Source organism: Leptolyngbya sp. FACHB-8, from assembly GCF_014695575.1.
Lineage (GTDB): Bacteria > Cyanobacteriota > Cyanobacteriia > Elainellales > Elainellaceae > Vacuolonema.
Map to the genome: position 1 here is coordinate 1 of NZ_JACJOO010000075.1, position 168899 is coordinate 168899.

Annotated in this window: 123 protein-coding genes and 2 tRNA genes; 73 read left to right on the forward strand and 52 right to left on the reverse strand. The window is 51.5% G+C overall.

The annotated features are described in order from the left end of the window. Positions 1-195: 195 nt before the first annotated feature. Positions 196-1917, reverse strand: a complete 1722-nt coding sequence (locus tag H6F91_RS20690; protein ID WP_190772583.1) for an ATP-binding protein — start codon at positions 1915-1917, stop codon at positions 196-198. An 861-nt stretch (positions 1918-2778) separates the two neighbouring features. On the opposite strand from H6F91_RS20690, the gene cobN reads away from it, so the two are divergent. From cobN to H6F91_RS20710, 4 genes are all read left to right on the forward strand, one after another. Then, a complete protein-coding gene (gene cobN / locus H6F91_RS20695) occupies positions 2779-6534 on the forward strand; it encodes a cobaltochelatase subunit CobN (RefSeq protein ID WP_190772582.1) in 3756 nt (1251 codons plus the stop codon). A 715-nt stretch (positions 6535-7249) separates the two neighbouring features. Next, a complete protein-coding gene (locus tag H6F91_RS20700; RefSeq protein WP_190772581.1) occupies positions 7250-9493 on the forward strand; it encodes a S8 family serine peptidase in 2244 nt (747 codons plus the stop codon). A gap of 893 nt (positions 9494-10386) precedes the next feature. Continuing rightward, on the forward strand, positions 10387-12006 hold the full coding sequence (locus H6F91_RS20705) for a DUF3370 domain-containing protein (protein ID WP_190772580.1): 1620 nt from the start codon (positions 10387-10389) through the stop codon (positions 12004-12006). 434 nt (positions 12007-12440) lie between these two features. After that, positions 12441-13361, forward strand: a complete 921-nt coding sequence (locus tag H6F91_RS20710) for a DUF4886 domain-containing protein (RefSeq protein ID WP_190772579.1) — start codon at positions 12441-12443, stop codon at positions 13359-13361. A gap of 69 nt (positions 13362-13430) precedes the next feature. Here H6F91_RS20710 and H6F91_RS20715 read toward each other — a convergent pair whose 3' ends face one another. Continuing rightward, a complete protein-coding gene (locus H6F91_RS20715) occupies positions 13431-15866 on the reverse strand; it encodes an alpha/beta fold hydrolase (RefSeq protein ID WP_190772578.1) in 2436 nt (811 codons plus the stop codon). Between the two features lie 63 nt (positions 15867-15929). Between H6F91_RS20715 and H6F91_RS20720 the strand changes: the two genes are divergently transcribed. Beyond that, complete coding sequence (locus tag H6F91_RS20720) at positions 15930-16091, forward strand: hypothetical protein (RefSeq protein WP_190772577.1); 162 nt, start codon at positions 15930-15932, stop codon at positions 16089-16091. Between the two features lie 95 nt (positions 16092-16186). On the opposite strand, the gene H6F91_RS20725 is transcribed toward H6F91_RS20720, so the two are convergent. The 4 genes from H6F91_RS20725 to H6F91_RS20740 form a co-directional block, all read right to left on the reverse strand. Beyond that, on the reverse strand, positions 16187-16996 hold the full coding sequence (locus H6F91_RS20725; protein WP_190772576.1) for an ABC transporter permease: 810 nt from the start codon (positions 16994-16996) through the stop codon (positions 16187-16189). Positions 16997-17076: 80 nt separating this feature from the next. After that, a complete protein-coding gene (locus tag H6F91_RS20730) occupies positions 17077-18045 on the reverse strand; it encodes an ABC transporter permease (protein ID WP_242035901.1) in 969 nt (322 codons plus the stop codon). After that, entirely contained in the window at positions 18011-19153 is a 1143-nt protein-coding gene (locus tag H6F91_RS20735; protein ID WP_190772574.1) for a spermidine/putrescine ABC transporter substrate-binding protein, read from the reverse strand. Before H6F91_RS20735 ends, H6F91_RS20730 begins: the two co-directional genes overlap by 35 nt. A 447-nt stretch (positions 19154-19600) precedes the next feature. Continuing rightward, complete coding sequence (locus H6F91_RS20740; RefSeq protein ID WP_190772573.1) at positions 19601-20767, reverse strand: ABC transporter ATP-binding protein; 1167 nt, start codon at positions 20765-20767, stop codon at positions 19601-19603. Between the two features lie 433 nt (positions 20768-21200). Between H6F91_RS20740 and mrdA the strand changes: the two genes are divergently transcribed. Then, positions 21201-23003: a penicillin-binding protein 2 gene (mrdA, locus tag H6F91_RS20745; protein ID WP_190772572.1), complete on the forward strand. Its 1803-nt coding sequence runs from the start codon at positions 21201-21203 to the stop codon at positions 23001-23003. A 146-nt stretch (positions 23004-23149) separates the two neighbouring features. Here mrdA and H6F91_RS20750 read toward each other — a convergent pair whose 3' ends face one another. Further along, positions 23150-24496, reverse strand: a complete 1347-nt coding sequence (locus H6F91_RS20750; RefSeq protein ID WP_190789456.1) for an adenylate/guanylate cyclase domain-containing protein — start codon at positions 24494-24496, stop codon at positions 23150-23152. A gap of 130 nt (positions 24497-24626) precedes the next feature. Between H6F91_RS20750 and H6F91_RS20755 the strand changes: the two genes are divergently transcribed. The 4 genes from H6F91_RS20755 to H6F91_RS20770 all read left to right on the forward strand — a co-directional run bounded on the left by H6F91_RS20755 (position 24627) and on the right by H6F91_RS20770 (position 30021). Beyond that, a complete protein-coding gene (locus H6F91_RS20755; RefSeq protein WP_190772570.1) occupies positions 24627-26201 on the forward strand; it encodes an NAD(P)/FAD-dependent oxidoreductase in 1575 nt (524 codons plus the stop codon). A 373-nt stretch (positions 26202-26574) separates the two neighbouring features. After that, positions 26575-27102: a pentapeptide repeat-containing protein gene (locus H6F91_RS20760; protein WP_190772569.1), complete on the forward strand. Its 528-nt coding sequence runs from the start codon at positions 26575-26577 to the stop codon at positions 27100-27102. A gap of 616 nt (positions 27103-27718) precedes the next feature. Continuing rightward, entirely contained in the window at positions 27719-28930 is a 1212-nt protein-coding gene (locus H6F91_RS20765; RefSeq protein ID WP_190772568.1) for a hypothetical protein, read from the forward strand. Positions 28931-29028: 98 nt separating this feature from the next. Continuing rightward, complete coding sequence (locus tag H6F91_RS20770) at positions 29029-30021, forward strand: pentapeptide repeat-containing protein (protein ID WP_190772567.1); 993 nt, start codon at positions 29029-29031, stop codon at positions 30019-30021. 252 nt (positions 30022-30273) lie between these two features. On the opposite strand, the gene glyA is transcribed toward H6F91_RS20770, so the two are convergent. Further along, on the reverse strand, positions 30274-31557 hold the full coding sequence (glyA, locus tag H6F91_RS20775; RefSeq protein ID WP_190772566.1) for a serine hydroxymethyltransferase: 1284 nt from the start codon (positions 31555-31557) through the stop codon (positions 30274-30276). Positions 31558-31877: 320 nt separating this feature from the next. Here glyA and H6F91_RS20780 point away from each other — a divergent pair, with 320 nt between their 5' ends. Together H6F91_RS20780 and H6F91_RS20785 are read left to right on the forward strand one after the other, a co-directional pair. Continuing rightward, the gene (locus H6F91_RS20780) at positions 31878-32075 is read left to right on the forward strand and encodes a hypothetical protein (protein ID WP_190772565.1); all 198 of its coding nucleotides are present in this window, start codon (positions 31878-31880) and stop codon (positions 32073-32075) included. A gap of 528 nt (positions 32076-32603) precedes the next feature. After that, positions 32604-33083 (forward strand): Tic20 family protein, encoded by a 480-nt coding sequence (locus tag H6F91_RS20785; protein ID WP_190772564.1) that lies wholly within the window; start codon positions 32604-32606, stop codon positions 33081-33083. 65 nt (positions 33084-33148) lie between these two features. On the opposite strand, the gene H6F91_RS20790 is transcribed toward H6F91_RS20785, so the two are convergent. Beyond that, positions 33149-34138: a GntR family transcriptional regulator gene (locus H6F91_RS20790; RefSeq protein ID WP_190772563.1), complete on the reverse strand. Its 990-nt coding sequence runs from the start codon at positions 34136-34138 to the stop codon at positions 33149-33151. 200 nt (positions 34139-34338) lie between these two features. Between H6F91_RS20790 and H6F91_RS20795 the strand changes: the two genes are divergently transcribed. The 4 genes from H6F91_RS20795 (at position 34339) to H6F91_RS20810 (ending at position 37749) form a co-directional block, all read left to right on the forward strand. Beyond that, positions 34339-35088 carry a dienelactone hydrolase family protein gene (locus H6F91_RS20795; RefSeq protein ID WP_190789457.1) on the forward strand — a complete coding sequence of 250 codons (750 nt, stop codon included), beginning with the start codon at positions 34339-34341 and terminating at the stop codon, positions 35086-35088. Between the two features lie 525 nt (positions 35089-35613). Next, the gene (locus H6F91_RS20800; protein WP_190772561.1) at positions 35614-36555 is read left to right on the forward strand and encodes a hypothetical protein; all 942 of its coding nucleotides are present in this window, start codon (positions 35614-35616) and stop codon (positions 36553-36555) included. A gap of 2 nt (positions 36556-36557) precedes the next feature. Continuing rightward, positions 36558-37409 (forward strand): cytochrome c biogenesis protein CcdA, encoded by an 852-nt coding sequence (locus H6F91_RS20805; RefSeq protein ID WP_190772560.1) that lies wholly within the window; start codon positions 36558-36560, stop codon positions 37407-37409. A 145-nt stretch (positions 37410-37554) separates the two neighbouring features. Continuing rightward, entirely contained in the window at positions 37555-37749 is a 195-nt protein-coding gene (locus H6F91_RS20810; protein WP_190772559.1) for a hypothetical protein, read from the forward strand. A gap of 64 nt (positions 37750-37813) precedes the next feature. Here the strand turns inward: H6F91_RS20810 and H6F91_RS20815 are convergent, their stop codons facing one another. Then, positions 37814-38716 carry a low-complexity tail membrane protein gene (locus tag H6F91_RS20815; protein WP_190772558.1) on the reverse strand — a complete coding sequence of 301 codons (903 nt, stop codon included), beginning with the start codon at positions 38714-38716 and terminating at the stop codon, positions 37814-37816. 403 nt (positions 38717-39119) lie between these two features. On the opposite strand from H6F91_RS20815, the gene moaA reads away from it, so the two are divergent. Continuing rightward, positions 39120-40103 carry a GTP 3',8-cyclase MoaA gene (moaA, locus tag H6F91_RS20820; protein ID WP_190772557.1) on the forward strand — a complete coding sequence of 328 codons (984 nt, stop codon included), beginning with the start codon at positions 39120-39122 and terminating at the stop codon, positions 40101-40103. Positions 40104-40308: 205 nt separating this feature from the next. On the opposite strand, the gene H6F91_RS20825 is transcribed toward moaA, so the two are convergent. Then, positions 40309-41367, reverse strand: coding sequence for an EamA family transporter (locus H6F91_RS20825; protein WP_190772556.1), 1059 nt, complete (start codon positions 41365-41367; stop codon positions 40309-40311). A 369-nt stretch (positions 41368-41736) separates the two neighbouring features. On the opposite strand from H6F91_RS20825, the gene sppA reads away from it, so the two are divergent. Both sppA and aroH read left to right on the forward strand, forming a co-directional pair. Further along, entirely contained in the window at positions 41737-42558 is an 822-nt protein-coding gene (sppA, locus tag H6F91_RS20830; protein WP_190772555.1) for a signal peptide peptidase SppA, read from the forward strand. A 263-nt stretch (positions 42559-42821) separates the two neighbouring features. Next, positions 42822-43226, forward strand: coding sequence for a chorismate mutase (gene aroH, locus H6F91_RS20835; RefSeq protein WP_190772554.1), 405 nt, complete (start codon positions 42822-42824; stop codon positions 43224-43226). An 81-nt stretch (positions 43227-43307) separates the two neighbouring features. On the opposite strand, the gene H6F91_RS20840 is transcribed toward aroH, so the two are convergent. From H6F91_RS20840 to grpE (H6F91_RS20855), 4 genes are all read right to left on the reverse strand, one after another. Beyond that, positions 43308-43961, reverse strand: a complete 654-nt coding sequence (locus tag H6F91_RS20840; RefSeq protein WP_190772553.1) for a hypothetical protein — start codon at positions 43959-43961, stop codon at positions 43308-43310. Between the two features lie 684 nt (positions 43962-44645). Further along, the gene (locus H6F91_RS20845) at positions 44646-45203 is read right to left on the reverse strand and encodes a sigma-70 family RNA polymerase sigma factor (RefSeq protein WP_190769817.1); all 558 of its coding nucleotides are present in this window, start codon (positions 45201-45203) and stop codon (positions 44646-44648) included. A 17-nt stretch (positions 45204-45220) separates the two neighbouring features. Continuing rightward, a complete protein-coding gene (locus H6F91_RS20850; RefSeq protein ID WP_190769816.1) occupies positions 45221-46093 on the reverse strand; it encodes an S-methyl-5'-thioadenosine phosphorylase in 873 nt (290 codons plus the stop codon). A 99-nt stretch (positions 46094-46192) separates the two neighbouring features. Next, entirely contained in the window at positions 46193-46843 is a 651-nt protein-coding gene (grpE, locus tag H6F91_RS20855) for a nucleotide exchange factor GrpE (protein WP_190769815.1), read from the reverse strand. A gap of 110 nt (positions 46844-46953) precedes the next feature. Between grpE (H6F91_RS20855) and H6F91_RS20860 the strand changes: the two genes are divergently transcribed. Continuing rightward, a complete protein-coding gene (locus tag H6F91_RS20860; RefSeq protein WP_190769814.1) occupies positions 46954-47301 on the forward strand; it encodes a c-type cytochrome in 348 nt (115 codons plus the stop codon). An 89-nt stretch (positions 47302-47390) separates the two neighbouring features. On the opposite strand, the gene murJ is transcribed toward H6F91_RS20860, so the two are convergent. The 8 genes from murJ to grpE (H6F91_RS20900) form a co-directional block, all read right to left on the reverse strand. Continuing rightward, positions 47391-49070 carry a murein biosynthesis integral membrane protein MurJ gene (gene murJ / locus H6F91_RS20865; protein ID WP_190769813.1) on the reverse strand — a complete coding sequence of 560 codons (1680 nt, stop codon included), beginning with the start codon at positions 49068-49070 and terminating at the stop codon, positions 47391-47393. 351 nt (positions 49071-49421) lie between these two features. After that, positions 49422-50351: a 15-cis-phytoene synthase CrtB gene (crtB, locus tag H6F91_RS20870; protein ID WP_190770318.1), complete on the reverse strand. Its 930-nt coding sequence runs from the start codon at positions 50349-50351 to the stop codon at positions 49422-49424. A 103-nt stretch (positions 50352-50454) separates the two neighbouring features. After that, the gene (pds, locus tag H6F91_RS20875) at positions 50455-51882 is read right to left on the reverse strand and encodes a 15-cis-phytoene desaturase (protein WP_190770317.1); all 1428 of its coding nucleotides are present in this window, start codon (positions 51880-51882) and stop codon (positions 50455-50457) included. 283 nt (positions 51883-52165) lie between these two features. Beyond that, entirely contained in the window at positions 52166-53353 is a 1188-nt protein-coding gene (rsgA, locus tag H6F91_RS20880; RefSeq protein ID WP_242035902.1) for a small ribosomal subunit biogenesis GTPase RsgA, read from the reverse strand. Further along, the gene (locus tag H6F91_RS20885) at positions 53340-53594 is read right to left on the reverse strand and encodes a sulfurtransferase TusA family protein (protein ID WP_190770316.1); all 255 of its coding nucleotides are present in this window, start codon (positions 53592-53594) and stop codon (positions 53340-53342) included. The genes rsgA and H6F91_RS20885 overlap by 14 nt, the downstream gene beginning before the upstream one ends. After that, positions 53591-54712 carry a molecular chaperone DnaJ gene (dnaJ, locus tag H6F91_RS20890; protein WP_190770315.1) on the reverse strand — a complete coding sequence of 374 codons (1122 nt, stop codon included), beginning with the start codon at positions 54710-54712 and terminating at the stop codon, positions 53591-53593. The genes H6F91_RS20885 and dnaJ overlap by 4 nt, the downstream gene beginning before the upstream one ends. A 271-nt stretch (positions 54713-54983) precedes the next feature. Next, positions 54984-56975: a molecular chaperone DnaK gene (gene dnaK / locus H6F91_RS20895; RefSeq protein WP_190770314.1), complete on the reverse strand. Its 1992-nt coding sequence runs from the start codon at positions 56973-56975 to the stop codon at positions 54984-54986. A gap of 178 nt (positions 56976-57153) precedes the next feature. Beyond that, a complete protein-coding gene (gene grpE, locus H6F91_RS20900; RefSeq protein ID WP_242035903.1) occupies positions 57154-57840 on the reverse strand; it encodes a nucleotide exchange factor GrpE in 687 nt (228 codons plus the stop codon). A gap of 315 nt (positions 57841-58155) precedes the next feature. Here grpE (H6F91_RS20900) and H6F91_RS20905 point away from each other — a divergent pair, with 315 nt between their 5' ends. From H6F91_RS20905 to H6F91_RS20925, 5 genes are all read left to right on the forward strand, one after another. Then, positions 58156-58416 (forward strand): hypothetical protein, encoded by a 261-nt coding sequence (locus H6F91_RS20905; protein ID WP_190770313.1) that lies wholly within the window; start codon positions 58156-58158, stop codon positions 58414-58416. Then, a complete protein-coding gene (locus tag H6F91_RS20910) occupies positions 58409-60412 on the forward strand; it encodes a GspE/PulE family protein (protein ID WP_190770312.1) in 2004 nt (667 codons plus the stop codon). Before H6F91_RS20905 ends, H6F91_RS20910 begins: the two co-directional genes overlap by 8 nt. Before the next feature lie 102 nt (positions 60413-60514). Beyond that, the gene (locus H6F91_RS20915) at positions 60515-61627 is read left to right on the forward strand and encodes a type IV pilus twitching motility protein PilT (RefSeq protein ID WP_190770319.1); all 1113 of its coding nucleotides are present in this window, start codon (positions 60515-60517) and stop codon (positions 61625-61627) included. A gap of 293 nt (positions 61628-61920) precedes the next feature. Continuing rightward, complete coding sequence (locus H6F91_RS20920; RefSeq protein WP_190770311.1) at positions 61921-63156, forward strand: type II secretion system F family protein; 1236 nt, start codon at positions 61921-61923, stop codon at positions 63154-63156. 107 nt (positions 63157-63263) lie between these two features. Continuing rightward, complete coding sequence (locus H6F91_RS20925; RefSeq protein WP_190770310.1) at positions 63264-63896, forward strand: hypothetical protein; 633 nt, start codon at positions 63264-63266, stop codon at positions 63894-63896. A gap of 62 nt (positions 63897-63958) precedes the next feature. Here the strand turns inward: H6F91_RS20925 and H6F91_RS20930 are convergent, their stop codons facing one another. Continuing rightward, positions 63959-65101 carry a tetratricopeptide repeat protein gene (locus H6F91_RS20930; RefSeq protein ID WP_190789458.1) on the reverse strand — a complete coding sequence of 381 codons (1143 nt, stop codon included), beginning with the start codon at positions 65099-65101 and terminating at the stop codon, positions 63959-63961. A 124-nt stretch (positions 65102-65225) separates the two neighbouring features. Between H6F91_RS20930 and H6F91_RS20935 the strand changes: the two genes are divergently transcribed. The 5 genes from H6F91_RS20935 (at position 65226) to ureG (ending at position 68810) form a co-directional block, all read left to right on the forward strand. Then, entirely contained in the window at positions 65226-65555 is a 330-nt protein-coding gene (locus H6F91_RS20935; protein ID WP_190789459.1) for a YbjQ family protein, read from the forward strand. Between the two features lie 502 nt (positions 65556-66057). After that, positions 66058-66363: a hypothetical protein gene (locus tag H6F91_RS20940; protein WP_190771344.1), complete on the forward strand. Its 306-nt coding sequence runs from the start codon at positions 66058-66060 to the stop codon at positions 66361-66363. Between the two features lie 223 nt (positions 66364-66586). Continuing rightward, positions 66587-67039, forward strand: coding sequence for an urease accessory protein UreE (ureE, locus tag H6F91_RS20945; protein WP_190771343.1), 453 nt, complete (start codon positions 66587-66589; stop codon positions 67037-67039). Further along, positions 67029-67724 (forward strand): urease accessory protein UreF, encoded by a 696-nt coding sequence (locus H6F91_RS20950; RefSeq protein ID WP_190771342.1) that lies wholly within the window; start codon positions 67029-67031, stop codon positions 67722-67724. The genes ureE and H6F91_RS20950 overlap by 11 nt, the downstream gene beginning before the upstream one ends. A 477-nt stretch (positions 67725-68201) precedes the next feature. Continuing rightward, the gene (ureG, locus tag H6F91_RS20960; protein WP_190771341.1) at positions 68202-68810 is read left to right on the forward strand and encodes an urease accessory protein UreG; all 609 of its coding nucleotides are present in this window, start codon (positions 68202-68204) and stop codon (positions 68808-68810) included. 139 nt (positions 68811-68949) lie between these two features. On the opposite strand, the gene H6F91_RS20965 is transcribed toward ureG, so the two are convergent. Both H6F91_RS20965 and H6F91_RS20970 read right to left on the reverse strand, forming a co-directional pair. Beyond that, on the reverse strand, positions 68950-69153 hold the full coding sequence (locus tag H6F91_RS20965; protein WP_190771340.1) for a hypothetical protein: 204 nt from the start codon (positions 69151-69153) through the stop codon (positions 68950-68952). A gap of 51 nt (positions 69154-69204) precedes the next feature. Then, a complete protein-coding gene (locus tag H6F91_RS20970; RefSeq protein WP_190771339.1) occupies positions 69205-69447 on the reverse strand; it encodes a hypothetical protein in 243 nt (80 codons plus the stop codon). A 455-nt stretch (positions 69448-69902) separates the two neighbouring features. On the opposite strand from H6F91_RS20970, the gene H6F91_RS20975 reads away from it, so the two are divergent. After that, positions 69903-70448, forward strand: a complete 546-nt coding sequence (locus tag H6F91_RS20975; RefSeq protein ID WP_190771338.1) for a cell division protein SepF — start codon at positions 69903-69905, stop codon at positions 70446-70448. Between the two features lie 223 nt (positions 70449-70671). Here the strand turns inward: H6F91_RS20975 and H6F91_RS20980 are convergent, their stop codons facing one another. Together H6F91_RS20980 and H6F91_RS20985 are read right to left on the reverse strand one after the other, a co-directional pair. Next, entirely contained in the window at positions 70672-71148 is a 477-nt protein-coding gene (locus H6F91_RS20980) for a thioesterase family protein (protein WP_190771337.1), read from the reverse strand. A 186-nt stretch (positions 71149-71334) separates the two neighbouring features. Further along, a complete protein-coding gene (locus H6F91_RS20985; RefSeq protein WP_190771336.1) occupies positions 71335-72390 on the reverse strand; it encodes an adenosine deaminase in 1056 nt (351 codons plus the stop codon). Positions 72391-72651: 261 nt separating this feature from the next. On the opposite strand from H6F91_RS20985, the gene H6F91_RS20990 reads away from it, so the two are divergent. From H6F91_RS20990 to H6F91_RS21020, 7 genes are all read left to right on the forward strand, one after another. After that, positions 72652-73983, forward strand: coding sequence for an adenylosuccinate synthase (locus tag H6F91_RS20990; RefSeq protein ID WP_190771335.1), 1332 nt, complete (start codon positions 72652-72654; stop codon positions 73981-73983). 176 nt (positions 73984-74159) lie between these two features. Then, entirely contained in the window at positions 74160-74741 is a 582-nt protein-coding gene (locus H6F91_RS20995) for a 50S ribosomal protein L25/general stress protein Ctc (RefSeq protein ID WP_190771334.1), read from the forward strand. Between the two features lie 172 nt (positions 74742-74913). Continuing rightward, positions 74914-76464, forward strand: a complete 1551-nt coding sequence (locus H6F91_RS21000) for an AAA family ATPase (protein WP_190771333.1) — start codon at positions 74914-74916, stop codon at positions 76462-76464. A 7-nt stretch (positions 76465-76471) separates the two neighbouring features. Beyond that, positions 76472-76792 (forward strand): hypothetical protein, encoded by a 321-nt coding sequence (locus tag H6F91_RS21005; RefSeq protein WP_190771332.1) that lies wholly within the window; start codon positions 76472-76474, stop codon positions 76790-76792. A 667-nt stretch (positions 76793-77459) separates the two neighbouring features. Then, positions 77460-77771, forward strand: coding sequence for a hypothetical protein (locus H6F91_RS21010; protein ID WP_190771331.1), 312 nt, complete (start codon positions 77460-77462; stop codon positions 77769-77771). 60 nt (positions 77772-77831) lie between these two features. Next, complete coding sequence (locus H6F91_RS21015; RefSeq protein ID WP_190771330.1) at positions 77832-78347, forward strand: GNAT family N-acetyltransferase; 516 nt, start codon at positions 77832-77834, stop codon at positions 78345-78347. A 759-nt stretch (positions 78348-79106) separates the two neighbouring features. After that, a complete protein-coding gene (locus H6F91_RS21020; RefSeq protein ID WP_190771329.1) occupies positions 79107-79319 on the forward strand; it encodes a glycogen debranching protein in 213 nt (70 codons plus the stop codon). Positions 79320-79606: 287 nt separating this feature from the next. On the opposite strand, the gene recJ is transcribed toward H6F91_RS21020, so the two are convergent. Next, the gene (gene recJ, locus H6F91_RS21025) at positions 79607-81952 is read right to left on the reverse strand and encodes a single-stranded-DNA-specific exonuclease RecJ (RefSeq protein ID WP_190771328.1); all 2346 of its coding nucleotides are present in this window, start codon (positions 81950-81952) and stop codon (positions 79607-79609) included. Between the two features lie 1091 nt (positions 81953-83043). On the opposite strand from recJ, the gene H6F91_RS21030 reads away from it, so the two are divergent. From H6F91_RS21030 to H6F91_RS21055, 6 genes are all read left to right on the forward strand, one after another. Beyond that, positions 83044-89148 (forward strand): hypothetical protein, encoded by a 6105-nt coding sequence (locus H6F91_RS21030; protein WP_190771327.1) that lies wholly within the window; start codon positions 83044-83046, stop codon positions 89146-89148. 680 nt (positions 89149-89828) lie between these two features. Next, on the forward strand, positions 89829-91025 hold the full coding sequence (locus tag H6F91_RS21035; RefSeq protein WP_190771326.1) for a glycoside hydrolase family 10 protein: 1197 nt from the start codon (positions 89829-89831) through the stop codon (positions 91023-91025). 692 nt (positions 91026-91717) lie between these two features. Next, entirely contained in the window at positions 91718-94102 is a 2385-nt protein-coding gene (locus tag H6F91_RS21040; RefSeq protein WP_190771325.1) for a ribonuclease R family protein, read from the forward strand. A 204-nt stretch (positions 94103-94306) separates the two neighbouring features. Further along, a complete protein-coding gene (locus H6F91_RS21045) occupies positions 94307-94948 on the forward strand; it encodes a UbiX family flavin prenyltransferase (protein ID WP_190771324.1) in 642 nt (213 codons plus the stop codon). 327 nt (positions 94949-95275) lie between these two features. Further along, entirely contained in the window at positions 95276-96412 is a 1137-nt protein-coding gene (locus H6F91_RS21050; protein WP_190771323.1) for a hypothetical protein, read from the forward strand. 13 nt (positions 96413-96425) lie between these two features. Next, the gene (locus H6F91_RS21055) at positions 96426-97010 is read left to right on the forward strand and encodes a shikimate kinase (protein WP_199307962.1); all 585 of its coding nucleotides are present in this window, start codon (positions 96426-96428) and stop codon (positions 97008-97010) included. Between the two features lie 160 nt (positions 97011-97170). Here H6F91_RS21055 and H6F91_RS21060 read toward each other — a convergent pair whose 3' ends face one another. Next, positions 97171-97554: a nuclear transport factor 2 family protein gene (locus H6F91_RS21060; protein ID WP_190771322.1), complete on the reverse strand. Its 384-nt coding sequence runs from the start codon at positions 97552-97554 to the stop codon at positions 97171-97173. After that, a complete protein-coding gene (locus H6F91_RS21065; RefSeq protein ID WP_190771321.1) occupies positions 97551-99287 on the reverse strand; it encodes a nucleoside transporter C-terminal domain-containing protein in 1737 nt (578 codons plus the stop codon). Before H6F91_RS21065 ends, H6F91_RS21060 begins: the two co-directional genes overlap by 4 nt. 336 nt (positions 99288-99623) lie before the next feature. Here H6F91_RS21065 and H6F91_RS21070 point away from each other — a divergent pair, with 336 nt between their 5' ends. The 3 genes from H6F91_RS21070 (at position 99624) to H6F91_RS21080 (ending at position 101849) form a co-directional block, all read left to right on the forward strand. Next, positions 99624-99908, forward strand: a complete 285-nt coding sequence (locus H6F91_RS21070) for a hypothetical protein (RefSeq protein ID WP_190771320.1) — start codon at positions 99624-99626, stop codon at positions 99906-99908. A 710-nt stretch (positions 99909-100618) separates the two neighbouring features. Next, on the forward strand, positions 100619-101059 hold the full coding sequence (locus H6F91_RS21075) for a hypothetical protein (RefSeq protein ID WP_190771319.1): 441 nt from the start codon (positions 100619-100621) through the stop codon (positions 101057-101059). Positions 101060-101291: 232 nt separating this feature from the next. Continuing rightward, positions 101292-101849, forward strand: a complete 558-nt coding sequence (locus H6F91_RS21080) for a hypothetical protein (RefSeq protein ID WP_190771318.1) — start codon at positions 101292-101294, stop codon at positions 101847-101849. A 434-nt stretch (positions 101850-102283) separates the two neighbouring features. Here H6F91_RS21080 and H6F91_RS21085 read toward each other — a convergent pair whose 3' ends face one another. After that, positions 102284-106003 carry a GAF domain-containing protein gene (locus tag H6F91_RS21085; RefSeq protein ID WP_190771317.1) on the reverse strand — a complete coding sequence of 1240 codons (3720 nt, stop codon included), beginning with the start codon at positions 106001-106003 and terminating at the stop codon, positions 102284-102286. 991 nt (positions 106004-106994) lie between these two features. Here H6F91_RS21085 and H6F91_RS21090 point away from each other — a divergent pair. The 4 genes from H6F91_RS21090 to H6F91_RS27600 all read left to right on the forward strand — a co-directional run bounded on the left by H6F91_RS21090 (position 106995) and on the right by H6F91_RS27600 (position 112374). Then, a complete protein-coding gene (locus H6F91_RS21090) occupies positions 106995-107804 on the forward strand; it encodes a glucose 1-dehydrogenase (RefSeq protein WP_190771350.1) in 810 nt (269 codons plus the stop codon). Positions 107805-108100: 296 nt separating this feature from the next. Continuing rightward, entirely contained in the window at positions 108101-109660 is a 1560-nt protein-coding gene (locus H6F91_RS21095; RefSeq protein ID WP_190771315.1) for a sodium:proton antiporter, read from the forward strand. Between the two features lie 653 nt (positions 109661-110313). Beyond that, the gene (locus H6F91_RS21100; protein WP_190771314.1) at positions 110314-111141 is read left to right on the forward strand and encodes a DUF1206 domain-containing protein; all 828 of its coding nucleotides are present in this window, start codon (positions 110314-110316) and stop codon (positions 111139-111141) included. Positions 111142-111870: 729 nt separating this feature from the next. Beyond that, on the forward strand, positions 111871-112374 hold the full coding sequence (locus H6F91_RS27600) for a hypothetical protein (RefSeq protein WP_199307963.1): 504 nt from the start codon (positions 111871-111873) through the stop codon (positions 112372-112374). A 245-nt stretch (positions 112375-112619) separates the two neighbouring features. Here H6F91_RS27600 and H6F91_RS21110 read toward each other — a convergent pair. Further along, positions 112620-112708, reverse strand: a tRNA-Ser gene (locus H6F91_RS21110). Positions 112709-113203: 495 nt separating this feature from the next. On the opposite strand from H6F91_RS21110, the gene H6F91_RS21120 reads away from it, so the two are divergent. Beyond that, the gene (locus H6F91_RS21120) at positions 113204-114781 is read left to right on the forward strand and encodes an AMIN domain-containing protein (protein ID WP_190771312.1); all 1578 of its coding nucleotides are present in this window, start codon (positions 113204-113206) and stop codon (positions 114779-114781) included. Positions 114782-114861: 80 nt separating this feature from the next. Here the strand turns inward: H6F91_RS21120 and H6F91_RS21125 are convergent. The 3 genes from H6F91_RS21125 to bcp all read right to left on the reverse strand — a co-directional run bounded on the left by H6F91_RS21125 (position 114862) and on the right by bcp (position 116226). Then, a tRNA-Arg gene (locus tag H6F91_RS21125) sits at positions 114862-114934 on the reverse strand. A 220-nt stretch (positions 114935-115154) separates the two neighbouring features. Next, positions 115155-115610 (reverse strand): NUDIX hydrolase, encoded by a 456-nt coding sequence (locus H6F91_RS21130; RefSeq protein ID WP_190771311.1) that lies wholly within the window; start codon positions 115608-115610, stop codon positions 115155-115157. 142 nt (positions 115611-115752) lie between these two features. Next, on the reverse strand, positions 115753-116226 hold the full coding sequence (gene bcp, locus H6F91_RS21135; RefSeq protein ID WP_190771310.1) for a thioredoxin-dependent thiol peroxidase: 474 nt from the start codon (positions 116224-116226) through the stop codon (positions 115753-115755). Between the two features lie 356 nt (positions 116227-116582). Here bcp and H6F91_RS21140 point away from each other — a divergent pair, with 356 nt between their 5' ends. From H6F91_RS21140 to cobM, 3 genes are all read left to right on the forward strand, one after another. Next, entirely contained in the window at positions 116583-117404 is an 822-nt protein-coding gene (locus H6F91_RS21140; protein WP_190771309.1) for an MOSC domain-containing protein, read from the forward strand. A gap of 53 nt (positions 117405-117457) precedes the next feature. Next, positions 117458-118336: a prolipoprotein diacylglyceryl transferase gene (gene lgt / locus H6F91_RS21145; RefSeq protein WP_190771308.1), complete on the forward strand. Its 879-nt coding sequence runs from the start codon at positions 117458-117460 to the stop codon at positions 118334-118336. Between the two features lie 186 nt (positions 118337-118522). After that, positions 118523-119374 (forward strand): precorrin-4 C(11)-methyltransferase, encoded by an 852-nt coding sequence (gene cobM, locus H6F91_RS21150; RefSeq protein WP_190771307.1) that lies wholly within the window; start codon positions 118523-118525, stop codon positions 119372-119374. 242 nt (positions 119375-119616) lie between these two features. Here the strand turns inward: cobM and H6F91_RS21155 are convergent, their stop codons facing one another. The 4 genes from H6F91_RS21155 to psbN form a co-directional block, all read right to left on the reverse strand. Next, positions 119617-120558 carry a GDSL-type esterase/lipase family protein gene (locus H6F91_RS21155; RefSeq protein ID WP_199307964.1) on the reverse strand — a complete coding sequence of 314 codons (942 nt, stop codon included), beginning with the start codon at positions 120556-120558 and terminating at the stop codon, positions 119617-119619. A gap of 468 nt (positions 120559-121026) precedes the next feature. After that, a complete protein-coding gene (locus H6F91_RS21160) occupies positions 121027-122532 on the reverse strand; it encodes an ammonium transporter (RefSeq protein ID WP_242035909.1) in 1506 nt (501 codons plus the stop codon). A 421-nt stretch (positions 122533-122953) separates the two neighbouring features. Then, on the reverse strand, positions 122954-123820 hold the full coding sequence (locus H6F91_RS21165; protein WP_190771348.1) for a fructosamine kinase family protein: 867 nt from the start codon (positions 123818-123820) through the stop codon (positions 122954-122956). 683 nt (positions 123821-124503) lie between these two features. Continuing rightward, a complete protein-coding gene (gene psbN / locus H6F91_RS21170) occupies positions 124504-124635 on the reverse strand; it encodes a photosystem II reaction center protein PsbN (RefSeq protein ID WP_190771305.1) in 132 nt (43 codons plus the stop codon). A 78-nt stretch (positions 124636-124713) separates the two neighbouring features. Between psbN and psbH the strand changes: the two genes are divergently transcribed. The 3 genes from psbH (at position 124714) to pth (ending at position 126203) form a co-directional block, all read left to right on the forward strand. Next, the gene (gene psbH, locus H6F91_RS21175; RefSeq protein ID WP_190771304.1) at positions 124714-124917 is read left to right on the forward strand and encodes a photosystem II reaction center protein PsbH; all 204 of its coding nucleotides are present in this window, start codon (positions 124714-124716) and stop codon (positions 124915-124917) included. A gap of 242 nt (positions 124918-125159) precedes the next feature. Beyond that, positions 125160-125495: a TatA/E family twin arginine-targeting protein translocase gene (locus tag H6F91_RS21180; protein WP_190771303.1), complete on the forward strand. Its 336-nt coding sequence runs from the start codon at positions 125160-125162 to the stop codon at positions 125493-125495. 78 nt (positions 125496-125573) lie between these two features. Beyond that, positions 125574-126203, forward strand: coding sequence for an aminoacyl-tRNA hydrolase (gene pth / locus H6F91_RS21185; RefSeq protein WP_190771302.1), 630 nt, complete (start codon positions 125574-125576; stop codon positions 126201-126203). Here the strand turns inward: pth and H6F91_RS21190 are convergent. Together H6F91_RS21190 and H6F91_RS21195 are read right to left on the reverse strand one after the other, a co-directional pair. Beyond that, positions 126196-127299, reverse strand: coding sequence for an ABC transporter ATP-binding protein (locus H6F91_RS21190; RefSeq protein WP_190771301.1), 1104 nt, complete (start codon positions 127297-127299; stop codon positions 126196-126198). The genes pth and H6F91_RS21190 overlap by 8 nt on opposite strands. Positions 127300-127389: 90 nt before the next feature. Beyond that, entirely contained in the window at positions 127390-128217 is an 828-nt protein-coding gene (locus tag H6F91_RS21195) for an ABC transporter permease (protein ID WP_190771300.1), read from the reverse strand. A gap of 601 nt (positions 128218-128818) precedes the next feature. Here H6F91_RS21195 and H6F91_RS21200 point away from each other — a divergent pair. The 3 genes from H6F91_RS21200 to H6F91_RS21210 all read left to right on the forward strand — a co-directional run bounded on the left by H6F91_RS21200 (position 128819) and on the right by H6F91_RS21210 (position 137630). Continuing rightward, positions 128819-131395: a CHAT domain-containing protein gene (locus tag H6F91_RS21200; RefSeq protein WP_190771299.1), complete on the forward strand. Its 2577-nt coding sequence runs from the start codon at positions 128819-128821 to the stop codon at positions 131393-131395. A gap of 52 nt (positions 131396-131447) precedes the next feature. Next, the gene (locus tag H6F91_RS21205; protein WP_190771298.1) at positions 131448-137174 is read left to right on the forward strand and encodes a filamentous hemagglutinin N-terminal domain-containing protein; all 5727 of its coding nucleotides are present in this window, start codon (positions 131448-131450) and stop codon (positions 137172-137174) included. A 192-nt stretch (positions 137175-137366) separates the two neighbouring features. Continuing rightward, positions 137367-137630: a DUF3146 family protein gene (locus tag H6F91_RS21210; protein ID WP_190771297.1), complete on the forward strand. Its 264-nt coding sequence runs from the start codon at positions 137367-137369 to the stop codon at positions 137628-137630. A 687-nt stretch (positions 137631-138317) separates the two neighbouring features. Here the strand turns inward: H6F91_RS21210 and H6F91_RS21215 are convergent. Beyond that, positions 138318-138569 (reverse strand): gas vesicle protein GvpG, encoded by a 252-nt coding sequence (locus tag H6F91_RS21215; protein ID WP_190771296.1) that lies wholly within the window; start codon positions 138567-138569, stop codon positions 138318-138320. Between the two features lie 5 nt (positions 138570-138574). Beyond that, the gene (locus H6F91_RS21220) at positions 138575-139309 is read right to left on the reverse strand and encodes a GvpL/GvpF family gas vesicle protein (RefSeq protein ID WP_190771295.1); all 735 of its coding nucleotides are present in this window, start codon (positions 139307-139309) and stop codon (positions 138575-138577) included. A gap of 75 nt (positions 139310-139384) precedes the next feature. On the opposite strand from H6F91_RS21220, the gene H6F91_RS21225 reads away from it, so the two are divergent. The 7 genes from H6F91_RS21225 (at position 139385) to H6F91_RS21255 (ending at position 151713) form a co-directional block, all read left to right on the forward strand. Continuing rightward, positions 139385-139672 (forward strand): hypothetical protein, encoded by a 288-nt coding sequence (locus tag H6F91_RS21225; protein ID WP_190771294.1) that lies wholly within the window; start codon positions 139385-139387, stop codon positions 139670-139672. Positions 139673-139776: 104 nt separating this feature from the next. Continuing rightward, a complete protein-coding gene (gene mscL / locus H6F91_RS21230) occupies positions 139777-140160 on the forward strand; it encodes a large conductance mechanosensitive channel protein MscL (RefSeq protein WP_190771293.1) in 384 nt (127 codons plus the stop codon). Positions 140161-140708: 548 nt separating this feature from the next. Continuing rightward, positions 140709-141857, forward strand: coding sequence for a hybrid sensor histidine kinase/response regulator (locus H6F91_RS21235; RefSeq protein WP_190771292.1), 1149 nt, complete (start codon positions 140709-140711; stop codon positions 141855-141857). A gap of 382 nt (positions 141858-142239) precedes the next feature. Beyond that, positions 142240-147840 (forward strand): PAS domain S-box protein, encoded by a 5601-nt coding sequence (locus H6F91_RS21240; protein ID WP_190789461.1) that lies wholly within the window; start codon positions 142240-142242, stop codon positions 147838-147840. Between the two features lie 14 nt (positions 147841-147854). Then, entirely contained in the window at positions 147855-148940 is a 1086-nt protein-coding gene (locus H6F91_RS21245; RefSeq protein WP_199307966.1) for a hybrid sensor histidine kinase/response regulator, read from the forward strand. 417 nt (positions 148941-149357) lie between these two features. Beyond that, the gene (locus H6F91_RS21250; RefSeq protein WP_190771290.1) at positions 149358-150905 is read left to right on the forward strand and encodes a mercuric reductase; all 1548 of its coding nucleotides are present in this window, start codon (positions 149358-149360) and stop codon (positions 150903-150905) included. A 28-nt stretch (positions 150906-150933) separates the two neighbouring features. Continuing rightward, positions 150934-151713: a TVP38/TMEM64 family protein gene (locus tag H6F91_RS21255; RefSeq protein WP_242035904.1), complete on the forward strand. Its 780-nt coding sequence runs from the start codon at positions 150934-150936 to the stop codon at positions 151711-151713. Positions 151714-151803: 90 nt separating this feature from the next. On the opposite strand, the gene H6F91_RS21260 is transcribed toward H6F91_RS21255, so the two are convergent. The 8 genes from H6F91_RS21260 to H6F91_RS21295 all read right to left on the reverse strand — a co-directional run bounded on the left by H6F91_RS21260 (position 151804) and on the right by H6F91_RS21295 (position 162370). Beyond that, positions 151804-152427 (reverse strand): heme-copper oxidase subunit III, encoded by a 624-nt coding sequence (locus H6F91_RS21260; RefSeq protein ID WP_190771289.1) that lies wholly within the window; start codon positions 152425-152427, stop codon positions 151804-151806. Positions 152428-152518: 91 nt separating this feature from the next. Then, the gene (gene ctaD, locus H6F91_RS21265; protein ID WP_190771288.1) at positions 152519-154192 is read right to left on the reverse strand and encodes a cytochrome c oxidase subunit I; all 1674 of its coding nucleotides are present in this window, start codon (positions 154190-154192) and stop codon (positions 152519-152521) included. Positions 154193-154248: 56 nt separating this feature from the next. Then, entirely contained in the window at positions 154249-155262 is a 1014-nt protein-coding gene (locus H6F91_RS21270; protein WP_190771287.1) for a cytochrome c oxidase subunit II, read from the reverse strand. 859 nt (positions 155263-156121) lie between these two features. Then, entirely contained in the window at positions 156122-157399 is a 1278-nt protein-coding gene (locus H6F91_RS21275; RefSeq protein ID WP_190771286.1) for a DUF3747 domain-containing protein, read from the reverse strand. A gap of 618 nt (positions 157400-158017) precedes the next feature. Next, positions 158018-158629 carry a DUF928 domain-containing protein gene (locus H6F91_RS21280; protein ID WP_206754957.1) on the reverse strand — a complete coding sequence of 204 codons (612 nt, stop codon included), beginning with the start codon at positions 158627-158629 and terminating at the stop codon, positions 158018-158020. Positions 158630-159558: 929 nt separating this feature from the next. Beyond that, positions 159559-159966, reverse strand: a complete 408-nt coding sequence (locus tag H6F91_RS21285) for a hypothetical protein (RefSeq protein ID WP_190771284.1) — start codon at positions 159964-159966, stop codon at positions 159559-159561. A gap of 447 nt (positions 159967-160413) precedes the next feature. Then, positions 160414-161502 carry a pentapeptide repeat-containing protein gene (locus H6F91_RS21290; protein WP_190771283.1) on the reverse strand — a complete coding sequence of 363 codons (1089 nt, stop codon included), beginning with the start codon at positions 161500-161502 and terminating at the stop codon, positions 160414-160416. A 631-nt stretch (positions 161503-162133) separates the two neighbouring features. Further along, the gene (locus H6F91_RS21295) at positions 162134-162370 is read right to left on the reverse strand and encodes a hypothetical protein (RefSeq protein ID WP_190771282.1); all 237 of its coding nucleotides are present in this window, start codon (positions 162368-162370) and stop codon (positions 162134-162136) included. Between the two features lie 165 nt (positions 162371-162535). On the opposite strand from H6F91_RS21295, the gene H6F91_RS21300 reads away from it, so the two are divergent. The 5 genes from H6F91_RS21300 (at position 162536) to H6F91_RS21320 (ending at position 168521) form a co-directional block, all read left to right on the forward strand. Next, entirely contained in the window at positions 162536-164683 is a 2148-nt protein-coding gene (locus H6F91_RS21300; protein ID WP_199307967.1) for a flavin-dependent dehydrogenase, read from the forward strand. 652 nt (positions 164684-165335) lie between these two features. Further along, a complete protein-coding gene (locus H6F91_RS21305; protein WP_190771281.1) occupies positions 165336-166391 on the forward strand; it encodes an ABC transporter substrate-binding protein in 1056 nt (351 codons plus the stop codon). 318 nt (positions 166392-166709) lie between these two features. Continuing rightward, entirely contained in the window at positions 166710-167045 is a 336-nt protein-coding gene (locus H6F91_RS21310; protein ID WP_190771345.1) for a DUF4870 domain-containing protein, read from the forward strand. 226 nt (positions 167046-167271) lie between these two features. Continuing rightward, positions 167272-167637, forward strand: a complete 366-nt coding sequence (locus H6F91_RS21315) for a DUF4870 domain-containing protein (protein ID WP_242035906.1) — start codon at positions 167272-167274, stop codon at positions 167635-167637. 20 nt (positions 167638-167657) lie between these two features. Further along, on the forward strand, positions 167658-168521 hold the full coding sequence (locus H6F91_RS21320; protein WP_190771279.1) for an ABC transporter permease: 864 nt from the start codon (positions 167658-167660) through the stop codon (positions 168519-168521). Positions 168522-168899 lie beyond the last annotated feature (378 nt).

A 168899-nucleotide genomic window follows, 5' to 3' on the forward strand; every position in this document is an offset into this window, starting at 1 on the left:
GTTCGCGCCCGACGGGCGCGAACTCTCGGCTTTGAAGCCTGAAAATAGCCCGCCTTCGGCGGGCTATTTTCAGGCTTCAATTCAAAATGAGAATTGCTGTTTTTCGAGTGCCGCGCGAAGCGCGGCACTCGAAAAAGCCCTTAACCCGAACTGAGGTTACTTAATCAACGCGCACAGATCTATAGAACCTAGCAATTATTTGCTTGCTTCAGATACTGACGTGCTTAAACGACTGGTCAGTAGCATGATTTTAGGCAGCACCTGGGTCGGTTGGATAGGACGTATCAGGCAATCGTCGGCTCCCACCTGCAGGGAACGAGCTTGGGAGTCCTGGGCATTGGGGGCTACGATCGCCAGAACTTTGAGATGCTTAGTTGTAGGGTTTTGTCGCAGATGGCGGATCAGCTCAAAGCCATCGATGTTGGGTTCATCGACACCCGTAATCACCGCATCGGGTTGGAGAACTTCAATCTGGTTCAGGGCTGTGGAGCTTTCAAGAATCCAAACCAGTTGGTAACCTGCGGTCGTGAGCATATCACAGAGGATGTTGGCACTTTCTTCGTGGTTCTCCACCAAGACGATCCGCTTTTGGCCACTGTCGGTAGCAAGGCCCAGAGGGCTTTCGGGGATAGAACCGTGGACATCAGCTCGGGCGGGGAGTTGTATGGTGAAGACCGTACCGACCCCTACGGTTGAATCGACAGTGATGCGACCCCCATGCAGTTCTACCAATTGCTTGGTCAGGGCTAATCCCAGCCCTGTTCCCTGATAAACCCGATGGTAAGAAGTATCGAGTTGCTGAAACTTTTGGAACAGGAGCGATCGCTTCTCTTCTGGAATACCAATGCCGGTATCTTTTACCTGCAAAATGGCTGAGTTCTCGTCGGCAAACACTCGTAGGGTAACATGGCCCCCGTCAGGGGTGAATTTGATCGCATTGCTCAACAAGTTCAGAAGGATTTGTTGTACCCGATAGGGATCAGCGATGAAGCGATCGCGTCCCCCATCGACACGGGAGTCTAGTTCTAAATTGACGCCTCTCTGGTCAGCCACGTCCTGCATAATTTTGAGGGTTTGCTGTGACAACAGGGTCAAGGAAAAGGCCGATAATTTGAGGACAGTATTGCCTGCCTCTAGTTGGGATAAATCCAGAATGTCATTAATCAGCTCCAGCAAGTGCTGGCCACTGTCGTAGATAGTTTGAATAAAGCCCCGTTGGCGATCGTTTAACTCCCCTAGAGACCAGCGCAGTAGAGTTGCAGACATGCCAATAATGGCGGTCAGAGGGGTACGCAGCTCGTGGCTAATGGCAGCAATGAATTCGCTCTTGGCACGACTAGCCGTTTCTGCAGCCAGCATCGCATCGTGTAAATCCTGGGTGCGTTCTATAACTTGCTGTTCCAGGGTATCCCGTTGGGGCTGTGCTCCATTGAGGGACACACTGCCAGTTGTCACCGGGGCCGGGGCCAGCAGACGAGCCAGTTGTAGAGTGAATTCACTTTGAACCTGGGGATCGTTGAGCCGAGGTACAGGCAGAAACTTTTCCAGGGTTTCGACCAGAGTAGAGCGGGACTGAAGCTTTTGAATCACATAGTCTAAAAATGCTGAAATCGCTCCCGGCTCAAAACTTAAAGCGACAGCATAGGTATCAGCTTCCACCCCCGACGCATGACCGTTGGATTCAGCTGAGCCAATGGGACGAGCGGTTAGCAGAGCGCTGAAGGCAGGCGAGATCACCAACCCAAAACTCTCTGCATTGCTCAGCAAAGGTGTGCGGGAAGAGATAAAAATTTCTTCTGTTAAGAAAATGGCCTGTGCGCCCATCCGTTGAGCCATCCGTCGCAGCAGTTCACGCAACTGCTCGAAGGTTTTGACCGGCAACATCTGGCAAAATATGGCATCGTCTGAATCGGGCATAGAGGAGTCTGTCAGGGTGCAGCAACGGGTTTTGGGTCAAATGCCAAACCACTATCTATATCCATTCAATGAACTATAGAAAAACTCGACGGACGAATTGGATTAGAAGTGGACAGATTGTGATAGTCGGGCGATCGCCCCAAATGCCAGTTCGCAGTTTCTTCGTAATCTATGCTACCTTGCTCAACTGCTCATCCTGGCAAACATAAGCTTTTTATGATAGCCCCTAAGAAAGTCTAAAGGCACTCTCATCACTTTCTTAAATCAATACTTTAGAGGATTCTTCTAAGGAGGTTTCTGCATAAGAATTTACTCAGGATGTTGGTGCTTCGCCCACGAAGCGGGCAAAGCACCAACATCCTGGGGGTAATTCATTGTTGAAAATCTTCTAAAGACTTTAATTTTGGAGCTATTTCATAATCTTAAATCAAAGAACTTTGCAAAACTATTCAAAATAAATTAGGACTTACGCAAGTCCGCTATATCTAGACCACCTTTGTTGTGGGTAGGCTGCTCTGCACCCCACCCACAACAAAGATGTGTAAGTCCTGTAAATGTTCACAGTAAACAAGATAAGTACTGCATCAAACGCTTTCAATTGTTCGCCATAAAGCCCTTGAACCTGAGTCACTAGTACGACAGGCAAAGCTCGCTGTACTCGTAAAACTTAGACGTAGCAGTTGTGCTCAACCCACCCTTCAAAAACAATTTAGGATTTTTAGTACCTGGTGGCTTAATGCCTGTGTTGGGTGGTGTGGAATGCTTTGCACCCACACCACCCAACACACGGTTGATTTCCGCTACTTAGCTGACGTTGAGCCCTTTCAGTCTAAATTGAATAAGCGGCTCAGAGCTTCGTATATGCATCGTCTCCCTGCCTCTCCCGGTGGCTGGAATCCTGACACCGAAGGCGTTATCTTTATCGACCAAACCCCGGCACCCATTATTTTTCTGACAGCGGCTGATACTGACATTTTGCTGTTGGGCCGCACTGTTGCGCAGCTTCCGTCCACTTTTCCGGAAATGCGGGTGGCAAACCTACTGCAACTTCAACAACAGCTCACCATTGATACCTACGCTGACACGGTTCTGGCCCATGCCTCGGTCATTGTGCTGCGACTACTCGGTGGGCGGGCTTACTGGCCCTATGGGCTAGAGGTGGTGCGGCAAACCGTGGAGCAAACGGGAGCTGCCCTGTTGGTGTTACCAGGAGACGATCGCCCTGACCCTGAACTCATCAGCCATTCCACGGTCCCCCTGGCTCTGGTGAATCAGTTCTGGCGTTATCTGACAGAAGGCGGTCTGGAAAATATGGTCAATGGGTTGCGGTTTCTGGAGCATGCTTGCCTGAATCAGCCAGACGCTCCACCGCCGCCCAAGCCCGTCCCCCGAGTCGGTTGTTTAAATACGACTCAGCAGGGTAACGCAACGGATCCTCGCGTGGGGATTTTGTTCTATCGGGCACATTATCTCGCTGGAAATGTGGAACCTGTGGAGGCGTTAAGTCAGGCGATCGCTCAACGCCATCTGCAACCCGTCCCCATCTTCGTCTCCTCCCTGCGTGACCCCGATGCGCAGGAGGATCTACTGGCTATCCTGCAACCCAAGGACGGCCCTGGCATTGATGCCTTACTGAACACCACAAGCTTCTCCCTGGCTCAGCTGGACACAGATGCTCCTGATGTCAAGCTTTGGGAGACGCTCGATGTGCCCATCATTCAAACCATCTTCAGCGGCGGCTCCCAGGAGCAGTGGAAAGCTTTGAGCCGTGGCCTTTCCCCGCGAGATGTGGCCATGAACGTAGCCCTCCCCGAAGTGGATGGACGGATTATCGGCCGCGCAGTGTCCTTCAAAGCGGTGGTGCAGCAACATCCTCAACTCCAGGTCGAGGGCGTGGGGTATCGGGCGGTTGGCGATCGCATTCAGTGGACGGCTGACCTGGCTCAGGCCTGGGTCACTCTACGCCGCACACCACCCGAGCAACGCAAAGTTGCGCTCATTCTCGCCAATTACCCCAGCCGAGACGGTCGCTTGGCCAACGGTGTGGGCCTAGATACGCCCGCCAGTTGTGTGGAGATTTTGCGATCGCTTCACCATGCTGGCTATACTCTAACCGAGGTTCCCGAAACTGGAGACGCGTTGATCGATTGCCTCACATCGGGAGTCACGAATGACCCCGAGGGGCAATATTTACGGGCTGTTCACCAATACCTTCCCTTAAAAGAGTATCAAACCTTCTTTGATACATTGCCGGAAGCCGCGCGCCAGGGCATTATTGAGCGCTGGGGGCAACCATCGTCAGAACATTTCGAAGACAAAGGTTTTCCCATTCCTGGCATTCAATTCGGCAACGTTTTCGTAGGAATTCAGCCGCCTCGGGGCTACGATCGCGATCCCTCCCTCAACTACCACGCGCCTGATCTGGAACCCACGCACGACTACTTGGCGTATTACCAGTGGTTACGGCAACACTTTGGGGCACAGGCGATCGCCCACGTTGGCAAGCACGGCAACCTAGAATGGCTTCCCGGCAAAAGCGTGGCTCTCTCTGAGGATTGCTACCCGGAGATTGCCCTCGGTCCCTTACCTCACCTCTATCCCTTCATTGTCAATGATCCCGGCGAGGGCTCTCAGGCGAAACGCCGGGCTCAAGCCGTTATCCTTGACCACCTGACCCCACCCATGACCCGTGCCGAACTTTACGGCTCGTTGATGCAACTGGAGGCTCTGGTGGATGAGTATTATGAGGCCCAGTCTCTCGATCCCACCCGGCTGCCTGCGATTCAAGACCGCATTGAAGCCCTGGTCCGTCAGGAAAACTTAACGGCAGATCTCCAAACCTGGCTGGGCGCCACGGAAGCCATTGACCTGAAAACCGCGGATTGGGGCGCTTTACTCACCGGGTTGGATGCCTGCCTTTGTGACCTGAAAGAAGCCCAAATCCGTGATGGGCTGCACGTTTTTGGTCAATGCCCTGAGGGGCGGCAACTACGCGATCTGGTGGTCGCGATCGCCCGTCACCCTGGCCCTCAGCGACTCGGTTTAACCCGAGCGATCGCCCAGGATTGGCAACTTTCCTTCGATCCTCTAACCGCTACTCCCAACGAGCCATGGGAGGGTATTTTACCCAAATTGTTCAACATGCCATGCCGTCATCAGGGAGACGTGATTGAACAGTTAGAAATTGCAGCAGCGACTTTCGTGGAATCCCTCTTAGAAGGAACAGCTTTTCCATTTCGGCCTGGAGCCGCAACGGTTCAAGAGCTGGCATGGGTGGGCGATCGCCTCTTACCCAACCTGCGTCGCACGTCCGAGGAAATCACCCATCTGCTGCGAGGTTTGGATGGCCGTTACGTTCCCAGCGGTGCCTCTGGAGCTCCAACCCGGGGTCGTCCTGATGTGCTGCCCACAGGTCGTAACTTCTATTCGGTAGACATTCGCGCCATTCCCACAGAGACGGCATGGGATGTGGGGCGACGAGCAGCGGAAACGTTAATCGAGCGCTATACCCAGGAGAACGGCGAGTATCCCCAAACCCTGGGGCTGTCCATTTGGGGCACGTCTACGATGCGCACAGGTGGGGATGATTTAGCAGAAGCTCTGGCACTCCTGGGAGTCCGTCCCGTGTGGGACGGGCCCTCCCGTCGAGTCGTGGATTTTGAAATTTTGCCCGTATCGGCCCTGGGTCGCCCCCGGGTGGACGTGACCCTGCGAATTTCAGGCTTCTTTCGGGATGCCTTTCCCAATTTGATTGATCTGTTTCATCAAGCCGTTCAAGCGGTCGCCGCTCTACCTGAGCCGGCAGAGGAGAATCCGTTGGCAGCGCGATCGCACCAGGAAGCCCAGGACTGGATTCAACAGGGCCTATCGGCAGAGCAGGCCGAGGGGCGATCGCGCCTGCGAATCTTCGGTTCCAAACCTGGAGCTTATGGAGCCGGGCTTCAGGGTTTGATCGAAGCACAAAACTGGAGCACGGATGATGACCTGGCTCGTGCTTACTTAAATTGGAGCAGCTACGCCTACACCAGCCAGGGGGATGGCCAGTCGGCCCCCGAAGCCTTTGCTCAACGTCTGCGTCAGCTACAGATTGTGCTGCACAATCAAGACAACCGCGAGCATGACCTGCTCGACTCGGATGATTACTACCAGTTCCAGGGAGGCATGACCGCTGCGGTACGTTCCCTCACGGGGCAAAATCCCACCACATATTTTGGCGACCACAGTCTGCCCGAAAATCCTCGCGTTCGTACCTTGCAGGAGGAAATGCGGCGAGTCTACCGCTCCCGTGTGATCAACCCCAAATGGATTGCCGGGGTCATGCGTCACGGTTATAAGGGAGCCTTCGAAATGGCTGCTACGGTTGATTACTTATTTGCTTACGATGCCACAGCCCGTTGCGCCGATGATTTTATGTACCAGGGCGTTGCCGAGGCTTATGTGCTGGATGAGACCGTACAGGCGTTCGTACAATCTAAAAATCCCTGGGCTTTGCGAGATATGGCGGAACGTCTACTCGAAGCCCACCAACGGGGGCTCTGGCAACAAGTTGATAGGGCAACATTGGACGAGTTACGGGCGATCGCCCATGCCGCCGAAGCAACTATCGAAGCGCGTTAGAGCCTGTTTGTAAGCAAACATAAAATCTCCGAAAGCTTTGTCGCAAGCTTATTAGGCAGCACAATTTTTGGAAATTTTATCAGGACTTACGCATTTGTGTTGTGGGTGGGGTGCTTCGCACCCCACCCACAACACAAATACGCTACAGATAGCGGACTTGCGTAAGTCCTGTTTATGTTTGATTGAATTGAGTTATTTGATACCAGAATTCATGAATGCTCGATAGTTAAAGTCTACTCACCTTCCAACATGAGTTGAGTTCCACCACTTCGTACTGGCCTCAAGTGTCATTTAGGAAGCCTATTGTTGTTAGAAATGAAAGACGATAGCCAACAATTCATCATGGTATAAATCAGAACAATAGACTTAGCAGTTCTGACTAGGTTCATCGCATTAAGCAGAATGTCCTTAACCTGTAAATTACCCGGGTCGGGTACTTACATCACCTCGTTATCCTTGCCAAAATCAACACATCCCAGACGCGAAATGCCTAACAATTTGCATTCCAAATTCACGGCATAGATTTTACAAAATCATTACGGCTAGTCCTGTAGGTCATGTTAAGCACAGGTTCTAATGCCGATTTCGTCTCAAGTTTAATCTCCTATGCATGCATGCGAATTGCATAGGAGACAGCGCAATATATGGGCCTTGCGATCGCACTTCTAGCGATGCACCCATCACAACTTCACTCAATTTCCAAAGGAATGATTGTATGACTACTCCGAATGATCCGCTGTTTTCACAACAGTGGCACCTTTCCAATACGGGTCAATCTGGTGGCACCGCTGGGATGGATTTGAACGTATTACCCGTGTGGGACGATTACACGGGACGAGGGGTACGGGTTGGCGTGATGGACGACAGTGTGGAATACCTCCATCCCGACCTGAATGATAACTATGACACCAGCATCGACATCGACACCTCCGAGCGCGACGACGATGCCGCCCCAACCTGGTATGACGACATACACGGCACCTCTGTTGCTGGCTTAATTGCCGCTGAGGCAAACAACGGCATTGGTGGAACCGGTGTCGCCCCCGATGCTACTCTGGCTGGCATTCGCCTTGACTTCTATGACTACAACTTTGAAGCCAATGCCAGCTATGGGTTCCGGCAGATGGCCAACTTCGATGTAGTCAATAACAGTTGGGGATACAGCTACCCCTTCTACGATAACTTTGACGGCAAGCCGGGCATGCCTTTTTACCGAGATGCTCTACAGTACGCCGTAGAAAATGGCCGGGGCGGCCTCGGAACCTCCATTGTCTTTGCAGCAGGTAATAGCCGGACGTGGGGTGATAATGCTAACTTCCACAACCTGAATAATTCCCGCTTCACCATCGCTGTAGCAGCGCTGACCCACACAGGGGTGCATACCTATTACAGCAGCCCCGGTGTCAATCTGCTGGTATCCGCTTTCGGAGGGGATACCCCCGAAGATGGCATTGTCACAACGGATCGCACAGGATACGACGGGTACAGCGGGGATGACTATACCAACCAATTTGGCGGCACTTCTTCCGCGGCACCCATGGTAACGGGTGTGATCGCCCTTATGCTGGAAGCCAACCCTAACCTGGGTTATCGGGATGTTCAGGAGATTCTGGCCTACTCGGCTCGTCAGGTCGATGTAGACAACAACACCTGGCTCACCAATGGAGCCACTAACTGGAATGGTGGTGGCTTACACCACAGCAGCGACTACGGCTTCGGGCTCGTAGATGCACGAGCCGCCGTCCGCCTGGCAGAAACTTGGACAACCCAGCATACCTATAGCAACGAAGCCCAAGCCCAGGTGTCTTCCAGCCCAGCAGCAGCCATCCCCGACAATGGTGAAGTATCCAGCCAGATCACTCTGACCGAGGAGATGGACATCGACCATGTCGAGGTAGTGGTTGACATTAGCCATACCTGGATTGGGGACTTAGAACTGGTGCTGACCTCCCCTGATGGCACCGAGAGCATTCTAACAAGCCGTCCAGGAGCGACGGAGTTCAGTCCTAACGGGTTGGATTCTGACAATCTACGGTTTACCTTTGGCACTACCCAATTTTGGGGTGAGGAAAGTGAGGGTACCTGGACTTTAACGGTTCGCGATCGCGCCCTATTTGACACCGGGGTGTTGCAAAGCTGGACATTACGGGTCTATGGCGACGAGAACACCAGCGATAACGTCTACATCTACACAGATGCCTACGGCACCGTTCCGAACGACTCCGCCCGCACAACTCTAACTGACAACAGTGGTCTGGATACCCTCAATGCCGCTGCTACAACCACCGATCTCGTGCTGAATTTAACGGCTGGTTCAACCAGCACGATCGCCGGACGCACCCTCACCATCGCTGCTGATACCACCATTGAGCAAGCCTTTAGCGGCGATGGCAATGACACGATTTCAGGCAATGACGCCGCTAACTTCCTGCGGAGTGGCCGAGGCAATGACAACACAACGGGGGCAGCAGGTAATGACATCATCTGGGGTGAGCAAGGTAACGATCGGCTCAACGGTAGCAATGGTAGCGATTCCCTGATTGGTGGAGCTGGGGCTGACAACTTACTCGGTGGGGCAGCTTCCGATCGCCTTACGGGTGGAGACGGTGCCGATACCTTCCGATTCGCCGCTAACAGTGCATTTGGGGCTGTATCCCTGGGTATCGACCTGATCACCGACTTCATTAACGGCGTTGATCGAATTATGCTGAGCAAGAGCACCTTCTCAGCCCTGCTCAGCACGATCGGAACTGGCTTCTCCCAGGCGTCTGAATTTGCCCAGGTTGCCAACAACACCCTGGTAGACAACAGCAGTGCGCTGATTGTCTACAGCCAGGCCAGCAACACCCTCTACTACAACGCTAACGGCACCGAATTGGGACTTGGCGATGGTGGCAGATTTGCAATCTTGAGAGGTGTGGCAAACTTGACCGCTCAAAGCTTCATCTTGCAGGCTTAATTTCGGTTATCCAAGTTGCGTCAATATTGGAGCGCACTTTAAAACTCCCTGGAAGGTTTTTTCATGTGCAAAGCGCACGAAAAAATAACTTCTAAACCAGCCCTGGGTTGCTGAATGAAAGAAGCCCGATGTTTGCAAAACATTGGGCTTCTATTTCTTTGGACTCAGCAACGTTAACTTGCAGCGGTAAGACAATCATTCAGGTACTGTTCTGGACGTGTAGTGAGTTGTTATGGAAGGGGCGCTCAGTGCTCCTTCCATAACAACCCACTACACACCACACCCAAAACATCACTGCCAGCCGACAACTCGACCAATTGGTTTGCTAACAGCAGATTTCATCCGGATGAGTAGCATAGCGCTCGTCATATACCCTATGTCCCGCTCGCTTTTACAGAAGCGGCCCATGTTCACGTGCTGCAAGTGTAAGTATGAACGGCAAAGCCAGGCCTCAAGGCGTTTTTCAAGCTCTAAACCGAATCAATCCTAAGCCATGGAAGCCCTCTGGGTTTTACTACAACAAGACCATAGTCCTCTCGATTATGGCTGTTGTTCGCACAAGCCAGCAGGGTACTCTAGGGCAGACTGACTTTGAAACTTTTTCACTAAATATTCCCTAAGGTTCTTGTCAAGTTCGGTGATAGTCTTGCTCCCGTAGGATGTTATGGTTAGAGGCGGCTCATTCTTAAGAAACATGTCGAAATAAGTTTCTTTTGCCTTGAGCATAGCCCACATTGTACTGGGGTTTTCCCTCCCCATTTGGGATGGGCGATCGCCCATGCGTAGGGCTTCTGCAAAGTCTACAGACAGCTTAGCAGAAGCCAAATCTACAGAATCAGGTCGCTGTCTTTCGATTCTTGTAGTTTGCTCCTTACCGTGTTCGTTGCCTCCCCATGCTGACTTTACTGTCATTCTTGCTTCCGGTCTCTATTCCCACACCACCGCCACTCCTGGCCCAGAGTACTCCCCATCAGTACGTCTACGAGCCCCAGGAAGTGCGCCCTTTACCGGGGCAATTGGACGAAGTCCCTGTGTTCAACAGCAACAGCCCCGAAGTTGTGCAGCAAGAAGGCATCTTGCTGTCCACCTTTCCCCCCGATGGAATGCGGGTTCCCTCCGCCCATCTCGACTATGCATTTGAAGGGCGTTTTGATCTTTTCATCCACCATATTGCTAAGGGGCAGACCCCCGAAGACGTTCGTACCCTATTTTTAGGGGTTCTGGTTCATAACCCTTCCGACGAGACGGTGACCGTAGAGGTATCCCAGGCCGTCAGTTATCTGAGCCAGGAAGCGCCCTTTTACGACTTGCCCTCCTACGTGGCAGACACCACCGGACGCGCTTTTGCAGGCCCAGGTAGCCGCACCACCACGGATATTCTGCGAGGGGTTGACCAAGGCTTTTTGCCTGATCGCTTCCGCTTGCCACCGGGTAGCACCCAGCTCCTCTTCAGTGCTCCCATTCCCCTGCGCAGCCTTCAAGAATTCCAACAGGGTATGCCATTGCCGCTGTTTGTCGATCCGGCTACTGAGGCTGGGCTCGATGCAGCAGAAGCCACCTCCGATAATCCCCTGGCTCCAACGCGTCCCGTCCGACCTCGCGGCCGAGATATCCCGATCAACGGTCGTACAGCCCTGGTCTATTTAGACAGCAACGGCCCTATCAATGTCGCAAGTTTAGGGATGTTTAGCCGAGTCCTTCCGGATGGCCGAGAGATCCCGCCCAGTACAGAGGATTGGATTCGTCTGTTACAACAGGGCGATCTGGCAGGACCGCGCGATGTTCCTCCTACCCCGCCGAACCAGCGGACCTCCTCTCGTCGCTTCTACTACGGTCGCGTTGCTGGCGTTGCCCAGGGTTCGCTCTGGAGCACTCGCCTGACTGATGACTCTGACTCTGAGCATCTCTCTATTCCCGAGGCAGGGCAATCTATTTCCTACGCCATCAGCACAGTTGACCGTAACACTCTGGGAACTGGGCAAATTCAAAGTGCTCCCATCCTGGCACGGTACCCCGATACGGCTTACCGTGCCCATGGTAACTATGGCATTCATTACCAGATCGAAATGCCCCTGCGGAACAATACCGATCGCACTCAGCAGGTGGCTGTCCTTTTCCAGACTCCTTTGAAAGATGAAACTCTTCAGGGAAGAGGGCTGCGGTTTATGCGCCCGCCGCTGGATCGGGTCTTCTATCGGGGTACGCTGCGGATTCGCTATACCAACGATTGGGGAGCCGAGCAAACTCGCTATGTCCATGTCGTCCAGCGTCGGGGGCAGGAAGGTGAACCTCTCGTAACCTTATCCCTAAGACCTGGGGAAGAACGAGATGTGGAAGTGGAATTTCTTTACCCTCCCGATGCCACTCCGCCCCAAGCGCTTACCATTGAGACTCTGGCCCCAACGATCATTCCGCGCCCCAACCCCGACGAGGGATACCCAACCCTCAGTAATCAGCCAGGGACACCCACTTCGCTGGAGCCTCACCCAACGGGAAATAGACCTCGCCAATAGGGGAAGGGCGATCGTGTCAAACTGAAGCCTTCACGGAAGCTTTCTTGTGAGTGCCAATTATTGCTCACAAGGCTTCTGATAAAAGGAGAGAGGTGAGGCTTCGTCCCACCTCTCTCCTTTTAGAGCGCTACGCGCCTAGAACCAGGCAGTATGCTTTTGAAAAGCTGCGCTCAGCGCAGCTTTTCAAAAGCATACTGTTCTAATCAGATTGGGTAAGGCTATAAAAAAAGATATTTGGCGATCGCGACACGCGCAAATTGCCAGACTGGACGTTCTGTTTTTTTTAGGCTTTAGTTTTTATACAGTGGTCTGGCCACGAGTTAAGTACAAAGACGGGGTTTTAGCGTAACGTATTCCACGTCGAATGTTTTCACATTGCATAACTCTATACAGAACGGCGTCTTGCAACCTTGATTCCAAAAGCGGGTTTAGTGATGATTCGTCATTTTTTTCATTCAGCCTGGAAGCGGAGGGTAACCCGCTTCAGGTTGAGATATTTAGTGTTGGGGTTTTGGGCTACCGCCATGGTGGCTCTGGGGTCTTGCCATAGCTTAGTCTCCAGTAGCCAAGCTACCCCCGCTTCCAGCCTCTACTTCATCGGGAACAGCCTTACAGACGAAGTGCTGTACAAGGGCTTTGATGACATGGTGGAAAGTCAGGGACGCCCCCTGGAATGGGGCCGTCACATGATTCCGGGCGCCCCATTGGAATGGATTTTTGAACACCCCAATGATGGGTTTCGAGAAGAACCCTACGGTACCTATCCCCAGGCCTTTGCCAACTACACCTGGGACTATGTAACGCTGCAACCGACCAATCGCCTTCTAAATGATGATTTGACAACGATCGCCCAGTTCCTTGATCTCCTGAAGGAGCGCAGCCCAGAGGCCCAAGTCTTCATCTATGCGCAATGGCCCGGCAATGACGGTCAGGATTGGGACACGCAATGGCTACACGAGTACACTGATCGCTGGGATGGCACACAACGTACCCGTGATTATTACGAAACTCTGACCCAGACGTTGAATGAGCAGCATCCTAACTTTTCCCCATTTCGCCTCATTCCAGTAGGCCATGTCATGTATGCGCTCAATCAGAAGATGAAAGCTGGAGAGATACCAGGCTTTACCAAAATTACCGATGTTTACATCGATAGGGGCCATCTAAACAGTGTTGGTTCCTATATTGTGGCAACGACATTCTACGCCACAATTTTCCAATCCAGCCCCATTGGGCTTCCGGTACCACCTCCGTATCAAGAAGATCAGCCGATTTCCGATGAATTGGCTGCTGTCATCCAGAACACGGTTTGGGATGTGGTAACTACAACGCCCTTGTCTGGCGTCACGCCCTAATTTTTCCGTTGCTGAATGAAGCTATGAAATAGCTCCATTCAGCAACACCTATTGGCGATCGCCACAACATCACTGTGCACAAAAATCCAAGTTGAGCAGGATGTACGAATAGAGTTCTGGACTGAACAGTCGCTCCGTGCGCCGGCGAAAGTCAGAACTGGCAATAAAGTTATTAACCGTTGTTTCCCAACGGCGATCGCCCTCAGGCAACACCAGACCATAGGGCTCACAACTCAGCGGTGCATCAGGGATCAGGCGGTAGGAATTGGGGGGAAGATCCTGAGCGATCGCCTCCCCCAGCAACAAAATTCCATCTCCTGCAAAGGCATCGACCTGCCCCTGAAGCATCGCCCGTACACCCTGTTCCTGAGCAAGCGGCCCCTGAAAATCCACAGCACTTGCAGCAGGATAGCGCTGCTCAAGAAAACGTTCCGTGGCCGTTTCATCTTTGACTCCCAACCGTGTGCCTTCGAGGGCACCGTAGGGATTAATGGGCGTTTGATCACTTTCCCGCACGAGGAAGTGGGTTCCTGTAATGAAAAAAGGACTGGAAAACGTCACCCCTTCCGATGCGAGACGTATGCTGTTGGGGCCACATTCCACCATCGCTGCACCGTTAAGAACGGCCTGAAACCCGTCGCTTACGGTTGGTTGGGCCACCACTTCCATACGAATGGGCACCTCTAACTGCTGCGTCAGGTGAGCAGCCAACCCCTCCATCAAATCTACACAGTAGCCTTGCAGTTGGCCCTGGTCATCAGTAAAACCAAACGGTAAGGCATTGGTACGAATAGCTACTCGCAACACTCCCTCCGCAGCAATCACATCCAGCACCGAGGAAGCATTGGCAGCTAAAGGTTCTTGCACCAACGGCGGCACAATCGGAATAGGTGGATTAGCTCCATAGGCTGTCTGCAAATCCTCGGGGGTGAGCGATCGCACCAACGCCAGATCCAATTCCCCAGCCCTGATAAACTGAGCATAGTCTGGGGTGAGATAGGAATCATACTCAGCCTGGTTTTGGAGATACCGCTGCATAAACGCCAGGGAAAGCTCCCGAATATACTCCCGACCCTGCTGTGGATCTGGGCCTGCCAAAGCCGCAGCGAGAGGGCCTGCATTAGCCAGCTCAGTATTGTCAGCGGAGGAATGACCACTGGGAATCATCAGCGCCAGGTATTTGTCCTCGTTGGTCATCCACAGAAACGGGTGGATTTGCTCCTGAACGACGGAGGCCACAAAGTCATTACTTCCTCCAATCATGAGAGTAGGAACTTCGATCTGGCTCATACTCTCAGGCCCCAGCACTACACTGATCGTGGGACTGATGGCGATCGCCGCTCGCACTCGATTATCCTGCAAGGGATACGCAAAATTTGGCAATCGTGTCGCAATGCATTGCAGGGTTGGAGCAGCATTGAGGGTAAACGGAGGCGGATTACACTGGGCCTGAATACGGTCAATGTTGAGGGGGGCTCCGGCCAGCGCCAGCGCCGTATATCCACCAAACGAGTGGCCAATCACGCCAACCTGGTTGGTATCAATGCGCCCCTCCAGAGAACCACCGGGCTGAGCCATTTGTTCCAGTACATCCAGGATGTAACGAATATCCAAAGGGCGATCGATAAATTCTACCGGGTTAATATCTGTGCCCAGCACGCCCGATATCAGAGCATCGCGGAGGCTCTCATCACTGCCAATATGTTGGGGGAGTACCGTCGCAAAGCCGTAAGAAGCCAGGTGCTCTCCCAGATAATCAAACGCTTCGGGGGTAGAACCCAGACCATGGGAGATGACAACCACGGGTGCCGGATGATCCAATCCTTCTGGGATGTGCAGGTTGACACGGAAACTACGGGCAATGGGCTGACCTTCTGCTGTCTGGCGATCGCGATGCAACTCCAACCGGATGTCTCTTGTGCGATATGGCCCTAACTCGCTTAAATCTGGAAGCTGGCTGAAGTCGATGGGTGGTTGATTCGTCGTCTCGTCCATTTCGGCCTGAACAGCTCGAACGGCCGCATCTCGATAATCTACCAGGGTCAAGAACTCGTCCCGCAATGCCAGAAGCTGACGGCCATCAATTCGAATGGCACGGCTGGGATATTGCTCAATCAAGTTCACAACGGCAAACCCCTCAGGCTCGTTCGCAGCAAGAGTTAGGGCGGCTCGAAGGGCAGTAAACCCGTTAGTACGGGCATCCGTCTGGATAACTTGGCCTAAATTTTGCAACACCCCTTCTCCCATCAGGGAATAGGTCAGTTGCGAAACCACTACGGGATCCAATTCAAAGCGCTGCTGCAGAATGCGGCGAAAAGCAGCCAGGGTTTGATCATCTAAGAAGCGAGCATAAAAACGTAAATCTCCTTCCAATTTCCCCGTCTCTTCAAATATCTCCAGGGATTCTCGCGAGAGGGAAAATTCCAACTGTCTATAGGTAACAATCACTTCTTCGGCCGCGATCGCCCGCTGTGGCTTCAATCCTGAACCCAATCCCAAAGCCATAGCGCATCCTAGCAAAGCCCATCGCCCTAACCTCCGAACCCCAGGCTTTCGAGATAACCTAGCATGGCCAGGGCTTACACAATTTTGCATGGGCCAGGTAAAACCCAGCCCATGCAAAATTGCACGAAATATGTTGGACTTGCTAAAGCCCTGCTCGTATCTCATGGGCGATCGCTCTGCTTCACAGGAACCTATCACCCGGCAATTCTGGCACAAATTCCGTGATACCAGATGTAACTAACGTTAGATGCATCCGTTAGAGCTTCTATTTTTTCAATTTGAAGACGTATCTCATGTTCTGCTCTCTAGTACGCTGAGGCCTAGCCATTCAGACGGCGGCGATCGCCTTGAAAGCGAATAAACTCAGCCGCAAAGGCTAACAACCCTGACCCTAGAATCAGCACGACGCTGAGGGCATTAATATCCGGTTTCACTCCCGTTCGAACGCGGCTAAAAATTTCCATCGGTAGGGTTGTTACACCACCCCCTGCCGTAAAGCTAGAAATCAGCAGGTCATCCATGCTCAGCACAAAGGACAGTAGACACCCAGAAATAATTGCCGGCATAATCTCCGGCAGCAGCACTTTGATAAATGCCTGGACTGGCGTTGCGCCCAAATCCAGTGCGGCCTCTTGCAGAAATGGATTGAGCCCCGCTAAGCGCGTAGAAACGACCACCGCGATATAAGCAATACAGAAGACCACATGGGCAGCCACCACCGTCCAAAGGCTCAAGGGAATGGCCATCGATGCCAGAAATACAAGGGTTGCTACGGCGATCGCAATATCTGGAATAATCAACGGCAAATATGCCATCCCTTGATACAGCCCTTTGCCAGGGAACATATAACGCGCCAACCCCACGGCCATTAGCGTCCCCAACACCGCAGACACCGCCACCGCAAAGAATGCAACTGACAAGCTATCTTGCAGCGCCGACAGGATGCGGGTATCACTAAACATTTTCTGATACCACTTCAGGGAAAACCCCTGCCAGTTAGACGAAAACGGCGATGCGTTAAAGCTAAAGAAAGCTAGCACCAGCACAGGCAGGTACATGAAGGCAAACATGAGCAGCGTTAACACCATCTGCCAGTGCAGCCGAAAGCGAGGGGAGAGGCCATTCGTCATAGGATGCGGTGCGGGTTGAATAAAAGCGCTTACAAGGTCTTTTGAGGGTTGGAAATTGACCCTCGAATACTAACAAGGGACTAGAAGGTTTCGGCTTTGCGATCGCCGTATTTCAACAGGAGGGCGATCGCTGCACTCACAGCCAAAATCAGCAGCATACTCAGCGCTGAGCCAAAGCCCCAGTTACGGGTTGCTCCTAAAAACTGGTTGAAGATCAGCCGGGCCATCGTCATGCTAGACGCCCCACCCAATAATTCCGGCACCACAAAATCGCCCAAGCTGGTAATAAATACCAATAGGCACCCCGCCGCAATCCCCGGCAACGATTGGGGTACGGTAACCTTGCTAAAAACTTGAGGAGGTGTAGCCCCCAAATCCGAAGCCGCCTCCAGCAGCCGCTTATCTAGCTTCTCCAAAGAAGCATATAGAATCAGCACCATGTAGGGCAGGTAGTTATAGGCCAATCCCAAAACAACCGAGAACTGGGTATTCAAAATTTCCACAGGGGGAATACCAACCACTCCTAGCACTGAATTCAGCACTCCTGTGGGTCGCAAGATCGTGATCCAGGCGTAGGAACGCAGCAGCGACGAAGTCCACAGGGGCAGCACAAAGGCAACCACCAGTAGATTTTGCCAGCGCTTAGGAGCCATCAGCGCGATCCAGTACGCCACAGGAAAACCTAGCAGCAGACAGACAATCGTACTAATGACCGCAAAGAGAACCGAGCGGAAAATAACCAGCAGGTAAACCGACTCAAAAATCTTCAGGTAATTACCCAACCCGTAGGGGGGTGCAGCCTGCCCCAGCTTAAAGTCTGGTAACAGACTCAACTCCACAATCATCAAGGTAGGAATGACCAACAACAGAAACAGCCATACCCCTGCTGGAAGCAACAAAATAAGCGGCTCAACCAATCGGGCAAACCGCTGTCGTACCGTACTTAGAAGAGAGCCAGATTTGGGAGGAGAGGCAGGGGTGCTGGATGCCATCGAGGTGAATCCGAAGTAGGGATCAGGTGCTAGTAAGTTGAGTCCATAGGCGATCATACAGATCAATGGTGTTACCCACATTCGCCAAGGGCTCACACTTTTCTAGCACGTTATCAGGTGGGAACAGGCGCTCATCGGACTTGAGTTTGGAATCGAGAAGATCCAAGGTTTTCTTGTTAGGAGTAGCCAATTGTAAGCGACTGGATACTTTGGAGGCGCTTTCCGGCTTCAGCACGTAGTCCATCCAGGCGTAGGCAGCCTCCACGTTTGGTGCTGTTTTTGGGATAGCGATGGTATCCGTCCACACCGTCGCACCACTGGCGGGAATGACGTATTTCAAGTCGGTGTTTTGCTGCACCACATCCAGTGCATCCACGGAGTAGGCGTGGGAAATCAACAAATCACCTGGGATAATGCGATCGCGCCACCCATCTGTCGTAAAGGCACTGATAGCAGGCTTCAATTCCTCTAATTTCTTAAAGGCCGCTTCAACTTCTTTTGGATTGGTCGTGCTGTTGGAGTAGCCAAGCATCTTTAAGACCGCCCCTGTCACTTCCCTTACATCATTGAGCAGGCTTACCTTACGAGACAGTTTTTTCTTATTATCCCAAAGGTAATCCCAGTCAGTAATCTCAGCTCCTAATTTGGCAGCATTGTAGACCAACCCAGTCGTGCCCCAGGTGTAGGGTAGGCTAAAACCATTCTTGGGATCGTAGGGAGGGCTTTGCCACTGAGGAAGCAGATCCGCCAGCTCAGGAACGCGGTCCTGGTCAATCTCAGTCAGCAGCCCCATCTCGATCATCTGCTCCACCATGTAGTCAGAGGGGTAGATGATGCTGTACTGGCTACCCCCACCGGCCTGCAACTTCGCCAGCATCGTTTCGTTGGAGTCATAGATGTCGGCGACCACTTTAATACCGGTCTGCTTTTCAAAATCAGCTAATACTTCATCGTTGACATAGGCCGACCAGCTATAGATATAAAGGGTCTTATCACCGCTTGCGGACGTGGATGCAGAAGCATCCGGGTCACTACTGCCAAGATTGCGGGCGCAGTTGGATAGCACCACCCCTGTCATCGCCGCAGTAGACAGTTGCAGAAAACGCCGCCGACTGCTGGAAAGATTTTGAAAAGAGCGGGATGGAACCGACCCTCGCTTAGGCATAGATCAAACTCCTCAAGGCTATAGATTTAAGGGTAAAAGGTGCCGCCACAAAACATTCAGTTGTTGAAAAGAACCGTAAATTTACGGGCTAGCAAAAAAACAATTCCCAGCGACGAATTGCTTTTATAAAAGAAAAGCTGCGGCCTTGATACACAAAAAATTTAGTCCCTGAATGTCTCGAGGAATGATGAATAGATACAGTCAACTATGGAATGCAGGCAAGTTCCGTACACCGTGAACAGCTCTGCAAATTTTCCAGCCGTGCTACTCCGCTGTAGAAGAAATCGCGCCGATATAGCCTTACCTAATTTTGTTAGAACAGTTGATTTTCGAGAAGCCATACTCCGTGCGGCTTCTCGAAAATCAACTATTTAATCAAATAGGACTTACCCATTTCGTTGGGTACGTTCCATACACTCAACGAACATGGGTAAGCCCTGAATCAAATCACGCTGGGGTCAGCGCATGGGTCAGCGCCAAGCAGTCAGCATAAGACCAGTAAAGGTAGACTGTATCGCCCAATTCCAACAGGCTGCCCTGGCGGTTAGGCTGAAGAACCGTTATACGCTCGGTTTTACCATCCCGACAGAAATCGCCTGGCTCTAAATCTACAACGTAGTGAACGTGAGTTCCCAGGTACATCGTGTTTTGTACCCGGCCCTTATAACAGTTGACATTTGCATCCAAAGGTTCAGGACTGAGGTGCACATTCTCAGGCCGAAGACTCAAAACAACTGCCTCCCCCACCGAACCACTCCACCCCTCCGCAGGGTGAACCAGAATACGCATTCCACTTTCCGTGGTAATTTTCAGCAGACTGGCATCTGCTGCTTCCACAAAACCATGCAGCAAATTGGTATCACCAATGAAATCAGCCACGAAAGGAGTCTGGGGGTTTTCGTAAATTTGGCTGGGAGTGCCAATCTGCTCAATACGTCCCCCATTCATAACGGCGATACGGTTGGAAAGGCTCAGGGCTTCCTCCTGGTCATGGGTCACCATCACAAAGGTGACGCCCAATTCCTGGTGCAGCGTAGACAGCTCGACCTGCATTTCCTTTCGCAGTTTCAAATCTAATGCCCCTAGGGGTTCATCCAGTAATACCACCGTCGGGCGGTTCACTAAGGCTCGAGCCAGGGCAACTCGCTGCTGCTGACCGCCGGAGAGTTGGCTGGGGTAGCGGCGGGCAAAGGAATCCATCTTGACCAATTGCAGCGCTTCCTCAACCCGTCTCAGAATTTCCGCCGTCCCATGTTTTTTGATGCGGAGACCAAACGCGACATTCTCCCAGACCGTTAAGTGACCAAATAAGGCGTAGCTTTGGAAGACTGTATTGACAGGCCGTCGATAGGGAGGCACGTTTGCCATCCCCTGTCCTCGAATCAGGACATCCCCAGACGTAGGTTGCTCAAAACCCGCAATCAAGCGCAGAGTTGTGGTTTTTCCACAGCCGGATGGCCCCAGAATACTAAAAAACTCTCCCTGGCGAATTCCCAGATCAATACCCCGAACTGCTGTATCTCCGTTGTAGACCTTGAAGACTTTGCGCAGTTCCACATCGTACCGAGCATTTGTCTCTGTCGCTGTCTGGTTATGTGTAATGGTCTGAGCCATGAAAAGTCCCCGCAGTCACGCAATCTCAACTCGAATGGTTACCCGATCTACCCCGCTAAGCGGTGCTTGAAAAGTCTCAGAAAGAGCTCCTTGATTAGAAGAAATTAATTTTTATTCATAGTGGATGAAAATTAACGGTTCTAATCTCCCTTGATTGAGCCTACCTAAGTATTTGGGCAGTTGGGGAAATCAACGGTTAAACGCGATACCATTGAACGTTAGTCCGTAGCATAGCTTAAAGTTATGGACGATCACTATAGAGATATTTCTAAAATCTTTCCTCAATTCAAGTTGAGTACTGTGGTGTAGCCTTCCAGCTTAGAAGCTCGTCTGACCGTCCAATGATGAAGTCGGCTAGACTGGCAAATTGAGCAGGTTGCTTTCAACAGTCAAGCTAACCCTCATATGTTTTGAATAGATAGCGATCGCCCTCATGACTCTGACGAAAAACGGTTTACTAGGCCAACGGGACAGCACCCGTACCGTAGGGCAACGATACCAATCGGTTGTTGTCATGTTTTTCATTACTCTGGCCCTCTTGGGAGGTATTGGTAGTCGTCTAGCCTACCTACAACTGGTACAGGGTGAACAAAACCGCCAGTTAGCTGACAATAACCGCATTCGACTAATTCCCCGACAACCGGAGCGGGGGCGGATTTTGGATCGGAAAGGCCGCACCTTAGCCGGAAGCCGTCTGTCCTTCGCCGTCTTTCTGTGGCCGATCGCCAATAAAGAAGCTGAGTGGAAGCCTATCGTTCAAAAAGTCTCGAAGATCCTCAATATTCCTCCTAAGGTAATTGAGGATCGTCTAACACAGGCCGGGTATCACTCGCCTACCTTAGTGCGCATTGCCCGAGGCATCAGTCCAGCTCAGGTTACGGCATTAGCCGAACTTAGTCCCGAGCTGAACGGTGTCCAGGTAGAAGGGGAAGCGGTGCGCTATTACCCGAACGGTGACCTGGGAGCTCATGTGCTGGGCTACACGGGGGAACTCACTGATGATGAGTTGAAAGATAACCTGGACAAGGGCTACCGGCTGGGGGATGTCATTGGCCAAATGGGGGTCGAATCATCCTTTGAGCCTCGCCTGCGGGGTGAGTGGGGTGGCCAGCAGGTAGAAGTCGATGGTGCTGGCCGTGTGCTACGGGTGCTGGGCGAAAAATCTGCTCGCGCTGGAAATACAGTCACCCTCACCCTGGATCTGGATGTGCAACGGGCCGCAGAGGCAGCTTTGGGCGATCGCAAAGGGGCCGTCATTGCCATTGATCCCCGCAATGGTGCAGTACTAGCCATGGTTAGCCGCCCCACCTTCGACCCCAATATCTTCTCAGGCCGTGTTACTGATGACCAGTGGCAAGAACTGCAAGAGAAACAGTACCCCTTTGTCAATCGAACGTTACAGGGCTTTCCACCCGCCAGCACCTTCAAAATTGTGACCACAACTGCTGCCATTGAGTCGGGTAGTTTCTCCCCCACAGCGGTACTACCCACCTACCCATTCGTTTCAGTCGGTGGCATTCAGTTTTGGGATTGGAACCGGGCCGGTTTTGGGCCGTTGAACTTCCCAGGGGCCATGGCCATGAGCAGTGACACTTTCTTCTATCAAACTGCCATGCGAATGGGTGGCGAAACCTTAATTGAGTGGACGCGCCGCTATGGCTTTGGCAGTAAAACAGGCATTGAATTAAGTGATGAAGAGGCAGCCGGATTGGTGCCTGACGAAGCCTGGAAACAAGAAAATATTGGTGAAGGCTGGTTTATTGGTGACAGCATTAATATGTCTATTGGCCAGGGCTTCATGCAAGCTTCGCCGCTGCAAGTGGCCCGGATGTTTGCGGTACCAGCCAACGGTGGCTACCTGGTTAAACCGCACCTGCTAAAAGACAACGAAGAAGCTAAGCAGTGGCGAGAATCGCTCAACATATCCCCCACCACGGTAAGGGTGTTGGAGCAGGGGTTACGGCGAGTGGTTACCGCGGGAACAGGGAAGGTACTGAATGTTCCGGACCTCCCCCCCATCGCTGGCAAAAGTGGCACGGCTGAGGATCCTCCTCGGCACTCTCATGCCTGGTTTGGAGCCTATGCCCCCTTCGATAAACCTGAAATTGTCGTCGTTGCCTTCGTTGAGAACTCAGCCGCAGGCGGGGGTGGTAAAGTAGCGGGCCCGATTGTGCTTCAAGTCTTACAAACCTATTTTGGTAAGGCGAAGTCAACGGCGAATCAGCCTGCGAATTGACGTTTCTATCATTTATAGCAATGTGCAAGTGCGTTAAGTACAGCAACGGCAATGTGGGGCACTTCGTGCCCCACGTTGCCATACTTAATTAATGTGCACAGCGCTAGATGGAGTGGTACCCATTCCATCAACGATGAATGCCAGCCCTATTTTTTTCCTTTTAATAAATACGTCACCATTTCCCCCTTACCTTTGACCAAAATTTGGCCCCGTTCTTCAAAGACAAATTGGTACTTCAGACACTCGTAGGTCGTGTCGGTCACCTGAATCTCGTTTGGCAGCCCCTGAGATTCCATCCGGCTGGCCGTGTTGACAGTATCGCCCCAGAGGTCGTAGGCAAATTTTTTCAAGCCTATAACACCAGCAACAACAGGGCCCGTATGAATTCCAATCCGTAACAAAATGGGTCGACCGAAGTAGAAGCTAAATTTTTCTAGAGCATCTTGCATCGCAAGGGCCATGTTAGCGATCGCCACCGCATGGTCTTCCCGGTAATGGGGTACCCCTGCCACCACCATGTAAGCATCGCCAATGGTTTTAATCTTCTCCAGGGCAAACTCTTCTACAAGCTCATCGAACATAGAAAAGACGGTGTTGAGCAACTCCACAATTTGATCTGGGGTCATGTGGGCTGAAAGCTGAGTGAAGTCGACAATATCTGCAAACAGCACGGTGACAGTCGAAAAATTATCGGCAACGGTGCGCTGATTGCGTAGCAAGCGCTCCGCGACAGACTGGGGCAGAATGTTGAGCAGGAGTGCTTGCGATCGCGATCGTTCGTCGTCTAACTGTCGACGAATCACAAACTCCGTGTGAAACAACTGATCAATCAGGTACACCACCAGAACGGACATTCCCGAAATCCACACCATATCGAACAGCACATCTGCTGCTGCGGTGCCCTCCGGGAATAGAGGCAACCCCAGAAGGCCATTCACCCCGAAGTAGTAGGCATAGGCTCCTAAATGAGAAACCAGGTGTAGCCGCCAGCGAAATGGGATAACAGTGGCCTGAGCAAAAAATAGCATGGTCCACCCAGAAATATCTGGATTGATGTGCCCGCTGAGGGTTTCGGGAATTTCGGTGAGAACGCTCACGGCCCAAGAGAGCGTTAGGAACATGAGGGATAGGTTGCTATGCCGGGGCGATCGCTGCAACCACACCAACAGCCCAGCCAGCACCACGGCCGTCAGCAGATTCATCACAGCTTGAGCATCCACCGAGCTAGTCGGCAAAACCCAGGCCCTCACCCAATCCAGGGCAGCATAGGTGGCAAAATAACCAAACGCTAGCAGCATGCCCAAGCCTAACCGCCGTCGCATGAAAAGGCGTTGCCACAGGGCGTAGGTCATGCGACCAGTGTCATCCGGTCGTTCCAGAAAGAAACGAACAAACCGGCGAGCAAACTGAATAGTCGGTATCACGGGGCGATCGCCGTCTAGAAAGCGAGGAGGTGTTGAGTGGCTCTTGGGCTGATCCCATCTGGTACACACCAGCCGATCAATCCAATAGCCAGGCCTTAAATAACCCATTCAGGTATAGCTGCACGCCAGGAAGAGGAGTAACGTATCTATATCGAGAGAGGTAGGGTGCTGCCCCGTCGAATTATCGAGAGATAGCAGTATGGCTCGAAGTCAAATTATTCAAATTCTACGTCGTGCTTACCAAACAATTGGTATTGCAACAAAGCAAAAAATTTCCATTGGTGAGGCTGAGGGGTTATTAACATCCCAGTCCCACTTATCCCGTCGAGAGTTTTTATACGGCAGTCTGGTTACGGGGGCAACTCTGGGTTTACGCCCCAAAGAGGTAACACAGGTTATTAGTAATCCCAAAATTTTGGTCGTAGGTGCGGGAGTTGCCGGTCTGACGGTGGCCTATCGGCTACAACAGGCTGGCATAGCGGTTGATCTGGTAGATGCGTCTCAACGGGTGGGGGGACGGTTGCGCAGTCTGCGAGACTGGCCCGGATGCCCCAATCCGGTAGAACTGGGGGGGGAATTTATTGATACCCGGCATACAGCGGTGCACGCATTGGTGCAAGAGCTGGGCTTGCCCCTGGCAGATTTGCGAGAAGCTGATCGCGGGCTGGAGGCAGAAGTTTTCTTTTTCAACGGGCAGCGAGTTTCTCACAAGGCCGTGATTGATGCTTTTATTCCATTAGCTGAAAAGCTCAATCGGGATTTAGCTGCCATTGGCGACGCCACACCCAATTACCGCAATGCCAATCGTGCGACTCAAGCCCTCGATCGCCTTTCGCTGGATGCATACCTGGATACGGTCGATATTGATCCGATGATTCGCGATCTGGTGCGTGTTGCCTACATCACGGAGTATGGCCGTGACAGCGGAGATCAGACCTGCCTGAACATGCTGTTTTTGATTGGAACGGAGTCCGGCCAGTGGAGCACCTACGGCACCAGTGATGAACGCTGGCATGTTATTGGAGGAAATGAGCAAATTCCTAAAACCCTGGCTCAACGGTTGCGATCGCCCATTCAATCAGAAACGGTCTTAGAATCAATCCGCGAAACCGATACTGGCACCTATCAGGTCAGCCTGCGGCAGGGAGCGACCAGCCGAGAACGCACCTATGAAGGGGTTGTTCTGGCAGTACCTTTTACGGTGTTGCGGCAGGTGGAATTAGCAGTAAAGTTACCCCCAGCTAAACGGGCAGCGATCGCTCAACTGGGGTACGGCACCAGTACCAAGCTCGTCGTTCCCTTGCGAGAGCGAATCTGGCGTAATCGCTATGGTTCTACCATTAGTGTTTACACTGATCAGGCTTTTCAAAATACCTGGGAGAGTGCCCGTTACACGCCCGGCAGCAGTGGCTGGATCACCAACTTACGGGGTGGTGCAGAAGGCATTCGGCTGGGAGAAGGAACTCCTGAAGCACAGGGCGATCGCCTGATCAGGAGTCTGAGTCCCCTCTTCCCAGGTATTGATCAAGTACAGAGAGGGCAAGCCCTACGAGCTTACTGGGCGGCAGAGCCCTATGCTCTGGGGTCCTACTCTTGCTACCGACCGGGTCAGTGGACTCAGTTTGGTGGAGCCGAAGCGGAACCTGTGGGTAACTTATGGTTTGCTGGAGAGCACTGCTCCCTCAGCTCTCAAGGGTATATCAATGGCGCGGTTGAATCTGCAGAAGTGGCTGCACAACAGGTGCTCAAAACTTTGAGAGGACAGTCGGTATAGTGCGGTCGCTAAGCCATACACAGCCTCCAGGTGAGGCAATCTGACGTGTCTATTGTTGCGTGTGCAAAACGCACGCAACAATAGGGGTTTTTCGAGTGCCACACAATGCGTTGTACTCAAAAGCGAAACTTCGCGTCTATGCTCCTTCCTGTGTCGAGGTAAAAGCCTGCCCTGTATTGAGGCAAAAGCTTGCTGGGTAGGAATTTAGGGCGATCGCAAAAAAGTAAAGATATTCTTAAAATCGACTAAATAAGCGCCATAATTCGGTTAAGTTACACGGTGCTAAGTGTAAATACTCAGCCTAAAGAGGCTTGGTTTAACTCTGACGAGTCGATCAGTCTTAAACCAGCCCATGTGAAACCAATGGCATCGCATGAACGTAGAAGATCTTTTACAACAGTACGCTGAAGGACGGCGTGACTTTTCTGGAATTAACTTGACTCAGGCGAACCTGTTTGAAGCCAATCTTCAAGACATCAACCTTCAGGGCAGCAACCTGAATGGGGCCTATCTGCCCTATGCCAACCTGAGCCGGGCAAATCTTGAAGATGCACAATTGCAAGGGGCCGACTTAAGCCATGCCCGATTGCAGTCCACCAATCTAAATCGAGCTAAGCTGCATCAGACAAATCTCTCTCGTGCTATCTGCTCGTATTCCACCTTCCAGGGCGCTAATCTATCAGATGCGAATTGCCAAACTACTGATTTTCGGTACGCTGACCTATCACAGGCAAACCTCACCCAGGCCAATCTGGTTAATGCTAATTTAGAACACACGAACCTGACCCAGGCCAATCTCCAACAAGCCAATTTGTTTCGATCCCAGGGGGGGAGTTTCAAGGAGAGTGTCTCTGACACCCGAACAATTTTCCCCGATGGGCATCGAAATGGGGATGGCTAACGCTTCTCTTTAAGAATTCAGCAACTCCCATTATGAGCTTCAAAGGCGAGAGTTCGCACCTTTGAAGCTTGAAGATAGACCGCCTTCGGCGGTCTATCTTCAAGCTTCAATTTAAAGTGGAAATTGCTGTTAAAAATCTGTTCTGGATGTGTAGTTGTTTATTGTATGTGTAGTTGTTTGTTGTGGAAAAGGAACTCGCATTCTTTCCACAGCAAACAACCACACGTTTGAAACACAATTTCTTTAAGCAAGTATGTTTTGAGGGTACAAAAACCTAGATTCTATGGCTCTAAAGTATCGCTCAATCAGCAATCTCCCAGTTTTTCAGGTGAGAGATTTGCTTTTTAATGAGAAAGCCCCTCGTTTCTCCATGGTTTATGCTAGTAGAAAAGTGTGTTACATCCCTTTATAAGCTGGGTTATCGCTTTTACGGGCTCACCCGTTAGGGAAGAAAAAACTAGAGATCAAGCCTCTAGTTCTTTTTTACCTCTGAAAGATCTAAGGTGCTAGGAAAAATTGGATGCGATCGCATCTCTGGTACTTAAGTGCTTGACACATCACGAATCAGCAGAGCCTGTTCATCTACAAAACCTTCATTCGGGTGAGAATATTGCCTGTGCAGTCCCCTTTCGATGCCGCTGTTGATGCTTTATCTCAGCACGAATGTCTGACACGAATCAAAAAACTGTTGATTTATACCTGTCAGAGTGTCTGGGAAAGCGACCCCTATCGGCTCGACTACTTTGACTTGCGCAGCCTCGTGTATCAGCTTCTACAATTGGCCCCATCGCGGGAACAGTTACGCAGCCGCCTCGATACCTTTGTTCGCACCTTAAGCAAGGTAGATGAATATACTCACGTTGCTGATATTATTTACAGCCAGTTAGAGCCGCTCTGCGTTCATCAACCCAGCGGCCCGCTCAAAGGAGATTCTCGTTGGCAAAGTAAGGCCGACCGTCAGCGTTATCGCACTGTGGCTCGACAATTACTTCAGGATCCAGAACAGGTTCGCATCAAAAAGATCCTGTACTGTGCGCAAACTCGCACCTGGGAAAATGACCCAGGCGTTCTCAGCCAAATCGACCTGGAAGCATTACTTCAAGACTTGCATAGCCTGCTTCAAACCCCGGAAGCTTTGGCGTTAAACCTGAATGCTATTGTGCAGACTCTCAATCGTCAGGAGCAATATATCCCCATTGCTCAACGCACCCAGCGCATCCTGGCCCCTCTCTTTGCAGAAGAAGCACCTGAGCAGACAAGGGTTATGCCTGCCGCTAGTCCTCAAACTGTAGCTCCAGCGCCTTCTAAAGCTCAGCGATCGCCCGCTCCCCCGCCGCCACCACCACCACCCAGAGCCACGGCTATATCTCCCCCGGCCCCTAGCTTTAAGCCTGCGGTTAAAGTATTGGATACAGCTAATTTGATGGATGTACGCTTGCAGGTCATGAAATACAGTAATCCCCTGCGGGCTAAGGTACTCCTTTTCTCTACCCTATATCGCCCGCTTGGACCGGAGCCCCGCTCCTGGGAAGTGCTCCATTCTCATGAGCTAGATACTTTGCTTTTAGAAGCCTTCCGAGCTTTTAGAGACGACAGTGAACTGCGTCTAAAGCTTCAGCAAACAGCCGAAGCTCTGGCGGAATCAGAGCACTACATTCAGGCAGCAGGGGCTATTCTACGGGCTTTAAAGCCTTACTATGCTCCAAAAACCTCCTCCGCAACTTCACCCGAAGAACCTGTGAGTGCTGGAGGGCCAAATACCAGCATTTCTAAACAACAGGAATGGACGGTTCCCCATCTTCCACCTCATCCCAAAAATTCTCCATAAGGCTGAATAAAGTGCAGCACACAAGACTGCCCCTCATTCATGCGAGGAACGCCATTGGAATCAATACACGCTACTCCCTCTTAATGAAGGGATCAACCATGAATGCTCGAGAGTTGCTACAACGTTATGCGGCCAAACAAACCAACTTTGCAGAGGCCAAGCTGAACGGCATTGACCTATCAGGGGCAGATTTAATTGGAATTGATCTGAGTCAGGCTTACTTACAAAATGCAACGCTGACCCTGGCTTACTTGAACCGAGCAAACCTATCAAAGGCGCATTTGAACCGGGCCCGGTTAAGCGGCATCAACCTGAGTCAGGCGAATCTTATACGAGCGAGCCTGCGCGATGCAGATTTACATGGAGCGATCTTGCAGGGAGCAGATTTGAGAGGAGCGGATCTGAGCCTGGCCAGTTTACTGGATGCCAATCTGCTGGATGCAGATCTGCGGAATGCTGAGTTGGGTGGAGCGAATTTGACGGGAGCCTGTCTGCGAGGAGCAAACCTGCGAGAAGAAAACCGCAAGTATATTGCAAATCTGCGGGGAGCCATTCTACGCAAAGCAGATCTGCAGGGAGCCAATTTGACGGGAGCCGACCTGGCTCGTGTTGACCTGCGAGGTGCGGATCTGAGTGAGGCAATGCTACGAGGAGCCGACTTGAGCGGAGCAGATTTGAGCGAGGCAAACCTCCGTGGAGCATTTCTAACGGAGGCAAACTTGGTGCAAGCCAATCTGCGAGAGGCAAACCTGACTAATGCTAAATTGGAGCGGGTAGAAGCTTTAGAGGCTGATTTGGAAGGTACCACGCTCAAAGGAGCCATTCTTCCGGATGCTAAACTGACCCATGCTAATCTGCAAGGGGCCAACTTACAGGATGCCCAGCTGAGCCGTGCCGACCTGAGCCGCGCTAATCTCAAGCAAGCAAATCTCCAGGGAGCATTTCTCACCGATGCCTATCTGGCCCGTACAGATCTCAGTGACGCAGATCTGACGAATGCCAACCTTGTTCGAGCTGAAATGAGCAGTACCAATTTGCTCGGAGCCATCCTTGCAGGAGCTACGATGCCTGATGGTTCAGATGGAGACTAGGACTCGACAGCTTAAGTTCGCCGATGGTTAGGGATAGGTTGATTTCTGCCGCTTAGTACTATAGCGCTGTGCATGTTGATTAAGTACGGTGGTGTGGGGCACTTCGTGCCCCACACCACCGTTGTTGTACTTAACGCACTTGCACATTGCTATAGTAGCCGCTTAGTACTAGTAGAGAGGCCCAGGCAGTGCCTGGGCCTCTCTACTAGATTCTTAATGATTGAGCGCCTAGCGCTCAGTCATTGGTTGACGTTACACCAGGGCAGGTTGGCGGTTGCTCAGGTGAGGATAAAGCGGGAAGCGATCGCACAACTTTCCAATCCGCACACGGCAGTCTTCCGCTACAGATTCGTCACTGGGGTTGAGCAGGCGATCGGCAATGATGTTGGCGATTTCGACGAATTCTGCCTCGGCCATGCCGCGAGTCGTCATCGCTGGGGAGCCCAGACGAATACCGCTGGTAACAAAGGGCGATTCGGGATCAAAAGGCACCGTGTTCTTGTTAGCCGTGATGCGGGTCGTTCCCAACAGTTGGTCGGCCACCTTGCCCGTCATACCGATCGAGCGCAGATCTACCAGCATCAGGTGATTATCAGTACCATCGGATACCAACTTAAAACCACGGGCTTGCAGTTGTGCCGCCATGGCCTGAGCATTCTTGATCACTTGACCGCAGTATTGCTTGAAGGATGGCTGCAGGGCTTCACCAAAGGCAACCGCTTTCCCAGCGATGACATGCTCCAGTGGGCCACCCTGGGTACCGGGGAAAACGGCTTTGTCAAATTTCTTACCCAGCTCAACATCCCGGGTCATGATCAGGCCACCGCGAGGACCCCGTAAGGTTTTGTGGGTGGTAGTGGTAACCACATCACATAGGGGTACGGGATTGGGGTGGTGCCCACTCGCTACCAGACCCGCAATGTGAGCGATGTCAGCCATCAGATAGGCTCCTACTTCGTCGGCGATCGCCCGGAACTTCTCGAATTCAATAATTCGAGGATAAGCAGAGTAGCCGCAGATGATGAGCTTGGGCCGATGTTGCAGAGCCAAGTCACGAATTTGGTCAAAGTCAAGGCGCTCGGTTTCCCGATTCACGCCATACTGCACGACCTTAAACCATTTACCAGACACATTCACAGGCGAACCATGGGTCAGGTGACCACCATGGGACAGATCCATGCCAAGAATGGTATCGCCCGGCTCTAGCAAAGACAGGAAAACGGCAAAGTTAGCCTGGGCTCCGGAGTGGGGTTGTACGTTGGCATGAGCTGCACCAAACAGCTCTTTGACGCGATCGATCGCCAACTGCTCAACTTTATCAACGAACTCACAGCCACCGTAGTAGCGCTTTCCGGGTAGACCTTCCGCATATTTGTTGGTCAACACGGAACCTTGGGCAGCCATCACGGCCGCCGAGGTAAAGTTTTCACTGGCAATCAATTCCAAATGGTCTTGCTGCCGTTGCAGCTCATCCTGAACGAGGGCCGCGACTGTCGGGTCGGTTGCCGCTAGAAAATCCCAATTGGTTTGAGTCACAAATACGCTCCCAGGAGTTCTCACATCAACGTGGCATAGATTGCCCTATGCTAGGGGCCAGGGTGCGACGGTATGCTCTCCGGTAAAGCCCCGCTTAGCCGATTGCCCTGGATCTAACATCATACTGCGGTTGCGGTTTCTCGCGAAGATGGGATCTTGAGGAGCTGGCTTTCTATCAAAAGGTAGAGAATTGCGGATTGTAGATGACGTTAAGCTTCCGCCATCTTCCGGGCGCGACCATAGAAGGCTGATATAGAATTTAAGGATAGGAGAAATCCAGCACGGTACACCGGAAAGCGACTGTACGTCGGAGGTGACGGATGCTTATTGTATTAATGGATCAACAAATTCTTTCCCCGGAGCAGATTTGTCCGGGATGTCTGATGGCAGACCAGAGCGGGCAACCTCGCTGGAACCATGGGAAGCTACGCTGTGGACGCGCCCTAAAACGCACCGCAGAGACAGTGCCAGAACAGTACGAGTGCCAAATGGGCTTCCGGATTGCCAATATTGAATGATTGAAACCCATTACAGAGTAGGAGCGGTGCTTAGTGCCGCTCCTACTCTGTAATGGGGTCTTTAGAATAGCTGTGAGTATAGCTACCCTCTTCTCTTAAGGATCCGCATTCTTGTTGTGTGGGCTGCCTTGCACCCCACACAACAAGAATGCATAAATATAGTGGGCTTGTATAAGTCCTATTGGTAATTAATTAAATTAATTAACCTGAGTTCGGGTTAAGGGCGTTTTCGAGTGCCGCGCGTTGCGCGGCACTCGAAAACGCTCATTTTGGCGTGCGCTTTGCGCACGCCAAAATGAGCACTTCAGCTTATCCCGAACTGAGGTTAATTAGGTGATTTCTGAAAAAGAACTTCCCATTTTTGGGAGAAAGTACGCGGCTTCGCCGCGCACTTTCTCCCAAAAATGGGGCTACTCTTTTGCGGTAATCTCCTTAGATGGCTGTGGATGGATAGAGGACGGGTTGAAAGAGTTTGCGGTAATCTAGAGCAAAAGCCGCTTAGTTTCCCTCTGATTAGGAGTTTTGCTCATGACCTGGCGTGGCTCCATAACGGCGAGCGATCGCATCTTTGCTTGCCTACCTTACCTGCTGCCGCTCATCTCGTGCCTTGGTTTCGCCGCCCCTCTGGTGTCGCAGTTTCCAGTGGTGGGGCTATTGTTCCTCCCAATCCTGCCCATTGCGGCCATTTATCAGGGAGTTCCCTTCCTCAGTCTGGCGATTTTCTTCGCATTATTTTTGCTGGTCGTACGCAATGAGAGCATTGCTCGCTTCATCCGATTCAACACGATGCAGGCGATCCTATTTGATATCGTGCTGGCCCTGTGCAGTATTGTGATCAGCTACGTACTGCGGCCCATCCTGCCCGGTGGATTGCTGATGGATACCCTGTACAACGTGATTTTCCTGGGCACTTTAGCGGCCGTTGGTTACTCGCTGGTTCAAACAGCTATGGGTAAGTACGCCGAAATTCCTACCATCTCAGATGCGGTAAATACACAGATTCCTTAATCTAGCCCCATTTACAAAGCGCGTTGGAGATACTGTCTCCAACGCGCTTTGTTTTGCACCTGTTTCTATTCCAACCCCAGTTCTCGCTTTAGCAGACTGATGGACTTTTCACCGATGTAATTCTCGCAAGTCACCAAGCGAGGAGCCCGAATCAGATCATCCCGTACCTTCTGAATCGTGTCCCGTACCGCCTTTTCACTGTACTGATCGAAACAGACAATGGTTTGGGAACTGCGAACTAAAGCTGTCAGCTTGTAGGCATCTTCGGTCTGGGCCGTCATCACCAGCAACTCTTCACCCCGCAAGCTGTGAATAATGACTTCCACAGCTCGCAGAATTCCTGTACTGAGACTCACGACACCGATGTTGGTGTTGCGAGGAACGTCCTTGAGTAGGTCCAGTTCTTTGCGGTAGTCATAGATATCAATAGGGATCACACGAACGGATTTGGGGGAAGCGATCGCCTCCGCTTCCCCAATGAAGTAGCGGCTCGTGACCACCGTTCCCCCACGGGCCTGATCCAGCACTTCCCCCAATTCCTCAAGGGGTACCAGTTGGACAGGAATCTGGAGCGCTTGCTGAAGCTCACGCACCATCAACTCACCGGCCCCAATATCCTGACTGGGAGCCGTAACCAGCACGCGGGCACTGCACCGCAACCGCCAGTCAATCTCTGCCAGAAACAATTCTCGGGCCTGGCTCAGGGAACACCCCTGGTTCAACAGCTCATCCAGGCTCTTTTGCACCAGTTTGTAGGCTTTGGGGTGCTTCTCCATGATGGGCGATCGGCTGGCCCCACCGCCTCCTTCATCGCCCTGAGCTCGTACGTAAATGCCGGCTCCAGCTCGGGCATCGACAACCCCATCATCTTCTAGCTGCCGATAAACCTTGCTGATAGTGTTGCGGTGCAGCCCGGTTTGCATGGCCAGTTGGCGGGTGCTGGGCAGGCGGTGTCCGGGGGGAAATTGGCGAGAGGCGATCGCAAAGCGAATTTGATTATAAAGTTGGGCCGAAGCGGGAATGTCGCTCTCTGGCTGGATATGGAACTCAACCATGGTGTTTAAGGAAGTGCAGAAATGGGCAAGCGGCTGGGGGGCAAGCTGGAAGAGATCCTGATTAGGGACTACATTCGAAATCGCAGGGTTTCCTGGATTTAATCCTAAAAACGAAGGGATCAGGCGGTTGCGCCATCCAGTTTACCTCCATAATCTCGTTGACAGCTTCATAATTAACGTGGCGAGTTGCAAAAAGCACAATGGTTGTAACCCAGGATATTCATACTGAGCGCATTACCGTCCCCAATGGTGATTTGCAAATCGAGGCATACCTGGCCCAGCCCGCGGCAGAAGGGGTGTTTCCGGCAATCGTTGTGATTCAGGAAATCTTTGGGGTGAATGCCCATATTCGGGATGTCACCGAACGTTTTGCTCGATTGGGGTACGTGGCGATCGCCCCCGCTATCTACCAGCGCCAGGCTCCCGGCTTTGAAGCAGGCTATACCGAACAGTCTATTAAGCTTGGTCGCCAATATAAAGAGCAAACTCAGGTTTCTGAGCTGCTGAGCGACATTTCAGCGACCCTGGCCTACTTGAAAACACGGCCTAATGTGAAAGCGGGGGCGATCGGCTGCATTGGTTTTTGCTTCGGTGGCCACGTTGCTTACTTAGCCGCAACCCTACCCGACATTAAAGCAACAGCCTCCTTCTACGGAGCAGGCATTCCGACCTGGAGCCCTGGCGGTGGCGCACCCACACTCAGCTACACCGCTGACATTCAGGGCGTGATTTATGCCTTCTTTGGCATGGATGATCCCAGCATTCCCCCCGAACATGTAGACGACATTGAAGGAGTCTTGCAAAACCACCACATTTCCCATCGAGTATTCCGTTACCCAGGAGCCCAACATGGCTTTTTCTGCGACCAGCGTGGCAACTATAACGCCGAGGCAGCCGCAGATGCCTGGGAAAAAGTTCAGCATCTATTTAGCCAAACTCTGCATTCATAGTTAACGTCAGTTCGGGATAAGCCGAGCCGCCCATTATTGCGTGCGCGACGCGCACACAATAATGAGCTTTTTCGAGTGCCGCGCTTCGCGCGGCACTCGAAAAAGCCCTTAACTGGAGCTGAGGTTAGTTAACCTCGGGTGCATTCCACTTTTGTGAGGCGAGCAAAGCCCGCCTCACAAAAGTGGGTTCCTAAATCCGCAAAAGTGGGATGCACCCGTTAACCTTTATTTGGCATAAGCCTAAGTGCCCCTTGTTACCTGCGACAAAGAGAGGATGGGTGCCCCGCGCCCATCCTCTCTGCCAAAGAGGTCTGGAGCTTTGGAAATCCATTTGAATGTGTTAATCCATTCTCTTGGATGGGGAATGTTACAGGTAAGCGCGGCGAACTAGGCGGAAAAGCCCCTATTCGACAGAAATAAAAAATTGGGGCATCCTGACTGTAAGTTATACCTATCCGCCGTTGTTACTGAGGCGGTTGTTGTGATGTCGTTTTTTCGGTCGTCTTGCAGCGATTGAACGAAGCCATGCGCCCAATACTGAATCAACTTCCTGTTTTAATAGCCGTTTTGACCCTGAGTTTAGGGGGCTGCTCGCCATCCAAATCCAACGAAACTGCTACTCCCGTCCCAGTCTCACCCAGCTTAACCGCTTCGTCACCTGCAACCTCAGCTACACCAGCAGCACCGAATGTTGCTCAACTGGTAGCCGAAGCAAAAGAAAACGCGACCCAGGCTGCAACCCTATCTCAGTCAGCCCAATCGCGAGATGACTGGGCTTTGGTGAGTAGCCGTTGGCAACGGGCGATCGCCCTCCTCAGCCGTATCCCTGAGGGCGCCCCCGAAGCAGCCAAAGCCCAGCAAGATCTGGCCACCTATCGGCGCAACTTGGCCGAGGCACAGCAACAGGCCAGCCAACCGCTCAATCGGCAACCCGTCCGTCTAGCTCGCCCTGAGGCAGACGCCTCGCCCGCTGACGGCAGTAGCCCATCACCTGACGCCAGCCCTTCCGGGGATGGGACAGCCTCCCCAGAAGCCAGTCCGTCTCCGGGTGAAAGCCCATCACCAGGAACCAGCCCGTCACCAGGCGAAAGCCCGTCACCAGGAACCAGCCCGTCACCAGGCGAAAGCCCGTCGCCCCAGGCCAATTTGTCTCAGCGGGCGGATGTGACGGCGGAGGTGGCACTCGCCAATCATTTGCAGCAGACAGGCGCACGGATGTATGCCGCCTACTGGTGTGGTTATTGCCAACGTCAGCAGGCAATGTTTGGCTCCGAAGCCGTGCAGCAATTGGAGATTGTAGAATGCGACCCCCGCGGGACTAATCCTCAAGTAGATCGCTGTCGCACAGCCAACGTGGGTAGCTTTCCCACCTGGCAAATTAATGGACGACTCTATCCTGGCCTGCAATCTATGACCCGCCTGGCAGATTTGTCAGGATATAGCGGCCCTCGCACATTTAGGAACTAGCCATGACACCGAGAACAACCGCATCCACATCAAAGCGTTCCGTTAAACACTGGCTTGGGTTAGGAGCGTTGGGGTTACTCGGTTTGGGGCTGGTGGTCTGGGCTAGCCAGATTCGCCTGATTGAATTTCTACGACCATTGCAATCCCTGGTGTTTTGGCTAGAAGAACTGTACCGTCCCTGGCTGGAACAGACGGCTGCTCAGAACCCACTGCTACTGTTGCCAATGGCGTTTCTGGGAGGGCTGATAGCCAGCCTTTCTCCCTGCATTCTTTCCTTGCTACCGGTGAACCTGGGCTACATTGGTACCCGAGAAATTACGTCTCGGCGGGATGCCTTGCTCAAAGCAGGTCTGTTTGTACTGGGGGTCAGTACGACCCTCAGTATTATTGGGCTGTTTTCGTCGGTGGCAGCGGCGATCGCCCTCCAATACCGTGGCTATATCAATGTTTTGGTAGGACTGCTGATTGTAACCATGGGGTTAGGGCTGTTTGGGATTGTGCCTCTACCCATGCCATCCTTTGGGAAACACTTGCCCCTTGCCAATCCCTACATCTTTGGCCTGTCGTTTGCCCTGGTTTTATCTCCCTGTGCCAGCCCCATTGTGTTCGCGGTCATTGCCGCGGCAGGAGCAACAGGCTCACAGGTGATCAGTGTGCTGACGATGGTGAGCTATGCCATTGGCTACAGCATGATTATTTTTCTAGCCAGCCTCTTTACTGGGTTGGCAAAACAAACCCGAGGATGGCTGGTCCATTCCAGCAAATTCTTGCGAATTGGTGCCGTCATGCTGGTGCTCCTGGGAACCTATTACATTGCGACGGGGGTAAATTGGCTCACATTGATGAAGAATTAGAAAAAAATCTGTATCGCAAGATACCTTTGTGCCATAATTCAACCAAAGAAGAGTTTACGGAACTTCTCTCCAGTCTATTGATGTTCTGTTACAGAACATTTCCGACAACCCTTCTCTCCCTTGACTTCCACAGAGAGGCATACCTATGGGCACTCCGTCGAATTCCAATCCCAGACTGAATACAAGTCAGGCATTAGATCAGGCAGTCCGAAATTACCGCAAACACGACCTGCGAGGGCCAGAGTTATTCCGTCAGTGGAAAGCAATTCGAGATGCCTCTCTCGCCTTAGAAATGGGCCCTGGTGAGGGCGATCGCGTTGCTGGCGATGACAGCTACTAAACGATGACTGAAACAAAGAGCGCGGTGCTTAGCACCGCGCTCTTTGTTATTGTGGACGACCCAATTAGGCATCCGGTGGCGTATCAACCGTTGGTTCTGTAGTTTCCGCATCTTCTTTCGTCGACGGCTCCGAAGAGTAGAGCGTATCTACCGCTAAGGCCAGCTCATCTTCAGATATTTCGAGTGGAGATTCTGTCCCTTCAGGTTGAACTGTGCCTTCTTCAGGTTGATCCGACAGAAGAGTGGATGACTCTGAGATAGAAGACTCCGCTACTTCAGTTTGATGTGGGACTTCAGCAGATGTAACAACGGATGTATCTGGGGAGGGAGATTCTCCGTCCGTTGCAGCAAGCGTTGAAGACGGAGTGGGGACGACCACAGACTCGGGCATGGGAAGAATGCGCTTGAGGCGAATTCCAAGCAGGGTGAAGTCTTTACCGATGCGCTCGGTAGGGTAAGGTTCTTGACGGTTAACCTTGGCATCATTCGCCACCATAACCCCCAGAACACTGACCGGAACCTGGGTGAAAAGATTGGCGAAGAAGAAGGCGATCGCCGCTAACCCCAATCCAAACCAGCGCTGCCCATCAAAGGGAGCCACCGAGGCCACCAAGGGGGCCCGCAGGTAAAGCTGCCACAGGACAACCAGTAACCCTACCGCAACTGGAATAGCCAGCAGTTGGTTAAACGAGCCTTTAAACAGCCGCAGTAGTCGACGTTGCCCCTCTGTCATATGAATGGGCGCTACGGATAAAAACAGCAAGCTGAAGATACAGAAGGGCTTTTGCCATTGCATCCACAAAATGGGCACAATACCGACTCCAGCCACCAGCAAAACCTCTAGCCAGACGGGCAGAACTGGATCGCCCACTGCCAGCCCCAACAGACAAATTTCCAGCCATAGGGGCACGGTAGCAAGGCCCGCCAAGTGCAGCCAGAGATAAGGATCAGACCAGAAAGCACGCATAATCGTGAACCGTGAACCGCCAGATTGCTCGAACGTCAGGGGGAAGAGACGCGAAGCTGCCGCTCTCCTACCTTAATGTCGAATCGATCCATTGCAATCCTAATTCAGAGTGGGGGCATTACTTAAAAAATGCCATTTTTTGTGTATACGAATGCATAGCGATGTGCAAGTGCATGAAGTACAGCAACGGTGGCGTGAGGCACGAAGTACTCCACACCACCGTAATTAACTAATGCGCACAGTGCTATAGAAGAAACGGCATTCCACGAGGTGCGGCAACCGCCTCTGTCGTTTCCCCTGGCTTTTCCTTACTATGGTTGATAAACCGAGCCCAGTTCATTCGGTTTCATCCATCGAAACTTTCCCAAGTACCGATTACCGTTCCCTAATCCCGGTTTAATCTATGGCGATCGATCGCTACGGGCGCAGCATCAACTACCTGCGGATTTCTCTGACAGATCGCTGTAATCTGCGCTGTGTCTATTGCATGCCGGAGACGATGACCTTTCGTCCCCGTGCCGAACTGCTTCAGGATGAGGAATTACAGCGGCTTATTCCACTCTTTGCCACGATCCTTGGATTTCGAAAATTCCGGTTGACTGGAGGCGAACCAACTCTGCGAGAAAATATTGTGGGCTTGGTGCGCCATATAGCCGCTGCCCCCGGTGTCGAAGAACTGGCTATGACGACCAATGGCGTGTTGTTATCAAAACTGGCACAGCCCCTCGCCGAGGCAGGATTGCAACGCGTCAACATCAGCATTGATACTCTCGACCCTGACAAGTTTAAAGCGGTGACACGCTGGGGGGACGTCGGCGACGTGTGGAGTGGAATTAAAGCTGCGACAGAAGTAGGACTACACGTCAAACTGAATGCTGTGATTGTACGCGGCTTTAATGACCGAGAAGACGTGATCGAGTTAGCGCGCCTAACTTACGACTTCCCCTGGCAGGTGCGATTCATCGAAATGATGCCCTTTGGAGAAGTGGCAGAATTTCAACAGGCCAACTCCGTCAGTGAAGCCGAATTACTGGCTCGTATCGGTGATACGTTAGATGCGCCGGTACTTCTCAATAACGGTCAACTTGATGGAGAAGCCCGCCTGTACCAGCTACCAGGAGCTGTAGGAAGCTTAGGTTTCATCAGTCCGGTCACACAACCCTTTTGTGCTGGATGCAACCGGGCCCGGTTGACAGCTGACGGGCGCTTACGGCTCTGCCTGCTGCGTGACCATGAACTGGATGTACTCACCCCCCTCCGTCAAGGCATTTCTTCTACAGACTTACAACAACTGATTGAAGATGCCATCTGGCTCAAACCCTGGGGCCATGGTTTAGCAGAAGAAGATGTCCCCCTAAACCGGGTCATGTCGGAAATCGGCGGCTAATACAGCTAAGACCGAAAAGGCTGTATCGCCCGTGTGGGCAGTACAGCCTTTTCGGTCTTAGGTTTGCTGAGCTACTTATCCCTAACAAAAATGCACTAGTACGCTGAGGCGGAAATCCATCACCTATGTTTTGTGTGGGGTGCTTCGCACCCCACACAAAACATAGGTTGTGAACTTAGGCCGCAGCCTACTAGCTCTGGTCTTTTCAAGACGACTCAGCTTCCGAGGGAACGTTGGTTGTAGTCGTTGAAACGAGGGCGATCGCCTCCCCATCTCCCTCCACCTGCGCCTCCGTTGAAGAACGGCCAAACACGATTTCGCTGAGGCGATCGCGCTGATTAATCAAATAGATGCTCACCAGCGTCAACCCTACACCAAACCATTGGGTTAAATTCAGCACCTCACCCAACAACCAATTGCCAAATAGCAAGGCAAAGACGGGGGTGAGAAATGTCAGAGAAACAAGACTGGTAAGGCTACCGGTGGCAGCAAAGTAGAAAAAGAGACCGTAGGCGATCGCACTTCCAAACACGGTTGAATAAGCCATCGCCGTCCACTCTGACAGGCCCAACTGCTGCCATTGGCCCACTTCTCCCCAGGCCGACAGAACAAACAATGGAATGCCGCCCAAAATCATGTGCCAGCCCGTTGCCGCCACCGGATCAGCATGACGGCTCACATAACGCATTAGCACCGTACCCACCGCCATTGATAGAGCTGCCAGCAACATCAGCCACTGACCGTTCTGAAAAATTCGCTCAACCAGATCCACGCCACTACCCAGCGACAACTGCCCATGCAGGAGGCCAGAAAGAACAGCCTCGGGCAGCCCTAAAAGGCTAATGCCAGCAACCCCAAACGCTAATCCTAGCCAGCCCCAAAGGCGCACCTGTTCCCCAAATAAGAAACGTGCCATCAGCGCCACCGCCAGCGGTTGAGAGTCAATCATCACAGACCCCAAACCCGCGCCAGTGCGTACTAATCCTTCGGCTAGAAAGCCCTGAAACAAGGCCCCATCAATCAGGCCGAATAATGAAATCCAGGCCCAGGCTCTCCAACCGGATGGCTGAGGGCGACCCATCCATTGCGTGGCGACAAGGATCAGCAGCCCCGCTGGTACCAATCGAATTCCGGCCATGAAGAGAGGTGTGGTTTGTAGAATTACCCCTTTCATGGCAACCATCGCTGTTCCCCACAGGAAGAAGGGGGCAATCAACAACAAGGATGCAACGGGAATCCGAGACTCGGATAATTTGAGGGCCATAGGGACTGCCAGAAAGTCTTCATCTAATTTTACAGATTATGTAGTTTCTTAACAAAATGGTCTGTATTCTCTCACATCGGCGTCTGAGTACGGTGAGAGCACCACTTTGCCCTCCTTCTACCTCATCCAAGTATTACAGCGCTTTGCGCTTGAATTAGCCATGGTTATTTTTGTGAGAGCCGCACTCCGCGCGACTCTCACAAAAATAACCAGATTTTAAGCGCTTAAAAAGTGCTGTAAGAACTGCTGCATTGAAGGTAACCCCCTCAATTCGCCAGCGCTGAATTGCCACTTACGGAGAATCATTCGGGGTGGATTAGTGCAAACTAGAGATCAGCTTAGTCGCACGAACGATTGTACGGATTCAACATGGTTTGGTTTTTTAAGCGCCCATTTCGTCAACAGATTGCCCGCATTGAAGTGAATGGGGCGATCAATGGTTCCACCCGCACCCGCGTTTTAGAAGCCCTCAAAACCGTAGAAGAGAAGAAATTCCCGGCATTACTCCTGCGGATCGACAGCCCTGGCGGCACCGTAGGCGATTCTCAGGAAATCTACGAGGCGCTCAAACGGCTTCAGGACAAGGTCAAGATTGTTGCGAGCTTTGGTAATCTGTCGGCTTCGGGTGGGGTCTACATTGCCATGGGAGCTCAGCACATCATGGCAAACCCCGGTACGGTCACCGGCAGTATTGGCGTTATTTTACGCGGCAATAACCTGGAGCGGTTGCTGGACAAGGTGGGCGTTTCTTTTAAGGTGGTTAAATCTGGCCCCTACAAAGATATTCTGGCCTTTGATCGAGAATTGACTGAGCCTGAGCAAGGTATTTTGCAGGCGCTCATTGATAGCAGTTACAGCCAGTTTGTCCAGACTGTTGCAGAGGCCCGCAGGCTTCCGGTTGAGGCCGTAAGAGCCTTTGCCGATGGACGTATTTTTACAGGGCAACAAGCCTTGGAACTGGGGGTCGTCGATCGCCTGGGTACCGAAGCTGATGCTCGCCGTTGGGTAGCAGAGCTGGTAGGGTTAGATCCAGAGAAGACACCCTGCTACACCTTGGAAGAGAAGAAAAAGCTGATCAACCGCATTCTGCCATCAAATACCCGCTTCCCTGCTCAATTACAAGCCACAACCCAATGGATGGAATTTGAGCTAGAAACCAATGGATTGCCGCTATGGATGTTTCGTCCTTAGGGTTTGACGGAGAATTCACAGGATCTTTATCAAAGCAAGGTTAAAGGATTCATGGTTTCCGCATTTCAATGGAGAGACAGACCGATCAGAGATCCGTTGAAAGGTTAGTTCTTTGTATGCAGAGCGGGCAAAGCCTAATTTCTTTTAGGGCTTTTCAAAGGACTCCTATTAAGGCTGTTAAAACAAGAGGATGCAGTCAAATTTGAAATGGTTCGAATGTTAAAAAGTTTTGAGTAAGTTTTGAAAACATTGGTATGGAGCTTATGGAGGACATCCACGTGGGTTGGCGAGTGCGGGCAATTCGAGGAGCAACCACTGCGACTGGAAATTCGGTGGAGGCAATTCACTCGGCTGTGATGGAAATGCTAGATGCTATCGAGCATCGAAATCAGTTGGATTTTGATGAAATTGTCAGTGTGACTTTTTCCGTTACCCGAGATCTAGATGCAGCTTTTCCCGCGGCGATCGCCCGCCAACGCCCCCACTGGCAAAACGTTCCCCTGCTCGATGTGCAACAAATGCACGTTGCAGGTAGCCTGGAGCGCTGCATCCGGCTGATGATCCATATCAATGCCCCAGCTCATATCCGCTTCCACCATGCCTACCTGCGCGGTGCCGCCGTTCTGCGACCCGATTTAAGCATGGAACCTGTCATCCCTCAGTTCTAGAATCCCTGTTTCCTTTAAAGAAGAATGCACGGTGCTTAGCACCGTGCATTCTCTTTATCTATCTATTGACTTTAAGAATCCTCAGGATACGTTGGTGTAGGTGCGATCGTTCGTACGCTGATGGGAGCGGGGGCTGCGAGCGCCAACAGCAGCACCAATCATGGAGGCGGCCAGACCCAGCAATGAACCCAGGGCAAAAGACCAACCCACTTTAGCCGAGTTGCCTGCAAGGTTTTGAGCTTCCTGAGTTGTTACATCGGGAGTTTGAACATTCGCGGGGTTAGGAATGTTGCCCGTCTGATTCAGGATTTCTCCAGCATTCGATGCAGCAATACCGAATGCACCGGAAACACCGGAGGAGATCAACCAGGCACTGACGGCCAGGGTAGTTGCCCACAGAATTGCACCATTCAACAGAGCAGTCTTACGGTTCATCGGACCGCAAGCACGGGAGGTAACCCAGCCACCCAGAAATAGAGAAATAAACAAGCTGATGATCGACCAAATACCCACAGCGGAGCCAACTCCACCGGCATTGGCTTGGGGGGCTCCAGAGTTAGCCAGAGTAGTTAGACCGATCGCGGCACCCAGAGCTGTCAGCACGAGTTGAGAGCTGATCGCGGTGACGAGTCCTGCAAAGATAGGACCCCAACGTACCAGATCGTGATACTCGGCAACTGGGACAGCAGCCATCGGTTCTACAACCCGATTGACAGGTTCATTTGTGTAAGCCATGGTCTAGTAGCTCCTGCTAGCTATAGGTGAAATCTAGGCGTGAATTTTCATAAGTCCAAAATAGGCTGTGTTTGCTGTGGATACACCTACCTGCAGGGATAAGCAAAATATCCCCTAGGAGTACATATTTCGGCAATCCGTACCTCTAAGGTGTGGCCTAACAGAAATGTGTTTATTGCATCTATGCGTGGGATCATGTACTGAACAGGTCTGTGCTTCTTAACCCAAGGTGCAAGGCTCACAGCATCGCTTTTCTATCAAAGAACAAACTATTTTTTTACTTTAGCTGAAGTGAATATTTCACACCGATTCTCTTATCAACCTGAGATATCCGCTGGCAAGAAATCCACCAGTACTGTTCTAAATGAGCTGATAGGTTAAGGGCGTTTTTAAGTCAGTAATTCTCATTTTGGAATCCAACCCGAAAATAGCCCGCCGAAGGCGGGCTATTTTCACGTCAGTTCGGGATAAGCCGAACCGCCCATTATTGCGTGCGCGACGCGCACGCAATAATGGGCTTTTTCGAGTGCCGCGCGAAGCGCGGCACTCGAAAAAGCCCTTAACCCGAACTGAGGTTATTTTCGGGCTTCAACGCTGAAGCCCATACTGAGAATTGCTGCTTTTGAGTGCCGTACGTTGCACGGCACTCAAAAACGCCCTTACGTTTAAAACACGACTGAGCTTCTACGAACTATCCCGAAGGGATTGCAAGTTTTGACTCAACTGCAGGAGTCCTTTCCGAGTCCAGGTTTTTACAGTGCCCAGTGGAGCGTCCAGAAATTGAGCAATTTCTGCCTGGCTTAAGCCTTCAAAATAGCTCAGCTCCAAAACTCGCCGCTGCATTTCTGGGAGCATCGCTACAGCACAGCGAACCAGCTCTCCTCGTTCAAGGGTAGAGGCTTGATCAAAGGGTGTAGTGCTCGTGATAGGAGGGCTGACCTCATCGGACCACTGATTTAAGATACGGCGACGGTTGCTGCCCACTCGCAGGCGATCGATGGCGCGCGATCGCGTCACCGTTGACAAATAACTACTCAAACTGCCCCGACTCGCCTGATAGGTATTGCGTTGCCATAAGGTGAGAAAAACCTCCTGGGTCAGGTCTTCTGCTTCTGCTGAGTTACCCAGAATTTTCATCGCAATTCCATACACCAACTTGGAATAGCGATCATAAACAACGCCCAGTGCAGCAGTCTGACCGGCTTGAAGGGCTTGAATCAGCTCTGCATCAGTATCAAGCATGGATATAGATTGAGAACCTATAAATACTTTTGCAATAACAGCTTGAGCTTTTCTTTTGTACTGTCAGGTGCCTTATCCAACGGGGTGATAATGGCATACTTGAGGGCATCATGAGCATCGGATAAAGGCGGATTCTCGCTCAGACGCCGGACTGTTTCACGAATGACCCGTTGGGCGTTAACGGCGTTTTTCTGCAGGTTGCCAATCACCATTTCAACCGTCACACTGTCATGGTCGGGATGCCAGCAATCGTAGTCTGTTACTAGAGCTAGAGTGGCATAGGCAATTTCGGCTTCACGGGCAAGCTTGGCTTCAGGCAAGTTTGTCATGCCAATAATCGTGGCGCCCCAGCTCCGGTATAGATTCGATTCCGCTTTTGTGGAAAATGCTGGGCCTTCCATGCAAACGTAGGTGCCCCCCCGATGCAAAGTAATGTCGGGCAGATTGAGGTCAGCGATCGCCCCCGCCAACACTTCCGCCAATCGATTGCACACTGGGTCACCAAAGGAAATATGAGCAACAAGGCCATCACCAAAAAAGGTGGATACACGGTGTCGGGTGCGATCGATGAACTGATCTGGCACGACCATATCCAGCGGCTTCACTTCCGCTTTTAGAGACCCCACGGCCGAAGCCGAAATTAAATATTTCACCCCCAAACTCTTCATCGCGTAGATATTCGCCCGGAAGGGGAGTTCCGTTGGCATCAGCGTATGCCCGCGCCCATGACGCGCTAGAAATACAACCGGCGTCCCATCCAAGGTGCCCCGAATCAGCGCATCGGAGGGTGGCCCAAAGGGTGTATCCACCCGGATTTCCTCCACATCCTGCAACGCCTCCATTTGGTAGAGGCCGCTGCCGCCGATAATGCCGATCTGAATATCTGTCATAGCTGGGGTTCTGAACGACTCTAGGATTTTATATCAATCACTCAGGGTGTTAAGAGTAATATCAGACCTTGCATAAAAAAACCAAGTAGCGATCGCCCCCTACACTGGGCTAACCTTGGCCCGATAAAGCAACCGATCGCCCTGCACATACCCCATATATCGCACCCTGACTTGATCTCCTGGCTGTGCATTCCCTTCCATCAATTGATGCTGCTGCGGGTCATAGGGAATCTCGGAGCCGACCGGGGCGATCGACTCGATCCCCCACTGGCTCAGCAATTGATCCAGCGGCCGCAGTAGGGGAGCTAAACGACTAGCTGGGATATCCGGTTTTTGCTGGGCTGTATACAAGGCTGTTGGTAGTTGCACCAGCATAGATTCCAGAGTTTGCAGCGTCGCCTGCTGAAATTCAGCCAATAACTGCTCCCGCTGTTGCTCTAGTTTGGCCTGAAGCCGTTGATACTCCTCCTGTAGGGCGGTAGCGTCTGAGTCAGTAGAAGCTGAGTTTTCTACCGCAGTTGATGTTACCAAAGTCGATGAAAAATGGGAGATAAACTCCGTTAAAGACAGGCCTAGAGCTTCACTCATGCGTTGCAAGTTCTCGACGCGCATGGCAGCTATCTGCCCTCGGCGCAACTGCTCCACCTGCCATTTCGACACCTCTGCCTTGCGACAAAGCGCTCGAAAACTGGGGATATTGGCTGCTTCAAGCAGCGATCGCAACCGTTCTGAAAAATCCGGGGAGTTCATACCAGCGTCCTGATGTTGCGCTTCCCAACTTCAAGTAATGTTTTTGTGGGTAGCAGAGACAGCCTGCCACCCACAAAAACATTACATCGTATCCAGAGTTGAGGGACAAAATGCGCAGATTGGTGACGGGATTGATAGTAGCCATGTTCTGGTTGGGGGCGATCGCGGGAACCTGGGCCGCCGAGTTGCCCACAAGCAATTTGCCGGACGCGGCCCCCCTATTTGAGACGCACTGTGCCGGCTGCCATATTAACGGCGGCAACATCATTCGCCGGGGCAAAAATCTGAAACAAAAAACCCTGGAACGCAACGGATATGACACTGCTGAGGCAATCGCCCAACTCGTTACCCACGGCAAAGGCAATATGCCCGCCTATGCTGACCGCATGACGCCAGACGAAATTCAAGCCGTCGCTAACTATGTATTGGAGCAAGCGGCACAAAATTGGAAACCCTAATTTCGAAGTGATGGGTCAGGGTAGCGTCGAAGCATTTGACAGTCAAAACATCACGGAATAGCAGAACCATACCGAACGTTGACGATAGGTTATTCCTGAGAACGTCCCCGACTAAATCGCTCACGGATACGGCCGACAAACTGATCGACCTCCGGCAACTGTAATCGGCTGGCATAAAACGCAAAAGCCAAAAATCCTAGGGCTCCAGCGATCGCCAATTCCCCTAACTGAACGAAGAAGCCGTCCAACCCCATCCAATTTTGCAGAAGTCGGAGGCTACCGTAGGCGATCGCTCCAGTCATCACGCTCCCAACGGTCAGATTCAGCGTAATCATACTCCACTGACGCAGAGGCAACCCATTCAGGCGGCGATCGAGAATCCACAGCATCGTCACTAGGGCAATGAAATTGACCCCTACCGTTGCCAATACCAAACCCACTGCACCTAAAGGTTTGACCAGCAGGAAATCCAAAAAGGCATTCAAAAAAATATTAACGACGCTGATGCGAAAAGGAGTATCCCCATCTTCCAGAGCATAAAAGACGCGGACCAATACATCTCGGCCTAGATAGAAGAACATGCCCAAGGCATAAGCCACCAGCACTGAAGCCGTCAGATACGAATCTTTTTCTGTAAATGCGTAGCGTTCATAAACCACCCGCGACAGCGGCACCGCCAGAGCGACCATCAGAGCGCTGATTGGCAGCATCGTGATAGCCGTCATTAACAACCCCTGCCGGATGCGCAGCTTCAGATCAGGCCAATTTTCTGGCGCCGCCAGACGAGAAAAAACAGGAAGCAAGGGCACCAGGATAACGTTAGACAGGATACCCAGCGGCGTCTGAATCAACAGACCCGCGTAGCCCATAGCCGATACCGCCGCCGCCGCACTGGGGATGAACGATGCAAAAAACAAGTCCGTCCAGACGTTGATCTGCATCATGCCTGAGGAGAATGTGGCAGGCCCCATGATTTTGATCACTTCCTGCACTTCCGGCTGACGGAAGTTAAAGCGGGGGCGCAACGTTCCTAACCCCGATCTCCATTGCACAGGCAGCTGCACCAACCACTGCATTACAGCTCCAGCCACAATCGACCAGGCCAGTACCGCACCGCCAAACATGATGTTTTCTGAGCCGGAAATACCGGATCCTAGATACCAGGCCAACCATCCCAACCCCAACAACACCGAAAGACTAGAAAAAATTGGGCTAATGGAGGGCAACCAATACTGATCTGAGGCATTCAGCGTACCAAAGCCAATGCCAATCAATCCTGCCAGCACCGCCAACGGCGACATGATGCGGAATTGCAAAATAGCCACTTCCCGAGTCTGTTGCAAGGTTGCATACACCTCAGGTGCTTCTCCCAACGCCTGAAATTGCTCTGGGGTAATAAACAGACCAGGCGCGACTAATCGCATCAATGGCTCTGCAAAGACAATCATGCCGACCATGACCAACAGGAGAATGCCGACTACCAGGGTGGTAATGGTTTCCACAATGGCCGCGATTTCCTCGCGCCTCCGCTTGGCCAGAACACTGACAATGGCACTGTGGAAAGGGCCATTTATCCCCCCCAGCAAAATCAGTAGAAAGCCGGGAATCACATAGGCAAAGTTGAAGGCTCCGAAAATCGGTCCGACTCCAAAAGCGGCAGCGATCGCCTGCTGCCGAAACAGCCCAAACAGTTTACTTATCAGGGTGGCCGCCGCAACAATACCAGCAATCCTGGTTAAAGAGCGGGCTGGGCGCTTGACATCAGACACAGAATTTCAGGTTCCTTTAGGGTGACTTCACCCATTTAAGCCTGAAATGGGTAAGAAGTTTTGCGGGTTCTATTTCAAACCTATCCATGGGCAGGGTAGAAGGGATACTGAACGACTCTTCCGGCGCACCCAACAAGCGGATGAGAATACTAGTACGCTGAGGCGGAAATCCATCACCTATGTTTTTGTGTAGGGTGCTTCGCACCCTACACAAAAACATAGGTTGCGAACTTAGGCCGCAGCCTACTAGGGTAAGTTTCAAAGCTTATTGAAAGGGTTGTTTTTTCGTGCGCTAAGCGTGCGAAAAAAACAACCCTTAAAACAGCCCCTGGCTTTTCATGAGGGGGACAGCTAAAGAATCTCCGCGCGCAGCTTAGCTAAGGGCAGGCTCAGAAACTTCCGCGCACCCGAAACATAGGCTCGCTTCGTGAACACGTCGTAGCGGTTCTTCTCGATAGCATCGAGGATTTGGCGATAGAGCATCAGCGCTGACCACACGGGGAAGCGAGCATCGCGGCTGAGCTGACGAATGCCACTCTCAGAATCCGCAAAAAACTGACGAGCCCGACGAATCTGAAATTTCATCAACTCTCGCCAACGGTCGTCGATGACGCCGTTCATCAGATCTTCCTCGGTGTAATTAAACCGAGCCAGGTCTTCCAGCGGTAGATAGATTCGACCACGGCGCGCATCTTCACCCACATCTCGCAGGATATTGGTGAGCTGATTGGCAATGCCGAGGGCGATCGCCTGCGGTATCGGATTAGGTACCCCTTTATCCCCATCCCATGGGGCTGTGCGGCCATCCGTATCGACTCCCATCACCGCTGCCGACATCAGGCCGACCGTCCCGGCTACCCGGTAACAGTACAGCTCCAGTTCTTCAAAGGTCTCGTAGCGGTTACGGTAGAGATCCATCCGCTGCCCCGCAATCATGTCACGGAAGGGTTGGATGTCGATAGGAAAGTGCTCCAGGGTATCAACCAGGGCAACATCTACATCGGAGATCGGATGACCCGCAAAAATAGACTCCAGGTTCGCCTCCCAGTCATCCAGGGTGGCGTCAGTCGTAAATTGAGCCCGGGCACCATCTACCAATTCATCAGTGTGGCGACACCAGACGTAAATTGCCCAGATCGCGCGTCGCTTCTCCGGGGGCATCAATAACGTCCCCAGGTAGAAGGTTTTAGCGTACTCTTGGGTAATTTGACGACAAGATTCGTAGGCTTCTGCGACCGAAGCCTGCGGCGTCTTGCAGGTGGGTTTTGGAAGTTGCAGCATCACATCGCAGGGCTTGGAATACAGATAAACCTATCAGCAATTGGCAACCGAACGGGAGTAAACCGCCACGATTCAGCCTGAAAAAGAGAATAAATCGCCATTATCAGGAAGAAGCGGGCTGAAGAACCTTTGCCGGAGCATCGGCAGACTCGGTAACCACGGGCGGTTGACAAATAGCCTGCGCTGCAAGCTTACCAGAAAGCACGGCACCTTCCATACTGCCGAGGTAGCGTTGCATGGTGTAACTACCCGCCAAGAAGAAATTAGAGATGGGCGTAGCTTGGCTGGGACGGCACTTCTGACTGCCTGGACGCGCCGTATAAACCGAGCGCGGCGTTTTTACAATCTTGTACTTAAGCAGCTTTGCCGGGTTCTCACCCTCAAAATCATCTGGAAAAATCTTTTTCAACTCCTCCAGGGTGGCAGCCAGGATATCCTCTTCAGATCGGTCAATCCAATCTTTTGCAGGAGCCAATACAAGTTCCAGCATGGACTTATCGGGGTCTGAATACTCGCGGCAGGTATTGCTCATGTCAGCGTAGACACTGAGCAGGGGCGATCGCGAGAACAGTAGCTGATCTACCTCCGTCAGCTTCCGATCCATCCAGAGGTGAATGTTAATAACGGGTACACCTTCCAACTCCGTCATCTTCTGGAAGAATTCAATCTTCTGCCAGGGTTCAGGCATCAATGCCTTCATCACGTCCACTGACATGGCCGAGACGTAGGCATCCGCTGTAATAACTTCATCGGGAGCCCCATCTAGGCCACGAATCGCGAAACCTCCAACCGTTCCGTCATCGTTCAATAACACCTGTTTCAAAGGCTTCTTGAGGTGAACTTCCCCACCTCGTTCGGTCACATAATCCACGATGGGCTGGCAGAGCCGCTCCGTGGGCGAACCATCTAAAAAGGCAACCTTGGAACCATAGCGCTCCTGTAGGAAGCGGTTCAGAGCCGTTAGAGGGACAGTAGCGGAAACATCTTCAGGGTTAATGAAGGTCAATGCTTTAGAAGCCGCAATGAAAATATCGCTGTTCACCCGCTCATCAACCCCTTGCAGCCGCAACCATTCCAGCAAGGAGTATTGATCCATGTTCTCAACGTACTGCTGACCCCGCACGATCGCAGGCAGAAGGCCAATCGCAAAGCGTACTTTTTGCTCCCAGGTCAGCATGTCGTTATTGCGCAGAATAGAGGCAATAACGTTAAGGGGAGCCGGAATATCGGGTACGTCGAAGCGCGAAAGGACGCCAGGCTTTTCCGGCTGGTTGAAGATCAGGGTGTGTTCTTTCCATTGCAGGCGGTCTTCAATTCCCAGCTCCTTGAAGAGTTGGAGCATGTTGGGGTAAGCGCCAAAGAAGACATGCAGCCCGGTTTCATACCAGTCTCCATCTTCATCTTTCCAGGCCGCCACCAGACCACCCAGGACATCACGGCTTTCCAGGACGATGGGGGTATGTCCGGCATCAACGAGATACTTGGCACAGGCCAGACCGGCTAACCCGCCCCCAGCGATCGCTACTCGCATGAATGATTCCTTCCCTTGGTTGGTGTTTGGATGTGCTCTAAGATTATACGCCTTTCCTTTACATTCCTTAAAAAATACTGAAGGAATGGAGTGCATCCCATTTTTGTAAGTGAGGCGGGCGAAGCCCGTCTCACTTACAAAAATGGGGTTCCCAAATCTACAAAAGTGGGATGCACCCAAGGAATGCTTGTTTACGGGTTATCGCCATCTTATTGCGATGTCGCGTTAGCTAGGACATCGCCCATGTTGATTTTTCGTGTGTATAGCGCACAAAAAATCGCTATTAATCGTCCTCTTCCAACACTTCATCCAGGTGGAGGGAGTCCAGTTCTTGCTTGCCACTGCGACGCGATTGACGGCGGTACTTCTTCTGGGAAAGTTTAGGTTCTGTTTCGATTTGACCCGATTGGCGAATCTTTTGCTTGGTGGTGGATTCTACATCAGGGGTACGGTCAAGTTGAGTCTGACGAGCGATCGCCTCTTCCAAAAACGTTAAATAATACTCATACCGCTCCCAATCGCCTCGCACAGCACAGCCGGGCTCATCCCGATGGAGGCAATCGTTAAACTGGCAGAATTCATGGCTCAAGCGCTCGCGGGCTTCGGGGAAGAAGTGAGCCAACTCGGTGGGAGCACAGTATAAATCAGGCTGATTAAACCCAGGGCTATCGGCCAGAAGACCGCCGTGGGCTAATTCAAATAATTCGACGTGGCGGGTGGTGTGACGACCGTGGCGCAGTTTTCCAGATACTTCTCCAACGCGCAGTTCCACATCAGGTAGCAGACGATTGAGCAGGCTGGACTTGCCAACTCCTGATGGCCCTGAAACCAGAGTAATATGGCCTTCCAGGCTCTCTTGCAAGTCATCCAGGCCCGTATTGGCTTGAACGCTCATAAAGATGGGGGAGTAGCCCCAGGTAGCCAGGCGATCGCGCCACTGCTCCCGTTCTTCTTCTGAAAGCAGATCTTGCTTATTCAGACACAGCCGAACCGCTACTTCTGTAGACTCCGCTTTGACCAGAAATCGGCTGAGCTGCATGGGTTCTAACGATGGCTCCGCCAGAGCAAACACTAATAGAATTTGATCGACGTTAGCAATGCGGGGCCGGTCCAGCTCCGTCTGCCGGGGATAGACAGCAGAAATGGCTCCTCGTCCTCCAGCCCAGTCAGGTTCTTCGATCTGGACGCGATCGCCGACCATCACCTGCTGACCAATCTTTTTGAGACGTGCTCGCCGCGTGCAGAGCAACATGGAAACCTCCGCCCCTTCAAGCGGAATGGTGTCTGACTCTAACTGTACCGAGTAGAAGTTGGCTTGAACTGCCAGCACTGTCCCGATTAACGGCACCGATTCCTGGGTCTGCTCAGACGCCTCGTCAGCATCGTCTTGCTGCAAATCTGCAGGTTCTGACGTGATACGTTCGGGTAATTCTGCCCTTTCCCGACCCAGCATGGCCTCATTCCGTTGCATTCGGACGACGCACCCGCAGCGAGAAGAAACCATCCCGCGCTTCAATTTGCTCAATGGGATAGCCTTCTAATCGCAAGCTATCGGGCACCTGTTCAATCGGCTCTCCCCCATCCAGCCACACCTCTAGCAAAGCTCCAGGAGCCAGTTTCTCCAGAGTTAGCTTGGTACGTACAAAGTTGATAGGGCAGGGTGTGCCCCGTAGATCCAGTTGAAAATCTGGGGTCTGGAGCACATCACTCATGACTGAAACAGCCCCCCCAGAAAGCCCGAACCTTTACCACTGGTGCGATCGCCCCGAATCTTTGCCAATTTCTCCAACAACTCACGCTCCTCAGAAGAGAGTTTCGTTGGAATATCAACCGAAACGGTCAACAAATGATCTCCACGCACATCCGGCGTCCCTAACCGAGGCACACCGTGCTTATCCAAGGTGAGCACAGTTCCTGGTTGGGTTCCGGGCGGAATGGTCACTTCGATTGGCCCATCTACTGTGCTGGCATCCAATTTTGCTCCCAGAATGGCCTGCAAATAACTCACCTTCAACTTGGAGTGGATGTTGATACCATCCCGTTGAAATTCTGGATCCTCATTCACGAAGAGGTAAACGTACAGATCGCCTGGAGGGCCATTACGCTGTCCGGAATCCCCTTCTGAGGAAACCCGCAGACGCGTACCATTGTCCACACCAGCAGGAATAGTAATCTTGAGCTTTTTCGCTTCCTGACGCAGCCCAGCGCCACCGCAAGAGTCACACTTGTCCTCAATGACTTGCCCATTGCCACCACAGGTAGGACAACCTGAAACCTGGGTAAAGCTGCCAAAAGGGGTTCGAGTCGCACGGCGCACCTGGCCCGCTCCGTTACAAGTGCCGCAGGTGGTTGGACGAGTGCCTGGCTTGGCCCCAGAACCAGTACACGTAGTACAGGTTTCCAAGTGGCTAATGCGAATTTCCTTTTCGCCTCCAAAGATAGCTTCCCGGAAGTCCAGCTTCAGATCTAAGCGCAAGTCATCCCCACGGGTTGGCCCAGAGCGACGACGGCCCTGTTGTCCCATCCCAGAGAACCCGCTGAAGAAGCTTTCAAAGATGTCGGCAAAGCCGCCCATATCTCCAAAATCTTGGTAGCCACCAGCTCCAGCTCCAGTCACTCCAGCTTCACCGAAGCGGTCGTAACGGGCTTTTACTTCCGGGTCTGATAGCACCTCGTAGGCCCGGTTAATCTCTTTGAAACGCTCCTCGGCTCCCTCCTCTTTATTGACGTCGGGGTGATACTTACGCGCGAGGCGGCGATAGGCTTGCTTGATATCTTCTTTATCGGCTTCGCGTGAAACACCGAGAATCTCGTAGTAGTCACGGGGCATAGAGCATTGCCTCGGAGGTGCGGGGAATAAAACAATAAGAACAAAATTTGTCGAATATGTGACGGGCTAAGCACAGTCACACATTCTTAATCCTAAATCACAGGGTATCGCATCGGGAATCCGCGAGAATTACGGTTTCCCCGAAATCAACCGCCCAGTGTCAACCTAATCCTTGCTTCAAAAGCCTTTGACACATCAATGTTTCGTACGCTAGACGCACGAAACATTGACCCCTCTTGGGACTCTCCAAACATCCTCATTTAGATGTCAATTAATCAACGGCTTCGTAGTCCGCCGTCACGGTCTCGTCAGTTTCAAAGTTGAAGCTCTCGTCGAAATCTTCCAGCGTCCGAGTTTCCTCATCCTCATACTGGCCGTTATTCCACATTGCGGTAGCTTCCGCATCAGGGACAGGATCGTATTCGTAATCGGTCGAGGTGTCTTGAGACACGGTGGCATTCTGATATAGAGATGCGCCAATGGCAAAGAGAGCGGCCTGCAACGCATCAATGCGCTGCTTCATGTCATCAACGGAAACTGTACGATCGGCGATCGCAGCCCGCAGTTCTGCCACTCGCTCCATCGCTTGTGCCTTGTACTCCTCGGGAATCAACTCACCATTTTCCCGCAGAGTCGTTTCGTAATTACCAAACAAGACATCAGCCTGGTTACGCAGCTCGATCAGGTGCTGACGACGACGATCCTCCTCAGCATAGAGCTCAGCTTCCTGACGCATCCGATCCACTTCAGCATCGCTCAAGCCACCCGTATTGGTAATCCGGATGCTTTGAGCACGCCCAGTGCCCTTATCTCGGGCGCCCACCTGGAGAATACCGTTAGCATCAATCTCAAAGCTCACCTCAATTTGAGGAACACCCCGAGGAGCTGGCGGAATACCCGTTAGCTGGAATTTCCCTAAGCTCTTGTTGTCCTTCGCCATGGCGCGCTCACCCTGTAGCACATGAATTTCTACAGAGGTCTGGCCATCGGTAGCCGTAGAGAAGGTTTGAGTTTTGCTAGTCGGAATCGTTGTATTCCGCTCAATGATTTTGGTAAACACTTCACCCAGGGTTTCAATTCCCAGGGAAAGCGGGGTCACATCGAGCAGGAGCAAATCTTTTACTTCACCGCCCAACACCCCAGCTTGAATGGCTGCACCTAATGCGACCGCTTCATCAGGGTTAACCGAGCGATCAGGAGCTTTGCCATCAAAGAACTTCTTAATCGCTTCCTGGACGGCAGGGATACGCGTTGAGCCACCAACCAGAAGAATCCGATCAATTTGGTCAACAGCAAGCCCCGAATCTTTCAGTGCCTGGCTTACAGGCTCAATCGTACCCTGCACCAAGTCATTGACTAATTCTTCAAATTTGGCACGGGTCAGCTCCATCTCCATGTGCTTTGGCCCGGTTTCATCAGCAGTGATGAAGGGCAGGTTGATGGAGGTTGTCAGCATGCTAGAAAGCTCAATCTTGGCTTTCTCTGCTGCTTCCCGCAGACGCTGGAGGGCCATGCGATCGCTCGCCAAATCAATCCCTTCTTGATCACGGAAGGTATTAATAAGCCACTGCACCAACGCGCTATCAAAGTCGTCACCGCCGAGATGGTTGTTTCCTGAGGTCGCCTTCACCTCAAACACGCCATCTCCGAGCTGTAAGACGGATACGTCAAACGTTCCACCTCCTAAGTCAAAGACCAGTACAGTTTGATCCTGATCTTGCTTGTCCAGCCCGTAAGATAAAGCAGCGGCTGTAGGCTCGTTAATAATACGGAGCACTTCGAGGCCCGCAATTGTACCAGCGTCCTTAGTTGCCTGTCGCTGAGCATCTGTGAAGTAAGCCGGAACCGTAATCACAGCTTGAGTCACGTCTTCTCCGAGATAGCTTTCGGCATCCTGCTTGAGTTTTTGCAGGATCATGGCTGAAACTTGCTGCGGAGTGTAACCTTGCCCCCGAACCTGAACATCTACCGTGTCATCCTTACCCCGTACACAAACGTAGGGAACACGGCTCCGTTCCTGATTGGTATCGTCCCAACGTCTCCCAATGAACCGCTTAATACTAAAAATGGTATTTTCAGCATTGGTAACGGCTTGCCGCTTTGCAAGCTGTCCAACGAGACGTTCACCGTTTTTGCCAAAGCCTACAATGCTGGGTGTGGTTCGTCCACCCTCGGTATTGGCGATGACAACTGGCTGCCCGCCTTCCAGCACAGCAACGCAACTGTTTGTTGTACCCAGGTCAATGCCAATGACTTTTCCCATATTCAGCCGCCGATAAGTTGTTCAGGGGGAAATGAGTACAGAGCCCCTCAGAACTGAACTCATTTCTTGCAAGTATTCCGCAAATGCTCGGAAAGCGATCAGTATTTGCTCGTTAAATTTAGCAACGTTGATGAAGTTTCTGATGGTTTTCCATGAATTAGGGGCATTTAACCAGAACTTACGCTTCCGAGGCTTCTGAAGTACTAGATTCTGGAGCGGTAGATCCACCATCTTCTGGCGCTGCTGCAACCTTCACCATGGCATGGCGCAGGACACGTTCTCCCAGAGTATACCCCCGTACCAGTTCTTCGATCACAGCGCCTTCGGGGTACTCAGCACTAGCTTCTCGAAGAACGGCTTCATGAAAATTAGGGTCAAACTCCTGACCTTCAGAACGCATTTGAGCTACCCCAATGCGCTTTAGACGGTCGACCAAATCTTTATAAACGCCCTGATAACTCTTATGAACTGAAAGCCCTTCTTCCGTCTGGGGCTTAATTTGCGATCGCGCCCGCTCAAAGTTATCCACCACAGGTAAAATCTCAATCACTGTCGAGCACTTCACCTGAAGTTCAAGGTCTTCCCGCTCTTTTTGGGTGCGTTTACGGAAGTTATCAAAATCTGCCGCAATCCGCATAAATTGAGTTGTACGGTCGTCCAGTTGAGCCCGCAATGAGGCAATTTCTTGCTGCAACTCTTCCGCACTGGCTCCACCCGTGGTTTCCCCAGTTGCATCAGAGCCTAAATTTTCACTGCCTTCAACTGGAACAGCATCTTCAACCGAAACAACATCTGCCCCACTTCCTTCCTGGGAAATGGTCTGTTGTTCCGAAGCCTGCATCTCTTCAATTCCATCGGACATCATGCCTTGCTCCATCTCCTCGACTGGCTTCTCTTGCAACAAACCTCAGACGCTACCCGAACATAAGTCTTGCGGTTAGCGACTCAACCTGGCCTGTGTTATATAAGATGCATCGCTGCTGACAGCGAACACTCGTACAAGCCTATCCTACTGAGGTATTTTACTGACAAGGTATTCACTGACAAGATTTTATTGACATCCAACAGTCGGCATAAACCCACAAACTGGCGTCGAATCTAACTATCTGTTGATTTTAACGATTTCAGGAGGGTTTTAAGCATAGATTTGCGATCGCCCAGCGATCTGGCAACCATATTTATGAAGCTAAGGTTGCCTTTTAAGCTCAAATTCTTCCGGCCTCCAGGACTGGGCTATCCGATTCCGCAACGGTTAACCCTAGACTTGGGGCGATCTAGTATCTTTACGGAAAGTTTACCTATCATCAACTATTATTTCCATCAAATCCATCTTCCCCGGGATCGGTTCTACGAAATTTTGCCTTCCTGTTATCAAACCTTTATGTTTGCGGGAATACTCAATCTACGACTGAAACAGAAACACTGGATTAACCATGGCTAACTCTTCCTCGCAGCGCCGCGCGCTGGTTGTTCAGCATAACTTCTCCCCCTTCAGCAACAAGCTCATCCAGTCGGGTTATGTCAATAATGAGCAGATGCAGCAGGCGCTGGTTGAGAGCCGCAAAACGGGTAGACCCCTAACCGACGTTCTTCAAATGATTACGGGCCAGCAGCTCCCCCCTGATCTGCTGCGTCAGTATAAGAAGCAACAGTTATTTGAGCTAAAGATTCTCTACGGGGTTGAATCGCTTGACCCCGAGATCAGTCAGATTTCCACGGCCCAGGTAGGTCAACTGATTGACACCCTGATCCCCGTCGACCTGTGTCGGCGGTATCGCCTCGTTCCTGTGTCGAAGACAGAGGGAGAACCCCCCTCCGCCCTGATTGCAATGGTCGATCCCGATGACCTGGCAGCTCAGGATGATCTCAACCGCATTCTGCGGCCTCAGGGGCTGGCCTTACAGCGCATGGTTATTACAGCCGAAGACTACCAGCGCATCATCTCTGAGTATTTAGATGAGCAGGTCGAGCGGCAAAAGCAACTTGAACAACAATCCAAAGTTGATGTGAAGGCCGACCTGGAAGGGTTGGATTACCTCGACCTGGAAGAGCCGGACGATGATATTGAGTCCAACCTGGACGTCGCTCTGGAGGATGCAGAGGCAGCTCCAGTCATCGCTCTGGTTAACAAGATTTTGGTAAAAGCCCTACAAGAAGGGGTATCTGACATCCACATTGAGCCCCAGGAAGAACACCTGCGGATTCGCTTCCGCAAAGACGGGGTACTGCGGGAAGCCTTTGATCCCCTGCCCAAAAAGATTATTCCGGCGGTAACCGCTCGCTTCAAGATTATCTCCAACCTGGATATTGCCGAACGTCGGATGCCTCAGGATGGCCGGATTCGTCGAATTTTTGACGGTCGCAAGGTCGACTTCCGGGTCAACACCCTGCCCAGCCGTTACGGAGAAAAGGTTGTGTTGCGGATCCTCGACAACTCAGCCACTCAGCTTGGCCTAGACAAGCTCATCACTGATCCTGACACCCTAACCATTGTGCAGGAAATGGTCGCCCGTCCCTTCGGTCTGATTCTGGTAACAGGGCCAACGGGTTCGGGTAAAACGACTACCCTGTACTCGGCTCTGGCAGAGCGTAATAGCCCAGGCGTAAACATCAGTACTGCTGAAGACCCGATTGAATATTCCTTGCCTGGGATCACCCAGGTACAGGTGATTCGGGAAAAAGGAATGGACTTTGCCTCAATTCTGCGAGCCTTCCTACGACAAGATCCAGACGTCATTCTGGTGGGTGAGACTCGGGACAAGGAAACCGCCAAGACTGCTATCGAAGCGGCGCTAACGGGGCACCTTGTATTAACAACACTGCACACCAATGACGCGGCCAGTGCGATCGCCCGCTTAGAAGAAATGGGCGTAGAAACCTTCATGGTATCCAGCTCTCTGATTGGTGTGTTGGCTCAGCGTCTAATGCGTCGGGTTTGCGCCGAGTGTCGCATTCCCTACAACCCCACCCCAGAAGAACTGGCTCGTTTTGGCTTGTCGGCATCCCGTGATGGCGAGATTACCTTCTACCGAGCTAATTCTCTATCAGTGGAGGAGATTCAGGCAGCGAAAAGCAACAACACATTGTGCTCAGCCTGCCGAGGAATTGGCTATAAGGGCCGTTGTGGCGTTTACGAAGTCATGCGGGTGACGGAACAACTGCAAACCTTGATTACAGAAGGCGCTCCAACAGAGCGGATTAAGGAAGTAGCCGTTGATGAGGGCATGAAGACCCTGTTAGCCTACAGCCTGGACCTTGTACGCCAGGGTGCAACCACCCTAGAAGAGGTCGAACGAGTTACCTTTACCGACACCGGCTTGGAGTCGGAGCTAAAGGCGAAACGGAAAACATCACTCACCTGTCGAAATTGTGCGGCGGAACTGAGACCCGAGTGGTTAGATTGTCCCTTCTGCACAACACCACGCTTCCAGGATTAATCCTCCTTGAACTTTGCGTGGCTTTGCAATCGGCTATAGAATCTTTGGTTTCGTTGCTCTTTACTAACCCATGTATTTGCTGAAGGAGACTATCCCATGCCCATGGATTTGATGATTGAAGACCTGATGGAGCAATTGATCGAAATGGGAGGGTCTGACCTGCACCTATCGGCTGGAGTACCCCCTTATTTCCGAATTAACGGTCACTTGACCCCCATTGGAGATGAACCGCTGACCCCAGAAGAATGTCAGCGTCTAATCTTCAGCATGCTCAACAACACCCAACGGAAAACTTTGGAACAGACTTGGGAGTTGGACTGCTCTTACGGCGTGAAAGGGTTGGCGCGCTTCCGGGTCAACGTCTATAAGGATCGGGGCACCTATGCAGCTTGTCTCCGGGCATTGAGTTCCAAAATTCCCAACTTTGACAAACTGGGTTTGCCCGACATTGTGCGAGAAATGGCCGAAAAGCCCAGAGGTCTGATTCTGGTGACAGGACCAACGGGTTCCGGTAAGACGACCACTCTGGCGGCCATGATCGACCTGATCAACCGCACCCGGGCTGAACACATTCTGACCATTGAAGACCCAATCGAATTCGTTTACGAACCGATTAAAAGTCTGATTCACCAGCGTCAGTTGCACGAAGATACCAAGAGCTTCGCCAACGCTTTAAGAGCCGCGCTGCGGGAAGACCCAGACATTGTACTGGTGGGTGAGATGCGGGACTTAGAAACCATTTCTCTGGCAATTTCTGCCGCAGAAACCGGTCACCTGGTTATGGGCACCCTGCACACCAGTTCTGCCGCCCAGACGGTAGACCGGATCATTGACGTGTTCCCTGCCGAGAAACAGCAGCAGGTTCGTGTACAGCTCTCCAACTCGCTGATTGCGGTATTCAGTCAAACCCTGGTATCCAAGAAGAACCCTAAGCCTGGCGAGTTTGGGCGGATCATGGCTCAAGAAATCATGGTCGTAACCCCTGCTATTTCCAACCTGATTCGGGAAGGAAAAACATCTCAGGTTTATTCTGCGATTCAAACCGGCGGTAAGTTGGGCATGATTACCCTGGAGAAGGCTCTAGCCGACATGTATAAGGCAGGCCAGATCTCCTTTGAAGCGGCAATGTCAAAGACCTCTCGCCCTGATGAATTGCAGCGGCTGATGGCTGGAGCTGGTGGCCCAGGGGCCCGTCCAGCCGTTCAATCCCGTTAATCTTAAAGAGTTGCTTTTCGTGTGCTTGGCGCACGAAAAGCAACCGATTCCGTTGGGGACATCTCCAACCATCAGGAAAGGGCTCTATCTCTTCGTGAACGTAAAACAGTTAGCGGTTCAACTTTAATTTTTTGTTTTTTAAAGAGCCCAAAGCCCAGGATTTATTTTCTACCTTAAACCCTGTGGCTATTATGGAGGCATCCAATATCCTGTCCTGCTGTCGCTTCATTAATTCACCCACTCGATAGCCTCACATTTCCACTCTTCGTTTTACTTCTGCTTGTGATAGAGCTATGCCTACTTATGTTGTCCGTGCCAGAGATGCTAAAGGTAACCCCGTCCGACGTAAAGTAACGGCGGAAACTCCGACGGATGTTCGGACTACCTTGCGATCGCAAGGTCTGTTCGTGCAGGAAATTAACCAGGATCGAAGCTTGATGGAAACCATCAATAACTTCGATATGAAGGAAGTTAGTACGGCCTTCGCGTCCGTGAGCGTGAAGGACAAAGCGATTTTCTCGCGGCAATTTGCCTCCCTGGTAAATGCAGGCGTTGCCATGGTAAGAGGTTTGGGAGTACTAGCCGATCAATGCCCCAACCCTAAGCTGAAGAAAGCACTTCAAGAAATTAGCTCAGATGTGCAGCAGGGGACTGACCTATCGGATGCCATGCGCAAGCACCCCCAGTGCTTCGATGGTCTCTATGTCAGCATGATCCAGGCTGGAGAAGTGGGCGGGGTACTCGATGAAGTATTAAACCGTCTCTCTAAGCTTCTGGAAGATATCGCCCGATTGCAGAACCAAATTAAGTCTGCGATGGCATACCCCATCACCGTAGGCGTGATTGCGGTCTCCGTTTTCATCGGGATGTGCGTTTTTCTGCTGCCCACCTTCGCTAATGTGTTTGAGGAATTGGGTGCAGAGCTGCCTATGTTTACCCAAATCATGCTAAACATCAGCGCAATTTTGCGAACTCCCATCTATTCCATCACGCTAATTGCGGTTGTAGCCCTTCTGGTCTTTGCTTACCGCCAATACTACAAAACTCGGGTCGGCCGGGAAACCATGGATCGGTTCTTCCTCAAGATGCCGTTGTTTGGTGACCTGATTCAAAAAACAGCAACGGCTCGCTTCTGCCGTACTTTTGGTGCTTTATCGCGCTCTGGGGTACCCATCCTGACATCGCTGGAAATTGTGCGAGATACCTCGGGAAACCAGGTGGTTGCCAATGCGATTGATTCTGCCCGCAGAGAAGTGCAAACCGGTGGCATGATTACCATGGCTCTTCAGCGAGAGCAGGTATTTCCTATCATGGCGATCCAGATGATCAGCATTGGGGAGGAAACCGGGGAACTGGACTCCATGTTGTTCAAAGTGGCCGACTTCTATGAGGATGAGGTAGAACAGTCGGTAAAAGCCCTAACCTCCGTTATGGAGCCCATCATGATTGTGTTCCTGGGGGGCATGGTTGGTTCGATTCTGGTTGCGATGTATCTACCGATGTTTAAGGTCATGGACGCAATCGGTTAAAATCTTAGCCCATTAAATCTCCTCAACATGAGGGATGAACAGCGGCGGAATCGGGTTTTAGGATCTGTTCCAAGCTCATAACCGGCACTTTTAGGGAGCCCTACAACATGACGGTTAAACAATCCCAATATGAAGAGTTGCTGGCGGAGTACTGCGACCATCAGGGGGCGATCGCGCTCCTCAAGCAGTACCGCTCCTACCTGGAAATGGTGCCGAGTATGCGCCGCCCCAGCGACAGTGTCATTACCATCCCCCTGCCAGTGGTTCGAGTTCGCCACACGAATCTAGCGGGGGATGGGGGAGTGGCCACCGTCAAAACATCCGAGACGGTGCTGCTGCCCTGTGATGTGGGCATCCTCATGTGTGACCCGGAGTGGAAGATTAAAACGGGCTCTGAGATTTTCGTATTCATTCACCGCCCCCAAGAGGACTTCTCAGATTTACTGAGTCGCTGGCGCCACACGCAAATGCTCTTGAATCGTGACTATGAGTGGGTGATGCCTCACCGCTACAAGCACATTCTGAATGAGGCGGCAGAAGATACCTACCCATTGTTCGTGATTTTTCCCGACACCCCAGAACGTATTCGGCGGGGGTTGCGGGGAGCAGGGTTACCCTTTGTGATCCAGCAGGTTGATGTGGCTGATGCCGAAGAACCTGAACTGATTGAAGAGGCAGACGATCTTTCCTACCTACCATTATCCGATGACACGTGGGGTGAGATAGGGGAAGGGTTCTAGCTGAAGCTGATAAAGAAGAAGCGGGGTGCTAAGCACCCCGCTTCTTCTTTATCAGGCTATTGTTAATCCCAATCATCAAGATGTTCGTCAGCCTGGGCAACCCCTTCCGAGTTTCCTTGCGCTTCGTATAAGGAGCGGGCCTGCTCCATGGCGGCGATCGCCTCCTGCCGACGCTCACGCCCATCGAGTGCCAAGGCAAGGTTGTAGTGCGCGTCTGCGTTATTGGGCGATATTTCGGTCCAGCGGCGGAAGGTCAGGATTGCTTGCAGATAGTCTTCCCGTTCAAGCTGGATATTGCCAAGGGCAGCCTGAGCCTCTGTGAGATCGGGCTGCACCAAAACTGCACGGTTGTAGTAGGACTCCGCTTGCTCCAGATTGTTCTGAGCCCGGTAGACGTCACCGACTTGCAGAAGAATGCGACCATTACGCGGCTCCAGCTCAGAAGCTCGCTTCAGAGCATCTAGACCCTCCCGCGTATTCCCTGCGTTTAGAAGGGCTACCCCTAGATTGACAAAAACGCTGTCATTACGAGGATTTTGATTCGCGGCCTGACGTAAGACCGTAACTGCCTCGTCATAACGCTCCTGCTGAATCAAAACAGCCCCAATGGCATCTTGAATTACAGCATTGTTGGGTTGTAGACTTCCAGCGCTCTGATAAGCCTCTAGAGCTTCCTCATATTTACCCTGGCGAGCCAGTACAACACCTAAACCAACCTGAGCATCAGCATTATTGGGGCGTAGCTGGGTAGCGCGGCGGTAAGCATCCGCAGCAGCGTCATAATTCTCCAGGTTGGCCTGGGCAAACCCGAGGGCCAAATAGAAATCAGAGTTATCATTCTCTAGAGCGATCGCCTGTTCATAGGCGGGTATCGCTTCCTCAAAGTCGTTCAGGCTGACATAGGCAAAGCCAATGGCTGAAAAAATACGAGCGTTGTCAGGCTCCAGTGTTGCCGCCTGTTGGTAAATCCGTACCGCCTCGGCATAATTGCGCCGTTGCATTAGGTCACGACCCTGACGTAACAATTCGTTGACCTGGCGGCCCGTCTGCTGGTTCCCTGAACCCTGCTGCTGAGCCAGCATCAACACATCGCCAGATGGGTCGGTGCTCGAAACAGCCTCATGGGCCGCAGCCAGGACAGGAGGCTGCAGGAGAAGCCATCCGCCCAGAGCTACTCCCATAGTAAGAAGCGTTTGCCGATTCACTGAACTACTCTCCAATCAGACACAACATCAAACCAGTGAACGTGAAATTATCCGATTCATTCTCTTCGGATGCAACCCGATCCGGTTCAATTAGAAAAAACTGTCTCGTATAGAGATCCAGCCTATGATCTTAACCACAACTGACGTACTTCAGGGATCCGTAATCGATGCTTATCTCGGTATCGTGACCGCTGAAGTAGTTTACGGAAGTAATGCTCTTCGCGATTTTTTTGCCGGCATTCGCGACATTATTGGAGGCCGAACCGCTAGCTATGAGCGGGTTTTCGAAAAGGGTCAACAGGATGCTCTGGTTGAGCTAGAACGCCGAGCCGCTCAACTAGGAGCAAATGCTGTCATTGGAATTCGTGTTTCTACAGGCACAATTAAACTGGACGAAACAGGGGTATTGCTATTAATTACGGCCACAGGAACTGCTGTACGGACTCAAGGCTAATCTGGCCACTGATAGGCCTTTTGTAGAAGGGAGTAGTGCCCTACAGCCGCCCTCTTCTATTAAGAGATAACCCTTCCGCTCTAGTAAGGTACGAGAGGATGTAGAACTTCGTCCTATCCTCTTGCACCTCACTAGTACGCTGAGGCGGAAATCCATCACCTATGTTTTTGTGTAGGGTGCGAAGCACCCTACACAAAAACATAGGTTGCGAACTTAGGCCGCAGCCTACTAGAGCGGAGAATGCTGTATTTCAGAGCAGATTGTCCCTGGAAACAATTGTTTTTGGGAAGGGGTGAAGCCGCTCTCTCAAAAACAATTACAGGTTATTTTATGGGTGACCCATAAGATAGACGACGCGGGGTAATGATGTTGGATACGCTATAAAGTAATCTTATAGCTTCTTTAGTTAGGCATATGGATTGTGTTAATGCATAAGGAATCTTATGCTATCGCAAACCCCTATCCAAACCCCAAAAGTCCCCCTCACGTCACAACAAAGATTATGGAACTCACCAATAGCTCCTATCCCGTTCGGGCATTCATTCGCCACAAGGCTGAAATGAAAATTCGGCAAGCTGAAGCGGCTGAAACGTTCTGCCCCCATGTCGACCGCATGCTTCTGAAAGATTTGGCAACGACGCTCTTCCGTTCACAACTTGGCACAGCGATTTACACAGCTTATCCCACCCGGGTAGAAGCCGAGGCCATCGAGGAACGTTTTGCCGAGGAGTTGGCCCAGACGTATCAACACATCAAGCAGCAGCAAACTAATCCAGATATTCAGAAACTTAATCAGCTTCTCGAATAAGTAACCGTTCACAGAATCAGTACTTGCTGTGACTTACGCATTCGTATTGTGAAGCAGGTTACACCTGGCCCGGAATACGAATGCGCAAGGCTTGTTGCAAAGGATTATAGTCTGAGTCTTGGTCAGGCCGTAACATGAGGTGGCGCAGCGCTTTGCACTGTGCCACCTCATGTTACGGTTATTCAAACCAATGTCCTATAACCTGTAGACCAAGAGCCTGGCCATGCTAGTGCTAACCCAACGGCATCCCGCCAACCGAACGACGCAAACCGCCCTGGTTCTAGCCCTGACTGCAGAGGAGCGAACGCGATCGCGCCATCACTTCACCACAGAAGATGGGCACTCGTTTTATGTGCAGCTTCCCCGGGGCACCGTCCTACAGGACGGCGACCTATTACAGGCTGAGTCTGGAGAATGGGTGCGCGTCAGTGCTCGACCTGAGCCTGTTATGACGGTGACAACAGAACATCCACTGGATTTGTTACGAGCCGCTTATCACCTGGGTAACCGCCATGTCTCCCTGGAAGTGACCCCACATTATTTACGACTCTCCCCAGATTCAGTGCTGAAATCTATGCTGCAACAGATGGGATTAAGCGTGGTTGAGGAAACTCAGCCGTTCCATCCGGAAACAGGAGCTTACGGTCACAGCCATCGTCATGCCCATGCCCACTAATTCGCTTGCCACTAACTCGCTCGCATTGTCGCGTTTGCTGCAGTTGGCCAGTCCTGCCTTACCTGTGGGAGCTTACACCTATTCTGAAGGGTTAGAAACCCTGGTTCAGGATGGGGTGCTCTGCCAAGTAGAAGCTTTGGAAAACTGGATCATTGCAGAATTGCAGCAGGGAGCTATACGGCTGGAAGCAGCCATCGTAGCTCAGGTTATGCGAGCCCTTCAGAATGAAGATATGACTGCTATAGAGCAGTGGAACAATTGGCTGTCAGCTCTGAGAGAAACAAGTGAACTACGGGAGCAGAGCTGGCAGATGGGGCGATCGCTCCAACGTCTTCTTCAAGAACTGGAACCCAGCCTTGCACCAACCCTAAAGGCCATAGGTGAGCCTTGCAACTTTGCGATCGCGTATGGAGTTGCAGCCCAACACTGGCACATTGATTGTCATGCCGCAGTCGTAAGTTACCTGCAAAGTTGGGCTACTAATCTCATTACCGGTGGCGTAAAGCTCATTCCGTTAGGACAAACGAAAGGGCAGCTTTTGCTGGCACGCCTCGCGGCTGTGCTTGAAGTCGTGGCGACTGAGGTGCAGGAACTTGCCCCGGAAGAATTTTATGCTTGTGGATGGGGTGTGGCGATCGCCAGCATGAATCACGAAACCCTTTACACCCGCCTCTATCGAAGTTAGAGCATTGGTTTGGTGGGCTAGCCATACAAAAAACTTACTATGGCATCATCCAAAACACGGGGTTATTGGCCATTTCTGTAATGTCATCCTGGGATATTGATCGATTCTTCGGCTGTTCTGTGGCGGAATGTTGAGTATTAGGAGACGGCTGGGGCTTCTGATTAGAGGCGCGAGAATTCACAGAGGGCTCAGTCGTCGCAGCAAAGGGAAGTTGAAAAAATCCGAACGCTTCCATAGTGGGTAGAGACTCCTTAGGATGCAGCAACCTGGTGGTTGAATGGTTACGCAAATACTCCTCGACGGCTCCACAGCAAAATCCGTACAATTTCGGACACTTTATAAATCGGTGGTTTTTGGCCAGATAGTTTAACGGAAATTCAAGGTTTTGAGGGGGGGCGATCGCAACCACTTCTCAAATTGGCTGCGGTAGAATGCAGGGTCATTGCCGACATCGTTATCAGCCTCTCAAAGAAATCTATGCAACCATTTCGTGTTGGAGTCGCGGGGCCAGTGGGGTCAGGGAAAACCGCTCTGGTGGAGCGGTTATGTAAAACGTTGCGCGATCGCCTCAACCTGGCAGTCGTCACCAACGACATTTACACCCAGGAGGACGCTCAGTTTCTGGTGCGTAATCAGGCATTGGAAAGCGATCGCATCATTGGGGTCGAGACAGGAGGGTGCCCTCATACTGCTATCCGCGAAGATGCGTCGATTAACCTGGTAGCCCTCGAACAATTAGAGCAGCGGTTTCAAAATCTCGATCTGGTCTTTGTGGAAAGCGGGGGTGACAACCTGGCTTCGACCTTTAGCCCCGAACTGGTCGATCTCACCCTCTACGTCATCGACGTAGCGGCTGGCGACAAAATTCCCCGTAAAGGTGGCCCAGGAATTACCCGCTCTGACCTGCTCATTATCAACAAAATTGATCTGGCTCCGATGGTAGGAGCTGATTTGGGGGTCATGCAGCGGGATGCAGAGAAAATGCGTGGCGACAAGCCCTTCGTCTTCACCAACCTAAAAACGGAGGAAGGCTTACCCAGCATCGTGGAGTTTATCCAGTTACACATGGGTCAATTGGTGCGGTGACATCCATTTTGCGTGTGTCAAGCACATTCAAAATGAATGCCAGTAACGTGAAGTGGGGGATGGTTATCCATCCCCCACTTCAAATCTTTTGGTCATTCCATCAGCCCCAAAATTACGATGGCCGGATGCGTGCCCACAATTACTGTTCACGAGCAATCTGACGCTTCAAGGGGCTTGTACCATCAGCAATCAGTAATTGGCTGGAGAGTCCATGCAAATGCTCAGCAGCGAACCGGAAATAAGCAGCAGCCCGCTGATCAGCTCCTAACTCCAGAAAATAAACGCCATGTTCCAGAGCGGCTTGGGCTAGAGCAAATTCACGGACGGTCACAGATGAAGACATGGTTTTCTCCCTAAACAGTTGGTTTTCGTTGCAATGGGGTCGGCGTGGGTTTTAGGCCAGTGATGCAAGTAGGAGGTGCGATCGCCACAGCCCCGCCCGACAAATCAACGGGCAATAGTAATGAAGCAATTGCTTCTGGCGGTAGCTCGGTTTACGGTGAGCCGCGTCGTAGCGGGCGATCGCCCAGGCGATCGCATTAGCTGCATCGACGGGAATTCCGGCTTCAATTAGTCGACGCCAATAAGTTGGAGTAATTTCACGGAGCGGCTTACGGGGGGCTTTCTGCTGTGTCACGATACACCTCTCAGGACGTTTTGGAACTCTCGTTTCGTTATGTTTACTATCCCGTGAAACTTCGCCTGATCAGGTGATTGAACCCCCCTAAAGATGGTGATTTTACAGGGATTATCCCGTGACGCAGAAGCGTCCTCGCTGGTGACAGAACAAAGCATTTCCTGTGATGTGCGTCACAACCCACGAAATTCGAGCACAATTCTTACTTAGGGAGAATGCCCAGTGTGTTGAGCAAGGTGTAGAGTACCTCTCACAGCGTGTTTATTAGTACTTCGAACAACTCGTTAAGTTCCAGACCTGTTGATATGGGGGTCTGAACGTCCTTGTATCGAGAGGTAGTACTACCTTGCGGCAGAAACCTTTATGGTTCTATGCCAAAATTTGCAACGAATTTGGATGAACTGAAAAACACACGCTAAAATAGAACACATGAACTAGTTCTAGGACGCGTCGTTATGAGTATCTTCCAACGACTTCAAGACGCTCTGGGTATTGGCGAGTACGAAGACACTTATGACGAGGAGTACCGCTACGAAGGGGAGTCCTACCCAGAGGTCTACCCCCCGCAAGCCCCGGCTGGAGCTTCCCGTCGTCGCCACCCAACCACACCTAATAGCAACGTCGTGGGTATGCCCGGTCTCCCTTCAGGTAATCCAGAGGTCCTCTTGATGGAACCCCGTTCCTTCGAAGAAATTCCTCAAGCGGTACGCGCCTTAAAAGAGCGAAAATCTGTTGTGCTCAATCTGGGGTTAATGGAACCTGAGCAGGCTCAACGGGCAGCAGACTATGTTGCCGGTGGAGCTTTTGCCGTTGATGGCCATCAGGAACGTCTAGGAGAACATATTTTCCTGTTCACCCCGAACAACGTGCAAATCAGCAGCTATTCAGTTCCCCCACCACCACCCCCGCCTTCGGCTACGCCGGTTCTGGCCCAGCCAACACCACCGGGTGTTTCCCCCTGGGCAAGCACAAATTTTCCAATTCAGCCGCAAGGTTTTTAACTCATTTTTTTAACCTGAGTTCGGGTTAAGTGTGTTTTCGAGTGCCGCGCGTTGCGCGGCACTCGAAAACACTCAATTTGGCGTGCGCTTTGCGCACGCCAAATTGAGCACTTCAGCTTATCCCGAACTGAGATTTTTTTAGGATATAACGCCCTTGCGGGGACGTTACATGCAACGTCCCTGCAAGGGCTTCACTATATTTGATTCACCAAGACTAACCAGCTTATAGCAACAAATCCGTTTCCATGGCGGCAATCTGATTGGCGTCACCCCATTTGACCAACCACTTCATGACTTCATCAGGAATGAATGTTCGTACTCGGGCTGCAGAGTCAATGCAGACATGCTTCGTAAAGGCCCGTGCCGCACAGGATTCCTGAACTTCTTTGACCCCGCGATCGACAACTTCAATAACATAGATTTCATAGGCCACCTCAAACTCACCATCCTTAATTTGTTTGGGGGTGGTGTAGATCTTGATATCGTCGCCGCAGAAGAGCGGACGCATAAAATCGATGGTGCTATGGGTGATAGGAATCGCAATCCGGGGATAGCAGAAGAACTGGTTGAGGTTGATGCCTGCTGCCCCTAATGATGCCTCGTAGGCCTCATGACACATGGAGAGGATGTTGGCAAAATAGGCCACCCCCGCAGCGTCGGTGTCTTGAAAGCGGACAGTGCGTTGATAGGTAAACGGCATGGCGATCGCTCAATCCAAAAAACCAGCATTCTCTATTGTGACTAGAATCGGGTCGTTATGACATAGATATTTGTTTAGGGACTTGCTATCGAATAAAATTCCATTTTGTCGCCACGTTGCAGCGACAAAATGGAATTTGGAAAAATTGAGATTCATTATCGCGGCCTGCATCCACGATCAATGAACCTACCTATCAGCTCCCACTGCAACATCCTCGTCACCTAAGGATTCCGGATGCAAAATACTGCTGAGAATCCGCTCAGGCCGACGCTCGTACTTCCAGGCAAAGGCATGGCGGAAGGCAGCATCCTGGCAGGCTTGCAACTGCTGGAAGCTGATAATGTCGTGGGTTAGCAGGGTTTCGTATTCAAATGGCAGGCGCACGTTGTGCAGCCCAGCGTTGTCGGTACAGATGGCGATGTCTACCCCAGCTTCAAAACAGCGATCGAACACCAACTTCAGTTGATGCAAGTCCTGCAAGGTGCCCGTCTTTAAATAGGTGGTGGGGCATACCTCTAGGCACTGGCCTTGCTGGGCCAACTGAGGCAACAGTTCCGGATGGAGCAACGGAATTTGGATCCCATGACCAATCCGCATCAGGTAAGGCAGGAGTTCGGGGTAACAGCCTTCGGTCGTCTCGTACAGATGCCCTGTGGTGTTGAGACCGAGGGAGCGCGCGTAGTCGTAGAGTTGAATAAACTCGTCGAGGCGATCGCGATAATGAGCATCTCCACCCGCTAGATCCACTGCACACACATATTGTGGGTACTGCGCTGCCAAGTCCACAATGGCCTTGTTTACCTCGTAGGGCAAGCGCGAGTGCATACAGAGGATTTGGCTGGTAACAATGGGGTACTCCCCAATCTGGCTGGACTTGCCGACGATATCGACAATCTGGCCCATCAGCTCAATTCGTTCAGATTGCTCCAGATGTTCCGGTGTTCGAAGGAAGGGAGTATAGCGCAACTCCAGGTACGCCAGGTTCTCGAACACATAGGCACCCCGCATCAAACGGTAGATGAAATAGGGAAGGGTGTCTTCCGTCTGCACACTCTCCACCATCGTATGGAGTTCCAGGTATTCGTCTAACGTGTTGCGGGGACGGGTATAGAATTCCTCAAAATCCGGATAAGCGGTAAACCGCTCGGTTAAATCTTGTCGATTTCGCTGAAAATAACGCCATAGGACACGGGGAACCACGGAGCCCCCCAAGTGACGGTGCAATTCCGCATATAGAGCCACAAAATACCTCTCAGAAAATTAGGGATTGAATAAACGGTTATCTCTGGAAGCTGACACAACGAAGCCGATCTTGAAACGTTGAGAACGTAGACAGAATGGGGCTTTGTGCTAAAAAAATGACCGTAACCAACCTGAGAGCCAAGCCAGGAAAAATAATCTGGCTTATGGGGCAATCAGCAACTCATCATTGACAGCTGTGACACCAGCTGCTGATAATGGGAGTTTGCGGATATTTCGATAAATTTTAGCAACTTTAGAGTCTTGGCAAACGTTGTAGTCATTGGTGCCCAATGGGGCGATGAAGGGAAAGGCAAGATCACCGATTTACTTAGTAAGTCGGCCGATATGGTGGTTCGCTACCAAGGGGGCGTTAACGCCGGCCATACCGTTGTCGTACAGGGGCAAACCTTCAAACTCCATCTCATCCCCTCTGGCATTCTGTACCCCAACACAGAGTGCATCATCGGTTCCGGCACCGTCATTGACCCCCAGGTTTTGCTCGGTGAACTGGATCAACTTCACGCATTGGGCATCTCGACCGACAATCTTTTGATTTCCGAGACAGCTCATGTGACCATGCCCTACCATCGCCTCATTGATAAGGCGTCGGAAGAGCGCCGTGGCGATCACAAGATCGGTACCACGGGGCGCGGCATTGGCCCCACCTATGCGGACAAATCGGAGCGTACTGGCATCCGAATCATCGACTTGATGGACCCCGACGGGCTGAGGAAGCAGCTCCATTGGGCCATCATGCATAAGAACGCAGTTTTGGAAAAACTCTACGATCTGCCTCCGCTGGAGCCAGCGGGCATTATCGAAGAGTACTTGGGCTATGCCGAGCGGCTACGTCCCCATGTAGTGGACAGTTCGCTGCGAATTGCTGAGGCCGTCCAGAAGCGCCGGAACATTTTGTTCGAAGGCGCGCAAGGTACATTGCTCGATCTCGATCATGGCACCTATCCCTACGTTACATCCTCTAACCCGGTTGCGGGGGGAGCCTGTGTCGGTGCAGGGGTTGGCCCAACGATTATCGATCGGGTCATTGGCGTGGCAAAAGCCTATACGACTCGCGTGGGAGAAGGGCCCTTCCCAACGGAGTTGGATGGGGATCTGGGCAACGAGCTGTGCGATCGCGGCGCTGAGTTCGGCACTACCACTGGGCGCAAACGGCGCTGCGGTTGGTTTGATGCCGTGATCGGACGTTATGCCGTACGCATCAACGGTCTCGACTGCCTGGCCATCACCAAGCTAGATGTGCTGGATGAAATGGACGAGATCAAAGTCTGCGTAGCCTACGACATCGACGGCCAGCGGATTGAGGCATTCCCTACCAGTGCGCGGGTGTTTGCTCGATGCCGTCCCATCTACAAGACCGTGCCGGGTTGGAAGCAATCCACCGCCGACTGCCGCACCCTGGATGATCTGCCAAAACAAGCGTTGGATTATCTCAAGTTCCTGGCAGAATTGATGGATGTGCCGATTGCGATCGTCTCTCTGGGAGCCAGCCGGGATCAGACCATTATTGTGGAAGATCCCATCCATGGCCCTAAGCGGGCCTTGCTCTATACCCAGGAAGTGGCGGGAGCTTAATGGCTTGTTTTGCCTCTATTAATTTTCGTGGGGTCGAAGCTCCCCGCGAAAATTAGCCAGATCATAGGTCTGAATTTGGTTCCCCCAAATTGGAGTAGAGGCGAGATAATAAAGGTTTGTGCGTTTCGTGCAACGGCTTTGCGTGTCAATTTTTCGTAGTTAAGGTGAAATGAGTTATGGAACTGACCCTTGAATGTAAAACCCGGCCTGAGAATGCCAAGCCGAACGCCATCCGTCGTGGTGGACAGATCCCGGCTGTGCTCTATGGCCATAATGGCACCGAGTCTGTAGCCCTGGTGGTTGAAGGCCGCGAAGCAGAGCGTCTGATGAAGAAAGCAGTGATCAACAACACGGTGATCACCGTCAACGTTCCCGAAATCTCTTGGAGCGGCAAGACCCTGCTGCGCGAAGTACAGACCCACCCCTCTAAGGGTTCGTTGTACCACCTCAGCTTTTTCTCCTTTGCGGCTCACGGTAGCATTGATATTAAGCTACCAATCCACTTCGTTGGCATATCTGAAGGTGTGAAGAGCTACGGCGGTATGCTAGACACCGTGATCAACGAACTACCTGTACAAGGTCAGCCCGATCGCATGCCTGACTTCATTGAAGTAGACGTAACCAACATGGCCGTAGGGGACGCGATTAATGTGGGTGCCCTGAACCTGCCGGAAGGGGTTCAAACCCAACTGGATCCCGAAACCATTATCGTTTCGGTACTGCAGGGCCGTCCGGATGCGGGTGCCGCTGCTGAATAAGGCTTGAACGGGGACGTAGCACTTACGTCCTGATAAGCCAGGGGTTTCTATGGAACCCCCTTGAAAAACTTGACCATACTCAACTGTTTTTTAGCAACATTTGAGACACTGGGAGGGGGCGATCGCCCCCTCCTTAGTTTTATGTCCGCCTATCCTTCTACAACCTATCCCTATGACCGAAGCCAGCCTGCCCCCCTTGATTCAAGCCATGCAAAAACCGGAGTTTTACCCCCACCCGGTGACAGTTCCCGTCGAGCTAATTCAAACACACGTTTCTTATGTTCTATTGACGGGCGATTATGTCTACAAGGTCAAAAAACCAGTCAACTTTGGCTTTTTGGACTTTTCTACCTTGGAGAAGCGGCAACACTTCTGCCAGGAAGAGCTGCGGCTCAACCAACGAGGAGCGGCAGCACTGTATCTGGAGGTACTGCCCATCAGCCAGGTAGATAGCGAGTATCAGCTCGGGGATGAAGGGAACGCTGTCGAGTACACAGTCAAGATGCGGCAGTTCCCGCAGGATGCCTTGTTAAGCAGCCTATATGACCGGGGCGAATTGACGGAAGCATTAATTCAACAGCTGGCCGTCAAAGTCGCGGCATTCCACAAAACGACGCCTACTAACGATTACATTCGAGGGTTCGGTGCCGTTGGGCAAATCCGCCAAGCCTTTGATGAGAACTATGAGCAGACTGTGGGGTTCATCGGCGGACCTCAAACTCAGCAGCAGTTTGATGAAACCCAGGCCTATACCGATCGTTTTTTTGGCGATCGCACATCCCTCTTCGAACAGCGAGTACAGCAGGATAAAATCCGCGAGTGCCACGGGGATCTGCACCTGCGAAACATCGCGTCCTGGAATAACGAACTCTGGTTGTTTGACTGCATCGAGTTCAACGAGCCGTTCCGCTTCGTGGACGTCATGTACGACGTAGCCTACATTGTGATGGATCTGGATATCCGTCAGCGCCCTGACCTACGAGCTCTGTTCCTTAATACTTACTTCGAGGAAACGGGGGATTGGGAAGGGTTACAAGTGCTGCCAATCTACGTCAATCGGCAAACCTACGTGCGTGCGAAGGTTATCTCTTTCCTGCTCAATGACGCAGGAGCATCCGCCGCTGAGAAGCAGGCCGCCAGTGATACAGCTGCTCAGTACTACCGATTGGCGTGGGAATATACCCAACCGCGCAAAGGACAACTGGTTCTGATGTCGGGATTGTCGGGTTCTGGTAAAAGCACAACAGCTCGCGCTTTAGCAGCCCGCACCGGGGCCATTCACATTCGTTCGGATGCAGTTCGTAAGCACTTAGGTGGAGTTGCCTTGCAGGAACGAGGCGATGCCAGCCTGTACACCCCTGAAATGACCCAAAAGACTTATCAGCGGTTGCTAGATCTGGGTGTGGCTCTGGCTTCAGAGGGGTACACAGTGATTCTGGATGCCAAGTATGATCGACAAGAGGTGCGGCAGGAAGCAATCATTCAAGCAAAAAACCATCAGCTTCCCCTGACGCTGCTACATTGCACGGCTCCGTTAGAGGTGTTGAGCGATCGCCTGCAAAAACGCACGGATGATATTGCTGATGCCACCGTAGAAGTACTGGCTCAGCAATATTTCGAGTCATTTCTCGACAGCGAGCAATCCTACGTGACAACGCTGGAGAGCACCCAAGACATTACACCCCAACTAGACCCAATCGTGCAGCAAATTCAAAGCGCATGACCTCGCCATGGTAGACAGAAACGGTATTGGCACTGGCCTTAAGCTCTGGCTCATTCTATTACTCACCTTTTTTTTCCTGGGCTATCCGGCAGTGCTGGCCATCCTCTGGGCTCTAATTGGCAGTTTTGCGGGGGGCGTGATTGCAGCGAACTTAAACCTCAAAACGCCCCCACCTATGGCAAAGCCTATAGACAAAACTGGAGAGGGTTCCTCCGAGCGGGGCCGATTTACGCTTCGCAGACGAGTTGAGGAGCGAAACCAGGTAGGAAATTCTATATTTGGGCGTTGGGGTCGGCGGATCGACCGTTCCTCTAAGCCTCGTCGATAGTACTCCTGGTACTAATACTTCACGACACCAATTCTGAGAGATAGGATGGGGTGAGCTTGGCCCGCACATCCTACCTCTCAAAATTAATGACCTGTTAAAATCCTATGATGGGATACTATTAGGCATAGCGGAAACTGGCCTATGTTTGGTAGTGTAGAGCACTCTGCACTCCGTACGATCAAACATAGGCAAACTTAAACCGCTGAATAGTAAATGGCAAGATGAACTCACCAACCCGGTGATATAGCGTTACATCATCTAGTTAGGGCAGTTTATTTTTGAAAAGCTGGGCTCCGCCCAGCTTTTCAAAAATAAACTGCCTGGTTCTAAGCGTGTAACGTAGTACAAAGAGACTGAGGCTTTGTTGCGGGGGTGCAGCAAACCATCACTCTCTTTATATTGCCGAAGTAATAAGTTTGAAGGTAGTGCAAAGCATCGCCACTAAACTTAGGTTCATTTCCACCTTGGTGTCATAGTAGGAATAACAAGCAACCTCCCCGCGAGATATTTTCCGGAACCAGGATGAGAAGAATTTGTGAATCCTTCAAAATTCCTGGGGAAATCACGGATGTTCTTTGTAAAATATCGTTTTACAAGAATAAGTAAGTTTTCCTGTGATGGTTCGGTAGGTCGCCTATTCCTGAAACGTCTAGCTTGAGCATCTACCATGTCGCCGATCGTTCTTAATGAGACCTCTGTAAAACCCTTCTGTTTCTATTTAGATGGCAATCTCTGTAAGGGAGTGAGCTATCAAAATCGGCTGTATCATTTGGTGGAAACCCTTAACGCTGGGAATTTAGAGCGGGTAAGGGAGATCTGCCTGGATCTACGACGACAGAAGCTAACATGCATCATTACAAGAACCGAGCATCACTATCGGATTTGGACAGATTTAAGAGCGATGCAGGTTGGCACGGAAGTTGCTAAGCCTGTGCTACCAGTATCTTTCTCAGCAGCTAGCGAGCTACAGGCTTTATAAGAAACGCTGAACTCGCGGTAGCATCAGAGGCAGTGGAATAATCTCTGCGTTCTGGATGTCATGGCCGATACCTCTTCAACTGGGCTAACGCTGCGCTCGGCGACGGCGGCTGATGCCGATTTAATTTTTGCCTTGATTGGCGAACTGGCCGACTATGAAAAACTGCGCCATCAGGTGACAGGCAGCGCTGCCGACTTAGCTCAACATTTGAGTGGAAATCCTTCAGTTGTCGAAGCGATTGTGGCGGAATGGAATCATCAACCCGCTGGATTTGCTTTATTTTTTACTAATTACTCAACCTTTCTCACAAAGCCTGGCTTGTACCTTGAGGATCTTTATGTAAAGTCCGAGTATCGGGGGTTGGGGATTGGAAAAGCTTTGCTCAGCCACTTAGCTGGCCTTGTTCAGGAGCGGGGTTACGGGCGTCTGGAATGGAGCGTATTGGACTGGAATGCGCCCGCGATCGCCTTCTATGAGCGGATGGGAGCTACCGTATTGCCCGACTGGCGCATTTGCCGGGTAACGGGAGATGCGATCGCCACTCTGGCATCTCAGGCAGAATCTAGCCCGGCCTAGGAGCTACAGGACTTACACAGTTTTGTGGAGTATATGTGCTTCTATCCGGAACCAGGAAGATTATTTTAACCTGAGTTCGGGTTAAGGGTGTTTTCGAGTACCGCGCGTTGCGCGGCACTCGAAAACACTCATTTTGGCGTGCGCTTTGCGCACGCCAAAATGAGCACTTCAGCTTATCCCGAACTGAGGTTATTTTAGAGAAGCCACGCTCAGCGCAGCTTTTCTAAAATAATCTGTCCGAACCAAAGTGCGTAAGGCGATATCAGGAGGGTTGTGATATTTAGCTCTTGCAGCAAATTCTAGAACCCTTATTTTTTCGTCACTTCGCAACGGGAAATACGGTTTCGGGGGTTGAGTTTCAGCAAAGATGCAAGATGTGCGTAACCAACTTCGTTAATGATAAAACAGTTGATTCTATCCGTTGCTGAATGGAGCGATGCGATGGGTGTAGAACCGCAGTTTCCATTCCATCGCATCGCTCCATTCAGCAACACCTGACTTCATGAAAGACTTGCAGAACGGACATCCCACAACATGAATCGCTCTTTTTAAAAGCAGCCTCAACATGCAACTAAAGGCATCCTTGAATCCATTACATCATGAGCCTTTCACCTTATAAAAAGCTTACGTTCTTGTAAGAAAGCGATCGCCCACTCAAAAGCCGTCCTAAACTTTTAATAGAAGGCTCTGGTGAGTTGGGTCTTAGCCTCACCCCCTGGAGTTCCACATAGCGTACAACATCGGATTGGATTGTGACCTATGGCAAAAACCATTTGGGTAAATGAACAAATCGACCCATCCGGGTTGATTTACACCTGCATTGCCTGCTGCAACCAGGAACAGGCCGAAGCATGTCACGACTCGTTTGAAACGAATCTGACGGACGAGCAGAAGGCAATGGGGTGGATCGCCCGCCTACGTACCGTTGAAGATTGGGATGATGTCCCCGTTAACTCTCTCAAACTGGATTAATTATTCAAAGACTTACGCAGTTTTTTGATGGGTGGCAGACAACGAAGATGCGCCTAATATTCTATGTCCTGCCTAAGCGGAACGTACAATATTAGGCGCATCTTCATATTGAATTGGTATTGCTAGTACGCTGAGGCGGAAATCCATCACCCATGTTTTTGTGTAGGGTGCTTCGCACCCTACACAAAAACATGGGTTGCAAACTTAGGCCGCAGTCTACTAGTATCACGTGAGCTAGGACATCCAGAACTGAGATAACTGCTCCCACTCGATCTGGATGTTCTAGCTCACGTGTCTAACTTCACCCTGGCTGCCATGGCCTGGAGAGTTTCAAGAGGGACGGTGTAGAAAAAGCGCCGGCGGAACTGTTCTTCTTGAACGGCTTCTAGAAATCGGCTGATACATTGAGTTGCCTCTGTATCTAGAGAGGGTTCAGGAGACATGCTCGGTGCCGTTTCAACAGGAGCCGCCTGCTGTATTCCCAACTGATTGTCATTGGCTGTCACCACAAATCCTAGCGGTTTCAGGGCATAAAAACCAAGTTGGAGAGGGCGATCGCCAATCCCCAACTTGTCAAGAATTTGGCTGCGTCGAACGGTGTGTCCAGTACGGCTCAAGTATTTGGCAATGCCAACGAGATCTTGCCATACATCAATAGATGGCCGCTCTGTTGGATGAGGATAGGCCAGAGCTAACTGGGTTCCCTCTTGAGTTGCTCTACGGAACCAGACATTCAGCTCATCCCAACGGCTAGGGCATTGGGTCATTTTCAAGACTGGCCCGTCATCGGAGAATGCTTCTGGCTTTTGCGTGCGCCAGTCTAGGATCCAATTGACCCGTGGGGTTACGGCTAGCGCTTCGGGAGAATCTGAACAGGAGCGCACAGCAATCAGGCGGATTTCAAACTGGTTCTTGCTGGCGTTGTAGTCGAGTTCGGCGATCGCATCACAACGCCCCGACGGAATTTCATCCTTATAATGGCCCCACCAAACTCCATCGAATCGGCTTCCCGTATCATCGCGAATTTCAAAAACCGTTCGAATGTAACGCACGGCTCGGTTACGGAAATCCTGAATGTTACGATTCCATACCCGCTCGAACCAGCAATTACGCAGCAGCAGGCGAGGGGTTGGATTCCCCAAACCATAAGGTTCTAGAACACTCAGTTCCCGGAAGAGGGATTTCCCTAAATCCGCAACCGTTACGTCTAAGTCGGCTTCTAGCGTAGCTCCTAGCGGGAACCCTATGGCAAACTGCTCCTGACGTAGTTGTCGGTTGATGGCCTCAGCGAACAGCGGCAGATTTTCGACGGGTAGGCTCATCCCGGCAGCAAAGGGATGGCCGCCAAAACTTTGAAGGAGATGCTCTTGCTGTTTGACCAGGCGATAGAGATCAATGTTGTTAACAGAACGGGCAGAGCCTCGGGCAGTCCCTGTCTCCGTATTGAGTAGAATTGTCGGTCGGCCATACTCCTGAGCAATCTGGCTGGCGACAAGGCCAAGCACACCGGGTGACCACTGAGGGTCGGCCAGAACAATAGCTGCGGTAGTCGATAGATCCTGTTGAGCCAGTTGGGTTTTCACCTGGGTCACCACATCTCGCTGCAAGGCTTTGCGACGGGTATTCGCCATCTCCGTTTCTTCTGCCAGGGTTTGGCAGCGGATGGGGTCGCGGCTGGTTAGCAGTTCTACTCCGAATCGAGCATCGCCATGAATGCGGCTGATAGCGTTGATGCGGGGGCCGATGCCAAATGAAATATCAGTGGGGCGATCGCCACTGGCCTGACACAGTTCTAATAGTTTCGCCACACCAGGACGGGGTGGAACGGCATCCCGGTTCTTCCGCAATTGTTGAATGCCCCGTTGGGCTAGATAGCGGCAATCTCCCTTCAACTCCACCAGGTCAGCAATTAACCCGATCGCCACCAGATCTAATAGATCCTCTAAAGGCTGGGTAGGAACTTGAGGTAGCGTCTCATAAAGAGCCTCGACGAGCTTGTAGGCTACAGCTACCCCCGATAAGGTGGCGAAGGGATGGTCTGGAGGGAGCGATCGCGGATTAATCAGCGCCACGACCGGAGGCCGAGTTTCTGACAGCGTATGATGATCCGTCACAATGATGTCGATGCCCAGCTCACGGGCATGTTCAATTTCCCGAAGATTGGTGCTGCCCGTATCACAGGTGACAATCACGCGAAAACCTTGAGCAACCAGTCGCTCAATACCTGCTATCGACAACCCGTGGGATTCTGTAAAGCGATTGGGGATGGTATAGACAAGTTTTTCTTCCTGCGAGAAGAATTGCCCCAACCCTTCCCAAAGAACAGAAGTGGCGGTTACGCCGTCGGCATCAAAGTCGCCCCAGATGGCAATCGCCTCTCCCTGTTCACGAGCTTTTTGAAGGCGGGCGATCGCCCACTCCATCTCATCTCCAAACGCAAATGGCGACGCAGGAACGTAATGGGCTGGATTAATGAAGCGACGGACAGTTTCAATATCTTGCAAGCCCCGCTGCCACAGCAACTGGGCGGCCCACATGCCAGATGAATCAGGCATATATTGTGCCACAGCTTTGATAAATGCTTCTGGCAATTCTGCCTTTGGCTGAAGCTGCCATGGTGCTACGTCAGGCATTCAGACTCCACGTGACCGACTAGTTCTATCTTGCAATAAGTACCCCATAGTTGAACATGCGTACTCCAGCCATCCATGTTATGTAGCGCTCCATCCTCAGAACTGGGAAGCACAAATATCTGAATGAGGTTCGCGATATTGATGTTTTGAGGAAGTAGCGTACAAAACATCAACATCTCGAATAGTTGCTAAGAATAGCAATGTATTCACAACAACAGATTGACATCAAATTTCCTGAAAAGGCTAAAATTAGGCAACGAAATTCTATCAGCGTCAATACTCTTTCAGTTGATATTATTTAAAGATTGGTTTTTCGTAAAGAACAACCCGTAAAAGATTAACCATTCAAATACTTCAAAATTAGCCTCTTTTTATACCAGTTCGTAACGTGAACATACAAGAGGATAAAAGCACGGGCAGATTTGTATCGACTGCCTTGGGCTTGGTAAACCGGCATTTTTGATAAACCTAGTCAAGGCAAACACTTTCGGAATTCGAATTTACGTATCTTCTCAATATTTCGTGAGTCGTTTTGTAAAAAAATATTTAGCAACATGGTTTTCCTGATTGGGTACATTCTTTGATTCATCATGTAGCTTTTTTTATTGACTCTGATGGGGATCTCCGTAGTTATTCGGGATGAGTCTAAAAAAAATCGGTTCAAAAGAATAGTTTTTTGGTTAAAACATTCTTGTGTTCTTTAAGACGAAACCCATATTTGATGTGGGAGAAAGAGTTCTTTCGAAAGGGTGTTTGTCTATCTAAAGGGGGTTATTCTTCTGCTTTGTCTTTTGTTTTGATAAAGCCCATTTATGGTTCCCTTTACCAAGTGCTTTAAGGTTCTTTTTCAATCCTTGAGTTACTGCAAGCAATAGGCAAAACCGGGCCGGCGATCGCCTTCGGGATTTCTGTAACATATCCCGAGTATCCGCATGGCTTTTTTCAGGAAGAACAACAGCTAAACGTATCTGTTTCGTTGATTCATCCCGTTCCTGCGTCTTTTTTATTCTCACTCAGATCAGGTCAGAGTGGTCATTGCAACAGTTCCAAATCTAGCTTTTGCCAATCTTTTGTTCCTGTAGAGGTTTCCCATGGCCAGTATTACAAGCGTCACCCTTCCTACCAATCAAACGTACGGGCTCCAACAAAATCTGGACTTCACCGTTACCTTTGACGAAGCTGTGACCATTACCCCAACCGGTAGTGATTCAGTTCGTATTCCCATCACGCTGGATACTGGGGGTACTGTTTATGCCGTTCTGCAAGGAACAGGCGCATCTTCCACAACTCATCAATTCCGCTACACCGTCGTAGACGGCAACCTCGACAGCAACGGCATTCAGTTAGGTACAGCCCTTGAGTTAGCGAGTGGAGCGACGATTGTTGACGCCAACAACGCGAGTGCAACCCTCAACCTCGTCGGGGTTGGTGATACGACGGGTCTTCTCGTTGATGCTGTTTCCCCTACCATTACAGGCGTCTCCGTACCCACCGATGACACGTATGGCAGTGGGGAAGCCTTGAATTTCATTGTGACCTTCAGTGAAACCGTCACACTCGAACCGGGAACCGGGTCAATTCGCCTACCCCTCACCTTAGGTACCGGTGAGCCGGTCTATGCAGTCCTTCAGGGCGCCGCTTCCATTCCTAACAGCTACGAATTCCGCTACACCGTAGCCGAAGGAGACTTGGATACCGACGGTATTCAGTTAGGTACAGCCCTTGAGTTACAAGGCGATGCCAAAATTGTGGATGCGGCTAACAATACGGTGGCAACCCCTACTCTAACTGGCGTTGGCGATACCACGGGTATCCTGATTGACACCATTCGACCTACCATCACAACCGTAACCGGGCCTGCTGCGGGCACTTATGGTGCAGGCCAGAACCTCGATTTTGTCGTCACCTTTAGCGAACCCATCACTCTGACCCCCGAAACAGGTGCGCTTCGTCTACCCCTTACCCTGGGCACAGGTGAGCCTGTATTCGCCGAGCTTCAAGGCCCTGGCACGGAACCCAACACTTATGTGTTCCGTTACACCCTCGCTGATGGGGATGTCGATACCGATGGGATTCAGGTGGGCACTGAGTTGGCGTTGCAGAATAGTGCGATCGTTGCAGATGCCGCAAACAATAACGCAAATTTAACCCTAGCTGGTGTCAGTGATACGACGGGAGTTCTAGTGGACACCATTGCTCCCACCATTACCACTGTAACTGGGCCTGCTGCGGGCACTTACGGTATCGGTGCAACCCTAGATTTTGTCGTCACCTTCAGTGAGGCAGTCACGTTGACTCCGGGCACAGGAGCCATCCGGCTTCCCCTGACGGTAGGAGAAGGTGAGCCTGTCTTTGCCGAGCTACAGGGTGCCGGCACAGAACCCAACACCTATGTCTTCCGCTACACCGTAGTTGCTGGGGACGTCGATACGGATGGTATTCAGGTAGGCACCGACCTTGTGGTGGAAGGGGATTCCACCATTGTGGATGCTGCGAATAATAGTGCACTCCTGGCCCTAGCTGGCGTTAGCGATACAGCCGGCGTCCTGATCGATACCGCAGCACCCACCATTACAGCAGTGACTGGCCCAACTGCCGGTACCTATGGTGTAGGTGAAACCCTCGACTTCGTTGTCACCTTCAGCGAACCTGTTACCCTCACCCCTGGTTCTGGAACCATTCGTCTGCCCCTTACTGTAGGAGAAGGTGAGCCTGTCTTTGCCGAACTACAAGGTGCTGGCACAGAGCCCAACACCTATGTCTTCCGCTACACCGTAGCAGAAGGGGATGTCGACACCGATGGGATTCAAGTGGGCACTGACCTGGCACTTGAAGGGGATGCTACCGTTTCAGATGCTGCCAGTAACAACGCTATCCTTACATTGGCTGGAGTCAGCGATACCACAGGCGTCCTGATTGATACAACAGCACCTACCATTACCTCTGTCACGGGGCCAACTGCCGGTACCTATGGCGTGGGCCAGAATCTCGACTTTATCGTCACCTTCAGTGAACCTGTTACCCTCACCCCTGGTTCTGGGACCATTCGTCTGCCCCTCACCGTAGGAGAAGGTGAATCTGTCTTTGCCGAGCTACAGGGCACTGGTACTGAACCCAACACCTATGTCTTCCGCTATGTTGTCGCGGAAGGAGATGTAGACACTGATGGCATTCAAGTGGGTACTGATCTGGAAGTACAGGGTGATGCCACCGTTGTAGATGCTGCAAATAATAGCGCTACCCCAACCCTCGCTGGTGTCAGTGACACGGCTGGGGTTTTAGTAGACACCATTGCACCTGCCATTACAGCAGTGACTGGCCCAACTGCCGGTACCTATGGTGTAGGTGAAACCCTCGACTTCGTTGTCACCTTTAGCGAACCTGTTACCCTCACCCCTGGTTCTGGAACCATTCGTCTGCCCCTTACTGTAGGAGAAGGTGAGCCTGTCTTTGCCGAGCTACAGGGCGCTGGCACAGAGCCCAACACCTATGTCTTCCGCTACACCGTAGCAGAAGGGGATGTCGACACCGATGGGATTCAAGTGGGCACTGACCTGGTACTGGAAGGGGATGCTACCGTTTCAGATACTGCCAGTAACAACGCTATCCTTACATTGGCTGGAGTCAGCGATACCACAGGCGTCCTGATTGATACAACAGCACCTACCATTACCTCTGTCACGGGGCCAACTGCCGGTACCTATGGCGTGGGCCAGAATCTCGACTTTATCGTCACCTTCAGTGAACCTGTTACCCTCACCCCTGGTTCTGGGACCATTCGTCTGCCCCTCACCGTAGGAGAAGGTGAGCCTGTCTTTGCCGAGCTACAGGGCGCTGGTACTGAACCCAACACCTATGTCTTCCGCTATGTTGTCGCGGAAGGAGACGTAGACACTGATGGCATTCAAGTGGGTACTGATCTGGAAGTACAGGGTGATGCCACCGTTGTAGATGCTGCAAACAATAGCGCTACCCCAACCCTCGCTGGCGTCAGTGACACGACTGGTGTCCTGATCGATACAACAGCCCCCACGATTACGGCTGTGTCTGGGCCTGAGGCTGGTACGTATGGTGTTGGTCAAACCCTCGACTTTGTCGTCACCTTCAGCGAGCCCGTTACCCTAGAACCGGGCACTGGGTCAATCCGTTTGCCCCTCACCGTAGGAGAAGGCGAGCCCGTTTTTGCCGAGCTGCAAGGTGCTGGTGCTGACCCTAACACCTATGTGTTCCGCTATACCGTAGCGGAAGGGGATGTGGATACCGATGGAATTCAAGTCGGTACTGATCTGGCATTGGAAGGGGACGCCACCGTTGTGGATGTGGCTAACAACAGTGCAGCACTGACATTGGCTGGCGTCAGCGATACTACAGGCGTCTTGATTGATACAACAGCACCTACAATTACGGCTGTGTCTGGGCCTGCTGCGGGCACCTACGGAGCAGGCCAGGAGCTTGACTTTGTTGTTACCTTCAGCGAGCCCGTCACTTTAACGGCCGGTGACGGTTCCATTCGTCTTCCCATTAACCTAGGGAGCGACACTCCTGTCTTTGCGGAGTACCAGAGCGCTGGTACTGAGCCTAATACCTATCTGTTCCGTTACACCGTAGCGGAAGGGGATGTGGATACCGATGGGATTCAAGTCGGTACAGATTTGGCGTTGGAGGGGGGTGCCACTATTACCGATGTCGCCAACAACAGCGCAACGCTAACGCTGGCTGGGGTTAGTGATACAACTGGAGTGCTAATAGACACGGTTGCGCCCACGATTACATCCGTGAGTGGCCCAACCGCTGGTACTTATGGTGTGGGAGACAATCTCGACTTTGTCGTCACCTTTAGCGAACCCATCACTCTAACGCTCGGGGACGGTTCAGTTCGCCTGCCTATTAATGTGGGAAGTGACACCCCTGTTTTTGCTGAGCTACAGGGCGCTGGTACTGAGCCTAATACCTATCTGTTCCGCTACACGGTGGCGGAAGGCGATGTGGATAGTGATGGCATTGAAGTCGGCACCGATCTGGCATTGGAGGGAGGCGCCACCATTACGGATGCGGCCAACAATAGCGCAACACTGACACTGGCTGACGTAGGCGATACCACAGGTGTGCTGGTAGATACCGTTGCACCAACCATTACAGCGGTTTCCGTACCCGCTGCGGGTAATTATGGCGTCGGTCAGACCCTCGACTTTACTGTGACTTTTAGCGAACCTATCTCGTTGAATGCTGGAACGGGCTCAATTGGTCTACCGATTACGATAGGTACTGGGGAACCCGTGGTTGCCGAGCTACAAGGGCCTGGCACTGAGCCCAATACCTATACCTTCCGTTACACCGTAGCAGAAGGGGATGTGGATACCGATGGGATTGAAGTAGGCACCGACCTCCAGTTAGAAGGGGATGCCACCATTACGGATGCGGCTAACAATACTGCAACGCTAACGCTAGCTGGCATTGGGGAGACGACAGGTGTGCTGGTGGATACGGTGGCACCAGAGATTACAGCGATCGCCCCTCCCCAAAACGGCACCTACGGCATTGGACAAAACCTCCAGTTCGGTCTCACCTTCTCCGAACCCGTAACCATTGACACGACCGGAGGAGTTCCCAACTTGCCTTTGACCGTTGGTAGCAACACCGTTGATGCCACCTATGTTTCTGGCAGTGGCACCAACACATTACTCTTCGAGTACACCGTTGCGGATGGAAATGAAGATGCGGATGGGATTGAAATTAGTTCGGCCCTGAACCTCAACGGTGCAACTATTCGTGATGCTGTTGGAAATGACACAACCCTCACGTTGGATACACTGCCTGACACCAGCGGTGTTTTGGTGGATGGAACCCCTCCAGGTGTGACGGCGGTACAGGTTCCCAACGCCGATACCTATGGTGTTGGAGAGGTTTTGGAATTCTCGGTAACCTTTAGCGAACCTGTTACGGTTACAGGTGGCACACCCGCCATACCGATCACCCTGGGTAATGGCGCGAGTGTAAACGCGGCCTATGCAGAGGGTAGCGGCACTAACACTTTGATCTTCCGCTACACCGTCGCGGAGGGTGATACCGACACCGATGGAATTACGCTAGGCTCTGGCATTAGCCTTGGAGGCGCAACCATTCAAAATTCTGCGAGCAGTGATGCAGTTCTGACACTGGTTGGAGTTGGATCAACGACCGGAGTGCTGGTAGATGGAATAGAAACATCTGTTGCATTTACAGCCATTACTCCTGCAGTACAAGATAGCCGTCAGACCCCAGCCACAGCTTCAGTCACTCTCACGTTTGGGGAAGCAGTTAGCGGCTTTGATGTAGAGGACCTCCAGCTGACTCGCGATAATCAACCTGTGGAGTTAACAGGAGTTACCATTACCCCTAACGCCGAGCAGACAAGCTACACCATCACGGGTCTAGCAGACTTGACGGCTCCCGCTGGCGACTATCAGTTGCGGCTGGTCGCTGCCAACTCTGGCATTACAGACACCTCCGGTAGCCCTCTGGCCGCAGATGCCTCTGTTTCCTGGATACGGGGCACGACTGCTCGGGCACCCCGACCCATCGATTTCTCGGGTGGTGACCCTGGAGTAAGTCGGAGCGGTAACAATGGCAACAACACACTCCGAGGCACAAGACGCAATGACACGATTGCTGGCAACGGTGGCAACGACAACATTTCTGGATTGAATGGCAACGACATTCTTGATGGAGATGCAGGCACCGATGTTGTTACAGGAGGCGGTGGCAACGATCGCCTTCTGGGGGGTGGTGCCAATGACTCCCTGGATGGTGGAGTCGGTGATGATCGGATTTTCGGGGAAGCCGGTAACGACTTGATTAATGGTGGCAATGGTGACGACGCACTTGTAGGCGGTCTGGGCCGTGACACTCTGACCGGCGGTGGCGGCGAGGATGTGTACACCTATAGCTCGTTAGCTGAAGGGGGCGATACCATCCGTAACTTCCAGGCCAATCAGGATGTGATTAATCTGGCAGGGATCTTCCGGGGAGACGAGTATAACGGCGACACATCTTTTGCCAAATTTAATCAGTTTGTACGACTGATTGGAGTCGGCAATTCAACCCAGGTGCGAGTTGATTCCAATGGGTCGGGCGCAGGTAACACGTTTACCATTCTGGCCACGTTGGAAAACGTTCGAGTCGGGCAGATTAGCAGTGAAAACTTTGTGATTGGCTAATCGTTCTCGTTACACCGTTTTGGGGAGTGGAAGTTTTGCTTCCACTCTCTGTCACACTTTAGAGAGTGGAAGCAAAACTTCCACTCTCTGTATTTTTAGTATTTTCAAATCTGAGGACGTTTCCGAGTGCAACACACCATGGGACACTCGAAAACGCCCTGAATCAGACAGGTTATTGTTTGAAAAGCCTCGCTCCGTCAAGCTTTTCAAACAATAACCTGTCTAACAGAGTGCTTAAGGTTTGTACCTGGTGCATATCTCTTGTATGGAGTGTGTACGGCGCACACACTCCATACAAGAGATATTTGGATAGAAGCGCGATCGCCTCCAAACTCTTACCATGAGGTCGGTTCGAGCATGACTATCACAGCAGTTATCATTATGAGCTTCAAAGCCAAGATTGCGCGCCCGACGGGCGCGCAATCTTGGCTTTGAAACCCGAAAACCGCTTGCCTTCGGCAAGCGGTTTTCGGGCCTAATTCCATACTGAGAATTGCTGTGACTATCAATAAAGTCTTGCAGCAAGCTCGCTCAGGAGAGATCATTTTGTTGCATGATGAGGGGCGGCGACCAGATGACTCCCGTTGAGACATTGCCGCAAATTCTGTCGGCTTTTCCCGATAGAGCTCGGTTTGTGACTGCACTGGAACTCCTACACCTGGGTGCGCCGGATTCTACTCATGTCCCCCCTGAAACCTCTACTAAATAAACGTTCTACCGCGATCGCCCTGTTCACCCTGGGCTGGGCCGTTGCGCTTCTACTGCGTTTCCCACTCATGGCGATCGCTGCCGATCCAATGCCCGCCGAGCTGCGCGGTATTTGGCTAACCAATATCGATAGTGAAGTCTTGTTTTCCAGCCGCAACCTCGTGGAGGGATTGCAACGATTGCATCGCCTCAACTTCAATACCCTTTATCCCACCGTCTGGAATGGCGGTTACACGCTCTACCCCAGTCCGCTTGCGAAAGCAACGTTTGGGGTTGAGCAAGATCCCTACCCCGGTTTTGAGGGGCGGGATATGCTGGGTGAAATGATTGTCGAGGGCCACCGCCATGGAATGGCCGTGATTCCCTGGTACGAATTTGGGTTGATGGCTCCAGCCGAATCAGAGCTAGCAAAGCAGCATCCTGATTGGTTGAGTACCAAGCAAGATGGCGATCGCATCTGGCTGGAAGGAGGCCGCATTCCTCGGGTATGGCTCAATCCGCTGCATCCTGAAGTGCAGAATTTTATGGTGGGGCTGTTAACAGAAGCAGTCGAACGCTACGACATCGACGGCATTCAACTGGATGACCATTTTGGCTTACCGGTCGAGTTTGGTTACGATGAGTTGACCGTAGCCCGTTACCGAACCGAAACAGGAACGGAGCCACCAGAAGATCCGACAGATCCAGAGTGGGTGCGCTGGCGAGCCAATCAAATTACTCGTTTGATGCGTCGGGTGGTTAACGAAGTGCGGGCCATCAAACCCAATTGCATTATCTCTCTATCCCCTAATCCCCGAGAATTTGCATTTGAACAGTATTTACAAGATTGGGGCACCTGGGAGCGCCGGGGCCTGGTGGATGAGTTGATTGTGCAAATTTATCGGCGCGATATGGAGCGGTTCATTTTTGAAATTGAGCGCGCAGATGTGCAGGTAGCCCGAGAATTTTTGCCGGTTAGCGTTGGAATTCTCACAGGGCTGCGCGGCGACATTACCGATATGGAGTTGATTAGCGAACAGGTAGAAGCCGTACGCGATCATCGCTATGCCGGGGTTGCATTCTTCTTTTATGAAACGTTGGGCAATCGCGATAGCTTGTTTCTCGGCCTATTCCCAACTCCGGCCCGTCGTCCTGAGCCTCCCGATCTGGGTTGGGATGATTCAGTTTGATTATTTCTTGAGCCTCTTAATTTACCTGCGCGAAGTACAGGGTGCATCCCACTTTTGTTCAGTGAGGCGAACTTCGCCCGCTTCACTTACAAAAATGGCTTTCCACATTTGCAAAAGTTAGGATGTACCCTGAGGCACATGAAAAGTGGAGAGGCTCAAAATAACTTCCCCCCAACGATTGAAACTTGCAAAGAAATTTGACAATCGGTACCGAAATAGGAAAGTATAAATACGGTGGGCGTAGTTTGGGAATACGTTGTGATTTCTGAATGGCTACGTTCTTGCCAGTTCGTTTCGTTTCAAGGCTACCGACCTGAGCCGATCGCACCCTCGTAAGATGTGTGGTTTGTTCAATAAAATGGAAGGTTGGGTTCTCTGAGACGGTCGTTGCGGAAACTGGGATCATCGGCGGGTTCTTGCGATCGCCCAAATTAGCTGGATGTGACGAAAGCTAATTCCTGGTGGTTTTGAGGATGGAGTGTCGGTGGCACCGGGTGACTCAAATCGGAGTTGGAGTCAACTTGCGATCGCGATGACACTCGTTGAGCCAGTTTGAAATCGTTGATGTCGGGTCTGAAGCATTTTGGTTGACCCGATTTCTTTGGTTTCGTTCAGCGTTCCGCAGACTGCGTAGAGTTTTGGTCTGCTGATTTGGGTCGGACTATATTCTGTGACAAGAGGTTCACCGCTACATGAATTTTTCCATTGCGTCACTGCTTGCTAACTTTCAGGACGATAAGCTCGTTGCTCCCAAAGCTCTCGAAAAAAAGCTCGAATGTGAAGACGAAGACAGTCTGCGTCAGCTACACATTGCGCTGGATGCTCTGGAACGCATTGGCATTCTGGCCAAAGAGCGGGGCAAATATCGCCGGGTTACCGAAGATGATGTCGTCGAAGGGAAACTGCGCTGCTCCAGCAAGGGTTTTTGCTTCGCCATTCAGGATGTAGAAGGTTCTGAGGATATTTATATCCGCGAAAGCCAGTTGAACACAGCCTGGAATGGCGATCGCGTTCTCGTACGGGTTACCAAAGAAGGCAGCCGTCGCCGCAGCCCTGAAGGAGAAGTGCGGCTGATTCTGGAGCGGAACAATAGTTCTGTTCTGGCCCGCGTTAAGAAGGTCGATGAGAAGAGCTATCGGGCTATGCCGTTAGACGATCGCCTCTTGTTTGAACTGGACCTCCTACCCAGCGATGATCCGCCTCTGGATGAAGCCGTGGATCAACTGGTGCATGTTGAGATCCTGCGCTATCCCCTGGGCCAAAACCTGCCCGTTGGCCGGGTCGCTCAAATCCTCGGTCTGGATGCCCAGGAAGCCTCTGACATTGACATCGTCTGCTGCAAACATGACTTGCCACGCCACTTTAGCGAAGCGGTCACGGAAGCAGCGAAGGATATGCCGACCAAGCTCCGCAAGACCGACATGAAGAAGCGGCTGGATTTGCGGGCACTTCCAGTTATCACCATCGATGGGCCAGATCACCCCCACAGCCCGGCCATCGACGATGCCCTCAGCCTGGAGCAGGTCGATGATGACATGTGGCGTCTGGGCGTACACATTGCGGATGTGTCGTATTATGTAGCGCCGCGATCGCCCATCGATGTAGAAGCCCAGAAACGTGGGACGTCCGTCTTCCTGGGCGAGGTGGTTGTGCCCATGCTGCCCGAGCAGGTGCACCGTATCTGTTCCCTGCTGCCCGGTGAAGATCGGCTGGCCCTGTCCCTGCTGATTCTGTTGAATAGCGAGGGCGAGGTACAGGAATACGAGATTCACCCGAGCATTATCCAGGTCAACCACCACCTGGACTACCAGCAGGCCCAGGCCATTCTGCAACGCAACCAGAAAGACGTCGCGGAATCTCCCTATCCCCTGCCCTCCCTGAAAGAGCTGAAGCCACTAGAGCCTGTGTTTGAGTTGATGGATCAACTCAACCTCATCAGCCAGGCTTTAGCGAAGCAGCGTCTCAAGCGAGGAGCCTTCAACCTCAGCCTCTCAGAGAGCATCTTCCCGGAAGAGCACAACCCCGAGCTCGGCAAATTCCTTTCTACCCGCTTCCAATACGACGACGAAGGGGAGTTGGGAGCCATGGTGGTGTCGTCTGTGCTGCCCGCGCGGAACATTGTCACGGAGCTGATGCTGCTGGCAAACCAGCTTGTGGCCGAGCACCTGGCCGCTCTGCAGGTGCCTGCGGTTTACCGCGTTCACCGCACCCCCGACCCCGCGGATGTGCAGGAGTTGGTGAAACTGGTGGCTAACATGGGCATCGAATACGAGCCCGAGAAGGAAGAGGAGGTTCACCCCCGTGACTACCAGCACCTCACCCAGTTCTTTGCGGAATCCCAAGCAGAGCGAGTGCTGACCTACCTCCTGCTAGAAACCCTCAAGCCTGCGGTCTACAGCACCACCTCCGGAGCCCACTTTGGGTTGGCCCTGGAAACGGCTTACACCCACTTCACCTCACCTCTACGGCGCTATCCTGATCTGCTGGTGCATCGGGTGCTGCATGCCATCTTTGAGCATGGGCGCGATCGCAAGACCACCCGCTCCAAAGATAAAGTCGAGCTATACAGCAGCACCGCCCACGGTGCCATTAGCTGGACGGTATTACCCACCGACATGCACGACGAGCTGGCAGAATACTTCAACAGCGTTGTCACGCACCTGACGGAGCAGGAGAAGCTGGCCCAGGAAGCCGAAGACGACCTGGAAGGCTTGAAGAAGGCCGAATATATGCAGGCTCGCACCGGGGAAGTGTTCCACGGCATCATCACGGGCGTACAGTCCTACGGGTTCTTCGTAGAAATTGAAGAACTGCTGGTGGAAGGCCTGGTTCACGTCAGCTCCCTCAAGGACGACTGGTACGAGTTCCGCTCTCGCCAGCAAAAGCTGGTGGGTCGCAAGAACCGCAAACAGTTCCGATTGGGCGATCGCGTCGAAGTTCAGGTTAAGAGCGTCGACTACTACCGTCAGCAAATTGACCTGCTGGCTGTAGGCGGCGGCAGCGAAGCCAGCGACGATGACGAGGATCTGAACATTACCGAGCCAGAACACCACGAAGAGTTTGAGTCAGAAGATTAATCTCCTCCAAACTCAACGCAAACTAAAGAAAGAGCGTGGCACTCCGTGTCACGCTCTTTTCTGATGGTTAAAGAACCTGCGGCTCTCACAAAAAAACCGTGACTGATTCAAGCGCAAAGCGCTGTATGTGGTGAATCAACCGGAGTTGATATAAGGTCAAGGTTGGGGCGTTGTGTCCACTTGACCTTAACTCTTAATTAGCCTGTGCCTTCCTCTTCTCATCCCATCATTCTCGGTATTACTGGCGCCTCTGGTCAGATTTATGCGGTGCGATCGCTCAAGTTCCTCTTAGAAGCTGGCTACACGGTCGATCTGGTGGCCTCCAAATCCACCTATATGGTGTGGCAGGCAGAGCACAGTCAGCGAATTCCTGTAGAACCGGAGCGGCAGGAACAATTCTGGCGACAGCAGGCGGGAGTGGAAAGTGCAGGGAAGCTGCGCTGCCACCCCTGGGGAGACGTAGGAGCGACGATCGCCAGCGGTTCGTTTCGCACCCAGGGAATGATCGTGATTCCCTGTAGTATGAGCACCGTGGGCAAGTTGGCGGCAGGGCTCAGTTCGGATTTGCTAGAGCGGGCGGCAGATGTGCAGTTGAAAGAGGGGCGATCGCTCATCCTGGTGCCCCGCGAAACGCCGTTTAGTCTCATTCACCTTCGCAACCTCACCACTCTGGCTGAAGCGGGAGCCCGCATTGTCCCGGCTATCCCCGCCTGGTATCACCACCCCCAATCCATCGAAGATCTGGTGGATTTTGTTGTGGCCCGGACTCTCGATCAGGTGGGCATTGATTGCGTTCCTCTACAGCGTTGGGAAGGACGAAATCCTGAGTCATCCGAGCCTGAATAACAAATACACCAGACCCCAGCGTGTTGTCGCCGCGAACCATAGCATAACTCTGGGGTCTGGTGTGAGATGTGGCAGCAATTCTCATTTTGAAATCCAACCCGAAAATAGCCCGCCGAAGGCGGACTATTTTCGGGTTTCAAAGCTGAGAGTTCGTGCCCTTCGAGCACGAACTCTCAGCTTTGAAACCCATACTGAGAATTGCTGGAGATGTGGCTTCACGCAATAGCAACGCCCGGAGAAGTAGTATAAGGGTGAGGTATTGCCTTCCACTTCACTGGGCTGATGTCTTCAACCTTAAAGCGAAGGTAACAGAGACGGAACACGCGAATGGTAAGAGTTGTACTGCTGTTAGCCGTTGTGGGTGTATTGGTGCTGTTTTTCTTGCAAAACAGCAGCGTTGTATTGCCCCTGACGATTTTGGGAATGAAGACCGTAGAGTTGCCTGTGGCCGTGTGGGTGCTGGGGGCGATCGCGGCTGGAGCCATCACAGCCCTTCTCACCGGCGCAGTGGTGCAGTTGGGAGGCAATCGCCGTTCCCGTCGTCGTTCTTCTGGTCGTAATAACCGTTCAGGGGCCTCTGGTACCCCCTGGACGCCACCTCCCTGGACAGGGCAAGGGGCAGAACCTCAAGACACTCCGCGCAATGGTAGCCGCCGTTCTCGATCCGAGGACGATGACTGGGGCGCCTCCTCCAGCGGTGACGATTGGGATGACTGGGCCCGAGGCGAAGACTCGCCGCGCACAACCGTACGGCCTCCCACAACACCTCCCATCCGGGATGCGGAATTTCGCCCGCTGAATGTGGAAACCGTCTATCCGGAACCCGACTACGAGCCTTCCTACAGCAATTCCTACGACAACACCTACACCAGTTCCTATTCGGACTATAGGGCCAGTGCTCCAGACTACTATGAGGAACCGGAAGAGGGAGAAGTTTGGGATGATTGGGAGGAAGAACCTGTACGACCAGTCCCACCGCCACCACCGCCACCGCCCGAAGACGTTCCACCAGCCCGCGATATTGTCGAAATCCGTCGAGATCCCCAGAGCACCGAGCGCACTGGCACCATTTACTCCTTCAGCTACCGTACTGAAGAAGAGCCGGAGGTTGTAACTCCTAAACCGCCCAATGATGGAACCACAGTTATCCAAGAACCTGTGATAGACGTTACTGAGGAGAAAACACCCGCCCCTCCCCCAGAGGAGCCTCGTATCCGTGTGATCATTCCGCCGTATCGCTCTACCCCTGAACCGCCTCCTGCCCCCCCCGCAACCGATGATTGGGATGACAATGAAGAAGACTTTGACGCGGATAGCACTTACGACGCGGATGTAACGGATTCCGATGTGACGGGTGATCGCGAAGTCTGGGATGATTGGGATGAGGACCCCGACGAACCGGATTCTCCCAATGGAGGCCCATCCCCGCGATCGCCCAACGGCAACCCACCTCTCAAGTTTTAAGGGAACACACACCATGACAGACATTTACGGGTATCCGCCCGATCTGGCTGCTCGCCTCAAGGGCACCAATATTTTTTTGGTTGGCATGATGGGCAGTGGCAAAACCACCGTAGGTCAGTTTTTGGCTAAGAACCTGAACTATCGCTTTATCGATACCGACAGTCTGGTGGAGCAGGTTGCCCAAAAACCCATCAACGAAATTTTTGCAGAATCGGGAGAGGATGCGTTTCGCCAGCTCGAAACCCAGGTGCTCTCAGAAGTTGCCAGCTATTCCCGCATGGTAGTGGCAACGGGTGGTGGCATTGTACTGGCCCGCCAGAACTGGAGCTTTTTGCACCACGGTCTAGTGGTTTGGTTGGACGTGCCGGTAGAGCATCTGTGTCGCCGTCTCCAGGCCGATACCAGTCGTCCTTTGTTAAAGGATGTTGACCTCAAAAACAAACTAGAAAAGTTGCTGGAGGAGCGGCGATCGCTCTACTCTCAGGCGGATGTACGAGTTGTATTGCAGGGAGATGAGCCCCCAGAGTGGGTAAGCGAGCGTGTTCAAACGGACATGAGCAAAGTCCTCAACCCTGAAGATTCCGCGATTAACAACTGATATAGCAATATGCAAGTGCGTTAAGTACAGCAACGGTGGTGTGGGGCACCACGTGCCCCACACCACCGTACTTAATCAACGTGCACAGCGCTATAAATCGACAGCCATTAAAAGAGAGGACGAGTGCAAAGCACTCGTCCTCTCTTTTAATGCTTTGGCTTCATGATGCTAGTGGGCTGCCGTGGTGATGGACTAGATACCAGCGATCGCCCATACGTTCGAAAATATTCGTTGCCATAGATTTCGCTTGCATGCGGCGGTTGCCAATCACCTGCATCACAGTCTCGACCAACACGACGTAAGCTAAATCCCCAGAAATCTCCGTCGTTTTAACATCGATGTCAATTTCTAAATAACGAGTGTTTTTGAAAATTTGCTCCCAGGAGGGACGAATCTCATCCCATCCTTTGAGGGCCATCCGGCCAGGATGGATGCAAAGCGTGGCCGTTCCCTTGGACCAAACCGCATCCATCGCATCCAGATCGCGCTTTTCAAAAGCCCGGTAGAACTCTGTGTTGGCCGATAACACGGCTGGCGCACTCATCGCAAAGAAGGGGCAAAGGCTACCGGAGCCAGATTGAGCATCCCAACCGAACCATCTTCAGGGCTAGCAGATGGCGATGCTCCAGGGGTACGGGTACGGTTAGGCGAAGCGGGAGACACAGGAGATGGCGAAGACGTTGATCCCGCCGGAGCCGTACGGTTGGGAGTTACTGTAGCCTCGGGTGTGGGGCTAGCAGACGGCACAGGAACCGCACTGGGAGAGGGGGCTACCTGGGGTGCGACCGGTTCACCCAGAATGCTGGCATTGTTACCGGGCAAATAGAAAACACCCGCAACACAGGCGATCATCAGCGTCGCCAGGGTACCGATGAATAGTGCTTTCCAACCCAACTCAGAGATGTCCCGACGGCGGGAAGGAATCAGGGCGCTTGTACCACCCACAAAGATACCAACAGAGGCCAAATGGGCAAAACCTGAGAGGGCGTAGCTGATAATAAGGACAGCGCGATCGCTCAAGGGATTATCAGGACGAGCCGCCGCAAGCGCTAACGATTGGTAGGGCGGAATCGCCGTTTCAAACAACCGCCGACCAATAATGACTGATGATTCCCACAGTTCATTCCACTCCAGGGAAACCCCCGTCAGAACGGTGAGGGGCAAGAACAGAGCACCTAGAATATTTTGCAGGGTGACGACTGTGAAAAAGTCGCCGACGCCATAGGGCAACGTGGCTAACCAACCAAACAATTGGTTGATCAGATAGACGATACCCAAAATCAGAATCAGAACGGCAGCAATTGACACAGCCATCTTGACCCCATCCAATGCACCAACAATGGCCGCATCCATCGGGCTCACTCGCTGAATGGGTTCGCCTGCAACGGTTTCTCGGGGAATATCATCCTCGTAATCAGCTTCCCGAGCAGCTTTGTTTGCTGGGTCTCCTGAATCTACCAACACTGAATCATCAGGAATGCCCCCTGCAGTTACAGGAATTGTCGTTTCTGGCACCAGAATTTTTGACAACAGGAAGCAAGCCGGAATTGCCATGATGGAAGCAGAAACCAGATGCCCCAGAATATTTGGGAATTCAGGTTTGAGGAAGCTAACGTAAATTGCCAACGTCGAGGATGCTGCTGTGCCAAAACAGCAGGACAGAATGGCGCACAGTTCACTGCGAGTCATGGAAGCAAGGAACGGTTTGACAGCGATCGCTGCTTCAATACCGACAAAGATATTGGCTGCACCACTGAGAGACTCAGCTCCACTTAATCGCATCGTGCTGTAGAACACTTTGGCGAAGAAGTTCGTGATGGCCTGCATAATGCCCAGGTTATAGAGCAGGGAAATGAGGCCCGAAAAGAAAATCACGGCCGGCAATGCCCGGAAGGCAAAAACATATCCCAGCTGAATACCACAAAAACCAGGAACCACCAGGCCCGATGGTGGAGTGCAGGCCGCTGCCCCTGGCGCTAGTGGCGATAGAAGCAACGGCTCCTGCCCCGGCACAGGCACGAGATTACGGCCAAAGACAAAACGCGCACCCGCATCGGCGGCATCAAACACAACATTTAACAAACCGCTGAACACTTGCAGAATGTCGCGGGTCAGGGGAAACCAAAAAACCAGGGCACCCAGAATAAGCTGCAAGAGAATTCCAGCGAGCACCACTCGCCAGGGAAAATACTTGGGGCGGCGATTTTCAGAAAATAGCCAGGCGATCGCACACAGCCCCACCATGCCCAGCAATGAAATCAGGTTGAGAAGCCCCATAGACCCTTCCTTAACGCAAGCCTCAATGACGGCATTTACCTTATTTACCTTTAGAACAGTAGCCTAAAACCTTCAGTCCGGAACATTGAATATTGTTGCTAAGCAAACCCTCTCAACTAAAGTACCCAAGATTAAGCTCACACTACGCGTGAGCTTAATCTTGGGTACTTGATTTCGACTGTTGCTAAATGGAGCGATGAAATGGGATGTGGAGTCGCACCCCATCCCATTTCATAATTTTGGGCACGGTCGCACACCGCCCACTACTCCAATTCACGGAGGGCAACTCCAGCAGAACTGTTTAGGATAAGTGAGTAACAGGTTCTAAGGTTTCCCATGGATGCATTTGCACCGGTTCCTCCGGATTGGGCAGAAGCGGCGGTCCATGCCTGGGAGTTTAGCTGTCCCACCTGTCGGGCAACGGCTGGCGAAGCGACTGAGGTATGGTTGAATCGGCGATCGCCCGTTTTTACAGAAGACTATCGTCGCAAGTGGCAGATGTTTTACTTATGTCATTGCGGTGCAGCCTGGTGGGGCTGGAGCAATGAGCAACCACCCAGTGAATTAAATAAACCTGACACGTCTGCGACATTTCAGAATGATCCGTTGGACGATCTATAAAGCCAGGTCTTCGTTCTACTTGAGAGAATTTGTTTGCGCGCATTCAGCGTGCACAAACAGACTCTCTAACATTGAGTAGTGGAAATCAATCCATATTTGAAGATGGGGGGTGCGAAGCACCCCCTATCTTCAAATATGGTCAAAAAACTCGGTTTAGGGCCAAAAGTGTTTTCGAGATTAACGCACTGTACATAATCTTCGAAAACGCCAAAATGAGCTTATCCCGAACTCAGGTTACATAGGATTCAGCGTCAGCATTTAGCAATTCGCATAGTTTTTCTGGAACGCTTGATTTTTTACGCGTGCTTCATGCACAAAAAATCAAGCGTTTCCAGAAAAACTATCCAGAGCATTGTAGAGGTGAGTATCGAAGATTGCTTGGAGCACTGAGCATTAGAAAAATGTAGATTTACAAATATCTTGCTCAAGTTAGAGACAGAGGATGACAATCAGAGATATCCTGATGCTCAATTTATAGTCACGCCTATAATAAGCATCACGGTGTGCAGTGATGCCAGGATATTGTGCAACCGTAATATTGTGGCACCGTAAGCTAGTAGCATAAAGCATTGAGCCCGGTTGCTCATGAATACCACATTCTGTTTGCTATAGCTGACTGCAAGTATTCCACGGACCTGATGTTTTATGACATCTGATTATTGGTTCGATTATTCTATTCTTCTGTGAACCCTTCTCACTTTTTCCAATTAATGAAATCCTCATCAACTCAGCGTCAAACACGAGCTCAAAGTTTATCGCTTGCGACAATTGAAGAGGCCCGTGCGGCCTTAGAAGCGTTGTCTGAAAAAAAGCGCGATCGCTTTACGGTGGGAGAAGCGATCGTCAAGTTAGAACAGCCCATTCAGGCTGCTCTGGATAAAGGCTATTCTCGCCAGGATGTAGTAGCCGTCCTGAATCGGTCTGGGGTCCCAATTTCTCTTTCTTCATTGCGCTACTACCTGGGGGGAGCAACCACTCCATCCACTCCCTCAGACGTTTCGGAGCCCGATAAACCGTCCTTACATGCATCGCGATCGCTCTCTAAAGCCGAGTCAAAGGCTTTACCACCCCTGGTGGCAGCACTTCAGGCCCCCCGTTCGCCAGCCAATCGTCAACACGTTGAGGATGTCATTGCTTACTTGATTGAATAACAGTGTCACCTTTTCCATGGCTTCTACCCTCAGTCATTTTGTCAGAGCGTTGGAGCATAACTAGAACAGCAAAGACCCACACTCAACAACCAGATTTACATCATTCTGATTCATGAGGTGCACAGGAAAAATGATTCAACCGGATTCATTTTAGATACACTGAATTATTCCCTATGGGTAACATCGGGAATCTGTTTTTACCACTGTTCACAACTACTTCAAAACATTTCCTATGACAGTTTCTAAAGCAAGAAAGCGTCCACCGGGTTCGATTCTGGTTCAACAAGCTGCCATTCAGCAGGCCGGTGATTTACTCCAAAAACTTCCCGAGAAGCCCAAGGAGAACTGGTCATTACGCGAGGCCATTGAATCCCTTGAAGGCTCCATTGTGCAGGCTCTTGACCGGGGCTACTCCCACGAGGAGGTTGCCGAATTGCTTGAAGAGAAAGGGATTTCTATCAGCGTTTCATCACTCAAGCGATATCTGGCAGCTTCGCGTAAGGACAAAGGTGGGCAGCCTCGCCGTACTCGCAAGCCTCGGGGACGTGCCGCAACGAAAGAAACGGAAACGGAGCCTACGAGTGTGGAATCGGTGGCACCTGAAGCTCCTGCTCCTTCCGAGAGTGAAGCCAGTGAAGCGGCTGAACCTGCAACAACTGGCCGTCGCAAGCGCTCCGCCAGCAATGCGCCTAAGGCCAGCTCAACGGCTACCAAAACTAAGACCCGCTCGGCTTCGACCCGCAGCAAAACCACACCGTCGAACGGGCGCCGGAAAAAGAAGGAAGATTGAATCCTCCAGTTCTTTATTCCGGATGGTAAACATCATAAAGCCCCAGATTTTTTGGGGAAAGTGCCGGTTTGGACTGCTTTCCCCAAAAAACCTGGGGCTTTATACTGCACTATGCTTTTTCGGAAAGCGCTCCTCGAAAAAGCCCTTAACCCGAACTCAGGTTACATAACGCTGCACGCGTTGATTACAGCGCTTTGCGCTTGAATCAGCCCCGATTGTTTTTGTGAGAGCCGCGCGGAGCGCGACTCTCACAAAAACAACCAGATTTTAAGCGTTTGAAAAGCGCTGTACTTCACGCACTTGCACAGTGCTATATAAATCTACGAGGCATGAATGTGTACGTCCTTTCCCCAATTGAGGCATGGTTAGAATTGCCTTAAAGGATTGTTTTTTCGTACACGAGACACATGAAAAAACAATCCTTTAAGCCAACTCTAGATTTCGATAATGAAACTGGTAGCATTGGCATGACTTTCAGCGTAAATTTTACCGCCAATATGTTCTGTGAGTTTCTGTACCAGGGCTAATCCCAACCCTGTACCCCCTTGCTTCCAGCGATCAATATCAGGAATGCGATAGAACTTCTCAAAAATACGGGGCAACTCCTGGGCAGGGATTTCAACCCCCGTATTGCGAACAGTAATTTTGAGATGTGCAGTCACAACGGGAATACGACCACCTAAGGTGTTCTTAATTTCACCCGTCGCCTTCAGGCTGAGTGGTTTGATGGACAAGTCAATGCTTTCACCCGGTGGGGTGTACTTACAGGCATTGTTGAGTAGCTCAGCCAAGATTCGCGTTAGGCAGGAGCGATCGGTCGTCCAGGTGGAGAGGTTGGGAGCCAGGGTAACCTGAAGGGTTTGCTGACGATTACGACAACGCTCCCGAAAGGGTTCCACCAATTCTTCCAGCCATTCCTGAAGGGGAATGCTTTCTGGCTCCAGGATACGGGTGCCTGAGGCAAGCCGCTGAAGGTCGAGCAGGTCGTTAATCAAATCTACTTCGCGGGCACATTCTGTCTGAAGAATTTCCATGTAGCGCGTGCGACGTTCTTCAGAGGGAATCATCCTGAGCATATGAATAGCCATTTTCATATTAGAGATAGGCGTTCGCAGCTCATGGGAAACCGTGCTCAGAAAATCATCTTTGAGTTGATTCAGTTCCTCCAAAGCCTTCACTTCTACCTGAGCCGCCTGGTAGAGACGAGCCTGACGAATGGCGATCGCACACTGACTCGCCACCTGTGACACTACCCGAATTTCTGACTCACTAAAAACTGCTTCAGAATCACGAAACAGCCGCAGTTTACCCAACACTTCTTGATCGTCCATAATAGGACATGCAAAAACGGTGCGAGGGTGCCGATTTGCCTCTACGGTAGGGCACTCACAAAACTGAATACTTTGTCTCTTCAGAAGTTGAGGGGAGATGTCTGAGAACTTTCTCGCTGACATGACCTTTGGATAGGGAGTAGAGGCGTCATGACCATAGGCATGGGAAATGGTCATCGTCCCCTGGGCCAGATCGAACAGGGCTGTGTCGCAGCTATTAACCTCTAGACCTCGCCCCAACTCCTCAACAGCTGTCTGTAAAATCTGATCTTCATCAAGGCTGTCACGCACTTTGTCTGTCATGCGCGTAATCATGGCTTCATAGCGCAGCGCCTGTTGCAGTTGGACGGTGCGCTCCTCCACCTGATGTTCCAAAATCAGATTCAGCCGTTGCTCGTGCTGATAAAGTTCAGATTGGTGGATGGCGATCGCCGCTTGAATTGCGAGTTGTCGCAGGAAGTCAATCTCAGACATCTGCCAAACCCGTGGGGCACGGCAGTGCTGGGCCACCAATAAACCCCACAGCACATCCCCCTGAAGAACAGGCACTACCAGGGTTGCTCTAACTTGCAACTGGATCAAGAGTTCCCGGTGACAATCAGCCAGGTTATCAGTCTCAGTATCAGTTGTGGCAAAGATGCGCCCCTGTTTATACGCAACACCCCGAGTTTCAGCAAAATAGGCATCTGTGATGCGTCGGCCTAAAATAGATTGCCAGCCTTCCGCCACCGACTCCACCGCTACAACTCCACTCCAGTCTGGCTGGAACTGATAAACGATGACTCGGTCTGTTTGCAAAAACTGGCGAACTTCGGCGACGGTGGTGTTGAGGATGTTGTCTAGTTGTAACGATTGCCGCATTTGCAGGGCGATCGCCCCCAGCAACCGCTCACGCTCAGCCTGTTGCCGCATTATCATTTCGGCTTGTTTGCGCTCCGTAATATCTTGCGCCACACCAACAATGCGATAAATTTCTCCAACGTCATTGCGAACTGTAAAACCCCGATCCCAAATCCACCGGATGGAACCATCAGGATGAACAATACGGTATTCAAGACCCAGGATTTCCTCCTGAATATCCATGAAGATGTTAGCAACTCGTTCTCGATCTTCAGGATGGACAGCACCCAGGAAGGAGTGAGGTTCTGCATACAAGCTCTCACAGGTGCGTCCCCAAATTAGCTCATAGGCTGGGCTGATATACAGGAGCTGAGTGCGATGGGCGGATCGCATCCAGAATACTTCCCGGATATTTTCGGCCATCTGGCGAAATCGAGTTTCGCTCTCGCTTAGGGCTGCATTGCTTTCTTGCAGGGCCTGAGTCCGTTCTTGAACCCGTTGTTCTAACGTTGCGTTGACCTGTTGAATTTCACTAAATTTCTGCTGCAGGCTAAAAGCCATCGTACGGAAATTTTGAACCAGCAGGGAAAACTCCGTAATCTGGCTTTGTACCCAATCGATGGGTTCATGTTCCACCAACTTATAAGGCAAGTTGGTCGTGACATCTGCTAATTGGGCAATGGGTTTCACAATCTGTCGGCTCACCACCATGGATACAAAGGGAGCACAGCTAGATACCAGCAGCAAGATGGCCATATTTCGCGTATGCACCCGTTCGATGTGGTGTACGTGTTGTGTAGCTCCCATCTGCACAATCAGCGTCCACGGGAGACCATGCCCCATTGACACTTCCTGAACAAACTGAGAGTTAATCCAACGCACCATGACCAGCGGTGAACCCGTATTGGGAAACCATTGGTAGGTTTGCTCCCGAATCGGATCAATATCACCACCCTTGCGCCAGTCAAAAGCCTGGTGTGGGTCCCATTTCAGCAGGGTACTGGCTGCAACCTTCTGGTTCTGATCAATGAGCGTAAAGTTAAGCGCCTGATTATCGACATTTGCTTTCAAAAGCGATGTCAGCCCCACCAGGTCAATTTCACCAACCACAGCCCCTTTCAGCGTACCGTCCTGAACAATGGGTAAACCGATCAGGACGGTACGCTGATCATGGGCACCCGGCCTCAGGCGTACCGGGGAGATATAGGGTTGGGGCGATCGCCGTGATATCTCCCAATAAGCCTGCTCGTCAAAGTCGTTCTCCCCCTGGCCCGTAGCACTTTCCACATCAAACACTCGCCGTCCCGTTACATCCAAAACGTGAATGTGACGTAAGTCTGGAAAAACCTGGTGGATAAAGTTTCCATGCTGCCGCAGAATATCACTGTCGAGGGAGGAGGTTTGAGCCAAGTTTGACAGGGCCTGCACTACTCTCAACCGGCGCTGGTACCAGGTATTAATCTCTACAGTTAGATAACGAGAGGCATCCTGAAGATCTAACCAGGCTGCCGTTTTGATATCATCCACAACCTGGCGGCTGGTCAATATAATCAACGCCAGCGTTGGCACCATCACAAAAAGCGTTAGCAAGTTGAACAACATTTGCCGTAGGGAGAGGGTACGAAGTGCTGGAGGGCGAGCAACCCACTGATGAATCGGCAAATGAGTTAACAGCAGGCTGGCAATTAGGGCATTGAAGATACCGTTAACGGGTTGCTTCAACAAAATAATGAGCGCCTGAGTTGAATCAACCTGCAAGATAACGGCGTAAAACAGCCACACCAGAGGCATCCCAATTACCAACCAGAAGGCCGCATCCAGCAACACAATATTATTTCTGTGCCGATGGTGAAACAACCAACCGACAATCAGCGCTTCCAGGGTAAAGGTTAACGTTGTATAGGGGTGATGCCAAATAATATAAGTGCAAGAGCCAGCGATAAAACCCGCGAGGGTTCCCCACCGTACGCCATACAAGCACATGACGATCCAAACGGCGATTGAGCCAAAAATAAAATCAATGTTGAAGAATAATGTCAGCCGAAAATAATTTCCTAGAAATCCTGAGCTGATTAGAAGAAGCAAACCCCAGATGGATCTTCTGTGAAACAAGTTTGATATCCAAGGATTTTTTAAGTTCATCCTACCCGTCCCCTTACGATCCTTGCTACAGCAGCCTCTTATTAGGAGAGACAGTCCAATACTTGAAGCTGCTGTATAAAAGCACTGTTACCATTTCCTAGACATAGAGTGACCAGTCTCTAAATCAATCTATTCAGTCGTTAGCGAATCGTAAGACTTGAGGGTACTTTTTATTTTTGAACCCTGTATCTACGCTTTAAGGAGATTTCCAGATAAGAACTTCCCCATTATTTGGAAAAAAGGCGCGGCGAAGCCGCGCCTTTTTTCCAAATAATGGGGATATTGTTTCTCAGAAATCTCCTAAGTTCTACTGACAGCTATTAATGAGACAGGAATGGCACCTGTCTAGCAGCAAAACCAGGCATTACTGTGATCAAATATGGAAGCTCAAAGTTTAGCTTTCGCCCATGGCGATCGCCAACGTTGTTGCAACAACAGGGCTACCGTTTGCCATTACAACCTCAGAAACACCTCCAATAAAATTCCTACATCAATTAGTAGAATGTCAGAGCTTTTCCAAAGCTTTAGAAGTTCTCAAACTTAAAAGTTTATTTTTCCATCACAAAACATATGAAAGTAAATTTTTGAATTTCAAATAGCGTTTAAAGAAAGCTTTGAGAAATGCAATTTTGCTACTTAAGAAACCCCTTTGTAAGTAGCTCAGCCCCAGTAGATTGCCAGTTTTTCCCTTTCATGAGGGAGATCAGGTGGAGCTAAAATCTCACCTCTGACGGACGTCTGTCGTCATCAGGGTTCCTTAGAGTGTGGCGGTATGACTATGCTATTCAACTATTCAGCATTGAGCAGTCGCCCACTCCATCTCCACCACACCATGAAAGGACTGACGGGAAAAACCGCATTGATTACGGGCGCAAGCTCAGGTATTGGTCAGGCGATCGCCATTCGTTTGGCTGAGGAAGGTTGCAACATTGCCATCAACTACCGCAGCAATGCGGAGGAAGCGGAGGATACGGAAGCGATCGCCATGCAGCAAGCCTGCGGCCAGGTAGAACAATGCGGCATGCAATCTTTGTTGATCAAAGGAGATGTCTCCAAAGAGCAAGACATTCTGAACATGATGAACACGGTTGTGGATAAATTTGGGAGCCTGGATATTCTCGTTAATAATGCGGGAATTCAGATTGAAAAGCCATCCCACGAAGTTCCAACAGACGACTTTGATCGGGTGATTGGCACCAATTTGCGGGGTGCATACCTGTGCGCTCGGGAAGCAATCAAATGCTGGGTTGAGCACCAACACCCTGGGGTCATTATCAATATCTCCAGTGTTCATGAAATCATTCCGCGCCCTTCCTACATCAGTTACTCCATTAGCAAAGGAGGCATGGGAAACCTGACCCGTACTCTAGCTCTAGAGTATGCAAAGCAGGGGATTCGGGTGAATGCGATCGCCCCCGGAGCCACCATCACCCCGATCAATCAAGCGTGGACCGATGATCCAGAGCAAAAGGCGATCGTCGAAAGCCATATCCCTATGGGCCGCGCCGGCAACTCCGAGGAAATGGCGGCAGCAGTCGCATTTCTTGTCTCTGATGAAGCCACTTATATCACTGGACAAACTCTGTACATTGATGGGGGACTGACGCTCTACGCTGATTTTCAAGAACCCTGGTCAGCCTGACACTCCAGCTCCAATCCACCAGTTGTGTGGCATTTCGTGCCACACAACTGGTGGATTGCAGGCTCGATAACCAATACACGGCATGGATTTTTGGCAGTTCTTTAGTGCATTAGTTCGGACAGTTTTTCTGAAACCATTGATTTTGCGTGCGCTTCGCGCACGCAAAATCAATGGTTTCAGAAAAACTGTCCAGAGTATTGTAGTGGGTGAGCATCCTACCACCAAAGTTGGACCGGGCACTGCCATCGGCAACACTTCTACAATGAGGTTGTTATCCTGTAATGATCTAAGCCCCTATGACATTACTAAGTACTGCAGTTGAGCCCGTTGCCATCGAAGAAAATCTGAAGCAGTTTTTATTGGTAATTTCTGCGGCCCTGGTAGTTGCAACCCTATCCCAAATCGTGCCCTGGCTGCAGAAGGTACCTTACACACTAATGCTGGTCTTAACAGGAATGGGATTAGCCCTGTTGGATGTGCGCTTCTTCACTCCATCACCTGAATTAATTCTGTGGATTTTTCTACCTCCCCTCTTGTTCGAAGCAGCGTGGAATCTTAACTGGGATGACTTAAAGCGCCATCTCTTGCCGATTACCCTTTTTGTTACCATCGGCGTTGCGCTTACTATCCTGGGTATTGCCCTTCCTCTAGCCCAATGGAGCGGCATCAGCCTGCCTGTTGCCCTGTTAATTGGTGCTTGTCTGGCGGCTACTGATCCCGTCTCCGTCAGTGCCCTACTCCGGGAACTCGGTGCCCCTCCACGATTAAAAGCTCTGGTGGAAGGCGAAAGTATGTTCAACGATGGTACTGCCGTGGTCGCCTTCGGGTTGATTATTGGCATCGCCTTGGGAACCGACAGCTTTGATCCTCAACGGTTAACGGTCGATGTTCTGACAGTAGTGGGAGTGGGCCTACTGGTGGGGTTGTTGTTAGGCTTTGGTATTTCCTATTTAACGCAACGGTTCGACCTACCTCTGGTGGAACAATCCCTGACGCTCGTTTCAGCTTACTCGGCTTATCTGATTGCCGAAAGTCTAGGAGGCTCTGGGGTGATTGGTACAGTTACCACCGGGTTGATCCTCGGCAATTTTGGCTCTCGCATTGGGATGAACCCCCGCACCCGCATCGCTGTCAGCGAATTCTGGGAATTTGTGGCGTTTTTCACGAACTCCATTTTATTTTTGCTAATTGGTGACCAGTTTCATCCGGTCAATAATCGCAGTGAGCTTGCCTTAATTGGTCTGGCCTTTGTAGCTGTTCTAATCACTCGGGCCATTGGCATCTTTGGCTTAACTTTCTTGAGCAATCGGCTCACCCAGTTAGACATCGACCTCAGCACGCAAACGATGCTCTGGTGGAGTGGCCTGCGCGGCGGTGTATCCCTTGCCCTCGCCCTGAGCGTTCCTGCTGATCTACCAGAACGCCAAGCTATTTTGACAGCAGTTTTTGGGGTTGTGTTTTTCACAACACTGCTGCAGGGCTCCACAGCTAAGTTTTTACTGGAAGCGTTGCACTTGGCAGAATCTAGCCCATTACGCGATCGTTATTTAGAAATCCTTTCCCGCCAAGCTGCCCTGTATCGCATTCTCAACTATTTACAGCAACCTGAATCCAAAGTTGGTGTTGAGCTGGTCATTCATCAAGCCAAGGAAGCTGAAATCAGACAACAACTCGAAACTCTACAAGTAGAAGGCAGCAAGCTTTGTCAGGAAGACCCAGAGCTCCTGGAAGTTGGGGCAAAACAGCTTCAGCAGGAGCTGTTTGCGATAGAGACCGCAACTTATACAGAATTCGTGCGATCGGGCCGCATTAACCAGGAGTTACCTGGATTACTGGACCCAATCCATCATCATTAGTACGGTACAGCGCTGTTCTAGTATTGCATGGGGGAAATCAACCTATGTTTAGTGGAGTAGGGTGTTTCACACTCCACTAAACATAACCTCAGTTCGGGATAAGCTGAAGTGCTCATTTTGGCGTGCGCAAAGCGCACGCCAAAATGAGCGTTTTCGAGTGCCGCGCAACGCGCGGCACTCGAAAACGCCCTTAACCCGAACTCAGGTTAAACATAGGCAACCTTAAGACCCTAAGCACTAGAGTGCGATTGAATGTTATGAGAAGAGCCTTTAGCACTTCTTTATTGCGCTTTAAAGCGCAATAAAAGGGTTATTTTTCGTGCGCAAGTGCACAAAAAACAAGTCTTAAAACAGCTCCTAGAACACAACCTCAAACTGTCAGAAGTCCAAAAACAATGTTTTGACAAATACGTTTTTTGAGCTTTTTGTAGCCTGTTAATTAAACGTGGCATGTTCTCAATTAGTGTAGTGAGAACACGATGAGCCACTCCAAACAATAGAGATCCAACATAAGAGGGATGTGAAATCTTTCCAAACAGGGTTGAATGAAACAGTATTTCCCTTACTATTTCTGCTTTAAAGAAGACTGCTCTCTCTTTCGATAGATTTCTATTTTCATCAAAGCTAATAGCTACATTGATTGAATCTACATTATGAAATTAAATCACGTGCCTGAATCGGCCTTACAACAAGAGCCTGCAAAGTGGATTGAGCGGTTCGCCCGCTTTGGTTATGCTGCTAAAGGAATCGTTTACATACTTGTAGGTATCCTGGCTTTTCAGGCGGCTTTTCATTGGGGAGGAAAAGTTACCAACTCTCAGGGAGCCCTGCAAACGGTAGCGACTCAGCCCTTCGGTCGTATATTACTGTTCTTAGTTGCCCTTGGGTTAATTGGGTACGTTGTCTGGCAAGTAGTTCAAACTATTTGGGACCCAGAACATAATGACAGGGGAGCAGGGGCGATCGCAAGACGCTTTTCTTACGTCATCAGTGGCTTGATTTATGCAAGCTTAACCTGGTTTGCTCTTCGAGTTTCTTTGGGCAATCCAGCGAGTAGTGGAGGAGGCTCCAGCCAACAAGCTGCAACACTTTTATCCAAACCCTTTGGACAGTGGCTACTAGGATTAATTGGTGTTGCTATTATCAGCTATGGATTTTATTGCTTTTACCGGGCTTTCACGCGGCAATTTCAGCGGCGGCTTAAGCTCGACCAAATGAGCCAGACAACGCAGAAGTGGGTTACACGCATTTCTCGCTTCGGTTTATTTGCGAAAGGAATTGTGGCCCTTGTCATTGGCTATTTTGTGATTCTGGCAGCCCGAGCAGCAGATCCCAATCAAATCCGTGACACAGAAGGGGCATTACAAGCTATTCAACAACAACCTCTGGGTGCCTATCTCATGGGCATTACAGCTCTGGGCCTAATCGCTTATGGTGTGTTTATGGAAACCCAGGCTCGATATCGCAAAATCTCACCCTGATGGAGTCTTAGTATTAGGCGCAACTGGTTAAACCCGCATGTTCGATACCAGATATGGGCCTTGTTAAAAAATCCAAAACTTTTCTTCCCTCTGGTAAAGCATCAGGAGAATAAGGTCCATACACACGTATTACAAGAGGGGATGTATCCAGGTCAGAAAGAGCTCCTTACTTATTAGTAATAACAGTTGTTTAGATTCGATACATTACTCTCATTTTTCATACTAAGCTTCTCATTTTTCCAGGAAGTTTTCGTTATATATAAGAATCTTAAATGACTTTGAAAAGGAGGCTGAATAGGGCTCGTTTCGTTTCCTAAAAGGCATTTCACACATTACCCAGAAATACCACACGCACGATTGATCTAGTTGGGACAAAAGAAGAAAACCCTGGACAGGGTACTATATATGCCCTTACGTTCTAAACAAAATAGCTATAAATTTGGAGCTCATTAATAAGAATAAATCATGCAATGAAGCAAGAACTTGAGTACTGCTTCCATTCCATGATTTGAAAGTTACTAACGTATGGCCAAGCTGATATGAGCCGTCAAACTCTAGGCTGAGAAATGTTCTTTTTTTATTCCATCTCTGGAACGAGGATTTTCATAGGGTACACGGTTAATCTCAGTAGTGAGTTATTTGAAACACGAGTTCCGAACACTTAATCCTCCTCGCGCAGAACTACTCGCATAGTTGCGGTTGAGTTACCTAAATAATTGAGGGAAAACCATGAAAATCAACAAGATTCAACAACTTACCGGAGCTTCGTTCCTGGCTTTGGGCCTGGCAGTACTGCCCGCTACTCACTCCGTTATGGCGCAGGATGCAACAGGCACAACGGGTACCACCAGCACCTCTGCCCCCGCGACAGATACTATGGGCACTACTGGTACTGATACAACCGGCACCAGCGACACCGGTGTGACGGGTGGCACCACCGGTACCACCGATCCTGGTATTTCGGGTGGCACCACCGGCACCACTGACCCCGGCGCCACGGGCACTACCACTGCTCCCGGCACCACGGGCGGCGCAGACACCTTTGACACCACCAATTCCCCCTCTTCTCAGCAGTTCGACAACACGGACGCTGCTGATACAGATAACGACTCTGACTGGGGTTGGCTGGGCCTGCTGGGCTTACTGGGTCTGCTGGGCCTGGGTGGTCGTAAGCGTCACGATGATGATGTGCGCTACCGCGAACCCGAAACCACCACTCGCACCTACCGCTAATTAAGCTCCTGTTTCGTGTGCCTAGGCACACGAAACAGCAACCCTTCTGGATCCCTTTCTGATTAGTTGAGTAAGTCAAACATCTGGATCACAGCATAGGCCGCTGCTTTGCGCCTATGCTTTTTTCTTTTTTAGGGCTTACGAACGGCACTTTAATGTCTTCTCAATATAAAGATGCGCCTAACGTTCTATATCCTGCTTAAGCAGAACTTAGAATATTAGGCGCATCTTTACGAACCAAAGAACGGAGAGGGAGGGATTCGAACCCTCGGTACGCCCTAAAACGTACAACAGATTAGCAATCTGCCGCTTTCGACCACTCAGCCACCTCTCCAGGCGTCCGGAAATTAATAATAGCAGAGGTTTTGTCTAAGTCAAAGGGTTTTGACGATTTTTCTTGAAAAATTGGGCGATCGCTTCTCATCAAAAGCTTTAGATATTGCCTCTACTCCTTTTATAGCAAGGGATTCAGAGTTCTCTGACAAGAAGTATCTCCTCACTTTTTTTCAAAAAATTGGGCTGATACCAGCTCCCCAGATTTTTTCAGGTAGCCGGACACGCTTCAGCCTTCTGGAGCAACTCAGTAAGGCCGTTATATTAACTTTTTTAGGAATCCCAGAAGTAAAACCAACTGAAGCGGTTCAGGTACACTATCCTCTACACACGGGGCATTCGGATCTCTTCAGATACTAGATGCGGGGTTTTGCTTACGATTAAATGAACTCTAGCTGACGGTGTGAGTCCTGAAACCAGGCTAGACACACGGGCATTAAAATACGTACCTCAAAAATTAACCGAATAGTGGCTTTGAATGGGGGAATAGCAAGCAATGGGACATCGGCGACGAGCAGCAGCATGGATACGGTGGGCAGTCCTATTGGGAGTATGTAGTGCAGGCTTTGGGGTTGTTTTACCCGGCAGATTTCTGGAAGGGGAACGGGCGATCGCCGTTACTCCCGCTGAGATCACCAGTTGGCGCTTTAACACAGATAGCCAACAACTCGAAGTCGTGTTACCGGGTGGTGCTACCCCCCGTTATTTTTTGTTGGCCCAGCCTGCTCGCATTGTTGTGGACATCCCTGCGGTCGATGCTGGAGCCTCTGCTGGGGAACAAACCTTTAGTGGGGTAGTCAGCCGGGTGCGTGTAGCTCAATTTGAGCCGGGGCTAACCCGTATCGTTCTGGAGCTCAGCCCCGATGTGGAACTGGCCCCAGGTCAGGTGGAATTGAACCGAGCTGAAACCCTTGCGACTGGAGAAGCCCGATGGACGCTACGCCCTTTACTTGTGGGTATGGCTCCGGCTCAGGACACTCAAAATGATGTGGCCATCAATTCTCCCGGCCCCATAACACCTTCTCCTGCCGACGTGGCCCCGGCAATCGCCCCTGCTGTTCCAGTTGAACCAACGTTGAGTGCTGTCCCCGCCATAGTTCAACCAGATCCGGCGATGGCAATACCTGAGGGCAGTGGGGCTACGATTGCCGTGCCTCCACCCGAACCTGACCCGACCATGGGAATGGCATTCTCTGAAGACTCTAGGTCTACGCTTGATGCGCCGCCACTGGAGGAGCCTGCGCCGAGCCCGACCCAGGCGAACATTGAAGCGGCGGAAGCACCCATGGATATGGTGACGCCTGAAGACCCTGCGATCGCCATTACAGAGTCCCCACCGGATACCAATCCTGCATCAGCACCATTAGCCGTACCTTCCAATCAAACGGTAATCACAGAACCCCCACGGTTATCAGATGAGTCTCCCACCCTGAATAGCCAGGGAGCCGAATTTCTCAGCCCTGAAGCGGCCTTAATACCCGAAACGTCTACGGCAACTCAGGGGGATGATGAGGCCCTGAACTCGGCAAACCTTCCGGATGCCGTTGAGATTCCTATCGATTTCCCAGCCCCAACACTTTCAGACAACGAAGCCAGTTCTTCAGCAATGCCATCCCGTGTCTCGGCCTTGCCTCCCACAGATCCTGCAACCGATGCGCCAGCCATTGCCGTGCCTCCACTAGATTCTATCGTTCCGGTGACGGAGCCTGAGTCTGTAGCTGCGGCTCCAACCCAACCCAACGTGCTAATTCCAGCCGGACAGACACTGCAGCTCCGATATCCTCGCCCTTCATCTCTGGAGCTGTCCGATCGCCCCTGGCAGGAAGTGCTGGTGTTAGCAAACCCTGTAGAGGATAGCCAGGGAACGGTGCTCGTACCCGCAGGGACCCAAGTCATTGGCCGTTTTGAGCGGGATGGTCGAGGCTATCGGTTTATTGCTCAGGCGATCGCTCTCAATGACACGGTTCTCATGATCCAGGGAGCTTCTGCCATCTTTAGAGACGAATCCATTGAACCCAACACGGTGATTGAGCTAGATGTTGACCGAGATCTGATGCGATCGCCAACACCATAAAATCGACAAAGAAGGACGGCACAGCATGCCGCCCTTCTTGATGTAATAAAAAAGCGCGGCTGAACCGCGCTTTTTCTTAACGAGCATGGAGGGATTCGAACCCCCGACCCTCAGAACCGGAATCTGATGCTCTATCCACTGAGCTACATGCCCTTGCGTACTTTGCGAGTATAGCATCTCTGGGGGACAGCGATCGCTATCTTCTGCTATTTTCCACACCATGAAGTCAAGTTTTAGCTAGAAGCTTACTATGGCACCCCTTTGTGGCGGCATAAGAGGGCTTCTAGCTGAATTAGGGCGTGTTTTAGAACTCGCTGAAAGGATTGTATTTTCGTACGTTTACCGCACGAAAATACAACCTTTAAAGCAGGCCTTAGGCAACCGTTGTTCCTCCGGAGAAGTAATCCTTCAGCTGTTGCCCATGGTCGTGGGATAAATTGTTCAGGGGAATAGCCGTAGGCTCAAAAGCTTGAACTTCAAGCACCTCCAGCTTATCCAGAGTTTTCAGAGCACCGCTGGCTCTAACCTCAACAACCAGACAAATAGAGTGGAAGCGGGGATCCCGTTCAGGAGAAGAATAAACCCCAACCAGACGACCCAGATTGAGGAGATCTAGGCCGGTTTCCTCTTTAAGCTCCCGTTTCAAGGACGTCGGCAGGTCTTCGCCCCAGTTCACCATGCCTCCGGGTAAACTGAGCATGCCATTATCTCGGCGGCGGATCAGGGCAATCTTCCCATCGGGGAGGACAGGGATAATGCTAGTGCCCGTCAATGGATGACGGAAAATAATTCCAAGAGCGGTTTGCAGATATCGCCAGGCTTGACGCATAGGAAGGACAATCGCTTGCAATATTTAGAGAGTTTAGTGTTCTACTCCTGTGAACCATGAGGACGAGGAAAGCATTGACAATACCTTTCGCCCTGTATATCAGCAGGGTTGAACCAGAGCCAAAACGTGAGACCAGGGCTGGCTAGGCTGCCATTAACACTTCCAGGTCTTGTAGAACCTGTTCTGCGTGGTTTTCGGGCTTCACTTTTAGATAGACTTTGGCGATCGCACCCTCAGGGTCAATGATAAAAGTATTACGGCTGATACCCATATACTCCTTACCCATAAACTTTTTCAGGCCGTAGCTCTCGTAGGTCGTCGCCATCTGTCCCTCAGCATCGGTCAGGAGAGGAAATGGCAAATTGAATTTGTTGGAGAACTTGGTATGGGCTTTGGCATCGTCGGTGCTAACTCCCAGAATCACCACGTCTTTAGATTGGTAGGTCGGGTAAGCATCCCGGAAGCTACAGGCTTCTTTTGTGCAACCGGGAGTGTTGTCTCGGGGATAAAAGTACAGGACGACCCACTTTCCTCTTAAAGAAGAGAGGCTAACCGTGTTGCCGTTTCCATCGGGCAAGCTGAAGTCAGGGGCGGAATCACCAGGGTTAAGAGCCATAGCAACAGGTCGAAACAGCAAAAGGGTAAACAACAAAAGCCTTCAAGGCTGCAAAATTACCTAAGATTGTACTCAGTTCAGTCCCCAAAACTACAGCTAATCTCAGTTCGGCAAGACTTGCGCACTTGTGTTGTGGATGGAGTACGAAGCACCCCACCCACAACACAAGTACACTACAGATAGCGGACTTGCGTAAGTCCTATTTGGAATAAGCTGAAGTGCCTATTTTTGCGTGTGCTTTGCGCACAACACGACCTCTAGCCCTAACTAGCCCAAGAGTTCCTGTTAGGTGTAGCAGGCCCAGTAGGCACCTAATAGTAAACCCCCGTAGTTATGGGGTTTGACATCCCCAAAATATGTCTGAATCATCAACGTCTGTGCCAGCCTTCGATGCTCCGCCACCGTTCCAGGAAAGGGCTACATGGATAAGCTGTCCCGCTGTCACCCACCTATTCCGTAAATCTGCGCCTGGCGCTTTAGTTGAACCCTGCGACAGCCTGACCCTTCAACGGGGTTATGGCATTGCTGGCGATGCCAGTGCTCGAGTTGGTAATCCGCGGCAGGTTTTACTGGCCGGACAGCCAACACTGCATCAGTTCGGGCTTCAACCTGGAGATTTGCAGGAAAACATATTAGTGGATGCCGCCGTCGAATCTTTTGAGTCAGGAACGGTATTAGCGATCGGCAAAACAGCTCAGTTACGACTGATGTTTCTCTGCGAACCCTGTGCCTCTCTAGAACGGCTCAAGCCTGGCCTATCTCGTAAAATTGCAGGCAAACGAGGGTTCCTTGCAATGGTGGTACAGGATGGCACCATTCGCCCTGGCGATATCATCCGGGCCTATCCCCGATGCTTTTCCGTCATTCCCGAATCTACCCGAGGCAAATTTGAGGAATTTGTGGCCCGTATCCCACCCGGCTATGTAGTCGATACCCCTAACCTGCTGCTAGCCCTGGGCATGACGCCCAGCTACGCCCGCGCCATCCCTACCTGGCTGAAAAAATCAGCTCATCTGCCCGTACACCGCATCGTAGCCGCCAATCACACCCTCCTCACTCGGCATATTCCCGACCAGGCTGATGCTCTAGTGGCGGAAGGAGTGACTGTTGAGGGCGATCGCATCTCTCCCCAATTTTTATGGCCCCCTGAATTCTTCCACGTCGTTGAAACCAAATAACGTAGCTCCTGCTATACACTGACAGAGCAGGTTTTGTGCAGGAAACACGCCTTATGCTGCCCTGGCTGCTGGCCTTTCGATTTACATCTCCCGGTCCAATTTTCTTTGAAGCAGGGCCAATTACCGTTCGCTATTACGGCTTGCTGATTGCCTGTGCCGTGTTAATTGGGATCACGCTGTCACAGTTTTTGGCGGGTAAGCGAAACATAAACCCTGAGCTAATTGGAGACTTTGCGTTGTGGTTAGTTTTGGGGGCGGTGCCCTGTGCGCGAATCTACTACGTGTTGTTTGAGTGGAAGAACTACGCGAACAACCCGGCAGAAGTTTTCGCGATCTGGCACGGGGGCATTGCGATCCATGGGGCCATTTTGGGCGGTATTGCGGCGATGCTCATCTTTGGGCGGCTCAATCGCATTTCTTTCTGGCAGTTGGCTGATACTGTGGCACCATCCGTCATTCTGGGGCAGGCCATTGGGCGCTGGGGCAACTTCTTTAACTCCGAAGCATTTGGCCGTCCTACAGATTTGCCCTGGAAACTTTACATTCCCCCCGCCCAACGGCCTCCCGGCTATCAGGCATTTGAGTATTTCCATCCCACTTTTCTGTACGAATCCCTATGGAATATTGGGGTATTTGTGCTGTTAATGGTGATTTTTTGGCGTGGAATTCGGGGGCATTGGCCCCTGAAGCTGGGGACGGTGGCGCTGGTGTATGCGATCGCCTACAGTCTGGGCCGTGTCTGGATCGAAGGTCTACGGATGGACAGTCTGATGCTGGGGCCGTTACGGATTGCTCAGATTGTCAGCTTAGTCGGAGTGTTTATTGGGGTTGCTGGGTTGGTCTGGCTCTATGGGTTGAAGCGGAACTTGCCTGGTTCCAGAGTACGGTTTGGGGAAATTCATTTGTCTCGCCCTCCCGCAGAATCCCGATAGTCGCGAGTATCTTGCACAACCAAAGAAATAGCCCCGAAGTTTCCTTCGGGGCTGAATCAGGGTGCATCTACCATTCGCTTCTACCGGGGTTTTACAGAGCTATCCGGACACTCCCCCCTCCTTTGTCGGGATTTAACACAGAGCATTGATTTGTAAAGCTTTTTACAGGAAAAGGTCAGGTACGGTATGGAATTACGGAGCACGGGGAATGGGTTGGCGGAACGGTTGGCGGTGTCGCTTCAAGGGAAGTCGCCTGTCCCCGGTACAGTTTACATTGTGGGAGCCGGCCCAGGAGATCCGGAATTGCTGACGCTACGGGCCTACCATTTGCTAGCCGAGGCCGATGTAATTCTATTTGCCGACTCCCTGGTACCCCGGCAAGTGTTGAGTGTGGCTAAACCTGGGGCAGAACTCATTCGCACAGCGGATAAGACCCTGGAAGAGATTTTGCCCTTGATGGAGGAACGGGTGCGATCGCACAAAACCGTCGTTCGGCTCCACTCAGGTGACCCTTGCTTATATGGGGCGGTGCATGAACAAATGCAAGCCTTAGCGAGGGCAGACATCCCGTTTGAAGTTGTTCCCGGTATCAGCGCTTTTCAACTGGCCGCGGCTCGTCTCAAGGTGGAATTTACCGTTCCAGGTCTGGTGCAATCCATCATCTTGACCCGTATCAGTGGGCGCACTCAGGTTCCTGAAGCCGAGGAACTGGCATCGCTAGCAGCTCACAAGGCAAGCCTGTGCCTTTACCTCAGCGCTCGCCACGCTCAGGACTCTCAAGACAAATTGCTGCAACACTATCCTGCCGATATGCCGGTCGCCATCTGCTATCGCCTGGGTTGGCCCGACGAGCGGATTGTGATGGCTCGCCTTGATGAAATGGCAGCCGTGACAGAACGGGAGAAGTTAATTCGCACAACCATGTATGTCATTAGCCCAGCTCTGGTGGCTATGGAGCAAGCAGATGGGGCGCGATCGCAACTCTACAACCCCACTCACTCGCACCTGTTCCGTCGCGAATCGACTGAAGCCGTATAACAGTAACAGGACTCACGCAAGTCCGCTATATCTAGAGCATTTAAGTTGTAGGTAGGGTGCTTTGCACCTACCTACAACTTAAATGCGTAAGTCCTGAGTAAGCAAACCTTAGTTTGGGATAAGCTGAAACACCCTTTACCTGAACTGAGGTTAAGTTACAGCCACTTTAATCAGAACTTGTGGATCAAAGGGGTGAGTGCGTCGCACTCACCCCTTTGATCAAACCGGCTATGGGTGTCAACTTAACCCCGTGCATCCATGGCGTAGTAAAAATACATCTGCAAGCCCGATCGCCATACCCAATATCCATCGGTATTGAGGTGCAACCCATCCGTGCTGAGGTTCATCTGGAGATTTCCCTGGCTATCGGCAAACAGAGGATAGAGATCCAAATATTCAATTTCTTCCTCCTGGGCAATCTCTGCCAATTGCTCGTTTAGCAATTGAATTCGGTGATTCGGAATGGCGAGTAGGCGATCGCGCCCTTCCCAGGTAGCCTCCTCACCAGCATGGGGCAGAATGGATTGCATCACAATTTCCGCATCGGGATGGGCTGATTTGAGGTACTGAACAATTTGTCGCTGGTTGTGGAGAATCGTCTCGTCGTCAACCCCCTGCAACAGGTCATTAATCCCGATCATGAGCAGGATAGTATCCGGTTCCGTCTGATCCAACAGATCTAACCGTTGCAGCAGACCAGTAGAGTTCTCGCCAGAAATCCCCTGATTGAGCCACACACGCCCTGGCAACAGCAAATCGGGCGGAAACCACAGGCTGATGGAATCTCCCAGCAAAACACTGAGATGCTTAGGTTTTTGAACAGCCACCGCCTGAGCTTCCTGAGCCAGAAGATCGACCCACTGAGGATAGTTCAACTGATGCCGCGTTCCTAAGGACGGGACACTGACCGTAAACGATTGAGAGGCAGCGGATGAGGGTTGCATAAGAACCACGGCTCGATGCAGCCAATACTGCCGAATTCCCATCTGTAGCAGGATGAGTAGCAGCACGACATTGGCGGCCAGGGAGAGATAAATCCATCGGGGCAGCGATCGCCGCCCATAAGTGGGCTGGGTAATACGATCCCAATGCCAGCGCACCTGTTGTCCCCATCGGGAGCGACGTATTTCAAACAGGATACGGCTGAGGTGGCGATCGCCCCAATGCCGAAGCCAATACTTCATGGGAGTGCTCGTTTTACTCACCGCTCAGTACTCTTACAAAACATCTCTTTAATACCTCAAAAAATATCCAATAGTTCAGGGAGCAATCTTAAAAAGTCTGTTATATCAATACTCTGGACAGTTTTTCTGAAACCCTTGATTTTGCGTGCGCGAAGCGCACGCAAAATCAAGGGTTTCAGAAAAACTGTCCGAACTAATGTTATATCAAAATATTTATATTGAATTTGGCCAGATTTCAGAAAATGATGGCGATTGATAGGTCATAAAATCAAAGGTTTTGAAAGACGAGAAGCTTACCCATAGCCTTTCTGCATTACTTGTCAATGTTTTTGGCCCAGTAGAGTGGGTGCGGCCTACTGAGTAAAAACATGCAAGATTTTTGATCACATTGCTAGTGTCACGCTAGTGAGGACATCAAAAAAGCCAAGGGGAGAAAACCCCTTGGCTCCAAAGAGAGTTACCCAAAACTTAGTGAGGCACGCTTGTTGTGGAGACGCCAGGAACGCCAGCAGGAGAGCCCGTTGCATCCTTCACGAAACCAGCGTAGGCTTCCATGCCATGCTCGCCAATGTCGAGACCCATGAGTTCCTCTTCAGGAGACACGCGGATACCCAGAGTAGCCTTCAGCGCGATCCAGAAGATGGTAGACACCAGCACCGTCATACCACCTACAGCCAGAGTACCTACCAGCTGAATGATGAACTGGCCCAAACCACCACCAAAGAACAAACCTGTAGCAGGTCCTAAACCTTCAGCGTACAGATCGCCAGGGCCAGCTGCAAAGAGACCAACAGCCAGGGTTCCCCAAACACCATTGGCCAGGTGAACAGCGGTAGCACCTACGGGGTCATCAATCTTAAGGCGATCGAAGAACCCAACAGCAAATACGACCAGCACTCCACCAACAATACCGATGATGGCAGCGGAACCTGCATTCACAAAAGCACAGGACGCTGTAACAGCTACCAGACCAGCCAAAACCCCGTTGATGATCATAGACAGGTCAGGCTTGCCCAGCAGTAACCAGGCAGTAATAGTAGCCGCCAGACCACCAAAAGCACCTGCGGTGTTCGTGGTGATAGCAATGTGGGCGATCGCCGAACCATCACCCACGCTCATGGTGGAACCGGGGTTAAACCCAAACCAACCCAACCACAGGATCAAGCAGCCCAGAGTCGCGATGGACATGTTATGACCAGGCAGGGCGTTGGGAGAACCATCTTCGTTGTACTTGCCAATCCGGGGGCCAAGAAAAGCCGCACCCATGAGAGCAGCCCAACCACCAACCGCGTGTACCACGGTAGAGCCAGCAAAATCCCAGAAGCCATACTTGGCAAGCCAGCCACCACCCCAGATCCAGTGACCCGTAATGGGGTAGGCAACGCCAACCAGCAACAAGCTGAAGATCAGGAAGTCAACGAACTTAATCCGCTCAGCCACAGCCCCAGACACGATGGTGGCAGCGGTACCTGCGAACACCAACTGGAAGAAGAACTTAGCACCCAGAGGTACGCCAGTCCAGCTCAGAGCACTGTAAGCACCTTCATAGGCGTCACCAATGGCCGGGCTGTTATCAGCGCCACTCAGGAAGGTTAAGCCTTCCCAACCAATAAAGCCATTACCATTACCAAACATCAGGCCAAAGCCGATGAACCAGAAGGCAATGGTGGAGAGGGCGAACACAATCAGGTTCTTGGAAAGTACGTTGACGGCGTTCTTTTGACGGCAGAAGCCGGTTTCCAACATACAGAAACCCGCGTTCATGAAGAACACCAGCATCGCGGCAACCATGACCCAAACGGTATCCAGGCCCACCTGCAGGGTAGCGACCGTCTCCTCGACAGACGGGGTATCCTGGGCAAACACGGCTGTGCTGCTGACCAGAACGATCAGTGCCGTCAGGGGAATACAAGCTTGCCAGGTAGGGGAGAGAGAGTTAATGACAGCGCCCGGCCGTTTAAAGAAACGCTGCATCAGACTGGAAAAACGACGCCCTTCAATCAAGGGCTGGCGCTTATTCCGTTTTTTCATGACCAGTCTTGACATTGATTGACCTTCCTCGACTTAGACAGAAACCGACTCACGTTGAAACCGATTTACAAAGGCAAATGGCGACCCGACAGACAATCACCCATTAGCAGGGCTAGAGATTGAATAGATACAGCAATGTATCAATCAAGTAGCCCATCCCACGCCACGTAGGATAGGCCTGCCCCCAACCGATTCACCAACAGCCGGTAGAGAAAAACCACCCAGAGGATCACCCAGAAGCTGGATGTGTAACTGTTTGTGAATTGCAATCGAATATCACAGATTTCATCAATCTAAGGCGAGTAAATCTGTATCCAGAGATACCATTTCTCCGTAGTTCCCCTTAGAAAATTAGCTGAAACGCTCAAAGGCCCAGGATTTGGTCGATCATTCGATTGGCCTGAGTTTCATATCCTCCTCCAAATAAATTGAAATGGTTGAGGATGTGATACAGGTTGTAAAGTACTTTACGTTGGGTATACCCCTCAGATAGGGGATAGGCGGCATTGTAGGCTCGGTAAAATTCGTTGGGGAAGCTGCCAAATAGCTCAGTCATGGCCAGGTCAACTTCGCGATCGCCAAAGTAAACCGCTGGATCCAAAATTATGGGTTCCTCTAGTTTGGTAATGGCTGCATTGCCTGACCAGAGATCACCATGAACCAGGGAGGGTTTGGGAATACGCTCAGCCAACAGCAGGGGAACCGCATCGAGGAGGCGATCGCCGTTGGGGAAATGCCCACCCTTACGCCGAGCCAGACGCAGTTGATACCCTAACCGACGCTCACAGAAGAATTCGATCCAGTTGTCAGTCCAGGAATTTTGTTGCGGGGTCGAGCCAATGGTGTTGTCCTGGTACCAACCAAACCCGTGGGTGCTGGTAGTCTGGTGCATGGCGGCCAACTGATGCCCCATGGCTTCCCAGGCCCGATGTGTTCCATATCCTAAATCCAGCCACTCCAACGCCAGGAAAGAAAAGGTGTTTGCGACTCCCCAACAGATGGGCTGCGGAACCCGAATTGTGGCTGTCTTGGAGATCTCTTCAAGGCCACGAGCTTCGGCCTCAAACATGGGTAAGGTTTCGGCCTGGTTAAGTTTGACGAAATAGGCCCGGTCTTTCCCCGAAAGGGCATAGGCCTGGTTAATGCTGCCTCCGCCGACCGATCGCTGGTGGGTCACCTCAAACGGTTTGCCCGTAGCTTGCTGAATTTGGTCGGCAATATTAAGCCACAAAGTATTCATGGGAGCGTTTCAGAACCACCACAGGATTAGACATTCAAACAGTTCCGACTTATTGTAGTCGGGGAAACTTGGGAAAATATTTGAAGAGATATTTTCTCTGAGCCGTAACTTACTCCATCCATCGCTCGTACGAAGGATCACAAATAAAACAACCTGTCATTGCTTTTTGTGGAAGCGGCGACTTCGCCACTTCCACAAAAAGCAATGACAGGTTAATCAATGCACGATCCTAAGCGACGTCAATCAACTAACGATTGGAGTTGAGAGGGTTCGTCTTCGTGCCTCATGCACAAAAAATAACCCTCTCAACAGCTTTTATAGCGCTGTGCACGTTGATTAAGTACGGTGGTGTGGGGCACTTCGTGCCCCACACCACCGTTGTTGTACTTAACGCACTTGCACATCGCTATAGAACTAGAGCAGAGACGGGAGAAGAGCTGCCTGGAATGAAAGCCTGTTGCAAGATATTCCGAAACACAAAGGTGCAACAGAGCAATGGTGCTCTGTTGCATTGCGAATTTTCTACTTTAAGCAATCGAACTAAATCGAGGGCTACAGTCGCGCCTCGTCCTACAGGAAAATAGCTTCCTTACGAACCAAGCCAACTGCTGCCATTCTTAAAGGAATTCTCAGGAAAGTAAATGTATCGATTGAGGGGCCAAAGGCTCTCAATCTTAATCTTCGTGATCTTCGAAGGGGTCAGCCAATTCCTTGGATGGGGGTCCAAAGGACGTATACAGGGCGATTCCGGTGACAATCAGAAGGACAGCACCGATGGAAATACTAAGAACTGTTGCGGACTCCATGTAGGGTATCAACCAAAGGTAACCTCATTAGTATAATATTTCAAAACGTTAACTATTCAGGCTTTCTTACAGGTACACATGGCACAACGAACCCGATTGGGCGATATCCTGCGGCCCCTCAATGCGGAATACGGTAAAGTTGCTCCGGGTTGGGGCACTACCCCCGTAATGGGTGTTTTCATGGGTCTGTTCTTGGTCTTTCTGTTGATCATCCTGCAAATTTACAACTCGTCACTGATTCTGGAAAACCTGGATGTGGATTGGCTGAGCCTGGGCCGCTAAGCCCCTCTGCCGATTCAACTAGATTTTTCAAGAAGCCTTTTCAAATTTCATAAGCTTGCATCATGACCCCGGCCTGCCGGGGTTTTTTGTTTCACAGGCTGACTTTCCGTGTGCTGCTCACGAAAAATCAACCTCGTGAAACGGGTTCTTATACTAGGGTGAGGAAAGGCATACCCGGATACGGTATCCTGAAGTCTTGCCGGGCTGCTTCATTACCTAATGCGATCGCGGGAGGAAAGGTTATGAATATTTTTGGCATTGGTTTACCCGAGATGGCGCTGATTATGGTGCTGGCCCTCCTGATTTTTGGCCCCAAAAAGTTGCCAGAGATTGGGCGGAGCGTAGGAAAAGCGCTTAGAGGGTTTCAAGACGCATCCCGCGAGTTTCAGGATGAGTTTAAGAAAGAGGCCGAGCAGATTGAGAAGGCCATTAACCAGCCCATGGAAGCTAAGCTAGAGCCTCCAGCTCAAAAAGCTTTGGCGGCTAATGAGGTACCTGCCGCCACCTCAACCGAGACGACGGAAGCTGAAGTCATTACCCCCACCGAGGATGACGCTGTTAGCTCTTCCCCCAGTTAAGTTTGGGTGTGCACAGACAAGAAACTAACCGACGAACACCAGCTCCACGGATACGTAAGACAAATAATCACGAACGTAATGACTAACGCAGGAGTTGCGAGCGATCGCCTGATTCCACAACTCATCGTGGGTTTGGGAAATCCGGGAGCGAAGTATGAGCAGACGCGCCACAACATCGGCTTTATGGTGGTCGATCAGTTGGCGCGGCGCTGGTCTGTTTCCCTATCGGAGAACCGCAAGTTTCAAGGGTTTTATGGCGAGGGAGTAGCCCTGCGTCAAACCCGTGTGCGCTTGCTAAAGCCCACCACCTTTATGAATCTGTCTGGGCAATCCATCCGGGCAGTTTTGGATTGGTACAAGTTGCCTCCAGAAGCAGTGCTGGTGATCTACGACGAAATGGATTTGCCCACAGGCAAGCTACGGATGCGGCTGTCTGGCTCAGCAGGCGGCCATAATGGCATGAAGTCAGCGATCGCCCATCTGGGCACCCAAAACTTTCCCCGGCTTCGGATTGGTATTGGCAATCCTAAAAATAGCGAGAAGGCCAACAAAGATACGGTCTCCCACGTACTGGGGCGCTTCTCCCAGGAGGAAGCCAAACTTCTCGATGAGGTCATCCAACTGTCCGTCGAGGCGATTGAAATGAGCCTGACCGATGGTGTTGCCAAGGCTATGAGTCTTTACAACAACCGCGCGGTCGCTAGCTAAAAGGTAAGACCAGACAATCTGCCGCATTCCATCCCACATGGAAGGTTTCGGCTGAGGGCGATCGCTCACTCAAGTCATTCCCTAAAGCGTTGCCCAGTTGTGTCACTCGCAAAGAACCAAGGGGCGTTTCTACACTGGCTTCCAGCAATTGACCAATGTAGGTTACGTGGGTGAGCTTTCCGGCGATCGCATTTTCCATGCCTTCCGCCGGATTGAGTCGCAATCGCTCGGGGCGGATCATCAGCGTTACCGTCGCGTCTGGTTGCAGGGGGGACGTGGGGGCGATCGCCTTTAACGGTCTACCGTTAACCTCGACGGTTGCAATGTCGCCATCCACTCCCAACAACCGCCCCGTCAGAAAATTTGCCTTTCCTACAAACTGCGCCACAAACAAAGACGTGGGTTGGTTGTAAATGTTGAAGGGAGTACCGACCTGCTCCACGCGGCCATTGTGCATCACGGCAATGCGATCGCTCAAGGCCAATGCCTCTTCCTGATCATGGGTGACATAGATGAAAGTGAGGTTGGTTTGCCGCTGCAACTCCCGCAATTCCTGGCGCACCTCTTCGCGGATTTTGGCATCCAGCGCTGACAAGGGTTCGTCGAGCAGCAATACTTTAGGACGGCTGATCAGGGCACGGGCCAGAGCGACTCGTTGCTGTTGTCCGCCGGAGAGTTGGGAGGGACGGCGATCGCCAAACCCTGGGATACGGAACATCTTCAGCGAATCTTGCACCCGTTCGGCAATTTCATGGCGAGGCACACCTGCGATCTTCAAGGGATAGGCGATGTTCTCCGCCACAGTCATGTGAGGAAAGAGTGCATAACTCTGGAACACGGTATGGACTTCGCGCCGATAGGGTGGCAGCATCGTGACATCCTCACCGCCTAAATAAACCGTGCCCCGCTCGGGAATCTCAAATCCGCCAATCATCCGCAGCGTCGTTGTTTTACCTGAGCCACTCGAACCCAGCAAGGAAAAGAACTCTCCCGGCTTCACCGCCAGAGTGACATCCCGCGCTGCATACACCTCTGCGTTGCCGCCTCCATAGATCTTGCTGACATTGTCGAGATAGACCAGACTATTGTCTTTCATGGTTTTAGAACTACAGGATGCTGAATACTCTTGATGCGATGAGTCCTGACTACGTATTTTGAGCTTCTTTCATCAGAGCCGAAAACACAATTATTCACGCGAGGTAGCCCATTCACTGAGGAGAACGAGGGCCGTGCTGGTGCCGAGGATAAGGGTGGCGATCGCCGCAATCTCGGGTGTAATTGACGTTCGCAGCCGCGCCCAGATCTCCATAGGCAGGGTATTATCCCGTCCCGTCAGGAAAATCGTCACCACCACCTCGTCAAAGGACAGGGTAAACGCCAACAATGCCGCTGCGATCAGGGCACTCCGCAGGAAGGGAAACACCACGTCCAGGTAAACCTGTGCCGGTTTGGCTCCCAGGTCATAGGCGGCTTCCTCCAGGCTACGGGGAAACTGCCCCAGGCGCGTCAAGATTGGCCCCAATGCCACCGGAATGCCAAATACCGCATGGCCCAGAATCACCGTCCCCAGAGATAGTTCCCATCCTAAATCCGAAAAGTAAGCGAGCATGGCCACGCCTGTTACAATCCCCGGCAACAGGATGGGCAGATTCAGGGCAATACGAAAGGCATTGCGCCCAAAGAAGCGATAACGATAAATGGCAAACCCCGCCAGTAACCCCAGAGTCGTCGCCAGTATCGTTGCCACCCCTGCCACCTTCAGAGAATTAACCAGCGCTTCCCGCAATGGCACATCCTCCATCACCATCTGGTACCAACCCAGGGTGAAACCCTTCAAGGGTAGCGACAGGATGCGCGAGTCATTAAAGCTCATCACCACCAATACGATGATGGGCAAATAGAGAAAGCCAAAGGTGAGAGCGGTCCACCCCGCCAGAAGCCAGGGACGTTTAGGGGTGCGAGGGGAAACTCTTTCGTCAAGAGACTTCGCCAATGCACGGGAATTAGTAACCATGAAACTCAGCCCAAGGGATACCGCTATTGTGCCGTATTCCCCTGAGTAAAGGTGTTAAAACACTTCCTGGAATTTGCAAAACAACTCTGGTGTATTTAAGGTTCTATTGCTACAGCAATTGGGGACAAAAGAAGTAACCCATATCAAGCTACACATCTCCCATACTGTGTGGTTTGATATCAAAACGTTATGACAATAAAGTGACCATTTTGGGCCCGTGCTAAATAGAAAGATAGGTATCAAATGCTCTTTGCATTAAATCTTGTGTGTAATTGCACTTTTATGAATTGCCTAGGGGAAAGTTCCCCAGTAGAATACCCTCCATAATTTCATTGAGCTTGATTATAAATATCGTTTACAAAGCATTCACTGTTTATATCCCATCCATCTCATTCGATTGGTGTGTGGGAATACATTGAGTGTCTTGATTCTTTGTGTGAATGTTCAAAAAACTGTTCGTAGATTTGATACAGGAAAAAAGCTTCAAGATAACTTGAATATAGAAGGATGGTGCAATTTGCCTAGGTCTGGGTTGAGAGCAACAGAATTGAGTAGAAAGCGATGGGTTTGCTTTAGTTTGGGGATTCTAGCTGGATTCAGTTTGGCATTGCTGCCAGCTATTGCCATCTCGCCAGACTCCATCACCCCATCCGTCACCGAAGTAGTGCAATCTCACGGCTCCAGCCCAAGCCGTCAGCTTTACGAAGCAGGCCGCTACCAAGAAGCGGCGCAACAGCTAGAGGTAACCGCTGCAGATGCTGAAACGCGAGGCGATCGCCGGTCCCAAGCTATAGCTCTGCGTAACCTCTCTCTGGTTTATCAACAGCTAGGGCAATGGAAAGATGCAGAAACAGCCATCACCCAAAGTCTTGCTTTATTAAATGCAGAACAGGCAGACCCATCCCTGGTCGCCCAGACCCTGGATGTTCAGGGACGGCTCCAGTTTTACCGGGGAGATGGTGCGGCGGCTCTTGCTACATGGGAAGCGGCAGCGGCTCTGTACGATCGCCAGGGCGACCGGGAACGGCTTCTTCAAGCTCAACTCAACCAGGCTGAAGCCTTGCAATCGCTCGGGTTCTATCAGCGGGCGATCGCCCTTCTCAGTCAACTTCAAGAAACGTCTACAGATCAGCCCGACTCACTCCAGCAGGTCGAGCGCCTGACCCGCTTGGGTAATGCCTTGCGGGTTGCCGGTGATCTCCCCGGTTCTGTCAGCGCTCTTGAGGCAAGTCTGGCTATGGCTGAGCGGTTGCAAGATGCGGAGGCGATCGCCCAATCCCAGGCCAGTTTGGGCAACACCCTTTATGCGCAGGGGAACCTGGAGAATGCTCTCCGCTCGTACGAACAGGCGACCCAGACCGCTATCCCCTATCACCAGGTTCAAGCTCGCTTAAATCAACTGCGAGTATTGGTTGAGCAGCAACAGGTGGATGCAGCGATCGCCCTCATTCCAGCTCTGCAAACCCAAATCAACGCGCTCCCCCCCGGTCGCCCCAGGATTCACACTCAAATTAACCTGGCAGATTCGTTACTAAGACTGGTAAAGCTGGGAGGCCACGTTTCTGAGAACGATATTGCTAACTTACTCACAGCAGCGGTGCAACAAGCTCGGGAGTTGGGCGATCGCCGCGCAGAATCCTACGCTCTCGGCACTCTGGGAGCGACCTATGAGCAGGCGCGCCAGTGGAATGAGGCACAATCGATCACAGACCAAGCCCTGAGGCTGGCTCAGCAGCTCAACGTCCCGGAGCTGCGTTACCTGTGGGAATGGCAGCAAGGTCGTCTCTTCCGTCAACAACACAACCGGAAAGAAGCGATCGCGGCCTACACCAACACGATCAACACCTTACAAGCGGTGCGTCGTGACCTATCAGCGGCCAACCCTGACGCCCAGCTCTCGTTCCGCAACAACATCGAGCCCATTCACCGGGAACTGGTCTCCCTGTTGCTGGATCGTAGTGCCAACCCCAGCCAGAAGGAGCTAGAGCAGGCCCGCTCCACCATTGAATCGTTACAACTGGCGGAGCTGGATAACTTTTTTCGGGAAGCTTGCTTGAATGCCCGCGAGGTGCAGGTGGATAGCATTGATACCCAGGCAGCGGTATTTTATCCAATTTTGTTGCGCGATCGCATGGCGGTTATCGTTGCCCTTCCCGGCCAGCCTTTGCAGTATTACGATGCCCCCGTTCCTGCCAGCACTGTAATCGAAACAAGCAATGCCTTTGCAAACCAGGCGGAAGATATTCGCAAGCCGGTCCGTCAAATTCAAGGTCTGGGCAGGCAACTTTACGATTGGCTGGTGCGCCCGGCCCTCCCGTACCTCCAAGGTAGCGAGGTGAAAACCCTGGTGTTTGTGCCCGATGGGGTGTTACGGAAAGTGCCCCTGGCCGCTTTGTATGATGGCGATCGCTACCTGATCGAAAATTACGGTGTTGCCATCGCCCCCACCCTACAACTGTTATCCGCCGAAAGCTTACCTCCTGACTCCCTAACAGCTCTGATGGGAGGGTTGAGTGAAGCTCGGTTGGGCTTCGCTCCCCTGCCCTGGGCCGAAGCAGAAGTGAATCAACTACAGGATATCGTCTCGGGCGAGGTGTTGTTTAATGACGCCTTCACCCGTGAGGAAATCGCCACCCGCATTGCCGAGATTCCGGCTCCTATTGTCCACCTGGCAACCCATGGAGAGTTCGGGGCAACCCTGGAGGAAACCTACATCCTCACCTGGAACGATCGCCTCAATGTCAATCAACTCAGCGAACTGCTGCAATCCGCTGACATCAATCGTCGCCGCCCGATTGAACTATTGGTACTGAGTGCCTGCGGAACCGCCGTCGGGAATGATCGAGCAGCACTAGGATTGGCCGGAGTCGCCGTTCGTTCGGGAGCTCGCAGCACCATCGCCTCTCTCTGGTATGTGGAAGATCAGTCCACCTTCTACCTGATGTTGGGGCTATATGCCAACCTTTCTCAACCCGGAATCAGTCGGGCCGAAGCCCTGCGCCAGGCCCAACTTGCTCTGATTAATGGCAGAACCGAGTTTCAGTTGGGCAGTCGCGCCCGCAGCCGGGGGGCCACAGGCAGCATTGACCTGCGGAACTATCCCAATCAGGCGGGCAATCGTAACTTGTCCCATCCCTACTACTGGAGTGCCTTCGTGCTGATTGGCAACTGGAAGTAATTTTTTCTGCTGAACGCCGCTTTACTCTCCCCCCTTTACCCCCTGAAGCCCTATGTTGCGCGCGCTAACTCCTGCCTGTATTGCAGCTTTGACGTTGACGAGTCTGGTCGGAGCGTTCGACTCTGTCGTCCCCCTAAGCATGACTCCCTCAGCTCTGGCCCAACCTGTCATACCTGACACCACCCTGGGCAATGAGTCCTCAACCGTTATTCCTCTGCAGCCTGGAAATGTTCAGATTGGTGGTGGTGCCCAACGGGGCAGCAATCTGTTTCATAGCTTCCGCGACTTCAATGTACTGGAGGGAGGCAGTGTCTACTTCCAAAATCCTGCCGGCATTGAGAACATTCTGGGCCGGGTGACGGGAGAAGATGCTTCGCGAATCTTTGGCACATTGGGGGTGCTAGGAGATGCCAATCTATTTCTGCTCAATCCTAATGGTTTTATTTTTGGAGAAAATGCTCGTCTGGATGTGCGGGGTTCGTTCTTAGCAAGCACAGCGAATCAATTCACGTTTGCCAACGGCAATACCTTCAGTGCCGTCAATCCTGCAGCACCACCTCTGTTGAACCTGAATATCACACCAGGGCTGCAATATGGAGCCAATGCTACCTCCGGCGACATTGTTAATCGAGGCCGACTCTACGCACCTGGTGACTTCACCCTGGCAGCCAACAATCTCAACTTACAAGGGCAACTTTGGTCAGGGGGAAACCTGACCCTACGCGCACGCGATACCCTTCAAATTCGCGATCGCCCAGCCGCTCCATTTGTCGCCGCCGCTCAGGGGCGCATGGTGTTACAGGGCAACCAACAAGTGGATATTTTTGCCCTGGGGCACACTGACAGCGGATTTTGGGCCGGGGGAGACATTCGCTTGCGATCGGCCAATCGGGTCGGGGGCGATGCCCACTATTACAGCGGCGGTAATTTTCGTGTTGAGCAGTTGGATGGAAGCCTGGGCACATTGTACAGTCCTTACGACCCCGTCGTCCGTTCCCTGGGGAATGTCAGCTTTGACTCCTACATCGGCAACTCGCTACATATTCTGGCCGCAGGGAGTGTCAATGTACCGAATTTCATCCAAATTCTCAACCAGGCCGCACCGGGCGAAGCGGTGTTGATTGAACCCAATCTGCGCCTCTCCAATGGAGCCGCGTTTCCCATTAATGGTCTGACGGAACCGACGCTGGATATTCGGGCTGGAGTTGATCCCGACGTGGTTGGAATTGAAGCCAATTCAGCGCCGGGTAACTTCTTCAACCTGGCAGTGACGCCACCTCCTATCACCCGTGCCAACATCAATGTCGGCACGATTATTTTGGGCACCGTCGCCTCGGCAAATCTGCCCCCTGACTTCCTACAGGGACGTATTCTGCTGACCAATCGATACGCTCCTGATTTGACTAATTTTGTACCCGGCAACATCCGCATTGCCGACACCCAGGTGGATTTGCCCAATAACCCCGATTTAAATGGGGCAGCCATTCGCGCTGAAACACCGGATGGTGGCGGCTTCATTGCCATTGACTCGCGCGGTAACATCAACATTGCTGGACGCATTAACGCCAACGCAGTGCCAACCGGAACAGATGCCAATGGCAATGCGACCTATGCGGCTGACGGTGGAAATGTCACCCTGTTAGCCAACGGCAACATTACGTTTGAAGCGGGCAGTGGGCAATTTCGCACAGGGGTTAATTCGGTAGGGGCCTTGGGGGGCGACATTACCCTCCGAGCGCTGGGGAATATTACCTTACGCGGCAACAGCTTTATTGACAGTACGAGTGCCAATAGCGATCGCCCCACCGCCTTCAACACCATCCGCATTGAATCGGTCAATGGCTCCGTACGGTTGAATCGTGCTGGCATCAGTGCCATGAACACGGGCACAGGTTTTGCTGGAGATATTTTTGTAGACGCCCGCCGTCAGCTCGACCTGCGTAACGAAAGCCGGATTGCAGCCGATGGTAACTCCGGTCGCATTTTCCTGGGTAGCACGTCCACTCGGTTGAATAGCGATCGCACCGCTCCCAATCGGATTCTGCTCGACAACAGCACCCTGAGCACAACGAATAGCATTATCAACGGGGCGCGCGACGCCGGAGACATCACTGTCCGAGGCCGTAACGTTTTTCTGCAGAACGAAAGCTTTTTGTCTGCCGATACATCCGGGTTTCCGGCTGGCACTGAAGCCATTGGAAACGGAGGAAATATTAATATTCTCAGCCAAAATCTCCAGCTCACAGGCGGCTCGGAGGTGCTGACACAAACTTTTGGGGCCGGTAATAGCGGCAATATTTTCGTGGGACCCATCAACCCTCTCGCTCCATCCTTTGTGCTGATCTCTGATGTGGCGCCACTGTCCTTTGAGGTTGTGGATCAGCCAGATGGAACGCAGGAGGTAGTGCCAACTGGGGGATTTTCCAGCGGTTTCTTCTCCACCACCGAAACGAGTGTGCAGGACGATGGCACCCTTGTGGTCGCGACCGGCAATGGGGGCAACATTCGAGTGCGAGCCGGGGTTCTGCGACTTCAGAATGGAGGCGTTATCAGTGCGCGGACGCGATCGCTCGGTGACAGCCAAAACATCGATATTCGGGTGGGTCGATTGAATATCCGCAATGGTGCCCAAATTCTCTCAGCCTCGCTGTTTACAGACCCCAATGGCAACGCGGGTGACTCGGTCAGTAGTGCGGGCAACATCATCATCCGGGCAACGGATGAGGTGTTGATCAGCGGCTATGACCGCGCCTATAACAGCCGGTTTACAAATCTCCGCAATGCCTTTAACAGCGTGACCCAAAACCCAGTCACCGCTTTTCAACGAACTCAGCAAACCATTGATCCCATCAGCCCTTACAGCGGTTTACATGCTACAGATTTGTATGGCTTCGGGGAAGCAGGCCGCATTACGGTGATCTCGCCCACCACGACCCTGAGCAATCTAGCCAGCATTGATGCCACCACCCGAGGCAATTTGGATGGCGGGAACATTACCCTGCGTACTCAAGACCTGCAGATAACGGGCGGGGCAACCATTACCTCGGCTACCACCGGAGGTTTCCGCAATCCTCAAAATAATGGCGGCACCGTCACCTATACCCCATCAACAGGGAACGCAGGAAACATTATTATTCTGCCACTGGATCCAAATCAGCCTTCGTCCATCAGCATTTTGGGGGTAGCTCCTGCGGTTTTGCCCGATGTAGATGCGAATGGCAATCCGGTTGTTACGCCCGGTGGGTTTTCCAGTGGTTTGCTCGCTACTACCGAGCGTTTTTTCCTGGATCAAAACACCATTATCACGACCGAAGGAGATGGCGGCAGGATTAGGCTGGGTACGGCTCAAAATCCCTTTACCAGCATCAGGTTGGAGGATGGCGCAGTCGTTGGCAGCCGTAGCCGCTCTCTAGGAGATGCCGGGGATGTGGTTGTCCATACCGGAGATTTGTCTCTGACAGGAGGTAGCCAGATGGTTTCTTCTACTTTCGGATATGGCAATGCCGGGAGTGTGCGAATTTATGCCGCAGGGCAAGTGCAGATTTCAGGAGCGGATGAACAGTTTGGGGCTCGCTCTGTGGCCGTTACCCAGGCCATTCAGGACCAGGCGATCGCCCAGGGTATTACTCTCACTCCTGAACAGATTTTGGATAACTCCAGAGGGTTCATTACCCAAACCCAAGCATCCAGAACCGAAGGTATTGCCCCCAGTGGTATTCAGAGCCTCGCTGCGTTTGAGCAAACCGCCTCGGATCTGGATGATCCACTCAGTGGCAATATTCGGGTGGAGGCGGATGCGATCTTTTTGGGCGATCGCGCCGAAATCAACAGCGAAAGCCGTAACTCTGACCGCACCGCTTTTAGTAGCGTTACCCTATCGGCCCGAAGCGGCCCCGTTGTTCTCGACAACAGCCTGGTCAGTACCACCAACTTCGGGACGCAATATGCCGGGGATATTTTTATAGCATCCCCCACCGACATTCGGATCGAAAACCGCAGCAACATTTTCAGCATCGGAAACTTTGGCCGCATCTTCGTTGGTAATGGCCTGATCAACCCCAATGATATTCACATCAGCGGCGGTTCCCAAATTCGCACCGATAACCAGAACGCTGAGGGATTTGGCTTCTCAGGGGGGCAGCAGGCCGGGCGCATCTCCTTCCGTGCGAACGACGACATTGAAGTAGAGGACCGTCTGACGCAAATATCCAGTGCCACATTTAATCAAGCCGATGCAGGGGCTATTTTCTTCCTGGCCGGGGATGATGTTGTCATTCAGGATGGTGCCACAGTCTTTACTACCGTTGAACAGGGGGCACAAGGCAGTGGCGGCCGAATTGATGTCGAAACCAATGACTTCAGCCTGCTCAACGGTTCTCAGTTACAGACTCAGGTGAATCGAAATGCGCGAGGCAATGCCGGGGCCATTCTAATTCAGGCCCAGGATGACGTCCTAATGGATAATAGCGCTATGTTCACCAGCATTGCCCCAGGAGCCATCGGGGCAGGTGGCGTTATTGCGATTGGGGATGCGCTTTTTTCTGGAGATAATCTCGTAGGTGTTAACCCCGCTGATTCGGTAGTGCTACGCAATGGTGCTCAGTTAATTGCCAATACAGAAGGGGTAACCGAAAATTCCAATGCAGGCGATGTGCTGATTGTAGCCAATCAAATTACTCTAGATGGCGTCAATGAGCAGGGCTTTCCGAGTGCCCTTTTCAGTGGTGTTGGGCTCGGAGGGCAAGGAAGCGGAGGCGACGTTCTCCTCAGCGGTGCTATCACGCGGACAAACAATGGCTATGACTTCCAGCCTGCGGATCGGATCACCATTTCCGATGGCGCATTAGTCACTGTTAGCAGTTATGGCTTCTCCCGAGGCCGGATTGTTGGTCTGGCGAGGAACGATCAACAACAACAACGGGCAGGCAACATCGGCATTTCAACTCGTTTTCTCGATCTAGACAATGGCCGAGATAGCCTGAATACCGAGCGAGGCATTTATGCCGAGACTGGCGTCGGCGGTGGCGGCAACATTACCGTGAACGCTGACGGACTAGTGGTGCTGCGGGGTGCAACGCGCATCTCCACAACCGCCGGACGCTTTGTGCAGCCAGGTGACGGCGGCAACATTATCGTAAACGCGACAGAAGACGGATTTATTCTGGCAGAGCCCTATGGCAACAACGACATTACCGCAGACTCCGTCGTTCGTGAAGGAGGGCGGGTCGAGCTCACGGCCGATCAGGTATTTGGGTTGTTCTTCCGCACCCGTGAAGAACTGCTCGATGAACTCAATCCAGATAATCCCCTGGATCCTGACCGTTTACCGACGAGCGATGTCACGGCCATTTCCCAAACGGATGCATCTCTCGATGGCGACGTGGTTTTAAATGCCGACCGAGTTGATCCCGCCCGAGGCTTGATAGAACTGCCCGCAGGCGTTGTGGATGCCACCGATCAAGTAGGCCAGGTATGCCCCCGTGGCCCCAGAGCAGCAGAACGGCTCGGTCGCTTTGTTATCACTGGGCGGGGTGGGGTTTCCTCCAGCCCCATTGGGGTTATGGATGATGCCGGCATCCTGACAGACTGGTTGGAAGATGGAAATACTTCTCCTGTTGAGAGCTCGACCGCTCAGGAGGGCGTGACGGCTCCTACAGAGCAAATGTCACTCGTGGAGGCCGATAGTTGGGCGATCGCCCCTGGTGGCCAAATACGCCTGGTAGCCAATACCCCTCACAATCCCCCTGTAGGTGACGAGCACCAGGGTTCTTGCCTATAAAATGCCCGACCAGGAGAAACGCAAGAGGGAGTAGGTGTGCCGTACCCACTCCCTCTTACTCAAACAAGTATTGCTCAGCGCATTTCTTGTTTTTTCTTTCCTTGACTTTTCTAGAAAACGTCCTTAAAAAGGTTGAAGCTTACGCGTAATTAGTTCATGAATAGAGAGAGTAACTGTTAAGGCTAATTTCTTGTGAGTCGCAAACGTCTACCCGAAACGACCGCCTATGTGCGCATTACCCATCAGTCCTGGCAGAATGGCCGGATCGAAGGCGAAGTGAGGGCTAATGATTATGAATGGCAATTTCAGTGGCGCTTTCGGCAAGGGGAACTGGTGGTAGAACCGTCTCTTGGACGTGCTCTGATTAAAGATCCCTTAGCTCGCTTTTTGGAGCGCAGCGATTACCAGTTGGAGCCCGGAGGAGATTACTCATTTACGATTCGGGCTGATATCTAACATCGGCCATTCTCCTTTTTTCCTATCCCGCCCCCAGGCTGGAAATCGTAACAGATCGCACATGCTCCCTAATATACCCGACCCCGGAAGCAGCAATTCTCAGTATGGGCTTCAAAGCTGAGAGTTCGTGCCCTTCGGGCACGAACTCTCAGCTTTGAAGCCCGAAAATAGCCCGTCGAAGGCGGGCTATTTTCGGGTTGGATTTCAAAATGAGAATTGCTGCCCCGGAAGTCCTATTTTTGTGCGTTTCGTTTACAAAAATAGGGCTTCCGGGGTCGGGTGCAAGAACGATGTTTTCACAGACAAAATGATCCGGTTTTAAGTAGATTTCAATAGCTAAAGGATATAGCCATTGTCTAGCTCCCTAAGAGTATTCCTCAGGATACTCTCAGGGGGTTTCCCTTACGTGCTGAAATCCTGGTGATAGGGATATTCATGGTATCCCTATCACCAGGATTTCAGCCTGTAGACGCGGGATAACTAGGACTGCATAGCGGAAATCAACCTATGTTTGGTAGTGGGGTGCAAAGCATCTCACCACTAAACATAGGCAAACTTAAGATACCAAGTACTCGTACTTTGCCCAGAAATTTTTGAGGGGTCTACGACCCATCAAAAATTCCTTAAATTTAATTATTAAGTGTGGGCTTACCCCACACTTAATAATCGACAGACCACTAGGACAAATTAGACCTCTGCTTGTTGTCGCTCCTCGTCTTCGATCGCCTGGATGGTCAACAGCAACTGTTCCTCCAGTTCTTCAAACTCCTCCTCAGGAACATCTCCCATATCAAAGGCCAACTGTAGGGCAAGAAGTTGCTTTTTCAGGTTTTCCTTCTCGTTGAGATGGGGTTCTGCCTGTTCCAAAATCTTCTCAGCAATCCAGGAAATCCCATTGACGGGAGCCAAAATGGGAGCGGCAAGTAGGTCAAGAAACATAGGGCTTACTCCAGCTGGGCAAAGTTGAACGGTGCAGTGAAATTGTTGTAGCGAATCTTCAGGCGGCCCTCAAATTGGTGATCCAATTCCTCGATCTTGTGGCCAAAGTCCAGTTCATCGTCCCAGGGAATCAGGTAAGCGGCGTTGTAAATCATGCTTTCCGTCATAGGGTCGTTTTCTACCATGGCGATCGCCATCGGGTTCAACAACTGCCGGAATGTCTCAATAATCTCCTGCTTGCGGGCCTCCATCGCCTTCTCGATAGCCTGCCCAATACGCACGATCTCATCCATGCTGAGGGTTTTGCCCTCCAAGAGATCGCGCTCCTGGCGTAAGGCATCGTTTTCGGCCATTAGGGTTTCGAGTTCGCGATCGCTTTCCCAAGACAGTTTCACCCCGACTTCCCGCCGTCCTTCCAGCCGGATAAAAAGTTGCCTCAGAGTTTCTCCCTGGGGGTTGAGCAACTGCGTTTGTACCGTTTCCCAAGCATCAATGATCAACCCAAATTGAAGGGGTAACAACGTGCGATAGCCGTGCTCCATCGCCTGTTCTAAGACCCGCTCATGGCCCAGCAAATTGCGGCGGCTCGCCAGATAACGCTCCTGTTGCGCCTCCGAGTAGAGGAATACGAAGCCGTCCAACGAGTGGGCGTGCACAGGTTGCTTATCTAAACCTTCCAGAGCTAAGTGACGGGGGCCAGGCTCCGGAAAGATGCCATAGAGATAATGTCCGAATCCCATAAATTGCCATTTCGATACCTATCTTGAGAGTACCCAGCCCAACCTGCTCCATCCGCATAACTATGGATAATTGCAATGTTTTTTCTGGCGCGATCGCTCCAATGGCTATTTCTGGCGTTGCAAATGGATGTATTTTCATATCTGTACCAAAACCGAGAACCGTTGTTTCTACGTTGCGACGAAAAACAACAATTCTGGATTTTGGTGTTAGAAAGTTGCGAGATGTGGGTATTACTTGTCTCTAATAGCACCAGCAATTCTCAGTATGGGCATCAAAGCCAAGAGTTCACGCCCTACGGGCGTGAACTCTTGGCTTTGATGCCCGAAAACCGCGCGCCTTTGGCGTGCGGTTTTCGGGCCTGATTTCAAAATGAGAATTGCTGCAATAGCACACCAAAGATTGGCTTTTTCCAGAACTCACGTTACCCTTATGACAAATTTTTAAGCTCTGGAAGGGGTGAAAGTCTATGGCACGAGCACGAAACGGAGCGACTGGCTTTTTTCGAGATTTTCGGGACTTTCTCAATCGCGGCAACGTGGTGGAACTTGCTGTTGCCGTTGTAGTAGGAACAGCATTTGGGCAGGTTGTGGAGGCGATTGTGAATTTAGTCAGCACCGCAGTCCTCAACCCGGTACTGCAACAACTTCAAATTGAGCGTCTGCAAGACTGGCCCCTGGGTTCTGTAATTGTTGCCGTTATTAACTTTCTCCTAATTGCATTTCTGGTGTTTTTGATTGTGCGTGTGGTTGAACGGTTTAAGGGACGCCCGCCTGCTGGCCCCGATCCTGTAGAAGTACAAAGCCGTTTGGCAGATGCTGTAAATCGCCTGGTCGATCGATTGGAACAATAGCCGAAGACCTCTTTTATAGAGCTTCTCATCGGGGTGCATTACAGTTGAATTGGTAAGGTATCCAGTAACCTCCATCAATTCAACCTTTGTATTCCAATTATTCCGTAATGTTTGGAAGTAGAATTCTAGTCTGACCTGGTATGTGGAATTTTCCAATCTAGTCCTCTGTCAAGGAGTTTTTGAGTGAGTCTGCGACCCCTCAAAAACTCCTCAAATTTCATGTTCAAGTGTGGGGTTAACCCCACACTTGAACATTGACAGACCACTAGTAGGGATGTGGAATTTCACCTCACCTTCCTCTCTCGTATCTCACCCGATTGAGAAGAGGTGTAATTTTTCATTTAGTCATACTTCCTACTTAAGCAATACGGATGAGCCAATAGCCCTAATTTTTCCCGCTGCTAAATAGAGTTCTGCAATAGATGCGCGTAGTTTCACATCTTATTTCATAGCTTTATTCAGTACCACCTCATTTTTCAGTAAGGTACAGGAGGCGATCGCTCCCTCGACTCATCCATAATGAAGAGCGATTCATCCCACATTTCCTTATGAGCGAGCCGCCGTCCATCCTGATCGTTGATGACGAACCTAATAATTTTGATGTCATTGAAGCATTTCTACTTCAGGAAGGTTATCAACTTCACTACTGCTCCCTGGGCTCCAACGCAATCGAGAAATTATCAGTATTCTGCCCCGATGTCATTCTTCTGGACGTGATGATGCCCCAGATGGATGGGATTGAAGTATGCCGCCACATCAAAGCAGATCCAGCCTGGCAATCAACGCCTATCATCATGGTCACAGCCTTAACCGCAAAGGAGGATTTGGCCCGTTGTCTGGAGGCCGGAGCGGACGACTTCATTAGCAAACCCGTCAATGCTCTAGAACTCCGTGCCCGTGTCCACTCGATGCTGCGAATTAAACAGCAGCACGACCATTTGGAACGACTGCTACAACTGCGACAAGACATGGTGTGCTTACTGGAGAGCACTCTAGATGGAGTAAGGGGAAGTATTACTCGTTCTTTACCCCATGAATTCAACACACCTATCAATGGCATTTTGGGAGCTATTGATCTGTTATTAAATGCTCCAGAAAACTTGGATCAGAGCGAGCGAGAGGAACTTCTCGGCTTAATTCAAAAATCTGCAAAGCGGATGAATCGGCTGATTCAAAACTTTTTGATCTATGGGCGATTAGAACTGATTACTAGTGACCCAGAAGCCATTGAAAAAGCCAGGGGCCAAACCCATATTACCCCTGCTAAGGTATGGATTACGACCAGTGCCCAACGGCTGTCTGAGCAGGCAAAGCGCCAAACAGATATAACCTGCACTATCGAGGATAGTATTCTCTCCATCTCTGAGAAAGACCTTCAGAAAATTACAGAAGAATTACTCGATAATGCCCTAAAGTTTTCTCAACCCGGCAGCCCTATTCAAGTTGTCGGAAAACCTGTCGGTGAACTCTTTCATCTGTCCATCCTGAATTATGGACGGGGTATGAGTGATGAGCAAATTGCTCAGATTGGCGCTCTAGTTCAATTTGACCGAAAGAGTTATGAGCAACAAGGTTCTGGCCTTGGCCTAGCCATCGTCAGCAAAATGATGCAACTCTATGGTGGGACATTCTCCATACAGAGTGAGACGAATGGAAGAACAACTGTAGAATTGGAAATACCTGTTTTAGCCGATTAACTCCATAGCTCAAACATCTTCTGAGAACTACCTACATTAGGGGAAATGACTAAATATTCCCTCTAATGTAGGTAGTTCGATTCTTATTAGGGTGATAGGTTCTACCCATCACCCTAATAAGAATTTGTCAATTATGAAATGAGTGTGACCATGGAGCAAGAGCGTGTGGGCATAATTACATAAAAAATGCTGTACCACTCGCGATACAAGCAGCATAGCGTTTTGAACTTTATGTGTAATTGAGTTGAGCTACTCCATCACCAGGAAAGTTTCTTAAATAGCCAGCAGAGTTTGTTATTTCTTTGCCTTTTGGGCGAACACTAAGAGCGTTATTGGGTCAACCTTGCCAGACCCATCTTTGTAATTCCAGTGGGACAGGTCTATGGCTTCTAGCCAGGTTTTTCTGGTTGAGGCGGATACTCAAACGCAGGCCACCCTTCAAGCAACCCTTGAAGGGTGTGGATGGGTCTGTGAGGTAGCTACTCCCGACGGGATAGCGACAAACGATGCCAGAACTATTGCGCTACTAGCATCCTGCCGAGTTGCTCTACTGACGAGCAGCATGGGGGCAGAAGCGCTACTTCCCATGCTGGCCCACTGTATTCATGAAGGCATTGCTGTAGTCGTTGGTGTTCAGCCAGGAGAAGAGGACTTAGCTCTGGCCTGCCTTGAGCAGGGAGCGGCAGACTACATTTTGCAGGACCCGAACAATGGCTATCTGAAACTGCTAGGGATAAAGCTCCGACGGGTCATGGAGCAGGCGAGCGCCCCAGAACACTACCACACCGAAACCCCACCGCAATGGCTGCTGGCTGGCACCGTTCCTGTAGAGTTGAAACCTCAACAGGCTCTAGCAGTGCAGAATGTCAGCCAGTCCCTGCTTCAGAGTATTTATGAGGGCACGGCTGAGTCAATCTTCACCATTGACCTCTCACCCGATGGAGAATTCTATTACAGCGGGCTAAATCCGGCCCATGAGCGGCAAACGGGTTTGTCTAATGCCGACCTGTGTGGCAAAACTCCTGAAGACATCCTGCCATCCGAAATGGCTCAGGTGGTGCGGCAGCGTTATGAAACATGTTTTCGAACAGGGGAGCACCTGATTTACGAAGAGCACCTTCCATTTCAGGGAAAAGATTTGTGGTGGCTCACACGGTTATCGCCACTGAAACGGGAGGACGGCACTGTCTACCGCATTGTCGGTTTTACCACCGACATTACCGAGCGCAAGCAGATGGAACAAAGCTTGCGCCGCAGCGAAGAAATGAACCGGGCTCTGGTACAAGCTATTCCTGACTATCTCATTCGGATGCATCGGGATGGCACCTATTTAGATATCCGGAACCGGGGCAGTATTCACCTGTTCAACCCTGCAGCCAGTGTACCTGGATCGCACCTCAACCAGAGCCTTCCCCCAGATCTAGCAGAACGTCGCCGCTACTACACCGAGCAAGCCATTCACACGCAACAGCTGCAAACCTATGAGCAGAAGGTGGAGATGCAGGGTGCATGTTATTACGAGGAGGTGCGCATAGTTCCCTGCAGTGGGGATGAGGTTCTCATCATCATTCGGGATGTCACCGACCGCAAGCTAGCGGAGCAAGCACTGCTGGAAAGTGAAGAGCGTTTCCGGCAAGTAGCGAACAACATCAACGAGGTGTTTTACCTGTCAGACCTGCGTTGCCCCCAAATGTTATACGTCAGCCCAGCCTATGAAACCATTTGGGGCCGCTCCTGCCAAAGTTTATATGATTCTCCGGCGTCATTTCTAGAAGCAATTCATCTGGACGATCGCCCCCAAATCCTCTCTGCCCTTGAGCAACAAACCCTGGGTCAGGCAACGCATTGTGAGTACCGGGTTGTGCAGCCCAATGGTGGTGTTCGGTGGGTGAGCGATCGCAGTTTTCCCATCCGCAACGAGGCAGGCGAGGTATACCGATTCTGTGGCATTGCCGAAGATATCACCGAACAGCACCAATCCACTGAAACACTACACAACCTGGTAGAAGGGGCGGCAGCAACTATCGGGGAGAACTTCTTCCCAGCCATGGGGCACTACATTGCTACAGCTCTCAATGTGCGCTACGTCATCGTTAATCGCACTCAGGGACATTTTCAGGAAACATTGCTGTTGTGGGCCGATGGCAAAGTTTGCCCTAACATTCAATTTCCAACCAATACCGTTCCTTGCGGTGTCACGATAGCCCAGGGTCAGTACTACTGCCCGCAACAGTTGCAGCAACAGTTTCCAGATGCCCCTGTACTGGCAGACATCGGTGCCGAGTCCTATTTTGGGGTCGTGCTTACCCGGAGTTCGGGGGAAGTCATCGGAACCCTCTGTGTTGTGGATGACAAGTCTTTCACCCGACATGAGCGGGCAACCGCTATCCTTCGGGTATTTGCGGCGCGGGTCAGTGCCGAACTGGAACGGCAGGAAGCGATGGTGGCACTCCATCAGCTCAACCAGGATTTAGAATTCCGCGTTAGCGAACGCACTGCTGCCCTGCAACGAGTGAATAACAAAATGCAGCAGGCGATCGCCCAACAGCAACACCTGGCCGAAGAGTTGCAGAACATGAGCGATCGCCTGAGCCTGGCCATCACCTCAGGCGGCATCGGCATCTGGGAATGGGACATTGTCCAGAACAGCATTGCTTGGGATGACCGCATGTACGCGTTGTATGGCGTCAAGCGGGAAGACTTTGGCAGCGCCTATGCAGCCTGGCTCCACGCGATTCATCCCGATGACCGAGCCGAAGCGCAACAGGTTTCAGAGCAAGCTCGCCGAGGTGAGCGCGATTACAACACCGAATTTCGGGTTGTTCACTCAGGTGGCTCCATTCATTACCTCAAAGCCCATGCCCTGGTGCAGCGTGACGAGCAGGGTACTGCCCTCCGCATGATTGGCATTAACTACGACATCACCGAGAGCAAGCGCGATAAAGCAGCCCTGGAACGTCGGGAACAATATCTGATGACCCTGGTGGAAGTTCAGCAGCAACTGATTGGTAGCCAGGGCATCCTTTCCGGTTATCACAAGATCTTGGAGCATCTAGGGCAACTTTCTGGGGCCTCGCGGGTTTATTTGTTCCGCAATCATGATGATGAAGCCGGACAGTTATTCAGCAGCCAGCAGGTGGAGTGGTGTGCCGAGGGCGTTATGCCCCAAATCCACAACCCAGCCCTACAAAATCTTCCGCTGCAAGCCTTATTGCCACGCTGGGTTGAGGTTTTGTCCCGGGGAGAGGCGATTAGCAGCCGTGTCATTGACCTGCCGGAATCGGAACAGATTATTCTGAAAACACAGGATATTCTCTCCATTATGGTCTTGCCATTAATTGTGGATGGGGTGTTCTGGGGGCTGATTGGATTTGAGCGGCGCGATCGCGAAGTTCTCTGGGAAGCTTCGGAAACCCATTTACTGCGATCGGCAGCCTGGACTTTATCGCTCGACCAGAAGCGGCGACAGTCGGAAATCGCCTTACAGGAAAGTGAAGCTCGCTATCGAGCCATTCTCGAAGCCATGCCCGACCTGTTGCTGCGGCTGCACCGAGATGGCACCTGTCTGGATTGTATTTTGCCGGCTCGTAGCCCTAGCGACCGTTTTTTGGAAGTGCATCAACACATCTCAGAAGTGCTGCCTCCCGAACTGCTGGAATACCAGCTGGCAGCAATCCATGCAGCCATTACGACTGGAGAACTTCAGATCTACGAACACCAGTTCACGAAAGATGAAGGGTGCGTTGGCGAAGAAATCCGTGTTCTGGCTATTAATGAAGATGAGGTGCTAGTGGTCGTGCGGGATATTACCGCGCGTCTACGAGCTGAGCTGGAACTGCAACGCAACCGAGATTTGCGTGATGCCTTCTTTGATGAATCGACCGATGCTCTGTTTCTGGTTGATCCTGAAACCGATTTGATCACCAATTGCAATGATCGGGCCGTCGAGATGTTTGAGGCCGAGAACAAAGGTGACTTGCTTAATATTTGCGGCAATTTGTTGCAGCGCTATCCCTTTCCCGTCGAGGAACTGGAGGCGATCGACCAGGAAATGCAAAGCACTGGGTTCTGGAACCGGGAAATCGAATATGTCACTCAGAAAGGTCATGTTTTCTGGGCTAGCATTGCCGGAACCCAAATTTCTGTGGCCGGGGCCGTTACCCAACTGCTACGCCTGACCGACATTAGCCATCGTAAGGAAATTGAGTTTCGCCTGAATCAACAGGTGGAAAAAGAGCATTTACTGATTTCCATCTTGCAGCGGATTCAGGAGACCCGGGATGTTAATGCCATTGTAGAGACCGCCGTGAAAGAAGCCCGCGCGCTCATCCAATCGGATCGTGTGCTGGCCTATCAGATTTTTAGCGATCGCTCAGGACAAGTGGTTGCTGAGGCAACGGCCCATCCCTGGCAACGAGTACTGACCGGTGAACTCTCTCCAAAAGCCTTTTCAGAGGCCTGCTACGAGCTCTATCTGCAGGGCAACATTAATGTCGTAAATGATCGCACCCAAACTCCCATCACGGAATACATGGTGGAGTTTATGGATGATTTCAACGTTCAGGCCAAGCTAGTGGTGCCCATCGTGCAGCAGGAGACCCAGCAATTATGGGGACTTTTGATAGCCCATGAGTGTGCAACCCCCCGCCAGTGGCAACAGGAGGAAATCACGCTCCTGCAACAACTGGCCGACTATCTAGCCGTAGCAATTCGCCAATCTGCCCTGTATTGCCAATTAGAAGTAGAACTCAACGAACGCAAGGTAGCTGAAACCAACCTGCAAAATGCCAATCAGGAATTGCAGTCCGTTAACGTCCAGTTGGCTCGGGCAACCCGTCTCAAGGATGAGTTTTTAGCAAGTATGAGCCACGAACTACGAACTCCCTTGAACGCTATTTTAGGGATGTCTGAGGGGTTACAGGAACAGGTATTTGGTAGCCTGACTGCAGCGCAAGGGAAGGCGATCGCCACCATTGACCGCAGTGGTCGCCACTTGCTCGACCTGATTAACGACATTCTTGATTTAGCAAAAATTGAATCTGGCAAATTGGAACTTCAAGCTTTGCCAACCTCCATTCGCGACCTCTGTCTCTCCAGCCTCAGTCTGATTAAACAATTAGCTCATCAAAAAAACATTCAATTAGATATTCAGATTCCGGCTAATTTGGGCACTATTCGAGTAGACGAGCGACGTATGCGCCAGGTCTTGCTGAACTTGCTGAGCAATGCCGTCAAATTCACTCCAGAGGGCGGCCGAGTTACCCTCGCCATTACCCTGGACGACTTGCAGGAAAACATCCAGTTCAACGTCATCGATACCGGAATTGGCATTGCCGCAGAGGATATGGCGAAGTTGTTTCAATCTTTTGTGCAAATCGACAGTCGGCTGAACCGCCAGTATGCTGGCACTGGGCTGGGCCTGGCACTGGTTCGACGAATTGTGGAGATGCATGATGGAACGGTTGAGGTCAAAAGTAGTCTGGGACAGGGCAGTCAATTTATTGTGACATTGCCCTATCGCACAACCAATTTAACCTTCTCCGCAGGTTCCTGGGAATCTTCATCGCCCCCTCCATTCGTTGCTGGAGTCGAGACGCCGGAAGACCCATCGAAACATCGGCCCCTGGTACTGCTTGCCGAAGACAATCAGGCAAACATCGACACCTTTAGCAATTACCTGACGAGTTGCGGGTATCGCATGCTAACAGCACTGAATGGGCATGAGGTGATGAATTTGATTCAGGCTCACCACCCTGATGTAATTCTGATGGATATCCAAATGCCGGGAATTGACGGACTGGAAGCAACTCAGCGGATTCGATCACTACCGGGAATGGAAGCGATACCGATTATTGCACTGACAGCACTGGCTATGCCTGGGGATCGCGATCGCTGCCTGGCTGCTGGAGCTAGCGAGTACCTGACGAAACCGATTCGGCTGCGGCATCTGGTCGATACTATCGCTCGATTTTTATCCCGCTAGGAGCATCACGTTGTATGGGTAACCAAAGTTTGGGTAAGCGCCCATCTCTTTTAATCGTCGATGATGAACTCGACAATTTTGATGTCCTCGAAACCCTCCTGCTGCGGGAAGGCTATGACCTCCACTATGCCCCTCATGGCGTGGCGGCTTTAGCATTTCTAGAAAGCTCACCACCCGATGCCATACTACTGGATGTGATGATGCCCGGGATGGATGGCATTGAGGTGTGCCGACGCATCAAATCCAGCCCGACCTGGAACCATCTTCCCATCATTATGGTGACAGCCCTCACGGCGAAGGAGGATCTTGCCCGCTGTCTGGATGCCGGGGCCGATGACTTCATCAGCAAGCCGGTAAATGCCCAGGAGTTGCGCGCCCGTGTTCGCTCGATGTTGCGGATTAAACAGCAGCACGACAACTTACAAAGCGTCATGCAATTACGGGAGGACATGGTCAACATGATGGTGCATGACCTACGCACTCCCCTGGCGATCATCCTCATGGCCGCGTACATCATGAAGATGCCCGATCGCACCCCTGAAGAACTGGATAAAAATGTTGATCGCATTGAGCAAGCCGGATATCAACTGCAATCGCAGATTGATAGCCTGTTGCTCATGGCAAAACTAGAATCAGGGACGATGGCACTGAATCGGACGAGCGTTGACCTACATCATCTCTGTCTGGCAGCGGTCGATGAGTTTGAGGGAATTGCCAGCCAGCGTCAGGTAACCCTTACGGCTAAACTGCCACCTGCTGGTCATTTGATTACAGTCGATGCCAATATCTTTCGCCGAGTTATCGACAATCTTTTGTCAAATGCTATCAAGTTTTCCTGCCTTGACAGTGAAGTAGTTTTAGAGATGGAATATCTTAGCTCAGGAAACGCAATGATCCGAGTGAAGGACTCTGGTTTTGGCGTTAACGCCGCGGTGAAGCAAAGTATTTTCGAGAAGTTTGAAATTGGTACATTTCTTGAAAATGTGCCTCAAATTGGCTTGGGGCTGGCGTTTTGCCGAATGGCGATTGAAGCCCATGGCGGCAAGATTACTGTAGAAGACAATATTCCCCAAGGGGCTATTTTCTCGGTGTACTTGTAAGTTCACAATTCCAGCAACAAGTAAAAAACGGTTCTAAGCCCATATATAACCCTTTCTGATCGGATGGGGTATGAGAGATGGATGTGGGACGAAGTTTCACATCCATCTCTCATACCTCACCCGATCAGAAAATACTGTAAATGGTACAAAACAGTTGATTGATAACGTGCGATGTATTGCTTATATGTTACGCAGGACTTGATAAATCCCATCCCTGGAGGATGTTTAGAGTTTAAATTTCTTGTAGGCTAATCCACGGATAAATTAGTCTTTTAACATGTTAGCGTCAATGCCTGCGGGCTTGTCTGAGTTGACAATATACCCGTGCTCCAGGGATTTTGGTTACTCTAATTTCATACTTCATGCCAATTTATCCCGTTAATTAAATCAGGTGACTTCAACCCAGAGATTCTATCCATGACATCCTTCATTCAACAGGAACCTGCACTTCAGCCACTGGATGCCTACAACCAGCAACTCATGGCACAAGTGCACCCGCCGGATTGGGTCAATCCTCAACCAGCGGATTGCTACGACCTGGTGGTGGTTGGGGCGGGAACGGCTGGATTGGTCGTGGCAGCAGGTGCAGCAGGATTAGGGTTAGGGCTGAAAGTGGCTCTGATTGAAAAAAGCTTGATGGGAGGCGATTGCCTCAATGTCGGGTGTGTACCGTCTAAGTGCGTAATTCGCTCCTCGCGAGTGGTAGCGGATATGCGTGATTCCGCAGCATTTGGAATTCAGCCACCGGAGGCGATCGCCATCGACTTCCCCGCTGTTATGGAGCGCATGCGGCGCATCCGAGCCGAAATCAGTCCTCACGATTCTGTAGAACGGTTTCAGAAGTTGGGGATTGATGTGTTTTTGGGACGAGCGAAGTTTGTGGATGGAGGGGCGATCGCTGTTCAAGACAGCCTCCTGCGTTTCAAAAAAGCTGTCATTGCCACTGGAGCCCGTGCCAGCTCACCTGATATTCCTGGCCTCGAAGAAGTTGGCTATTTAACGAATGAAACTGTCTTTTCCTTAACTCAGCGGCCGCAACGCTTCGGGGTGATTGGAGGCGGCCCAATCGGGTGTGAAATGGCTCAGGCATTTCAGCGGTTAGGCAGTGAGGTAACACTGCTGCACAATCGCAGCCACCTGCTCGACCGCGAAGATATCGATGCCGCCGACATTATCCAGCAACAGTTCCAACGGGAGAAAGTGAACCTATTGCTGGATGCCACCATTGAACGAGTCGAGAAGACGGATGCGGGCAAGGTGATTCACTATCGCCAGAGTGGTGAGTTGAAAACCGTTGTAGTGGATGAGATTTTAGTGGGAGCGGGGCGATCGCCCAACGTAGAAGGGCTCAACCTGGAAGCAGTTGGAGTCGAGTACGACACCCACAAGGGCGTCAAGGTAAACGACTACCTCCAAACTACCCATCCGCGCATTTATGCAGCTGGCGACATCTGCATGAACTGGAAGTTCACCCACGCTGCCGATGCTGCTGCCCGTATCGTGATTAAAAATACGCTGTTTGCCCCCTTTGGCCTGGGCCGTAGCAAGCTCAGTAGTTTAGTCATGCCCTGGGTTACCTATACCGACCCAGAGATTGCGCACGTGGGGCTATACGAAGCAGAAGCCCAGGCTCAAGGCTTGAAGACTCAAACCATCACGATTCCGATGTCGGACGTTGACCGAGCGATGGCTGATGGTGAGACTGAAGGATTTGTCAAAATCTTACACCAGCAAGGTTCCGACAAGATTTTGGGAGCAACGATTGTGGCTCGTCATGCGGGAGAGATGATTAGTGAGGTGACGTTGGCGATCGTCACTAAACAAGGCCTTAGCGCCCTTTCTGGTGTGATTCATCCCTACCCAACTCAAGCGGAAGGGATTAAGAAAGCAGCAGATACGTATCGACGCACGTTGTTGACCCCTCGAACGCGATCGTTCCTTAAGTTGCTGACCCGATTTAGTTAGCAACATTCGCACTTCAACAGACTCTACAATGACAGCGCACGCTACGAAAGAACTCATCATGGATTGGAGCCGAATTATCGGACAGTGGGTTTTGCGGGGAATTTATGGGGTAGGAGTGGGGGCGATCGCTAACCTCCTCTTCACCTTCCCAGCCTTAGCCCAAGAAACCGAAGCTGGATTCAATCCCCAGGACTTGCTGCGTAATGCCCTGGAATGGATTGATAGTCTGGGAATTTTAGGCGGCATTGCTTTTATTGGCCTATACGTCGTGGCAACGGTCGCCTTTCTGCCGGGGTCCATTTTGACGCTGGGAGCAGGGGTTGTTTTTGGTGTGGTGATGGGTTCGGTTTATGTGTTTGTGGGGGCGACGCTGGGGGCGATCGCTGCCTTTTTAGTCGGTCGTTATGTAGCACGCGATCGCATCAGTAAAAAAATCGCAGGCAATCCAAACTTTGCCGCTATTGATCAGGCTGTTGCCCAAGAAGGATTTAAGATCGTTCTCCTGACACGGCTTTCCCCCGTCTTTCCGTTCAATCTACTCAACTATTCTTTTGGTATCACAGGTGTGTCTTTGCGAGATTACGCACTCGGTTCCATCGGCATGATTCCCGGCACCCTGATGTATGTCTACATTGGTTCCCTGGCAGGAGATATTGCGCGGATTGGAACCGAAGGACAACCCACGGATCCGACACTGCAATGGGTGATTCGGATTGTAGGTTTTATTGCCACAGTTGCCGTTACAGTTTACGTGACCCGGCTTGCTCAAAAAGCTTTGGCTGAACGAGTACCATCACCAGGCGAATAAAAAGAATGAGGGCAGCGCTTAGCGCTACCCTCATTCTTTTCATAGGCAGATTGTACGGTACACAGCACAGCACAACTCTGTGGTGGAGATTTAGAACTGAGTCAGAATGTATAGCAAGCTGAACAGAACAATCCAGATGATATCGACGAAGTGCCAGTAAATCTCAGCCATCTCGATGCCGACGTGCTTGTGTGAGTTGTAGTGGTCAGGGCGGCGCGATCGCCACAGCACCCCTAAAATTAGCAGCAACCCGACGAACACGTGCAAACCGTGGAAGCCCGTCATCAAATAGAAGCAGTTCGAGAAGATATTGGTCGCCAGCCCATAGCCCAGAGTCATGTATTCATACACCTGACCGAGGAGGAAGACCGCACCCATAATAGCGGTAATGATGTACCACTTACGGAAGCCTGCCACATCATCTTTCTTGATAGCGACATCGCCCAGGTGGATCACAAAGCTACTGGACACCAGAATGATGGTGTTGACGGTGGGTACTAACAGCTCCACCTCTGTGCCCTCAGGAGGCCACTGGGAAGCAATGCCCCGAAGCAGGAGATAAGCGACGAAGAACCCGCCAAACATCAGAGACTCGGAAGCCAGGAAGGTTAGCAGTCCCCACACACGCAGGTCGGGATGCTCCTCATGATGGGCCACTTCTGTATGGGCAGCCGTGGTGATGGTGGTATCAGTGGGGACAGTTGAACCTTGCATAAGTCAGAGAGGAAGGTAAAGGGATCAGCAGATGAAACAGTGAGGCCAAAACCCATCCACAAATGGCTGGGATTAAGCTCTGGCCCCTTGGTCAGGAGATCGGTGAATCTTCCACCTTCGCAGACACAGGACTACGATGTGCTTTGTCCATCCCGTAGTCATAGGGGCCATGCTCCAGCACTGGCAGCACTTCCCAATTCTCGATGATGGGGGGTGAGCTCGTCGTCCACTCTAGGGTCAATGCGTTCCAGGGATTGTCTCCTGCTTTCTTACCCTTCATCCAGCTCCAGATGATGTTGACGGTGAAGGGAATGACCGAAGCGGCCAGAACATAAGCCCCGAAGGTACAGATTTGGTTGATGAACTCAAACTGTGGATCGTACATCGCGACCCGGCGAGGCATCCCCTGCAAGCCCAACGTATGCATGGGCAGGAAGGTAAGATTGGTGCCGATGAAGGTCATAACGAAGTGCACAACACCCAGAGGCTCATTCAAGAAACGCCCGGTAATTTTGGGGAACCAGTGATAGATTCCGGCATAAATGCCGAACACGGAGCCGCCAAATAGAACGTAGTGGAAGTGGGCCACCACATAGTAGGTATCGTGGACGTGAACGTCGAAGGGAGCAGCCCCCATGGTGACACCGCTGATCCCACCAAATACGAACATCGACAGCAGCCCCACCGAAAACAGCATGGCGCTCGTCAGGCGAATCTTGCCACCCCACAGAGTTGCAACCCAACTGAAGATTTTTACCCCAGTCGGCACCGCCACAATCAGTGTGGAGATCGTAAAGAACAGACGCATCCAGGGAGGGGTGCCGCTGGTGAACATGTGGTGGACCCACACAAACAGACCCACAACACAGATGGCAAGGCTGGAGTAGGCGATCGCCTTATATCCGAAAATCGGCTTCCGGGCGTGAACCGGAATCACCTCCGACATGATGCCGAAGATGGGCAAAATCATCAGATACACCGCCGGGTGCGAATAGAACCAGAACAAGTGCTGATAAATGATGACGTTACCACCGGCATCAGGCTTAAAGAAGGAGGTACCAAAGTTGATGTCAAACAACAGCAACGTTAGACCCGCCGCCAACACCGGGGTGGAGAACAGCGCCAGAGCTGAGGTTGCCAACATCGCCCAGCAAAACAGTGGCATGTCATTCAACGCCATGCTGGGAACACGCATTTTGAGAATGGTCACCAGGAAGTTCACCGCCCCCAAAATGGAAGAAGTCCCCACCAGCACGATCGCCAAAATCCACATGGACTGCGCCGTGTTAGCGGTCACTTCACTCAACGGTGGGTAAGCGGTCCATCCCGTTTGAGAACCCCCAAAGAAGAAGCTGCCGAGGATCAACAGACCCGCAGGGGGGTTGAGCCAGTAGGCGATCGCATTCAACTTAGGAAATGCCATATCCCGTGCCCCAATCATCAGAGGCACCAGATAGTTACCGAAGCCACCAATGGCCGCTGGCACAATCCACAGGAAGATCATGATTGTCCCGTGGTTGGTCAAAAAGGCGTTATAGAGGCTGGGGTCAATAAAGTCAGGGTCAGGGGTGGCTAATTCGGTACGCATCGCCACGGCCATCAACCCACCAATCAGGTAGAAGATAAACGAGGTCACCAGGTACTGGATGCCAATCACCTTGTGGTCAACGTTAAAGGTGAAGTAGTCATACCACTTCCAGGCTTTATGGGGGCTACCGTGGTCGGCCACCAACGAGGTGTCGAGGGGTACTTGGGCTTGGGTCATAACCAGAATTCAAATCTGTTTAAGTGGGCAGTTGCAAGCGGGTCAAAAGACGGGCTTCAGGAGGGTTGGAGCTGTGCTAGAGCTTGGGAGGTCACTCCCATCTCGGCCGCATAAGGCTGTAAATACTCTGGATCAGACATGCTTGCGGTGCTAACGGCCACGGGAGGTTGGGCTACCGCTGCGGTCGCTGGACGGTTAGTTGTTACCCAACTGTCATAATCCTCAGGGGTATGAACCATGATTTGTGTCCGCATACCCCCGTGGTAGCTACCGCACAATTCCGCACAAACTACGGGATACTGGCCCACCTTGCTGGCCACAAACCGGAGACCTGATTCAACCCCAGGTAGAGCATCCTGCTTCAAGCGGAACTGGGGTACCCAGAAGGAGTGAATGACATCTTGAGCGGTCAGGTTAAGCTGTACCGTCTTACCTTCAGGAATATGCAGCTCACCCGAAACAATGCCGCTATCCGGGTAGGTGAAAATCCAGGCGAATTGCATCCCGGTGACATTCACCACCACATCAGCTCTCATGCGGTTCGAACCCGGTGAGGCACCGAATCCATATTCGGGTTCATAGTCGTCGCCACCGTTGGGAGCCTGGGCCATCAAAGGCATCGTATCCCCAGCCACAGGCGTGTTTTGATCCATGTTTTGAGCAACGACTGCACTGGGGTGTTGGTGACCCAACATGGGGTGGCTACCGGGAGACAGGCCGCCCATTTCCTGGAAGACGTTAACGCTATAAACGCCGAGACCAATCACGATGATGGCAGGAATAGCAGTCCAGAAGGCTTCCAGGGGTAGGTTCCCTTCGATAGGTTCACCATCGCCTGTATCCCCAGGCCGACGACGAAACATCACCAGAAAAATGATGATGGCTCCCTGAACAACGATGAACAGGGCCGTACCAATGGTCACCATCAGGTCAAACAAACCATCAACCAGGGGAGCATCTGTCGAGGCTTGCTCCGGTAAAAGGCCATGGTTCTGCCCAACCCAGAGGCTAATCAGAGTGACCAGAATACCGGCAGTAAGGGTAAGGAGTGAGGCTGGTATTTGCTTCATGAGAATTTAGGGGAAAACCCAGGCAAAGGATGGCATAAGAACTGAAGTGAGATTCAGACAAGGGAGCAGGGCTGCTGCTCAGGCCGGAATTGTAGGAGAGCGACGAAGAGCGGGCGATCGCCCAAACCTGAATACTTACAGCTAGAGTGCCACTCCCCTTGTGATACCACTGGTTTTTCAGGTATCTGGAAAACTTATGATTTACTTCAGATCAGAGGGCGATCCCCGTAGGGAAAGGATGACATTTAGTAAAGCGCTCCGTAGACATGAGTAATAGGGCTCATTCTCCAGAGTCCTTCGATCGGAAGAGAATGACGACCCCCGCTAGATAGACGTTGTTGTGAAAAAATCTAACGTTGGAAGCAAGCTCTTGTGATGCGGGTGTACTACTTCATTCTGCCGCAAGACTATCTGGAACGACCATGAAAGCTTGCATGTAAATAGCCCAAGATGCTGAGGAGTCTGAGCTGCATACATTTGAGCTCTTTAACAAATCGAAATTATTCTAATGGGTTAAAAGCGTATTTTTTATCGATTCGAAGTAACCCGACACGATTGGTTAGGGGCGTTGTATCTAACGTCTCGAACCAAGCTCAGGCAATGGTACTCCTCTAAATAGGTAGATGGGATGATTGGCGTCCAGCCGCCTATCTAGAACATGGCCTCAGATCTTTCCTGGTGGCAACTCCGTTGTTGCGACAAGACACTTGAGTTTTATGCTTTTTGCTTCATACCGCGAAAAATACAATGAGTGGGGCTGAATTGTATATTCAACCCCACTCGCTTAATAACAGGGAACGTAACTCTCCGAACTTGTCTTGAGCGATCGCCTTTCGTGGGTAGCTGCCACGAAAAGCAATCAATTAGTTACAGGCACCAACCGAGCAGGCAAGTTTTCCTGGCTTAAGCGTTGCAGCAAATTGTTGGCTTCATTTTCGTTATAAAACAGCCCAGCTTGCATGACAACCTGACCGTCAATCACCGTTCGGAAAGCATCCGGTACCACAGAACGTACACGACGTTGAGCTTCGGGGCTACTGTCGCTGACAATCAGGCGATAGCCAAATCCCAGGTCAGCAGCAAGCCGATTGGAAGGTTGTGGAGTTCCCGTAGATGAACTGCCTCCGCCAAAGTTGATGTCACGGGTGACGGGAACCACTGGAATCATACGGTCACCAGGAGGGCGATCGCCCGAAGGCGTAGGAGGTGGGGCAGGGACAGGCACCACGGCCACATCCCCCCGAGATCCGGAAGCCGAGGGAGGCGGTGGCAAGGCAGAACCCGTTACCGATGGCCCAGAAGGCCGAGTCGAGGGTGTCGGTCGGGTTTCTGGCTCAGGTACTGGAATATTGATAGGTCCGTTGGTTGAAGGCGTACGGGGAGCTTCAGCAACGGGTTGACTGGTGCTGTCAGTATTGCGGCGAGTTCGACGAACACGACGGGTAGACCGATCATCCGGATTAGGGGGGGTAACACCGGTAGCCGAGCCGGAGGGAGAAGGAATCACAACAGGAATAGAACCGCTGGTGGAGCCAGTGCTCGGGCTGGGCTGAACCACAACCGTGGATCCACCATTGGAACGACTTGCATTGGCAACCAGGGTTGCTTCAGATTGGTCATTAGCCAGATACAGGTGCCCAAGGTCTCGGCCGTTGTAAACCCGCCGGGCAATGCGCCAGCCAGGATTTAGATAAATTCGCCCAAACTCACGGGGTAAGGCGCGGGTGCGACCAACTTCCAGAGAAGTGCCACCGCGACGGGGAGTGGCATACAGCACCATGACGTTGCCCTCTGGCCGAACCTGAAGGCGATATTGGGCACCCAGATCCTGGCCTGCTGCCCGAATGGAGTAACCATTTAGGTCAGAGGAACGACCACAAATTCCGGTGAAGTCAAAGTTCAGCAGTAAAACGTCAATCTCTTCACCATTAGCTTGCCAACAGGAACGAGCGTTGGTGATTTGTTCCAGAATTGTGAGGCGACTACCACCCGATGTAGCAACTAAAACGAAGCGGTTTTGATCAACATCTGCGGCAGAGAAGTTCGTGGCGATCGCGGCCGCCCAATTACTGGTCAATCCTAAGCCAAGACCTAATGCAGTCAGAGTTGTGAGGCGCAACCAACGTGCGAGTTTCATAGCGTGATATGTCTGAGTAGGTGTGAAGTAATTTGCAGTCCCCGATTCATGAATCATTGGTAAGCGCTTATCCAAATACTTCCACCGGTCATCTAATTCATCAGCGAACTTTTGAATTTTTGGCTGCCACGTCTTCGCGGACGGTCACAACAGCATGCATCCTCCCTCCCGACGTAACCTCTAGACGCTAACCATCAAAGGCTATTTCGACTAAATGTCACTTTCGGTTGAGATCGGTGGGTTCGATAATCCTTAAGACGCAGATCAGCTTCAGAGGTTTCACGGAAATTTATGCCCTGTGACCTGGGCAATGGAGGCTTGTTTTGACTGAAAATCTTATATCAGTTTCGTTAAGAGTGCTCAAGAATTTCCGAAATTCCACGTCAAATCTTTATTTGATGACAGGTCTACCGCTTAAGAGTTAGCACAGCGCGGAATGAACACGTTCAGTAGAAAGACGGTGATGTAGAATATCCACTCTGCCTATCACCGTCTTTCTACTGAGCGAGGGTCTGCTTAGAAGGTTGTTTTTCGTGCACTGCGCGCACGAAAAACAACCTTCTAAGCAGACTCTAAGCAATGTTTAAGCCCGTCACATAGATATATAAGAAAAGGAAGTCAGGAGCGCTCGTGATCGATCACGAGCTGAAGGCGATCGCGCTGGCTGAGGGTCTGTCCATCTGTAGTGGCGGGTTCAAGTTGTGCAAGAGAACCTAACAGTTCTAGCCACTCAGGGGTACTTGGGGTAGCCAAAGCGACTGCCAGAGCGTCATACCAAATACCTGCTTCAGCAAGCTGCCCAGCGCCACGCGTTGACACTGAAGGTACTACTTCAATGTAAGCATCAGCCCGTAAAAGACTGGAAGGGCGATCAGGATAGCACAGCAGTTCTACCTCCCACCGGTACTGCCGACCTGCCACAAGACCCGGTGCGGTAGAAGGAAGGGTGTAATGCATCAGCCCCGGCATCGCTGTGAGCGTCTCTTGCCAGAGCAGCTCAGATTCTCCGGCTTCATTGACGGCATATAGGTTAAAGCCAATCGTTGAGCTGTTCGTATCCGGTCCATACCAGAAGAAGGTGGGATAAGTAGAGACTGTTTTACCAACGTGGCTCTGAGGAGCGAGAGCCGTCAGGGGCATCACACTTGCCGCTGGGCAGCCACGAGTCCCCGTAGAGCCGGTAGGACCATTTGGGCTAGAGGGATTTTGAGGCTGATATCCCGAAGCCATAGTCAAGCTTGCTAAGGGGGCTCCCCATAGAGATAGGCCCAGAAGCCCGATTAGATAGTAGTGCGATACCTGATTGAGAATTTGTGAACCTGGCAAATCCTTCATAGCGTTCACGGGGTTAGTCAACTGTTTTTGACAGTACAAGGCAGTGTACTGGTTTTCAATGGAGGTACCGCCCTCTTTCATTGCCGAAATCGGCAAGATTACATGTATGTCTTATGCTCAGGTGCATAAAAACCAGAACTCCGATTTCGGTTTTCTATGCGTACCATAAGGAGCTCACTGTCAAATAAGATCCTGGAGAAGGGCACGCGCAAAGCTCACGTCCCCCTTCTCTAAGATCTTTGACAGTAAGCCCTAAGCACCCAGCACGAGTTGGGAATAAGCCGAAGCATCTACCCTTGCTGACGCAACACGTTTTTAGCACTAGGCGATTAGAAGAAGGAAGATTAATTTCTAGCAAGCCACACAGACTGCGGCTTGCTAGAAATAATTTGTCCTAATACCAATTTGAACAGAACCCAGTGCAGATGTTTGTAGGGAAATGGCTCGTAGAGCCATTTCCCTACAAACATCTGCCTAGCTTAACCTGAGTTCGGGTTAAGGGCGTTTTCGAGTGCCGCGCGTTGCACGGCACTCGAAAACGCTCATTTTGGCGTGCGCAAAGCGCACGCCAAAATGAGCACTTCAGCTTATCCCGAGCTGAGGTTAGCTTAGTTTTTAAATTGATATAACTAAATCGTCTAAAAACATAGGAGGGCCGCACAGCTCGTCACCCTCAAAAATATTGTTAATCCGGACCAAGGTTAAAGCTAAAAGGGATGGCAGGTGCAAAGCACCTGCCATCCCTTTTGGCTCAATTTCTTTTAAGAGAGTAATGGCTTACTATCACTCTCTTAAAAGAAATTAAAAATGAATTGATTCACGGCTTAGATCCACTGATGGAATGTTTGTAGGACGACAAAATCGTCCCAACAGTTACCGTTTGTAGAAGGTGGAACAATACTTACACCATTTAACTCAACTCCAACCGCTCCCTCGACGGATGCAGCGACTTGCACAATACGTGAAAGTAATCGGCGGTTCTGAACATTGCCTAGAAGGACAATCATAGCCCCCCGCTGCCGCACCTTCAGATTACGAATTTCGTCTGAACTGAAGGATTCGTTTAACGCTATACATACCCGTTTGGATAGGCCGTAATAGTCGTATTCTCCATTCGGACCAATCCGCTCCGAAGGAATGTGGCTAAACAGCGTTGGCATCCCAGAAAGGGGCTGAGCCAAAGGCTTCATGGCAGCTGAAGCGGGCAACCCATCGCTTGACTCAACGGACATATCCTGATTCCTCCCACACACTCCAGGGTTAGACGTATATTTTTGATGAATGTTTCATTAAAACTATATGAAGTTCATATCAAAGTAGCATGTTTTTTTAAGAGGAGGTTTAGCAATTATACGAGGAATTAAATTTTCCATAAGTTAAGCGCCACCGAGCTGAACAAGTGGTAGAGAAAGCTCTCTACCTCCTCTCCAGGGATTATCATGGTCGCCGTCAGTTCAAACGTATTAATAAAACCAACTTATATAGATAGGTAAGGTTCAAGTTTTGTAAATTTTCCTGCAAAGAAGGAGAGAAGAGTGAGGAAGTATTCCTCACTCTTCTCCGACAAAAAGACTAGTAGGCTACGGCCTAAGTTCGTTGCCTACTAGGGTCTGTTTTAAGGACTATCTTTTTGTGCGCAAAGCATACGGAAAGATACTCCTTAAAACAGACCCGAAGAATTAAGCATGGGTTGTGCCATCCGGCATAATTGCCCCGGTCAAAATCGCCCCAGTCAACTTCACCATTAACTTGTCTCGTACACCTACCTGAGCATTGCTGAGATCGGCTCCAGTCAGGTCGGCTCCACTTAGATCAGCTCCAATCAAGTTGGCCTCACGCAAATTAGCGTTGCGGAGATTTGCTTGCAACAAATTGGCCCGGAAGAGGTTGGCTCGTTGTAGGTTGGCATCACTGAGGTTCACTTTGTGTAAAAAGCAATCACTCAGATTCGCATTACTAAGGTTCGCCCGGCTCAAGTTGCGCCCTGAAAGGTCTTTCTCCTTCAAGTTTTGGCCACTCAAATCTGCACCACTGAGGTCAGGGGCTTGAGGGCGAGGGGGAGGCGGTGACTGGGGAGGAGGAGTATAGGACTGGTTATTCGTTGATTCGTACTTAGCGTAGTTATAGGGATTGGAGCGGTAACTGTAGGACCCCGAGCTATGGCTATCCGACCCATTCTGGCTGGAGGAAGGGTTGCTTGAGTGATTAGAGGAGTGGCTGCTTGAAGAAGAGGAAGGGTTGTTTGAGTGATTAGAGGAGTGGCTGCTTGAAGAACTCGAAGAATGGCTAGATGAATGATTTGTTGAGCTAGCACCATTGGGGCTAGAGGAGTGCCCTGGCGGTGTATAGCCATTGCTATTAGAAGCCCCATAAGGTGAGCGTGAGCCGTTGTTCGGCTGATGAGGCTGAGAGTAGGACTGATAGTAATAGTGCGGACGGGGGGGCGGTTGGTAATAGGACCGAGAACCCCGAGAAGCATTCGAATAGCTGCGGTTGGAGGAAGATGAAGAGGTTGAACCAGAGGAAGGCGGAGTGGAGTGGGTATGAGTCGCGCGCTTCGCTTCTCGCATAGAGCTACGTAGGCGATCGCGCGCCTGGTTCAGCTCCTTCAACTTCTCCTGAGCCTTTTCTAGCAACCGCTGATTGTCCTGGGGAATCCGATCCGGATGCCAGATAAAGACCAGATCTTTATAAGCCTGGTTCACCTCTTCCATGGATGCTCCAGGCTCAAGACCTAATACTCTATAGCTATGGTCAATATCGTTCATTCAGGTCGCGATCGCGTTTCCAGTTTCTTTTATCACCGTACTCTATAGCCCTGTCTATTTATTATTTTGACTGACTCGACCTACCTTTGAGCAGCTTTTAATCAAGGTAGACACCGAGACAGCACAACAGACCGAGCTTTGAGGAATGTATACGCTATTATGACGGATCCTTGGGATGAAGCATCCGTGACACCCTAAGCCTATCGCAAGTCTGTGACTTCTTTTCAGGCCAGAGACTGGGAAGTGCTTAAGTTTTCGTAAGCTTCCCCCACTATCCTCAGCTTATCGGGGGAGAGAGCCGTAAACCTCTACAATCCCATTTAAAAAGGAAAGTTTTTGAATGGTATCTCCAGAAAGAGGGTTTGAAAAGCTTTGGGACGGATTGATCTTTAGAGCGCTGGGTGCGCTAAAAATCAACTTTTCAAACATCCAGGGTCTGGTTAGGACTATGGGTATCTATGGCGAATCTCCTGTTTGAGAAGTTCAGACATTCACAATATCCCAAAATTTTTAGAAAAGTACGGGACTGTTGCAGAACATCACTTGTTTTGCGCCGTTCCCTAGTTAATGTGACAAAAGGGAAGGCTGGAACCAGTCCCAGTCTTCCCTTTTGTCGCATTTATTCAGAAGATTAATCAGGTAGGCTAGCCCAGGCGTGGGCCACCAACTCGCTAAGCTGTTGGCGGGCAGCCGGTTCGAGTAGACGATCATCCGCCATTACTTCAGCCGTGAGGTCTTCCAGGGACCGCCCTTCTTGGCGAGCCAGCCGAATAACCCCGGCGATCGCCGCCGCTACAACAGTTTCATCAACAGGGCGATGGCGCAGTGCCACAATTTCCTCAGGGTTCGTTGGGATGGGATAATTCATAGCTGGAGATGGCCGCTGCCGGTCCGGTTCTAAGATAAGGATGGGGATAAAACCAAAAATATGAGAGATTTGTAAAGATCCTTAAGGTTCGCGTATAGCGAAGTTTAGCGCACTCCTGATCAAATCAACACAGGAATTCTGGGAAATTCCCGAACTAAAACGCTGATGAGAGAGATCCTATACCTGGAAATTCCAACTCCCGATACGGAAGCCGTACGGCAGTGGCTCCAAAACTCCTTTAACCCTGGCGTGGGGCAGAAGCTCGTTACCCCAGATGGCTTTCGCTTGGTGCTACATGATAGCTCTCATATCGCCACAGAATCTGAAACAGGGTCATCGGCCCAATGGGTGACTTTTGTGTGGTCGCTGAACCGCAGTACTTATTTAAAGGTATTCCGCTGGTGCGATCGTTCTACCTACGAAGAATCTCAACTTCTAAAGCAGTTGACTCAGGCCATCCGTCAACAGTTTCCAAACGAATATCCCGCTCCACCCGACATTGACCTGACACAACAAAGCATCTTTGAGGCATTGGCCTCCCACTATCCCAAAACCGTCCAGTACTTCCAGCAGATTCCGAATGGGGAGTACGACCTGACGCGGGTGTACTGGTGGGAGCGACGGTGGCGAGATGGGGTGAATCATCCCCAGCAGCCCCGCCCCGTTGTCTTTCCCCAATCCAATAAGACTGTCCAGGAACTTCTGGCTCAACAGGGCCAGGGCACCCCACCTCCAACCTATGACCTGATCTATGTTGGTGGGGCATTGGGTGCTATTCATGCCGCAGTGATGGCGCAGTTGGGTTACCGAGTGCTGCTGCTAGAGCGCCTACCCTTTGGGCGAATGAATCGGGAGTGGAATATTTCTCGGCAGGAGTTTCAGGGCTTGATCGACCTGGGCCTATTTACCCAGGAGGAGTTTGAGTCCATGATTGCCCGGGAGTACCGGGATGGATTCAACAAGTTTTTTGATGCCAACAACCCGGCGATCGCCAAAGCCCCTATCCTCCACACCCCCACGGTGTTGAATATCGCGATGGATGCCGAAAGGCTGTTGGGGCTGTGTGGCGAAAAACTGCGGGCTGCAGGCGGCGATATTTGGGACGAAACCGAATTCGAGCGGGCCGACATGGCCCAGGACGGGGTCGTGCTACAGGTGCGAAACCTGGCTACTCAAGTTCCCCGATGCGCCATAGGTCGGCTTCTGGTCGATGCCATGGGGACGGCTTCCCCGATCGCCTGGCAATTAAATGGCGGTCGTGCCTTTGATAGCGTTTGCCCAACGGTCGGAGCCGTTATCGACGGTGGCTTCGAACCGGGCGTCTGGGATTCTGACTACGGGGATGTACTGAATAGCCACGGAGACGTGTCGCGAGGGCGGCAGTTAATCTGGGAACTATTCCCCGGTCGGGGTGACGAACTCACCTTCTACCTGTTCCATTACCATCAGGTTCACCCCAAGAACCCCGGCTCCCTGCTGGATCTGTACGAAGACTTTTTCACGATCCTGCCGGAGTATCGCCGCTGTGATATGGACAAGCTGCGCTGGAAGAAGGCCACCTTCGGCTACATTCCGGGATTCTTTAGTGTGGGTGGGGGCGATCGCACCGTCGCAGGCGATCGCCTAGTTGCGATCGGTGATGCCGCATCTCTGCAATCTCCCCTGGTATTCACGGGCTTCGGCTCTCTCGTGAGAAACCTGCCTCGATTAACAGTGCTGCTGGATGTAGCTTTACGCCATGATCTGCTTCAGGCCCAATACTTAAATCAGATTCGCGCCTTCCAGAGCAACATTGCTGTGACCTGGCTGTTCTCCAAGGGGATGATGGTACCCACGGGTAAAAACATTTCGCCCGAGCGGGTGAACTCCATGCTGAATACTTTCTTCGGAATATTAGCTGCAGAACCCCCTGAAGTGGCTGATCGCTTTATTAAGGATCGAGCTGGTTGGAAAACTTTTAACTATATGGCCATTAAAGCGGCCTGGAGAAACCCGCGATTGCTGCTGTGGATTTGGGAATTAGCCGGCCCACGCGACCTGATACGGTGGGTCGGTAGTTACCTCAACTTTACGTTGATGGCTCTGGTGAGCTGGTTATTTCAATGGCTTCCTGGCTTTACTCAGTGGGTGCAGCCCTGGTTGGAACCCCGCAATCCTGGCCTATGGTTCTGGCTGTTGTCTCGTAGTTATGGGCTCACCTATGGCATGGGAATTCCTCAGGGGATGCGACAGGGGATGGGGCGATCGCTTCGTTCTACTCCCCCCCGAGTGGTCTCACCCCCTGTTTCGTCGGGCACTACGCCTATGGGCTGATACGCGTGAAATGCCTCAGGGGCCTGAATATCGCGTAATCTCCCTGAGATCCAGGTTAAGACTTCCTTACTTACTATCGACAAATAGGTGGTTGTTCCGGATGTCTACTGATAGACTGGGTATAGTTTGAAGTTTCTATGAGATGTCTCCTGCACCTCCGGGTTAGCACGTGGGCTTCATGGATGCAAACTGAATCTCCTTGATACTGAATAGTGTTGGTCTGTGGTGTCATGTCTTGTGCATGGCACTTTATTTTTGTGAATGTTTTTTGAAAGGCAGAAGGCAGAAGAGGGAAGGTCGTGGGGAATCGGTAATAGAACAAGAGAAGGACTTGCTTACCTTCTTTTCTAATCCTCAATCCTTCGCCTTTCCTTCTGCCCTCTGCCTTCTGCCTTACAGCGCTTTTCAAGCGCTGTCAATTTGAAATATTACAGAATGCTGCTGACGAACACTCACTCAACAGGTACTCTCGTTAGACTGAAAGGCGATTCTCTTCAGAGGGTTGAGTTGTCCCCAATTGCCTTTTAGGCCGCTCATCCCAACTAAGAGGTTTGAAATCTCCTGGAAAGGGCTGATTCTTTCGGTGCTGTAAGGCCAAAAGAATCAATATTTCAAACACCTTTTGATAGCCTCTGATAAGCGAGTGAAATTTATGCTAAATCGTGTGCTGAGCACCGTGTTGATTGGCCTGTTAAGTCTGGCATCACTGGTGCTGCCTGCATCTTCAGCCCAGGCTGCGAGCTGTACCCTCACGGCGATCGTCTGGGAGGGATACACCGATCCATCCTTTACTCAAGCATTTGAAGAACAGACGGGTTGTACCGTTAAAGCGACCTATGCCGGCTCGAGTGACGAAATGTTCGCAAAGTTCCGCACGGGTGGCGGTCGTAACTATGATTTGATTTCGGCTTCGGGTGATATCACAGAAAGACTTTACAAAGCTGGATTGGTGGAGCCTATCGATACCAGCAAGCTGCAAAATTACAGCAGTGTGTTCAAATCCTTTCAGGGTGGTAGATGGAACACGTTTGATGGCAAGCCTTATGGTGTGACTTTCGCCTGGGGACCGAATGTGCTGGTTTACAACACAGAAGACGTGAAAAAAGCACCCACCTCCTGGGATGTGTTGTCAGATCCGCAATATGCCGGGAAAATTTCTCTACCAGACAACCCCATGACTATCGCAGACGTAGCGCTGTGGTTAGGGAAGCCCGATCCCTATGATTTAAGTGATGAGGATCTGGCAGAGGTGAAGGAGACCCTACTGGCCCTGCGACCCAACATCCGCAAATTCTGGACGACTGCCGGGGAGTTGGCCAATCTATTCCAGTCGGGTGAAATTGTAATGGCCCATGCTTGGCCGCTGACTTATACCCAGCTCAGCAACGAAGGGTTTCCGGTAGCCTCCGCCAGCCCTAAAGGGAAACTGACCGGATGGACGGATTCCTGGATGATCTCCAAAAACTCCCGCCATGAAGATGCCGCTTATCAGTGGATTGATTATATTTTGAGCGGCGAGGGCCAAAAAGGCGTGATGGATGTGACCGGATACTCGGGCGCAACCACCCTGGGCGCTAAAGCCGTTGGCGCTGAAAAGGCCCACGAGCTGTTTATGGATGACCTGTCGCTGCACTCCCAGATCAACATGTGGCAGAGTGTGAAAAATTACGACCAGTGGGTTCAGGTGTGGAATGAAATCCGTAGCTAATGCTTTCTTCTAAGAATCTGCTTTAAAAGTTAATTTTTCGTGCGCTACGCGCACGAAAAATTAACCCTTGGCGGACTTTTCAAACAGTTTCTTGCCATATGTTCAGTAATTCTCGTTTTGGAATCCAGCCGGAAAACTGCTCGCCCGGGACGAGCCGTTTTCCGGCTTCAAATCCGAGAGTTCGTGCCCGTAGGGCACGAACTCTCGGATTTGAAGCTCACAATGAGAATTGCTGCCATGTGTTACGCAAGCTTGACGGCGATCGCCCCACCCGGTAAAACAGCAGAGTATAGGCGATCGCCCTTTAGGATTACCAATATGGAAGACCCCAACAATCGCAAAGCGCTTTCAGTGCTTTGTCATGCGGCTGTTTTTCTGAGCTCGACGATCATTGCCATTTCGATTCCCATTATTGTTCTCTATGTTTCAAATGACCCCGTCGTGAAGGAAAACGCGAAGGAATCCTTAAACTTCCATATCAATCTTTATGCTTATGCAATTCTCTTTTTTGTCTTAATTCTGTTTGTTATTGGCATTCCGTTGCTAGTGTTGTTGGGTGTTGCCAGCATTGTAATGCCTATCATTGCCATCGTAAAAGTGCTCGAGCGGCCTGACATTCCCTATCGTTATCCCTTTATCTTCCGCCTGTTCTAATCTTTAAAGCTGTAAAAGATTCCCGGGTGCATCCCACGTCTGCAAATTTGGAAACCCACTTTTGTGAGTGAAGCGGGCGAAGCCCGCTTCACTCACAAAAGTGGGATGCACCTAAATTCCCAGAAAAAACATTTTATGCTTTGGCAGATGAAATTAAGTCAAGTCTAGTTTCAAAACCTTGACGCGGGTTTGAAATCTTGGGTAGAACCACATTGGTACCTCTTAGATGACGATCTCTGGCTCCCCAAGTTTAACGATGGCAGACTCTAACACTCGCAAAATTCTATCGGTTATTTGTCACGCTTCCGTGTTCTTCACTTCCACCGTTGCGGTCATTGGTGTTCCCCTGGTCATCCTGTTTGTGAGCCAGGATCCGGTAGTGAAAGCCAATGCTAAGGAAGTTTTGAATCTTCAAATTAATTTGTTGTTCTATGGGCTTGTCTTTGGCCTTCTTGTACTTGTTGGCATTGGTATACCTCTTCTCATTCTGTTAGGAATTGCGAGCATCATTCTACCCATCTTCGCGATCATCTCGGTTTTGAATCACCCCAATACTCCTGCTTCCTATCCGTTTATCTCTCGGATTTTGTAAACCACCGTCAACTTTTCGCTATGGATGCTTCCTTTAGGCGATCGCGCTCCATCTTCCCCACAGGTCTGTATGCATCACTCATTCCACCTTTACTGTGGATGACGCTGCTGTACTTCGTACCGCTGGCAATTTTGATGTCCTATAGCGTTTGGAAGCTGGAGTCGTTTGATATTGTCCGGCAGTTCAATCTCTCAAATTTTCACGCGATTTTCACCAATCCATCCTACCGTACAGTCATTTTACGAACGGTAGGTACAGCGCTTGGGGTCACGTTGATTGACATTTTGATCGCGCTGCCTGTGGGGTATTTTATTGCCAACTATGGGCAGCGCTATCGTGGCATTCTCACCACGCTGGTTATCCTGCCGCTGTGGTCAAGCTACTTAGTTCGTGTGTTTGCCTGGAAAATTATTCTCGGCTACAACGGCATTTTGAATACCGCACTGATGGGTCTGGGCATTCTGCAAGAACCCAGCTCGGTCTTTCTTTATAATCAGTTCTCCACCATGCTGACCTTTGTGCACGTGTGGTTACCCTTTATGATTTTGCCCGTCATCACCGCCTTTGAAAAACTCCCGCGCAATTTGCTGGAAGCCTCTGCAGATTTGAATGCGTCGCCATTGGTTACCTTTCGACGGGTGATCCTACCTCTGGTGATGCCGGGAGTGTTGGCAGGTTCCATTAATGTGTTTTCGCTGACAATGGGCGATTTTATCACCCCCAGCCTGGTAGGCAGCCCCAACGGAATTATGCTGGGTAATTTGATTTCGTCTCAGTTTGGGGTGGCGTATAACTGGCCGTTGGGTGCAGCTTTTGCCCTGGTGGTGATGTTAATTGTGTTTGGGGGGTTGGCGATCGCCCTCCGCCAAGGCGCACTTGATTAAACTTCTAGCAAAGCCGAAAAAGTGTTAGCGCGATGGACAACACCACGCTAACACTTGCAAACAGGCATATTAGAAAGTTGCTCGGCTAAACATCATCAATTTCTACCGCTCAGTGGGAATACTAGGAACAATGCATTGAGTGCATCTAGCATGGCTCTGTTCAAATTTCCTTCTCGAAAACCCAATTCTGCTGCGGCTCCCGCTGCTCCCCCGGCAAATCGTGGGTCATCTGGCGTGAGTATTGCCATTTCAGGTGGAGCATTTTAGGCCACCAAGGACTGGGTTACAGCCCCAGACCCTCCTAATCGATGCTTAGGTCGTTTAGATCGCGCTCGTTGTCGTCGTGCCGCTCGCTTGCCACCCCACTCAAACGGTGTT

Bases quoted from the DNA above. Each gene is read 5' to 3' on its own strand.
- H6F91_RS20690 (WP_190772583.1), bottom strand. From the start codon at position 1,917: ATGCCCGATTCAGACGATGCCATATTTTGCCAGATGTTGCCGGTCAAA.
- cobN (WP_190772582.1), top strand. From the start codon at position 2,779: ATGCATCGTCTCCCTGCCTCTCCCGGTGGCTGGAATCCTGACACCGAA.
- H6F91_RS20700 (WP_190772581.1), top strand. From the start codon at position 7,250: ATGACTACTCCGAATGATCCGCTGTTTTCACAACAGTGGCACCTTTCC.
- H6F91_RS20705 (WP_190772580.1), top strand. From the start codon at position 10,387: ATGCTGACTTTACTGTCATTCTTGCTTCCGGTCTCTATTCCCACACCA.
- H6F91_RS20710 (WP_190772579.1), top strand. From the start codon at position 12,441: ATGATTCGTCATTTTTTTCATTCAGCCTGGAAGCGGAGGGTAACCCGC.
- H6F91_RS20715 (WP_190772578.1), bottom strand. From the start codon at position 15,866: ATGGCTTTGGGATTGGGTTCAGGATTGAAGCCACAGCGGGCGATCGCG.
- H6F91_RS20720 (WP_190772577.1), top strand. From the start codon at position 15,930: ATGGCCAGGGCTTACACAATTTTGCATGGGCCAGGTAAAACCCAGCCC.
- H6F91_RS20725 (WP_190772576.1), bottom strand. From the start codon at position 16,996: ATGACGAATGGCCTCTCCCCTCGCTTTCGGCTGCACTGGCAGATGGTG.
- H6F91_RS20730 (WP_242035901.1), bottom strand. From the start codon at position 18,045: ATGATCGCCTATGGACTCAACTTACTAGCACCTGATCCCTACTTCGGA.
- H6F91_RS20735 (WP_190772574.1), bottom strand. From the start codon at position 19,153: ATGCCTAAGCGAGGGTCGGTTCCATCCCGCTCTTTTCAAAATCTTTCC.
- H6F91_RS20740 (WP_190772573.1), bottom strand. From the start codon at position 20,767: ATGGCTCAGACCATTACACATAACCAGACAGCGACAGAGACAAATGCT.
- mrdA (WP_190772572.1), top strand. From the start codon at position 21,201: ATGACTCTGACGAAAAACGGTTTACTAGGCCAACGGGACAGCACCCGT.
- H6F91_RS20755 (WP_190772570.1), top strand. From the start codon at position 24,627: ATGGCTCGAAGTCAAATTATTCAAATTCTACGTCGTGCTTACCAAACA.
- H6F91_RS20760 (WP_190772569.1), top strand. From the start codon at position 26,575: ATGAACGTAGAAGATCTTTTACAACAGTACGCTGAAGGACGGCGTGAC.
- H6F91_RS20770 (WP_190772567.1), top strand. From the start codon at position 29,029: ATGAATGCTCGAGAGTTGCTACAACGTTATGCGGCCAAACAAACCAAC.
- H6F91_RS20780 (WP_190772565.1), top strand. From the start codon at position 31,878: ATGCTTATTGTATTAATGGATCAACAAATTCTTTCCCCGGAGCAGATT.
- H6F91_RS20785 (WP_190772564.1), top strand. From the start codon at position 32,604: ATGACCTGGCGTGGCTCCATAACGGCGAGCGATCGCATCTTTGCTTGC.
- H6F91_RS20790 (WP_190772563.1), bottom strand. From the start codon at position 34,138: ATGGTTGAGTTCCATATCCAGCCAGAGAGCGACATTCCCGCTTCGGCC.
- H6F91_RS20795 (WP_190789457.1), top strand. From the start codon at position 34,339: ATGGTTGTAACCCAGGATATTCATACTGAGCGCATTACCGTCCCCAAT.
- H6F91_RS20800 (WP_190772561.1), top strand. From the start codon at position 35,614: ATGCGCCCAATACTGAATCAACTTCCTGTTTTAATAGCCGTTTTGACC.
- H6F91_RS20805 (WP_190772560.1), top strand. From the start codon at position 36,558: ATGACACCGAGAACAACCGCATCCACATCAAAGCGTTCCGTTAAACAC.
- H6F91_RS20810 (WP_190772559.1), top strand. From the start codon at position 37,555: ATGGGCACTCCGTCGAATTCCAATCCCAGACTGAATACAAGTCAGGCA.
- H6F91_RS20815 (WP_190772558.1), bottom strand. From the start codon at position 38,716: ATGCGTGCTTTCTGGTCTGATCCTTATCTCTGGCTGCACTTGGCGGGC.
- moaA (WP_190772557.1), top strand. From the start codon at position 39,120: ATGGCGATCGATCGCTACGGGCGCAGCATCAACTACCTGCGGATTTCT.
- H6F91_RS20825 (WP_190772556.1), bottom strand. From the start codon at position 41,367: ATGGCCCTCAAATTATCCGAGTCTCGGATTCCCGTTGCATCCTTGTTG.
- sppA (WP_190772555.1), top strand. From the start codon at position 41,737: ATGGTTTGGTTTTTTAAGCGCCCATTTCGTCAACAGATTGCCCGCATT.
- aroH (WP_190772554.1), top strand. From the start codon at position 42,822: ATGGAGGACATCCACGTGGGTTGGCGAGTGCGGGCAATTCGAGGAGCA.
- H6F91_RS20840 (WP_190772553.1), bottom strand. From the start codon at position 43,961: ATGGCTTACACAAATGAACCTGTCAATCGGGTTGTAGAACCGATGGCT.
- H6F91_RS20845 (WP_190769817.1), bottom strand. From the start codon at position 45,203: ATGCTTGATACTGATGCAGAGCTGATTCAAGCCCTTCAAGCCGGTCAG.
- H6F91_RS20850 (WP_190769816.1), bottom strand. From the start codon at position 46,093: ATGACAGATATTCAGATCGGCATTATCGGCGGCAGCGGCCTCTACCAA.
- grpE (WP_190769815.1), bottom strand. From the start codon at position 46,843: ATGAACTCCCCGGATTTTTCAGAACGGTTGCGATCGCTGCTTGAAGCA.
- H6F91_RS20860 (WP_190769814.1), top strand. From the start codon at position 46,954: ATGCGCAGATTGGTGACGGGATTGATAGTAGCCATGTTCTGGTTGGGG.
- crtB (WP_190770318.1), bottom strand. From the start codon at position 50,351: ATGCTGCAACTTCCAAAACCCACCTGCAAGACGCCGCAGGCTTCGGTC.
- pds (WP_190770317.1), bottom strand. From the start codon at position 51,882: ATGCGAGTAGCGATCGCTGGGGGCGGGTTAGCCGGTCTGGCCTGTGCC.
- rsgA (WP_242035902.1), bottom strand. From the start codon at position 53,353: ATGCAACGGAATGAGGCCATGCTGGGTCGGGAAAGGGCAGAATTACCC.
- H6F91_RS20885 (WP_190770316.1), bottom strand. From the start codon at position 53,594: ATGAGTGATGTGCTCCAGACCCCAGATTTTCAACTGGATCTACGGGGC.
- dnaJ (WP_190770315.1), bottom strand. From the start codon at position 54,712: ATGCCCCGTGACTACTACGAGATTCTCGGTGTTTCACGCGAAGCCGAT.
- dnaK (WP_190770314.1), bottom strand. From the start codon at position 56,975: ATGGGAAAAGTCATTGGCATTGACCTGGGTACAACAAACAGTTGCGTT.
- grpE (WP_242035903.1), bottom strand. From the start codon at position 57,840: ATGATGTCCGATGGAATTGAAGAGATGCAGGCTTCGGAACAACAGACC.
- H6F91_RS20905 (WP_190770313.1), top strand. From the start codon at position 58,156: ATGAAGCTAAGGTTGCCTTTTAAGCTCAAATTCTTCCGGCCTCCAGGA.
- H6F91_RS20910 (WP_190770312.1), top strand. From the start codon at position 58,409: ATGGCTAACTCTTCCTCGCAGCGCCGCGCGCTGGTTGTTCAGCATAAC.
- H6F91_RS20915 (WP_190770319.1), top strand. From the start codon at position 60,515: ATGGATTTGATGATTGAAGACCTGATGGAGCAATTGATCGAAATGGGA.
- H6F91_RS20920 (WP_190770311.1), top strand. From the start codon at position 61,921: ATGCCTACTTATGTTGTCCGTGCCAGAGATGCTAAAGGTAACCCCGTC.
- H6F91_RS20925 (WP_190770310.1), top strand. From the start codon at position 63,264: ATGACGGTTAAACAATCCCAATATGAAGAGTTGCTGGCGGAGTACTGC.
- H6F91_RS20935 (WP_190789459.1), top strand. From the start codon at position 65,226: ATGATCTTAACCACAACTGACGTACTTCAGGGATCCGTAATCGATGCT.
- H6F91_RS20940 (WP_190771344.1), top strand. From the start codon at position 66,058: ATGGAACTCACCAATAGCTCCTATCCCGTTCGGGCATTCATTCGCCAC.
- ureE (WP_190771343.1), top strand. From the start codon at position 66,587: ATGCTAGTGCTAACCCAACGGCATCCCGCCAACCGAACGACGCAAACC.
- H6F91_RS20950 (WP_190771342.1), top strand. From the start codon at position 67,029: ATGCCCACTAATTCGCTTGCCACTAACTCGCTCGCATTGTCGCGTTTG.
- ureG (WP_190771341.1), top strand. From the start codon at position 68,202: ATGCAACCATTTCGTGTTGGAGTCGCGGGGCCAGTGGGGTCAGGGAAA.
- H6F91_RS20965 (WP_190771340.1), bottom strand. From the start codon at position 69,153: ATGTCTTCATCTGTGACCGTCCGTGAATTTGCTCTAGCCCAAGCCGCT.
- H6F91_RS20975 (WP_190771338.1), top strand. From the start codon at position 69,903: ATGAGTATCTTCCAACGACTTCAAGACGCTCTGGGTATTGGCGAGTAC.
- H6F91_RS20980 (WP_190771337.1), bottom strand. From the start codon at position 71,148: ATGCCGTTTACCTATCAACGCACTGTCCGCTTTCAAGACACCGACGCT.
- H6F91_RS20995 (WP_190771334.1), top strand. From the start codon at position 74,160: ATGGAACTGACCCTTGAATGTAAAACCCGGCCTGAGAATGCCAAGCCG.
- H6F91_RS21000 (WP_190771333.1), top strand. From the start codon at position 74,914: ATGACCGAAGCCAGCCTGCCCCCCTTGATTCAAGCCATGCAAAAACCG.
- H6F91_RS21005 (WP_190771332.1), top strand. From the start codon at position 76,472: ATGGTAGACAGAAACGGTATTGGCACTGGCCTTAAGCTCTGGCTCATT.
- H6F91_RS21010 (WP_190771331.1), top strand. From the start codon at position 77,460: ATGTCGCCGATCGTTCTTAATGAGACCTCTGTAAAACCCTTCTGTTTC.
- H6F91_RS21015 (WP_190771330.1), top strand. From the start codon at position 77,832: ATGGCCGATACCTCTTCAACTGGGCTAACGCTGCGCTCGGCGACGGCG.
- H6F91_RS21020 (WP_190771329.1), top strand. From the start codon at position 79,107: ATGGCAAAAACCATTTGGGTAAATGAACAAATCGACCCATCCGGGTTG.
- recJ (WP_190771328.1), bottom strand. From the start codon at position 81,952: ATGCCTGACGTAGCACCATGGCAGCTTCAGCCAAAGGCAGAATTGCCA.
- H6F91_RS21030 (WP_190771327.1), top strand. From the start codon at position 83,044: ATGGCCAGTATTACAAGCGTCACCCTTCCTACCAATCAAACGTACGGG.
- H6F91_RS21035 (WP_190771326.1), top strand. From the start codon at position 89,829: ATGTCCCCCCTGAAACCTCTACTAAATAAACGTTCTACCGCGATCGCC.
- H6F91_RS21040 (WP_190771325.1), top strand. From the start codon at position 91,718: ATGAATTTTTCCATTGCGTCACTGCTTGCTAACTTTCAGGACGATAAG.
- H6F91_RS21050 (WP_190771323.1), top strand. From the start codon at position 95,276: ATGGTAAGAGTTGTACTGCTGTTAGCCGTTGTGGGTGTATTGGTGCTG.
- H6F91_RS21055 (WP_199307962.1), top strand. From the start codon at position 96,426: ATGACAGACATTTACGGGTATCCGCCCGATCTGGCTGCTCGCCTCAAG.
- H6F91_RS21060 (WP_190771322.1), bottom strand. From the start codon at position 97,554: ATGAGTGCGCCAGCCGTGTTATCGGCCAACACAGAGTTCTACCGGGCT.
- H6F91_RS21065 (WP_190771321.1), bottom strand. From the start codon at position 99,287: ATGGGGCTTCTCAACCTGATTTCATTGCTGGGCATGGTGGGGCTGTGT.
- H6F91_RS21070 (WP_190771320.1), top strand. From the start codon at position 99,624: ATGGATGCATTTGCACCGGTTCCTCCGGATTGGGCAGAAGCGGCGGTC.
- H6F91_RS21075 (WP_190771319.1), top strand. From the start codon at position 100,619: ATGAAATCCTCATCAACTCAGCGTCAAACACGAGCTCAAAGTTTATCG.
- H6F91_RS21080 (WP_190771318.1), top strand. From the start codon at position 101,292: ATGACAGTTTCTAAAGCAAGAAAGCGTCCACCGGGTTCGATTCTGGTT.
- H6F91_RS21085 (WP_190771317.1), bottom strand. From the start codon at position 106,003: ATGTGCTTGTATGGCGTACGGTGGGGAACCCTCGCGGGTTTTATCGCT.
- H6F91_RS21090 (WP_190771350.1), top strand. From the start codon at position 106,995: ATGAAAGGACTGACGGGAAAAACCGCATTGATTACGGGCGCAAGCTCA.
- H6F91_RS21095 (WP_190771315.1), top strand. From the start codon at position 108,101: ATGACATTACTAAGTACTGCAGTTGAGCCCGTTGCCATCGAAGAAAAT.
- H6F91_RS21100 (WP_190771314.1), top strand. From the start codon at position 110,314: ATGAAATTAAATCACGTGCCTGAATCGGCCTTACAACAAGAGCCTGCA.
- H6F91_RS27600 (WP_199307963.1), top strand. From the start codon at position 111,871: ATGAAAATCAACAAGATTCAACAACTTACCGGAGCTTCGTTCCTGGCT.
- H6F91_RS21120 (WP_190771312.1), top strand. From the start codon at position 113,204: ATGGGACATCGGCGACGAGCAGCAGCATGGATACGGTGGGCAGTCCTA.
- H6F91_RS21130 (WP_190771311.1), bottom strand. From the start codon at position 115,610: ATGCGTCAAGCCTGGCGATATCTGCAAACCGCTCTTGGAATTATTTTC.
- bcp (WP_190771310.1), bottom strand. From the start codon at position 116,226: ATGGCTCTTAACCCTGGTGATTCCGCCCCTGACTTCAGCTTGCCCGAT.
- H6F91_RS21140 (WP_190771309.1), top strand. From the start codon at position 116,583: ATGTCTGAATCATCAACGTCTGTGCCAGCCTTCGATGCTCCGCCACCG.
- lgt (WP_190771308.1), top strand. From the start codon at position 117,458: ATGCTGCCCTGGCTGCTGGCCTTTCGATTTACATCTCCCGGTCCAATT.
- cobM (WP_190771307.1), top strand. From the start codon at position 118,523: ATGGAATTACGGAGCACGGGGAATGGGTTGGCGGAACGGTTGGCGGTG.
- H6F91_RS21155 (WP_199307964.1), bottom strand. From the start codon at position 120,558: ATGAAGTATTGGCTTCGGCATTGGGGCGATCGCCACCTCAGCCGTATC.
- H6F91_RS21160 (WP_242035909.1), bottom strand. From the start codon at position 122,532: ATGCAGCGTTTCTTTAAACGGCCGGGCGCTGTCATTAACTCTCTCTCC.
- psbN (WP_190771305.1), bottom strand. From the start codon at position 124,635: ATGGAGTCCGCAACAGTTCTTAGTATTTCCATCGGTGCTGTCCTTCTG.
- psbH (WP_190771304.1), top strand. From the start codon at position 124,714: ATGGCACAACGAACCCGATTGGGCGATATCCTGCGGCCCCTCAATGCG.
- H6F91_RS21180 (WP_190771303.1), top strand. From the start codon at position 125,160: ATGAATATTTTTGGCATTGGTTTACCCGAGATGGCGCTGATTATGGTG.
- pth (WP_190771302.1), top strand. From the start codon at position 125,574: ATGACTAACGCAGGAGTTGCGAGCGATCGCCTGATTCCACAACTCATC.
- H6F91_RS21190 (WP_190771301.1), bottom strand. From the start codon at position 127,299: ATGAAAGACAATAGTCTGGTCTATCTCGACAATGTCAGCAAGATCTAT.
- H6F91_RS21195 (WP_190771300.1), bottom strand. From the start codon at position 128,217: ATGGTTACTAATTCCCGTGCATTGGCGAAGTCTCTTGACGAAAGAGTT.
- H6F91_RS21205 (WP_190771298.1), top strand. From the start codon at position 131,448: ATGTTGCGCGCGCTAACTCCTGCCTGTATTGCAGCTTTGACGTTGACG.
- H6F91_RS21215 (WP_190771296.1), bottom strand. From the start codon at position 138,569: ATGTTTCTTGACCTACTTGCCGCTCCCATTTTGGCTCCCGTCAATGGG.
- H6F91_RS21220 (WP_190771295.1), bottom strand. From the start codon at position 139,309: ATGGGATTCGGACATTATCTCTATGGCATCTTTCCGGAGCCTGGCCCC.
- H6F91_RS21225 (WP_190771294.1), top strand. From the start codon at position 139,385: ATGTTTTTTCTGGCGCGATCGCTCCAATGGCTATTTCTGGCGTTGCAA.
- mscL (WP_190771293.1), top strand. From the start codon at position 139,777: ATGGCACGAGCACGAAACGGAGCGACTGGCTTTTTTCGAGATTTTCGG.
- H6F91_RS21235 (WP_190771292.1), top strand. From the start codon at position 140,709: ATGAGCGAGCCGCCGTCCATCCTGATCGTTGATGACGAACCTAATAAT.
- H6F91_RS21240 (WP_190789461.1), top strand. From the start codon at position 142,240: ATGGCTTCTAGCCAGGTTTTTCTGGTTGAGGCGGATACTCAAACGCAG.
- H6F91_RS21245 (WP_199307966.1), top strand. From the start codon at position 147,855: ATGGGTAACCAAAGTTTGGGTAAGCGCCCATCTCTTTTAATCGTCGAT.
- H6F91_RS21250 (WP_190771290.1), top strand. From the start codon at position 149,358: ATGACATCCTTCATTCAACAGGAACCTGCACTTCAGCCACTGGATGCC.
- H6F91_RS21255 (WP_242035904.1), top strand. From the start codon at position 150,934: ATGACAGCGCACGCTACGAAAGAACTCATCATGGATTGGAGCCGAATT.
- H6F91_RS21260 (WP_190771289.1), bottom strand. From the start codon at position 152,427: ATGCAAGGTTCAACTGTCCCCACTGATACCACCATCACCACGGCTGCC.
- ctaD (WP_190771288.1), bottom strand. From the start codon at position 154,192: ATGACCCAAGCCCAAGTACCCCTCGACACCTCGTTGGTGGCCGACCAC.
- H6F91_RS21270 (WP_190771287.1), bottom strand. From the start codon at position 155,262: ATGAAGCAAATACCAGCCTCACTCCTTACCCTTACTGCCGGTATTCTG.
- H6F91_RS21275 (WP_190771286.1), bottom strand. From the start codon at position 157,399: ATGAAACTCGCACGTTGGTTGCGCCTCACAACTCTGACTGCATTAGGT.
- H6F91_RS21280 (WP_206754957.1), bottom strand. From the start codon at position 158,629: ATGGCTTCGGGATATCAGCCTCAAAATCCCTCTAGCCCAAATGGTCCT.
- H6F91_RS21285 (WP_190771284.1), bottom strand. From the start codon at position 159,966: ATGTCCGTTGAGTCAAGCGATGGGTTGCCCGCTTCAGCTGCCATGAAG.
- H6F91_RS21290 (WP_190771283.1), bottom strand. From the start codon at position 161,502: ATGAACGATATTGACCATAGCTATAGAGTATTAGGTCTTGAGCCTGGA.
- H6F91_RS21295 (WP_190771282.1), bottom strand. From the start codon at position 162,370: ATGAATTATCCCATCCCAACGAACCCTGAGGAAATTGTGGCACTGCGC.
- H6F91_RS21300 (WP_199307967.1), top strand. From the start codon at position 162,536: ATGAGAGAGATCCTATACCTGGAAATTCCAACTCCCGATACGGAAGCC.
- H6F91_RS21305 (WP_190771281.1), top strand. From the start codon at position 165,336: ATGCTAAATCGTGTGCTGAGCACCGTGTTGATTGGCCTGTTAAGTCTG.
- H6F91_RS21310 (WP_190771345.1), top strand. From the start codon at position 166,710: ATGGAAGACCCCAACAATCGCAAAGCGCTTTCAGTGCTTTGTCATGCG.
- H6F91_RS21315 (WP_242035906.1), top strand. From the start codon at position 167,272: ATGACGATCTCTGGCTCCCCAAGTTTAACGATGGCAGACTCTAACACT.
- H6F91_RS21320 (WP_190771279.1), top strand. From the start codon at position 167,658: ATGGATGCTTCCTTTAGGCGATCGCGCTCCATCTTCCCCACAGGTCTG.